Source organism: Pseudoalteromonas sp. CST2, assembly GCF_028599385.1.
Taxonomy (GTDB): domain Bacteria; phylum Pseudomonadota; class Gammaproteobacteria; order Enterobacterales; family Alteromonadaceae; genus Pseudoalteromonas; species Pseudoalteromonas atlantica.
Window position 1 is genome coordinate 1 of sequence record NZ_JAQREO010000007.1, and the last position, 193,625, is coordinate 193,625.

The window sequence follows — 193,625 nt, forward strand, 5'->3', positions numbered from 1 at the left end:
GTACCTTTAGTGTGGATGTACCCAATGAGCTAAGTGAAGGTGAATTTACCGTTGAGGTATCGGTAACCGATAACGCAGGTAATGAAACTACAGCAACGACCACAGGTGAAGTAGATACCGCAGCGCCCACAGTAATAATAGATCCGGTGGGTGATACAAACGACACCACACCCACTATTTCAGGGTCTGCAACGGGTGAGCCTGAGGGCACAGTTGTTACGATCACCGTGACGGATGAAGCGGGTAACCTGCAAACCATTACTACCGAAGTGCAAGCCGATGGTACCTTTAGTGTGGATGTACCCAATGAGCTAAGTGAAGGTGAATTTACCGTTGAGGTATCGGTAACCGATAACGCAGGTAATGAAACTACAGCAACGACCACAGGTGAAGTAGATACCGCAGCGCCTACAGTAATAATAGATCCGGTGGGTGATACAAACGACACCACACCCACTATTTCAGGGTCAGCCACGGGTGAGCCTGAGGGCACAGTTGTTACGATCACCGTGACGGATGAAGCGGGTAACCCACAAACCATTACTACCGAAGTGCAAGCCGATGGCACCTTTAGTGTAGATGTACCGAATGAGCTAAGTGAAGGTGAATTTACCGTTGAGGTATCGGTAACCGATAACGCAGGTAATGAAACCACGGCCACTACCACAGGCGAAGTTGATACCGCAGCGCCCACAGTGTTAATTGATCCGGTGGGTGATACAAACGACACCACACCCACTATTTCAGGCTCTGCACCGGGTGAGCCAGAGGGCACAGTTGTTACGATTACCGTGACGGATGAAGCGGGTAACCCACAAACAATTACTACCGAAGTACAAGCCGATGGCACCTTTAGTGTAGATGTACCAAATGAGCTGAGTGAAGGTGAATTTACCGTTGAGGTATCGGTAACCGATAACGCAGGTAATGAAACTACAGCCACTACCACAGGTGAGGTTGATACCGCAGCGCCCACAGTAGTAATTGATCCCGTGGGTGATACAAACGACACCACACCGACTATTTCAGGGTCTGCAACGGGTGAGCCAGAGGGCACAGTTGTTACGATCACCGTGACTGATGAAGCGGGTAACCCACAAATCATTACTACCGAAGTGCAAGCCGACGGCACCTTTAGTGTGGATGTACCGAATGAGCTAAGTGAAGGTGAATTTACCGTTGAGGTATCGGTAACCGATAACGCAGGTAATGAAACCACGGCCACTACCACAGGTGAGGTTGATACAACAGCGCCGGTTGTGACCATAAATGCGCTAGGTGATACAAGTGATACTACACCAACTCTATCAGGTACGGTAAGCGGGGAACCTACAGGCTCAACTGTTACTCTAACTGTAACGGACGCAAATGGTGCAGTGCAAACAATCACCGCACAAGTCATTGCAGATGGAAGTTGGACAGTTGAAGTACCCGTAGCTTTAGCTGAAGGTAGCTATACTGTTGATGCTATTGTTAGCGATAACGCTGGCAATGAAGGTACTGCAAGCGCCTCTGGTACTATTGATACAAGTGCGTTAACTATCACTATAGATGTCATTGGTGAAACCAACGACCAAACCCCACAAATAAGCGGTGATACATTTAATGCAGAAGTAGGTTCGTCTGTTGAAGTTCAGATCACAGACTCTACAGGTGCGACTATTACCTTAACTACGGTTGTTGATGCAAACGGACAGTGGAGTGTTACTCCGCCTGCCGATTTACCTGAGGGAAGTGTATCAATCAGTGCAACAGTAACTGATTTAGGCGGTGGTTCAGCCATAGCAGAACTTGATGCTGTAATTGATATTACGCCGCCAACCATACAAATTAACGATCTAGAAACTAGTAATGATACAACACCAATTATTGCTGGTAATACTACAGGCGTTGTATCTGGCACTGTAATAAGCTTGACTGTTACAGATTCACAAGGAGTTGTTCGCTCGTTTAATACGACAACGGATGCACAAGGGAATTGGAGTATAGAGCTTTCTCAAGAGTTGGCTTCAGGGGATTATACTGTACAGGCAGAGGTTTCTGATGCTGCAGGCAATAGTGCTTTAGATACAGCAACCGGTAATATTGATACTGCGGGGCCAAGTTTAACTGTTGATTTTGATGCTGTAACCAATGATACAACACCGACTATTTCAGGCACGAGTGATGCCGATGTAGGTACAACGATTACTGTAGTGATCACTGATGAAAACGGTGTTGAACAAACACTAACAACCACAGTAGATGCCAATGGAAGTTGGCAAGTAACCCCTCAAACAGACTTGAATGAAGGTGATAACACCATCGAAGTGAGCGTGTCTGATGAAGCAGGAAACACAACAACAGTAACCGATACAATTACTTTAGATACGCAAGCACCCACATTAACCATGCAAACCGTGGGTGATGTAAATGACTTAACACCGACATTACAAGGCACGAGTAACGAAATTGGCGGCACGGTCACACTCACCGTGACCGACAGCGACGGCGCTGTGCAAACCATTACCACCACCGTTGGTACGGATGGGCATTGGGATATTGAAGTGTCAAGTGCGCTGGCACAAGGTGACTTTACTGTAACGGCCAGTATTACTGATGCCGCAGGCAATGAGAGCACCGCCAACAGCAGTGGCAATGTAGATACCATTACCCCGGTTGTAACCGTGGATGCACTGGGACTTGGCAACGACAGTACTCCACTTATTAGTGGTACTTCAACTGAGCCAGAAGGCACAGTTGTAAACATTGTAATCACCGACAGTAATGGGGATGAAACACCACTCACCGCCACGGTGGATGTCAACGGCAACTGGCAAGCAATCAGCCCAGAATTACCTGATGGTAGCTACAGTGTACAAGCCAGCATTACGGATGCGGCGGGCAATACAGGCGGCGCTACGCAATCGGGCACCCTTGATAGCCTTGCCCCGACTCTGACACTCGATACTGTAGGCGCTACCAACGACAGTACGCCAACCATTAGTGGGACCACGAATGCACCAGCGGGCACGGTGATTAGCATTAGCGTTAGCGATGGCATTACCACCGAAACCTTTACAGCCACAGTCCAAGCGGGTGGCAGCTGGTCAGCCGATGTACCAAATGCACTGGTTGATGGTGAGCTCACCATTGAAGCCAGCGTAAGCGACAACGCCGGTAACACCACCACGGTTAGTGAAACAGCCACGCTGAACACCACCGCGCCAAGCATTAGCATTAATACCTTGGTTGATACGAACGACACCACGCCAACAATTAATGGGACAAGTGATGCAGCCGATGGCACCACCATTAGCTTAACGTTTGAAGATAGCGCGGGTAATATTACGACTGTTGATACCACCGTAACCGGTGGCGTATGGAGCGTTGCTGCACCGAGTGAATTAGCTGAAGGTGAATACACAGTGACCGCAGAAGTAGACGATGGTCTGGGTAATATCGGCAGCGCGACTGAAACCGGTGAGATTGATTTAACCCCACCGAGCCTTGTTATTACAGATAACGGCGTTAGCAACGACACAACACCAACGATCTCCGGCACAAGTGATGCGCCACAAGGCAGTGAAGTCACAATTATTGTGACAGACAATGCCGGCGCACAGCAAACCATTACCGCCACAGTAGGCGCAACTGGTACATGGTCAGTGCCGGTTACAACAGCCCTTGCTGAGGGCAACTTTACCGTAAGTGCAAGCGTAACCGATACAGGGGGTAACTCAGCGACCGCCACAGGTGCAGGGGAGGTTGATACCATTGCGCCAACGCTTGATTTAACTAGCCCAGGTTCAAGTAACGATGTTACACCGACCCTAAGCGGCACCAGTGATGCGGTTGAAGGCACCGTGATCACCTTTACGGTTATCGATGATTTAGGGGCAGAGCAAACCTTTACCACCACCGTGGATGCGAGCGGCAATTTCTCAGTGGAAGTACCGACGGCACTTGCAGAAGGGCCGTACAGCATTGAGGCCAGCATTAGCGATGATGCAGGTAACAGCACTGATATCACCGGCAGCGGTAACATCGATACTACCGCGCCAAGTGTGAGTGTGGATGCACCAGCGCTCACCAACGACAGCACCCCAACGGTTACGGGCACCAGTGATGCACCAAACAGCACCGTTACGATAACCTTTACCGATGCAGCCAATGCCGTACAAACTATTGATGTACAAACCGATGCGAATGGTAATTGGAGTGCCACCCCAGCGACTGATTTAGCTGAAGGTAACTACAGCGTGAGTGCGAGTATCACGGATGCAGCGGGTAACACGGGCACAGGGATAGACAGCGGCGAAGTGGATGTAACGCCACCAATCCTTGCCTTTACGCCGACCTTCGAGCTTGGTTTGTTGGTTACTCTCAGTGGTACGTCTGACCTGCCAGCAGGCAGTGAAATCACCATCACCGAGCAACTTATTGGCGGGGGTGTGGGTGTAACTTACACCACCACAACCGATGCCAACGGTAATTGGTCTTTGGTGGGGCTTGATGTATCACTACTGGATGTAGGCTCTGTGATTGCCACAGCCACAGATGCAGCAGGGAACACACGCACAATCAGCTCAGATGACTTTGATAACACACCGCCTACGCTTACTGTTGAGGTGGATGCACAAAGCAATAGCAACACGCCTATAATCAGCGGCACAAGTGACGCAGGCGAAGGCGCACAAGTGACGATTGTGGTGACCGACAGTGACGGTAACCCACAAACCATTACCGCCCTTGTTGATGCCAACGGCGAGTGGAGCGCCACACCAGCGACACCACTCAGTGAAGGTGAAAGCACGATTGAAGTGAGCGTACGCGACAGCGTAGGCAACGAAACCACCGTGAGTGAAACCACGACTATCGACACGCAAGCGCCAACGCTTACGATACAAAATGTAGGCGACATAAACGACTTAACACCGACATTACAAGGCACCAGTAACGAAATTGGCGGCACGGTAACACTCAGCGTGACCGACAGTGACGGCGCTGTGCAAACCATTACCACCACCGTTGGTACGGATGGGCATTGGGATATTGAAGTGCCCAGTGCCCTGGCACAAGGTGACTTTACTGTAACGGCCAGTATTACTGATGCCGCCGGCAATGAGAGCACCGCCAACAGCAGTGGCAATGTAGATACCATAACCCCAGTTGTAACTGTGGATGCACTGGGACTTGGTAACGACAGTACTCCACTTATTAGTGGTACTTCAACTGAGCCAGAGGGCACAGTTGTAAACATTGTAATCACCGACAGTAATGGCGATGAAACACCGCTCACCGCCACCGTGGATGTCAACGGCAATTGGCAAGCAATCAGCCCAGAATTACCTGATGGCAGCTACAGTGTACAAGCCAGCATTACGGATGCGGCGGGCAATACAGGAGGCGCTACGCAATCGGGCAGCATAGATAGCCTTGCACCGACTCTGACACTCGATACTGTGGGTGCCACCAACGACAGCACGCCAACCATTAGTGGTACCACGAATGCACCAGCCGGCACGGTAATTAGCATTAGCGTTAGCGATGGCATTACCACCGAAACTTTCACCGCCACAGTGCAAGCGAATGGCAGCTGGTCAGCGGATGTACCAAATGCACTGGTTGATGGTGAGCTAACCATTGAAGCCAGTGTGAGCGACAACGCCGGTAACACCACCACGGTTAGTGAAACAGCCACGCTGAACACCACCGCGCCAAGTATTAGCATTAATACCTTGGTTGATACCAACGACACCACACCAACCATTAATGGGACAAGTGATGCAGCCGATGGCACTACCATTAGCTTAACGTTTGAAGATAGCGCGGGTAATATTACGACTGTTGATACCACAGTAACCGGTGGCGTATGGAGCGTTGACGCACCAACTGAATTAGCTGAAGGCGAATACACAGTGACCGCCGAGGTAGACGATGGTCTGGGTAATATCGGCAGCGCCACAGAAACCGGTATTATTGACACCACTATGCCAGCGATTGAAGTGAATGAGCTAGTTGTTACCAATGATACAACCCCAACGATCACCGGCACCGCGAATGCGCCGCAAGGCAGCACCGTAACGGTTGAAATCACCGATAGTAATAATGTGACCCATACGGTTACAACGACCTTAGGAGCTAATGGCACGTGGAGTGTGGCTGCCTCACAAGTAGTTGCTGAAGGTAGCTATACCGTAAGTGCAAGCGTAAGCGATGCAGCGGGTAACACAGCGACCGCCACAGGCGCAGGGGAGGTTGATACCATTGCGCCAACACTTGATTTAACTAGCCCAGGTTCAAGTAATGATGTTACACCGACCCTAAGCGGCACCAGTGATGCCGTTGAAGGCACCGTGATCACCTTTACGGTTATCGATGATTTAGGGGCCCAGCAAACCTTTACCACCACAGTGGATGCGAGCGGCAATTTCTCAGTAGAAGTACCGACGGCACTTGCAGAAGGGCCTTACAGCATTGAGGCCAGCATTAGCGATGATGCAGGTAACAGCACTGATATCACCGGCAGCGGTAACATCGATACCACCGCGCCAAGTGTGAGTGTGGATGCACCAGCGCTCACCAACGACAGCTCGCCAATAGTTACGGGCACCAGTGATGCACCAAACAGCACCGTTACGGTGACCTTTACCGATGCAGCCAATGCCGTACAAACTATTGATGTACAAACCGATGCAAATGGTAATTGGAGTGCCACCCCAGCGACTGATTTAGCCGAAGGTAACTACAGCGTGAGTGCGAGTATCACGGATGCAGCGGGTAACACGGGCACAGGGACAGACAGCGGCGAAGTGGATGTAACGCCACCAATCCTTGCCTTTACGCCGACCTTCGAGCTTGGTTTATTGGTTACCCTCAGTGGTACGTCTGACCTGCCAGCAGGCAGTGAAATCACCATCACCGAGCAACTTATTGGTGGAGGAGTGGGTGTAACTTACACCACCACAACCGATGCCAACGGTAATTGGTCTTTGGTGGGGCTTGATGTATCACTACTGGATGTAGGCTCTGTGATTGCCACAGCCACAGATGCAGCAGGGAACACACGCACAATCAGCTCAGATGACTTTGATAACACACCACCTACACTCACGGTTGAGGTGGATGCACAAAGCAATAGCAACACGCCTATAATCAGCGGTACAAGTGACGCAGGCGAAGGCGCACAAGTGACGATTGTGGTGACCGACAGTGACGGTAGCCCACAAACTATTACCGCCCTTGTTGATGCTAACGGCGAGTGGAGCGCCACACCAGCGACTCCGCTCAGTGAAGGTGAAAGCACAATTGAAGTGAGCGTACGCGACAGCGTAGGCAACGAAACCACCGTGAGTGAAACCACCACCATCGATACGCAAGCACCTACATTAACCATGCAAACCGTGGGTGATGTAAATGATTTAACACCGACATTACAAGGCACCAGTAATGAAATTGGCGGCACGGTAACACTCACCGTGACCGACAGTGATGGTGCTGTGCAAACCATTACCACCACCGTTGGTACGGATGGGCATTGGGATATTGAAGTGCCAAGTGCCCTGGCACAAGGTGACTTTACTGTAACGGCCAGTATTACTGATACCGCAGGCAATGAAAGTACCGCCAACAGCAGTGGCAATGTAGATACCATAACCCCGGTTGTAACCGTGGATGCACTGGGGCTTGGTAACGACAGTACTCCACTTATTAGTGGTACTTCAACTGAGCCAGAAGGCACTGTTGTAAATATTGTCATTACCGACAGTAATGGCGATGAAACACCGCTCACCGCCACCGTGGATGTCAACGGCAACTGGCAAGCAATCAGCCCAGAATTACCTGATGGCAGCTACAGTGTACAAGCCAGCATTACGGATGCGGCGGGCAATACAGGCGGCGCTACGCAATCGGGCACCCTTGATAGTCTTGCCCCGACACTGACACTCGACACTGTGGGTGCCACCAACGACAGCACGCCAACCATTAGTGGGACCACGAATGCACCAGCGGGCACGGTGATTAGCATTAGCGTTAGCGATGGCATTACCACCGAAACCTTTACAGCCACAGTGCAAGCGAATGGCAGCTGGTCAGCGGATGTACCAAATGCACTGGTTGATGGTGAGCTAACCATTGAAGCCAGTGTGAGCGACAACGCCGGTAACACCACCACGGTTAGTGAAACAGCCACGCTGAACACCACCGCGCCAAGTATTAGCATTAATACCTTGGTTGATACCAACGACACCACACCAACCATTAATGGGACAAGTGATGCAGCCGATGGCACTACCATTAGCTTAACGTTTGAAGATAGCGCGGGTAATATTACGACTGTTGATACCACCGTAACCGGTGGCGTGTGGAGCGTTGCTGCACCGAGTGAACTAGCTGAAGGTGAATACACAGTGACCGCAGAAGTAGACGATGGTCTGGGTAATATCGGCAGCGCGACTGAAACCGGTGAGATTGATTTAACCCCACCGAGCCTTGTTATTACAGATAACGGCGTTAGCAACGACACAACACCGACGATCTCCGGCACAAGTGATGCGCCACAAGGCAGTGAAGTCACAATTATTGTGACAGACAATGCCGGTACACAGCAAACCATTACCGCCACAGTGGGCGCAACTGGTATATGGTCAGTTCCGGTTACAACAGCCCTTGCTGAGGGCAACTTTACCGTAAGTGCAAGCGTAAGCGATACAGCGGGTAACACAGCGACCGCCACAGGCGCAGGGGAGGTTGATACCATTGCGCCAACACTTGATTTAACTAGCCCAGGTTCAAGTAATGATGTTACACCGACCCTAAGCGGCACCAGTGATGCGGTTGAAGGCACCGTCATCACCTTTACGGTTATCGATGACTTAGGAGCCCAGCAAACCTTTACCACTACCGTGGATGCGAGCGGCAATTTCTCAGTGGAAGTACCGACGGCACTTGCAGAAGGGCCTTACAGCATTGAGGCCAGCATTAGCGATGATGCAGGTAACAGCACTGATATCACCGGCAGCGGTAACATCGATACCACCGCGCCAAGTGTGAGTGTGGATGCACCAGCGCTCACCAACGACAGCACACCAACGGTTACGGGCACCAGTGATGCACCAAACAGCACCGTTACGGTGACCTTTACCGATGCAGCCAATGCCGTACAAACTATTGATGTACAAACCGATGTGAATGGTAATTGGAGTGCCACCCCAGCGACTGATTTAGCTGAAGGTAACTACAGCGTCAGCGCGAGCATCACGGATGCAGCGGGTAACACGGGCACAGGTAAAGACAGCGGCGAAGTGGATGTGACTCCACCGACTTTAGAGATCATTCCTTCGTTCTTACTTGGCAACTTAGTTTCTCTTTCAGGGGATTCTGATTTACCAGAAGGGTCAGTGATCACCATTACTGAGTATCTTGTTGGCGGTGCTGTAGGCGCTACCTACACTGCTACCACGAATGCTGATGGCACATGGGGACTTGCCAACATAACAGTACCTTTGCTTAGTCTTGCATATGTTACTGCAACTGCAAGTGATGCTGCCGGCAATGTTGCGAGCGTCAACTCACTTAATTTTGATAATGAAGCACCTGCGCTTACCGTTACTGTAGATGCATTATCGAATGATGCAACGCCTGTGATCTCTGGTGTTACTGATATGGTTCAAGGAACCGAGATAGAACTAACCGTTGTAGATAGTGCAGGTCAAAGCCAGCAGTTTACGGCCATAGTTCAAGCTAATGGAAGTTGGTCTGTTGAAGTGCCAACCGAGTTAGCACAAGGACAGTACACTGTTACCGCAGAGGTAAGAGACGATGTTGGTAATTTAACCACTGAGCAAGCACAAGGTGAAATAGACAGCATAGCACCTACTCTTAGCGTTAATCCTATCGATACTACAGCAGATACAACGCCAACCCTATCAGGCACCAGTGATGCCATAGGTGCTGATGTAATAATTAGCATTGATGGCCAAACCTTTTTTGCGGTAGTCGATGCTGATGGAAATTGGCAGGTAGAGGTACCAACTGCACTTACCGATGGTAACTATACGGCGCAAATTAATGTTGCTGACGACGCCAATAATATCACTAACACAACAATCGACTTAACAATTGATACTCAGGTACCAATAGTCGCATTGGACGACATAACCGTATTTAACACAGATACGCCAGTTATTAGTGGTACATCTGGTGAACCTACTGGCACAAATGTAGATATTGTTATTACAGATAGTAATGGTGATATACATACGTTAGCTGCTACGGTTGATGCAAATGGTAATTGGCAAACAACAGCGCCTAATTTACCTGAAGGAAATTATAGTGTTGTTGTTAGTATTACCGACGATGCTAATAATACAGGTTCAGCGACTGGAACAGGGCTTGTTGATACTCAAGCACCAACCATTACCATTGACGCATTAGGTACAATTAATAGCAGCACGCCTACTATTTCAGGTACATCTAATGAGGTTGAAGGTACTACAATTAATGTCACAATTACTGATGGTGATAGCACTGATACCTACACAACGACTGTGGGGGCAGGCGGAGTGTGGAGTGTTGATGTAACCACGCCATTAACTGATGGACAAGTGACAGTTTCAGCAATTATTACTGATACTGCAGGTAACAGTAGTGAAGCAAATGCTACTGCCACGCTTAATACTAATGCACCTACCATTAATATAAACACCGTTGTTGATACAAACGATCAAACACCTACGCTTTCTGGATCGAGTAGTGCTGCAAATGGTACGCTAGTTACGGTTACTATTACCGATGTTAATAATGTTTCGCACACGGTTACAACCACTGTAACTGATAATACATGGAGTGTAGATGCGACAAATATCCTTCCTGAGGGCACGTTTACTGTTTCAGCCAGTGTGACTGAAGGCGGCTTAACCAGCAGTGCAACAGATACAGGGCTGATAGATTTAACAGCCCCAGTATTGAATATCACGCCGCTACTAACGAGCAATGATACAACGCCTACAATTTCAGGTACAAGTACAGCCCCACAAGGCGCCATAGTCGCTATTTTGATCACAGATAGCCTAGGCGCAGAGCAAACAGTTAATGCCACAGTTGGTGCAAATGGCACATGGTCAGTTGCAGCTCCTTTATCGCTTAGCGAAGGCACGTATACTGTTACTGCATCAACAAGTGATACCGCGGGCAACCTTGTAAATACTAGCACTACCGGTGTAGTTGATATAACCGCGCCAGTGGTTAGCATTAACGATATTGTAGGCAGTACTGATTTAACACCTAGCGTGTCTGGCAGCGTAACAGGTGCAGCCTTAGGAGATGTGGTTGCTGTAGTATTTACCGACTTCCAAGGTAATGCGCATACTGTCAATACAACGGTGCAAGCCGGTGGGACTTGGTCAGTAGAGGCAAGTAATACTCTTTCACAGGGAGCATATTCAGTTGAGGTATTTATTACTGATAATGCCGGAAATACAGGTAGCAATACCACTAACGCTAATATAGATACAATTGCGCCAGAAATTAGTATTGATCAAAGTTCATTAATACTTACCCAAGACAGCACGCCATTAATTAGTGGCACATCAAACGAGCCAAATACAAACGTTATCGTTACGTTTACGGATTCAGTTGGTGCATCGCACCAAATTACCGTACAAACGGATGCAAATGGAGACTGGCAAGCCGCTGCCGATAATATTTTAGCTGACGGTGTCTACAGTGTTACGGCTACGATTACTGATAGTGCAGGAAATACTTCGGTAGATAGTAAAACGGGTGGCGAAGTAGATACAGTAGGGCCAGAGCTTACTATTGTGCCTTCGTTCTTGCTAGGGCAGCTCGTTTCTTTATCTGGTACATCTGATTTAGGTGAAGGCAAAACCGTTACGGTAACTCTAGAGCTTGCAGGTGATTTACTTGACTTAACGTACGATGTAACCACCGATGCCAATGGTGATTGGGAATTACTAGGCCTAGCGGTTAATGTTATTGGCTTATCAGTTGTAGAAGCCTCTGCAACTGATGATGCAGGTAACACAACTACTATAACTACGGCTGATGTTGATGCGTCAACGCCATTACTTAATGCAGTGGTTGACTTTGTCACAGGGCAAGGGGATTTACCAATCATTAGCGGTACGACCGACCAAGCCCCAGGCACCGAAGTACTTGTTGAAGTCATTGATAGTGATAACGTAGTACAAGAACTCGTTGCGATCGTACAGGAAGATAACTCATGGGCTGTACAAGTTCCTCAATCACTTGCTGAGGGCGTGTTTACTGTAACTGTAAATGTATTAAGTGAAGTTGGGATCACAGCGACACAGCTAATTAGTAGTGTAGTAGATACCATCTCGCCAACACTTGATTTACAAGTAATTGGTACAACGTCAGATTCTACTCCAATCATTCAAGGAACCAGTGATTTAATTAATGGTGTGGTAGAAATTCAGTTAGACGGCGGCTCAGTACTAACCACAACAGTGAATGCAGCAGGTCTATTTTCACTAGAAGTGGATGCGCTGACTGAAGGGCAGCATGTTGCCAACGTGAGTATCACTGATGATGCTGGCAATGTAGTAACGCAAACGCTTGAGTTTGTTGTTGATACGTTAGTACCTGTAGTAGATATTTTACCGTTGAGCATCAGCAATACTGACATACTAACTATTTCGGGTACTTCAGAGGAAGCTCCGGGTACGGACATTGATGTAACTGTGGTAGATAGTAACGGCAACGCAACAGTATTTGATGCCCTTGTTGGGAGTGATGGCACGTGGTCGTTATTAACCACGAGCCTACCTGATGGTATATATAGTGTATTTGCAAGTATTACTGATGCTGCGGGTAATGTAGGCCAATCTACTACTGAGCAAGTGACGATTGATACCATACCGCCATCGTTAGAAATAGACGCCTTTGGTGTACTTAACACGCTAACGCCAACTATTACTGGCACCAGTGACGAAGAGGCTGGTAGCTTAATTACGGTTAATATTACCGACTCTACAAACACACTTTATGAAGTTACTACAACAGTATTAGGCGATGGCACGTGGCTTGTTGTTGCGCCTGCACTTGCTGAGGGCGACTTAACCGTAGAGGCTATTAGTATTGATGATGCAGGAAATATAGCAACAGTGGCACAAACGGGCACCGTTAGTACCACTTTACCGGGCCTATTAATTAACCCAATAATAGATACAAGCGATACAACTCCTACGATTAGTGGTACTACCGATGTAATAAACGGTAATGTAGAAGTTGTTATTACAGATAGCAGTGGTAATGCAACAACCTACAATACTCAAGCTATTTCTGGTGTATGGACATTAATACCCACCACACCATTAGCTGAAGGCGCGTTTACGGTTGATGCGACAGTCGAAAACTTAGGGCTTACTAGTTCTACAAGCCTAGGTGGTATTGTTGATTTAACACCGCCAACAATTGAGGTTGACCAGTTATCCGTTACTAATAATCCGCTACCAACCATTACAGGTATAAGTGATGCACCAGCAGGTACAACACTGAGCGTGGTTATTACTGATGCTAATAACGGTTCACAAACACTTACTGCCCAAGTTGCAGGCAATGGCACATGGTCAGTAACAGCGACTACTCCATTAAGTGAAGGTAGCTTTAGTGCAACAGCATCAATAAGTGATACTGCGGGTAACTCCTCTAGCGATACTATGGTGTCAAGCACAGACTACACTGCGCCAACTATCGTCATAGATCCAATATCGGTAGGGCAAGATACTACGCCTACTGTTACAGGCTCAGTAACGGGAAGCTTTGCTGGCGCGTTAGTAGTCGTTATGTTTACTGATTCAGCGGGTGCTACTCACAATGTTGAAACAACTGTTGGACCTGATGGAACTTGGAGCGTGACCTCTGAAGAAGTACTTCCAGAGGGTAACTACAGCGTAGATGTAAGCATTGCTGATAGCGCAGGTAATACAGGTACACAGTCAACCAATAGCGCAGTCGATTCAGGTATTACAATTGACTCAGGACTCGCTCTAACAGCGGATCAAAGTCCACTTGTTACAGGAACTGCTGGTGCTGGAGAAACTATATTAGTCACCTTTAGCGGCCCCACTGAGGTCACTAAACAAGTAACCGCTGATGCATCCGGGGCATGGAGCGCTTCGCCAGATACAGATTTAGTTGATGGTGCATACTCTGTAACAGCGGTAGCAACGGATACATCAGGCAATACAACATCAAGCGGTAGCGTATCTGGGTTGGTTATAGATACAACACCAATAGGTTTCGAGGTTACTAATTTTAGTTCAGGGGTTTTAGGTGTTGTACTTCCATCAGTTCAAGGAACAACAGAGCCAGATACCGAAGTATATATTATTGGCTCTTCATTATTAGGTGTTGACTTGCTCGGTCTAGATTTAGATGTATTAGAACTATCAAGTAGCTTTACTTCAGATAATAATGGGGATTGGGGAGGGTTCTTAAACTTAGCTAATCTAAACATTGGTGGAGGAGAGCAGTTTTATTTTGTTACTGTTGATGAGGTAGGAAACTACTTAATCAAAAATACTGCTAATGAGATAGAACAGTCTGGCAATATATACACGCCACAATCTGGCTCAGGTGCTGGCGATACTATGCCTTCGTCATTTAGCGAAGAGTCGGCATTGGGTGATACGCAAAATGAAGGTCTATTGAGCACCGAAACCATCAACTTAGCAAACGCAGGGGCTATGGCAAGTTCATCTGAGCAAGTTGTACAAGTGAGCGAAACAGAGCCACTTAATATAAACGATGTAATTATTGACTCTGAAACAGAGCAATTGCTTGCATTAAATAACTTACTTGATGAAGAAGGCTCTGCAATTGCTTATAGCCCAGCACAAAGTGGCGGAAGTGTTGATGGGGCTGCGCCAGCAGTTGATGTTCAAAATCAATCAGAGGAAATGATTAAACATTTAATTGAAAATGGTAATAATCAAACAGATATTTAAATCAGTAACCCACTTCAGTTAAATAACTGAAGTGGGTTACTAAAACTCACTTAATCAAAAGTGTGGTTATTATTTTGTGCTAAGTAGTAAACCTAAAAAAGCCCTTATTGAGACTTCAATAAGGGCTTTTTTGATAAATTAGGATAGGTAAAAGCAGTTAAGCTTTTAGGTTACGAACCAGCTTGCTGTCGGTATTAACTACACTACCGCCTTGGTCGTAAGTCATACTGGTTGGGGCGCCAATTAAAATATCTTTTAATTGTTTTACACTTAAGTGTGCTTGGCGGGCAGCATGTGAGTTTACTTTATTTTGTTTTTGGCACTGCGCTAACTGCGCTTTAACTTGCGCTACTCGTTCAGTCACTTCAGGGGCATTTTCATCATTTGCAGCAAAAAGTTTATTCAACTCTTTATCGAGCTGCGTAAGCTTAGTTAAAAAAGACATTTTTTGTTGGGCAAGTTCTTTTAAACCTTCACCTCTGCGAGAGGCAATAATACTAAGCTCTTCGTTTAATAACGCATATAATGAATCCAAGCATTTAACTTGTTCATTTAATTTAACGCTAATTAAACTATTGTGATCAGCCATATACGTTAAACTCAAAATCAGCTAAGTTTTTAGTCAGCTTTTCAGCATCAATTTGGTATTTACCTTCGGTAATCGCTTTTTTAAGCTCAGCAACCTTTTCACTATCAAAGCCAGATGATTGCTGTGCTTTATCTTGCAGTGTTTTTAACTGCTGTGCTTGTGGCGTCAGGCTCACTGAATCGCTCGCCGCTTTAGGCGAAGGAGTCTGTGTTGTTTGTGTACTTGCAGCGTTATCTTTTTTAATATCAACTTGTTGCTGTTTAGCGTTTGTAAGCGCATTAGCTTGTTGATTACTGCCATTAACTTGATTAACCATAATAATAAACCTGTATATTACCCAACTTATGCCAAGTTATCGGCATATACATAGGATACTTTAGTATAAATCGAAATTAAATATTTACTTGCACAGACTCTACACCATCTACACGTGCATTCAAAATTTTACCGGATTTTTTATTCTTGATCTGTACTTGCTCACCAAGGGTGCCATCTTCAAGTGCTATCCCCGTAGTTTTTATTCTAAGTCCTTTAATACTCGCATAAATATTAACAGCGTCGCCTTTGCAAACCATACAAATTTGGTTGAGCAAAACCGGCATACCGCTTCTTATATTTCGCTTACTGCGGCTGCCAATAAGCATTAAAGGGTCATCTAAATATTGTACCCTTACAAACTGCGAAGGCTTCATTTGTACGCTTAAATGAGACTTAGTAATAACTTCACCGCGGGCTAGATTTGCCGTGGCAACCACAACGGGCGCCATTTTAACTATTCTTACATGGACATATTGAGTCCAGCTTTGCGCATCGTTACATTTTATTTGTACAGTCACCTGGCGTGTAAATGGCGGCTCATTTGGCACGACTAATTCTGGCTCGTTTTCGCATACTCTATCAGGAATGCGGCTATCGAGGGCAAGCGCGGTAATCTCCACATTTTTTTCAAGTGGCACGGTAACTTGCTTTGCAATATGAGAAATTGCTATTTCTTGTAATAAACCTTTACTAAACACTTTTGCATGTAAAGGTGTTGCTAAGCAGAGGCTAGCAAGAAAATAAAAAACACTGTATCTTCTGACTTTTTTTAACAAACTCATAATGTTTCGACTATGCTTATGGTTTCAAACAGGGTATAAATATTTTGCGTCAAAAAATAGACGCTCCCGCGATGTTATGTAGCTTTATAAACAGAAAGCAATTATCGTTCCGCATTATTTGTTTTCTTTAGGAGATTTGAATGGCAGGCATTTTAGACTCAGTAAACCAACGCACCCAGTTGGTTGGGCAGAACCGCCTAGAATTACTATTATTTAAGCTCAGAGGGCGTCAGCGTTTTGGGATCAATGTATTTAAAGTAAGAGAAGTACTGCAATGTCCTCCTTTAACGAGTATGCCTAAATCAAATGCATACATTCGGGGTGTTGCGCACATTCGTGGTCAAACTATTTCAGTTATCGACTTATCAATGGCCGTAGGCGGCCGCCCTATTGAAAATGTAAAAGACAGCTTCATTATAATTGCAGAATACAATCGTTCTGTGCAGGGCTTTTTAGTCGGCGGCGTTGAGCGAATTGTTAATATGAACTGGGAAAAAATAATGCCACCTCCGTCGGGAGCTGGGCGTTACTCTTATTTAACTGCCGTTACCGAGATTGAAAACGAATTGGTCGAAATTCTCGATGTAGAAAAAATCTTAAACGAAATTTGTCCAGTAAATACCGAAGTTAGTGCCGACCTTGCTGCCGATAGTGCAATACAAAAAGATTTAGGCGAGCGCATTGTATTTATTGCCGACGATTCAGCTGTTGCACGTAACCAAGTAAAAAGAGCACTTGAGCCACTTGGCGTGCAAACTGAGCTTGCAAAAAATGGTAAAGAGGCTTTAGTTAGGCTTAAAGAAATAGCCGAGCTTGATTGTAAAAATGATATTACTGAGCGTGTAGGTTTACTTATCTCTGATGTTGAAATGCCTGAAATGGACGGCTATACATTAACAGCAGAAATTAAAGCAGATCCAAAATTAGCGCCTCTACATGTTATTTTACACACTTCTTTGAGTGGGGTGTTTAATCAGGCGATGATCGAAAAAGTAGGCGCGGATGATTTTATTGCAAAATTTAACCCTGATGAATTGGCAACAGCAGTTAAAAAATGGGTTCATTGCGACTAAACAACAATAGGTGTTATTAATTTGAATAATAAAGATTTGCAGCAAAGTGACTACGATCAGTTTCGCTCATTTTTAGAGCAGCAATGTGGTATTGTGCTAGGCGAAAACAAGCAGTATTTAGTAAAAAGTAGGCTTGCGCCGCTTATGGCTCGTTTTAATGTTGAATCTTTATCACAATTAGTGAGTAAAACGCTTGGCCCTCATGAGCGGCAACTTAGAGCCGCTGTAGTTGATGCCATGACCACTAACGAAACCTTGTGGTTTAGGGATCAATACCCATTTGAGCTTTTAAAAAATAAATTGTTTCCAGAGTTTAAAGACGCCCGCCGACCATTAAAAATTTGGTCAGCGGCCAGCTCTTCAGGCCAAGAACCATACTCTATTGCCATGTCTGTTGCTGAGTTTCAGGCCAAGCAACCGGGCGTGTTGCGTATGGGGGCTCAAATTATTGGTACTGATATTTCTAACACAATGCTCGATATGTGTAAAAACGCTGAATATGATGCGTTAGCATTAGCGCGAGGCCTATCAGCAGAGCGCCGTAAAAAGTACTTTATGGATAGCGGCAACGGTATGGCAAAAGTTGTCGACTCAGTTAGAAAACAGGTGAGCTTTAGACATTTAAACTTGCTTGATTCTTACGCCTTAATGGGGAAGTTTGATATTATTTTTTGCCGCAATGTCCTTATATATTTTTCACCAGAGGTTAAAGCAAAAATAATTGGTCAGTTTGCCCAAGCACTAAACCCAAAAGGGTATTTATTTTTAGGTGCGTCGGAGTCGATGACGGGCTTAAGTAATGAGTTTGATATGGTTCGTTGTAACCCTGGAATCATCTACCAAAAAAAATAATCCTATCACTTTGTTATTAAAAAACGACGTTCTTAGCGTCGTTTTTTTATTTAATAACAACCCTCTATAAAAAAATAACGTAACTAAAAACTACTGGCTTATAAATTGCTTTAACTTAAGCAAGTCAATTTTTTGGAGAACGTTATGGCTATCAGTTTTGATAAAGCATTAGGTGTGCACCCGCATGCAATGTTGATCCGCTCACAGCGGGCAGAAGTACTTGCCACAAATATAGCGAATGCTGATACGCCTGGCTATAAAGCAAAAGATATCGACTTTGCCTCAGCATTAAAAGCGGCAAGGTCAACTCAGCAAAGCGGCAATAGCATGGTTACTACCAATGAAAAACACATTGCTGGCGGTACTCGAAGTGTAGGTGGTTCTGAGTTATTTCGCAATCCAAATCAAGGAGATACAGGCGATGGTAACTCAGTTGATATACAGGTGGAACGAAACTTGTATACACAGAATGCGATGGAGTATCAGGCAAGCCTGCAATTTTTAAGTAGTAAATTTAAGGGCCTGAATAAAGCGCTCGGTAGTCAAGGATAATAATTATGAGTTTATATAACGTTTTTGATATTTCAGGCAGTGGTATGAGTGCGCAAAATGTTCGCTTAAATACCACCGCGAGTAATATTTCGAATGCTAATACTATTAGTTCATCCCAAGACAAAACTTACCGAGCACGCCAACCTGTATTTGCTGCCGAGCTGACGAAAGCGTCTGCCTCAGCCAGCAACCCTCAGGGCTCCGCTGTTGGTGTTAAAGTGCTGGGAATTGTTGAGAGTAACAAACCACTACAAATTGAATATAACCCTAATCACCCAAGTGCGGATGAAAATGGCTATATCTATAAACCCAACGTTAATGTTGTTGAGGAGATGGCAAATATGATCTCTGCTTCTCGCTCTTATCAAACAAACGTGCAAGTTGCCGATGCAGCTAAGCAAATGTTAAGCAAAACGCTGTTACTTGGGCAGCGATAACCGAGGGTAGGTTATGAGTAACGATATTAGTACTAGTTCATCTTTTTTGGACTCTATAACTTGGCAAGAGACCCAAGTAGCGACAACCACTGAAGAGAGCGATGCATTAACGCAGGAAGATTTTTTCTCGTTGCTAACTCAGCAGCTATCGTATCAAGATCCGAGTAATCCGGCTGATAACGATCAGATGATTGCGCAAATGACTAATTTTACCATGGCGCAAGGCATCACAGATTTAAACACAAATTTTGAGTCACTTGCCTCGTCAATGACCTCAAACTCTGCCTTACAAGCATCAACGCTGGTTGGTAAGCAAGCGCTTTTAGAATCTAATACGCTTGAGCTTGGCGAAAGCGGAGAGGCAAAAGGGTCTGCGGTTGCTGAAGAAGCTGTTGATAATTTAACAATTAAAGTTACAGATGCCTCTGGGCAACTGGTTAGAACTATCGATATGGGTTCGCAAGCAGCGGGTGCAGTGCGCTTTAGCTGGGATGGTAATAATGAATCCGGTGAGCGCCTACCAGAGGGTGAATACACTATTACTGCAGAGGGCAGTACCAACGGCGAGTTTTCAAGCTTACCGGTGGCAACATTCAAAAACATTGAAAGCGTTAATATCAATGGCTCTAGTGGCATTATTATTAACACTAAAGAGGGTGCGGTTAGGTTGACTGATGTCGCAGAGATCGCATAACCAATTAAAAAGTATTTCGCCTGCTAGCAGGCTATTAGATTCAAAGTTAGAGGTGAATTATGAGCTTTAATATCGCACTTACAGGCCTAGCTGCCGCTCAAAAAGACTTAGACGTAACAGCAAACAATATTGCTAATGTAAACACCACCGGTTTTAAAGAATCGCGTGCTGAATTTGCCGATGTATACGCTGCATCTGTTTTTAGTGCAGGTAAAACTAAAAACGGTGATGGTGTGCAAACAACCATGGTTGCACAGCAATTCCACCAAGGGTCACTGCAATTTACTAACAACTCGTTAGACTTAGCGATTACCGGCGAAGGGTATTTTGCAATGACCGACGACATTTCGTCGCAAGATTTAACTTACACTCGTGCAGGTGCATTTAAGCTAAACCAAGATAACTTTATGGTTGATGCCAAAGGTAATTATTTGCAAGCTTTTCCAGTAGACGAGTCATCAGGTGATACCACATCGGTTAGTTTAAGTACTACAAACCCGATTCAAATTCCTGACTCATCAGGTTCACCTCGCGCAACCGAAAACGTATTTTTATCGTTCAACTTAGATGCAACAGCTGATGCAACAGGCCTCGATTTTGATCCGACATCGAACGGTACCTATAATTCGTCGACGTCTACTACTGTTTACGACTCATTAGGTGAACCACATATTCTGCAATACTTTTTTGTAAAAGAAGAAGATGCAGCTTCTGGGGGGGCTGATAACAGCTGGGATGTTTATGCCACACTTGATGGCAAGGTAGTAGATGGTACATCTGGTGCAGAGCAAACAACTACACCATATACACCTATTACCACACTTGGTTTTGATTCTAGCGGTTTACCCGCCACAACAGATGGTGTAGCAAATACTAACGCCACAACATTTGATGAAATTAATTTACCGGCAGGTGCAGGTACTGGTTTATCGTCAATGCTTGATAACGGCGCAACATTCCCAAGTACAGGTATTGAGCTAAACTGGCGTGATGAAAACAACACAGCTGGCCGTATTCCAACTCAGTACTCAAGTGGCTTTGAAGTAAAAGCACTTGACCAAGATGGTTCTACAGTGGGTCGTTTAGCGGGTATTGATATTGGCACAGACGGTAAAATTGTTGCCTCATACAGCAATGGCGATTCAACCTACTTAGGCCAAGTTGCTATGGTTCGCTTTCCAAACTCTCAAGGTCTTTCACAAGTAGGCGATACCAGCTGGAAGCAAAGCATTGACTCTGGTGAGCCAGTGGCCGGTGAAGCAGGCTCGGGTACTTTTGGTAGTATTAATTCATCCGCGCTTGAGCAATCTAATACCAACTTAACAAACGAATTAGTTGATTTGATTACCGCTCAACGTAACTACCAAGCGAACTCAAGAGCGCTTGAAGTTAACTCAACAATTCAGCAAAGTATTTTGCAGATTCGATAAGTTAACCTTATTTTTGGTTAAGACTCTAAGGCTGCATTTTTGCAGCCTTTTTTGTAGCTATGTAGCTAAAATTAGCCTAGCTGAACCGTTCAATACCTTCCTTATACTGCGTCAAATTTAACCTGGCATCTATTTTGCATTTATCAGCTCAGAGATTTTTTATGTGAGTCGATGTTATGGACAAAATGGTCTACATTGCAGCCTCTGGCGCTAAGCAAAGCCTACAAGGGCTTGCACTTAAAGCCAATAATTTGGCAAACGCAAACACCACAGGTTTTAAAGCTGACTTTGCGCAAGCGCGTTCTATGCAAGCATTTGGCGAGGGCTTACCAACGCGCGTGTTTTCAATGCAAGAGCGACCAGGTTCTAACATGACCTCTGGCGGCATAATCGAAACAGGGCGAGATTTAGATATTGCCATGAGCGATAACGCCTGGCTTGCCGTTCAGGATGACTCAGGTAACGAAGCATATACAAAAGTAGGCACGCTAAACATTACTGCGCAAGGTATGTTGGTAACAAGTCATGGTCGTCAAGTTATTGGCGAAGGTGGCCCCGTAATTTTACCGGTTCCTATTGAAAAAATAAGTTTTAGTGAAGATGGCGCCATACAGGTTCGCCCCCAAGGCGCGCCTGCCAATTTTTTAGAAGAAGTAGACACGCTGCGCGTTGTTGAAGGAAACAGCAGAGAGCTTGAAAAAGGCAACGATGGTTTATTTAGACCTGTACCAGGGCAAACTGTCGATACCTCTGCAAATGTAAAAGTGTTAAGTGGTGCACTGGAAATGTCTAACGTTAATCCAGTTCACGAAATGGTCGATATGATCAACCACCAACGTCAATTTGAGTTACAAGTAAAACTAATGAAAACAGCTGAAGAGATTGACGAACGTCAAGATCAGTTGATGCGCATAGTTTAACTTTAAAATGAGGGCATACTTATGAATCCTGCATTGTGGATAAGTAAAACAGGGCTAGACGCTCAACAAACTGATATTTCAGTTATTTCAAATAACTTGGCGAATGCCAGTACCGTAGGTTACAAAAAAAGCCGCGCTATTTTTGAAGATTTACTGTATCAAAACATCAACCAGCCTGGCGGGCGCTCATCACAAGATACCGAGCTGCCATCTGGCCTAATGCTAGGTGCGGGTGCAAAAGTGGTTGCTAACCAAAAAGAGTTTACGCAAGGTAATATGCTCACCACCGAAAACTCACTCGATTGGATGATCTCAGGCGAAGGCTTTTTTGAAGTGCTGCAACCCGATGGCAATATTGCGTATTCGCGAAATGGGCAATTTACTACCGATGAAGACGGCCGCATTGTTACCTCAGGTGCAGGTTTTGTTGTTCAGCCCGAAATGAATGTACCCGATGATGCGCAATCAATTACAGTCTCTCAAGATGGTGAAGTATCTGTACGCGTTGCAGGGCAAGCCGATAACGTGGTAATTGGCCAGCTAACAATTAGTGACTTTATTAATCCATCGGGTCTTGAGCCAATTGGTCAAAACCTTTACACCGAAACCGCTGTTAGTGGGGCGCCTGTTCAAGGTAATCCAGGCGTAGAAGGCTTAGGAACTATTATTCAAGGCTCGCTTGAAACATCAAACGTTAATGTAACGGAAGAATTGGTTAACCTTATCGAAACTCAACGTGTTTACGAAATGAACTCAAAAGTAATCTCGGCCGTTGACGAAATGATGAGCTACATCAATCAACAGTTATAACCGTGCACAAGGGGATAGTTATGCGTAATGTTATTTTATTTGCAGCAGGCACCTTATTTTTAAGTGGCTGTGTTTCTACGCAAAATAGTGAAGTGGTTCAAGATGACCCCTACTACGCACCCATGTACCCAGAGCCTGTAGCAGAGCCTGTTGTTGCAACGGGTTCGTTGTTTAACACCAATACATTTAATGATTTGTATTCAGACAAAAAAGCACTTAGAACCGGCGATATAATTACCGTTAAGCTTGAAGAGTCAACACAAGCTACAAAAGCCGCTAAAACCGAAACCGATAAAGAAACCGAAGCCAGCCTAGACCCCGTTATTGGGTTAGGTGGTTTACCTGTAAATATAGGTGGCGACAGTATTCAGTTTGGCATTGGTAGTGATTCATCATTTACCGGTGACTCTAAATCAAATCAGTCAAACAGCTTAGTGGGCGACATCTCGGTGAATGTTATGCGTGTTTTACCCAATGGTAATTTAGTTATTCGTGGTGAAAAATGGCTAACACTTAACACCGGCGAAGAGTTTATTAGGCTCGAAGGCCTTGTACGTCCGCAAGATGTAAGCGCCGATAACACGGTTGAGTCGAATAGAATAGCTAATGCCCGAATTCAATATTCAGGTAAAGGACAAACACAAGAAGCGCAAAGCCCAGGGTGGTTAACACGTTTCTTTAGTAGCTCGTTATTTCCGTTTTAGAGGATAGTAGTATGAATAGCATTAAAGCGTTTATTTTGATCATACTGCTAGGCTGGCAATTTTCTGCCAGCGCCGAGCGTATAAAAGATGTCTCTATGGTTGAAGGCGTACGTGCTAACCAATTGGTTGGCTATGGTTTAGTGGTGGGGCTACCTGGCACAGGGGAGCAAAACTCTTACACGCAACAAAGTTTTAGAGGCATGCTAAACAGTTTTGGTATTACGCTGCCTTCAACACAAAGCCCTAAAATTAAAAACGTAGCAGCAGTGGCAGTCCACGCTGAGCTTCCGCCGTTTAGAAAGCCGGGTCAAACAATTGATATTACGGTATCTTCTATTGGCAGTGCAGGCAGTTTACGTGGCGGCACCTTGTTACAAACTTTCTTAAAAGGGGTGGATGGAAACGTATATGCCATAGCACAAGGTAGCCTAATTGTGGGTGGTTTAGGAGCACAAGGGCTAGATGGCAGTAAAGTGGTCATTAACACCCCGACGGTTGGCCGCGTACCTAATGGAGCCACTGTTGAACGCGAAGTTAAAAGCCCTTTTATGCAAGGCGACTACATTACTTTTAACTTAAACCGCCCAGACTTTACAACGGCAAAACGTTTAGAAGCAACAATTAACAATTTGGTAGGCCCTAATAGTGCACAAGCTATTGACGCTGCCTCAGTACGCGTTATTGCGCCACGTGATGCATCACAACGAGTGTCTTATTTATCAACGCTTGAAAACCTAGAGTTTAAGCCTGCTGACACTTCAGCCAAAATTATTGTTAATTCACGTACGGGAACGATTGTCATTGGCAAAAATGTGAAGCTACAGCCTGCGGCAATAACCCATGGCGGCCTAACAGTCACAATTGCTGAACAGCAAAATGTAACGCAGCCTAATCCGTTAGCAGAAGGCGAAACCGTTGTTACACAGCAAAGTATTATTGACGTTAATCAAGATGATTCTCGTGCGTTTGTTTTTAACCCCGGCGTTAGCTTAGATGACTTAGTGCGTGCTATAAATGAAGTAGGCGCAGCACCTGGAGACCTAATGGCTATTTTAGAAGCGCTTAAAGAAGCGGGTGCAATTAACGGGCAGCTTGTTGTTATTTAATTATTTTTTAGAATATTTACCCTTCCACATAAAGCTTAAGTACTCAAAAGGTACTTAAGCTTTTTACTGTTTACCTTTCTTTGGCTCAATTTTTGCATTTCTTAAAGCATTATTCATTTTTGTGTCAAAAAGCTGATGGAAACAAATCACCTCGATAAGCAAAACTTTTTTGATTTAAGTAATCTTAATACTTTACGTCAAGACGCTTTAAACAGCGGTGATGCATCTACTGATGCCTCTAAAGCGGCGCTAAAAAAAGCAGCGGCACAATTTGAAGCTATTTTTACACAAATGCTTCTAAAAGGGATGCGTAAAGCCAACGAAGCATTTGAAGATGAAGACAGTCCGTTTAACTCAAGCGGCGTAAAGTTTTTTGAAGAAATGCACGATCAGCAGCTCTCTTCTGAGCTTTCATCAAATGGGTCTTTGGGTCTGGCTGATTTAATTGTTCAGCAGCTTTCTCCAGAGGCTGAGAACTTTATGCCTGGCTCAGTATTAAGAACTACTAACGACTTTATCAGTGATAAACGCGCAGGCTCTGAACTGCCGCACGAAAAGGTGCACAGTGTAAAGCAAGCAAATAAAGATGACTTAGTAGTCAGCAGTGCGGCAACACAAACTAAAACCACAACACAGCCTACACAGCAGTCGTCATTTGATAATGCTGAAGAGTTTGTTAGTGCAGTGTGGGAGCATGCTAAAACAGCGGCCGAAAAAATTGGTTTAAACCCTGCAGTAATGGTGGCCCAAGCGGCACTTGAGACGGGTTGGGGTAAGCATATTATTAATAAAAGCGACGGGAATAGCTCAAATAACCTGTTCAATATTAAATCAGATAAAAGCTGGGAAGGCGATAAAGCAAGTAAAGTAACGCTTGAATTTGAGCAAGGTACCCCTGTTAAAAAGCAAGCAAGTTTTAGAGCTTACGATTCTATAAAAGAAAGCGTGAACGACTTTGTCGATTTTTTAACGCAAAACCCACGCTACGAAGAAGCATTACAAAAAACAGCACAGCCAAACGAATTTTTAGATTCGCTACAAAAAGCAGGCTATGCAACCGATCCTAATTACGCGAGTAAAATAAAAAAAGTGCTAAATAGCAGTGAGCTTAAAAATATTGCAACAAGCGCGTTTACCCAAGGAGTGAAGTAATATGTCGTTTAGTTTATTAAATATTGCCAGTGCTGGGGTGCGTTCAAGCTCTGAGCTGTTGCAAACGACCAGTAAAAACATCACCAATGTAAATACAGAAGGCTACGTTCGTGAGCGCACTGAATTTACCACTATGGTTGATAACCAAGTAGGTCGCGGCGAAACATACAGATTATTGAACGAGTTTGCCCAGTCGCAGTTAAACCGCGACACGTCAAATAAATCGTTTTTTGATCAATTTGTAACAGAAGCCAACCGTGTTGATACTATTTTTTCAGAAGAGTCTAATAACTTATCAACGGGTATAAATTCATTATTTAATAACGTGCAAGAGGCGCTAAACCAGCCGTCTTCAACAGTTGCTCGCTCATTAGTAATGACCGATGCGCAAAGTTTAGTTGATCAAATGGATAGGCTTTCGGGTATCGTGCTTGAGCAACAAGGTATAGTAAATGAGCAGCTTGAGATTTTTTCTGAAGAAGCCAACTCACTTATCCAAAATATAAATACGTTAAACCAAGAAATTGCAGTCGTAAATGGCACAAATAACGCATCTGACGCAAGCTCTATTTATAACCAGCGCGACTTAGCGATTCGTGAATTATCAGAGCTTGTTGATATAGAAACACTTGATGGCCCTAATGGCGAAAAACTCGTTTTTATGGGCAGCGGTGAATCTTTAGTTATGGAAAACGGTACATTTAACTTGTTTTCACTGTCGGGTGACCCCGATCCTAATTTTAAAGAATTGACGCTTGACGTTAATGGCGGCAAAGCTGTGCCGCTAGAAATAGATGCAACTAAATTAAAAGGCAAAATTGGCGGCTTGTTGGCTTTTAGAGACGACATACTCGTGCCTGCACAAAACCAAATTGGCCAAATGGGATTGGCAATTGCTGATGCGTTCAACGAGCAAAATAAATTGGGTATGGATGCTAACGGCGAGCTAGGCGGTGATATATTTAATATACCTACCGTGGGTGCTTATGCATACCAAGCTAATACCGGCGGCGCCAGTTTAACTGCCACGCTTGAGGCTGGTAAAGGCAGTGAACTGCCTGCCAGCGACTTTATTGTTACTTATACCGCTAATGCAAATGAAGTGAGCATTCAGCCTATAGATAATAAAGGGGAGCCGATAGGCAGCGCCTCTTTAGCGACTATACCGCCATCAGGTGTTATCGACTCAGATGACATTACGAGTGGGGAGTCGTTTGGTTTACAAATTGATGTAGCAGGTACTGGTAATACAGGTGATCAGTTTCAAATTAAACTTAACTCAGAGGCGGCAACCAGTATTTCCCTTGCGACAAGCCGCGGTGAAGACTTAGCACTGGCATCGCCTATTCGTACAGCTAACAGCATAGATAATGTAGGTACAGCGACTATTTCAGCCGGAGAAGTAACAAGTGTTACCTCGGGTGGCTTTAACACTACCCCTGGTTTAGCCAATGGCGATATCACGTTAGTTAAAACAGGCACTGTAAACGAATATCAAATTACAGATGCAAATGGCACCACAACCTTTACTATAACGCCACCGGCAGAGGGTATACTGGCTCAGGCTGGTGCACCTTATAGCAACTATGGCTTTGACTTTGACATTGAAGGCACGCCAGCCACTGGAGACACTTTCACCCTTGAATTTAACGAAGGCGGCTTTGATGATAACCGTAATGGTTTAAAACTCGCTGATTTACAGAATGGCGAATTAGTGCGTAAAAATGTAGTGACAACAGCCACTGCCGACAATCACGAAACGTTTAATCAAGCTTATTCAGGGTTAGTGAGTGATATTGGCGTAGTAACCGGCCAAGCCATTACCAGTGCCAGCGCATTTGATGCGTTAGCCCAGCAATCAGAAGCGTGGTATGAGTCGCTCTCAGGTGTAAACCTAGATGAAGAGGCTGCCAATTTACTGCGTTTTCAGCAGTCATATTCAGCATCAGCTCAAGTACTAGCTGCGGCCCAAGAAGTTTTTGACACCTTATTAAGTGCGGCGAGGTAATTATGCGTTTATCAAATAACTTAATGTATCAAAACAACATTAATAAAATACTCGATAACCAACAAAGTGTTGCTAATGCACAAGAGCAAGTAACAACAGGTAAAAAATACTTAACTACCTCAGAAGCACCTGCTGCTATTTCGCAAGGGATGCTTTACTCAAATAAAATACAAACAAATGAGCAGCATGCTAAAAATATTGACCAGTTAACTGGCCGTCTTGAAACTGAAGAAACCATCTTACAAAGTATAAATACCAATATCCAACAAGCACAAGAGCTAGCGATTCAAGCAGGTAATGGTGTTTATACTCAAGATGATTTAGAGTCAATCGCGGCTGAGCTGAGTGAAATACAAAAAACACTCGTCAATTTAATGAATACCCGCTCAGAAGACGGTAAGTTTATTTTTTCAGGCTACCAAGACAGCACCCAACCATACCAGTTTGACTCTACTACGGGTGAATATACTTATAATGGAGATCAAGGCCAGCATGTAATAACCATAGCTGAAGGGGTAAGTATTAAATCAAGCGATAACGGTTTTGATACGTTTGAGAAAAGCGACGCACGACTTGATGTTACTGATAATCAAGCTGCGATCCCGGTAACTACGCCTGCAAATAATATTACAGCAGGCACGGTTTATGTAGATGGCCAAACAGAGTTCGACCGTTTCCACCAAGATAACTACAATGCTGATCCAACCGCAGCGGCAACAGCGAACACGTATAATGTGGTAATAACACCAGGCGCTACCGCCAACGACCCTGATACTTATGAAATTTTGCGCGACGGTGTGTCGCTGAGCCCTGCACAAGTAGGTGAGGTAACGGATGAGCCAATCGATTTTGCAGGCATGAAAATCGAATTTGAAGGCGCAGCACCAGGCCAGCTTGATTTTACCCTCGAAAAGCCGCACAAAGAAAACGTGCTTAATACATTACAATCACTCATTACGGGGTTAAATGATGGCACACTTGAAAACGATGATTTTCAGCAAGTATTAGCCGATGGTGTAGTACAGCTTCAAAATGCCAGCGAGCAAGTTGTGTATACGCAAGCGAGCTTAGGCGGGCGGATGAATGCGGTTGAAAGCGTGAGTGACTCAAATCTTGCGCAAGACATTCAAAACAAAAGTAACCTTTCTGATTTAGTAGAGGTAGACATGGCAGAAGCCATTAGTGAACTCACTAAACAAGAAACCGCACTGCAAGCGTCACAAGCCACGTTTGGCCGTTTAACAAACCTTTCTTTATTTGATTACTTATAAACAGATTATAAGCAGAAATACCTTGCCGCTTTAGTTAATACAAAGCGGCAAAAACCTCCCTCAAAATAGCGGCAATAAATTGTCGTCACTCCAGATAACCAGATAACTTATTGTTAACGTTTAATGTTTCTATAGAAAACACTTTAAAAACATGCGGTTATATTTATTTAAAAGTTGGCACAGTAAATGCTTTTCTAATAATTAGAAATTATCGAATAGTGGTTCCTGTTAAAACGTGCTGAACCACACTCTGTTTAAACCTAGGAGATGGTAAAATGGCATTAACAGTAAATACTAATGTGTCGTCATTAAACGCACAACGTAACTTAACTAAATCTGGCGAAGGCCTAGCAACATCAATGGAGCGTTTGTCATCAGGTATGCGTATTAATAGCGCAAAAGATGATGCGGCGGGCTTACAAATTTCAAACCGTTTAACCTCACAAATAAATGGTTTATCAGTTGCTCAACGTAACGCCAACGATGGCATTTCAATGGCGCAAACCGCTGAAGGCGCAATGAGTGAGTCGACCAACATACTTCAGCGTATGCGTGAACTTGCTCTGCAAGCAGCTAATGGTTCAAACTCAGCAGAAGATAGAGAAGCACTGCAAAAAGAAGTGTCAGCACTTCAGGTTGAGTTAACACGTATTGCAGAAACTACCTCATTTGGTGGTCAACAACTACTAGATGGTAGCTACGGTAGTAAAACTTTCCAAGTAGGCGCTAACGCTAACGAAACCATTAATGTATCACTTTCAAGCGTTGCAGCTGAAAAAATTGGCTCAAACCAATTAAATTTACAAGGTATTGCAAATACAGGTTTTGGTACTGCTGCTGCAGCTGGCGCTACAGCACCTGCAAACTCAGTCGCTACAGGCACATACACGATTTCAGGTCGTGATGATTCAATAATTAATATTGAAGCAGGTACCACAGCAAAAGATGCCGCAGCTAAAATTAACCAAATGACGGGAACGACAGGCGTTTCAGCTCAAGCTCGTACTGAGGCTGTTCTTGATATTGGTGGTGTAGCTACCGTTGCTGATGAAATCGTAAGCTTTGAGCTAAATGGCGAAAAAGTATCGTTTGTGGCCACTGCTAACGCAGATAGTGATGAGCAAGCAATGGCTGAAGCGATAAATGCGCGTACAGATGAGCACGGCGTTACAGCTGTAATAGAAAATGGCGTGCTAACTATCTCTAACAACCAAGGTGAAGACGTAGTAATCGAAGATTTTGAAACGACTGATGCTACAGGTACAGCGGTTGCTGCTACTTTAGATGTTACCGCAGCATCATATGATGGTAACCCAGATACCGCAGTAACACTTACCAGTGGTAGTGGCACAGATTCAACACGAGTAATGGGAAGTATTCAGCTTAATTCTGCTGAGGTATTTACTGCTACTGCAAATGATACATCATTAGCTGCGACTATCAATGAGACCACCAGTAAGCTTGAAAATGCAGCTGATATTGATGTGACTACTCAAAAAGGCTCTCAAGATGCGCTTTCAATCATTGATAATGCAATAGCCAATATTGATGAGCAACGTGCGGGATTAGGTGCGGTACAAAACCGCTTTAGTTTTACAATTAACAACCTTGCAAACATTGAAGAGAATGTAACTGCATCGCGTAGCCGTATTCAAGACACCGATTTTGCTACGGAAACAGCAGAGATGACTAAAAACCAAATACTACAGCAGGCAGGTACATCAATCCTTTCACAGGCAAACCAAGTACCACAGGCTGCGATTAGCTTATTAGGTGGTTAGTAATAAACGCTATTAATAAAACTTATAAAAAAGCACATCTTGATAGGTGTGCTTTTTTGTTTTTTGTCCATAAATAGCATGCTGTACGTGAATTAAAAACTTTTTTAGGGGGAAGTGAATTTATTATCTCCTTTAAAATTAGTTGTTTATATTTATTTTATAAATAACTTTAAAAATAAATCAAAATAACGCTAAAGATAAATTTTCTCCTGCCGTTAACTTAACCAGTACAGAGCTTGAACATACAATTGTGACAGCTCTTGGTTAAATCTAAACAGTCACATTACGAAAGTAATCAGGAGTTTTATTATGATTTCAGTAAATACAAATGTATCTTCATTAAACGCTCAGCGTAACCTTTCTACTTCAGGCTCTGACCTTGCAACGTCAATGGAGCGTTTATCATCAGGTATGCGTATCAACAGCGCAAAAGATGATGCGGCAGGCCTACAAATTTCAAACCGTTTAACATCACAAGTAAATGGTTTAGCAGTAGCACAACGTAACGCTAACGACGGTATCTCAATGGCACAAACCGCTGAAGGTGCAATGAGCGAGTCTACAAGCATTTTACAACGTATGCGTGAGCTAGCGCTACAATCTGCTAACGGCTCAAACTCAACAGAAGACCGTGAATCACTTCAAAAAGAAGTGTCAGCATTGCAAGTTGAATTAACACGTATCGCAGATACAACATCATTTGGTGGTCAACAGCTTCTAGATGGTAGTTTTGGTTCTAAATCTTTCCAAATTGGTGCTAACTCAAATGAAACTATTAATGTTTCGTTATCAAGTGTAGCTGCAGAAGACATAGGTTCTAATCAAGTGAATTTGCAGGGTGCTGCTAATACTGGCTTCGGTAGTGCTAGTGCTGCAAATTCTGTAGCTGGGGGAGCTCTTACTATTGATGGCCGTGATTCAGCTGCTGTCACTATTGCAGCTAACTCTACAGCTAAAGAAGCTGCTGATGCAATCAATCAATACTCTTCTACTACAGGCGTAACTGCACAAGCTCGAACTGAAGCAGAAGTGACACTAGGTGCTGTGGGTGCGGCTGATGGTACGGTTAGTTTTTCATTAAACGATGAAAAAGTATCATACGTTACTACTGGTGATGTTGTTACAGACCAACAAGCAATGGCTGAGGCTATTAACTCTGGTACAGATGAGCACGGTGTAACTGCTTCAATTGAAAATGGTGTGTTGAGCGTATCAAACAACCAAGGTGAAGATGTTGTGCTAACAGATTTTGATGCTGTTGATTCAGCAGGTGCTGCAGTAGCATCAACTGCTTCAATTGTTGCTCAAGGTTATGATGGCGCAGATGATACTGCTTTTGTACTAACGAGCGGCGGTGCTACAGATGCAACTATTACTGGTGCGATTCAGTTGAACTCTTCTGAAACTTTCACTACTAACACAGCAGATACTACAACTTCAGCAACTGCGGATATTACTAGTAAGCTAAGTGATGTAGCCGATGTTGACATTACTGACCAAAAGGGCTCACAAGATGCACTAGCAATTATCGATAACGCAATTGCTAATATCGATGCTCAGCGAGCTGGTTTAGGTGCGGTTCAAAACCGTTTTGACCACACTATCAGTAACCTTGCTAACATTGAAGAAAACGTATCGGCATCACGTAGCCGTATTCAAGATACAGACTTTGCAACTGAAACGGCAGAGATGACTAAAAACCAAATCTTGCAACAAGCGGGTACATCAATCTTATCGCAAGCGAATCAGTTACCACAAACAGCTCTTAGCTTATTAGGTTAATAAGTAAAACGTTATAGCTTAATGGGTAGCTAGCTAGTACAAAAAGTCAGTATTAGTTTTAAAAAACAAGGAGGTGGCTTTAGCTACCTCCTTTTGTGGTTTAAGGGTATAAATTAAACTATTGTTAGTCTAATAACTATACAAGTTCGGCAATTTTAGGAGGCGTTATGAACACCATTACTTCAAACGCAGAAGTTACTATAGCATCAACATCTTTAACTGGTGAAGATAAACAAATAGGGCAGGCTGGCTCAGTATTGACTCAGCGAGCTGTTGATGACGTAAATAAAACGGATGAACAAGGCCCACAAAATCAGTTAAGCAACCAATACGCACAACAAGGAACTGAGACTAATAGTTTGCAAAACCAACAGCTTGAGCGTGAACAGCTTGAAAAAGTGGCGCAACAATTGCAGGAATTTATGGGGGAGATGAACCGTAGTCTGCAATTTCAAGTTGATGAAGACTCAGGCCGTGACGTTATTAAAATACTTGATAAAACCAGTGGTGATGTAATTAAGCAATACCCTTCGGAAGAGGTATTAAGTTTAGTGTCAAAGCTTTCTGAATCTGCGGGTATTTTAATCGACCAAACCGTTTAGTCGACGTATCGTTGATATATTATTAGTTAAATTTTTTGAGTATAAAGAGGTGAAGTATGTCTATTTCGTTTAATGGCTTAGGCTCTGGCTTAGCTGTATCAGACATAGTTGATGCATTAGTTAACGCTGAGCAGGCTCCTGCCGAGGCTCGCCTAAATACTCAAGAAAGTACGCTAACTACTGATATTTCTGCTGTAGGGGCTTTAAAGTCTGCGCTACAACAAGTGCAAACAGCAATGGAAGCGCTAGGTGATGCAGATAATTACCAAAAACGTAGCACGTCAGGCAATGATGATTTTATATCGATTAGTGCTGATGAAGACGCCCAGCCAGGTGGTTATTCTGTAAAGGTTAATAACCTTGCTACAGAGCATAAAATACTTTCAGAAGCTTTTGATGCTGACGCCGCTGTGGGTGAAGGTACTATGACATTCAGCTCCGGCGAGAATAGCTTTGATATTGAAGTATCAGATACCGCTACCTTAAGTGAAATAAGAGATGCGATTAACGACAGCAGCGATAACGATAGCATAAACGCAACAATCATAACGGATGATACAGGCCAACACTTAGTTCTTTCAGCTAAAGAGAGTGGCTTAGAAAACGAGATTAAAGTAGAAGTAACGGATACTGACGGTAATAACACAGATACCAACGGGCTATCTCGTTTAGCTTTTGACTCTGCAGGTGTACAAAATGCATCTGAAATTATTGCTGCAACCGATGCATCCATTACCATTGATGGCTCACTCACAGTTAGTAGTTCTTCAAATACGTTTACTGATGTTATAGACGGTATAACAATCACCGCTAAAAAAGCTCAGGGTACTGATGATGATTTAAGTGATATATCGGTAACCGAAAATAATAACAATATCCAATCGGGCTTAAACAATTTTATTTCTAGTTACAATGAATTACTTGAACTTAGTAATAACTTAGGGGCATCAAGCGAAGATGGTGCTGGTGTAATGGCCGGTGATTCGTTACTACGCGGTGTAATGTCTAAATTGCGAGAGCAGATTACCGACTCTGTAGATTTAGGCAATGGCAACTCATTATCACTTTCGCAATTAGGTGTTGAAGCCGATCGTTATGGAGTATTGACGCTTAATACCGAGACTTTAAATGAAAAAATTGATGAAGATGTCGACTTAGTGCAGCAGTTTTTTGTAGGCACTGATGAAGACGAAGGCGGCTTTGCCCAATCGTTTGACGAGTTAATGAGTTTTTATACTGACTCTGACGGCATTATCCAAAACCGTATCGACAGTAAAACAAATCAATTAGAAGATATTGATGAACAGCGCGAAAGCCTGACAAGTAAAATGGAATCGTTATCTGACAGGTTATACGCTCAATACAACGCCATGGATTTATTGGTAGCGAGCTTAAACTCGACAAGTAGTTACGTGCAAGCGCAGCTTGAAAATATGCCTGGTGTGGTGAGTAATAATTCTTAATTTTCCATATTAATTATGAACATAAAAAAACCGTTTAAAAACGGTTTTTTTATGTCTAAATATTGCCTTTAAGAAGCTTAGTAAGTTTAAAGCTGCTAGAGGTAGCTAAACCGATTTATAAGCCGAGATTGCTTTACCTGTTTTTTTTTGCTTAATTATGGCTTTAGATGATTCGTTTTTAACTGCATTTGCTTGTTTGCTAATGTTGTTGATGTTGGCTTGCACAACCATAAGTTGCTCGGCGGTAGGCGGGTTATCGCTTTCGCACCAGCGCTTAAGCTCACTATTTAAAGTATCCATAATTGGCGTGGCGTCATCAGCTTTGTTGCTTTGCACTAATACTTCAATTTGGCTGAGTAATTGATTAATATGCTCAGCTTTGCTTGTTTCCTCTAAAGCCATTAGCTTATACCGCAGGAGTACGCTGATCGACAGGAATGCTATCCCACCCTTCTTTAATTTCTTTAATAATGCCAGCTACCTCAGAAATAATCTCAATGTCATTGTCAACATTTGCTTGCACAAGGCGCCTTTGGCAGTAGTCATAAAGTGCTAATAAATTATTTGAAATACTCGGATCTTGTTCCACTTCTAAATTAAGCGCGTCTTGTAATGCACCTAAGAGTAAAATACAGGCAGAGATGTTTTCGCCTTTTTTTTCTATTTCTTTGCGCTCAATAAAACCTTTAGTAGCGGCCAAACGGCCAATTATGTTACTAAAAATAAGGTTAATTTGCTCATAGGGCGCCATTTCAGCAATGTTGCTGGCGCGCACTTGAGAATATTTTTTTAATGAAACATGAGCCATGGGGAAATCCTAAATAAATATGTGAAATCGTCTATACGAAACAAAAGCAATATTAATGCCAAGCATCTTGCGTTTATTTAGTTATCGGCATCGTTGCTTTCAACTTAAGTTAATTATAGTTTATATTTTTGACCTACGTAGATTTATGCACTAAGTAAAAAACAAGACATGGCATTAGCTTTAAGTATTAAACAACAAAACAATACTTAAGTTTTAATTATTAAGTATTATTGTTTTATAGCGATGTCTATTTTTTGGCGTTTATGTCAAAAAACCGCCGCTATTACTTGCATCCATACAGATCTCGCTTACAATTTAGCTAATAAAATAAATTAGTGAAATTATGGCTCGCTAACTATGATCTTGATTTTAGATAATAATAATAACCGTGCAATAGGATTACATGCATCACTTACCTTTATTGGGGAAGCTGTGCAGTTGCTTGATGAAAATGACTTTGAAGAAGTATGTAGTAAGTATCAACAGCAAGAATGCATTGTTATTTTAGGCGCATTACAAAGCTTAGATCATGAAGGCTTAATTAAAAGCTACCCAACCCTGCCTTTTTTACTCATTGGTGAAACACTCAAGCCATTATTAAGCATTGCTAATGTAGTGGGACTAATTTGTGAGCCGTTTAATCACGAAGTAACCACACAGTTATTACACGACTGCCAACAGTACCAACGTATGCTTCCTGGAAGTCACAAGCATCATAAGCAACATAAAACATTTGATGGTTTAGTTGGCGAAACTGATGCGGTTAAAAACGTACGCTTTTTGATAGAGCAAGTGGCTAAAACCGATGCAAACGTGCTTATTTTAGGCGAGTCGGGTACGGGTAAAGAGGTGGTTGCGCGTAATGTCCATTTATTATCTAAACGCAATACGGGGCCATTTGTACCAGTAAACTGTGGTGCCATACCTGGAGAGTTGCTAGAAAGCGAACTATTCGGTCACGAAAAAGGGGCATTTACCGGCGCTATTTCTGCACGTAAAGGGCGGTTTGAATTAGCGCAAGGCGGTACGCTATTTTTAGATGAAATTGGCGATATGCCGCTGCAAATGCAAGTAAAGTTATTGCGTGTATTACAAGAGCGCAGCTACGAGCGTGTAGGTGGCACAAAAGCTATTCAAGCAGATGTACGGGTGATTGCCGCTACTCATCGCAACCTTGAGGAAATGATTGAAAAGGGCAGCTTTAGGGAAGATTTATATTACCGTTTAAACGTGTTTCCTATTGAAAACCCGTCTCTTAATGAGCGTGCAGACGACATACCTTTATTACTTAAAGAGTTAATGCGTCGTGTGAATGAGCAAAGTGGTACGTCGGCTAAATTTACAGAGCGCGCGGTAGAGAGCCTAAAAGAGCATGCTTGGCCTGGTAATATTCGAGAGCTTGCTAATTTAGTGGAGCGCATGGTGATTATGTTCCCTGAAAAAGTAGTGGATGTACCCGATTTACCCAATAAATATCGCTACATCGAGGTAGACGCATACGAGCCAGAGTACCCTGAAGAGCTACTTGAAAAAGATGCCTTTAACGATATTTTTAGCTCAGGTTTTAGCGATTATGATAATGAACCAGAGCCTGAATTTAGCCAACCGGGATCTGGCGTATTACCCGAAGAAGGTATAGAGCTTAAAGATTATTTAGCAGAGCTTGAAATAAGCTTAATTACCCAAGCGTTAGAGCGTTTTGATTACGTTGTTGCGCGCGCCGCAGAGATATTAGGTGTAAGGCGTACAACGCTTGTTGAAAAAATGAAAAAGTACAATCTATCGCGAGATTAGCCAAACTTAGCAAGTGCCGAACCACTACAAATTACCGAGTTTGGCTCTTTTAATTTCTTGCTTACAGCTTACAGCTTACAGCTTACAGCTTACAGCTTACAGCTTACAGCTTACAGCTAATAATTTTTAATAATCTCGGCTCTTCTAAAACAATCATTACTATGATCGTTAACCATGCCACAGGCCTGCATATGTGCGTATACCGTTGTAGGGCCCAAAAATTTAAAACCTCGTTTTTTTAAATCTTTTGCAAACGCTTTTGACTCCTCGGTAATTGCAGGGGTGTCTTCAACACTATTTAAATCACTAATAATTGGTTTATTGCCCACAAATTGCCATTGGTAATTACTAAAGCTGCCAAATTCTTTTTGAATCTCAATAAACCGTTGAGCATTATTAACGGTGGCTGCAATTTTTAAGCGGTTACGCACTATGCTCTCATCTTGCATTAGCCGTTCTATATCATCGGCTGTAAACTTAGCCACTTTTTGCACATTAAAATTAGCAAATGCTTTTTTATAGCCTGCGCGCTTTTTTAAAATGGTGTACCAACTTAAGCCCGCTTGCGCCGACTCGAGGGTAATAAATTCAAATAATTTCGTGTCGTCATAAAGGGGGACTCCCCATTCTTCATCATGGTATTTCACATAATCAGGCTTTGTGGCGTCGAGCCATGCACAACGGCATTTATTTTGCTCACTCATTATTATTCCTTTTAGTGTGCGTCATTTTTTTGTTACGCGATATTGTAAGGTAACTAAATGAAAAATATATAAAATAATATTGGTATAAATTGTGCATTTAGCCCTATATCTACATCATTAAGAGATTTGATTATGGCCCTTGCGAGTGTACTTAAACCACAGTTTATTACTGCAAAACAGTATAACCCATGTTTACTTCAAGAAGAGTACATTGGTGAATTAAGTGATTTAAGACAGCAAGCAAGTTGGCTGTCGCACTTAGTTGATACTATGCCTGCGGGTGTTGTTGTGCTTGATGGCAAAGGGCTTATTGCAAAAGCCAATCAAATCGCGATTGATATGTTAGGCGAGCCGCTCGAAGGAGAGAAGTGGTTTAACATTATTCAACGCTCTTTTCGTCCCCACCAAGATGATGGGCACGAAGTGTCGCTCAAAGACGGCCGGCTTATAAAGCTTGATATTACCGCGCTAGCGCCAGAGCCTGGGCAATTAATATTAATGACAGATTTAACAGAAACGCGCCGTTTGCAAAAGCGCGTAGCCCATATGCAACGTTTGAGTGCGCTTGGTAAAATGGTGGCATCGCTTGCGCACCAAGTGCGTACACCGCTCTCGGCGGCTATGTTATACGCGGCCAATTTGGGCTCTAAAAAGCTACCAGAGTCATCACGCGATAACTTTCAAACTAAATTAATGTCGCGATTAAAAGACTTAGAAACCCAAGTTAACGATATGCTGCTTTTTGCTAAAAGCGGCGAGCAACAAGTGGTTGAACAGGTTTCTATGCAGCAGCTTTTAAACGAGGTAAAACTAGGTGCCGATGCAATGGTAGCCTTAAATAACAGCTCACTTGTTGTTGAGCTACCAGAGCCAGACATAGAAATTACCGGTAATAAAACCGCGCTGGCCAGTGCTATTCAAAACCTTATTCACAATAGTATTCAAATTATTGGCAGCCAAGCCCAGGTGACATTAAAAGCGCAGCGCGATAGCAGCGAACCCGATACCGTGCGTATTAGCGTATGCGATAACGGCCCTGGTGTAGAGTTGAGCCAAATAGAGAAAATTTTTGAACCGTTTTATACCACAAAAAGCCAAGGTACAGGGCTTGGGCTTGCTGTTGTAAGCTCTGTGGCTAATGCGCATCAAGGACGTGTTGAAGTGGTTAATAATGCCAATGGTGGTGCATGTTTTAGTTTATTGCTGCCCATATGCACGGCCTCAACGCAGGAGAAAACAGCATGAGTAATACAATACTAGTGGTTGAAGATGATGCAGGTTTAAGAGAAGCACTCATAGACACGTTAGAGATGTCGGGTATTGCCTGTGTTGCAGCCGATAGTGCTGAGCAAGCCATGATCCAATTAAAAAAATCTGAGTTTTCATTAGTGGTCAGCGACGTGCAAATGGGCGCGATGAGCGGCCTAGATTTACTTAGAAGCATTAAGCTTAACTACCCAGATCTCCCCGTATTAATGATGACTGCCTATGCAACGATTGATGATGCAGTCGAGGCAATGCGCTTAGGCGCAATTGATTATATGGCTAAACCATTTGCCCCTGAGGTGCTTTTAAATATGGTTAGTCGGTATTTACCCGAAAAGCCAAAAGACACTGACGGCCCAATTGTTGCCGACCCAAGCAGTATTGCGCTTTTAGAACTGGCGAGCAAAGTGGCGCGCTCAGATGCAAGCGTTATGGTGCTAGGCCCTAGTGGCTCAGGTAAAGAAGTGTTAGCGCGATACATTCACGATAAATCAAACCGATGCGATGCGCCTTTTGTGGCAATAAACTGTGCGGCTATTCCCGAAAACATGCTTGAAGCCACTTTATTTGGCTACGAAAAAGGCGCGTTTACCGGTGCAATACAAGCATGCCCAGGTAAATTTGAACAAGCCCAAGGCGGCACCATATTACTTGATGAAATAACCGAAATGGACTTGGGGCTGCAAGCTAAGCTATTACGGGTATTGCAAGAGCGTGAAGTTGAGCGTTTAGGTGCCCGAAAAACAATTTCACTCGATGTAAGAGTACTCGCCACCAGTAACCGCGACCTAAAAGAAGCCGTTGCAGATAACCAATTTAGAGAAGACTTATATTATCGCTTAAATGTATTCCCCCTAATGTGGCGACCGCTCTGTGAGCGCCCAGGCGATATAATTGTATTGGCTAAGCATTTAATAGAGCGCCATTTAGTTAAAAGTAAAGAGCCGCTAGCAACGCTTGATAGTGCCGCTGAGCAAAAATTATTAAGCCATGCATGGCCAGGTAATGTACGCGAGCTTGATAACGTAATTCAACGTGCGCTTATTTTGCGAACGGGCAATGTAATTGGCGAACAGGCTATTTTTATTGAAAACTTAATGCAAGCGCCAATTAACAGTATGCCTAAACAGGAGATAGCGCCTGAACAAGCGAACACTCCCAGTGGCGCGTATTATGATGACAAAATAACGCCTGCAGAGGTGAGTGGCTCACTGCCTAGTGTTGATACTGGCAGCTATAAAGATGAGCTAAAAGATAAAGAGCATAAAATAATATTAGAGACCCTAGCGCGCTGCCAAGGCAAACGTAAAGATGTTGCACAAACACTTGGGATCAGTCCGCGTACTTTACGTTATAAACTAGCGCAAATGCGTGATTTAGGTATTTCGCTGCCCGCATAACTTTACCCCTTTCTTCTATATAACCCTAAACTAACCACGCTTAGTTTAGGGTTGTCAAATCTCTGACTCTCAAAAATAATGGTTAACCTTATGTAATTAAAGGTTTATTTTTATGGCACACTTTGTGCTTTATTTCCTTTATGAACGTTAACTGCATTTGCCAGAGAAAATTATGAAAATTCAAAACAGCGCGCTATTTCAAGAAATGCAATCAATGGCTTTAGAAGCAGGCCATACAAATCAAATCAATAAGCTACCTACCCAAGCTCAGCCAACATCGTCTGCTCAATTTGGTGACTTGCTAAGTGATGCATTAAACACGGTTAATGGCTTACAACAAGATGCCAAACAAAAAGTAGTGGCTGTTGAAATGGGTGATAGAAGTGTATCGCTTGCTGAGGCAATGATTGCCTCACAAAAATCGTCAGTGGCATTTGAGGCTACAGTACAAGTAAGAAATAAACTTGTTGAGTCATACCAAGAAATTATGAACATGCCTGTTTAAGTAGGTAGTGGAGAATTATTGTGGCGCAATCTAATCAATCAACAGATCTTGCTCTTGCTGGCGGCGGTATTGACCAAAGCGAAGATAACGAGCAACAAGAACAAAAGTCGGGCTACTTAAGCGCCTTAAATGGTGTTGACGTGCTTCGCCAAGTCACCCTTATTATTGCGCTGGCTATTTGTTTAGCTATTGCCATTTTCGTGATTATTTGGGCACGTCAGCCAGACATGCGTCCGCTTGGTAAAATGCCAACAGAAGAGCTGATCCAAACCCTTGATTTTTTAGATGCACAAAAAATTGACTACGAGCTAGACGGCAACGTGATTTCGGTTGATGAAAGCGAGTATCAAAACATTAAATTGCTGATGGCCCGTGAAGGCCTAGAACAAGGTCCTACCTCAGGCACCGACATCATAATGCAAGATATGGGCTTTGGTGTTAGCCAACGATTAGAGCGAGAACGTTTAAAACATGGCCGCGAGCAACAACTTGCCCGCACCATAGAAGAATTAAACAACGTAACACGCGCTAAAGTTCTATTAGCCATTCCAAAAGAAAACGTATTTGCACGCAGAGAGAAAAAGCCATCAGCCACAGTGGTATTGACTCTTAAGCGCGGCAGAATGCTTGATGGCGAAGAGATTGACTCAGTGGTTGATATGATTGCCTCTGCAGTACAAGGGCTTGAGCCTTCACGTGTTACGGTAACAGATCAAAACGGTCGCTTACTTAATTCAGGTTCACAAGATTCATTAGCAGCACGCTCTCGTAAAGAGTACGACATTGAAAGAAAGCGTGAGCAAGAGTATTTAGAGAAAATAGACAGTATTCTTATTCCTGTAGTCGGCTTGGGTAACTACACGGCGCAAGTTGATTTAAATATGGACTTTAGCTCAGTAGAAGAAACACAAAAGCGCTACAACCCAGACTTACCAGCAGTAAGAAGCGAAACCACATTTGAAGAGAACAACATTGGTGGCTTAGCGGTAGGTATTCCTGGGGCACTCACTAATCAACCACCTATGAATTCAACTATTCCAGAAGTGGCAGGTCAAGGCAATGCTGGTACAGCAACGAACCCAAGCCGAGTGCATAAAGAGGCTACACGTAACTTTGAGCTAGACACCACCATTTCGCATAAGCGCCAACAAACAGGGGTTATTCGCAGAATTAGCGTCTCGGTTGCCGTTGATTATGTGCCAAAAGTAGGTGAAAACGGCGAAACAACCATGGCGCCGCGCTCGGTAGAGGCTTTGTCAAATATACGTCGCCTATTACAAGGTGGGGTAGGTTTTGATATGCAACGCGGCGATGCATTAGAGGTGGTAACCGTGCCATTTGTACGCGAAGCAGTTGATTTAGATTTAGAAGTACCGCTGTGGGAGCAGGACTGGTTTATGAAAATCGTCCGCTTAGTACTGGGTGCGCTGGTTATTATTGTGCTTATTATGGCAGTTGTTAAGCCTATGCTTAAACGCTTAATATACCCAGATGATACGCTCGAAGAGTACGATGAAGATGCATTAAGCTCAGGGGTGGATATTGGCGATAGCACGCTAGATATGCTAAATAAAGACTTTGATTCTGCTTCTGTAGGCTTCTCAAGCGATGGTACACTACAGCTGCCAGATTTACATGGCGACGAAGATTTGCTTAAAGCGGTAAGAGCACTTGTAGCGAACGAACCTGAACTATCATCACAAGTAGTGAAAGCGTGGTTAACAGAAGATGACTGATCAAGAACAAAAACAACTCCCGCCAGCGTTTGATGTTGACAAGTTAGATGGCGTAGATAAAGCTGCAATTCTTTTATTGAGCTTATCTGAAGAAGATGCAGCGCAAATACTTAAACACTTAGAGCCTAAGCAAGTGCAAAAAGTGGGTATGGCAATGGCCGCGCTAGATGACTTGTCACAATCTAAAATAAGCGCAGTCCACAATTTATTTATAGAACAAATACAAAGCTTTAGTACAATTGGCTTCCAGTCAGAAGACTTTATTAAAAAGGCGCTTACCGCCGCATTAGGTGAAGATAAAGCAGCTAGTTTAATAGACCAAATTGTAATGGGATCGGGCGCTAAAGGCTTAGATTCACTTAAATGGATGGACTCAAAGCAAGTTGCCAATATTATTCGTAATGAGCACCCGCAAATTCAAACTATTGTCTTATCGTATTTAGAGCCTGAGCAATCGGCAGAAATCCTAGCGCAATTTCCTGAAAAAGTGCGCCTAGATTTAACTATGCGTATTGCGAACCTTGAAGAAGTGCAACCTGCAGCATTACAAGAACTTAACGAAATTATGGAAAAACAATTTGCCGGCCAAGCAGGCGCACAAGCCGCTAAAATGGGTGGCTTAAAAGCCGCGGCAGATATAATGAACTACCTAGATACAAATGTAGAAGGGCAGTTGATGGACTCTATTCGTGAACACGATGAAGAAATGTCTCAGCAAATTCAAGATCTTATGTTTGTGTTTGAAAACCTTATGGATGTGGATGACCGCGGTATTCAAGCCATATTGCGTGAAGTACAGCAAGACGTACTAATGAAAGCAATTAAAGGGACTGACGAAGCGCTTAAAGATAAAATTTTGGGTAATATGTCTAAACGTGCTGCCGAAATGCTTGCCGATGACTTAGAAGCAATGGCGCCGGTTAGAATAAGTGAAGTAGAAGCTGCCCAAAAAGAAGTGCTTTCAACAGCAAGGCGTCTATCTGACTCGGGTGAGATTCAGTTAGGCGGCGGCGGTGGCGAGGAGTTCCTGTAAGCTATGTCTAAATTAAAAGGTCGCCCTTTACATGCAGATGAAGCTGATGAGCTTTTAAAAAACTGGCCAATACCTGATGTTGCTCCTGATGAGCGCAGTTTTGGCAATCGTTCAACGGCTTTTGGCACACCACTTTCTGATTTGTATAAAAAAGAAGTTGAAGAAGAAGCTGTAGAAGACACTCAGCCGCAAGAGCCTGAACTGCCTTCGTTAACTATGGCTGAGCTTGAGCGCATTAGGCAAGATGCTTATGAGGAAGGCCTAAAGCAAGGGCACGAACAAGGCTACATAGATGGCTTTGAAAAAGGGGTTGGTGAGGGCAAAGAAGCAGGCTATAAAGAAGGCGTAGAGCTTGGTAAAACACAAGGCCAAGAAGACGTAAAGCCGTTAATAGAAGAGCAGTTAACCAGCTTGCGTAGCATAATCGACAACCTCAGCGCTCCGCTTGATAAAGTGGACGAACTGGCAGAAAAGCACTTAGTGCAATTAGCGGTTATGTTGGCAGAAGCTATAACCTATCAAGAAATTAAAATATCGCCCGATGTTATTTTACATACGCTTAAAAAAAGCATAGATGCATTAAATACTGAGCAAGAAAAAGTTCGTGTGCATTTAAACCCAGATGACCTAGAACTGGTAAAGCAAAGCTATGGTGAGCAAACTATTGCAGATAATAATTGGCAGCTAATTGCAGAACCCACACTCGAGCGCGGCGGTTGCGAAGTTAAAACGCCACAATCGTCTTTAGATATGACCCTAAAAACCCGTGTCAAAGAAACGTTGGATAGCTTTTTGCATAATAGCGGTATCTAATCTTTTTTGTGGCGTGTTATGGCAGCTCAACGTGCACCTCTAAGCGAACGCTTAAATCAATACCAACAACATATTGCAGTGTTTAAACCTGCTGTAGCAGGTATTTTAACCCGAGTAGTCGGTTTAACCCTTGAGGCGAAAGGGCTACGTGCGCCTGTAGGCAGCCAATGCAAAATAGAAACTATGTCAGGGTTTGTAGATGCTGAGGTAGTGGGCTTTAGTGAGCAAACCCTTTACTTAATGCCTAATGACCACATTTCCGGTGTGTTACCCGGTGCGCGTGTTATTCCACAAGTAAATGATACCGGCTTGCCTGTTGGTATGAGCCTACTAGGCCGCGTTGTAGATGGCTTAGGCCGCCCGCTTGACGGCTTGGGAAAAATTAACGCCGAACACTATTTAAAGTTTGCACAAAACCCCATAAACCCCCTCGCTAGAAGACCAATCAGCCAACCTATGGATGTAGGTGTACGGGCTATAAATTCAGTTATTACTGTAGGGCAAGGCCAGCGTATGGGTTTATTTGCAGGCTCTGGTGTAGGTAAATCGGTCCTCTTAGGTATGATGACCCGCGGCAGTGAAGCCGATGTTATTGTGGTTGGCCTAGTGGGTGAGCGTGGCCGTGAGGTAAAAGAGTTTATTGAAGAGATACTCGGTGTAGAAGGGCGCAAACGCTCTGTTGTGGTAGCTGCTCCTGCTGATGCATCGCCCCTTATGCGCTTAAAAGGCTGTGAAAGTGCGGTGACCATTGCTGAGTACTTTCGTGATCAAGGTTTAAACGTATTGTTATTGCTTGATTCAGTAACCCGTTACGCCATGGCGCAACGCGAAATAGCGCTAGCGGTTGGCGAACCTCCTGCTACAAAAGGGTATCCGCCTTCTGTATTTGCTAAATTACCGGCGCTGGTGGAGCGAGCGGGTAATGGCGGTGAAGGGCAAGGGTCTATCACTGCGTTTTTTACAGTGCTTAGTGAGGGCGATGATATGCAAGACCCAATAGCCGATGCTGCACGTGCTATTTTAGATGGGCATATTGTACTTTCGCGTGACTTAGCCGATAGCGGTCATTACCCCGCGATAGATATCGAAAAATCAATTTCTCGTGTTATGCCGCAAGTGGTGTCTGAGCCTCATATGCAGCAGGCCCGCGTATTAAAACAAGTGTATTCAATGTATCAGCAAAATAAAGATATGATCACCTTAGGTGCGTATCAAAAAGGGGCTGACCAAATGCTTGATCAAGCTATAAATATGATGCCGCGCGTAAATGCGTTTTTACAGCAAGGTATGCGTGATGTAATAAGTTACGACGATGGTTTACACGGCCTAGCTCAATTACTAGGACAAGCATAATGGCAAAAAATAAGCTCGATTTACTGCTTAAGCTCGAAAACGACAAAGAAGAAAATCTGCGCATGAGCTACTTACAAGCCAATCAAAATTTACAAGCTAACCAACAAAAGCTGCAAGGGTTAAATAACTTTAGATTAGAATACTCTCAGCAATTACATGTGAAAGGAAAGTCCGGTTTATCAAGCGCGGGCTTTGGTCAGTACCATGCCTTTATAGCAAAAATTGAAGAAGCGATTCGCCAGCAAGCCAGTACGGTCAATACCGCAAAGCAAGTTGTAACACAGCGTAAAGCTTTGTGGTTAAAGCAGCAGGTAAAAGCAAAAGCCGTAGCAAAATTAATTGAAAAACAAAACCTAAAAGCGGCGGCGCTAATGGCAAAGAGTGAGCAAAAAATGCTGGACGAGTTTTCTGCTAATCAATTTTTTCAGCGCCGTAAAAGTTTATAACTCTGGCGCGTTTATTGCTATATTGGTAGGTGGTAATTAATTTTGGCAAAGTGCGGTGGCAACTTGCCGCAGTGCTGTGTAGGTGAATTATGGCAATAAACGATATTTCAATGTTGGCAACAGCTGAAAAAGACTCTTTTTTAGCATTTAAAGACAATAACTTACCTGCAGGTAACGAATCTGGTGATGCTTTTTTAAGCCAGCTACAAGATGCAGACAAACCCTTTGTATTGCCTGCTAATTCTGAGGCTCCTAGCCAAGCAGGCTCTTTATTGCCAACAGATGATAAGCAGCTAGCCAATAGCAAAAAACCGACAGCTTCATCAAGTGATGACACGCAAGATACGTTATTATCTGGCGATAGCGTTTTAGCACAAATAAACTCCTCGCAAGTGATTGACGTAAGTGTAAAAAAACACGGCAGTAGCGATAATGATTTTAGCGATTTAAGTGCTAAAAAGAGTGATAAAAGTGTCAACTTTTTAGCTTCGCAATTAGGTGAAACTGATGAAGCAGATGCCATAACGACTAAAGCCGATGATACTCTTTTAGCTGACGATAATAGCAATGGCAAAAAAAGCGCGTTTACAAACGCCGAGCTTGAAACTAAAGCAGCTAAGCAAAGCGCTGGAGAAAATTTAGCCCCTTCTTTAAAAAATGAGAGCCTAGCAAGTAGTGCCGCTAAAAACCCAATAGCAGAAGCGGTGCAAACACAAATTAATAAAGCTAATAGCAGTGCAGCCTCTGTTAATAATGAAGGTAAAGGTGCTGAGAATACAAAAGCGCCAGGCACTGTATTAAATGCTGAAAGTGCGCTGCCTATAAGCGATGCAGACATAGAGCAATTAGCCAAAGACCTGACTCGTTCATCTACGCAATCAGAGCTATCAACTACATCTAAAGTACTCAACTCATTAAGCGAAGCGCAACGTGCACAATTAAACGAGCACGTTAAAAGCTCATTTACTGAAACCACGCCAAGTGAAGGTGATGATCGTGCAAGCTCCGTTAAACAATTACTGACAGAGTTTGTCGTACAAAACGAAAAAGAGACAAGCACGCGCGGTGAGCTAGTTCAATCTCAGTTAAAAAACTTAAATAGCGATGAAAAGCAGGCGCTACTTAGTCAATTAAAAAGCTATGTGAGTAACGAGCAACCAACAGGTGATACACTCAAAAAAGTAAATGAAACAATAAGCAACTTACAAACTATGCTTGATACGCAGCTTAGTGAGAGCAAAGCGCAAAGTGTGTCGAGCTCTGCAAATACGGCTTTAAATGCGCAGCAAGCCAGTAATGCTGCAATGAATGCGAATACACCGCAAAATAAAGCCATGATTAATGCTGAAGCACCCTCTAGTATTGAGCAAGACGGTGTAAATCCAGAAGAGTTAAACGCCCTAGAGGCCGAGCAGGAAAGCTTACTTAAAGAGCCTAAAACAAATACTGGTTTATCGCGTGTAGCTCAGGTGTTTACGTTGATAACCGATGGCATTAATAACACGCAGGCACAAATAAATACTCAGTACGACAACGCTCGTTATGAGCAGTCTATTTTAGAGAGCCAAGCTATACAGTCGCAGCAATTACAAAGCAGCACCGCGCAGGTTAAGCAGGTAAATATAGATGCAAGTATGATGCAGGCTATTAATATTGTTAAAAGTGATGCAGCTAAAATGCTTCAAGAGCGTGTATCTTCAATGCTAAGCATTAGCAATAAAGAAGCTGAAATTCGCTTAGATCCGCCAGAAATGGGCAGTATGCAAATTCGTATCAGAAGTGATGCTGAACAAGCACAAATAAATTTTGTAGTGCAAAACCAGCAAGCTAAAGAAGCACTTGAACAATCAATGCCGCGCTTACGTGAAATGTTAGCCGAGCAGGGAATTGATTTAGGTGAAAGTACGATTTCTTACGGGCAATCTGGTAATGAGCAAAGCGATGAAGGCGAAGGGCAATCACAAGGTCAAACGGCTAATAAAAATACACAGCAGGATAAAAATGATGAGCAAGATGGAGCTAACCCACAAAGTTCTCGACAACAAACTTCATCATCAATAGATTACTATGCCTAAGTACTGCTATTATAATAACTAAAACAAGCAAGTACCTTTGCTAAAAAAGGAATCACAATGGCCGAAGAAACAAGTTTAGAAATAGAAGAAACCGGTAAAAGCAAAAAAAAGCTGATCATAATCATAGTGGCAGTACTGCTTGTTGTTGGCGGTGGTGCAGGCTATTTTTTTATGGCGGGCGATGATGCACCCGTTGAAACATTAGATGAAGAAACAACAACCGCAGCGCAAAGCGACTCGGCTACACCTTCAGGCTCTTCAGCCGAAATGGGCAGTGCCTTGTATGTTGCTATGCCAAGACCCTTTGTGTTTAATGTACCTGGGTCAAGCAGAGATAGAATTGTACAAATAAAAGTGCAATTACTTGTGCGTGGCGATGTAAATGAAGAAACCGCTAAAAAGCACATCCCACTGATTGAAGGCACCTTATTAAGCGTGTTTTCAACCACCACAGCTGATGAACTCAGCACCAGTGCAGGCAAAGAAACATTACGCTTTACTGCGCTTGAAAAAGTGCAAGCTGCGCTGAATGATGTTGAAGGCACAAAAGTAATTGAGCGGGTATTGTTTACCGGCTTTGTGATGCAATAAGGGGCTAGCGTGAGCGATTTATTATCCCAAGACGAAATTGATGCACTCTTACACGGCGTTGATGAAGTCGAAGAGGAAGATATACACGAAGGTGAAGACGGCGAAGGCAGTACATTACAGTACGACTTTTCTTCGCAAGATCGGATCGTGCGTGGTCGCATGCCGACCCTGGAAATTGTTAACGAGCGATTTGCTCGTCATATGCGAATAAGCTTATTTAACATGATGCGCCGCACCGCAGAGGTGTCGATTAATGGCGTACAAATGATTAAATTTGGCGAATATATTCATACCTTATTTGTACCAACAAGTTTAAATATGGTGCGTTTTAGACCGCTAAAAGGCACTGGCCTTATCACCATGGAAGCACGTTTAGTGTTTATTTTGGTAGATAACTTTTTTGGTGGTGACGGGCGTTACCATGCCAAAATTGAAGGCCGCGAATTTACCCCTACCGAACGTCGAATCGTGCAAATGCTACTAAAAATTATCTTTGAAGATTACAAAGAAGCATGGGCACCGGTTATGGACGTGTCGTTTGAATACCTCGATTCAGAAGTAAACCCAGCAATGGCCAACATTGTGAGCCCTACTGAGGTTGTGGTTATTAGCTCTTTTCATATTGAATTAGATGGCGGTGGCGGCGATTTTCACATTGCTCTGCCGTATTCAATGCTTGAACCCATTAGAGAGCTATTAGATGCGGGTGTACAATCGGATACAGAAGACACCGATTTGCGCTGGAGCAAAGCTTTACGCGATGAAATTATGGACGTTGAGGTGGATATGTCGACTCAACTTCTTGAGGTGGATTTGTCTCTTAAACAAATAATGGAACTTAAAGCGGGCGATATTATACCGGTAGAAATGCCAGAGCATATTACGGTATTTGTTGAGGAGTTACCTACATTTAGAGCTAAAATGGGTCGCTCTCGCGATAACGTTGCGCTACAAATTAGTGAAAAAATTAAACGCCCTGATTCAGTTAAATCTGAGCTGCATGTATTTACCAAAGGCGGCAAGAAAATTGATTCAGATGCAGAATTAGCAGAACTAGAAGATGATTTACACCTTTCTGACGGTGTAGACTTAGACTGGTAATTGATTAAAAGGTTAAAAGTATGAGCGATGATCAAGACACAATGGACGAATGGGCAGCAGCCCTAGCTGAAGCCGAAGGCGGTGATGAGAGCGCCGAAGCGCATGTAGCAGAGCTTGATGAACTAAGTGATGCTAAACATGAACTTAGCGGTGACGAAAAACGTAAACTCGATACAATTTTAGATATTCCTGTGACCATTTCTATGGAAGTAGGGCGCTCTAAAATAAATATTCGTAACTTACTGCAGCTAAACCAAGGCTCTGTTGTTGAACTAGACCGCGTAGCCGGTGAACCACTGGATGTATTAGTAAATGGTACGCTCATTGCCCATGGCGAAGTGGTTGTAGTGAATGATAAATTTGGTATTCGTTTAACGGATGTTATTAGCCAGGTAGAGCGGATCAAAAAATTACGATGAGCTCCCTTGCTGCTTTAACAAACTCAGTATTTACAAAGGCAGAAACGTTAACACCTACGGCCGACATTTTGTCTATGGTGTTGTCGTTGGTTGCGGTGCTAGTACTGATTGTAGTGCTGGCATTTTTTGTTAAAAAACTTAACCCAAATTTAGCTAATAGCGAAGAATTTAAAGTGGTACGAAGCTTACCGCTTGGCTCTCGAGAGCGCTTAATGGTGGTTGAAATAGATAATGCACAGCATTTATTAGGGGTCACCCCGCACAGTATTAACTACTTACATAAATTAGACACGCCGTTAAGTGAAAAAGAACTGCCAGAACTTGCTAAGCGATTTAGCAAACTACTAAACCCGCAAACGAATCAAAATAAAAAGAATTAACCCTATGATAAAGTGGCTGCTGATTATTTTAGCTGTGTTATTTGTACCTGCCGCAAGCAGTGCAGAGGGCATAGACGCTCTAACCATTACAACCAATGCCGACGGGACGCAAGATTACTCTGTAACCTTGCAAGTACTGGCAATTATGACGGCGCTGAGCTTTATTCCTGCCGCCATAATTATGATGACTTCGTTTACCCGTATTATTGTTGTACTGGCCATTTTGCGCCAAGCCATTGGTTTACAATCAACACCTTCAAACCAAGTTTTATTAGGGATGTCGCTTTTTTTAAGTATTTTTATTATGGCGCCTATTTATCAGCAAGTTAACGAACGTGCGATAGAACCCTATTTAAATGAACAAGTTACTTCGGTACAAGCATTAGAGCTTGCAAAGGAGCCCATGAAGGCCTTTATGCTCTCGCAGGTACGATTAAAAGACTTAGAAACGTTTGCCAAAATAGCAGGTTATGACCAGCTTGATTCGCCAGAGGCCACGCCACTTATTGTGTTAATACCTGCATTTGTGACCAGTGAACTACAAACCGCGTTTATTATTGGGTTTATGTTTTTTATACCGTTTTTAATTGTGGATTTAGTGGTTGCCTCGGTATTAATGGCCATGGGTATGATGATGCTCTCGCCCATGATAGTGTCCTTGCCTTTTAAAATAATGTTATTTGTACTGGTCGATGGCTGGAGCCTAGTAATGGGCACGTTAGCCAAAAGCTTTGGCTTAGGGACATAAACCATGTTTTACATTCGCACTTTTAAACATTAGGAGTACAACATGGAACCAGAAATTTTTGTTGATATTCTTAGCGATGCACTGTTTTTAGTTATTAAGCTGGTATCAGCTATTGTGGTACCAGGTTTACTTGTTGGTTTAGTGGTGGCGGTGTTCCAAGCGGCAACCTCAATTAATGAACAAACCCTAAGTTTTTTACCGCGCTTATTAATTACCATTGGGGCACTTATTGTAGGTGGGCATTGGCTTACTCAAGAGCTAATGGACTTTTTTACCCGCCTAGTGTTACTCATTCCTGAAATTGCAGGCTAATTGTGGAATTTCCTTTTTCTGTTGTTATTCAATGGTTAAGTGATTTTTTACTGCCTTTAGTTCGCATCAGCTCTATGATCATGATTATGGCGGGCTTAGGCGCACAAAACGTACCTACACGCATTAAAATGGGATTGGCGGTAGTGGTAACGTTTTTAGTGGTGCCAGCGCTGCCTCCTGCTACATTTACTAATTTATTTTCTTTTGAAATGGTGCTGGTGGTTATACAGCAAATGTTGATAGGTGTTGCAATAGGGTTTGCTTCTACGCTAATGCTAAATACCTTTGTGCTTGCTGGGCAAATACTGGCAATGCAAACCGGTTTGGGCTTTGCCTCTGTTATAGACCCTTCAAATGGTGCGAGCGTGCCTGCAGTTGGCCAGTTTTACTTAATTTTAGCGACTTTGTTATTTTTTGTTTTTAATGGCCATTTAATGATGATTCAAATGGTGGTGCATAGTTTTTCGGTGTTGCCTATAAATGGCCAGTGGTGGGCTGTTGATCATTACTGGGACATAGTAACGTGGGGCAGCTGGATGTTTACCACTGCATTGGTATTGGCTTTAGCCCCCCTAACGGCCATGCTCATTATTAATATTTCATTTGGTATTATGACTCGCGCAGCACCGCAATTAAATATTTTCTCAATAGGTTTTCCGTTTACATTAGTTGCCGGTTTAATGATTATTTGGGCCACCTTGGGTAATTTTGTAACCCAATTTGAATTTCAGTGGTTAAAAATGATTGAGCTAATGTGTAGCCTTGTTGGCTGTACGGTGTAGGAGGGGCAATGGCTGAAGATTCAGGACAAGAAAAAACAGAAGAACCCACCTCCAAAAAGCTCGAAGATGCTAAAAAGAAAGGCCAAATAGCACGCTCAAAAGAATTAGGTACTATGTTTGTACTTATTTTTTCTGCAATTTCGTTGCTGTTATATGGGCCCGAAATAGGCAAAGGCTTATACAATATTATGGGCAGGATGCTGTCTTTAAATCGCAGCGAAACCTACGACACCACTAAAATGTTTGCGGTGTGGAGTGAGGTGGCCAGTGCGCTGCTGTTTCCTATGGCGATGTTTGTTTTAATTATTGTTATTGCAGCATTTATAGGAAATACCTTACTCGGCGGCTTTAACTTTAGTTGGGAAGCCGCGGCACCTAAACCCAGTAAAATGTCGCCAATGAAGGGTTTTAAACGCATGTTTGGACCACAAGCAGCGATAGAGCTTGTAAAATCTATATTAAAGTTTGCGCTGGTGGCTATTTTTGCGGTGTTTTTGATTCAAACTTTTTTTGATGAAATTTTGCATTTAAGTATTGAAAGCGCACCTAGTAATATAATTCATGCCCTTGAAATACTCTCGTGGATGTTTTTAGGGTTGTCGTGCACTTTGGTGATTATTGCCGCAATAGATGCGCCTTATCAAAGTTATAACCACAACAAACAACTTAAAATGACTATGCAGGAGATCAAAGACGAGTACAAAAACTCAGAGGGTGATCCGCAAATTAAAGCGCGCATTAGGCAAACACAAAGACAAATGTCGCAGCGAAGAATGATGCAAGATGTCCCCGATGCCGACGTAATTGTAACCAATCCTACTCACTATTCTGTGGCGCTAAAATACGATACTGAGCGAGCAGGTGCACCGATTGTACTTGCCAAAGGGATAGATGAAATGGCTATGCAAATTCGTAAAATAGCCAAAGGTAACGAAGTGCCGATTGTAGAATCTCCTATGCTTACGCGCGCGCTTTATCATACCGCCGAAATAGGCCAACAGATCCCAGATCAGCTATTTACCGCTGTCGCACAAGTTTTAGCTTATGTATTTCAGCTTAAACGGTTTAAAAAAGGCCGCGGAAAGCGCCCCATCCCTCTTAAGTCTAAACTTCCTATTCCGGATGATTTTAAATACGATTAGGGTAAGCTGAGCTAACCACACTTTACAGGGGCGCCTTGCCTAAATACCAATACGGGGCTGCAAATTCAAACCATAAAGCCCATACGCTCTTGTCTCTAACCAGCTTTAAATTTTGCATCAATACTCAATGAATCTATTGCTGACTCTATACTTGGAATAGTTATTGCAATTTCAGGCTAGTGTCAATTTATTGAATTGTAGAGTTATGGATTTTAAAGCGGTATTACAACAACTTAACAAAGATAAAAAAGAGTATGCCAAAGGTGTTGGCACACCGCTATTAGTACTTGCAGCGCTGGGTATGGTTATTTTACCGCTGCCGCCATTTCTTCTTGATATATTATTTTCATTTAATATTGCCCTTGCCTTAGTTGTTTTACTGGTGACTGTTTACACCATGAAACCTCTCGAATTTGGCATGTTTCCGGCGGTACTGTTAATCGCTACAATTATGCGTTTAGCCCTCAATGTTGCCAGTACACGCGTGGTGCTCCTTGAGGGTCACAACGGGGGCGATGCGGCTGGTAAGGTAATTGAAGCGTTTGGCTCAGTGGTAATTGGCGGAAACTACGCGGTAGGTTTAGTGGTTTTTTTAATTTTGATCATCATAAACTTTGTAGTAATAACCAAAGGCGCTGGGCGTATTTCTGAAGTATCGGCTCGTTTCACGTTAGATGCTATGCCGGGTAAGCAAATGGCGATTGATGCCGACTTAAACGCTGGCTTTATTAGTGCAGAGCAAGCACGTGAGCGCCGCAGTGAAGTAACCCGCGAAGCTGACTTTTACGGCTCTATGGATGGGGCGAGTAAGTTTGTAAAAGGCGATGCCATTGCCGGTATCGTGATATTAATTATTAATATTGTTGGCGGCTTATTTGTGGGCATGATCCAACACGACTTGAGCTTTAGCCGCGCAATGGAAGTATATACTTTACTTACCATTGGTGACGGCCTTGTGGCGCAGCTTCCTTCATTATTACTCTCTATTGGTACTGCTATTGTTGTTACTCGCCAAAACGAATCACATAACATGGGTGAGCAATTTAAAGCCCAATTAGGTAACGAAAAATCATTATTTATCGCCTCAGGTATTTTAATCATTATGGGGTTGGTTCCGGGTATGCCTCATATTGCTTTTTTAAGTTTAGGCGCACTACTTGGCTACTTAGCTTACTTTACTCAGCAGCAAAAATTAAAAGCCGCTGCTCTAGCTGCCCAAGAGGCTGAAAGTGGTGCCGTTGCCGGTACTGGCGTTGCAAACAAGCAAGAGCAAAAAGAGCTTGGATGGGACGATGTACAACAAATTGACGTTATTGGCTTAGAAGTTGGCTACAGGCTTATTCCGCTTGTTGACCAATCTCAAGGTGGTGAGCTGCTCAACCGAATTAAAGGGGTGCGTAAAAAGCTATCTCAGGAGCTTGGCTTTTTAGTACCGCCTGTACATATTCGCGATAACTTAGAGTTAGACCCTAATGCGTACCGTATTACCATGATGGGTGTTTCAAGTGGTGAAGGCGAACTCAAACATGGCGATGAACTGGCCATCAACCCTGGGCAAGTATTTGGCCCTATTAAAGGGGTTGAAACCAAAGACCCAGCATTTGGCCTAGATGCGGTGTGGATAAAGCCTGATCAAAAAGACGAAGCACAATCACTAGGTTACACCGTGGTTGACTCAGCCACTGTGGTAGCCACCCACATTAGCCAGTTATTAACTAACAGTGCCGCATTATTACTAGGCCATGAGGAGGTTCAAAACCTGCTTGATATGTTAGCTAAAAGCCATCCACGTTTAGTCGAAGGGTTAGTGCCAGAAGTACTACCACTGACAACCGTTGTAAAAGTACTGCAAAATTTATTAAACGAAGGTGTGGCTATTCGTGATATGCGCTCTATTGTTCAAACCCTTGTAGAGTACGGCCCACGTAGCCAAGATGCCGATGTTTTAACAGCTGCAGTGCGTATTTCGCTGCGCCGTTTAATAGTTCAAGACGCTGTGGGAATGTCATCAGAAATCCCTGTCATAACCTTGGCGCCTGAGTTGGAACAGATGTTGCATCAGTCATTGCAAAATGCAGGCGACGAAGGTGCCGGAATAGAACCAAGCCTTGCTGAGCGACTTCAAACATCATTAAACGAAGCGCATCAGAATCAAGAAATGGCCGGAGAACCTTCAATATTGCTAACGTCAGGAATGTTACGCACTGTGTTATCTCGTTTTGTTAAGTACACCATACCGGGTTTAAGGGTGATGTCTTATCAAGAGGTACCAGATGAAAGACAGATCAAGATTGTCAGCTCAGTAGGCCAACAATAAAGATTTTAACAGGGGTTGAACCATGAAGATTAAACGTTTTTTTGCCAAAGATATGCGCACCGCACTGAAAGAAGTTAAAGATGAGCTAGGTGTTGATGCCGTTATTATGTCGAACAAAAAACTCGCTAATGGTGTAGAAATTGTTGCCGCAGTAGATTACGACAAAGCAGCCCCTAAAGCCGCAGCGCAACCACAGGCAGCGCCTGCTCCGCAAAGAGCCGTGCAACAGCCTACTCATAACTTTGTAAAGCCAGAGCCTAAGCGTGCGCAACCTGAGCCACAAGCAAAAGTAGCTGATAGCTTACAAGCTTTATTAGAGCGCCAGTCGCCACGCCCTCGCTCTCCTGAGCTTGCCTCTATGTTTTCGCAATCAGGTATTGATACGTCTGAGCATTACCAAGAGCCAGCACAGCCACGTACGACAAATATGTTTGCACGCGAAAATGAAGCGCCAAAACGCATGCAAACCCAAGCAGACAGCCTAGGCTTTGATGACTTAGATCAAGACTTTGACGATTTAGATGCGCCTGTGGCTCCGCGTCCTCAAGCTAATAACAACGAAAGCGCCCAAATGATCGCGATGCGTGATGAAATGAACGCAATTCGCCAGTTACTAGAACACCAAGTATCGGGTTTAATGCAGCAAGATATGGCACGTCGCGACCCTACACGTGCATGCATGATTGACCGTTTAGTTGGCATGGGAATAGATAAAGACGTTGCAGAGCAAATGGCGTGTTTTATTCCAGATGACGTATCGCGTCAGCAAGGTTGGAAAGCATTATTGCAAATGGTTGAAGATCAAATGCAAACCACCAACAACGAAATTCTTCGCCAAGGGGGTGTGTACGCCCTTGTAGGGCCTACTGGTGTAGGTAAAACAACCACAGTAGCTAAACTTGCCGCATTAGGCGCACAAAAGTATGGCGCCGACAAAGTTGCCCTAATCACAACTGATACATACAGAATTGGTGCGTATGAGCAGCTTGCAACATATGGTCGTATTATTGGTTGTGGTGTTAAACAAGTAAAAGATGCCAATGAATTAGCTGAAGTTTTATATCATTTACGCAATAAGCGTCTAGTATTAATTGATACAGCGGGTATGAGCCAACGTGATTTACGCCTTACAGAGCAATTAAATACGTTAATGCGCAACCAGCGAGTAGATATACGTAGTTATTTAGTATTAAGTGCCACAGCACAAATAAATGTACTGCAAGAAACCGTAAGACATTTTAAAAAGGTTCAGCTAAGCGGTTGTATTTTCACTAAGTTAGATGAATCATTAAGTTTAGGTGAGATTATTAGTATAGCGATTCAAAATCGCCTTCCAATAGGGTATCTTACTAATGGTCAGCGTGTACCAGAAGATATTCGCGTTGCAAATGCTGAAAAACTAGTAAAAAAAGCTGAGCAATTGTATTTAAAAAGAGCAAAAGCACAACATTCAAGGCACCAAGCAGTGGCGCCAAGCACAGTAGGGATGTATGATTAACACAGTATTAGATCAAGCAAGCGGCCTGCGCAAAATGAGTCAAAACAACAACAACGGCGTAAAAGTTATCGCTGTCACCGGCGGTAAAGGAGGGGTGGGTAAAACCAACGTCTCTTTAAATACTGCTATTGCTTTAGGGCAGCAGGGTAATCGTGTATTAGTATTAGATGCCGATTTAGGCCTAGCTAATTGTGATGTAATGCTAGGACTACGTGTTGAAAAAAACTTATCTCATGTCCTTTCAGGCGAGTGCGAACTTGACGAGATTTTAGTTGAAGGCCCAGGCGGTATTAAAATCGTGCCTGCTACATCAGGCTCGCAAAGTATGGTGGAGCTAACCCCATCTGAGCATGCTGGGTTAATTCGTGCCTTTAGTGAGCTTAATACCGAATTTGATATTTTAATTGTAGATACCGCCGCTGGTATTTCTGACATGGTGCTGAGTTTTTCTCGTGCAGCGCAAGATGTCATGGTGGTGGTGTGTGATGAGCCGACCTCTATTACTGATGCCTACGCGCTTATTAAAGTACTTAGCCGCGAGCATGGCGTTTATAAATTTAAAATTGTTGCAAACATGGTGCGCAGTATGCGCGAGGGCCAAGAGCTTTTTGCAAAGCTCTCTAAAGTAACAGACCGCTTTTTAGATGTGTCTATGGAGCTTGTTGCGACTATTCCATATGATGAAAATATGCGTAAATCTACGCGTAAACAAAAAGTAATTGTCGATCTTTTCCCTAATTCACCAGCAGCAGTCGCGTTTAAAACATTAGCGACAAAAGCAGTAAAATGGCCTATACCTAATCAACCTTCAGGACATTTAGAGTTTTTCATTGAGAAGCTAGTAAACGGCTGATTATGACAACATCGGTGAAAAGAGCTATGGGATATCAATCAACACAAAATTTAAATGTGATTGTTGAAAAGCACGCGTCGCTTGTCAAAAAAGTGGCGTGCCATTTAATAGCTCGTCTTCCTCCTAGTGTTCAGCTTGATGACTTAATTCAATCGGGAATGATTGGCCTTATCGAGGCCTCAAAAAACTTTGACGCCAGTAAAGGGGCAAGCTTTGAAACGTTTGCAGGTATTCGTATCCGCGGCGCTATGCTTGATGAAATGCGCAGAGGGGATTGGGCACCACGTTCGGTGCACCGTAAAAGCCGATTAGTAGCCGAAACTATCACAGAATTAGAAAATAGCTTAAATAGAGAACCAAAAGATACTGAAGTAGCTGAAAAACTTGATATTTCGCTAGAAGAATACCATCATATTTTAAATGATGTTAATTCCAGTAAAGTGCTTGGTATAGAAGACCTAGGAGTAGATGAAGATGTTATTAGCCCTGCAGGTCAAGATTTAGCGCTAGACAAACCATTTAGTAATGTTAAAAATGAACGGTTTAATAATTCATTGTTAGAGGCAATAAAGTCTTTACCAGAGCGAGATGCAATGGTGCTTTCTTTGTATTACAACGATGAAATGAATTTAAAAGAAATTGGGCATATACTCGATGTAAGTGAATCGCGTGTAAGTCAGATACATGGTCAGGCGATGATTAAGCTCAAAGCAAAAATCAATGACTGGATAAACTAGTAGTAAGTAAATTATAGGTTAAGACCTCACCGGAGGATGTTTTGGATAAAAACATGAAAATTCTTGTTGTTGATGATTTCTCTACAATGAGACGTATTATAAAAAATCTGTTGCGTGACCTAGGGTTCACGAATGTTCAAGAAGCTGACGATGGTTCTACAGCATTACCTATGTTGCAAAATCAGGTTTTTGACTTTGTTGTAACCGATTGGAACATGCCAGGCATGCAGGGTATTGACTTGCTAAGAGCCATTAGAGCTGACGAAAAATTAAAACATATTCCGGTTTTAATGGTGACGGCAGAAGCTAAAAAAGAACAAATAATAGCGGCAGCGCAAGCAGGTGTTAATGGCTACATTGTTAAGCCATTTACTGCAGGTACTTTGAAAACTAAATTAGAAAAAGTGTTTGAACGCTTAGGTTAATGAGAGGAGAGGCTTATGTCAGCACCAGCTGCGCCTCAAATTACTTTAGAACAAGCTCGTCAGCTCGTCGTTTTTTTAGAAAACGGTGAGCAAGATAAAGCTGATCAATTAATTTTAGATACTGCCTCTCAAGAGCAATCGCAGCTTTTTGCTGAAGTAGGTAAGTTAACACGCCAATTACACGAAGCCCTTAAAAGCTTTGAACTTGATACGCGTTTAACCGATTTAACCACTGATGCAATTCCGGATGCGAAAAAGCGCTTAAACTATGTCATGGAAATGACAGAAAATGCAGCTAATAAGACAATGGATGCGGTCGAAGCAAGCCTTCCTATTGCGCAGCAGCTAGCAGATGAAATTGCACATATTAAGCCTACTTGGGATAGGCTTATGAACCGCGAAATAGAGCTGGGCGAGTTTAAAACCTTATGCCACAGCATCGACAAGTTTATGAACAGCTCTCATCATAAAACCGATGAGTTGCAAACTTTAATGACTAATGTACTAATGGCGCAGGATTTTCAAGATTTAACCGGCCAGGTTATCCGCCGTGTAATTGAATTAGTCAGAGAAGTAGAAGAAAGTTTAATCCACCTTTTAACAGCATTTGCTGCACAAGATGACAGCATTGCTGAAAGTAAAGAACAACAAGAAACAGAAGAACAGGTTGCCGCACAAACATTAGCAGGTCCTGAAGGCCCTATTATTGATAAAGAGTCGCGAAATGATGTTGTATCTGACCAAGACGAGGTCGATGACCTATTATCAAGTTTGGGCTTCTAAGAGGAGAGTAACTGCATGAGCTTTGAAGTCGATGAAGATATTTTACAAGACTTTCTTGTAGAGGCTGGAGAAATCCTAGAGCTTTTATCTGAACAGTTAGTTGAGCTAGAAAATAACCCAGAAGATACTGAGTTACTAAATGCTATTTTTAGGGGCTTTCATACCGTAAAAGGGGGAGCAGGCTTTTTAGCTATGACTGAGCTTGTTGATGCTTGTCATGGTGCTGAAAACGTATTTGATCTCTTACGCCAAGGGGTTAGAACCGTTAATTCAGAATTAATGGATGTGATTTTACAAGCACTAGATACCATTAATGAAATGTTTGCCACTATTCAAAACCGCGAACAGCCAGACCCAGCAGACCCTCAATTACTAGAAACCCTTCACAAACTTGGTCAACCGCCTACGGATGACGAGCTTACTGAAACAGCCCCCGAAGTTGTTGAACAAGAACCCGCAGCTCCCGTTAGCGCAATAGATGATGAAGACCCATTTGCATTTGATGAACTATTTGATGTGGCAGGTTCAAGCCCTTCAGCAGATAGCACGCAAATTGATGAAATTACAGAAGATGAATTTGAAAGCTTACTCGATGAGCTACACGGCAAAGGGCAAAGCCCGGTGTCGCAACCAAGTGCAAGTGCAGAGCCAGATTCAAGTTCAGATATTACCGATGATGAATTTGACAGTTTATTAGATGAATTACACGGTGTAGGTAGTTTTGGTCCGGTTGCAGGAGATACTTCAAGCAGTGAGCCAGAAGTAAAACACACAGCACCACCAGCGGCTGTTGCAAATGATAGCGGTGATGATGAAATCAGCGATGATGAATTTGAAGCACTGCTTGATGAACTGCATGGTAAAGGCGCCGCACCAGAATCAAAAGAAGCTGACACACCTGCACCGCAGCCACCTAAGGCTGCACCTGTAGCACAAACGCCAGCAAAACCTACGCCAGCACCTGCAGCAAAACAAGCTCCGGCGGCAAAAGCCGCTGCGCCTACACCTAAAGTGGCTGAAAAACCAGCGAGTAGCGCTGCACCCAAAAAAGCTACGCCTCCACCTGCTGAAACCACAGTACGTGTTGATACAAAGCGTTTAGACCAAATAATGAATATGGTTGGCGAGTTGGTATTAGTACGAAATAGGTTGGTCAGTTTAGCGACCAATACAGACAGTGAAGCGATGGGTAAGGCGATATCAAATCTTGATGTGGTCACTGCTGATATTCAAGGTGCAGTAATGCAAACGCGAATGCAGCCTATCAAAAAAGTGTTTGGCCGATTCCCTCGCGTAGTACGTGACTTAGCCCGTAGCTTAAATAAAGAAATTGATTTACAGCTTGTAGGTGAAGAAACCGATTTAGATAAAAACTTAGTTGAGGCACTGGCCGATCCGTTGGTGCATTTAGTGCGAAACTCAGTTGACCATGGTATTGAAATGCCAGCAGCGCGTGAAGCTGCGGGTAAGCCTAGAACCGGTAACGTTACATTATCGGCTTCGCAAGAAGGCGACCATATTTTGTTAACCATTAAAGATGATGGTGCAGGTATGGATGCGGAAAAACTGAAAAAAATAGCGATCAGTAAAGGCGTTATTGACCATGATCAGGCTAGTCGCTTATCAGATACAGAAGCGTATAACTTAATATTTGCACCAGGCTTTTCGACCAAAGAAGAGATATCTGATATTTCTGGCCGTGGCGTAGGCATGGATGTAGTAAAAACTAAAATTACGCAGCTTAATGGCTCTGTGAGTATACAGTCAGAGTTGGGCGTAGGGACTATTTTAGAGATAAAAGTACCATTAACACTGGCTATTTTACCTACGCTGATGGTTATTGTTGGTGAGCAAACGTTTGCGTTACCACTTGCTGGTGTGAGTGAAATATTCCACTTAGATTTAACCAAAACCAATGTTGTAGATGGTCAGCTTACAATTATTGTTCGTAAAAAAGCGATACCGCTATTTTACTTAGAGCATTGGCTAGTTAAAGGTGCTGATTGTTCTCAGCGAAAAGCGCAAGGTCATGTGGTAATTGTACAAATAGGTACTCAGCAAGTTGGCTTTGTGGTTGATTCATTAATTGGCCAAGAAGAAGTTGTTATTAAGCCTCTTGATGCGTTATTACAAGGTACGCCTGGAATGGCTGGTGCAACAATTACATCTGACGGTGGTATTGCGCTGATTCTGGATGTACCTAATATGCTTAAGCATTACGCAGGATAAAATGTAGGCATACCTGTGTATGCCTACACATAAATTTAATAAGAGAGCGCAATGGCCGTAAAAGTTTTAGTTGTTGACGATTCCAGTTTTTTTCGCCGTCGAGTAAGCGAAATTCTTGAACAAGACAGCGGTATTGAAGTAATAGGTTTTGCTGTTAACGGTAGAGAAGCCGTAGAAAAAACAGCGCAGTTACGTCCAGATATGATCACCATGGATGTAGAAATGCCTGTGCTTGATGGTATTAGCGCAGTAAAAGAAATTATGGCGAGTAACCCAACGCCAATACTTATGTTTTCTTCATTAACCCGCGACGGTGCAACCGCAACTTTAGATGCACTTGATGCCGGAGCTATGGACTTTTTACCGAAAAAGTTTGAAGACATTGCACGAAATAACGAAGATGCAATCAAGTTATTGCAAGCCAAAGTGAAGGAAATTGGTCGCAGGCGTGCACCACGCCCTGTTAGGCCATTAACATCAAGTAAGACTACAGCTCCACCTGCAAGCAAACTAGCCACAACAAGCTCTTCGCTTAAACAACCTGATAGAAGCTTTCAACGTGCTGCCCCAGTGCAGACAACAACTACACCCAGTATGCCCACGCGTGCCAGCGGTAAACACTATCAAATAGTGGCTATTGGCACTTCAACTGGCGGGCCAGTTGCTTTACAAACTATATTAACCCAATTACCTGCTAACTTTGCACACCCTATTTTGTTAATTCAGCACATGCCGGCGGCATTTACGCCTGCGTTTGCGGCACGTTTGAATAGCCTTTGCAAAATACGCGTTAAAGAAGCGCAACAAGGTGACAGGCTAGAAGCCGGCACAGCCTACTTAGCACCTGGTGGACAGCAAATGATGGTGGAGGGGCGAAGTGGTAACAAAACGTTGCGTGTATTTGAAGATAATAGTGAACGAATAAGCTACAAACCAAGCGTTGATGTTACTTTTGCAAGTGTTGCTAAAAGCTACCAAGGAGACGTACTTGCTATTGTTTTAACCGGCATGGGCGCTGATGGACGTGATGGCGCGCGAATGCTTAAGCAATCTGGCGCAACAATTTGGGCGCAAGATGAAAAAAGCTGTGTGGTATACGGTATGCCTCAAGCTATTGCTAACGCTGGGCTTGCCTCTGAGCATTTAGCGTTAAACGACGTAGCAGCAAGAATAAAAAGAGAGACTGGTTGTGGATAAGCTCTCTGTTTTAGGGTTAATCATTGCGCTGGGCGCTATAGCGATTGGTTACTCTTTAGAGGGTGGCGTTGTCACGGCGTTATTTAATGGCCCTGCACTTATTATTGTACTTGGCGGCACCTTAGGGGCTGTTATGTTGCAAACGGCGACAAGCACCTTTAAAAAAACGCTAAGCATGAGCCATTGGGTGTTTTTTTCACCCCAGTACAATATTGAGCAAGCCATAGAGCAAATTAAAACGTGGTCGCATAAAGCTCGCCAGGAAGGGTACTTAGCGCTTGAAAAAGAGGCACTTAGTCACCCAGATCCTTATGCAGCAAAAGGGCTTAGCTTACTAGTAGATGGGTGTTCGGAGCAAAAGCTACGCGACACCTTAGAAATAGATTTAATGCTTGAACGAGACCGCTTACTTGAAGCAAGTAGAGTGTACGAAGCCATGGGCGGATATAGCCCAACTATAGGTATTTTAGGGGCTGTACTTGGTCTTATTCAAGCAATGTCATTTATTACCGACCCTCAAAAGCTAGGTGCAGGGGTCGCCACCGCATTTATTGCAACAATATATGGGGTGGGTTTAGCTAACTTATTATTTTTACCTATGGCCAATAAGCTTAAGCAGCGAGTGGAGCAAAAAATGCTTTACCATGAAATGATGGCCGAAGGGGTGATTGCTATAAGCCTTGGCGAAAGTCCTATTAACATAGAATTAAAGCTTGAAGCTTATCGCACAGAGCGCCCTAATGTCGTGGTAGAGTAACTTTTATGTTACGCCGGCGCTTACGTCAATCAGCTGAAAAAAATCAACATACAGAACGTTGGTTAGTCTCTTATGCTGATTATATGACCATTATGTTTGCCTTTTTTGTGGTTATGTATGCCATTGCCATAAATAAAGAAGAAAGTTTTCAAATCCTCTCAGACTCCCTAGAACAGGTTTTTGACAAATCAGCAAGGCAGCAATCGCAACAAGGTGAGGGCGTTACTGGTGAAGGGCTACTTACTGACCGTGTTACCCCAGAGCAAGAGTTATTGTACGGTGAGAGCATTCAAAAACAGGAGTCTGGCCCAGAGCTGCTAGATGGACATAGTGATACCAGCAATATAAAACAAAAACATTTAGGTAAACCACTCGATAGTTTGTTAACTAAATTACATTCAGCACTTATTGATGAAATTCGTGATGGAGAAGCCAGTTTAGAGCTCAACCAAGATTGGCTTATTATTGAGCTAAGTTCAGGAATGCTGTTCTCAAGTGGTAGCTCTGTGGCCCATGCGCGAGCTAAGCAAGTCGTGAAAATTGTAAAAGATATTATTGCCCCAGTAGATAACTACATAAGGGTAAGAGGTTACACAGATAACGAAAGTATTCGCAATGAAATGTTTCGCTCTAACTGGGAGTTGTCAGTTGCACGTGCGACCTCTATTTTAGTTGAATTAGAAACGTTAGGAATTAACCCAGCGCGAATGGCAATCGAGGGGTATGGGCAATACTCACCTTTTGCCGATAACGACACCGCAGCAGGTCGAGCAGAGAATCGTAAAGTTGTTATTGCGCTTTCTAAGTATGGCTTAGTACAACAAACCACCGAAAATGAAGCTGAGCCTGATGAGCAAGTGCAACAAGCTACGCCTGAGCCAGAGGTGGAACTTCCCTCTGATGATAACTCTATTAAAATAATTCGTTTACCTCATGGTGGCATCAGAATCACCACGCGCAATGAACAGTAATTAGGACTTAATGTGAAGATTTGGACAGTAGCAAATCAAAAGGGCGGTGTAGGTAAAACCACAACGGCTGTCAGTCTTGCTGGTATTTTGGCCTTGCAAGGTAAACGCGTATTACTCATTGATACCGACCCTCACGCCTCACTAACGTACTATTTTGGTATTGATTCTGAAGATTTAGAAGTCAGTGTGTACGATATTTTTGCTCGCGGCACCTCAATGCAAAGTGAAGAAATACTTCAAGCATTGTGCCCCTCTACCATGGAAAACCTGGATATATTGCCTGCGACGATGGCTATAGCAACCCTCGATAGAAGCATGGGCAATAAAACGGGAATGGGCTTAATTTTAAAAAAAACACTTGCAAAAATTAGTGAACATTACGATTATGCGCTGCTTGATTGCCCGCCAGTTTTAGGTGTTTTAATGGTGAACGCATTAGCCGCCAGCGAACGTATTTTAGTGCCTGTGCAAACTGAGTTTTTGGCGCTCAAAGGGCTTGATAGAATGATGCGCACTATGGAGTTAATGCAAAGCTCTCAAGCGAAACAGTACCAATATACTATAATCCCTACTATGTATGATAAGCGCACTAAAGCGTCGCTTGAAGCCTACAAAACGTTGCAAAATACATATAAAGATAAAGTATGGCCAGGGGTGATCCCCGTTGATACAAAGTTTAGAGATGCAAGCCTTGCACAAAAGGTGCCCATAGAGTTTTGCCCGCGTTCGCGTGGGGTTTACGCTTATAAAGCGTTATTAGATTATTTAATTGGACAAGGTTAATGAATGAGTAAGCAATTATTTGCTAATGAAAAAGTAATGACTCAATACTTAGGGGCGCTATTATGCGAAGACGAACCTGAGGAAAACCTTGAGCCTGTAGCAAAGCTACTTGAGCAAGTACCTAGTGCCTTACAAAACGACGAAGTACTTTTAAAGCCCAAAGCGCAATTAAAAGTAACCGAGCAGCTTTATTCTGAGCAAGTAAAAGAGAGTAATAGCGAGGCTGACGCCACTATTTCGCCACCGGCACCTATTGAGCCTGAGCCAGTAGAGACAGCTGAGGTGCAAACCCAGTTAAGTACAGAACCTGCCCCTTTATTACATAGCCAAGAAGATTACTTTGAAGGTGAATTTCAGGCTCTGTTTTTTGAAGTGGCTGGTTTAACATTGGCTGTTCCTTTGAAAGCGCTTGGAGGAATTCATCAATTAGGTGAAGTAAATCATTTATTTGGTAAGCCAAAGTGGTTTAAAGGCGTTATGCTTAATAGAGATGAAAAGCTAAACGTAGTTGATACTGCCCGTTGGGTAATGCCTGAAAAGTACGATGAAAAGTTAGAGGCCTCTCTTAATTATCAGTATTTAATAACCTTAGGCGATAGCAACTGGGGTTTATTGGCTGAAAAGTTAATAAATAACATTACATTGAGTAAAGAAGATGTAAAATGGCGAAAACACAGTGGCAAACGCCCTTGGCTTGCCGGTGTTATTAAAGAAAAAATGTGTGCTTTAATAGATGTAGATAATTTAAATGCACTATTAGAAGAAGGCTTAGATAGCCGTCAGTAGTAACGACCATTACGGGGTAACAGCATGAGCGAAGATAGACTATTATCAGCGAATAAAAACGCAGATAACAACGATGAAATTTTACAGTGGGTAACGTTTAAGCTTGAAGAAGAAACGTATGGCGTAAACGTAATGCAGGTGCAAGAAATTTTACGTTATACCGAAATTGCCCCAGTACCTGGTGCACCTTCATACGTTATTGGCATTATAAATTTACGTGGTAACGTAGTCACTGTTATTGATACTCGTGCACGCTTTGGTTTGCCTGCTGCGGATGCAACTGATAACTCTCGCATTTTAATTATTGAAGCAGAAGAGCAAGTAATTGGTATTTTAGCTGATAGTGTTTCTGAAGTTGTGTATTTACGCAGCTCTGAAATAGACAGCGCGCCAAATGTTGGTACCGAAGAAAGCGCTAAGTTTATCCAAGGTGTATGTAACCGCGATAACGAATTACTTATTTTAGTCGATTTAAATAAATTACTTAGCGATGACGAATGGGATGAGTTAAGCGATATTTAAGCTTTACCACTAAAATTATGTTGTTACTTAGTATCGCAATAGCAGCGCTAGGGATAGGTTTAATATCGCTGGCGCTAATTGTTGCATTAAAAAATAAACAGTCGGCGGAGCTTAATGCGGTATCACAGCAATTAAAAGATACCTCAGAGCAAACACATATATTACGCAGTGAAGTGTCTGAGCTCAGAACAGGGCTTTTAAGTATTGGTAAGCGCGTACTTGAAGTTGAGCAACAAAATCAAGAGTTGATGCAACAACAAGCTGCCCAAAAATATGATGACCCAGACGCAAAAATATATTCTCGTGCTGTTAAAATGGTTGAGCTTGGCGCAGATTTAGATGAAGTGATACGCGAGTGCGAGCTTCCTAGGGCTGAAGCTGAACTATTATTTTCGTTACATAAACAAAAAGACGCCTAGCGTCTTTTTTGCTTTTAACTACACAATACCAATGTGCAGTAATACTTAATAAAGGGGGGATATAATTCATCCACCTAGTTATGCCTTTACATTTAGCTTACCTTGAAAGTCTTGCCAGCCAGGTGGGAACTGCCCACGAAGCACGTACGAAAAAGCAATCAATTCAGCAATAACATAATAAAGCTCTTTAGGTATTTCCTCTCCCAATTCTAAGTGTGAGAGTGTTTTAGCAAGTGCTTCATCTTGGTGGATCATAATGCCTTTTTGTTTCGCTGCTGCGATTATTTCATCGGCCAACTCGCCAAATCCTTTTACACTTACCGCGGGGGTACTTCCTGCTTCATACAACAGGCCAATCGCGGATTTATTATTTGCTGCTAAATTAGAGGTGTCAGTCATGTTAAACCTTAATATTTATAATGGCATGCGATTGATAAAACGCTTGATGACTAGCATCTCCGCGTTTTAAGTTTAGCTCGCCTACTTGCAAGCCATGCTGAGCTAATTTAGCCCTGAGGCTATCTAAGTGAGGGTGTGCAATTGCACTTACTTCTTGGCTAGAGGCAAGCAGCTGGCAATCGAGCGCTTTGTCCATAAGCTCAGCCACTATTTGTAATTGCCCTTGCTGTGCATAATCAAAATTTAATCTAACAAACCACACGTTTTTTTCGGTTTTATCTACACTGGCTTTTTTATATTGCCCTAAGGTTATCTCTGTTTGTCCCGCTTCAGGCGGAAGTTTCATCGGAAATAAAAACTGTGCTAGCGGGTTTGTGTCGCTTTGTTGGTTTGGCGTAGTTACTTGTACTTGGCTAAGGGTATTTTTAACTTGTAGCAGCTCTGGGGCAAGCTCTTGTATTTGTGTTTGTTGAAGTTGCTCTAATAGTTTATCCGCGCCATTACCTACTTTAAAAGTAGGTAAAAGCACATTAAGTAGGGCATCCACGCCTGTGTGGTTATTAAACGTTAGCGAAGTACTTGGTTGGCTTATTATTGGCGCCGCTAAAATAGTAACCGCAAGTTGCTCAAGCCCTTTTGTAAAACTACTTTGTAGTGTGTCGTTTGGCGTAGTAAGTGGTTGCAAGGTACTTAAAAGCTCTCGCTGTATGGTGGCTGGGTGCACATTAGTACTGGAGACCATTCTATTAAAAGCTTGATTTACTAAACGCGTTAGATCAGGTGTATTTTGTGTAGCTTTACTTGCTATGTCAGTAATTTGGCTACTCAACAATGTTTTAGGGTTGGAAGCGCTATTTGGGCGCTCACTCTCTGTTGGCAAATTTAAAAGCGAGGTTAAAAGTTTAGCCTCTGTTGGTTGTAACTGCTGACTTACAGCTGTGTTAAAAAGTGAGTGAGACAAACTGGGTTGGTTAGGAGTATTTACCTGTGAAGTTGTGGCATGTAGTGTTTTTAAACTCAGCGGCGCAGAAGCGTTGCCTTGCGTACTTACATTTGTTGGTTGGGCGCTCACTGCATGGGGCTGAGCTGCGTTGTTTGCTGATTGCCATAACGACACACTCGCCTTTAATTGCTGGGTTATTTGCACTAAAGGAGGAAGCTGCGCAAAGTGTTTAGCTAAAGGGCTGCTAGGGGTAAAAGAATGATTAACAACTTCTGCGGTTATATTTAGCTTGCTTAAATTAGGGTTTGTTAGCGTGTTTATTGGTGTAGGCGTTTTATTTACATCAAGCTTAGCTTGTTGAGCCTGCAAAGGCGGCGTTTTACTCGCAAAGGGTTTGTTTTCAAAGTATTTAACGGCATCGTTAATTCGCGTTTTTATATCACTAAAGCTGCTTTGTAACCACGACTTTATAGGGCTTTGTGCACTTAACTGCGGGCTTGTTTTATCAGTGGGGGTACTGGCTGCATTTTGCTGCTGTGATAAAACCAAGTCGGTAAAGGGTTTACTAAATGAGTTATTAAGTGCGACCTGCATTTTAGGTAAGTTAGTTTTAATGAGCAGCTTATCTGCTTGATTGGTAATATTTACTGCCACGGGCTTGCTAGGCAATTCACTAAGCTGTTTATTGGTTATCGGGGTTGTGAACGAGCCGCTATGCTGAGGGTGCGAAATAATAGCTAATTTAGGCGTTGCTTGTAGTTGCGCGCTGGGCAGTAAGTTAGTTAATAGCTGCGAAATTTTATGTTGGCTGAGAGTTTGAGTATGGACGGTGTCAGCAAAGCGGTTAATAACATTTATTTGTGCGCCTTTATTGGTTGTATTAATAAGTACCTGTAATGGCTGCTCGGTATTTAACAGCTGTGCGGTTTCTTTGTTAATTGCAATACTGGCATTAAGGCTAGGTATCATAAGCTGCGGTGACGGCGAAAGCTGTACATTGACTGGCAAGGGTTTACTTTGTATTTCACTACCGGTACTAACATAATTTAAAAAACGCTGCAGTTGTGATGCGTTGCTAAGTGTAATATTGGTATTGTTAGGAGTAATATTTAGCTGCTTTCCATCAGCGCTGAGCTGTATGTTAGCACTTGCTATTTTGTCTGTATTTTGAGGGGCATGCGTTATGCCTAAGCGCAGTGTTTGCCAGTGTTTATCAATCAAAACATCGAGAGTAATTGAGCCTTTTGAAAACTGAATATTTTTAGCCGCAAGTACCTGCTCGGGTAATTGTACTAATTCGTCCGAAGTGCTCGGGGTGCTTTGGTTATTAACCAATGAATTAGATAATGTGACTTGCGTTGGATTATTCATTATTTTAAATCAAGTTTTCGCTAATTTTCGTGAATCGATTTTAAAGCAATATTCGTATTACCCTATCATTATGGTAGACTAACGCCTAATTTTTGGCATAGAGAAACGTCATCTTGTTACACATTAAGTCCGTCACCTGCATCAAGCAAGAACGTTGTTTGTTTGCGGATCTTAACTTTAGCCTAAATAGCGGTCAAATCATGCAATTAGCGGGTCCTAACGGGGCTGGCAAAACATCATTATTGCGTATTGTCGCAGGCTTTAGTGTGCCTGATGAAGGCGCTATTTTTTATAACCAGCAAGCTATTGCCAAGCATTATGAAGAGTACGCCACAGACCTGCTATTTATAGGCCATAAAACCGGTGTCAATGTGCAGCTCAGCGCACTGGAAAACGTACGCCATTGGTTGCACATTAACGGCTATACAAATGAGCCCGACTTATATCCAATTTTAGCTAAGCTTGGCTTAGTGGGCCTTGAAGATGTGCCGGTAAGAATGCTCTCTGCAGGGCAGCAGCGTCGTGTCGCTTTAGTGCGATTATGGTTAAGCGATGCAAAACTATGGGTGCTTGATGAACCCTTTACTGCACTTGATAAAAATGGCGTTGCCTTTTTACAACAACGTTTTTCTGAGCATTTAAAGAGTGGTGGCGCTATTTTACTAACAACCCATCAAGATTTAACAACACAGTTTGAAAACCTACAAACGGTGACCTTGGAGTATCGTTACTGATGACTCGTCAACATTCATATTGGCTGCTGTTTAGTGCGGTATTTAGTAAAGATGTAAAGCTTGCGTTTCGCCAGCGTGCTGAAATTATCAATCCGATCTTGTTTTTTCTCATTGTTATTTCTTTATTTCCGTTAGCAATTGGCCCAGAGCCCGGTCTATTAAACAGAATGGCGCCAGGTATTATTTGGGTAGCAGCTTTGCTCTCTACCATGCTTGGACTCGATAAATTGTTCAGAGACGACTATAACGATGGCTCGTTGGAGCAGCTAATTGCTTCATCGTACCCGCTATCACTCACCGTGTTGGCTAAAGTTGCGGCGCATTGGGTTGTTACCGGTTTACCATTAGTATTAATGACACCGTTATTTGCTTTATTGCTTAATTTAGAGAGCTCTGCGCTGTTAGCGACCGTATTAACATTATTATTAGGCACGCCATTATTAAGCTTTATTGGTGCAATTGGGGCTGGCCTTACTGTGGGATTACAAAAAGGCGGCATTTTAATGAGCCTATTAGTGTTGCCTTTGTATATTCCTGTTTTAATTTTTGCAACGTCAGCCATTGATACCAGTACTATGTCGCTGGATTATAGCGGGCAGCTTGCCATTCTTGGGGCCATGTTAGTAGTTGCTATTATGTGCGCACCCATCGCCATATCGTCAGCATTAAAAGTGAGTGTAAGTTAATATGTGGAAGTGGTTACATCCCTACGCAAAAGCAGAGCGCGCATATCAATTATGTAATACGTTACTGCCTTATTTTGCCGTTGTTACGGTTATAAGTATGCTTGTTGGTTGGATTTGGGGCTTAGGTTTTGCACCAGCTGATTATCAACAAAAAGACAGCTACCGTATTATTTTCATTCATGTTCCATCGGCTATTTTGTCTATGGGCGCATACTCTTCTATGGCTATAGCAGCTATTGTCGCTTTAGTGTGGCAATTACGTAACGCTGAACTTGCTGTAATTGCTATTGCCCCGGTGGGAGCATGTGTTACAGCTATTGCCTTAATTACCGGCGCTGCATGGGGTAAACCTATGTGGGGTGCTTGGTGGGTATGGGATGCACGTTTAACCTCTGAACTTATTTTATTGTTTTTATACTTAGGCGTGCTGTCGCTTTACCATGCCTTTGAAGATAAAAAATCAGCAGGGCGCGCAGCGTCTATTTTAGCCATTGTAGGGGTAATTAATTTACCTGTTATTCACTACTCCGTAGAGTGGTGGAACACCCTGCACCAAGGCGCAACAATCACAAAGCTTGATACAAAAGCCATTGACCCAAGTATGTTTTGGCCGCTTATGGTAAATATTTTAGCATTTGCAGCGTTTGTGGGCACTGTAACGTTAATTCGCCTTAAAAATGAAATATTACAACGTGAAAAGCATCGACCTTGGGTTCGAGCCTTGTTAAGTAAGGGGTAAATTATGCAGTTTGACTCTTTTTCTGATTTTATTGCAATGGGAGGCTACGGGTTTTACGTGTGGCTTTCATTTGGTACATGCGCCTTAATTTTGTTGGGCATTTTATTTAGCTCTTTACGTGATACAAAACGTATTATGGCCTCAGTAGAGCAGCAAGTTGCGCGCGAAGCGCGAATTAAAAAAGCGAAGCAGGAACAAATCTCATGAACCCAAGACGTAAAAAACGCCTATTGGTAATTATTGCAGTACTGTTTGGTATTGGTGCCTCTGTAGGCCTAGTGCTTTATGCGCTACAAGAAAACATAAACTTATTTTATACACCAAGCGAGCTAATAGACGGCAAAGGCCCAGATAAAGAAAAACCGCAAATAGGGCAAAAGTTGCGTATTGGCGGTATGGTTGTGCCGGGTTCTGTCATTCGTAATGAACAAAGTTTACAAGTCAGCTTTAAATTGATTGATACCGGGCCATTGGTAACAATTAAATACCAAGGCATTTTGCCTGACTTATTTCGCGAAGGCCAAGGTATTGTAGCGCAAGGTGTGCTTGTAGAACCAAACGTGATTGAAGCTTTTGAAGTACTGGCTAAGCATGATGAAGAATACATGCCAGCAGAAGTTGCAGAAGCCGTAAAAGGAATTAAACACGAAAAACCAAAATACAACCTAGATAGCGGTAGCTAATATGATCCCAGAACTTGGTTATTTTTCTTTAACGCTTGCCATGGTGCTAAGCGTTTTACTGTGTATTTTTCCGCTGTGGGGCGCGCATACCGGTAATCTTCGTTTAATGCGTGCGGCCCCGTCTTTAGCCGTTGGGCAATTTGCTTTTGTACTTCTCTCGTTTGCTGCGCTTATCTATGCCAGCTTAACAGATGACTTTACGGTATCTTATGTGGCGTATCATTCAAGTAGTACGTTGCCTTGGTATTATAAAATTACCTCTACGTGGGGTGGGCACGAAGGCGCTATTTTACTGTGGCTTGTAATGCAAGCAGGGTGGACCGCCGTAGTTGCTATGCGTTCTAAATCGCTACCTTGGGTGTTGCGTGCACGCGTTTTAGGTGTGCTTGGCTTTTTAGGTGTCGGTTTTATGATGTACACACTACTGCTTTCAAGTCCGTTTGAACGCTTACTGCCGTATTTCCCTGTTGAAGGGCGTGATTTAAATCCGCTTCTACAAGACCCCGGTATGATCATTCATCCGCCATTACTGTATATGGGATATGTAGGGTTATCGGTTGCGTTTTCATTTGCTATTGCAGCACTTTTAACAGGTAAACTTGATAACACTTGGGCTAAATGGTCTCGCCCATGGACGATGACTGCTTGGGGCTTTTTAAGTTTAGGAATAACCATAGGCAGCTGGTGGGCTTACTCTGAGCTTGGCTGGGGTGGCTGGTGGTTTTGGGATCCGGTAGAAAACGCATCGCTTATGCCCTGGCTAATTGCTACGGCTTTATTGCACTCTTTGAGCGTGACAGAAAAGCGTGGTGTATTTAAATCGTGGACTGTGCTGCTTGCCATCGCTGCATTTTCACTGAGCTTATTAGGCACCTTTATTGTTCGCTCAGGCATTATTGTATCGGTGCATGCATTTGCCACTGACCCCGATAGAGGTTTATTCATTCTAGCCTTTTTAGGCATTGTTGTGGGCGGCGGTTTATCGTTGTATGCGCTGCGCGTATCACAAGTTAAAAGCGAAGGCCGTTACAAGTTTGTATCACGCGAAGTGGCGTTATGGCTTAACAATATCTTTTTAGTGGTAGCCACATTAATTGTTCTTTTAGGTACTTTGTTACCTATGGTGCATAAAGAAATGGGCCTAGGCAGTATTTCTATTGGCGAACCGTTCTTTAATAAAATGTTTGCCATTTTATTAGTACCATTTGCCATATTAATGGGAATAGGGCCTTTTCTTCGTTGGAAACAAAACAAGTGGGCTGTACTACAAAATAAAGTATTAATAGGTGTGTTAATAAGTGTTGTTATTACCTGTGCGTGGTTGTTCTCAAGCTACGATGTCGTAAAACCACTTACATTATTAGCAACCACATTAGGTGTATGGGTTGCTGTATCTACTGCCATAGATTTATACGCCAAGGCGGCGGTTCACGGGACGCTAAAAGAAGGCATTAAACGTTTAGGCATTAGCTACTGGGCTATGGTGCTAGGTCACGTTGGTTTAGCATTTGTTATTGCAGGCGTTACGCTTACTTCGGCATACTCAGTAGAGCGTGATGTTTCTATGAAGCAAGGCGATATTGTTACGCTTAACCAATACGAATACCGATTTGACGGCGTTAAAGCAATACGCGGCCCTAACTACAGTGGACATGCTGGTGTAGTGTCGGTATTTAATAACGATAAGCTAGTGACTGAGTTACATGCAGAAAAACGCAAATACGATATTGGTATGCAATTTATGACCGAAGCGGCAATTGATGCCGGCTTTACTCGCGACCTATATTTAGCGCTCGGTGAGCAATTAAGTAAAGGGGCATGGTCACTGCGTATTTATCACAAACCGTTCGTGCGTTGGATGTGGATAGGCGGTGTACTTATATCGCTTGCAGGGTTTATGATTTTATTCGATAAACGCTACCGTACATCAGCAAGTACACGCAAAAAAGCGTTGGAGAATGCGTAATGAACCGTAAAATTTTAGCTTTAGCACCGTTATTAATATTCATATTTTTATGTGTATTTTTGTATCAAGGTTTGTTTGCCAACCCGCGTGAAATTCAAACCGGTCGACTAGGCCAAACGATGCCTGCGTTTAACCTGCCTGATTTAATGCAAGATGATAAGCGCTGGACAGATGAAAGCCTAAAAGGCGAAGTTTATTTACTTAATGTATGGGGGACTTGGTGCCCTACATGTTTAGTTGAACTTGGGTATTTAACTAAGCTGCGCGAGCAAGGCGTAAAAATTATTGGTTTGTACTATGTACAAGGGTACGATGCCGATTTTGATGGCCCATTTGATATGCAGGCTTTGCGCACCGATGTGAGCGATATGCTCAGCCGTGCTGGCGACCCATACCAATTTAATATTTTAGACTTGCACCGTACCTTATCACTTGATTTAGGTGTATCGGGTGCCCCTGAAACATTCTTAGTGGATAAAACGGGTAAAATTTTATTACACCATACAGGGGATCTAAACCCGCGCGTATGGCGTGCTAAATTTGCCCCTGTTATGCAGGAGCTAAATTAATGCGAGTGTTTTTATTAACCCTGAGCTTTTTTATAAGTATGGCAGTGTATGCCGAGCAAGATCGCTACCAGTTTGATAATAACCAACAAGCCGTGCGCTTTGAAGAGTTAACCAAAGAGCTCAGGTGCCCTAAATGTCAAAACCAAAATATTGCAGACTCAGATGCTATTGTTGCAAAAGATTTACGCGACAAGGTACTCGCGTTGGTAAAAGAAGGTAAAACAAAAGACGAAGTAATCGATTACATGATAGACAGATACGGTTATTTTGTTCATTACGATCCGCCTGTAACACCGGCCACATTGGTACTTTGGGTTTTACCTGTACTTATTGTTATTTTGGGTTTTGGTTTTATTGTAATTCGCCAGCGTAAGGCGTCAGTTAAGCAAACCTGGAACAGCGATGATGAAGCAAAACTTGCTAAGTTAATTGCAGAAAATAAACGTCAGGAGCAAAATTAATGATTTTAATGTGGGCGTGTTTTGCTTTACTCACACTAATTGCACTGGCTTTTATTATGTTGCCTTTTTTAAAAAAAGAGCGCGTGCAAACCATTACTCACAATGCTAATGCAGAATTGATCAGCATTTACGAGCAGCGTTTAGTTGAGCTGCAAAACGACTTAGACAATCAACGAATTGATGCGCAAAGCCACAGTGAATCGGTTATTGAGCTAAAACGTCGTTTATTGAACGAGCTTTCACCAGAAAAATCGCTTAATAGCAAAGGTAATAACCGTATTTTTGCTTTAACAGGCGCAGCATTTTTATTAGCCCTCACCGGTGTTTTTTACACCTTTACAGGGAGCCAGCAGCAAATAGCAGCGTGGTATGATGCAATGGATAACCTTGCAGATTATGGCGAGCGTGCGGTAATGCAAAAAGGTGAGCCTCTAACTCAAAACGAGTTGCAAGCGTTTGCTTTAGCGCTGCGCACTAAGCTTAGTGAATCAGGCGATGACGAAGTTGCGTGGATGTTGCTTGGACGTGTGGCTATGTCGTTAAACGAATTTGATATGGCGCAGCAATCGTTTGATAAAGCCCTTCGAATGAACCCAGACAACATGCAAGTACTCATTAGCTACAGCCAAGTTTTACTGCTTGAAGGCAGCGAAGAGAACATGACGCGTGCAGCGGGTATGCTATCTAAAGTGCTAAAGGTTGAACCAACAAACCTTGATGCTATTTCTTTATTAGCGCTTATTGCCTATGAGCGCAAGGACTGGCCGCAAGCCAAAGCGGCGTTTGAAGTATTACTGGCAAGCATGGATAAAAGCGATACGCGTTATTCAATGATAGCGCAGCGTATTTCCGATATAGAGCAACAAATGCAAAATGAGGGCTCTGTAATGCCGGTCTCTGCTAATAGTGCTATTAGTGTTACTGTGAGCTTAGCGGATGAGCTTTTCGATAAGCAGCCTCAGCAGGGGACTTTATTTATTTTTGCCAAGGCTGCTCAAGGCTCTCCTATGCCATTAGCGGTTGTTAAACTAAATGAATACAGCTTTCCGCTAACAGCGCAACTCACTGATGCTAATGCAATGGTTGATGGGTTAAACTTATCAAGTGCTAAAGATATTGTGATCACAGCGCGGATCTCAATCGATGAGTCAGTTATGCCAAGTAGTGGTGAGTTAGAGGGTCACTCTGAGACACTACAACGTGAAAACGTAAGTGACTACCAACTTCAAATTGATACATTAATACCTTAAGGACATTAGATGTTAAAGCATAGTTTTACTTTTTTATGTTTATTGGTGCTAGCCGGATGTGCACAAGTACCAGAAAACAAAGTTGATGAGCGCGACCCGCTACAAAGCATTAACCGCCCATTGTACGACTTTAATATGGATATTCTTGATGCTTATATTTTACGCCCAGTGGCTGTAGGGTATGTAGAAGTGACCCCTGTACCTGTACGCAATGGGATTGTTAACTTTACCGATAATATTAGTGCGCCTGTTGATATGATAAACGCAGGGCTACAAGGTAAAGCGGGTAACGCAGGCGTGAGTTTAGCGCGTTTTTTAGTTAACTCTACGGTAGGTGTATTTGGTATTTTTGATGTTGCAAGTTCACTTGGACTTGAGCTGGTAGATGAAGACTTTGGCCAAACATTGGGCGTGTGGGGCGTTGGCGATGGCGCATATATTATGCTGCCAGCAATGGGGCCGACTACAGCACGTAACTTAACAGGCGATGTAGTTGATAACTTTGTGTTACCAGAAATCGCTCTGACTACGCCTCAAACTATTTTAGTTTTTGCGCTTAAAGCGGTTGAAGCTCGTGCTTCACTTATCCCGCAAGAAGGCCTACTTAATGACTCTCTTGACCCGTATTTGTTTGTTAAAGACATATACTTTCAGCGTCAGCTTTATGAGCTATACGACGGCAATCCTCCAATCAAAGAAGAGCCTGAAGACTTTGATGAAGACTTCTTAGAAAGCTTATAAATAACAGCTATAAAAAAATGCCAGCAATTGCTGGCATTTTTTATGTGTATTTTGAGCTTAAATAAACAGATTCTGATGTTTATTATTATTTAACCATCAGCTGCATTTGCTCATTAACCCAGGTTAAGGCGTCATGGTATGCGTTGGCAACTTCTTCGCCTAAATTTAACTGTTTAGCAATTTCGTTGGCGGCTTCCCAATCTGCGTGCTCATAAAACTTAACCAAGTTTAGATACTGAGCAAGCAGGCCTTCGTCATTCAATAGCGCAGCTTTTATCTCTGCAGACAGCGGGAGCTTTTGCATAACGCTTTCCATGGTTTCATCTAAAATGGCGTCCATAAGCGACATCATGCCAGTTAAAAAGGCCATACCGGTATCTTTAAACTGCCCGTGTGAAATAGCAAGTAGTTCACCAAATCGTGCACGTGTTAGCGAAAGCCTAATTAGCTCGACAGGTTTATCGGCAGAAACTTGCGCTGCAAATAACAAAGATAACAGCTTTTTAATTTCGTTAGCGCCAAGGACGATGAGTGCTTGTTTGATTGTGTTTATTTCGGCTCTGCGCGCAAACGCAGCTGAGTTTGAATAACGCAATAACTTGTATGATAGATTTACGTCACGTTCAAACACATCGGTTATCTTTTTAAGATCCATTTCAACAGATGAGGTTTCGTAAAGCAGCTCTGCTAATGCCATTTCTGATGGCGGCAGTGCTTTACTTTGTACCATTTCAGGCTTTGAAAAAAAGAACCCCTGAAAATATTCAAACCCAAGCTCAAGAGCTAAATTATAAGCTTCATAGGTTTCTACTTTTTCAGCTAAAAGCTTGATGTGTGGATAGGCTTTAATATCGTTAATTATGGTTTTTATTGCACTTTCATCAGTGGTTAAAAAGTCTATTTTTATAATATCTATAAATGGGTAAAAATGGCGCCATACTGGTTGGTGAATGTAATCATCAAGCGCTAGGGTGTAGCCTTTTTCTTTTAAATCTTTAACAATAGCCAGTAAGCGCTTACCTGGTTGCACTGTTTCAAGGATTTCTACAACGACCGTCTCTTTCCCTAACATAGTAGGGTAACCTTTAAGTAAGGTTTCTAGGGTAAAGTTAATATAGGCGGGTTTGTTGCCAGTTAAATCTTCTAAGCCAAAATTAAACTGACTCCCTTCGATTAGCTTAGTTGTTGCTTCGTCACCGTCTATGTCTGGAAATACATTATCAACGCCATCACGAAATAATAACTCGTATCCAACAAGCTCCTTTTCGCGGTCTAAAATAGGTTGGCGTGCAGCATAAAAATACATAAATAGTTCCGTACAAAATAATAATTATTAGTAATGGTTATAATATATGGCAAAACGTTCGAAATAGCATTAGGTAATTATTATTGATTTAATGAATTGTTATTAAATATTAGCTATATATGTAAATAAATTTACCGTATATCGGGTGTTTGAGGGTTAAATAGTCAATCCGGCTGTTTTTTGTTCACTTCAGTGTAACAAGTTGGAGTTATCACCTTTAAGCATGGTATAGTCAAGACGGATGGTTTTTACCCCAATAGTGTCTTTATTATAATATTTTAAGAGTCATTATTAGGATTAAAAGCCTGTTTTATACAACTTTGTGGAGGCGAATTTGGAAACAGGAATGATTATTTCACTGGCATTGTATTTTATAGTCATGCTTGGCATTGGACTTTATGCATACAAACAGTCTACAAGTGATGTTTCGGGTTATATGCTAGGTGGACGTAGCTTATCTCCAAGTGTTGCAGCATTATCTGCTGGCGCATCGGATATGAGCGGTTGGATTTTAATGGGCTTACCTGGCGCTATGTTCGTTACTGGCTTTAGTAGCACATGGATAGCAATAGGCTTGGTTATTGGTGCGTGGTTAAACTACTTTTTAGTTGCGCCTCGTTTGCGTGTTTACACTGAAAAAGCAAACGACTCAATCACAATCCCAGACTACTTCTCTAATCGTTTTAATGATAAATCAAACCTTTTACGTGTAGTTTCTGCGGTAGTAATTATTGTGTTCTTTACGCTTTATACATCATCAGGTGTTGTAGCAGGCGGTAAATTGTTTGAAAGCTCATTTGGCTTAAGTTACGAAATGGGTTTATACATCACCACTGGTGTTGTTGTTTTATATACCTTATTTGGTGGCTTCTTAGCAGTTAGCTTAACTGACTTTGTGCAAGGCTGTATTATGTTTATTGCCTTGATACTGGTACCGACCGTTGCTTACTCTTTATTAGATCAACCGCTAGAGTCAACACTTCATAGCGTAAACCCCGATATGCTTAATTGGATAGGTGCAGGCTCTGCATTAGGGATTATTTCGGCAATGGCATGGGGCTTAGGCTACTTTGGTCAACCTCATATTATTGTACGTTTTATGTCGGTGCGTAGCGTAAAAGATATGCCAACGGCTCGCCGTATTGGTATGACATGGATGATAGTTGCAGCCATTGGTGCTGTGGGTACTGGTTTATTTGGTGCCGCGTACACTTATGAAAACAACATTGTTGTTGAAGACCCAGAAACCATTTTCTTAATTCTTTCTGAGTTATTATTCCACCCATTAATTGCTGGTTTCTTATTGGCGGCTATTTTAGCTGCAATCATGAGTACAATTTCTTCGCAGTTACTTGTTAGCTCAAGTTCGTTAACTGAAGATTTTTACAAAACGTTTTTACGCAAAGAAGCAAGCGACACAGAGCTTGTTACTGTAGGACGTATTAGTGTAGCAGCAGTCGCTTTGTGTGCTATTTACTTAGCGTACGATAGAGACAGCTCAATATTAAGCTTAGTAAGTAATGCATGGGCAGGTTTTGGTGCGGCATTTGGCCCACTGGTTTTATTTAGCCTGTACTGGAAACGCATGAACTTTGAAGGCGCACTAGCAGGTATGGTTGTAGGTGCTGGTACGGTTCTGTTTTGGATTTACTCACCATTTATGATTGATGGACAAAGCTTAAGCAGTTACATGTACGAAATTGTACCAGGCTTTATTTTAGCAAGCATTGCAATTGTCGTTGTAAGCTTAGCGACGAAAGAGCCAGCGCAAAATATTACTGCGCTATTTGATGAGGTTGAAAAAGAGCTTTAATCAACCCGTACTGTAGATACGAAAAAGCCACCTAGTTTAACTAGGTGGCTTTTTTATTTGCTATGTGTTGTCCTCAAATGTGTTTGCTTATTTAGGACATATCAATAACCAATAAGTTATTTAGCAGGTAATACTGTGCTTTCTACGCTACCAAAGCCAATACGGGCATAGCCTGGCTTTTCACACCAGCCGCGCATAATTACATTATCGCCATCTTCTAAAAAGCTGCGTTGCTCACCATTACTCAGGGTTATTTTTTCTTTACCACCACGAGAAAGCTCTAATAAAGAGCCCGCTTCTTCATGTGTAGGGCCTGACTGCGTGCCAGAGCCGAGCATATCACCTGGCATAAAGTTACAGCCATTTACAGTATGATGGGTCACCATTTGCGCCACAGTCCAATATGAATGTTTGAAGCTTGAGGCAGAGACCTGCGTAGGTTGGTGGTTTTCATCACGCATTTTTTGAGTCTGAATTTTAACATCCATTTGAATATCAAATGCACCTTGTTCGCGATTAGCGGCAGATTCTAGGTACGGCATTGGTTGTGGATCGTTTTCATCACGTGTCCAGCTAGTTCTAAAAGGTGCAAGTGCTTCAGTGGTGACAATCCAAGGCGATACGGTTGATGCAAAGTTTTTAGCTAAAAACGGGCCTAATGGTTGGTATTCCCATGCTTGTAAATCTCGTGCTGACCAATCGTTAAATACACAAAAACCAAATACATGGTTTTCAGCGTTTTCAATGGCGATAGCATCACCCAGCGCATTGCCTTTGCCTAAGTAAATACCAAGCTCTAACTCGTAATCTAGGCGTTTACATGGACCAAATGATGGGGTATCTGCATCGGGCGCTTTAGTTTGCCCTTTAGGGCGGTGAAATGTTTGCCCCGATACATCAATAGATGAAGAGCGGCCATGATAGCCAATCGGCACCCATTTATAGTTTGGTAAAAGCGGGTTGTCTGGTCTAAACAAGCTACCAACGGCGGTTGCATGGTAAATTGAGGTATAAAAGTCGGTGTAATCACCAATACGACACGGCAGTGAAAACTCTATATCAGCTTGAGCAATAAGGGTACTTTGCATTTCTTTTTGTTGCTGTGCGCCTTCACGCAATGCTTTTGAAAGCGCTAAGCGCAGTGCTGACCAGTATTGCTCCCCTAAACCCATAAATGTATTTAGTGTTGATTCGCTTGCTGCATCTAGGGCTGTTTTAGCATCACCGGTAAAAATGTTTAAGTGGCTCAATTTTGCTAAATCAATAACCTGATCGCCAATAGCAACCCCGCCTCTAAATTCTTCATTTGTGTTTTTAGTACGAAATTCTGCAAAAGGTAAATTTTGAATCGGGAAGTCACAGCCTTTAATATTGGCCGACTCTACCCAGCTAGTTAAATTAATGTCGTGGGTTTCGTTAATTTGGCTCATTACTTATCCTTTAGGTTTGATGTTGGGTGCATGCATTTATTTAAGCATACTTGTATCTTGCACCCTACTTTTTAAATATTAAAACGACAAAAAGCAGCGAAGATCGCTGCTTTTAATTTACTCAAAAAAGTTATAAAACGCCGCGGCGCTCTTGGTCTCGCTCAATTGACTCAAACAATGCTTGGAAATTACCTTCACCAAAACCACCATCATCTACACGTTGGATCATTTCTATAAAAATAGGTCCAAATAGGTTTTTAGAGAAAATTTGTAATAGGTAGCAGTTTTCACTTTGGCTATCGACTAATATTTGATGCTCGCGAATTTTTTCTTTATCTTCTGCAACCCACGGCACACGGTCAAAAATAGTGTCGTAATACTCAGGAATAATGTCTAAAGTAGCAATGGTCGATTTATCAAGCTTATCAAGCGAGCTAACTAAATCGTCAGTTAAAAACGCGAGATGTTGTACACCAGGGCCATTATATTCGCCTAAATACTCGTCAATTTGGTTGTTGTTATTGCCTTTACCTTCATTAATAGGAATTGAGAAGGTGCCACAGGGTGATTTTAATGCATACGATAGCAACGCTGTTTTTTGACCTTTAATATCGAAATAGCGTACTTCTGTAAAACCAAACACGTCTTTGTAAAAGTTTGCCCATGTTTCCATAGTGCCTTTGTAAACGTTATTAGTTAAGTGATCTATACGTATAAAGCCTTTATCTTCAACTACATTAGGTGATGATAAATCTTCAAAGTCAGACTCATAAATAGACCCTTTATCACCAAATTGCTCAATAAAGTAAATCAGGCTATCGCCAATACCGTAAATGGCGGGGTAAGGTAAGTCTTTATGGGTTGAGTCGGTTGCGGGTTTTGCACCACGTGCTACAGCTGTTTCAAATGCATGCTGTGCATCCTCAACGCGCCAACCCATAGAGCAAATTGCTGGGCCATGACTTTTTGCAAATTCAGCAGAAAAACCATCGCGTTCGTTATTTAGTAAAAAGTGAATGTCGTTTTGGTTGTAATAGACAATATCTTTGCCTTTAAATTTTTTTAATTTTGAAAAACCAAAATCAGTAAACACCTTATCCATGTAGTCTGTATCAGGTGTTGCGTATTCAGTAAACTCAATACCAACTAAACCTAGTGGATTATTTGCTTCACTCATTTTTATTACTCCTGCAATAAATATTGCTACTGCGATTATGTGTTGTTGTCGTGTTGAGCTAGATAATCAACTAGATTTTAAGTTTGGGGAAGAGGAGGAGCAGATTTAGCATTTGAGCAAACTGTAAATTTAATAAGACGTTTACTTAGTCAATAGGTTTATACCTTACGCTTTAGGGTAAACGAGCATGTATTAGCTTGGTGCTTTTCGTTTATTAAAGTTTAAGGTATTGATATAAATAAATAAAAAAGAGGTTTTATAAAAATAAAACCTCTTTTAAAAATGTAGTTACATCATGTTTTTTGTATTTAATTGTTTACACTTTGTGTGCGATTGTTAAAAAACGTGTTGCGCTGCTCGAGCCAAAGATTAGGTGTTACGGTTGGAGCTGCTTGGTAGTGGCGCTCAATAGCTTGGTTTAATACCCGTGTTGTAGGGGTAAATGTCAGCTTTGATTGTGCACTGCCCATGCTTTTAATTTCGTCTCGAGTCAGGGCGCGCCCAGCATATAAAAGGGCGTTTAAATAACCGGGCACTGTTTCAAAGTTGTTATCTGTAAAGAGTAAAACAGATGACGTTAATGCCCAGGTGTTATTTATTTCACCGTCTTCTTTAACACCAGCAAGCTCGCCGTCTATGTACACTTCAAATACCCCATTACTGGGGGCGGTATAAAATACAAATGCAACTCGGTGCCAGTTTTCAGGCTCTGTTTGTCCAAAGTAACCACTATCACTGGTTGATTTACCATAACCGCCGGTTGGGTCGATAAACATATCGGCATCATCAGTGAGGTAATCTTGTGTGTTTGCTTGCATGATAGCGCGATAAATATCTTTGCCTTCTTCTGGCCAATATAAATCCATTACTAAGGTGTAATCAGAAACCATTCCTTCACTTGCATAATCACCATTGGCAGGTGTATTTAAGGTTATTAATAACCCCTCGGTAGGGGCGTGGCGTGAAAACGCCATTACACCTGAGCTGCCATCAGCAAAATCAGCAATACCAAGTGCTTGAGTTGTATTATATTGCGTTTCTTCGGGGCCCCAGTTTGTTTGTTCTGGGTCAAAATAGCTCAATACTGATGGGCCATAATCTGCTGCCAAAGGGCTATTTGCATCGTCAAAATTCCACACTGTGACATTACTTTGCTCATTACATGAAAAGAGTTGATTATCGGTATCTAGGTATAAGCATTGGCTTGTTCTAAAACGCGCATATTGATCGAGTAACCACCATGCTTCGTCAATAGCTTCTACATTTGAAAAGGTAACACCGCTAAAAAATAGTTCAGGATTAAGTGCTGCGCCTTTAAATAACGCAACCTGGTAAGTGCTCGCAGCTTGTATATCATCTGGTTTGAGTAAAAACCAATTTGGCTGACTGGCAAACATGGTGTTTAAATCGCTACCTGTAACCGTTACGCTATATAACGAATTAAAGCCAGGAGTGTTAGAGGGCTGACGCTCAACATAGTAGGCTTTATGAAAGTCTTCTTGTGTTAAGGTCCCTGGTGTCCACCTTGTTTGTACTAATTCTGGGTTAAGCAAGGCCGCCGTTATATCACTTGCATGGGCTGCAGCTAAAGCCGTTATTTCTGCAAGTTCTAAACTACTTGGGTAGTTTTCAGAAATAGCAATTTCTGTGTTTGCATCAGGCGCATAGCGGCCCATAATTTCATCAATTGCCAGTTTAGTTGGTTCATCACGTTCGCTGATGCTGTCAGTTTCAATCGTGCTGTAATCTATTGTTGGCGATGTTTTATCTTGCAAGTTAAACGTAAGAGTAACATCGGTGATGCCTTTGGCGTAAAAATCTGGCTGAATAACCACAGCGCCGTTCTCGAGCGTATTATAACTTTCACCGCCATGAGTATGACCGCCTAACACTAAATCAATACCGCTTACATCGGTTGCCATATCAATGTCTAAGCCTTCACCTAAATGGCTTAGCATTACCATGTAGTCAACATCGCCTTGGTATTGGTTTACTATACTTTGTGCTATTTGTTGCCACTGCCAGCTCATTTTAAATTGTTTGATAAAGTCAGGTATAGGCTCATCATCTATCGGTTCGTCTAGCTCGTTCCAAGGTACTGAGGTCATACCAAATACACCTAAGGTCACACAGCCTACTTGTACTTTAGCAAAGCCTACAGCGGCAAAATCTTGTAATTGTTCGCCTTCATAGCGTGTATTACTGGCAAGTACTATGGCGTTATCATCTTGCGAGTAGCTTAATAATTTTTCTGGCCCCCATGCATAGTCGTGATTTCCTACCACACGTAAATCAAACTGCATGGCTTTAATGGCTTCTTCTGTAGCGCTACCTTGTGATAGTTGCTCAGCAACAGTGCCTTTTTCGTAGTCATCACCCCCGTTGGTAAAAAGGGTATGCGGCGTTTGTGCAAGTACTTGGTTGTAGTAGGCTTTTATGCGGCTAAAGTATTGCTCCTCATAACCGAATCGCGCGTGTAGGTCGGCAACATGAACAAATCTAACCGATTGCTCTGTGGCTGTGGCATCACACGTTGGGCCTATAGCAGCAAAGGCCTCATTGCGCTGCATCATAATAGCGAAGGTTCCTAGTGTTGTTACTTGCGCACTTACAAAACCATCTGCAACAAAAGAGTTATCAATAACTTCCCAGCCATCGCCAGATTGTCTAGCAATAAATAGCTGGCCACCTAATTGGTAATCATCAGGTATTTTTATGGTAATTGTTATTGGGTTACTAAAAGAAAGCGTACTTGGGGTGAGCAGGTGTATATCTGAGATAATATTTAGTAGTGCATTTACATCATCTAATACTGTTTTTTCGTATGTAAGTTCAGTGTTTTGAGAGACAGCATTGGCAGGTACAGTCAGTAAAAAGCTTCCTTCGTCGAGGCTGATATCTAAACCGGTAGTTGTAGATACGGTTAACTCGCTAGGCTCAGGCTCAACGGGATCATTAGGGTTAGTTGTAACTTGATCGTCTGAACCACCACAGGCAGATAATAAAAGAATGCTTAAGGTTAAAAATAGGGTGCGAGATAAAGTTAACAAGCGCATGTACTGCGTCCCTGAGACTAGTTAAAAATTAATCAGCAGATGATACCAGTTTACAGCGAGGTGATATAGAAATTTGAGAAAATTTCCCCCATAGCGGCTATGGGGGAAATTATAATTAGTATTACGCGTAATTAAACGTGCAATATTATGCAGCTTTTTCTTCTAGGCCTTGTTTTTCCCATACTTTCGCTTTAAAGCTCATAAGCACTAAAACAATACCTACGCCAATGCTAAATAAGGCAATTTGTAAGTATAAGTTAGGGATTTCTTCAACGTTATTTGGATCAAAGTTACCAGCCAGTAAGCCAGCAATAATGTTACCAATAGAATAAGTTAATACAAATACACCCATCATTTGGCCTGTGTAACGACGCGGCGAAAGTTTACTTACCGCACTTAATGCTACAGGGCTTAAACAAAGCTCACCCACTGTATGTAAAAAGTAGGTTGTTACCAGCCAGTATGGCGCTACTTTTAAGCCTTCAGCTGCGTAGTGAGCGGCCATAAACATAACTAAAAAGCCAGAAGCCATAATAATTAAGCCCATTGCACATTTTACGCTGTAAGTCGGCGATACCATCTTTTTAGATAAGTTAATCCAAAGCGCGGCAAAAAATGGCGATAAAGCAATAATAAATAGTGAGTTTAAAGATTGGAACCACGTAGTTGGAATTTCAAAAGTGCCTATAAGGCGATCTGTGTAATCACGGGCAAATAGGTTTAGTGATGAACCCGCTTGCTCAAAGCCAGACCAAAAACACGCAGAGGCAACACACACTAAAAATAGTGCCCACATTCTTTGTTTTTCGCCCGCTGTTAATTTACCTGTAAAGTAAATAACCCCGAAATAAATAAAGAATATAATAGTAAACACAACAGCTGTGTAGCCTGCTACAACAGTTGGGTTAATAATAATTGCGCCCGTCATTGCTGCAGCGGTCACACCAGCGGCAATAACAACAAAAGCAGCAATACCAAACCATGCACGAGATGCACCTTTAGCGCTTAATGGGTTAGCCGGTAATGCACTGTGCTCTGGTAGGTTGTTAAGCGTACGCTTATATTGGATTAAGCCAATAGCCATACCCACAGCAGCTGCACCAAATGCCCAGTGCCAACCTACGTTTTCCATAAAGTAGCCACATACGTAGTAACCAATTAAAGAACCTAAGTTAATACCCATGTAGTATATAGCGTAACCGCCATCACGGCGCTCATCAGCATCGCTGTATAACTGGCCTACCATTGCGCTGATATTTGGTTTTAGCAAACCAGTACCTGTAGCAACAAAGATCAAACCAATAAAAAATGAATACTCATGAGGCACGGCCAAAATAATATGGCCACACATGATGATGATACCGCCGTACCATACGGCCTTTTGACCACCGAATAATCTATCCGCTAGCCAACCACCCGGTAAGCCTAAGAAATAAACGGCACCTGTGTATAAACCGTAAATTGCAGCAGCTGATGCAACCGTAAAGGCAAGGCCTTCTTCTTGTAGGCTTGCTGTCATAAACAATACGAGCATCGCTCGCATGCCGTAGTAACTCATTCGTTCCCACATCTCAGTGAAGAACAATGTCGAAAGTCCTTTAGGGTGGCCAAACCAACCACTATCTGGAGCTGAACTCATATTTACTTCCTAACTTTAAGAATTGTTGTAATGGCCTTATAATTTTTTGCTTTAGCTGTTTTGTGCCATGGGGCACTAAAACGCTCGACCATCTGTATATTATTTGTAGCTAAGATAATGATTTGCTAAATGGTAGTAACACCACAAGGTAAGAGACACACCCTTATCCTAGTTACAATTGCGCTCAAGTATACATATACCTTAGTGCGAGGGGAAGCATTCGCGATGTATCACCTTGCACTGCGTTAAAAGTCTGCATAGGGAATAATTGGGGTGCCAGGAAACTCTAACGTCCCGTACACAGGATTGAAGTAATAGCGAATATAGAGCTGGCCAAAGTTTGGTTCGTAAAAGTCAGCGCGATCGATTGCTAGATAACCACCAAAAAACCAATGCGGCGTTATACGGTACTCAAAGCTCCCTTCAAGATTGTATGACACGCCAGAGCTGTCATCACTCTCAAATACAGGGTCCACCCCGGTAATCGATTCCCTATCGTAGGCTTGTAGCTGCAAGTCAGTGTCGTTAGGATAAAAATCAATGGCTTGGGTTTTTGTTTGCGAATACGAAATCCCCGTTTTTAAGCGATATACAAAATCATCGCCCCAGCGCGCATCGTAGCTTAAAGGCACCGACAACCCAACGTAGTTTTGTGGGCTATAGTAACCGCCGTGGCCCCATGTTTCTTCACTTAAATTATACTGGTATGCCCAATGTAATAGACTTGCGCCGACGGTAAATTCGCGTTCTTGATTACTAATAACGCGATAATAAGACCCGCCCATTACTCTATAGCGTTGGTTATCTTTAACATTTTGCCCTTTATAGAGCGTAAAGTCGGCGCTTGACCAAAAGCCCCAATCGCCACCTAAGTCATGAGATAAGTTAGCAGTTAGGCCTGTTGAGCGCACGCCGCCCCAAATTTCACCGGTATTTACATCTTCAAGCCCAGCATAAGAGAGTACGGAGCTTGTTACAGGGCGTTTTTCTAGCTCTAGGCTATAACCAAAATCGCCAATACTGTTGGCGTAATTTACACCCCATACTATGTCTTCAATTAAAAAGCCAAGTGGGGTCGTGCCTACATCAACACGCCAATTTTCATTTTGCCATCCAATACCTATGTCGACCCCATCTTGCTCAGGGCTTACTTCATCAATAGCACAGGTAAATATACAAAGTGCGCCTTGGCCGTAGCGGCTACCAGCAAATTGCTCATCAAAGCGAGTTGTTTGTGCGCTAATAGTGGTTGGGTCTATTTTAATAAACCCTTGGCCTTGCAAAAGTGGAAAGTAGGCCTCAATAGGTACTAAGCCTGCGCCAAGAGTTGCCTCGCTTTCGGTGCTTGTTTGGCCACTAAAGTTTACCCCAATAGCAATGTATGCTTGGTTTTTGCTTTGCTCATTTATAAGCTCGCGCTTAGCGCCATTAATATACCACGCATCATTTTCATCTATGCGAGCAATTTGTTTGTAAAACGATTCATCGTTTAGGCCTTGCTCGCTTGATAGCGTTTTTAAATACCATTGCTTAGCTTGGTCTTGTTCATTAAAATTTCGAGCAACTTCAGCGCCCAAATAACTAAGCTCTTTATCATTGGGTGATTTAGCAATTAATTGATTGGCTAAAACTAAAGCATCACCTGCGTAGTTAAAGTCATTTAACGAGGCCATTATTTGGCGTTGTAAGTAGGCTTGCTGATCATCTGTTTGCGTTATTGCGCGCTCAGTGACTTCTTTTGCCTGAAAGTCGTTTCCTAATTCTCTGTAAGCTTTTGCGATTGCAAGCATAGCTTGAGGTTCAATTGGCTGATTGTTTTTCAGTTTTTGCTGATAAACAATAATTGCTGACTCTTGCTGCCCCAGAGCTAAATTAGCATTTATTAATGCCGTGGTGATGGCGGATGTACTTTGGTACTTTTGATCAAGCTGGTTAAGCTTTGCTAATAATTCGCCACCTTCGTAATACTGATTAATATACGTGGTGTATAAATTGACGTACTGTTCTACTTCGCCAGCACTTGCATTATTAGGCAAGCTGTAATGAGAAAACCATTGTTCTACAGCAGGGCGCTCGTTTTGTTCTAATAGCCACTGCGCGTAAAGCATATGCCAATAAGGTGATAAAGTGGGCTCAGTATTTAATGCAGTATTAATTAACTTTAGAGCGTGTTTTTTCTCATCTATTTGATACCAGCTACGCGATAGCTCGGCTTTCATTACTGGAGTTAAATTTTGCGCTTCTAAATTACTTAAATGAAAAATAGCCGTGGTTCTATTTTTAGTATTTAAGTGTCGCTCGCTTTGTCGAAGAGACTCGTTGAGCCTAAGTTGTTGCTCAAGAGAAATTATGTCGTCATTTCGATCATTAACCGGCACATACTCTAAGGTGTTTAAAGCGCCTTGATAATCATCAATTGAGCGTAAAAATAAAGCATGGCTATAACGTAACTGTGGATTGAGCGGAAACTGCCAAAGCACATTATTAAATAACGTTTTTGCCTTTTTAGTTAACCCGTTTTGTTGATAAATAAACGCTAAATCGTAATAAAGCCAAGGCTGTTCAGGGGCCTGTTCAATTGCCTTTTTTAAGGTTTGCTCAGCAAGCTCTGTATCGCCAGTATCACTATATTGGCGTGCTTTTTCGCGAAGCTGGCTACTTAACGTTGCCGCATACACAGGTTTAAGTTGTGCTTTTTGAGACTGAGATAAAGCATTATAAAACTTGATTAACGATTGCTCATTGTTATCCAATTCAACAATTTCTAATAACCCTGTTAGAGCGCCATTATTAAGCGGATCATTTTTTAACACGGTTTGATAAATAGCGGCCGCTTGTGAATAATTACCTTGAGCAAATTGTAACAATCCGCGGTTATACAAAACGCTAGCAGGGTCTTGCTCAAGTGTGTCGGCTAAATTTAATTTAAGCAACGCCGTTTTAAACTGACTATTATTAATGGCTTCTTTAGCTTGGCGTATGTAAAGCCAAAACTTTGCAGTAGCGGCTAAGTCTTTTAGCGTTTCTCGCTCGGCAAAATCGGCGGTATGCGAATACGCCTTAGTAAAATAATTATAAGACGTTTGATTTTTACCCATACGCAAATAAAGGGTGCCAAGGCTGCGCATAATTGCGCCATCGTTAGGGCGCCCTTTGAGCGCTTTTAGTAAAAGCGGCTCTGCAGCAACGAGCTTGTTTTTTTCAAGTAACGCCTCACCTTTAAGCCATAGTTGGTAGGCCGGGTTAGCTAATAATTTTTGTCGCGCTTTTAAATCTTTTTTGAAATCTTGATACTGTAATTCGCCTTTGCTGCTAAACGGATACACGCTAAAGTAGCGCTGAAATTGTTTCTCTGTAGCGCTATTTAATTGCATGTTAGATAAAGCACCTAACCAGATTGCTTCTACTTCATTACTGTAGCGAGAGGTGGCACCATATTTACTTAAAATAGTTAGTGCGGTGCTATCAGTGGGGTTATTTCTGAGTAAGTGGCGCGCATATGCAATATCTACTGCGCCGATGTTCTCGTAACTGCGTAGTAGCCTTTCGTAGCCTTTTTTTACATTTTGCCATTGGCTTTGCTCTTGTGCATACCAACTTAAATGCTCAAGCTCAAACGCTAAGCTTGGATAGGAGTTTTTAAAAAGCCTGTTGTAAATTAATCGCGCTTGTTCGTAACGTCCCGCACGGGCAAGTAATTTAGCTTGTTGTATATCTGCTTTGTCTTCGTTTTCTAATCTAGCAATTAATCGTAACTGTTCTACACAAGGGTGGGTACGTGTGTTGTTACCGTCAATTTTTCTTAAAATTTGATTTGCTTGTATAGCCTTACCATTGGCAAACTCAAAACGAGCAAGCGCACACTGGCTTTCTATTCGATTAGGGGCAATGGCCAATAGCTTTTGTAAGCTATCGGCAATTAAATCTTTATTTTCTTGCACTTCACCAATATTGATTTGGCTTAAAAGCCACTCAACAGAGTGTGTATCAATGTCATTATTTGTTTTAGCATGCACACTTGCGCTGACTGCTAACGTACAAACAACAGCCCATTTTAACGACATTCAGTGCTCCACCTTGGCTTGAGCGTCCCGTCTGCTGTTATTGAAAAGCGCTTATTAAGCGCGCTACTACCAAACAGATTTAATACACTGTCGTAATAGCGTGTTTGTGTGAATGACTTATCGACCATTAACTTTTGTTGAATGGCCATAACCAAAGAATCATCGCCTTTTTCTTTTAGCATGGGCAGTAGGGCAGCATTAAAGCCTAATGGGCCACGCTTTTGGGTTTTGCCAGAGCGTGCATAGGTATTTAAAGGGACATAGCCATGGCTGTTTATAGCCTCTACAAAAGGGGTAAACTGCTCGCTTAGCTGTTCTTTGTAAGGCGCATCGTTCGCCATCATGCTGGCCCATAAGTAAACCCTAATGGCATTAAAGCTGCCTAAATCGGTTGCTTTTTTATCGTAATAAAAACCTTTTGCTGGGCTATACATCACCCAATCAGGGCTCACTCCGTTTTTAGCGGTATCCAAAATAAGCTTTGCAGACGCTTCATGTAATTGCTGCCAAGGTGAGTGCGGGTATAATTTGCTAAATTGCTGATAAATAAATAACGGTGAATAACTAGGGTTGAGTTTATAGGTGTTATTTTCAAATTCAAACCCAGCAGGGGCGGGTAATAAAGTAAGCCCTAACCCTGAAATATAGGCGGTTTCTTCTCGCATAATACGCTGCGCTAATACAGCAGCTAAAATACTATAGCGGCGGTCGTCCCATAAAATAGCTGCTTGCGATAAACTATATGCTATCCACAAATCAGAATCTGATGCTGGGTTTGAGTCTAAAATCCCATAGGTATCATTGCCTGTTTCACCCCATTGCCAAGCAGGCAAACGTGTACTTAAATCGCCTTCAGAGAGATGGTCTTGCGTCCAATCTAAAATGGTATCAAACGCGGCTTTATCGTTTGCTACTAGCGCAAAAAATAGTGCGTATGATTGCCCCTCTGAGGTGGTAATATTTTGTTTTGAGCCTAGGTCTATTACGCGGCCTTCATCACTAATAAAGTGATTTTTAAATACTTGCCACCCCTGCCAGGGCTCGCACTGCTGCGTTTGCGCTGACACAGAAAAACTTAAAAAAGCGGCTACTAATAATGCTCGGTTAAGTAATGTCATTATTCATCTCCTTCAGCTAAACGCTTATGGGTGAGTGCTTGTAGTAATCGCCATAAAATAAATGAAATTAGTAACAGCGTTAATATAGAAAGCAGGGCTAAAATAAATGGATGGTCAGATAAATGGAACCACACCAGCGTATGTACAGGAATATGACCGACAAAGTATTGCTCTTCGGTTTTTATTGTTTTAACGCCTTGTGAGTTTATAACCGCAGCACTGCCTTTTAATTGGCTTAATGTTTGCGAGTTCATAAGGGTTTTATCAATTAAGCCAAATGCTTTTTCAGTGGTGGCATTAAGTGATACAACAGAGCGCTCAGAATCAAAAGGAGATTGATAAGCTGTAATTACCGCCATATCTCCGTTACTTTTTACACTTACTTGTATTTTATCTGTGGCTTGCTCATCGTATGCACCGTTGTAAATTGCTTGCTTTATTTCACGCTGGTTATTCGTTAAAAGTACGTTTGTATGCGCATCTTCATCTAGTTGCTGAGCTGTGCTGCCAGGCTTTGCAACAACTAAAATATCTTTGTCGTCTAAATCAACATTTTCATTTAAATGGGCCACTGTCATTCTGTGGGTTGGATACCCTGTTATTGCGCCAAAATGACCGGTAAGATTAAACAGCAAAGTTAACGCTTTTGCAGAAGGCTGCGGGTCAATTAGTACAAGTGTTTGCTGTAAATCGGCATATTTGGTGTACGGGAAGCCACTGTTCGCAAATACATTCAAATCTGGCAGGGCAATGTAATGATCAAAGCCACTTACATCAATATTAGAATTACCATCAATAACACCAAACTCACCACCAGGTGGTGCTATTGCACACTCACCTTTTTTCAGCACACCAAATCTAAAATCAAAGTTTAGCTCGTTCCGAGTGGCTAGGTTTATGCCATTCAGTGAAAAGTTTTCTGCGTTTTGTGTAGTATCGGTATTGGCAATAAGTGGCAATAATGTTTTTGTAGTATTGAGTGCAGAGTCGTCATTATCTAACAAATATCCACTAATAAATTTTTGATTAATCAACATATTTAACCGAGAGTCCAAAGACTCGCTCTCGGGTGTGCTGCGATATTGCAATGTAATGGGGATGCCTTTTTCGCGCCAAGTAAATAAATCTGGAGCAAAACGCACGTTTAATTTTACGGGTCCGTTATTTAACCCTTGTGCTTGTAGCTGATTGTCAAAATCAATTAATTCGTCAAAGTGTACAGCTCTATCAGCGCGTAACCAGCGCGGGGCATCGTACGCCTTGCGAAGCGGTAGTTGGTTAATTGCTTCTATGCTAGCTGTTCTGCCGGTCATGACTTTATGGCCAAAGGCCAATCCCGTGACGGCGGTTTTTAAATCGTCTTCATCACGCCCTAAAATAAGCAACATTTTGCTGTATCTATGTAGTGGGTTTGAAATAATCTCAACGGTTGGCTTTTCCACATCGGGATAGTCTTTTAAAAAGTCAGGCTTTGAATCGTTGGTAATAAAAACCACGCTGTGCGTATCTAATGATTTGTTAATCACCACCGGAAAATCAGCACCACGCCAGTCAGCTTGCGCGCCAAACCAGCTTGAAAGAGTCGCAGCCGCTTCAATCGTTTTGGTGTTAGGTGTTTTTGCAAACACAAACGGTAAGCTTAACTTATTGTAATCTTTGGCATCAAAAAAGGGCTCTGGTAAATATTCTAAACGGCTATCTATTGCCAGTTGCTTTTGATTGAGCGTGATATTGCTCGATTTATTAATTTCGGTCCAAATAGAGCGACTAAAGTAATCTTGGCAACGTAAATCATAATAACCAACAAGCTCAAACCGTACTTGGTTGTAGTCTTGTACATACTTAGCATTGAGTTTTAGGCTATGGTTAACGGTATTTTTAACCACACTTAGTTGCTCATTTATGGGCAGTACAGTGACTAAGTTTTCATTAAAATACACTTTTAAATGCGACACGTTAGCAATCAATGATGGCGAGTTTGTGTAAGAAAAATTAAGCTGTAAATCGGTGCTTAATTTATCAATGCGGTTGGTAAAATCCACTCTTGAGTTGTTGTTTATGCCATCAAGCTTGTAGCCATTAAAGCCCAAAGCAGCAAAGTCTAATCTTAAACTAGACACGTTGGCGCTTTCTGGGTAGCCATTTATAAACACAGATTTATCGTGCATTGGCTCAATAGCACATGCTTTGTAAGCACTGCATGTTAAAAACAGTATTAGAAATGTATTAAGCAAATTTTTAATCATAATTATTATGCACTATTGGTTTTTTAGGGGTGAAAGAGTTTATATATACAACAATTTTTGTCATTAGTTTTACAAAGGGTTGTAATGGCTTAGGAGCATGAAACAATAAATTGCTAAATCCTCTTAAACTTGTTTTTTGTACTTCTTTAAAGCTATATGAAGGGCGGTCATGACGAAAATTATTTTGCCAGTCCAGCCACGCATCCGCTCTTGAAAAGGTGCACTGTATAAATGCTTTTTGCTTTTCGAGCGAGAGATCTTTTAACGTTAAGCCTATTTGTTTGTTTCGGGTGTTACATACATATGTTGTAAACGAAAACTGTTTATTACCGCGGCTCATTAATAGCTCTATTTTGTCGTTTACTCGGCATAAATGAGCGTGCTCTGTTTCAATGCCTACCCCATTATCAGAGTAATCGGTTATTTTAACTTTTAACGTATGCCCATTTGCTAAGCGCACGCCGGCCGGAAAGTTTGCCTTAATACGGTGTGACTGCCTTACTTGCCTAGCTTCTGCAGCAACGGCTACCGCAGCGCCTAAAATAATAATATTATAAATTGCCCAGCCCATGCTGATTAACAAAACGCCCACTTGGCTCGGATCGCCAAAGCCTAAGCGTAAAACACCTACAAGCATGCCAACTAAGTTTATGAGCAAAAGTACCAAGTAGGGTTTAGATATACCCCAATCGTAATGCTCTTTATCATTTAAGCCGCCTTTTTCTGTTACGTTAAACTTACCCTTATTAGGGTTTATTAGCGCAACGGTTGTCGGCTTTAGTATGTACCACGCAAGAACAGACTCATATACTTCACCCCAAAAAGAGTAGCGATATTTACCCTGAATTCGTGAGTTGGTCGCTTTTATTTGTATGAGTGTAGGCACTACATAAATAAAAATAGCTAAAAACGGCGCATAAATAATGTAAGCATTAAAGTATATGAGCGCCAGTGGCGCGGTTAAAAATACAATACGCGGAATGCCCGATAAAAAGTGCAGCATGGCGTTTAAGTAGCACAGGCGCTGTGGTATATCGAGCCCTTTACCTAAAATTGGGTTATCGAGCCTAAATATTTGTGCCATACCCCGAGCCCAACGAATACGCTGGCCAATATGTGCAGAGAGGCTGTCGGTGGCAAGGCCTGCAGCTTGTGGGATATTTATATAAGCGGTTTTATAACCGGCACGTTGCATACGCAGAGCAGTGTGGGCATCTTCGGTTACCGTTTCAAATGCAAAGCCACCAATATTGTCGAGTGCTTCGCGTTTTAAAACAGCGCATGAGCCACAAAAGAAGGTGGCATCCCACATGTCATTACCATCTTGGATCAACCCATAAAAAAGCATGTTTTCATTAGGGATTTGGCTGTGGTTATTTAAATTACGCTCAAACGGGTCTGCTGAGAAAAAGTGATGCGGTGTTTGCACTAAACATACTTTGCTGTCTTTTAAAAATTGCCCCATGGTCATTTGTAAAAATGAGCGGGCAGGTACGTGGTCACAGTCAAAAATAGCAATGTAGTCGCCGTTAGTGTAGCGCATGGCACTATTCATATTACCGGCTTTAGCGTGGTTATTATCGGGCCGCGTTAAATAACCCACCCCCACTTTTTGAGCAAATTCTTTAAACTCAGGACGTTTGCCATCATCAAGAATATACACGTTGAGCTTATCAGCAGGCCAATCAATGCTCATAGCCGCAAGCGTGGTAGGTTGTACAACACTTAATGGTTCATTATAAGTAGGAATGTATACATCAACTGTTGGCCATAAGTCAGTGTTTTCTGGCAACGGAACAGGTTTACGCTCAAGGGGGTTTATAGTTTGAAAAAAGCCTAAAATGAGCACTAGCCACGCATAGGTTTCTGCCAGCAGCAAGCCTGCGCCTAATGTAAGCGCAACAGGGTCATCCCAATTGAGGGTTTCTGTGTAGCGCCACCATAAATAACGCGATGAAGTGGTTACCGATAGGGTGATCATTACAATCGTGGCCATTTGCCCTTTAACGCGCTTAAGCCCGTATGCCACTATCAAAATAAAACTAATAAACACGGCTTGCGCTTCTAGGCTAAACGGAATGGTTATAAAAATAGCCAGTAAAAACAATATAAAGACTACAACCACATATTTTATTAGTTTATTTTGCCAAATCTTAGCGTCAGCCATGGTTTTAAAAGCACTTTTTTTAGAACCCTTAACGTTTTTTGATAACAAACGCTTTAGTAATCTACCTAGCTTTAAGTCAAACCAACGCAACTGTTTAAGTGAATAACTTACCCCATTATAAAACTGATTTGATAGCCGCTCCCTTACAGAGTTATTTTTAGGTTTGTATTTAAAAAATAACAAATAAACGCTTTGAATGATAAAGCGCAAAATATTTGAATAAATAAACGTGCGGTAAGGCAAACGAAGATGCGGGTAGTAATCATATAAAATAAGTTCAAAGTTAATTTTGTGGTCTTTTATATTGATAAACAATGAACTAATCAGCGTAATAAAAGGCATTAAAAAGGCTTCTATTACGTTTACTTTGTGCTGGTTAAAATAACTATGAAACTTAAATAAAATATAACGTACAAGTTTTTCAGTAAAAATAATGCTTAACAGTAAATACAAAGTACTGTGTATTGGGCGCTTATAAAATAAAGAAAAGCTCATAACTACAGGGCCGATTTACTTACAAGCCAGCCGGCAAGTGTTTCAAAGTCATCGTTAGCAACACTGTAAGGCGCACAATTAAGCGCTACATTTCTATAGGCTGTAGATTCTTTAATTACTTCATCACTATTTATAAAAAAAGGCGCCATAAGCGGCAAGGTAGATTGCCATAAAGAAAACAGGTCAAACTCAAGTGTTGATGCAGAGTTATAACGATTGACTAAAAAGAAGTGTTTCCACTGGTTGTCAGTGTGTTTTAACGTTTGTAGTTTTTTATAAATTAAGCTGTGGCAAATAGCATCACAATTAACTATTTCAATTACTATGTCGTTTTTATCGAGCGGATAGTGGGTGATATCAATATGTGCAGGGCAATCAAAAAGAAGCCAAGCATTATTGTTATAATCCAGTTTATTGCAATTGTTAATAAAATCGAATAACGCGGCGGTACTAACACTTTTATCGCCAAAAGGTAAAAACACTATGCCATCACTATCTTGATGAAAGTGCTCAAGTGCTTGTTCAAAGTCCTGCTCGTTACTCCAGCCGTGGTTGTACTGCCAAGGCAGGCCAAAGTGCAGGCCCAAATCGCTTTTAGAATCTAAATCTATAGCAATAACGTCAGAGCCCGACTTTTTTAATACGCAGGCTAAATTGGCAACCATAGAAGTAGCGCCAGTGCCGCCTTTAATGCCTTTTAGAAAAATTCTTTGCAAAGGGTTGTTTACCTGTCGTTTTAATTATTACTTACGTATTTACTGCTCGGTGTATTTCGTTCAGTAATGCGTATTTTTTTATTGTTTGTTTATTTTTTTGTTTATTAACAATTTCAACGTAATCTTCACTTTTGCCGCCAAAACGTCGTGCAAGGTTCTCAATGTCATTTGATGTTAAGGTTTCAGAGCTTTTTGTCGTTAAATTACGCATTGTTGCCTTTATGGTGAAGTTTATTATTTTTATTTAAAGTGGACAATATTTGTCTATTATATATAGAATAGCGGGTAAAACTAGTAAAAAAGTATTTTTTATAGGCTAAATTCAGTGCAAAACTTTAACATTTCAGGCTTGCAGCCCTCTGCTGCAGAGCTAAAACCTGCATCGTTATATGCAATTTTAGCCCCTTTAGACAATTTTGCTACTGAACTGGCATTACATGCAATTAATAAACCCTCAGCCTCTGATATTTATATTGTTTCTTCTCAAATAGAAACATTTTTTGAAGGCCCTTTTAGCGATGCATTAAATTATGCATTTGGCCAACACAAAGTGCATCCGTTTAGGTTTTCGGCAGATACGCGGGATTGGCCAAAGCAACAAATAATTAACAACACCCTAAAAGAGCTAAATGCTTATAAACAGCTAAATAACGCATTGGTCATTGTTCACTTCAGTACGACTGATTTAGCTTCATTGGATCAAAAGCAACTGATTCAAAGTGTTCAGGCCTATAAAAAATTTAGTACACAATCAGGAGCGACCGTCTTATTTTTAGTTTCTGGCCCTGAGGTGACTAACTATCGCTTTTTATTAAGGCGGTTAAATTCGGACCTCGACGGGTTGGTATATGTTGAAAATGATTCAACAGTGCGCGTACTAGAGTACGATTATTGGCATCACAGTACAGGTATCATCGCCTCTGTACAGTATCCATTAATGATTGAAAATGGCTGCTTTAAAGTGCAGCAAAATAGTATTACGGAACAACAAACCTCAACATCGGGTGTATTTGCAGATGAAGACGACGTGTGGATTGTACAAGGAGCTATTCCTGAAGGGACCAAGCTTCCTGCAAAATATAAAATAATAAAAGACAACAATGCGCTTTTTTCTCAAGGCCCTAAATTAGAGGCGGCAACATTGGTATTTGCAGTCTCGCGTTATACCGATTTAGCCTTGCTTGCTAAACAATGTTTTGAGCTGAGAAAAAACTGTGGTCGCTGGCTTAAATTAGTGATTCAGAACGTTGATGGGGTGATCCGCCATCAAGATGAATGCTTATTTTTGACCTTAGGTGTTAATCTAATTTTGTATAGTTTTTCAGAGCCTTCTAGGTTGCTCTCACAGGTGCAGTCAATTCAAGGGTTTCAATTTTCAAGACCGTTACCGCCTTCTATTGAACATGTACTTCAATTTACCGAAAATACCTTTTCTAAAGGTTACCTGCCTTTTATAGAATTTACCAAACAGGTAGAAGTTCACAGTGACTCAGCTGTAAATCTAGGGGTAAGCGGGGTGTTGGTTAAATTAGAGCTTTTGCCTCGGATTGACCCAATCCACCCATTGCATTTATTTCATATAAAGCGTGAGGGCGACGTATTCAGTTTGGTAGAAAACACCGTGTATTTGTATTTACATGCGTGTCGCGAAAATGATGTAAACAACGCGATAAAGCACTTGTTTAAATTAGAAACAAACGATTTTTTTGCGCAGCAAAATATTATTTCCGATCATTTTTATATTCAGCAAGAATGTAAACAGCTTAGGCGTTATTATGCGGACCAAGATATAACCGATTACTCTGCCCAATTAACAGAGAATGAAAGCTATAAATTTTCGCAAAAAATAGATCCAAGTGTTGCAGCTGATTTAGAAACACCAGAGTTTACTAAAAACGAGCGCGCAGATGCCGTGCCGTTCAAAATGGCCATAAAGAGTAACGTATGAGTATTAATCAATTATTGATTACAGCAATTTTAGCGATGCTAGTTGGCGTATTTTTATGTATGTCGGGGTCGTTGATACTGAAAAAAATAAAAAAATACTATGCTCAGCTTACGTTTAAACATGAAGTACTCGAACCTTACAAACCAAATAGAATAAAGAAGGGTAAATAGTGAAATTATCAGGCTTAGGGGTGTGGAACCTCTATTTTTTAGTTAAGTTTGCACTTTTTTATTATGGTGCAATCGACTTTGGCTTATTAGCAAATGCAGCGCTGGCTGCTTTTTTTGCTATTTCTTACACGCATCCTTTACTAAATAAAGCCAAACATTGGTTAGGCGCAGTAATGGCCATTGTTTTACTTTATAAAGATTCGTGGTTGCCCCCTATAGACCGTTTAACACGCCAAGCTGGTAACGTGCAAGACTTTAGCTTTGGCTACTTTTTAGAGCTCATGGCGCGGGTTATTAATGTTGATATGTTATTGGCACTGTTTGTTATTACTGTGTGCTTTTGGTATTGCTCACAGTGGATACGCTTTACCACCGTAACAATAGTTGGGCTTATGTTTGTAGCTTGGCAGGGGACAAACAACGAGGATAATTTAATTACACAGCCTGTGGCGGCTAATAATGTTCAAACAGCAGCGCCTCGTGCACAAGCACAAGTGGTAACGCAAGAAGCAAAATCGCCTGATCAGCAATTAAAAGAGTTTTATCAGCAGCAAAGTTTGCTAGCAAGCCAATTCCCTCAGCAATATAATGGCGAGTTATTTGATGTCATAGTACTAAATATTTGCTCGATGGCCGTGGCTGATCTAGAGGCCATTGGCGTAAGCCTTGATGATTTATATAGCGATTTTGATGTGGTGTTTTCTGATTTTAATTCGGCTACTTCTTACTCTGGGCCTGCTGCAATTCGCCTGCTACGAGCAAGTTGTGGTCAAACAAGCCAAACTGCCTTATTTGAAAATGCGCCAGAGCAGTGTCACTTGTTTAAAAATTTAGAAAACTTAGGTTACAAAAGCAATGTGGTTATGAACCACGACGGCCACTTTGATGAGTTTAAAGGTTTGGTGAAAAAGTTTGGTAAAATAGATGAGCAGCCTTACGATATAACTAACTTACCTGTAGCTCAATACGGGTTTGACAACAAACCTATTTACTCAGACGGGGCAGTACTAAACTCATGGTTAAATGATAAAGGTGAAGACTGCGCGCCATGTGCTATGTATTACAACACCACCAGTTTGCATGATGGCAATCAACTAGCGAATCAAGCCCGCATGAGTAGCCTTGAAAGTTACCCAATTAGACATAAAAACTTATTTAACGATATTAACGGGTTTATTAAAAACCTAGAAAAACGTGGCCGTAATGTCATGCTGATGATAGTACCTGAACACGGCGCAGCATTAAAAGGCGATAAAGTGCAATTTGCTGGGCTTCGTGAGATACCAAGCCCAAGTATTGTGTCTGTTCCGGTGGCGATTAAGTTTATTGGTAAAAATGTACAAAGCTATTCACAAACGCTTGTAAGCGAATCAACAAGTTACTTTGGTTTATCGGAGCTAATTAGTGGCGTGCTTAGCACAAACTTTTTTGCAGGTAATGGCAATATTGCCGACTTAGTTGATACGCTGCCTCGCGCACCTAAAGTAGCCGAAAACGCCGATACAATCATGATGTATGTTAATAAGCGCCCTTATATTCAATTAGATGGCGGAGACTGGACCCCATACCCGCAAAATTAATAGCATATATGCACGACCCCTTTTAAAACGCAGCTTACACGCTGCGTTTTTTAGTTTTAAGCTGTACGTTATTACAGTTTGATGTTTATAGGCGTGAGTTACAGCGATAAAGGCGGTGGTTTGTCCAAATTTGTTTACAATTTACTGTATTGAATAACGGAGTTAGCGTATTATTCGGCTAATATAGTTTTTCCTTATTCGAGGATGTATGCGTCTAGATATTCATTGTGCCGACCGTGTAGGTATTGCCCAAGAGATCCTAAATATTTTAGTAAACTACGATGTTGACTTAAAAGGGATTGAGGTTGATTCGGTAAATTGCCGTATGTATGTAAGCTTTCCTGAAATTGAATTTGAGCAATTTCAAAAAATTATGCCTTCTATTCGTTTGATTGATGGCGTACATGATGTTCGCACAACCGCCTTTTTACCCTCTGAGCGAGAGCATAACGAATTAAATACACTGCTGCGTGCACTTCCCGATGGTGTTATTTCGATTGACGCAAAAGGGTGGGTACGTTTGTGTAATGACGCAGCCTGTAAAGACCTACAGTTGAGCGAAAAAGAAGTAGTAGGGGCCAATATTAATAACCTACTAAAAGGGTTTAACTTTACGCGTTGGTTAGAAGGCAAAGAAGTACTTGGACAAACAACCCGGGTAGATGTTGCTGGTGAAGACTTTATTGCCGATATTTTACCGATTGCCGTCCCGCAAGGTGGTGAAGGTGACGTGTTAGCTGGTGCGGTTATAAATATAAAATCGCAAAGCCGCCTTGGTCAGCAGGTCAGTGCCTTTAGACGTTACGGGCAAGAAAGCTTTGCAACTATTCATAACTTTAGTACTGCTATGCGCCGGGTAGTGCGCGAAGCACGCAAAATGTCGCAGCTAGAAGCACCCATTTTAATAACCGGAGAAACTGGCACAGGTAAAGAGCTCCTTGCTCGTGCGTGCCACTATGCCTCTAATCGTTCGGTTAAGCCGTTTATTGCACTTTCGTGTGCATCCTTGCCTGATGATGTGGCTGAATCTGAATTATTTGGTTACGCCGGATATGAAGAAAACACCGCACCTAAACGCGGAGTACTAGAGCAAGCCGATGGCGGTACTGTGTTTTTAGATGAAGTTGGCGAAATGTCTACACAGCTACAAACAAAGCTGCTGCGCTTTTTACAAGACGGCACATTTAGAAAAGTGGGCGACGAAAATGAAGTAAAAGTTAACGTGCGTATTATTGCAGCCACACAAAAAGATTTACCCGCAATGGTGCAAGAGGGCGTATTTAGAGAAGACTTATACTATCGAATTAATGTACTCACATTAGAGATTGCACCACTGAGAGACCGTAAAGCTGATGTGGGCCCATTAGCCGAGCACTTTATTCAAAAGTACGCACAGCAAAACGGCCATGCAATTCCGCTTTTATCACAAGAGTGCTTACGCTTTTTACAAGAGTACCCGTGGCCGGGTAATGTGCGCCAGCTAGAGAATGCAATTTATCGGGCGGTGTCGTTACTTGATGATAGCGAGCTACGTGTAGAGCATTTGCAATTGCCTACCTTTACCCACGATTTAGGCTATTTAGAGTCAGATTTTGAAGGGTCGTTAGATCAAGCTGTAAAACGTTTTGAAGCAACCTTGCTACGCAAATTGTATCCGGCTTACCCAAGCTCAAGACAATTAGCTAAGCGTTTAGGGCTTAGCCACACTGCAGTGGCAAATAAATTACGAGATTACGGTATTAATCGCAAAACTGTTAAAGTTTAATAGCCGGCTTACTGGGCACTAGCTCTTAGTGCCCATGTTTTTTGTAACCCCATCAATGGCGATAGTTTCTATGCCATTTTCATCAAAATTAATCACTATGCTTGCGTTATTACGAGTAAAAAAGTAACTGCGTCCATTCAGCTCAATCACGTAATCGCCTTTTACAGGATCTTTAAACTGCTGCTTTTTTAAACTGACAGTATGTTTACCTATTTGCCAATCAAACGCTTCAATAAAGCCATTATTAAACTCTTGTACCCACACTTGGCTATCGTCTTTAGCTAAAGTGATTGCCACCGAGTATGAGTTAGGTAATTGCGACATATTGTAGCTTTTGCTACCTATCGAAAATTTACCAAGCTGCTGCTGCCATGCAAAGCCAAAATTAAAGGTTTTTTCTATACCTGTTGGGTAAGTCACCGTACCTGGGCCTTTAATTGTAAAATCGGCCAGTGCGCAGGTGCTAATGCATAATAAACTGGTTGTGAAAAGTGTCGCTAATTTATATTTCATACTATGACTTTTTTATATTTATAATTTGAGATTAAAACAGAACATTCGCCTTAACAAGTGGCTATGTTACACTGAGTTAACTTTATACTGGTAAGACCTTCTCGTGAACTTATATATTAGACTTCTTTTATTATTTTTTAAAATTAAGCGCAACCGCGACTACCAACAGTTACTTGATACTGTTGATATTGATTACAAAGCACTGCCAACAGACTGCGATATAAACTTGCATCTAACAAACTCGCGTTATTTGGCTATGATGGACTTGTCGCGCACTTGGATGATTGAGCGAATTGGTTTATTAAAAGAAGTAATGAAGCGCCGTTGGTTTCCTATTGTTAATGCTACAGCCATTACTTATATTCGCGATATTAAACCTATGCAGCGTTATACCATTAGTACCAAGCTGGTGGGGTGGGATCATAAATATTTTTACATTGAACAAAAGTTTCATTCTGCACGTGGCCTGCACGCTATAGCGTATGTGCGCGGTGTGTTTAAAAACAAAAAAGGCATTGTGAGTATTGAAGAAATGCTTGAAGTAGCCGAGTTTGATGGTGTAGCGCCTATTTTGCCAAGTGAAATTATGCACTGGAAAGAAATGCTTGAGCAAAAAAAGGTGAATAACCTTCCTAAATAATTTTCATAAAATAAGGCCTTTCGGCCTTAAACACATAGAACATAGGCGCTGCAAACTTAATTAAAAGCTGTACCTTACACCAAACATGGCAACGACAGGGTCAAGCTCAACGGTTGATGTAAGGGCTTTTGCACCGTTTGCATACACTGTGGCATCGGTATCTATATCAATCATTGATACCATGGCATGTAGCCCCCAATGTTGATCGATTTTATAGTTAGCGCCTACTTGTGCAATAAAGCCAAACGAATCATCGAGTTTTACTTCAACATCGTCAGTGCCTAGGGTTGCTTTTAGCGCTTGAGAAGGCTGCTCGTCAAAAAAGGTGGTGTAATTTAACCCTACACCAATAAACGGGCGTAGCGCGTAACTTGTATCTAAAAAGTGGTATTGCGCAACCAATGATGGCGGAAGCTGTTTGATGTCGGCAATTTTATTGCCAGCTAACCCACCTGCGCCATTTACATCGTGCGAAAACGGCGTAGCGGCAATAAGCTCTAACACCCACTTATCGTTAAATGCATAATCGATTGTAATACCTAGCTGCGTGTCAGAGTCGCCTTTGAGAGCTAGTGTTGGCGCTTCGTTAATTGCCGAGCTGCTGTTATCTGGATTTACATTAATAGTGCCAACATTAACGCTAAGGTTAGCGTGTGCCGCAGGGGTAATAGCAAGTAAAGAGGTAAGTAATGCAATGCTGATTTGGGTTTTCATGTTGTGCTCCAATAACTACTTTTTGATTGACGCTATTATTACAATCTCCGAGCGTTGAAAACCTGTTCTAGATCAAAGTTTCAAAAATGTTTGAAGTATGTGAACCCTTTTCTTGATTTAGATTAAAGTCAGTGCAAAAAGTATTTTAATTAATTGACACAGCTATGTATTTAACGGTCATCGCACTGTATTAACTTTGCCATTATGTGGTCATATTCTCGCGCTTTAATAATCTCTCTTATGGTTATTGAGTGTGTTGTTATGTCTGTTGCAAAAGTATCGCAAAACAGTGTAAGTAAACCTTTAAGCGCGGTGGTAAAAAATACGCAAACGCTTATTAGGTTTGAGTCTGTAACGCCTAATCAAGGCGGAGCCATAGATTGGCTTAGCAATGAGTTAACTGCGCTTGGCTTTAACTGTGAGCAGTTTACTTTTGAAGGCGTTACCAATTTAATTGCCTACGTTAGTTTTGAACAAGAAGGACCTTGTGTTGCGTTTTCTGGGCATATTGATGTTGTGCCCGCAGAGTCGGGCAACTGGCTAAGCCCGCCTTTTGCTGGCAATATTATTAATAATGCCGTGTATGGTCGCGGCGCTGCCGATATGAAAGGCGGTGTGGCGGCTATGCTTGGTGCTACTAAGGCACTATTAAAAGATACTAAAAGTAAAAAAGGGCGTTTTTATTGGCTTATTACCTCCGATGAGGAAGGAGAGGCCGAATTTGGCTCAGAGGTAATAGCCGCGCGTTTAGCAAAAAATAATATACAGCTTGATGGCTGTATTGTTGGTGAGCCTACAAGCTCTACACACGTAGGCGATACAATTAAAAATGGTCGCCGAGGCGCTATTTCTTCTCGTATAAAAGTTCACGGCAAGGCCGGACATGTTGCCTACCCACAGAACACTATAAATGCTGCGCATATTGCGGGTAATATTGTAAATTGTTTAAGTAATTTAACATGGCCTGACGATGAGCCAAGCTCTAAAACCACCTTGCAAGTGACCGGCATTAATATAAATAATGTTGTTGATAATTTAGTGCCTAGTGAATGCGAAATTACCTTTAATGTGCGATATAGCCATGGTTATACAAGCAATGCAATAAAGCACTGTATATCAGCGGCGCTGAGTGAATACGCCCAGCACCTGGAGGTTGAATGGGAGCGAGCGTGTGAGCCCTATTATACGGCACCAACAGACGGGTGGAGTTTATTGCAGCAGTTAGAGCACACCATTTATGCGCAAACAGGGAGTTACCCGATGTTAAGTACCAGTGGCGGTACTTCGGATGGGCGATTTTTTGCAAACCAGCATACCCAAGTTATTGAGTGCGGCGTTAAAAATAGTACCATTCATCAGGTAAACGAGCATGTTCCGGTTGATGATTTACTTAAAATTGAGGCCATTTACACAGACTTATTAACGCGAATTTTTAGCCATAAATAGTAATCGCACAATAAAAATAAACAGCGAGAATCACCTCGCTGTTTGTTTGAGTAGGGCGTGTTGAGCTTTGATGGTTGAATTTGCAGCAGTATGTTTGGTTTTTAGGCAAGGCAGAGCCTATGAAGTGTGGTTATTCCCCATAAATAGGCGATAACGCAGCATAAATGCCAAACATGCGCTGCCCTTCGGGTTCTGCCTAGGGGCGATAAACTCTTTGTTGCTCGGTTTTTACTTATTCTTACAGGGATGTAAGTCATTAGAATAACGCAGGAGCAGTTATCGAGCCCACTAGGTTACAAACCTCGCGCCGCGATTAAATCGCCCCTAGATTGAACAAATTTCAATCCGTAAAGTTCAACACGCCCTAACCTAAATAGCGTTTGGCTTTATTTTCTTTTACGTTTTGTAAATCTACCAGCACCAACCCATCAATACAGTTGTTAAAGTCGGGGTCGATACTAAAGCTTAAAAATTTTACCCCGCCAGGCTTGCACAGCTCTGTATATTGCTTAAATAGCGTAGGAACTTGTGCCCCCATATTGGCCAGTACATGTTTTAATTCTACAAAGTCTTCTTTTACATCGTTGCCACTAAAAACAGTTTTACACTGAGTGAGTTGTTGCTCGCTTAATTTAAACTCGTTATTAGGGGTGGCGAGGTGTTGTTCTGATTTATAATAATGTTGATAGTAATGCACAAGCATGGCTTTTGCTTGTTCAGGTAAGGCGTTAGAAACGCTCACCGCGCCAAATAAGTAACGATATTGCGGGTAGTTTTTAGTAAATGCGCCAATACCGTACCATAAGTAGTCTAAGCTTTTACGCCCCCAATATTTAGGTTGCACAAAGCTGCGGCCAAGTTCTATACCTTGCTCAAAATACGGTTTCATTGCTTGTGTGTAACTAAACAAACTATCGGTGTATAAGCCTTCTCGGCCATGTTTCTCTATTATTTCCTTTGCACAAGCAAGGCGATATGCACCCACTAATTCTAGCTGCGTAGGATCCCATAGCACTAAGTGTTGATAATCCATATCATATTTGTCGATGTCGCGGCGTTTTCCACTGCCTTCACCTACCGCTCTAAAGGCAATTTCTCTCAGTCGTCCAAGCTCTCTAAACACTGGCGAGCTGCCAGTGTACTGATATAAATGAATATGCATGCCATCTTGTGTTTTGCCTAATAACTGACAACTCTCTATGGCTTTTTTAAGCTCTTTGCGGCACTCAGGTATTGCAATAGGGGTTTGGGTTTTAAGGGGAAGGGGCTTTTTAGTGGTAAGGCGATAAAGTTGTTTGCGAATGAGATTAACGATTTCTTTATCTTTTAAGTTTTCGATTAAATATGACTCAGGCGGAATGGAAGCGCCAATTTCAAACTCTAATGACTTTTGTCGCTGCTTAAACATTTCTTTTACTAATAATAAGCTCGCAAGTGGTTTGTAAATCATTGAGGTGCCATAAAAAAGCGGGCTGTTTTTAGCTTTTATATAAATAGGTAAAATAGGGCTGTTTGCTTTTTTAGCCATGCGTAAAAAGCCACTGTTCCACTTGCAATCTTTAATACCGGTAGGGCTTAAACGCGAGACCTCTCCCGCAGGAAAAATAAGTAACGCACCTTCATCTTTTAAGTGTTTTTGTATATTACTTAATTCTTGTTTTTTACTGGTTCCCGATAAATTATCTACTGGCAACAGCAATGAATGCATAGGGGTGACCGACATTAGCATGCGATTGGCAACCACTTTTAAATCTTGCCTAACGCTGGAAAGTACTTTTATCAGCGCAAGTGCGTCGAGCGAGCCAATGGGGTGGTTAGCCACAATAACTAACTTACCTTCGCTGGGTATGTTTTCAATTTGTTTTGGTTTGTAGCGGGTATCAAAGTCAAGCTCATCAAGCACTTGTTCAACAAACTCTAGCCCTTGTAAATGGGGGTAAGCATCGCCAAAGGCGACAAATTCTTGTTCATGTAATAAGTAGCCCAGTCCCTTTTTAACTAAACCTTTTACTTTAGGGGAGTTCTCTAATTGTGGTAAGTTTGCTGCTATTACTTTATCAACGCTTATCATATTAACCTCATTTACAATTTGGCCTATTCGCCATCCTGTTTAGAGTAAAAAAAGGGTGTGACATTTACTTTGCAGTTGTGTGACTTTTTAAAGAGCACATCACGAGCTGCTCAGTTGTTTATTAGTGTAGATAAAATTTATTTAATAAAATTAGGAGCTTCTATGTCGGTATTAGTAGCCATTACCGGGCGAGATAATACAAAGCTAATTGCAAAGCTAAAAGAGCTATTACCCAATGAAGAGATAATGCAATGGCCAGAGTGTAAAAAGCTCAACAATGTAGAGTTTGTATTAGCCTGGAATGCACCAGATGATTTGTGGCAGCAATTACCAAATTTAAAAGCGGTGTCATCGTTTGGGGCGGGTGTAGATAGTATTAATATGTCTTTATTGCCTAAAGAGGTAGACGTGGTTCGCATTGTTGATACTGAGCTTGCTCAAGATATGGCAGAGTACGTGCTAGGCCATGTACTTGCGCACAAGCTGCGTTTAAAAGAGTATTTTGTTAAGCAATCACAATGCAATTATAAACCTAAGCGTGCATATAAATATAATCACGTGGGTATTTTAGGCTTTGGTGAGCTAGGTAAAGCGTGCGCCAAAAAACTAACCCTGAATGGCTTTACGGTAAGCGCTTGGTCAAAAACTGAAAAAAGTGATGAGCAGGTGCATCTATATTCTCAGCAGCAAGGCCTTAATGAAATGCTGCCCACAATTGACTACTTGGTATGCCTACTGCCGCTAACAAAAGATACTAAGGGTATTATTAATGCCGATTTATTAGCTAAGTTACCGGCCCATGCGTGTGTAATTAACGTTGCCAGAGGAGAGCACCTAGTAGAGCAAGATTTAATAAACGCACTTAACAGTGAAATGTTAAGGGCTGCCACGCTCGATGTATTTACCCAAGAGCCGCTACCGCACGACCACCCATTTTGGCATAACGCTAACATAACTATTACACCACACTGCGCCGCGTTATCTGATTTAAATAGCGTAACAGCGCAAATTGCAGAAAATATTAATCGCCTAAAAAGCGGCCTTACATTAAATAATCGGGTTAATAGAACAAAAGGTTATTAATAGATAGCAAAACAGTTTAACAAACAGCTTGTTAACATTTGTAATTTTAATTATTGTGAAGTTTAGTCACTAAAATAAAAATAATAAGAGTAACGTATGAAATCAAGTCAAGGCGGAGTAAAACTAAGTTTAGTAGTGGTTTCTATTATAGTGCTAGGTGTGTCTGCTTGGTTTAACCAAGCGAGTGCCGATCAAGTGCCACAAAGCAAAAGTTCACAAACTTCACAAGGTGAATAAGTGCACTTGTAGACACATTATAAAAAGTGGGCTCTGTTAATTTGTTTTTGGCTTAATAAAGCCAGATCATTAAAGAGTACCCACTTTTCATTAGGCCATTTAATTACTAAAGTGCGCTTCGTTACTGGTATCTAGTAAAATAAGTTATTTAGTACCGTTTAGCATGGATCTCTCGGTTTTCATGCTTTTTCTCATCACTTTTTTTAAGCAACACATATGTTGCGCCACTGCCACCATGGTGCTTTAAAGCGGTATGATACGCTAATACCGCGGGTAGAGCCTGTAGCCACTTATTAACATAGCTCTTTAGTATACCGGGCTTAGCTTTATTTTTTATACCAATGCCATGGCGTACTAATACAACGCGAATGTTTCGCTGGTGGCAATCAGTAATAAAGTTAAATAATGTTGTGCGTGCGTTTTTAAGTAATTGGCCATGCAAATCTAATGTGGCATCAACTTGGTATTTAGCTAAGCGTAAGTTTTTAAATACTGCGCTTTGTACGCCATCTTTTTTAAAACTGAGTAATGCATGCGGGTCTAAAAGCTCTACATGCTCAGATTGTAAGTAATTTTCGTCATTCGCAAGGCTAAGCTCGGCAGCTTTGCGTTTTTCTTGTTGGGCAAGGGTGGCACTGGGATTACTTGCAAGGGGAGTTACAGTATCGTGGTTTATAGGTTTCACATCTTCCATAGAAGATAAAAATAAATCGAAATCAGATAAAGACATAGTAAGACCTAAATGAGGATTAATACGAGATAAATTTTATCTTAGTTCAATCTGTTCCCCAAGCCTTTTAATTTTTTCAAATAAAAAAGCCCAGCAAGGCTGGGCTATAAAATATTCTAAGGGGAAATGTTAACTCTGCGTTACATTAAATTGTCCAAACGTATACACTTTGAACAAGTAAAATGTATTGATCAACACTAAACTCATATTCGAAATAACACTCGACGACATTAAATCCAAGCTAAAAGACAAAAATAACAGACCACATGCACTAATCGCTGCAACACGCAGTATTGTTATGTGGTTAATAAAGAATGCACCTAAACCTAGTGCAAGTAATACAGTGTTTAAAAGCCAATCTAGCTCGTTTAGCATGGTCGTTTCAATAGTTCAGTTGTTGAAAAAAGGAGCGCCATTATGTTGATCTTTTGCACACCTTTCAACCAAGTAATTTTAAATTTTCAGATTAGTTTTTTTAATGCTAAATATAGCTAGCTAGTGCTGCAAAAAAGCCATTATTTTTTATTAGTTGGTACTTTTGACAGCTTTGCGGCGCCTTCATATCTGCGCATAAATAAAGGGCATTGCGCTTCTCGTCTAGCTGCGGGTGTAAGTTTGAATCAAGTAATGTACGGCCATACCCAAAGACCCCAGGCCAATAAATACTTTCGCTCACTAACCCTAATTTTTTATAGGTGAGCAAAGTTGGTTTTGGAAAAATAATGGCTACAGCAAAAATGATAGCCAGCGTAATAAGTAACCCTGTTTTAGACTTTACAGGCTGCTCCGCTGGGGTTGATGTTGGGTTAGCTGAAGATTGCGGTGCTGTTTGCGGCCTATTGCGGGGCTTTTTTACAGGGGTTTTTCTTTTTTGTGGTGTTTTACCAAGCAATGATTGTTTTTTTGTGTTGTTTGACATAAAGCAAATCTGGCCTTTTGAGCGTAGGTCTCTATAATAAAATGATTAAATATCTAGTTATATAATAACTTATACAATGCTTTTAGCCTACGAGGAAGATACATGGATACGCAGCTATCAATTTTAATAGTAGATGATGTTAGCACAGTGCGTAGTTTTTTGAGCCAAACGCTCATGCACTTAGGAATAGAAAACGTTAAAGAGGCTTCAACGGCTAAACAATGCATTAGCGAATGCCAAGCAGCTAATTACAATATGATTTTTTTAGATATAGAACTGCCTGACGGCGATGGTAAAGAGTTAATCGCGCAAATTAATGATATTAACCCTGAAACTAATGTGGTGATGGTATCGGCCCATTCAGCAGTAGAAAATGTTAAAGAAGCCATCGATAAAGGTGCTAAGGGGTTTGTGGTTAAGCCATTTACGCCTAAAAAAATTGCGGCCATGTTGAAAAAGTTTTATCCCGATTTGGAAAATGTTTAACCAGCTTTAATAGTAATGCGTTAAATTAGCTTAAAGTTTAGCGGATTGCTAAATACCAAATTTTAGATATAAAAAAACCGGCCTAGGCCGGTTTTTTAATCATAAAACAAATTATAGCGCTTTAATTTTAGCTGCTAAACGGCTCTTATGACGAGCTGCTTTGTTTTTATGAATTAGACCCTTAGTTGCGTAACGGTCTAGGATAGGTGTAGCAACAGAGAAAGCTTGCTGTGCAGCTTCTTTATCGCCAGCTTCAATAGCAGCGGTTACTTTTTTGAAGTAAGTACGCATCATTGAACGACGGCTTGCGTTGTGCTGACGGTTTTTTTCGCTAGTGATAGCGCGTTTTTTTGCAGACTTGATGTTAGCCAAGGTTTGCTCCTAACAATCTTAAATAAAGCTTAAATTAAAGGCCGTGGAATATGCCTGTTTTTATCATGAATGTCAATTTAAATTTAACAACTCAAGAAAAACTGCTCCTTATAACGAACATCAATTTGCCGCTTTAGCAGTTAATATCGCTATTGTAACAAAGCACAGACGCCCAGCCTAGTGCTTTAAAGCGATTTATAAAAAAGACTGTGGCATAATTGTGCTAACTAAAGGTTTTTAAGTAGGTTTAAGGTGTCAAAAGGATTATTTCGCTCCGGTATGATTGTAAGTTGTATGACAATGATATCGCGTATTTTAGGGTTAGTACGAGACGCTGTCGTTGCAAACTTATTAGGTGCTAGTGCAGCTGCTGATGTTTTTTTGTTTGCTAACCGTATTCCCAATTTTTTACGCCGACTATTTGCTGAGGGGGCCTTTGCTCAGGCATTTGTGCCTGTACTTAGCGAAATTAAAGAACACCATGGCGATGATAAAGTTAAGTTATTTGTAGCACAGGCTGCCGGTACGCTGGGCACTATTTTGCTTTGCGTGACTATTTTTGGCGTTATTGCCTCGCCTGTTATTGCCGCGTTATTTGGTACTGGCTGGTTTATAGATTGGTGGCAAGGTGGCCCCAATGCAGAAAAGTTTGTGCTGGCAAGCTCCTTATTAAAGTTAACCTTTCCATATTTGTTATTTGTTAGTTTGGTAGCACTTAGCGGTGCGGTAATGAATGTGTATAACCGCTTTGCAGTGGCTGCTTTTACGCCCGTATTACTTAATGTTTCAATTATTACCTGCGCCATTTTATTGCACGACAAATTTAGCGTGGGGGCGTATGCGTTAGCCATTGGTGTATTTGTGGGCGGAGTGGTGCAATTGTTGTTTCAGTTACCATTTTTATACCGAGCAAAAATGCTGGCACGTCCTCGCTGGGCGTGGCAAGACGAGAACGTTAAAAAAGTGCGTAAGCTTATGCTGCCGGCATTATTTGGTGTTTCAATAAGCCAAATTAACCTCCTGCTCGACACCATGATTGCCTCGCTATTAATGACGGGCTCTATCGCATGGCTTTATTACTCAGATAGGTTAATTGAGTTTCCACTTGGTTTATTTGGTATTGGTATTGCCACTGTTATTTTACCCGCACTTTCTAAATTGCATAGCAGTAAAAAGCTCAGTGATTTTCAGCATACGTTAGATTGGGGTGTGCGTTTTGTGATTTTTTTAGGCATACCCGCCATGGTTGGTTTAATGATTATAAGCCCGCTTATCATTACTGTGCTATTTGATCACGGTGCATTTAAAGACGCTGATGTTGATCATGTTAAAGCGGTAAGCTTAGGGGTGGTTGCCTACTCGGTAGGGTTAGTTAGCTTTATGCTTATTAAAGTATTAGCGCCGGGTTTTTACTCGCGCCAAGATACCAAAACACCTGTGCGCATTGGTATTATTACGCTGGTGCTTAATATGGTATTTAATATTATGTTAGCCCCGTTTATAGGATATTTAGGGCTTGCTTTAGCAACGTCTATGTCGGCCAGCTGCAATGCTTTTTTACTTTACAGGCAACTTAAAAAAGAAAACGTGTATCAGTTTTCTGCAATGAGCCTGCGCTTTAGCGTAAAGTGCATAGTAGCAAGCTTGGTAATGGGCGCTTTAACGTGGTACGTCAGCAGCCGTTATTATTGGGCTACATGGCATTTTTATGAGCAAGTAATGTTGTTAATTGTATTGCTAGTGATTGCTGCAATAAGTTACTTTGCGGTGCTGTTTTTACTTGGTGTAAGACTAAATACGATAAAAAGTGTAGCAACTACTGAATCAAACTAAAAAAAAGATTATAATCGGCAGCCCTGTGGTTTTGAACGATTTTAAAGTCGTTAATAATACTCGCTGAAAAAGGCATTAGGTGGCATGGAGTTAATTAGAGGTATACACAATATTCGAGCGCAACATTATGGTTGTGTGTTGACTATTGGTAATTTTGACGGTGTGCATTTAGGCCATGGCGAAGTGTTAAAAGGGCTGTTAGCGGATGCCAAAGCACATAACTTACCCAGTACCGTGATGTTATTTGAGCCGCAGCCGCAAGAGTTTTTTGCTAAAAACAATGCGCCAGCTCGACTTACTCGGTTACGCGACAAACTCAGATTACTAAGTAACTTAGGTATTGAGCGGGTTATTTGTATTAGCTTTAACCAACAATTTGCCAATATGCATGCTGAGCAATTTGTTAGCGATATTTTAATTAAAAAGCTAGGCGTTAAAGCACTCACAGTAGGTGATGATTTTAAATTTGGTAAACAGCGCCAAGGGAATTTTAATTTACTGCTCAGTATGGGCAAACAAGCGGGCATGGATGTAAAAAGCACCGCGAGTTTTCGTCAATTAAATGCTAGAGTAAGCAGCACACTAATACGTGAAGCATTAGCCGCAGGCGACTTAGAAAATGCTAAGTTAATGCTAGGGCATAATTATGCTATTTCAGGGCGTGTAATACATGGTTGGAAAAGAGGGCGAGAGCTTGGTTTTCGAACTGCAAATATAGCGCTTAAACGCCAAGTTTGCCCTGTAAATGGGGTGTTTGCCGTAAAAGCAAACATTGCCGGAAAACACGTTTATGGGGTAGCCAATATTGGTAACAAGCCCACTTTTAATGGAACTCGTGCTTTGTTAGAAGTTCATCTTTTTGACTTTGCACAAGATATATATGGACAGTTTATGCACGTGGAGTTAATAAAAAAACTTCGCGATGAGAAAAAATTCGAGACATTAACACAGTTAACGGCACAAATTGCAACCGATGTTGCCGCCGCAAAACAGTGTTTTGGTTTAAATTAGGTAGCCGATAGATACGGAAAGTAGGATTAATGAGCGACTACAAACATACTTTGAATTTACCGGAAACACAGTTTCCAATGCGTGGCAATTTGGCACAACGTGAACCAAAAATGCTTAAAGCATGGTATGAAGACGACCTGTACGGTCAAATTCGCAGCGCTAAAAAAGGTAAAAAGACCTTTATTTTGCATGACGGCCCTCCGTATGCAAACGGCGATATCCATTTAGGCCACTCAGTAAATAAAATTTTAAAAGACATAATTGTTAAGTCTAAAACTTTATCTGACTTTGATGCACCTTATGTGCCTGGTTGGGACTGTCATGGTTTGCCAATTGAGTTAATGGTTGAGAAAAAAGTAGGCAAGCCAGGCGTTAAAGTAACCGCGAGCGAGTTTCGTGAAAAATGCCGTGCTTACGCTAAAAAGCAAGTTGAAGGTCAAAAAGTAGACTTTAAACGTTTAGGTGTGTTTGGCGATTGGGACAAACCTTACTTAACAATGAACTATAACTTTGAAGCAAACGCTATTCGCGTGCTTGGTCGTATTATTAAAAATGGCCACCTTCATAAAGGTGCAAAGCCTGTGCATTGGTGTACAGACTGTGGCTCTGCATTAGCAGAGGCCGAAGTAGAGTACCAAGATAAGCAATCTCCAGCGATTGACGTACGTTTTACATTTGCAGATCAAGACGCGGTTGTTAATGCCTTTGATTTAGCCGATGGCCATAAAGGCCAAGGCAGTGTAGGTACTGTTATTTGGACTACAACGCCGTGGACTTTACCCGCTAACCGTGCGGTAGCAGTGCATGCAGATTTAGAGTACGCCTTAGTACAAGTAGATGATGAAGGCTCACAGCAGCGTTTAATTTTAGGCTCAGAGCTTGTTAAAGATGCAATGGACCGTTATGGCTTTAATCATTTCCACGTACTAGGTTATGTTAAAGGTGCAGCACTTGAAAACTTACACGTTGCTCACCCATTTTACGATTTTGATGTACCGGTAATTGTAGCTGACCATGTTACTACTGACTCAGGTACGGGGGTGGTACATACCGCGCCAGGCCATGGTCAAGAAGATTTCGCGGCAGGCTTAAATTACAATCTTGAAGTAGCAAACCCTGTAGGCGCGAATGGCGTTTACCTACCTGATACAGAATTATTTGCTGGTCAGCATGTATTTAAAGCAAATGCCAGTGTAATTGACGTACTAACAGAGCGCGGTGCTTTAATGCATCATCATGCGCTTACGCATAGCTACCCGCATTGTTGGCGCCACAAAACGCCTATTATTTTCCGTGCTACACCGCAGTGGTTTGTAAGTATGGATCAGGCTAACTTACGTCAAGACTCGTTAAGCGAAATTAAAAACACCCAATGGTTGCCAGAGTGGGGCGAAAGCCGCATTGCGAACATGGTTGAAGGCCGCCCAGATTGGTGTATTTCACGCCAACGTACTTGGGGTGTGCCAATTGCTTTATTTGTTGATAAAGACACTGGTGCTTTACACCCAAATACGCAAGCGCTTATTGAGCAAGCTGCAGAGCTGGTAGAAAAATCAGGCATTCAAGCATGGTATGACCTAGAGCCTGCCACCTTGTTAGGCGAAGAAGATGCCAAGCAATACATGAAAGTACAAGATACGTTAGATGTATGGTTTGATTCGGGCGTAACACATGCGTGTGTTGTTGATGCACGTGAAGAGTTAGTTGGCCCAGCCGATTTATACCTAGAAGGTTCTGATCAGCACCGTGGTTGGTTTATGTCATCAATGATGACCTCAGTTGCTATTAACGGTCACGCACCTTACAAGCAAGTACTAACGCATGGCTTTACCGTAGATGAAAACGGCCGCAAAATGTCAAAATCGTTAGGCAACGTTATTTCACCACAAAACGTGATGAATAAACTTGGCGCTGACATTTTACGTTTATGGGTAGCCTCAACCGATTACACCGCCGAAATGACAGTATCGGATGAAATATTTAAACGCTCTGCAGATCGCTACCGCCGTATTCGTAACACTAGCCGTTACTTATTAGCTAACCTAAGTGGTTTTGATCCAAAAACAGACCAAGTTGCTGTTGATGATATGGTTGAGCTTGATAAGTGGATTGTTGGCCGTGCAGCCCAATTACAAGAAGAAATTTTAGCAGCTTACGATAGCTACCAAATGCTATTAGTAACGCAAAAGCTAATGAACTTCTGTACAGGTGAGCTTGGTTCGTTCTACTTAGATGTAATTAAAGACCGTCAGTACACAGCAAAAAGCGACAGTCATGCACGTCGTTCTTGTCAAACTGCGCTTTATCATATTGCTGAAGCAATGACTCGTTGGATGGCACCAATTATGAGCTTTACAGCTCAAGAAATTTGGGAAGCACTACCGGGCGAGCGTAGCGATTACGTATTTACATCGGTATGGTACGACGGTTTACACGCACCGACAAACAGCCAATTTAGCAACGATGACTGGCAAGCGATTCTAAATGTACGTGACGAAGTAAACCGCGTACTAGAAGCAGCCCGTAAAGAAGAAGTGATTGGCGCAACGTTACAAGCAAGCGTTAACTTATACGCCGAAAAAGCACTGGCTGATAAGTTAGCAGCATTAGGTGATGAACTGCGTTTTGTATTACTAACGTCTGCGGTCACTGTATCTGCAGTAGATAGCCAGCCAAGTGATACACAAACAACCGAAATTGAAGGTTTGTACATTAGCGTAGCAGCCACAGATGCAACTAAATGTGAGCGTTGTTGGCATTACAGCGATGATGTAGGTTCAGAGCCTGCACACCCTGAAATTTGTGGTCGTTGTGTAAGCAATGTTGACGGCGAAGGTGAAAAGCGTCAATTCGCTTAGGAGCTTTACTCAGTGAGCAAACTAGCCCAAAAAAGTGGTTTAGTGTGGCTTTGGTTAAGTCTATTACTGCTTGTAATAGACTTTGCCACTAAAACACTTGTTGTAAATACCATGGCTTATCAAGAGTCGATTAATTTACTGCCTGTTTTTAGTATTACCTACGTACATAACTATGGAGCGGCCTACAGCTTTTTAAGTGAAGCGGGTGGCTGGCAACGTTGGTTTTTAAGTTTTATTGCCATTGCTATTAGTGCGCTATTAGTGTGGTGGTTAAAGCGTTTACCAGCGACAAATAAAATATTATGTAGTGCTTATGCGTTAGTGCTTGCTGGCGCTATTGGTAATTTATATGACCGTGTTGCTTATGGTTATGTAATTGACTTTATACATGTGTTTTATAAAAACTCGCATTTTCCAGTATTTAATATTGCCGACTGTGCAATTTGTATTGGTGCCGCATTATTATTATTTGATGCCTTTACAGGCGAAAGTCCGAAGGAGCATAAAGCATGAGCCAAGCTGTAATTGGTGAAAACTCAGAGGTTATTTTTCACTTTTCTATTAAACTAGAAGATGGCTCTGCCGCAGACTCAACCAAGGTGCATAATAAACCAGCCAAGTTAACGATGGGTGATGGCAGCTTAACGGCTAATTTTGAAAAGTGCTTACTAGGTTTAAGTGCAGGCGAAAGCAAAACGTTTGAGTTAGAACCAGAAGACGCCTTTGGCCAACCTAATCCAGATAATATTTACTATGTAGAACGCAGTAAATTTGGTGCAGAAACGCCAGCTAAAGTCGGCGCAATTATTGCCTTTACTCAGCCAGATGGTACTGAGCTGCCAGGACTGGTACGCGAAGTACAAGGTGAGTCGGTTACTATAGATTTTAATCATCCGTTAGCAGGTCAACGTTTAACGTTTGAAGTAGATATTATTGAGGTGCAAGGCTAATGGATATTTTATTAGCGAACCCGCGAGGCTTTTGTGCAGGGGTAGACCGTGCAATTAGCATAGTAGAGCGCGCTTTAGATATTTTTGAAAAGCCAATTTATGTACGCCACGAGGTCGTTCATAACCGCTACGTAGTAGATGGTTTAAAAAACCGTGGTGCTGTATTTGTTGAAGAGCTAGACCAAGTACCTGATGAAAGCATTGTTATTTTTAGCGCCCACGGTGTATCGCAAGCGGTACGCTCAGAAGCTAAACGCCGCGATTTAAAAGTGTTTGACGCAACATGCCCATTAGTTACTAAAGTGCATATGGAAGTAACGCGAGCGAGCCGTAAAGGTATTGAGTGTATTTTAATTGGTCACCATGGTCACCCAGAAGTTGAGGGTACTATGGGGCAGTATGACAATAACGACGGTGGTATTTACCTTGTAGAAACCGCAGAAGATGTTGCCAAACTTAACGTTAAAAATGCTGATAACCTATTTTATTGTAGCCAAACAACGCTTTCGGTAGATGACACTGCAGATGTAATTGATGCGCTGCGCGAAAAATTCCCAGCAATTGATGGCCCGCGTAAAGATGACATTTGCTATGCGACACAAAACCGTCAAGATGCTGTGCGTGATTTAGCAGACAAGGTAGATGTGCTATTAGTTGTGGGGGCAAAAAACAGCTCTAACTCTAACCGTTTACGTGAACTTGCAGATAAAATGGGCACTACCGCTTATTTAATCGATGATGCAACAAATGTTGAAGCACAGTGGTTTGGTGAAACTAACGCTGTGGGAGTAACTGCGGGGGCTTCTGCGCCAGAAGTGCTGGTACAGCAAGTTATTGCACGCTTAAAAGAGCTAGGCGGCAAGCAGGTAGTTGAAAACCCAGGTGAAGAAGAGAATATCGTATTTGCCGTTCCTGTTGAGCTGCGTTAATCTATATAAATTAATTATTTAGATTACAAGGAGAGCCGTTATGAGCAAGTTGCCGCAAGGTGAAGCATTGCTTTTTTCGGCTCTTTTTAATGAGCGAGGGGTACTTGCCACGCTTATTGTTACCCAAGTTGTTGCTACCATCTTAGCGTTTGCTCCTTTTGTTGAAGGGGATAGCTGGCAGAGCCTTGGCGTAATTAGTTTATTTTCTCATATGACCGTTTTGGTCAGTATTTCTGCTTTATACTCTTTTCGGGGTGTTTTACAAAAAAAGCCGCAAACCACCCAACTTTTTGCTTTTTTTATTTCCTTTTTAGTCAGTACCGCTTTATTTAGTGTGCTGTGTGCCCGCTACTTTTTAGATATTACAAATAATGAAACGAGTATTTATTTTGTATTACGAAACTGCTTAATTGTTTTTTTGATCACGGCTTTATTTGTACAGTTTTTACTGATTTACTTTGAAAAAGAGCAGCAAACAAAAGCGCTCGCGCGCGCGGAGCTTGATGCTTTGCAAGCCAGAATTCGCCCTCATTTTTTGTACAATAGCCTTAATACCGCCGCTGAGCTAACACATCATGATGCCGATGCTGCAGAGCAAGCAATACTTGCGCTTGCGGCGCTGTCGCAAGCGGCTATGCGCTCGGGACAGCGCGTTTCTCTCGAAGATGAGCTGACCTTATCAAAACAATATGTTGCGCTGGAAACCTGGCGCTTTGGCAGTCGTTTAAAGCTTAATTGGCAAGTGCCTGCTGATTTACCAGATATTAGTATTCCGTGCTTAACCCTTCAGCCGTTAATAGAAAATGCGGTGTGTCATGGGGTAGAGCCCAGTGAAACAGGGGCCGTTATTAGTGTAGAGCTACACGTCACAACAGGGTATTTAACATTGATTGTTTCTAACCCGATCACTCATAATGAGGCGTTAAAAAGACCAAGTAACGGCATGGCACTTGAAAATATTCGCCAGCGATTGTTTATATATTACAAAGAAAAAGCCCAACTAACGATCACACAAAAAGAGGATGTATTTAGAGTAAAAGTGGTGATCCCTAAGCAGTTTGAGAACCCCCAATGAATGTTGTAATTATTGATGATGAACCGCTAGCTCGCGCTAGAATAAAGCGGCTACTGCAGCACAACGAGCATATTTTAGTTAAAGGCGAAGGTGATAACGGCGCGCAGGGGCTTGCCATTATCAAGCAGGTTCATCCCGATTTGGTTTTTTTAGACATAGATATGCCGGGTATTAATGGCCTAGAGGTAGCGCAGCAACTCAATACGCTGAGCGTGCCACCGGCAATAGTATTTGTAACGGCTTACCCCGAGCATGCACTTGATGCGCTACAGCTCAGTGCCGCAGGATACTTAGTAAAACCCGTTACTGAACCGGCATTAAATAAAGTGTTAGCGCAAGTAGGGCGTTTAAATAAAGCGCAAATGCAAAAGCAGCAATCTACAAAAATTAGTTATCAGCTTGGTGGCACAATAAAAAGTATTGAACTTGATCAAGTGTATTACTTTAATGCCCAAGAAAAATACACCAATATGGTATTTAAAAAGGGCGAGGCCCTAATTGAACAAAGCTTAAAACAACTTGAACAACGCTTCCCAACGCAATTATTACGTATTCACAGAAATACGCTCATAAACAAACAAAAGCTTGTTGCCTTGCATACCCAAAGCCCTGGTGTACATAGCGTAGAACTAGCCGGATGTAAGGAGCAATTAAGCGTAAGTAGGCGAGAGCTAAAAACAGTAAAAAATGCGCTAAGTTAGAGCCTGTTATGTTTTAGGTTGAATTTTTAGTAGGTTGCTTGGCTTTTTAAGTAAGGCAGAGGCCGCTATTGAGCCCACTAAATTAGCAGCATTGCGCTGGAGTTTAATCACTTCTAGATAGAGTAATTTTAATCCTCAAAGCTCAATTGGCTTGATGCTGTTAACCGTTTATCAACAAATTTAACCGCTTGTCCTAGTATATATTGCATCTACATTTTCAATGCATAAACTTATAATCAGATAAAATTTATTTGGCTTTTATTATGCATTCACCCCACAAAAAACCTCAAAAAGGCTTTACCTTAATTGAAGTGCTGATTGCGTTTATTATTTTAAGCTTTGGCTTATTAGGCGCTGTTGCACTGCAAGCAAAAGCTAAGCAGGCAAGCTTTGACTCTATGCAACGCGCAGCCGCGGTAGCGTTAGGAAATGATATTATTCAGCGCATTAGAGCAAATGATACCGCACAGCTAGTTGCTTTATATACGCAAACTTTCACCAGTAAAACATCAACGTCTACCTCTACGGCTTGTTTTAGTGGGTCATGCACTGCAGCGCAAGTTGCAGCCCTTGATTTACAGCAGTGGAAACGCGCCATTCGTGCACGCGAAAACACCGGCTCTCTCGATGATGCCACTGTATGTATAAACCCTACGGCTGCAGCAGGTACGGGTGGGCGTGGGTTTAATATTGAAGTAATAGTGTCTTGGCAAGGCCGCCAAGAGTTTAATGCCAATGATGAAACCAAAGCGCTTAAATGCGGTACTGACGATAAAAAACGCCGTTTGGTTGCATTAAATAGCTATATATACCTAAGGAGCTAACATGAGAGAAAAAGGTTTTACACTAATAGAAATGATGATTTCATTATTTATTGGTGGGCTTATTTTAGGTGGGGTGATGTTTACCTATATTGGCATGAAAGTAACCACAAAAGACACAATGACAATAGGCGAGTTACAAGAGTCAGGCCGCTTAGCCATTAATATTATGCAGCGTGATATAGAGCAGGTGGGCTTTTGGGGAACTTATTATGATGATTCGTTTACTGCAGCAAACACACAAACGTTAGCTAACCCTGGTGGTGATTGCTTTGAAGGGCTTAATAACGGCAGCTTTCCAGATTTAGCATCTTCTAGCAATTTCAGAACTATTTATGCAAAAGAAGCCAGTTCAACAAGTGAGCTTAACTGTATAAGTAAGCCAATTGCAGGGACTGACATTTTACAAATCAAGTTTTTACAAGGTGAGCAGCTCACGGTAGATGGCGCTACTAATGAAACACAAGCGGATGAAAACTATTTTATAGCTGAGCAAGAAAGCGCAGAATTTACCCGAGGCGTTGTAGCTGCGGGTAGTTTAAACGTTAATGCCACGGTGTGGCCTTATAGCCATCATGTTTATTACCTCGCAGAGCAAACTTATACGGTAAATAATAAAAGCTTTACAGTACCAGCATTAATGCGTAAACGCTTAAATGGCGCCAACATGAAGGCCGAAACCATTATGGAGGGCGTTGAAAACATGCGCTTTGTATTTGGTTTAGATACAGACAGTGATAGCCGTGTTGATTCGTACCGAAGTATTGAGGACATGCAGCACTCTGACTGGGAAAACCGCAAAAGCATTTTAACAGTGCAGGTTTTTTTATTAGTTAGAGCATTGCAGCCAGATCCGGGTCTTAAAATAAAAAATCAAACATATATTTTAGGTGAAGATGAAGACTCCCGAGAGCTCACTTTTACCGATACTTACAGAAGAACAGTATTCACCACCACAATTCGTTTAAATAACGTGGGAGCAAATTTATGGCGTATCTAAGTAAACACGCAAATAAACAACAAGGTGTTGTGCTTATTACAGCCCTTATTATGGTTATTGCTGTAACGGGAATTGCCGTTACATTAATGAGCAGCAGTAGTGTAGATATAAAAATTACCAATGCAGCTCAAGAGCGAGAAGTCGCTGAAAATGAGCTTATTGGAGAAGTACAGCGAATGATTTCTGATGAGGCAAGCAAAGGTGCTGCTAATCAGTTTTTTTTAACGCCAGATGAAGTATCAACTCATGCAGGCGCAGATGATGAAGGGATGGTAATAGCCACGCACGACGATATGCAAAGCAAAATGGTAAACCTAAATCAGGGGGCGCTTGATTTAGAATGCCCACGCCGATTTAATTTTACTGCCGGTATATCGTGTAACATGTTGCAAGTTTCTACCACTATTCAATATGGCTCTAAAGCAAAGCACGAACTTACAATTGTAACAGGTGTAGCTCAAGAAATGGCCAGTATAAGTAAGGGGATTTAGAATGAAATTTAATCTTAATAAGCCATTGGTCTCTTTACTTGGTTTAGCACTCAGCGCCTCAGCAGTTGCTGAAGATATAGAGCTTTATGTAAATCATGATTTAGATTTAGATGAGAAACCAAGGGTTTTACTCATATTTGATACATCAGGCAGTATGGCGTTTTCATCCACTAATGGTAATAGTTGTGGGTATAGCAACCAAACTGGTTACTACTTATGTGCAGATAGTCGCCTTGCGGCAGCACAATTTGCCATGAATAAAGTGGTATCAGATAACGAAGACTCTATTGATTTTGGTTTGATGCGATTTAAAAGTGATTCTGAGGGCGGCTATGTTGTAAATGGTGTTGGTAGTGACTCGTCTATAGTGCGCAGCTCCATCGCAGCTCTTCCAGCCAATGGTGGCACGCCTCTAACCGAAACGTTATGGGAAGCTTATCTGTATATTACTGGTAAAGGGGTGGGGTATGGCCTAGATGCCTCTACCTTTGAGCGAGATACAAGCGTAGAAGATACAACTACCACCCAAGAAGTGAAAGAATACTGCTACACAATCGGGCGAGGGCGAAATCGTCAAGAGTACTGTTATGATTATGTTGATACCCAAACAAGTTATACTTATATATCGCCCTTTGCAGACAGTGAAGCAGAAGCGGCTCGTTGCGATAATTCAATCAACATTATTTATATGACTGATGGGGACCCTTCTAATGATAACGGCAGCGATAGTGATATTAGTGATGAACACGAAAAGTACTTTGGAGAACCATTAAACTGGAATACCGATAGTTATTACAGTAACTACTTACACCAAATGGCTAAAATTATTCATGGTACAAGTGATGTTACCGTTGATTTATACCCTGCCACCGCCGATATCCACGAAACAGGCCGCTTATACACGATAGGTTTTGGTTCAGGTATGAGTGCAAGCGGGCAAGAACTGTTAAGACGTGCTGCCTTATTGGGTGGCGGTGAAAACTTACCAGCAAGCACCCCAGATGAGCTTTCTAACTCGCTAAATAGTGCTATTTCTCGTATTCGTGAAGTAAACGATAGTTTCTCTTCGCCTTCGGTAGCAAGTAACAACGTAGACCAAACACGTAGCCGTGATGCCATTTACTTTGCCATGTTTTACCCAGAAACAAACACCCGATGGGGTGGGAATTTAAAAAAATTAAAAGTATCAGGCAGTGAAATAGTTGACTCTGCAGATAATACAGCGCTTGATTCTGATGGTTTAATCGACACCGATGCTAAAACGTTTTGGCTGCCAGATGGCCAGTCTGCCGATGGTAACTTAGTTGCACAAGGGGGCGTAAACTATCATTTAGCTACGCTCACAGGGACTCCAGCTGAAGAAAGACGCAACCTCTATACAGATAAGCAAGGCGATATAGTTGAGTTTACTACTAATATTGTGAGCGATATTTTAGATTTAGTCACCAATAATCCGATTAGCCTAGCTAGTTCAGATATAAAATGGGCAATGGGGATAGATGTTGACGATGAAGACAACGATGGCTCAAACACCGATCAACGCAGCGATATTTTTGGCGACCCTTTACATTCTAAGCCAGTGGCAATCGACTATGGTAATGACGACATACGTATATTGATTGGTACTAATGCCGGCTTTTTACATATGTTTAAAGACGATGATACCAATAACCAAGTGACCGAAAGCTGGGCGTTCATTCCCTCTGATCTTTACGATATTATTCAGCCTTTACGCAATGAGGACACCGGTAAACTCTACGGGATGGACGGCCCAATCAGTGTTTACTTTAGTGATAAAAGCTTAAATGACGAAGGCATTAACGATGGTATTGTTGATGCAAGCGATGGTGATGACGTGTGGGCATTTGCAGGTATGCGCCGTGGTGGAAAAAACTATTACGCCTTTGATATTACTAATCCCGATCAGCCTAAAAAACTATGGGATAACCCTATAGAAGGCGGTACTGGCGATTTTAAAGAGCTAGCTCAAACGTGGTCAAAACCCCAAATAGCGTACATAAAAGCATTTGGCGATAAGCCATTACTCGTCTTTGGTGCAGGGTACGATACAAATAAAGATGCCGTGGTTAGAAGTGAAGACTCGGTTGGTCGCGGTATTTATATAGTAGAAGCTGAAACAGGTAAAAAAGTGTGGGCTTTAACGCCAAACGAAAATGGATTTAAAGGCAAGCACTCGATTGCAGCAAATGTTTCTACGCTTGATTCAGATTACGATGGTTACATTGACAGAATTTATGCTGCCGATACCGGGGGCGATATTTGGCGTATAGACATGCCAGGCACAAGCACCAGTAATTTTACGCACTTTAAACTTGCAGAGCTAGGTAGCAGTTTAGCAAGCCAAGACCGTCGCTTTTTTTACCAGCCGCTAGTGGCACGTACACTTTATAGCAAAGTAAGTGAAACAACGATTAATGGTGAAACAGTGATTACACGTTTAGATACGCCGTATGACGCTATTGTAATAGGCAGCGGAAATCGCTCAAAACCAACAGGTACAAATGAAGACGATCAGCTGTTTATGATAAGAGATGAAAATACAGTAACTCAGTCATTCACTAGCGCCCCTACAGCGATTAAACCAGCAGATTTAATGCTAATGAACAGCGACCCGTTTGGTAATGCACTTGATGATGTAGATGAGTTTGTTGATTTAGAAGTCGATTTAGCTAAATTTAAAGGCTGGCGCTATGAATTAGGCACCGGTGAAAAATCTTTAGCAGCAGCCACAGTGGTGGGCGGTGTCGCTTACTATACAAGCTTTACTCCATCATCAGAAACCTCTACAGAGAACCAATGTTCGTTAAGTGGCGGTGGCGGCTCGTTGTATGCGTTCCATTTACATTATGGCACCAAGGTATATGACGACTTAAAGTTTACCACTAGCTATGATGTACCTGATACACCACAATTGTACTTTGGTGAAGGCCCCTCTTGTGCCGATGGAAATGGCGACGGCTTTTGTGATGATAACCCAACCATTGAAGTGACCGAAGAAAGCCAGTTTTACCTAATTGGGCCGGGAATAAAAGGCGAAGATGCACAAAACCCAATGAAGCCAGTAGAAATAATGGGCCCAGGCTTAACGGTTGTAGATGGTACCGTACAATTAGTGAATGACGATGATAGTGTAGGGTTTGGCTTTAAAACCCAACAAACCTATATTTATAAACGTGAAGAAAATGATGAAATTGATGATTAAGGAATATTAATGAATAAACAAGCACGCGGATTCACGTTGATAGAGTTAATGATAGCCGTAGCTATTGTAGGTATTTTAGCCTCAATAGCACTGCCTAATTATACTGAGTATGTAAAACGCTCTTCTCGAGCCGAGGCCGCAGCGGCGCTTTTAGATGCTGCAAACAAACAAGAGCAGTACTTTGTAGATAATCGTGAGTACACAGAGACATTCTCAGACTTAGGTATACAAGAGACCACAGAAAACGGCCATTTTGAGCTGTCGATTGATGTGGATGATGACGATAATACGTTTACAATTACTGCAAAACCTATTGCGGGTGCTGTAAAAGGCGACGGTGACTGCACGCAAATTACAATTACTGACACAGGCTATAAAGGCGCAAAAGGCAGTAAAGGTAATTCAGATGTTGAGTATTGCTGGGGACGTTAACTTAATCGGGTTAACTAGTCGCTCTGACATTTGTCGGTTGATTTAATTCGTATACGGCCTGTTTGACTGACAGATAAAGCCAGCCCCTCAAGGTTGGCTTTATCTTTATTTGGGCAATAAATAAATGTTCCATTTTGAAAACCATTTAATGAGCCATCGGGCCTAAAGGTAATTGCACTTCGGGGGTATTGCATAGAATCTGCATCATGGATTTTTTCAAATGTGCTTATTAATAAGTCGTCGGTGTCTAATGACGTAGACTTGTCGTTATCAATAAATAGCGACATTTGCCCATCCCACTCATCTTTAGTGCATTGATTATCTTTTAAAGCACACAAAGTAACATAAGTGCCATTTTCAATGGCGTAAAGGCGGCCATAATTAATGTTTCTGTGCAGCAAATTAACATGATTGTCGGCTCGGTTTTTCGCTAAAAAGTCAGGAAAAACCGATAGAGAAATTTGGCTAACAATACTCACAATAGCAATAGATACCATTAATTCTAAAAGCGTATAGCCAGCCTGAGTTTGGGTAGATAACCTCATCCCTGAAGCCCTGAGTCAAAAAATGTATTAGCTCAGTGTAGTAAATGATAAAAATATGACAACTTAAATTGTATGTTTTTTAACCGCACTTAAGTGCACTGTCACCGGCATAAAAAGCAGTACCTGATTGCGATAAAGTAAGCGCTTTATTATTTTCAGTGCCACCATTGGGGCAAAAAACAAAGTCACCTGGGTTTGTGGTAATTCGTCCACTGGTATTAAAACGCAAACGACGCTCATTTCCTGTAAAGGTTAACTTGTCGTTATCTGATATTTCTTCCATGACTCTAAGCAGTGTATCGGAAGCGCCGTTATAGTGCCCATCGTTATCTACATCGATAAATACAACAATAATTTTATTCTCGTCCCACTTTTTGTTGCAGTTGAAAGTGTCTTTGCTGTTTTTAATTTTACCTTGGCCAGTAGGGCACAAAACAACAATTTCATCTGTACTGGCGGCTTGTGAGCGAGCAAAGCTAATATTGCGCTTTAGTTCAAGCAAGAAATTCTCAGCGCGGTTTTCCTCAAGCATATCGCTACTGTCCCAAAGAGCTATAGAGGCGATAATACCTACTATGGCTACTGCCACCATGAGCTCTAATAAAGTTAAACCGGTTTGGAATTTTTTCATATTATTTATACCTACTACATTTGTTATTATTATAGCTAGTTGAGAAAGACTTATAATTCAGACTTATAAATAATTATACCACGCTTGGTTGTTTTATCATCGAATTCAATTGCTTTGTTTGCTATGAACTCCATGATTGTCTAAAATCGAGGCAACTAAAGCTTTAATAAGTAGTGAGCATGAAAAAAATAGAAGCAATCATCAAACCGTTTAAGTTAGACGACGTACGCGAAGCCCTATCAGATGTAGGTATTACGGGTATGACTGTAAGTGAAGTAAAAGGTTTTGGTCGTCAAAAAGGTCACACAGAACTTTACCGTGGCGCTGAGTACATGGTGGATTTTTTACCTAAGGTAAAACTTGATATTGTGCTAACCGATGAAGATGTTGAACGCGCTATAGAAGTAATAGTAAAAACAGCGCAAACAGGCAAAATTGGTGATGGTAAAATATTTGTCACAGATGTTGAGCGTGTAGTACGTATACGCACCGCAGAAGAAGACGAAGAAGCAATTTAATTATAGTAATAAGCGCATAAATAAAAAGGCTGCAAATAATGTTATTTGCAGCCTTTTTTTGTAAATACTATTTAATACCAATCAGCAATAATAATTAAGTATTTTAAGGGGCTAAGCCCCACGCTAAGTGCGTTAAAACGCTTGTTAAGAACACCTAAATAGCAATTTTTTACTTACTAAACAATGTTTTTACCCCAAAGCAAATTACTTAATTAAATGAATTAGTATCAATAATATTACTGTTTTTCAGCATGTTCTTCACGCGCTTCTTCAATTTCTTCGGCAATTTCTTGCGCTTTTTGCTTTGTTTTTTCGGTTAATTCACCCGCGGCTTCTTTGCTTTTTATCCATGCATCAACGGCAATCTCTTTGCCATCGTCGTACATGTCTAAGCCCATTGCTTTACTTTGTTCAAGCAACTCATTTAATGACTCATCATTTTTAAACTCTGTGGCTTTATCTTTTACATCGTTCCATGTGTCACCAAGCTGCTCTTGCATTTGCGCGCTTTTATCTTTTGCATCTTCTTGTACTTCCTGAGCATCTTCACAGCCCGTTAGTGTAATTAAAGTGCCTAATAAAGCTAAACCTGCTAATTTGTTCATGTGCTATCTCTCCTTAGAGACAAATAATTAATTCCACTTAATAATAGAACAGCGAAGATGAACACACCTGTAACAACACGCTTAAATTTCAAATTAATGAATGAACACGATTGGCCGCTGCTGCATGAACTAGATCAAGACCCCGCGGTAATGAAATACATAAACCGAGGAACGCCTTCGACATTAAAACAAATTAAAGAAATAGGGATCCCCAGAATGCTTGCCTATAAAAATGCAAACAAAGGCTGGGGGCTGTGGAAAATCACCCTTAAAAAAGAGGACTCTTTTATAGGGTGGGTGCTGATTAGGCCTATGCACTTTTTTACTCAAACTCCCGATTTTACAAATATTGAAATAGGGTGGCGCTTTAAGCAATCTAGTTGGGGACAGGGTTATGCAACGGAGGCGGCTAGTGCATTATGTAACGCCTTAAAAATACAGCCAGAGATAAAAACACTATCGGCAATGGCACTGGCCGATAATAAAGCTTCAATTAGCGTCATGCAAAAGCTGGGATTTACCTGGGTTAAAAACTATATACACACTGATGAACAAGGCGATTTGGATGCCGTTTTATACGCAAAGGCGTTATAGCATACAAAAAAATCACTTGTATAAACATTGACCTAACGTTCTGTGGTATGCATAAATGAGCCAAGCGAGATTCAAATAATAAAGTAAGGATGTTTTATGGGGTTATTTTTTCGACCAAGCCGGCTCATTGTTAAGAGTGTGTTGATTGCACAATTTTGTATATTTAGCGTGCAGGCGGAGCAAGTTACTAAAAGCGCTGTCGCAATGCCTGACTCGTTTAGTGCAGATACAGCACAAGCTATTTTAGAGCAAGGTGGAAATGCCGTTGATGCGGCTATTGCTGCGCAATTTGTATTAGCGGTAACGCTTCCCGAAGCCGGAAATATTGGCGGGGGAGGCTTTATGCTTATACAAAAAGAGGGAAAAGGCGACTTTATAGACTATCGCGAAACCGCTCCCCAAGCAGCGCACAGAGATATGTATTTAGATGCCAAGGGCGATGTAATTAAAAACAAGTCAATTTATGGTATTCACGCAAGTGGTGTACCAGGGAGCGTAGCCGGTATGTGGCTGGCTCATCAAAAACACGGCACCTTAAAATGGCAAACATTAGTACAGCCTGCGGTTACCTTAGCAGAGCAAGGCTTTAAAGTGCCGCCCAAATTGGCTCAGGGGGTCGCACAATACATTGCTCATTTAGACAAACAAAATATAAATGTAAATTTTAAACACTATTTTGCAGATATAAAAGCAAATCAGGTTTTTAAACAGCCTGAGCTAGCCGCTACTTTAAAGCGCATAAGAGATAACGGTCAAGACGGGTTTTATAAAGGCGAAACAGCCCGCATTATTGCCAACTTTATGCACCAGCACGGCGGCATTATTAACCAAACTGATTTGGCTAATTACACGGCTGTGTCGCGCACGCCGATTAAAGCTAACTGGAACGGTTATGAAGTATTAACCTCTCCACCACCAAGCTCTGGCGGAATAGCTATTTTGCAGTGGCTAAAAATGTTTGAGCTTAAAAAAAGCGAAATGGGGCTGGTACATAACTCTACTCAATATGTACATTTACTTGCTGAAATAGGTAAACGTGTGTTTGCCGATAGAGCAGAGTACTTGGGCGATCCGGACTTTTTTGATGTACCAGTGACTGAGCTTACTCATATTGATTACCTAAAAGCGCGCAGTAAAGATATTTCTTTAACAGCTATTTCAACCACCGAAAACATAAAACCAGGCCTCAAAGAAAGTGAACAAACCACGCATTTTTCTATTATTGATAAAATGGGTAATGCAGTGGCCAATACCACAACGATTAATTTAAGCTTTGGTAGTGGCGTTGTGGTTGAAGGTGCAGGCTTTATATTAAATGACGAAATGGACGACTTTAGCGCTAAACCTGGGGTAATGAACGCCTTTGGTGCGCTCGGCGGTAAAGCCAATGAAATTCAGCCTCAAAAGCGTATGCTTAGCTCAATGTCGCCAACCATACTGCTCAAAAACAACAGCGTTAAAATGGTCACAGGCTCGCCTGGGGGCACAACAATTATTAGCTCGGTGTATCAATCTATTTTAAATGCGGTTGAATTTAACATGGGCGCCAACGATATTGTTAATAGCACGCGGTTTCATCATCAGTTATGGCCTAAAAACGTAATCAGAACACACGCAGGGCTCAGTGAAAACACTCAAGCTGAACTTATAAAAATGGGCTACACACTGGATGAGCGCCGTTTTGGCGATTTGCAGGTTATTGTAAATAAAGACGGTGAGTTACAAGCAGCTTCTCAGGCTACAGGCCGTGGTGAGTCTCGGGTATTTTAACATTTTTAACTAACCCCTTTAAGCTAAAGGGGTTAGTTTTGTTATTAACCAATAGCGGGTACTAATCCCAACATTTGCATAAATTGGGCGACAATAATTACAACGCCGCACAGCCCTGCCACCGCTAAACCCATATTACCACTTCGCACTTGGTATCCCGTTTGAGGGCCCGATTTACGCTGCTTATACACCATAGAAACCGGTAAAAATATTGCTAATACCACAAGGGCGATGGCTGCATAGCCTAGCGCCATTATAAATCCCTGAGGGTAAAATAACGCAAACCCTAAAGGGGGAATAAAAGTAATTAGTGCGGTTTTTATTCTTTCTGATTTGGTGTCGCCTTTATTAAATGTATCAGCAAAAAAATCAAATAACCCTAAGCTAACACCTAAAAAAGAGGTGGCCAATGCTAAGTCGGCAAACAGTGTAACAGCGCTTGTTACCTGCGGATTATGCGCAATATTTGCCACACTCTCTACAAAGCCTGTTAAGCCATTACTATTGAGTAAATCACTTTGCTGCATAATCCCTTGGCTAAGCAGTTGCCAAAAAATATAAATCACTAAAGGTAAAGCAGCCCCTGCAATCATTACCTTACGCAATACTTTTGTTTCCAGCCCCACATACTTAACAATTGACGGAATAGAGCCATGAAAACCAAATGAGGTAAAAATAACGGGTAAGGCAGATAAAATCAGCCCTTGCTCAACGGGCATTTCAAGTAAGTGCTTACCTTGTACATAGGGTGTAAGCATATAAAACAAGCTGCCTAGTACTAAAATTTTAATCGTAAATAACACGCGGTTAAGTTTATCTACTTTACTGGTGCCTAAAGTAACCACGCTACCTATTACAATGGCTAAAACAATAGAGGCAATTTGTGGCGCTATGTTTATGCTCAAATCACTACTAATACGCGACTGCAACTGCGCGCCCCCCCCGGCTATATAGGCTGCGCACAGGGCGTAAAACAAAAATATCATCGAAAAGTTAGCTACGTACTGGCCGCGCTTTCCTAACCAGCGCTTTGCTAAGGTGTTTAACGTTGCATCTCTAGGGGCGTATTGGTGGAGCTCTAGCATTAATAAAGCGGTGTAGGTCATCAATAACCAACTGGCTATTATCAGTGCAAGCGCGGTATTAAATCCAAGCCCTGCAGAGGCTATTGGCAATGCCAGCATACCTGCGCCTATGGTGGTGCCTGCAACAATTAACATGCTGCCTATTGTTTTATTTTTAAGCACTTAACTATCCTAAAATGTGTGAGAGGCACTCAAGATATAACTAGTTACTTAAAACATAAATAGTTTTGTAATAAATGCCGGTAAATAATAATGTAACTATGAATTTACAGCTGTATTTAGACGTTTATATATGTACTGCGTATTACTTTCGCGCGTATAATTTACTTTAATAGGGTTTCTACCTCCTCAGTGCAAAGGAATGGCGTGTGCCAGTTAAATTATCTTATTTACTACTTGTCATTATTTGGTGTACTACGCCATTAGGTATTGTATGGAGCAGTGAAACTGTAGCACCAACGCTCGCCGTTTTAATGCGCATGATTATAGGCTTATTTGTTGCTGGGTTAATTGTTGCTATAGCCAATATTCGTGTACCTTGGAGCAAAAACGCGTGCACGTTATATGCATACTCCAGTTTGGGTATTTTTGGAGGTATGTCATTAAGTTACATGGCTGCTACCACAGTACCTTCAGGTATTATTTCGTTAGTGTTTGGCCTTGCGCCTATTCTCTCTGGCTTTTTAGCACAAAGGTTACTTAATGAGCCTAAATTTAGCCCTATTAAATTAATAGCGCTGAGCTGTGCATTAATAGGCCTTTATTTTGTAAGTTATAACCAGCTACAAACCTCACAAACTCAGGGCGTAGGGCTGATGTATGTGTTAATGGCGGTTACTTTATTTAGTCTTAGTGGGGTGATGATCAAACGTGTAAAAATTGCTATTCACCCTATGGCAACCACTTTTGGAGCGCTGGTTTTTGTTACTCCTTTATTTGGGCTGTTGTGGTGGCTGGTAGATGGGCAAATAAGTATGGACTATTGGAGTGCTCGCTCGTTATGGAGTATTGCGTATTTAGGTATTTTTGGCTCGATTGTAGGGGCTTTAGCGTATTTTCATGTATTACAAAAGTTAAACGCCAGTACTGTAGCCTTAAGTAGTTTAATTACACCAAGTTTTGCATTAGCGCTAGGCGCATTACTTAATAACGAGCCTTTAAGTCAGGAGCTTATTATAGGAGCCATAATTATATTTTTGAGCCTAACGTTTTTTCAGTTTGGCGATAAGCTCATAAAGCGGCGCAGCGGTAGTTAGCAGTTTAGGGCGGTTACATTTTTGCTATTTGAATAATTAAACGACGGTTTTTATTTCGCCCTAAAATATTTTCGTTAGTATCAACAAAACGTTTTTCACCTAGGCCTGTGGTTTCTACTTTGCCCTCATCAACCCCTAAGCTGACCATATAATCTTTTATAGCTTTAGCACGCTTACGCGATAAATCTAAGTTATTCCAACGGCCACCGTAGCTATCGGTATACGAATCAATACTTATAGACTCAATACTGGTATCATTTTTTAAATACTCAGCAATTTTATCTAAGCGCTTTTGCGACTCTTTAGTGAGCTTGCTGCTATTTGATTGGTAATTCATTACAGTAAATGAAATATCTTCAAAGCTGTATGGTAAAAGTTCATCGCGGCACTGTAAAAACGCCCAATAGGCTTGTTTAAAATTAACGCTTGAAATACCAACGGCAATTTTGTCGGCACTATTTTGCCAGTCCTGGTAGTAAAAGGTAGGATGAAACCCTTTTTCAAGTTCAGTTAGCATTTCCCATGCGGTTTTATTACCAAGCTCACCATCAAACTTTTTAAGTAACTTCATCGTGGTTATATCACGCGCGGGCAGGCCTGAACGCCATGCTGGTGGCACCGCCTTTAAACCGGCTATATCGTAATTGTCGGGGCGCACAACCATATCTAGATTAAAAGTTAGGTTTTTGTTTTTACTAGCCGATGCCTTAAATATGGCCTCACCGTAGTAGGGCACTTCGTGGTTTAATTGGCACTGTAAGCGTGTTGTTTTTATAACTTCCCAATTGGAGTTATCTTGATTTGCGCTGTATTGGCGCATAGCCGCTTGCGATGAATAACTCATCAATGCGGTGCCAAGGCTTACGCTAATAAAAAACAACTTACACTTCATAAAACGCTCCGGTTAATCTACTAAGCCAATATTTTGGCGTACGGCTAAAGTAGGGCTCTATACCAACTTAATTAAAAACATAATCTTCGTATCGTATTAAATAGCCCGCTCACTGCGTTAAACTTACTGATGTAAAACAAAGCTATAAATAATTTTCGCCTTGTTATTGCGCTATTTTTTAAGCGCCATACTGGTATCCGTAATTTAATGCGATGGGGATTAATAACAGCCAATACAATTAGCAGTTATTTAAAAGCAAATAGCATGCCTACAATATATTAATTAAATAATTTATAAAGCCCTAGCCGAGTAGCCCCCAATTTTGACATAATAGTGAGCTTATCCTCATAAACCAAGAAGACTATGGCAAATACTGAGCAAACACTTTTCGCACAACGCTTTCGCGGCTTTTTTCCTGTTGTTATTGATGTAGAAACCGCCGGCTTTAATAAAGAAACCGACGCCTTACTTGAAATTGCCGTATCAATTTTAAAAATGGATGACGAAGGGTTACTCAGCATAGATCATACCGTTCATTTTCATGTAGAGCCTTTTGAAGGCGCTAATATTGAACAAGCCGCAATTGAATTTAACGGCATAGACCCGTTTAGCCCGTTGCGCGGCGCTGTACCAGAAGACGAAGCAATTAAAGAAATTTGTAAAGCAGTACGTAAAGCGCAAAAAGCTGCTGGGTGTCAACGCTCAGTTGTAGTGGCACACAATGCCGCCTTTGATCACGGCTTTTTAAATGCAGCCATTGAGCGTAACAATATTAAGCGTACGCCATTTCATCCATTTGTGAGTTTCGACACAACCTCGCTTGCAGGGTTAGCTTTAGGCCAAACGGTACTAGCTAAAGCATGTAGAGCCGCGGGGATTGAGTTTGATAACAGCCAAGCACACTCGGCACTTTACGATACAGAACGCACAGCAGAACTATATTGTTTAATAGTAAACCGTTGGCAAGAGCTAGGGGGCTGGCCGTTAGCGCCACTACCTGAAAGTGACGCCCAGGAAACTGAAAACACCGAAGAGGATACTAAAACGACTGAGTGATTTTTCCCTCAGAAAGTTTTACTAAGTGGGGTGGGTAAATACGCGAAAACTGTTTTGTGTCTTTTGCTATTTTAAGCTCCACACCTGGGTGCATTATTTCATTAATTTTAAGTCGGCTAGTTGCCAATAGCTGAGAAATTTTTTGCTTCACCAATCTTTTTTGACGTTGTACGTGCATGGCGCGAGTTTTTATATGCTGCTCATTAGCGGCAATTTTATCTAGTAGCTGTTGGCGTTGAGCTGCAACTGGAATTTTTATCGCTTTTTCTTTAGCTTGTTTAAGTGCAGATGTTTTACTTGCTAACACTTTTTCAAAATCAATTATTTGAGACTGCTTTGAGCGCAGTTCATGCCAGTTTTGAGCTAAAAACACACGAGTCTTAGTCCCTGCCGGCGCACCTAGCTCACCTGTTTCAATACGCATAGCATCAAGAATATTGCCCCCAATTATTTTGCCGCGAGGGTTACCTGCTTTACCAACACGTATTAAGCGCCTTGCACTTAAATTACAATGCAATGCTTGGCGTTCTATAAATAAATCTTGCGCACTTTTAATATTACAGTACTGGGCATAGCCAATAGAAATAGTACGCTGGGCTGAAATTTCGCAAGTAAATGCTTCTTCATTTTCACGCTTACGGCCAATAGCGCCGAGCATAATAGTTACCGCGCTTTGGCTTTCAATCGTGCCTGATTCAACAAACCCCAATACAGTAATATCGCCATTGGCTTTAACCCGCATACCATCTTTTACGTCACCAGATATAATTACACTGCCATCAAAATCAACATGACCTGTACTTACATCTACATTATGAAAACACAAAACATCGTCAACCCGCATGCCTCTAGGTAAGGCCACAGGCACACCTTTACAATCGGCAATTAGCATGTTTGGGTTATTAGGATCTATTTTTGTGCCTTCAAAGGGCTGTAATTGATGCTCTTTACCGGGTGTTGCCTTGATCATATCGCCAAAAACCGTATAGCCATCTTCACCTGGAGTAGCTGCTACTCGCTGCATTAAAGGGGTGCCGGGTTTTACCGTAATAATCGCGCCAAGGTCTTTCATATCGACCTTGCCACCTTCTTTTGCTTGGGGGCTAAGTACGCGGTCTTGCGCTGTAGAGCAAAGGCGAACAAACCTCGCATCACTACCTTCTTTAGGGTTTCGGCCATGAGCCACAATAGCGCTGTATGATGTACCTGCAGGGTGAGAAAACTGCTGACCTAAAAACGTATCAAGTGCACGAGGACTAATGCCTTTTTTTACACCGGCTTTAACTAAAGCTGCTTGAGCTGCCTCCATAGAGAGTAATGCGCCGCCTTTGGCCGTGGTAAGCGTTGCCTCTGCAACCATGTTTTTTTCATCAACGTTAATAACAATGCTCGCGTCCGTGGCTTTGGCAATTACTAATGATTCTTGCTGATAATTTTTACTCGGTGAAAATAACTTACCAATATTGCCAGAGAGTACTTCAAACTCGCAATAATCCGACTGTTCAAGCAGCTCAATAAGTTGAGCACTCGTTACCGGAAATCCATTATCAATAGGGTGTGCAGATAACGCCAGCTCACCCGTTTGTTCATTAAATAAAAAAACCGACATTTATAAATTCCCTACGTAATATGCCTGTTATTATGATTATTACTTTTACTACTAAAGCCTTATAGCTAGTGTAAAATTTAACTCCTTATTTGAGCACAACTTGACCGGTATGTTAAGTAAATGTTCAGTATTTGTTTGCTTTTTTACAAACTTGTGCTTGTTTACTGTTCAGTTGATTCAGTTAGCTAAAATAAAAGTGTCACACCCCTTGAGTATCAGTCGTTTACTCAGTTATACTGCCCTCACTGAAAGAAATTCATATTTCAGGGGCTGATTAGGATTCGACGGAATTCAAGAAGCCTGAGGTGCATGTCGAGGTGCGGTTTGCCTCGTAAAAAAGCCGCAATTTAAAGTAATCGCAAACGACGATAACTACTCTCTAGCAGCTTAGGCTGGCTAGCGCTCCTTCCAAGTATTCTTGTGGACTGGATTTTGGAGTGTCACCCTAACACCTGATCGCGACGGAAACCCTGGCCGGGGTTGAAGCGTTAAAACTAAGCGGCCTCGCCTTTATCTACCGTGTTTGTCCGGGATTTAAAGGTTAATTAAATGACAATACTAAACATGTAGTACCGACGGTCGAGGCTTTTCGGACGGGGGTTCAAATCCCCCCAGCTCCACCAATACAGGTATTTAAGTTCGTTACTTAAAAACCATAAAAAACCGCCAATTTGAGCAATCAAGTTGGCGGTTTTTTTATGGCTTTAATTTATTCTGTGCTTGTAGCGGCTAGCTTCATTTTTATCGACCTTACTTTCATTTTAATACTAATAATAATAAGCGTTAAAAACGACATTAAGCTAATTAGTAGAGTTAAATCTAATATCGGTGACTTGGCGAGTTGTGTGTTTGTAGGTGTGACGGGCAAAGCGTCAGGCTTATTTTGTTGTTGCCTAATGTAGCTTTGGCTTATCCAATCAACGGCGTTGATCCACTGAATTTTATCAGGGTTATCATTATCAAGCTTGCTCATTACATAGGCGTCGTTATTAAGCGATTTAGCAAGGTTAATTAACTGCTCCCAAAATACATGTTCAGTGCCTAGCGCATCTATTTCTTGTAGGTGCTGCTTTAACCTTTCTGCGCCCATGCTGTTTATATTTGGTTGCTTTAGAATCTTTGCGTAACTGTTTATGTGCGCTGAAAAGCGAGCAAAATAGCTATCAATTTTTTGCTGCGCCCCTTGGTTAAGCTCATTTGTGCTGTGGGTGTTAGGCAAGGTGACTTCTAGGTGCTTTTTTTGATTTGCTAAGTACTGCTTATAATGAACGTAATTTAATGTTGTTGAGGGCGAAGCTGATGAGCTGTCTATCATACTCATTTTAAGTGTGTTAAAGCTTATTACTGCTGAGCAGATAAGGCAGATGAATAATAGGCTATAGCAAAAAAATAACGCACTTTGCAGTGCAAGTTTGGGCAGGGTGGCAGGGCTATTTACGCCGGCCTTTTTAATGCTTGCTATTGTATTAGCTGTGTTTTTTACTGCAGGCTCATTGTGAGCAACAACCAGTTTGGTACCCGCGGCTCTTTGGGGTGCCCTTACACTTGCGTGCGGTTCTACTTTGGTGATTAAACCAAAACTTTTTAGTTTAGATTCTGTTTTAACTGCATCAATACTTGATAGGTCTTTGACGAGTGCGTAGGCTCGGCCATCAAATAATTTTACAGCGACATTATGAGGAATTTTTAAAAACTGACAGAGTTGCTCTTGTACGGTACTAATGTCAGCATTTTGGTGTAACTGACCATTAAAAATAATTTTAAATGAGGCGCTCACGCTATGTCCTTATTCGTGCAACTTCCATTGAGGAATTTTTATTATTGTTTTAACACGCTGTTAATTTACCAGATAAAATAAGGGGTTTCTAGTATTTAGCCTTATTAAACTAGTAATAAAGCCTGAACAAAATTTACTCTGTTGAGTTTTTAACGCATTGTTTTGTGGTGATTTTAGTGGAAGTGCTTGTTTTTCATGTTGTTTTATTAGGAACGCGGTGTGTAGGCTTTTATAAAGCGATTTAAACGTGTTGTTTACATTTAATAAATATAGTGAAGCAAGGGAGGGCGCGTGCGATTTAGCATTTAAATACGTTGCCCTTTGCAAGGGGATTTACAAAGGGCAACCAGAGTGTTTATTTTACTGCTGCTTTAATGGGCGTTTCGCCGTCAAATAGTTCAAAAACACGGTTGCCATTAAATGCGTTAGTAGCAATATGTAATAGGGCATTGGCAACGTTTTCGCGGCTAATTTTAGCTTTAGAACGATCGTTTGGACGCTCGGTGGTTACTTTCATTGAGGCGCTTTCATCGGTCAGCCCACCAGGGCGCACTATGGTGTAGTTTAAGCCACTGTTGATAAGGTGCTCATCGGCCATATGTTTGGCAACTAAGTAAGGTTTTAAGTCACTTTCTATTGAGTCTGGATCGTCAGCGCCAATAGAGCTAATCATAATAAAATGCTTTACGCCATGCTCTTTAGCATACGTTGCTGCTTTGGTGGCTGCCCATAAATCAATAAGCACGGTTTTGTCTGTGCCTGTACTTCCGCCAGAGCCAGCAGCAAAAATAACTTGATCGCAATCTTTTAACGCACCAGAAAAATCTTCTTCGAGATCTTGCTCCACAATGCTTAAAAATGGACTATCTAAATCATCTAACTTACTTTTATCACGCACTAATGCAGATACATTTTGCTCATTGTTTAAAAGCAACTTGGTTGCCATTTTACCAATTTGCCCGCTAGCGCCAATAATTAGGGTCTTACTCATAATTAATTCCTTCTCAATTTAGTGTAAAGGTATTTAGTACAAATAGACCTTGGGGTAGGCATTCGTTTTTAAAGGGTAAAACGCTGTTTTTCTCTACAAAGTGGTTATTTAAAAGTAAATAAAAATTGAGTCTGAACTGAGCATGAAAATTAGCCGCTTTTTACTGTGTTTATTCAATCATTATGCTGACTTCGGTAACATAATTATGATGGTATAAACTGATGCGAACAGCATGGTTTTGGTAGTTATAGTAAAGGGTGCGGTAGTTATTATCGCCTTTGCTGTTAATGGGATCACCAAGGGCCTGCTGATAAAACTTAGAAATAGCATCAATAGAAGCAGCTAAATACCCTGTTCTAACCAGCGGGTATTCGCCAGTTACATCCATGGTGGTTATGAATTCTTCAGGTAAGGGGATGGCGGTTACGTCTTGGCTAAATGTGTTAAACGATATAGCGGCGAGTAATGTTACAGCACAGGTTAAAGCTTTCATTGTGATCCTTTTATTGATACCCATCCGCATTCATACATATGGTGTGCATTGGTTATATAATACCAGTGCACAATAATACTTGATCATTTTGCGGTGCTAACCGTGTCGCTACCTGTTTTAAAAAATTCTTATTTAGAACAACTAAATAGCGAACTTTTTACCTAGCTATCAACACGTTTTTTCAGCCTCAAAATTGATCACTTAATTAAGCGGATTGGTATAAATTCCTTTTATGGTTATTATTTTACGCAAAAAATGAATGATGTCATTTAAATTTTATTTCGTATTAAATCACGCACTATAAAACGCGCAGGGTGAATGGCCTGGCTTACACGCTCGCTGAGTGGGCGAGGTTCATTATTTAACGTGCTAATAAAGTGCTCGCTTAATAACGGTGCGCTGCATAATGCGCGCGCTCCAAACCCAGTAAAAATATGTAAGCCTTGTTGTGGCTTGCATAGAGGTGAGTATTGATAGCGTTTACCTAGGCGTAAATTAGCAAAGGCGGTGCTGTAATCGCTTTGCTCACACCATTGTCCTGCCATTGGTAAGTGATCTATAAACGTGCAGCGCACAGCTGCTTTAGCACAGGTAATGTCACCTAATGTGGTGGCAAAGTCGCTTTGATGGTAAAAGCTAAGTAGTTGCTCATGGTTTAGCTGGTTGTCTTTTTCTGTAACGGCGCGACTTTTTGTGTTTTTTTCAAATGTAGCGCCCATACAGTGTTTACCTAAATAGGCGGGGGTAAAATAACCTTTATGGCACAACACGGTTTTAAGCTGCTTAGATTGTTCACTCGCTTGAATATGCGATACTTGACCACGTACCCCTACAATAGGTAATGCGTTTGTTTGTTCAAACGCATCGCTATGCTCACCTGCACATATTATTACATCACTAAAAGGGCCATATCGGGTATGCTTGTGGGTTAAATACCAGCCTGCATCGGTTTTAGTAAGCTGCTGTATATGGCAATTAAAATAGCTATTAATAGGGTTAAGGCTTTTGGCCGCTTTTAGCATTGCCTCAACTAGCTGGGGTGGGTTTACCCAACCGCCTTGCTCAAAATAAACGCCGGAGTAGCCGGTTTTTACGCCTGCCAGTTTATCTCCTTGCTCTACAGTTACATTGCGCATTAAGGCTTGAGGCCATAACTGTTTTTGTTCTAAGTTTTGATGTTTATCGGCAAGAGGCTTTTTAACCGCATGTTGCAGTACACCGCACCAGCTATAATCAAAATTAAAGCCGTTTTTTAGTAGTTGCTGGTAACTGCGTTTAGCGTATAAAAAACTGTGCGCAAATAATTCACTATGAGGTGAGTTTTTAGCTTGCAGATGGGGGTAAACCGCGCCTTGTACGTTATGTGAAGCGCCCATAGCTGGTTTTTCATCTTGGCAAAATAGGCTACTTTTAATGCCACGCTTAGCCAAACTGTGCAAAATACAGCTACTCGCAATCCCACCGCCAATTACAGCAACATGCTCTAGCTTGGCAGGGGGTTGTTCAAAGTACGGGGGGGATGACTGTGCACTATTAGCGTGTGCTAATTGGCCTATCAGCATTTCGCGTTTACGGCCAAAGCCTTTCGCTTTTTGCATGCTAAAGCCCGCAGCTATTAAGCCTCGGCGTACAAAGCCTGCAGCGGTAAATGTGGCAAGTGTTGCATGCTTGCGCGATATATCAACCATGGCATTAAACACACTTTGTTGCCACATGTCAGGGTTTTTACTTGGTGCAAAGCCATCTAAAAACCACGCATCGACCACCCCTGATTGCGGGTAGCTCATTGCATTTATTGAATCAAGCACGTCGCCAAAATACAAATCAAGAATAACTTGGCCGTTATTAAATTCTATACGATGACAGCCGCCTAAGTTTATAGGGTAGTGCGTTATTAATTCGTCACTAAGCTTGTTTAATGTTGGCCACGCTTGCAGTGCTTTTTTTAGATCATCAGCATTAAGCGGGTATTTTTCAAACGAGATAAAATGCAACCGCTTAACCCGTTTGTCTACTTGATTTTGAACTTGTTGATTGGCAAGGTGGTCATTAAAGTGTTGCCATGCATTTAAAAAGTTTAAACCAGTACCAAAACCGGTTTCGGCAATAACAAAATGCGTTTGGTCATGATTTTGTAACCGCGCCTGTATATTGTTTTGTTGATAAAACACGTAATGCGATTCAGCAAGGCCGTCGTCATTAGAAAAATAAACATCGTCAAAGTTATCGGCTACTGGTGTGCCTACTTCATTAAAGTGTATTTGGGCGTTTTTTATCATGACTTATTAAATTTTTAGACAGTATTTTTTAATTATTTTACGGGTTTTCTTTGAAATAGTCTGGCGTTATTTATAAGCTATTAAATTCAGAGTACAGGTGTACGCTAGAAAGCTGACCACTTAACACCTAAAAACAGCGTAAAATACACAGTAATTTAGTATCAAGCTAAGGGAATTACCCATGAGAAGAGCCGTAATTACGGGTATCGGTGTTGTATCAAGCATCGGTAATAACAAACAAGAAGTATTAGAGTCACTAAAAGCGGGCAAAAGCGGTATTGCTTTTAACCAAGAATTTGCCGATTACAACTTACGTAGTAATGTATCGGGCAAAATTGATATTGATGTTAAAGAACACGTAGACCGTAAAGCAATGCGCTTTATGGGTGATGCTGCTGCTTACTCTTATATTTCTATGAAGCAAGCAATTGAAGACGCTGGCTTATCTGATGAGCAAGTATCTAATGAGCGCACGGGTTTATTAGTTGGCTCTGGTGGTGGCTCTTCAAAGTGGCAAGTAGAAGCGGCCGATATTTTGCGCGAAAAAGGCGTAAAGCGTGTAGGTCCTTATATGGTTCCGCGTACGATGGCAAGCACGACATCGGCTTGTTTAGCAACGCCATTTAAAATTAAAGGCGTTAACTATTCTATAAGCTCTGCGTGTGCAACATCTGCACATTGTATTGGCCACGCTGTTGAGCAAATTCAATTAGGCAAGCAAGATGTTATTTTTGCCGGTGGTGGTGAAGAGCTCCACTGGACTCTTGCAATGGAATTTGACGCAATGGGCGCGTTATCTACCAAATATAACGAAACACCAGAAAAAGCATCACGTACGTACGATGCAAACCGCGATGGTTTTGTTATTTCTGCTGGTGGCGGTATTGTTGTAGTAGAAGAGCTTGAGCATGCACTTGCTCGTGGCGCACATATTTACGCAGAAATTGTAGGCTATGGTGCTACATCTGATGGCTACGACATGGTAGCACCGTCAGGTGAAGGCGCAGTACGCTGTATGCGCCAAGCAATGCAAGGTGTTGATACACCAATTGATTACTTAAACACGCACGGTACCTCTACGCCAGTAGGCGATGTTAAAGAGCTAGGCGCTATTCAAGAGGTGTTTGGTGGTAACTCGCCGCTTATTAGTGCGACTAAATCATTAACGGGTCACGCACTGGGTGCTGCGGGTGTTCACGAAGCTATTTTCTCAATTTTAATGATGGAAAACGACTTTGTAGCGCCATCTATTAACGTAGATGAGCTAGATGAGCAAGCACAAGGCCTTAACATTGTAACTGAGCGCCGTGATGCACAGCTTAATACTGTTATGTCTAATAGCTTTGGCTTTGGTGGTACAAACGCCACATTAGTTATGAGCAAATATAAAGGTTAATTCGTTTTCTCTTTATAGTGATTAAAAGCCGAGCATTGCTCGGCTTTTTAGTTTGTGTAATGGCTCGGTTGTTCGTTACAATAGCGCCTCATTTTGCCATACGGACTCCCCAATGAAGATTCTTGCCGATCAAAACATGCCTTTAGTTGAGCAGTATTTTGCAGACTTTGGTGAGGTAACGCGCTTTGATGGACGAAACTTAGCACCCGATGCGTTAATTGATGTTGATGTATTACTTACGCGTTCGGTTACTAAAGTAAACAGTGACTTGCTTGCCCACGCTAATAAATTAAGCTTTGTAGGTACCGCCACTATTGGTGTTGATCATATAGATACTCAGTTACTAAACGATAAAGGTATTGCCTTTAGTAGTGCCCCTGGCTGCAATGCAATTGCGGTGGCTGAGTATGTAATAAGTAGCTTGTTTGCCTTAAGCCAAGAAAACGCAGCCCCTTTAAGTGGTCAAACAATAGGTATTGTTGGGGTGGGTAACATTGGCAGCTGTTTAGCACAAAAACTAAAAGCACTTAATGTTGATGTTTTATTATGTGACCCAATTAAACATGAGCAGGGATTATTAGCCGAGCATGTTGAGCTTGACGAACTACTTGAGCGCGTAGATGCGGTTACCTTTCATGTACCGCTGATTAAAACCGGTAAGCACAAAACGCATCATTTAATTGATGAAAAACGCCTTAAAGCGTTAAAGCCTGGGTTAGCAGTTATAAATGCGAGCCGTGGAGAAGTAATTGATAATCAAGCTTTGTTATCGGTTATGGAGCAAGGGGCAGACTTAGATTTGGTTTTGGATGTTTGGGAAAACGAGCCTAACATTTTAATTCCATTGCTTGATCATGTGCGCTATGCCAGCGTGCACATTGCCGGCCATACCCTTGAAGGAAAAGCCCGCGGCACACAAATGCTGTACCAAGCATTGTGTAAATTAAAAGGCGTAACCGCAGAAAAATCTCTTGCTGATTTTTTACCACAACCTGCTGTTACAAGCCTAAGTTTACAAAGCAGCTTTACTGAGGCTGATATTGCGCGTTTAGTGCATTTAATTTACGACGTACGCCGTGATGATGGCATTTTGCTGCGCAACTTAGCAAAAGACGGGTTTGATAGTTTACGTAAAAACTACCCAGTAAGGCGTGAGTTTAGCACTTTAACGGTAAAAGGGAGTGCACAGCATACAGATGCACTCGCTCAGCTTGGCTTTAACACCGCAAACTAATTTAACTAGTAGTGTTGTTTTAACACTGCTTAAAGAGGATAAAATATGTCGCAAAAATATAACGTTGCTGTACTTGGCGCTACAGGCTTAGTAGGTCGTCAAATTATTGAAACCCTGGAAGATCGTAAATTTCCGGTAGACCAACTTTTTTTACTAGCCAGTAGCCGCAGCGCAGGTGAAGACATAAAGTTTCGTGGTGAAACCATTGAAGTACAAGACGTAGAAGGCTTTGACTTTAGCCAAGCACACATAGGTTTGTTTTCAGCTGGTGGCAGTGTATCAGAAAAATACGCGCCAATTGCAGCCGATGCGGGCTGTGTTGTAATTGATAACACCTCACATTTTAGAAATGATTTTGAAGTACCTCTAGTGGTACCAGAAGTTAATGCAGCAAGCCTTGAAGACTTTAGAAACCGCAATATTATTGCAAACCCTAACTGCTCTACTATTCAAATGATGCTAGCGCTTAAACCAATTTACGATGCTTATGGTATTGACCGCATTAATGTATCTACATACCAAGCTGTATCTGGTGCAGGTAAAGAAGCCGTAGATGAATTAGCAAAGCAAACAGCTAATTTAATGAACGCTCGCCCAATGGAAAACGAAATTTTTCCTAAGCAAATTGCATTTAACGTTATCCCTCAAATAGATACCTTTGAAGATAACGGCTACACGCGCGAAGAAATGAAAATGGTAAACGAAACGCATAAAATCTTGGGTGATACCACTATTGCTATTAACCCAACCTGTGTACGTGTACCTGTATTTTTTGGCCACTCTGAGTCAATCAACATTGAAACACGCATGCCGTATGACTTTGAGCACGTTAAACAGCTTTTAAATGATGCCCCAGGAGTCGAGCTTATTGAAGATGAGGGCGATTACCCAACCGCGGTTTCAGACGCTAGTGGTAATGATACAGTTTATGTGGGCCGCTTACGCGCCGATATTTCGCACCCTCATGGTTTAAATATGTGGGTTGTAAGTGATAACACCCGTAAAGGGGCTGCCACTAATAGTGTGCAAATAGCGGAAGAGTTAATCGCTAACTACTTATAAATACCCACTAATATTGTGTGTAAATTAAGCGGCAAACTTTTATAGTTTGCCGCTTTTGTATTTAAGGGAGCCAAATTATTGCCGCTTAGCGTTGCTACTAAACTAAACGCCTTGATCTATCACGATAAAATAGTATTAAGAATAAAGTTTTAAGGTATTTATTTTCAAAGCGTTGCAATGGATATTAGGCCGCAACTGGTTTATAGTTTGTAACTGGAATAGAGCTTGCAATAAAAATAGATTGTAATAACAAATGTAGATCAGCTATTTGGCTGGTTACGGCAAGAATAATTAATGTTGAGCAGCTAAATAAATAGCAAAGCATTTAACATTTACACATTAAAGGATCAGCATGCGCGGTTTAGCTTCACTTATTATATTAGCGTCTGCATTGGTAGTAACTCCAATTTACTCTCAAGACAGCACCCAATTAAAGGGGCCAAAAGGCGCTGACTATGGTGCGCAAGGGCGATCAATAGGGCCTATAAAGCCAACCGATACACTATGGCGTATTGCTGCCAAAGTACGCCCAGATAACTCAGTTAGTATCTACCAAGTTATGCAAGCCTTGTATAACAAGAACCCTAATTCTTTTTTAGAACAAAACCTAAACCACATGCAAAGTGGTGCATATTTAAAAATACCCACCTTAGCGGAAATTAGGCGCGTAAATCCACAGCTTGCTAAACAACGCTCAGAGCAAGATGACGCGCTGTGGGAAAAAAAGAAAAATGGCACACTAACCACCAGTGAAATTAACGCCGCGCAAACTAAAGTAACACAAGCTCGTAAAGCCGATGTTGACGACGCTAAAAAAGAAATCCAAAAAGAATTAAATGAAATAAAAACGCAGCAAGGTAATAAGCTTGTAGAGCTGCAGCAGCAATTTAAAAGCTCGGTTAATAATGTAGAAGAAATATTAGCTGAGAATAATAATCTCAAAAAACAATTGTCGGGTATTTCAAAAGAGCTCGCCAATGTAAAAGAACAGCTAGGTCAAGACAGCGAAATTCAAAAGCAGCTAAAAGAGCTAATAGAAAAACAAAACGAAATAATAGCTCAGCAAAAAGTGCAAGAAGTACCAAAAGAAGAATCTTTTGACCTAGGCGCTTTAATGTCTAACCCACTTGTACTTATTTTATTAATGACCATTCCTGCGTTATTAATTATTTTTGCTGTGGTGATGTTTTTACGAAAGCGAGCCAACAAAGACGAAGAAACTCAAGATGACGATGATTTTCTGCCACAAACGCCCAGCTTTACCGAAGACGAGCCGCAAAGTAATGATGCGTTAGACGATCCAATCATTCCTGACCCGCTTGATGATTTAGATATTCAACTAGATGACAATCATAGCAACGATATTTTGCCAGAGGATGATATTGCATTTGATGATTCTCTCGATGATGCGTTAGACGATGAATTTTCTGATTCAGAAAACTTGCTCGATCAAGACGAATTAGAAAGCCTATTAAGTGATGATATTGTTTTTGATGACGAAGGCAGTGAAGGGGACGAGTTAGACGTTTTCATGCAGCAGGGCTTTGATGAACCTGTAGATGAAAAACAAGATGATGAAATTGACCTTGATCTAGATGATACAAAAGATTCGGACGATATTTTAAGCAGTGACGACCTAGACGATTTATTTGACGAGGACGATAGCCTGCCTGAAATTGACTTGCCTGAGGTTGAGCAACCTACCGCAGATAGCAGCTTAGAAAGCAATGATGAGTTGGCCGCCTTAAGCGAAGAGCTAGCCCAAGAAGAGGATGATGACTTTGATATTGATGAATTATTAGATCAACAAGCTGATAAAGAATCACCAAAAGACGATGACTTTGATTTAGACGACATAGACAGCTTAATTGATGAAGCCGGCGATACACCTGATGAAACCCCTGCTGATGCGCTGGTTGAAGAAAGCGATGACTTTGATTTAGACGACATAGACAGCTTAATTGATGAAGCGGGCGATACACCTGATGAAGCCCCTGCTGATGCGCTAGTTGAAGAAAGCGATGACTTTGATTTAGACGACATAGACAGCCTAATTGATGACGCAGGCGATACAACCGAAGAAACCCCTGCTCATGCGCTGGTTGAAGAAAACGATGACTTTGATTTAGACGACATAGACAGCTTAATTGATGACGCGGGCGACACACCTGATGAAACCCCTGCTGATGCGCTGGTTGAAGAAAACGATGAGTTTGATTTAGACGACATAGACAGCTTAATTGATGAAGCCGGCGATACAACCGAAGAAACCCCTGCTGATGCGCTGGTTGAAGAAAACGATGACTTTGATTTAGACGACATAGACAGCTTAATTGATGAAGCAGGCGATACACCTGATGAAACCCCTGCTGATGTGCTAGTTGAAGAAAGCGATGACTTTGATTTAGACGACATAGACAGCTTAATTGATGAAGCCGGCGATACAACCGAAGAAGCTCCTGCTGATGCGCTAGTTGAAGAAAGCGATGACTTTGATTTAGACGACATAGACAGCCTAATTGATGAAGTTGAAGATTCACCTGCCGCTCAAGTAGCAACAGATAATGATACAGAGCGAGATATTGATAGCGCATTAGCTGATTCAGTCGAAGATCTAGCTGATGCACAGGAAGATTTTGACGAAGATGATATTGAAACATTAGCGTCTTCACTTATTGATGAGCCAGAGCTTCTCGAGGAACCAGAGCTTGCAGATGGGCGTGAACTTGTAGATGAGCCAGAGCTTGCAGGAGAACCAGAGCTTGTAGAAGAACCAGAGCTTGCAGATGAGCCTGAACTTGTAGATGAGCCTGAACTTGTAGAAGAACCTGAACTTGTAGAAGAACCCGAGCTTGCAGATGAGCCAGAGCTTGAAGGTGAGCCTGAGCTTTGGGAAGAACCAGATCTCGAAGAAGAGCCTGAGCTTGAAGAGGAGCCTGAGCTTCTCGAGGAACCAGAGCTTGTAGAAGAACCCGAGCTTGCAGATGAGCCCGAGCTTGCAGACGAGCCTGAACTTCTCGAGGAACCAGAGCTTGATGCTGACTTGCTTGAAAACACTGACTTTACAGATAGTTCAGAAACGTTACTCGACCCAGAAGATGCACAGGAAGAGTACACTGACGATACCCTAAAAAGTGTTGATGAATTACTCAACGAGCTACAGCAGGCTACAGACGAAGACTATGTTGAAAACCCTGATTGGGCGTTAGATGATCTTGATGATGACATTGAAGAGGTAGAGGTTGACTTAGGTGACGATCCGCTTGATTCACCAGAAACACCAGCGAGTCCGCTTTTAAATACTCAACCTGAAAATGATGCTGTAAATGATACGCTTAGTGATGATATAGACTTTTCAGATGATAAGCCCGAGACGTTAGATGTAACAGAGCAACAGCAATATCTACCTGATGAGTTATTGGGAGATGAGCTTGATGGTGATGCAACAGGCATGCAGCCAAGCCAAGCTGAACAAGACTTAGCAAACGCACTTTCAGGCAGTGAATTAGATAGCTTAGAAGACGACTTTGATGATGAAAGCCAGCTAGATTTATCTGAAAATACGGATGAAGACGAAGGGGTTTTCGATGATGATTTATTGCAAAGCGTTGATGAGCTAGACGACGAGCTTAATGCTTTATTAGATGAGCAAGTAACTCCAAGTGAAGAACTTGACGAGTACCCTGAGTTAGAGCTTGATAACGATGACGAAATTGATTTAGATGCTCAGCAATCATATAGTCCGCAAGAGTTACAAGGTGATGAACTTGATGGACAAGCAAGCGGTATGGCGCCAAGCCAAGCTGAGCAAGACTTAGCAAATGCACTTGCTGGTAACACTGGTATTGATGCGTTAGAAGCCGACCTAGATGACGAGCCGCTGATTGACGATGAGCTTGATGCGCCTTTACCGCAAGAGGAACCTCTAGGTGAAGCGCAAGCAAAGGATAGTGCGCAGGAACAACCTGATTTTGACGATGCAATTTTAGAACAAGCACTTTCAGAATACGTTGAAGATGAAATAACAAATTCGCAATTAGAAGCCGAGCTAACACAGGCTGCTGATGATCAAACTAATGAAGACGTTATACCCGACGAGCAGCTAGACGATGAATTTATGGCTGACTTAACGCAAACCGATTTTGATGCGTTGCTTAGTGAGTTAGGTGAACCGGATGAGTTAAATTTAGAAGATAGCAGCGAATTTGATGTCGACTTTGATAGCCTATTAAACGAAGACTTAGACACTGAAGTTGAAGCGAAAGCGGTGCAAGAAGAGCCTTCGCAAAATGATCAGCAGGCTACAACCGATGATTTTGTTGATATTGACGCGCTACTTGAGCAAAGCGATGACTCAGTACTTGAGCACGAACCCTATGACGAGGTTAATATGGACGTAGGGTTAAGTGACTTTGATTCGTTACTGGCAGGCGATAACCCAACAGATGTTGACTTAGAAAGCGGTGGTTATTCTGCCAAGCTTGATTTGGCAAGAGCATACATTGAAATTGACGACTTTGACTCAGCCCTTAAAGTGATTGAAGATGTTATTGAAAGTGGCCCTGAAGATGTACAAGAAGAAGCGCAAAGTTTAAAAGCTAAACTTAACTAGAGCATTCATGATTATAAAAACCGCATTAGCTTTGTTAATGCGGTTTTTTTATAGGTACGAATAACTCTAACCTATAAAAGCACTTAATTAGTTTTAGATGTTTATTAAACCCAAGACGTTAAAAGCTCACTAACTTATCGCTGTGTTTTATTGGGGTAAAATAAATTACTTAATTTTGCGAATAACTATAAATAGACTAGGTTACTTTTATTGCACCGCGAGATAGCATAAAATGCCCCGTTCATTAGCACAGTAGGTAAAGCAGTAATTATGCGAGTAGCACTTGGAGTTGAATACAACGGCGCACGTTACAGTGGGTGGCAACGTCAGTCTCATGTAAATAGCGTACAACAAGAAGTAGAAAAAGCGTTGTCGAGCATTTGTAATCATCCGGTTGAAATAGTGTGTGCGGGCCGCACAGATGCAGGAGTACATGGCACTGGTCAAGTTGTACACTTTGAAACCCATGCTCCCCGTGAGATGGTTGCATTTACTATGGGAATGAACACGTTACTCCCTAAAGATATAGCGATTCGTTTTGCTCAACCTGTTAGTGAAGACTTTCATGCACGCTTTAGCGCAACAGCGCGTCGTTATCGTTATGTTATTTATAATTACGCTTATAGAGGCGCAGTTATGAATGAAGGCGTTACGCATTTTCATCACCCACTTGATGAAACAAAAATGCAAGAGGCGTGTCAGTACTTAATTGGCGAGCACGACTTTACCTCTTTTAGAGCGCTGCATTGCCAAGCTAATACAGCAAACAGAACTATTCATCATTTATCGGTACATCGCCAGGGCGATTACGTTATTATTGATATTAAAGCGAACGCTTTTTTACACCATATGGTGCGAAATATTACCGGCTGTTTGATGGATATAGGCCTTCACAAGCACCAACCTGTATGGTTAAAAGAGCTATTAGATTTAAAAGAACGTGCTAAAGCAAGTGCCACAGCAAAAGCCGCGGGTCTTTATTTAGTAGATGTAGATTACCCAGAACACTTTAATATTCCTAAAACCCCACTAGGGCCATTATTTTTACCTGACTCGGAATGTTAGTGTTGAATTTATAAGCGTTTATCTAACTACTAAGACCAGTTTTTTATACCGTGTTTGTGTAATTCATGTTTTAATTGAAAAAATCTGTCTGCTACTTATTAGCAGACTCGCGACACAGAACAGCATTAAGAGAGTTGCAAATGAGTTGGTTAGAAAAAATCTTACCTAAAACGACTAAGTCGTCAGGTCGTAAAGAAATTCCAGAAGGCGTTTGGGCTAAATGTACAGCTTGCGATTCAATTTTATATAAAGCTGAACTAGAAAAATCATTAAACGTATGTCCTAAATGCGACCATCACATGCGTGTGAGCGGCCGTAAACGTTTAGAGCACTTTTTAGATGAGGGTGACCGCACGGAGCTTGGCACTGAGCACGAGCCTAAAGATGTATTAAAGTTTAAAGACTCTAAAAAATACTCAGACCGTATTAGCGCAGCCCAAAAATCAAGTGGCGAAAAAGACGCGTTAGTAGCAATGAAGGGCCGCTTAAAGGGTATTCCTGTTGCTGCGGTTGCTTTTGAATTCTCATTTATGGGTGGTTCAATGGCTTCGGTTGTAGGCGCACGTTTTGTTGATGCCGTAGACCAATGTTTAGAGCACAACATGCCATTAGTGTGTTTCTCTGCCTCAGGTGGTGCACGTATGCAAGAAGCGCTTATGTCGCTTATGCAAATGGCTAAAACCAGCGCTGCGCTTGCTAAAATGAGCGAAAAAGGCCTGCCGTTTATATCAGTAATGACCGACCCAACCATGGGTGGCGTTTCTGCATCATTAGCGATGTTAGGTGATATTAACGTAGCTGAGCCAAAAGCCTTAATTGGCTTTGCGGGCCCGCGCGTAATTGAGCAAACAGTACGTGAAACCTTGCCAGAAGGTTTTCAACGCAGTGAGTTCTTATTAGAGCACGGTGCAATTGATATGATTATTGACCGTCGTGAAATGCGCGACACATTAGCACGCGTACTTGCTAAATTTATGAACTTGCCTTCTACCGAACAAGAGCATAGAGTAGCGTAAATTTCAGCTTTACTGATTACACGCTATGACAAATACAATTCCTAGCCAATCATCAAGCCTTGATGATTGGCTTTGTTATTTAGAGAGTGTTCACCCTGCAAATATTGAAATGGGACTCGAACGCGTTGCTACTGTTGCAAATAACATTGGCTTATTAAACACTTCCAGCAAAATTATTCTTATTGGCGGCACAAACGGCAAAGGCACAACTGCACGCTGTTTAGAATCGCTATTACTTGCGCAAGGTTACAGCGTAGGTACGTATGCCTCTCCTCATTTAATTAGATACAACGAGCGTGTGCGCATAAATGGGCAAGAGCTCGATGATCAATACCATGTTGATGCCTTTAACACGCTAGAGCAAGGTCGCGCTAGCACGGCGCTTACGTATTTTGAATATGGCACCCTAGGTGCGCTGGCTATTTTTAAACGCTTTGAAGTTGATTATGTGCTGCTTGAGGTTGGTTTGGGCGGGCGCTTTGATGCCACCAATATTGTTACACCTTATGCAAGCGTGATCACCACCATAGATTTAGATCATAAAGAATACCTAGGCGATACACGAGAGTTAGTTGCTTATGACAAAGCAGGTATATTTCGTCAAAACACGCCGGCTATTATTGGTGATTTAAACATACCACATACAATGACCGATTACGGTGCTGAGATTAAAGCAGGCATGGTTATATCCGGTACTGATTTTATATTCAAAGAGCACGAAGCGCATTTTACATGGCAATATAAAAATCATAATTTGCTGTTAGATAAGCCAGCTATCCCTGCACAAAATGCAGCAACGGCCTTAACAACCCTAGCTGTGCTAAATTTATTGCCAAGTGATGAGGTAATTAAGCATTGTTTAGCTAACTTAGTTGTTGAGGGGCGCTTTGAGCAGTTAAGCACTGCACCTTTAGTGTTTACCGATGTAGCTCACAACCCCGAATCTGCTCGTTATTTAGCACTAAAGCTTGCAAGCTATAAAGATAAAGGCTTTAAAATTCATGCATTAGTCGCTATGCTTGCTGATAAAGATAAAGCGGGTGTACTTAAAGAGGTAAGCCATGTAATTGATCACTGGTCTCTTACTAGCTTGCATATACCTCGTGGCGATAACGTTGAAAATATGGCCGCGGCGTTGCAAACTATACCTCATACAGGCACGCATGAACGCTATAATAGTGTGCACGAAGCACTTAATGTAATTATGCCTACACAGCAAAGTGATACGCTTTTAATTGTGTTTGGGTCATTTTTTACTGTTGCAGATGCTATAAACTACTTTAAAAAATAGAGAGAAAGTCGGTGAACTCAGGTTTTATAAATCGTTTAGTCGGAACCAGTATTGTGGTGATCGCAGCAATTGTGTTTATTCCTAATATACTCGATGGCGAAAAGGTCCACTACAAAGAGGGCTTTAAAGCTATCCCTGAACGCTCTGAGTTTAAAACTATTGACCTTCAAGAGTCTATAGATGAAAAAGTAGCGCAGGCTGAGCCTTTAAAACAAGAGCAAATTGAAGACATAGCTGCCGATGACGATGTGCTGACAAGCAAACAAAGCCAATACGCAGCTGAGCCTGAAATAGTCGAAGCAAGCATAGAGCCTCAAACTGCGCCAGAGCCTGTAGCGAAAGCGCCAGAGCCGGTAAAAGCAAAACCTATTGCGCCACGTAAAAGTGAAGAAAACCTCACTGATATGGCCTATGTAATTCAGCTAGGTAGTTTTTCCCATGCCGCCAATGTTAAGGCCTTACAAGCTAAGCTTAAAGCGAAAGGCTTTAAAACGTTTACAAAACCAATTAAAACGCCAAACGGCACATTGACTAAAGTGTTTGTTGGGCCCTCGCTTGATAAGGGGGAGCTGACCAAAAAGTTACCCGAGCTTAAAGCGCTTACCAAGTTAAACGGTAAAGTCACCCAATACAGTGTCTCTAATTGATTTTAAAAGGCCTTACTATAGTAAGGCTTTTTTTGTTTTTAAGGGCTAAAAATAGCCGTTAAAGTGATAAGTTTTTGTACGTGCTAGTTGCTGGTTATCTCCCGCTTTAACTTGCATATTAACGAGGTTTGGGTATAGAATGCGCCCCAAAATAGCGACTAATTGGTTAATATGATCTGGGTTGATTACGCCATTCTTGGCATCATTGCACTGTCTACCATCATCGGTTTAATACGCGGCTTTGTTAAAGAAGCTATGTCATTAGCAGTATGGGCTTGCGCATTTATCATCTCTAGTTTGTTTTACCAATATTTAGCTTCCTTCCTAACAAGTATTTCTGAACCCCTTTTAAGAAATGCGGCGGCCATTGCCATACTCTTCTTTGCGACGCTACTGTTAGGCGGTTTACTAAACTACATTTTAGGTGAGCTTGTACAACGTACTGGTTTATCTGGCACCGATCGTGTCTTCGGCATTGTTTTTGGTGCGTTACGAGGCGTGTTGGTCGTGAGCGCGTTACTCTTCTTTCTTGATGCTTTTACTGGTGCACCAAACACGCACTGGTGGGGCAATTCTATTTTGATTCCAGAATTTGGCTTTGTTGTTGAATGGTTCTTTTCGTACCTAGAAAACAACTCGAGCTTTTTAAATTCAGTAAACCGTTAATCGGCGAGGATAAATTACATGTGTGGTATCGTTGGGATAGTCGGAACATCTCCTGTTAATCAGGCGATTTATGATGGCTTAACTGTTTTGCAGCACCGAGGTCAAGATGCCGCGGGCATCATTACCATTGAAAACAATACGTTTAGCTTGCGCAAAGCAAATGGCCTAGTAAAGGATGTGTTTCACACCCGCCATATGAAACGACTACAAGGCACAATTGGTATTGGCCACGTACGTTACCCTACTGCTGGCTCGTCAAGTTCATCTGAAGCGCAGCCGTTTTACGTTAATTCACCATTTGGTATTGCGCTTGCGCACAATGGTAATTTAACCAATGCTGAAACTCTAAAGCAGCAACTGTTCTCAGAAGCGCGTCGTCACGTTAATACAACGTCTGACTCAGAAATACTACTTAATATCATGGCACATGAGCTAAGTAAGTCTGACAAATTACATTTAGACGCTGAAGACATCTTCACTGCAGTAACCGAAGTAAACAACAAAGTAACCGGTGGCTACGCCGCTATTGCGATGATTATTGGCCACGGTGTTTTAGCATTTCGTGACCCTAATGGTATCCGTCCTTTGGTATTTGGTAAGCGTGAAACCCCTAAAGGCACTGAGTACATGTTTGCCTCAGAAAGCGTAGCATTAAAGCCAGACGGCTTTGAATTTGTGCGTGACGTTGCACCAGGTGAAGCGATTTACGTAACTGAAGATGGCCAATTTCATTCACAAAGTTGTGCTGAAAAAGCCTCTTATGCGCCGTGTATTTTTGAGTTTGTTTATTTTGCTCGCCCAGATTCAACCATCGATCGTATGTCGGTTTACGCAACGCGTGTAAATATGGGTACTAAACTGGGTGAAAAAATTGCGCGTGAGTGGAGCGATAAAGACATTGATGTTGTTATCCCAATTCCTGAAACCTCATGCGATGTGGCGTTAGAAATTGCCCGCATGCTTGATTTACCTTACCGCCAAGGCTTTGTTAAAAACCGTTATATTGGTCGTACATTTATCATGCCTGGCCAAGAAATGCGTAAAAAGTCAGTGCGTCAAAAGCTAAATGCGATTGACCGTGAGTTTAAAGGTAAAAACGTTTTACTGGTTGATGATTCAATTGTACGCGGTACAACCTCGGCACAAATTGTAGAAATGGCCCGTGAAGCCGGAGCAAAAAATGTGTATTTTGCCTCAGCAGCACCAGAAATTCGTTTTCCTAATGTGTATGGTATTGATATGCCATCTGCCGCAGAGCTTATTGCGCATGGCCGCGAAGTTGAAGATATTAACCAAAGCATCAGTGCTGATGGCTTAATTTTTCAATCACTAAACGATTTAATTGCCGCTGTAAGCCAAGAAAACCCAGAAATTACTAAGTTTGAAACCTCTGTATTTGATGGGCAATACATTACCGGTGATATCGATCAAGATTACTTAAACCATATTGATCAATTGCGTAACGACTCGGCTAAAAGTAACCGCGAAAACGCCATGTCATCAGGCCTTGAAATACACAATCAAGATGCCAACGAAGCTGATTAATGTGTGATTAAACATAATTAGACATAAAAAAAGGAGCTAATTAGCTCCTTTTTTGCGAAGGAAAGAAAGGGAACACTTCATATCAAACAACGTGGTTGATTAGGTAAACATTGGACTCACAATGCCGTTAGTCCAAAGTATTGCGGTTACAGCTAAAATTATTACCAATAAAATTAGCCCGCAGGTAACAACAGAGCTGGCATAAATAAAGCCGCGCTCTTGTGGAATATGCATTAGTATTGGCACGCCTGTATAAAGCAAGTACACCGAGTAGGCTAGGGCAATCATACCTACGCAAACAACAAACCACAGCTCAGGTAAAAAAGCGGCTAAGGCCGACATAAACACGGGTGTAGCAGTATAAGCGGCAAGTTCAAGCGTTTGTGTAAAGGTAGGTTTAGCACCAAATGTAACGGCCATCCAATGGGCTAAATAGGCCAGTGCAAACACACCGGCTATTAACGCACCATACATAGCCACGGCAATTAGCAGTGCGCTTTCATGTGTTAAAAATACTGGGTTGCCCGCACCAATACTCCAGCCTAAATACACCGATGAGTAATACCCCATAATCGATGGAAATAATGCAATAAGTAAAATATGCGACAGGCTATAAGTCAGGCTTTCGTGGCGGTTATCTATTGTTTGCCATTCTTCGAGTGGATGAGCATAAATGCCCCACAGGTGGTTCAGTATCATAGCGGTACTCCATAAAAGGAACGTATTACTGTTGGTTATAATTCAGTTTTAGTTAGTTTGTTTTTTATACAGTATCTATATTTATGGTTTAGTTCATATACAAAGTCAAGTTAACTGCTTATTAACATTTTAAAGAGGTTGTTTTAGCTCGTTTTATTCTTCGTTATTTTTCGTGTTAAAATGGCTTTTTTTTATTTGAAGTAACGAGCAGCCCTGTGCCACATAGCGAACTTTTAGCCCCTATTAATAATTTTTTATTGTGCGAAACCCCAAATGAATGGGTTGTTGAGGCAGTAAAAAAAGAAAATTTATCGATTATTTTAATCGATCACTTAATTTGTGAGTTAAAAGCAGCGCAAAGTGCAATGTTTTTAATTCGTAAGTACGCGGTAGATAAAGACAGCAGCGATGCATTACTTGAATGGCTAAAGCCCTTTGAAACACTTATTTATAAACGTGAAGGTAATTGGCGTGATTTAGCGGCTAAAAATAAACTTACAAAATCTATTATCCCAAAGTCTAACTCACCTTACGGGCAAGATTTAATAGATAAAATGGTGATGCTAATAAAGGAAGAATTACATCACTTTTATCAAGTGCTCGAAATAATGGACGAGTATGGAGTAGAGTACCGCAGTATTACACCGTGTCGTTACGCTAAAGGGATGCTACGTAACGTTAAAACGTTTGAGCCTAATGCATTAGTCGATAAACTAATTGTAGGTGCTTATATTGAGGCTCGCTCATGTGAGCGTTTTGCTGCACTTGCTCCACATGTTGATAAACGCTTAGGCGATTTTTATATTTCATTGCTTCGCTCTGAGGCGCGCCATTATCAAGATTACTTAACACTGGCACAAGAAATTGCTGATTTTGATATTACTGAGCGAGTCGACTTTTTTGGTAAAATTGAGGCTGATTTGATCACTAGCCCTGATGAAGACTTTAAATTTCACAGTGGCGCTCCTGCACTAGTTACTAATTAAAGCAGTGTTATTTAGCTCTTCAAGCACACCGGTTAGTTAGGTGTGCTACTTCTTTCTATAAAGTCTATGAGCTCAAGCGCCGTGCTTTGAGAAAAGCCATGTTTTACTAATAGCTCTTTTGCGGTGCCATTGTATAAAATAGTAGAAAAGCCTTGTTCAAGCGCGTCTCTTTTTTGTTTTGCATCAGGGTCAGACTTTGGAAACATAACATGCAGTTGATGATGCTCTAAATCGGGCGAAATATATTCAACTTGTGGCGCGCCGGGTTCATTAAGTTTTTCGGTGTTTTTTAACCAGTATTCACCCACTTCTTTAGTGCCTGCTACTAAGTCTATTCGTCCTTTTTGAAGCATATATAAACTGTTAATTAACCCGCGAGTTGAGGTTACGGCCAGGCCATTACTTTCAGAAAAAACTTCACTTACTGCGTAGCCAACGCCTTTACAAATACTGTATGGCTGTAAAGAGTCCATACTGCCGTCATAGTTTATTTGTCTGTCTTTGAGCTTAAATAGTCCAACGTATACGTTAGCAAGTGGGCGAGAATAATAAAAAAGATCAGTACGCGACTTTGTATAAAAAGCGCCTAAAATTGCATCTTTTTTATTTATTTTGGTAAGCTCCAGCGCCCTGTTCCAGCTGGTAAACTCGATGTCGTTATTAATATTTTGATTAGCTAAGGCCGCTTTAGTTAAGGCAGTAACCCAGCCGTTATCAATTAAGCGCTCACCAATATAGGGTGGGGAGTTTTCGGCGACGAGCTGCCAATTTTCTGAGGCATATCCTTTGGAAAAAATGCAACAAAGCACCAAACAATAAATAGCTTTATACATATATCCTTATCCTATTACCAAAAAGTACTTAAATAATAGTCAGGATTTGAGATTATGCGAAGGGCGTATTAATGAGTTTTTGACCTTGCGGAGTAACCACTAAATATGAGCCTTGAGTATACCAATCACCAAGCACAGTGCGTGTTAGTGTTTGCTTACCTACAGAGTAAGTGTGTACGTTAGGGCGGTGGGTGTGGCCGTGTATCATGTTGCTTACATTATACTTGGCAAACATCGCTAGTACTGCGTCATCTACTACGTCTAAAATTTCTATGGGTTTGTCGGCTTGGCTTAATTTGCTTTTTTCTCTGGCATTGCGAGCAATTTTTTTTCTGTACCATAGTGGCATTGCTAACATTAATTTAGGCCACCACCAACCGCGACTTTTTTTACGAAACTTTTGATACTCAATATCTTGGGTACACATTTCATCACCGTGCAAAATAACAGTGGGAGTGCCATATAAATCTATAACCGTTTGCTCGTTTAGCAATACCATACCTGCGCGTTTAGCGTATTGCTCACGCATAATAAAATCGCGATTACCGTGTATAAAGTACACTGGTGTACCGCCATCTTTAACGGCTTTTAAATGCTTTGCTACCTCACTAGCCAATTCTGTTACGTAGTCATCCCCAACCCATACTTCAAAAAAATCACCTAAAATATACAATGCATCTACGGGCTTACCAATAATGTGCGTATTTATAAAGCGATAAAAGGCCTCGCTAATATCTGGGCGGTTTTCACTTAGGTGTAAGTCTGCAATAAAGTAGGTTTGAGAAGTCATAGAGGCATCTAGTTAGGTTAAATAAAAGCGGGCGCATACATAATGTACCATGCCCGCTTAATTACTCAGTATATGAGTAAACGTTTAGCTTACAGTAACGTTTTCGATGATTACATTTTCAAGCGGTACGTCTTGGTGAAAACCAGCGCTGCCTGTTGCTACACCTTTAATTTTATTTACTACGTCCATGCCTTCAACTACTTCAGCAAATACACAGTAACCCCAGCCTTGCGAAGTTTCGCTGCTGTGGTTTAAAAAGTCGTTGTCGTTAACGTTAATAAAAAATTGGGCTGTTGCTGAATGTGGATCAGGCGTACGCGCCATTGCTAATGTACCTACTTTATTAGATAGGCCATTATTTGCTTCGTTTTGAATTGGGTCGTTAACGTCTTTTTGTTCCATACCAGGTACAAATCCACCGCCTTGCACCATAAAGCCGTCAATTACGCGGTGAAAAATAGTGCCGTTGTAAAAACCTGAGTTTGCGTACTCTAAAAAGTTTTTAACTGTGTTTGGAGCTTCTTGCTCAAACATTTTAATGGTGATGTCACCAAAATTAGTGTGTAGAACAACCATGTGGTTTCCTATATCTGGTTTAATTAGTCGCGCTATTTTATCTTAGTTAACTAAGATAAACAAAGTGCTTGTTCAATATATCCAAAGCTGCCCAAGGTATATACTTGTGCGTTTTACAGGGGGTTAATATCGAGGCGGTATTTGGCCGTTGTGGTATTTTTTTTCAATATATAACCATGCACAGAACAAGAGCCTGTTAAGCAATAAACAGGGTGGTTTAAAACTGATTTTTACAGTGTTATTAATTTTAACAACAGAACCTCTATTACATACAATCAAGGCCTTGCCTAAATTGGTTTTAATTGCTGCTTAAACATGCGTATTGAAGAGGTTTGGGTATAAAAAGCGCTAGAGCGGGGGCTTTTCAAGTGTTAACATAGCCAACTCAGCAAACAGTCAAGGACTAAAAGTAAATGGTACAAATATACAACACACTCACGCGACAAAAAGAGCAGTTTAAACCTATGGTCGAAGGCAAAATCGACATGTATGTGTGTGGTATCACCATTTATGATTTTTGTCATATCGGTCATGCGCGTACATTTGTCGGGTTTGATGTTATTGTCCGCTACCTTCGCCACCTTGGTTACGACTTAAAATACGTACGTAATATTACCGACGTAGATGACAAAATAATTAAGCGCGCAAACGAAAATGGCGAGTCAATTAATGACCTAACTTTGCGTATGACTAAAGCCATGCACGAAGACTTTGATAGCCTAAACATGTTGCGCCCAGATATTGAACCTACGGTTACAAACCATATGGATGAAATTATCGAAATGGTTGAGCGCTTAATTGCAAAAGGCCATGCGTACGTAGCAAACGATGGCGACGTGCTTTTTGATGTTTCTACGTTTGAGCAGTACGGCGCACTATCGCAACAAGATTTAAGTATGCTCCAAGCAGGCTCTCGCGTAGAGGTTGCACAGGATAAAGACGATCCGCTTGATTTTGTATTGTGGAAAAAAGCAAAAGCAGGCGAACCTTCATGGTCATCACCGTGGGGAGAAGGGCGTCCGGGTTGGCATATAGAATGTTCAGCAATGAGCTCAAAGCATTTAGGCGAGCATTTTGATATTCACGGTGGCGGCTCTGATTTACAGTTTCCGCATCACGAAAACGAAATTGCGCAATCATGCTGTGCAAACAATGGCAAGTATGTAAATACGTGGATCCATACAGGCATGGTACAAGTAAATAAAGAAAAAATGTCTAAATCATTAGACAACTTTTTTACTGTGCGTGAGGTATTAAAAACATATGACGCTGAATCAGTTCGTTACTTTTTAATATCAGGGCATTACCGTAGCCAGCTAAATTACTCGCAAGAGAATTTAGATCAAGCACGTTCATCGCTTGAACGTATTTACACAGCACTTCGTGGTGTTGAGCCAATAACGTGCGATATTGAAAACAATGAGTACGTGGCTAAATTTAGAAAAGCCATGAATGATGACTTTAATACGCCAGAGGCGTTACCGGTTTTATTTGAACTGGCTAAAGAGCTAAACCGTGTTAAAGACACCGATACACAGCAAGCAGGGCAATTAGCATTTGTGCTACGCAGCATAGGCGAAGTACTTGGTGTTGCCCAGCAAGCACCTGAATCGTTTTTGCAAGGCGGGCAAGATGATGATGAAGTAGCCACTATCGAAGCGCTGATTGTAAAACGTAATGAAGCGCGCGCAAACAAAGATTGGGCCGCTGCAGATGAAGCACGTGATGCACTTAATGCACTCGGTGTCGTGCTTGAAGACTCAGCAGGTAAAACAACGTGGCGTAAAGCGTAAAGCGTAAATGCGTTAAAGTAGCTTTTAAACTAAAAAGGGTTGCCAGTTGGCAACCCTTTTTTAATGCTAAGGCATTATACCAATCCGCAATAATATTTAATCATTTTCAGGGGCTAAACGTGTCGCTATCTGCGTTAAAAAATTCTCATTTAGAACAACTAAATAGCGAATTTTTTGCCTTGCTATCAACACGTTTATCCAACCTCAAAATAGATCACTTAATTATGCGGATTGGTATTAAATTAACTGTGGTATTTTTCACATGCTTCGAGGGTATTTTCAATTAAACTTGCTACAGTCATTGGGCCAACGCCACCCGGTACAGGAGTAATAAAATCAGCTTTTTGCTCTGCAACACTGTACTGAACATCGCCCACTAACTTGCCTGTATCTAAACGGTTAATACCTACATCAATCACAATCGCACCTTCTTTTACCCACTCACCAGGTATAAATTCAGGTTTACCTACGGCCACTACTAATAAGTCTGCGCGGCGCACATGGGTTTCTAAGTCTTGTGTAAATTTGTGACATACCGTTGTAGTACAACCGGCAAGTAATAACTCAAGCGACATAGGACGGCCAACAATATTAGAGGCACCAACAACTACCGCATGCATCCCTTTGTAACGCACGCCCGTTGAATCTAATAAGGTAATAATCCCTTTGGGTGTACATGGGCGCAGCGCCGGCATACGTTGCGCTAAGCGGCCAATATTGTAAGGGTGAAATCCATCTACATCTTTATGTGGTGTAATACGTTCTAAAATCTTTTCTGCATCTAGGCCTTCAGGTAGCGGTAGTTGCACTAAAATACCATCTACTTCGCCATCGTTATTTAGCTCATCAATTAATGCTAGTAGTTCTTCTTCGCTGGTTTGCGCTGGTAAATCAAATGACTTTGAAATAAATCCTACTTCTTCACACGCTTTACGCTTAGAGCCAACGTAAACTTGGCTTGCAGGGTCAAGCCCTACCAGTACTACTGCTAAACCGGGTGCACGTAAACCGTTTGCAACGCGTTCGCTTACGCGCTCAGCCACTGCACTACGTACTTGTTTTGCGATTGCCTTACCATCAATGATGTTTGCCGTCATGGGGGACCTTTAATTGGGGTTAAATAAACTTCGATACTTATATTTTAAAAGCATCTGCATATAAAGAGGGGTGTATGCAAAAAATTAATTTTATTAATGCTTTTTTAATATGCAGGCTATTTTCGCAGAAAAGGCCCGAAGCGCCAAGTTGCTTTTAGGTTATAAACCGGTGTTTTCAAAAAAAGCGTCTAAATTTCAGCTTAGTTTTGCAATATTTAACCATTATGAACTAAAAATGACCGATTGATTTATTTTATGCAAAAAACGTTTGACCTCTCCCAGGCAAATCACTATTATGCACCCCGTTGTCAACGAGGTCACTCGCAGGCAATCGTAAGCATCGGCGATTAGCGCAGTTTGGTAGCGCACTTGGTTTGGGTCCAAGGGGTCGCAGGTTCAAATCCTGCATCGCCGACCACTTCTTTTATTTTTATAATAGAATAGCTTACAGGCAAACTATGAAGTTTTCGATGCGCCCGTAGCTCAGCTGGATAGAGCAACGCCCTTCTAAGGCGTTGGTCGAAGGTTCGAATCCTTCCGGGTGCGCCATTTGAAAACAAAGTAAATACCGTGGTGATTGTAGCTCAGTTGGTAGAGCCCCGGATTGTGATTCCGGTTGTCGTGGGTTCGAGCCCCATCAGTCACCCCAATTTACTTCGAGTATCGGCGATTAGCGCAGTTTGGTAGCGCACTTGGTTTGGGTCCAAGGGGTCGCAGGTTCAAATCCTGCATCGCCGACCACTTTCTCATAAGTGGTCTTAAATTCAACATTTAAGTATTCAACACGATTATCGGCGATTAGCGCAGTTTGGTAGCGCACTTGGTTTGGGTCCAAGGGGTCGCAGGTTCAAATCCTGCATCGCCGACCACTTTCTTAACCTTAAAGAAAGTAAACGAGTAATCACTCAACAATAACTTCTATTTACTTCCTACTAAAATATCGCTTTAACGAACCAGTTAGTCTGTTTTTTACGCAGTTGGTCTCGATCGTAGCTAAACTAGTCCAAATAATTGCCCCCTACACTCGACTATCATAATTATTAGGTTATAATGCCGCGTCTATTGTTTAACATAGTGCCCGAAGGGCAGAGCAGCAATGGGATCTCATGGTAGTGACGGATGCTTTTTAGTGAAAAATCGCTTTAAAATTTATCAAGACTCATGAAGATTACTTTGTTTGTAAGGAAGGCGAACAGTCGCCAAAATTGAATATTGAGGTAAATCATGCAAGTTTCTGTTGAGACGACTCAAGGCCTTGAGCGCCGTCTGACCATCACCGTTCCTGCAGAGAACGTTGAGACCGAAGTAAAAAAACGCTTACAACAACTGTCAAAAACGCAGCGTATCGATGGCTTCCGTGCTGGTAAAGTACCAGTTTCAGTAATTAACAAGCGTTTTGGACCTGCGGTTCGTCAAGAAGTAGCTGGCGAAGTAATGCAGCGTAACTACATTGAAGCAATTGTTGCTGAAAAAATTAACCCTGCTGGCGCACCATCATTTGCACCTAAATCACTTGAAGCAGGTAAAGATTTAGAGTTTACAGCAACGTTTGAAGTATACCCTGAAGTTGAAGTTCAAGGTTTAGACAAAATTGCAGTAGAAAAACCAGCAGTAACAGTAACTGACGAAGACTTAGCAAACATGCTAGAAACACTTCGTAAGCAACACGCTTCTTGGGCTGATGTTGACGCAGCTGCTGGCGAAAACGACCGTGTAACAGTTGATTTCGTAGGTACTATCGACGGTGAAGAGTTTGAAGGCGGCAAAGCTGAAGACTTCCCACTTGAGCTTGGCCAAGGTCGTATGATCCCAGGTTTTGAAGACAACATCGTTGGTAAAAAAGCAGGCGAAGAAGTAGTTGCTGATGTAACTTTCCCTGAAGATTACCACGCTGAAAACCTGAAAGGTAAAGCGGCTCAATTCACTATCACAGTGAAAAAAGTTGAAGCACAAGAGCTACCTGAATTAAGCGAAGAGTTTGCAACTAAGTTCGGTGTTACCGAAGGCGGCGTAGACGCGCTTAAAGAAGAAGTTAAAAAGAACATGACACGTGAGTTAGACCAAGCGGTTAAAGCTAACGTGAAAGACCAAGCGATTAAAGGTCTTTTAGAAAACAACGAAATCGAAGTGCCTAAAGCACTTATTGATCAAGAAGTTGACGCACTACGTCAGCAAGCAGCTCAACGTTTTGGTGGCGACGCTAAAAACATGCCTGAGCTTCCAGCTGAATTGTTCCACGAGCAAGCCGTAACTCGCGTTAAAACTGGCCTATTACTAGGTGAAGTGATCAAAGCAAACGATATCAAAGTTGATGATGAAAAAGTTGAAGCATTAATTGCTACAGTTGCATCTGCTTACGAAGATCCAACTGAAGTAGTAGAATACTACAAAGCAAATGATCAACTTATGCAGCAAATGCGTAATGTTGCAATGGAAGAGCAAGCTGTTGAAGCTATTTTAGCTAAAGCAAACGTGTCTGACGTTGAAAAAGCATTTGATGACATCATGAATCCTCAGCAAGGTGCTTAATAAGTCATTGACTTAAGCGCTCGCTAACGATTAAATGGCTCGTGTTACTCTGTTTATGCAGTGTGCCCGGGCCATTTTAGTTTGTGCCCCATAATTTGCGAAAAATGATAACTATGCTTCCTTTAGTAAGAAAAAGCATAAGCGCATAAGGAATTAAAAAAGTATGAACACTGGTATGACAGATCCCCTAAATGCATTAGTCCCTATGGTTGTTGAACAAACAGCTAAAGGTGAGCGCTCGTATGACATTTATTCGCGTCTATTAAAAGAGCGAATTATCTTTTTAACGGGCCAAGTTGAAGACAACATGGCAAACCTAATTTTAGCGCAAATGCTATTTTTAGAATCAGAGAACCCTGAAAAAGATATCTTTTTATATATTAATTCACCAGGTGGTTCGGTAACCGCTGGTATGGCAATTTACGATACAATGAACTTCATCAAACCAGATGTAAGTACAATTTGTGTTGGCCAAGCGGCAAGCATGGGCGCATTTTTGCTTACTGCTGGCGCTAAAGGTAAGCGTTTTTGTTTACCAAACTCACGTGTAATGATTCACCAACCGTTAGGTGGTTTCCAAGGTCAAGCATCTGACTTTGAAATACACGCTAAAGAAATTCTGTCTATTAAAGACAAACTTAACCGCTTAATGGCAGAGCATACAGGCCAGCCATTAGATGTTATTTCACGCGATACTGACCGTGATAACTTTATGAGTGCATCACAAGCTGTAGATTACGGCCTGGTTGACTCAGTGTTTACAAATCGCGAAAGCAAGTAAGCGTGTAGGCAAGCAAATAATTGCTTGCCACTTTGAGTTACTATGCGAAAACCAGTAAATTTTGGTATAGTTAAAAGCGAATTTGAAATAGTTGCCAACCTTATTTGGCAGCCAACGTATAAAAGAGGTAGCTGAATGTCTGACACTCCTACAGACGGCGACAAAAGTAATAAATTGTTATACTGCTCTTTTTGTGGCAAAAGCCAACACGAAGTGCGTAAATTAATTGCAGGTCCTTCAGTATACATTTGTGATGAATGTGTAGAGCTGTGTAACGATATTATCAGGGAAGAAATCAAAGACATTGCTCCTAAGCATAATTCGTCTGATAAACTACCTGTGCCAAAAGAAATTCGTAATCACTTAGATGACTACGTAATTGGTCAAGACCATGCTAAAAAAGTATTGTCTGTAGCGGTATACAATCACTACAAGCGCCTACGCAACCAATCTACAAAGCAAGAAGTAGAACTAGGTAAAAGTAACATTTTGCTTATTGGCCCTACAGGTAGTGGTAAAACATTACTGGCAGAAACACTTGCGCGTTTACTTGATGTACCGTTTACTATGGCAGATGCAACTACACTAACCGAAGCCGGTTATGTAGGTGAAGATGTAGAAAACATCATTCAAAAACTGCTACAAAAATGTGACTACGACGTAGAAAAAGCGCAACGTGGTATTGTTTACATTGATGAAATTGACAAAATTTCGCGTAAATCAGATAACCCATCTATTACACGAGACGTGTCGGGTGAGGGCGTACAACAAGCGCTGCTAAAACTAATTGAAGGCACGGTTGCCTCAGTACCACCACAAGGTGGTCGTAAGCACCCGCAGCAAGAGTTTTTACAGGTTGATACCTCTAAGATTTTATTTATCTGTGGTGGTGCCTTTGCAGGCCTAGATAAAGTAATCGAACAGCGTAGCCATAAAAATACCGGAATTGGCTTTGGTGTTAACGTTAAAGAGTCAGCGTCGAGCCGCTCTTTAAGCGAAACATTTAAAGACGTAGAGCCAGAAGATTTAGTTAAGTACGGCTTAATTCCTGAGTTTATTGGTCGTTTACCTGTTGTTGCTACATTAACTGAGCTTGATGAAGCGGCACTTGTACAAATATTAAGTGAACCTAAAAACGCCATTACTAAACAGTTCTCTGTATTGTTTGGTATGGAAGACGTTGAATTAGAGTTCCGTGATGATGCACTAAGCGCTATTGCTCACAAAGCAATGGAGCGTAAAACAGGTGCTCGCGGACTTCGCTCAATTGTTGAAGGCGTACTGCTTGATACTATGTATGAGCTGCCATCAATGGATGATGTAAGCAAAGTGGTTATAGATGAAACCGTGATTAAAGGTGAATCTGACCCAATCTTGATTTATGAAAACAATAATCAAGATAAAGCTGCATCAGAGTAGTTTTTAAGCTATTTGTATAAAAAAGGAGCCTTAGGCTCCTTTTTTTATAATTAATTTGAACGAGTTGGGGAAAATTGTTGAACTTTAATTAGATTATCCCCATATACTTGAGTAATCTTTTAAATAAATGAAGTGCGAAGAGAAACTATAATGACGCTTGAGAGAACCGATCGAGTCGAAATCCCAGTGTTAGCACTGCGCGATGTTGTGGTATATCCGCACATGGTGATCCCGCTTTTTGTTGGCCGTGAAAAATCAATAAAATGCCTCGAAGCGGCAATGGATAAAGACAAACAAATTTTCTTGGTTGCACAAAAAGATGCAACTGTAGACGAACCTGAGCAAGACGATATTTACCGTATCGGTACTATTGCTACTGTACTTCAGTTATTAAAGTTACCAGACGGTACAGTTAAAGTTTTAGTTGAAGGTACGCAGCGCGCACAAATTGAAGAATTTGTAGATAACGATGAGTTTTTTGTAGCGAATGCTCAGTTCATCGAATCTGATTCAGTGGATGAGCAAGAGCAAGATATTTTCATCCGCAGCGCTGTTAGCCAGTTTGAAGGCTATGTAAAACTTAATAAAAAAATTCCACCTGAGGTATTAACCTCTGTTTCTGGCATTGATGAGCCAGCACGCCTTGCCGATACAATGGCAGCGCATATGCCATTAAAAGTGCCTGAAAAACAAAAAGTGTTAGAAATTTCAAGCGTTACAGAGCGCTTAGAATACTTAATGGCACTGATGGAAGGTGAAATAGACTTATTGCAAGTTGAGAAAAAAATTCGTACCCGCGTGAAAAAGCAGATGGAAAAGTCTCAGCGCGAGTACTACCTCAACGAGCAAATGAAAGCCATTCAAAAAGAACTTGGTGAGCTTGATGATGTACCTGACGAATTTGAAGCGCTTAAAAAGCGTATTGAAGAATCAGGTATGCCAGAAGAAGCGAAAGAAAAAGCATCAGCTGAGCTTAATAAGCTTAAAATGATGTCGCCAATGTCTGCAGAGGCCACTGTAGTGCGTTCATACATTGATACGTTAATTAACGTACCATGGAAAAAACGCTCGAAAGTGAAAAAAGACTTAGCAGGCGCGCAAAAAATTCTTGATAGCGATCACCATGGCTTAGATAAAGTTAAAGAACGCATAATTGAATACCTCGCGGTGCAACAACGTACCAATAAGCTCAAAGGGCCTATTTTATGTTTAGTAGGACCACCGGGTGTAGGTAAAACGTCACTAGGGCAGTCTATTGCACGCTCTACGGGTCGTAAATATGTTCGTATGGCATTAGGTGGCGTACGTGACGAAGCTGAAATTCGTGGTCATCGTCGTACTTACATTGGCTCTATGCCAGGTAAGCTGATTCAAAACATGACAAAAGTGGGCGTTAAAAACCCATTATTCTTGTTAGATGAAATCGATAAAATGTCATCAGATATGCGCGGCGACCCGGCATCAGCACTATTAGAGGTGCTCGATCCGGAGCAAAACAGCCACTTTGCTGATCACTACTTAGAAGTTGATTACGATTTATCGGATGTAATGTTTGTAGCAACATCAAACAGCTTTAATATCCCTGGTCCATTATTGGACAGAATGGAAGTTATTCGCTTATCGGGTTACACCGAAGATGAAAAGCTAAACATTGCAAAAGAGCACTTAATTACTAAGCAAGTTAAACGCAATGGTTTAAAACCTTCTGAGCTAGTAATAGAAGACAGTGCAATTATTGGCATTATTCGTTACTACACGCGTGAAGCGGGCGTACGTAATTTAGAGCGCGAAGTATCTAAACTATGTCGTAAAGCCGTTAAAAATATCTTACTTGATAAAGAGACTAAAACAGTCACTATCAATCAAGATAACCTAGAAGAGTTTTTAGGTGTACAGCGCTACGACTACGGTAAAGCTGAAGACGGTGACCGCATTGGCCAGGTAACAGGCTTAGCGTGGACCGAAGTAGGCGGCGATTTACTGACCATTGAATGTGCGGCTGTGCCAGGTAAAGGCAAACTAAGCTACACAGGCTCACTAGGCGATGTAATGCAAGAGTCGATACAAGCGGCCATGACGGTGGTTCGTAATCGTGCTGATACGTTCCGTATTAATAACGATTTTTACGAAAAACGCGACATTCATGTGCATGTACCAGAGGGTGCGACCCCTAAAGATGGCCCAAGTGCCGGTGCAGCAATGGTAACGGGTTTAGTATCGAGTTTAACAGGTAACCCCGTTAAAGCCGATGTAGCAATGACAGGTGAAATCACACTGCGCGGTGAAGTACTGCCTATTGGTGGTTTAAAAGAGAAACTACTTGCTGCACACCGTGGTGGAATTAAAACAGTCATCATTCCTAAAATTAACGAACGTGACTTAAAAGAGATACCAGATAACGTACTGGCAGGCTTAGATGTTCACCCAGTTACATGGATTGATGAAGTATTAAAGTTAGCTTTAGTGCATCCTGTTGAGAGTTTTTCAGTCGAAACACCGAAAAACCAATAAAAAACCCAAAAAAAGTGCTTTAAAGGGCTTTTCAAATCTAATCGGTATGATAAGTTAAGCACTGGTTTTCGAGCCTAGCCCTTATGGGGCCTAGGCTTAAGAAAAATATAATCATGTGAGCATTAAAAGTTTGCTCTAAAATTTTCAAAAAAGTGATGTTAGTTTAAAAAACAATCGCTCTTGATAATAACAATGAAAGAGGATGATATTGTGAATAAATCTCAATTAATCGATCAAATCGCAGCTGACGCTGACATTTCTAAAGCGGCTGCAGGTCGTGCACTAGATTCATTCATCGAGTCTGTATCTGGAGCGCTTAAAGATGGCGATTCAGTTGCACTTGTAGGTTTTGGTACTTTCTCAGTACGCGAGCGTGCTGCTCGTTCAGGCCGTAACCCACAAACTGGTGAAACTATTCAAATCGCTGCGGCAAATATTCCTTCTTTCAAAGCCGGTAAAGCGCTGAAAGACGCAGTAAACTAATCACTGTTTAAATACAGATTAGTTATGGCGAGTGTATATAAACTTAATTATCCTAATCGATGAATTAAGTAACTTCACCGCCAGTTACTTCAAGTGAAAAAGCGTATCTGGTAAGATACGCTTTTTTTACATATGACAAGGTAAAATACCTTGATCAATAAGAGATAAACAAATGCTTGAGAAAATCAGAGAGGGCTCACAGGGTCCTGTAGCCAAAATAATTTTAGGCGCGGTGATTTTATCTTTTGCCTTAGCAGGGATCGGTAGTTACTTAGGTCAAACCCCAGAACAACCCGTTGCTGAAGTAAATGGAATTAAAATTAGCCAAACCGAATTTAATCGTGCTTATCAAAACGAACGTAGCCGTTTAGAGCAACAATTTGGCGAATACTTTGCACAAATCAGTGCAGATCCAAATTACATGGCGCAAATTCGTCAAGGTGTAATTGACCGCTTAGTACAACAAGAATTGCAATCACAATTAGCGGCAGATTTAGGCCTTCGCGTAAGCGACGACAGCGTACGTAAAACAATTTTAGAACTACCTTACTTTCAAATTGGTGAAAAATTTAATAACGACCGTTACCTACAAGTAATTCGTCAAATGAACTTTCAACCAGATGCTTTTCGTGAGTACTTACGTAAAGACATGACACGCAGCCAATTAGTGTCAGCGGTTGCTGGCACTGAGTTTGCACTTGAAAACGAGCTTAAACGCGCTGCAGCCCTGCAGCAGCAAACGCGTAGCATAGACTACCTTGTGTTAAGCAAAGAAGCGTTACAAGCAAACGTAGACGTATCTGAGCAAGAAATTGCTGATTACTACGAGCTAAACGCATCACAATTTTTATCGCCAGAGCGTGTATCGGTTGATTACATTGAGCTTAAAGCACAAGATATCACCGTAGAGTCGGTAACAGAAGACGACGTAAAAGCGTATTATGAGCAAAATAAAGCACAATACATCGAGCCTGAAAAACGCCGTGTATCACACATTTTAATTGATAACAGCGAAGATGATGATGCCGCGCTTGAAAAAGCCAACGCATTACATGAGCAGTTAGAGCAAGGTGCTGACTTTGCACAGCTTGCAGAGTCATCATCTGATGATGTTGTGAGTGGCGAAATGGGCGGCGACCTAGAGTGGATTGAACGCGATGTAATGGACCCAGCTTTTGAAGATGCTGCATTTGCGCTTCAAAACAAAGGTGATATTTCAGAGGTTGTAGCATCAGAGTTTGGTTATCACATTATTAAACTTACTGACTTACAGCCAGAGCAAGTAAAAGCGTATGACGACGTAAAAGCCGACTTACGTGCAGAGCTTGAGCAAACTGAAAAAGTAGATGCGTTTTACGAAAAGCAAACAGAAATGGGTGCCTTAGCATTTGAGATTTCTGACCGTTTAGACGATGCAGCAGAAGTGGCAGACGTTGAAGTTAAAACCACGCCACTTGTTGCACGTAATGCATTGCCAGAGCCTCTTAATACACCTGCGGTAATTTCACAGTTGTTCTCAGTAGAATTACTTGAAGATAAAGTAAACTCAGAAGTGATTGAGCTAGGTGATGAGCACGTTATTGTAGTACGTGTAAATAAATACGAGCCATCTGCAACTAAACCGCTTGCGCAAGTGAGTGAGCAAATCAAAACACGTTTAGTTAATGAAAAAGCATCAACACTTGCTAAAGAAAAAGCACGTGAGTTATTTGCACAAGTTCAAGCAGGTAAAACGCTAAGCGATGTGGCCAGTGAGCAAAACCTAACGGTACGTGAAGAAGCGAGCTTAACGCGTCAAAGCTACACGGTTTCGCCTGCTATTGTAACGCAAGCGTTTAAAATGCCTCGTCCTAATGATGCACCAAGCACAGACGTGGTTGATTTAAACAACGGCGATGCGGCAATTGTTGCACTTAAGTCGGTAAGCGATGCGCAAGTAACCGCAAATATCGACCCGCAAGTACAGCAAAACATTACTATGGCGCAAGCTAACAAAAACTATTTAGCGTTTATTGAGTCTTTAAAGGCTAAAGCTGAGCTAAATCTACCTGTGGTAGAGCAAGCAGCAGAATAATCGCGACACATTAAAAAAAGGCGCGTTACTTTATAAGTAACGCGCCTTTTTTATAACTTCAATGTGCTTAGGAAAATGATTAGGCAGTATTGTTTTATAAATATAAGCTTTGAATTAACAGCAAATTAGGCGCTGTGTTACTTTTGATTGCGGATTTTGAAACACCTCTTCGGTACGCCCATATTCTACTACCTCACCTTTTTCAAGCACCACTAGCTGATCGCTGATATGGCGCACTAAACTTAAATGGTGCGTAATGAGTACATAAGTTAGACCGGTTTCTTTTTGCAGCTTAAGTAATAAGTTAACTGTTTGCGCACGAACGGAGGGATCTAAAGCCGACAGCGCTTCATCAAGCACCACCACTTTAGGGTCTAAAATGAGCGCCCGCGCCAACGCTACACGCTGCAATTGGCCTACACTAAACATGTGAGGGTAATAATGTTGATGATCGATTAGCAGCCCCACTTTAGAAAGCGTGGCATCTATTTTTTCTTGGCGAGCCAGTTGGTCTGAATCGGTATTATACTGCAAGCAATCATCTAGCATATCACCTATGGTGAGACCCGGATTGAGCGAGGCAGCGGAGTCTTGGAATATCATGCGGATATGTCGACATTGATCATCGCGTACGCCATCATCTTCAATAATGTTACTTTCTAATAAAATTTGTCCACTGTCGGCGCTATCTGCCCCTGCGAGTAATTTAGCGAGTGTACTTTTACCCGCACCGGTTTCACCGATTACTGCGATTGTTTCGCCTTTGCCCACACAAAAAGAGATATTTTTTAGTACCTCAAATTTTTTGCGGCTAAATAAACCGGCACGTATGTTAAAGGTTTTACAAAGCGCTTGTACTTTTAATACCGGTTGCATTACTTCATCTCCTTAATAAGCGGAAAATGACACGCATAGCTGTGCCCATGGTGCTTAGTAAGTGCAGGGGTAATTACACATTCTTTTTGTGCTTGAGGGCAGCGTGGGCCTAATCGGCAACCTATAGGTAAATGTTGCAAAGTAGGGATAGTGCCTTTAAGTGCATAAAAGGGTTCTTTGTGTGCTAAGCCTTGCTCATAATTGGGTAAGCTTTTTAATAACGCTTGCGTGTAAGGATGGCGAGGCTGGCGAAAAATACGTTGCGTAGGGCCGGCTTCAACCATTTGCCCACAATATAAAACATGAATACCGTGCGACCAGTCGGCTATTTCTTCAAGCTCATGAGAAATCATCAAAATAGACATGTTTTTTAATTGATTTAAGCTTTTTAGCAACCTAAATACCTGTGCACGGGTGGTGCTTTCAAGCGCTGTAGTCGGCTCATCAGCAATTAGTAGCTTAGGAGTGCGCGCTATGGCCATGGCAATCATGACCTTTTGGCACACGCCTTCTGAGAGCTCGTGCGGGTAACTATCAAGCACAGCATCGTGGTTTTTAATACCCACTTTATGAATAAGTGCTTTCACGCGGTCTTTACGTTCTCTATTGCGCTTTAAAAAAAAGCCTTTAGTGGATGTTTCAGGCAGTGTTTCGGCTATTTGGTCAAATATTTTAGCGGTTGGGTCAAGGCAGCGGCTAGGGTCTTGGTAAATCATCGCAATGTCTTGGCTGACTGTTTTTCTGCGTTGCTCTGGGGTTAAGCGCATTAAATCAACACCGCGCCAATGCATTCTATCGGCTGTTATATGCCAGCGTTCGTTAAGTACCCCAACAATGGCTTTGGCTATTAAGCTTTTACCTGAGCCCGACTCACCCACCAAGCCATGTACTTCGCCTTCTTTTAGACTAAAGCTGACTCTGTCTACAGCGCGAATCACCGTTTCAGAGGTACGCAGCTCTATGGTTAAATTTCTAACGTCGAGTAATTGCATTTAATCAGCCTTACGTGCTTTAAGCACTTTTCGTAGGCCATCACCTACTAAATTGGTAGACAAAACCGCTAAAAATAATAATACACCCGGTAGCGCAACGGTCCAAGGTGCTAAATATATAAGGCCTAAATTCTCAGCCAGTATGGCGCCCCATTCGGTAGTTGGGGGCTGTGCACCTAGTTTTAAAAAGCCTAAGGCGGCAATATCTAAAATAGCAGTAGAAAGCGCGGTGGTAAAAATAACCACAATGTGCTCATAAATATTAGGAAAAATACCCCGCGACAAAATATGCCAGTTAGAGGCACCATCAAGCCTAAAAGCGGTAATGTAGTCTTTGCTTAGCTCATCAACAATTAAATTACGAATAGAGTGAATAAATTGCGGTAATAACGCCAATATAATAGCCCACACTGTATTCATTAAGCCCGGCCCAAGCACTGCGATAATAATAATCGCCAATAGCAAAGACGGAATAGAGAGCGTGATATCAAGCAAGTGATTTAAAAAGCTTGAGCGCAGGCCGCGGCTAATGCCGGCAAAAGTGCCAACAAGCACACCAATAATGGTGGTAATAAAGGCAGCCACCACCGATAGGCCAAACGTGTAAGTCGCGCCATTCATCAAGCGCGAGAGTACATCGCGTCCTAAATCATCGGTGCCTAAAATAAAGCGCACATCGCCCATTTCTCGCCATGATGGCGGTATAAGTAAAGCATCGCTATGTTGCTGGTTAACTCCATACGGCGCTAAAAAGGGCGCACTGGCGGCCAATAACGCAAACGCCATAAAAATCCATAACCCCACCAAGGCGGGGTGATTGTTTTTAAATTTTCGCCAAAAACGCGCCAGCGGCGATTTATTCGACTCTTCAGAAAATAATTTAAACTTTACCATGTGCCTGATTCCGCGAAATTGGGTCGAACAGAGTATATGTAAGCTCGGCAACAATAGTGGCAATAATAACAAACATAGACACCGCCATTAAACCGCCTTGAATAGCAGGGTAGTCTCGTTGGTAAATACTATCGATTAGCCAACGGCCAATACCAGGCCAAGAAAAAATAACTTCGGTTATCATGGCAAGCGTAATAAGCGTACTAAATTGCAGTCCTATTTGTTTTATTACCGGCAATAGCGCATTGCGCAGCGCATGATGCATGATTAATTGGCGGCGATTAAGGCCTTTTGCCCTGGCTGTTTTTATAAAGCTTTGATCCATTACTTTAAGCATAGAGTCGCGGGTAAAGCGCACTAAAACAGTGGTAGGAAACATGGCCAGTACTATGGTTGGCAGTGTTAAGTGATGCAGTGCATCTATAAATGCTTCACCTTTGTAGGGGAAGCCTGCGAGCATAATATCGATTAATATAAACCCGGTATTAGGCGCTATTTCAAATAGTAACCCCATTCTACCCGACATAGGAAACCAGCCCAGTTTGAGCGAAAAAATCATAATAAGTAACAGCGCTAACCAAAAAACCGGAATAGAGTAACCAATCATGGTGGTAGAGCTAATTAATTTATCTGGCCAACGGCGTGTGTATGCTGAGGCCAAAATGCCTGCTGGTACACCTACCACAACCGATACAATAAGCGCATAAACACACAGCTCTAAAGTTGCTGGGATTAAATCTAAAATGTGCTGAAAAACGTTATCCCCCGAGGCAAACGACACACCCCAGTCACCTTGAAATATACGCCCTAAAAACGCTAAATACTGCATAACGTAGTTGCTGTCATACATGTATTTATCTTCAAGCTCACTGTGCTGAGAAAAATTACCACTAGGAATACCACTTAGGTTGCTAAGCGGATCTCCTGGGAACAAGTAGCTAAGCGAAAAGGTAAATATGCTTAGCATTAAAATCATGAACAAAAACAAGCCAAGGCGGCGTAATATATAATCTAGTATCATTATTTTTTCCTCGCATTTGCGAGTGAAATCGCCCCAAATGGGCCAAGGGTTATCCCTTCTACATCGGCACTATTTGCTTGAAAACGCATACCATGAGCAATAGGCACTAACGGAAGCTGATCAATAATGAGCGCTTGAACCTGATCGTAATACTGTTTGCGCAAACTTAAATCGGTGGTGTCGAGCGCTTGGGTAAGCAATAAGTCAAACTGCGGGTTACACCAATTGGCTGGGTTTTTACCGCTAAAAGTGGCGGTGCAGCTTAGCAATGGGCTAAAAAAGTTATCTGGATCGGGGGTATCGGCAGCCCAGCCGAGTAATACGCTATCGTGGCGGTGCTCGCCTATACGCTGAATAAAAGTATTCCACTCGTACTCAACAATACTTACATTAACACCTATTTTGCGTAAATCGCTTTGCATCAGCTCAGCCATTTTGCGGGCATTAGGATTGTATATTCGACTCACCGGCATTGCCCAAATGGTCATATCAAAGCCATTTGGTAACCCCGCTTCTATAAGTAGTTTTTTAGCCAGTTCAGGGTCAAACATAGGCATGTTTTCTTGTGGTTCAAAGCCCCACGAGGTCGGCGGTAAAATAGATTGCGCGCGTATACCATTACCGTAATAAACGGCTTGCATTATTTTGTCAATATCAATTGCATGCGCAAGGGCTCTGCGCACTCTAATGTCATCAAAAGGGGCGCGCTCAGTATTAAAGGCCCAATAACCAATATTTAAATTGGTTTCTTTTTCAACGTTTATATCGTCTCGTTGCGCTAAAATACTCAGTTGTGCGCTACTTGGGTGGGCGGTTACATCGCACTCTTTAGTGAGCATTTTTGCTATGCGCGTAGTGCCGTTTGTCGTAATGTCGTAAACCAGCTGTTCAAGGGCAACATCGTGCTTCCAATAAAGGGGGTTGCGGTAAAAGCGCACTAAGTGATCGCGTCGGTACTCTTTGTATATGTAGGGGCCTGTGCCAATAGGGTACTGATCAAATAAATTAGTTTGATCTCGCGCTTTTAATTGCATTGCGTATTCTTGCGACAGCACCACGGCAAAGTCGGTGGCCATGTTCGTTAAAAAACTACTTTCTGGGTGAAATAGCTCAAAGCGCACTTGATAGTCAGACACGCGCACAATTTTACGAATAAGCTGATCGAGCCCCACACTTTGAAAATACGGGTAGTTTGCATCGCCTACAAAATGGTACGGGTTGTACACGTCAAATAATCGGCTAAAGGTAAAAATAACATCATCAGCGTTAAAATCGCGAGTAGGGGTAAAGTACGAGGTAGAATGAAATTTCACGCCTTTACGCAGCGTAAAGGTAACCGACTTTCCATCGTTGCTAATTTTCCAATCGGTTGCCAGCTCACTTTTAAAATCTGCAGTAACAGGGTCAATACTAATTAAACGGTCAAATAACTGATTAGCAATAATATCAATAGTTGAGCCAGTGGTTGTTACTTGCGGGTTAAACGACACAGGGTTCGCTTCGGCGCAATAAACGAGGCCTTGGTTTTTCTCTTCTATAATTTCTTCTTTACTATCAAAGCAGCCTGTTAAGGTGCTGGCTAGTAAAACAAGTAGTATTTTATGCACTCGCATAACCTCTAACTATTTATCTTCTAATAAATTGTATTTTTTAAGATAACCACGTAATTGATGATACGTTAAACCGAGTACTTCTGCAGTTTTCTTTTGATTAAATTGGCTATGCTCAAGGGCTTTATTAATCATATTTATTTCAAATTCGTTAGAGCGCTCTTTTAAGCTACACGGAAATTCAATTGGGGCGCTAAGCTCGTTACTAAGCTCGCTAACAGGTGTGGCTAGTGTTGTAGGCTCAGCTGGGGCAAGCGGTGTTGCAATAGGAGCTTTAATGCGTGCTTTGGGTCTAAAACGGCTTTCAAATGGGTCTAAAATAATCTGGTGAACGGGAATATGTTCATTACCATGACGATACAAACTTCGCTCAACTACATTTTTAAGCTCGCGTATATTACCCGGCCAATCGTAATTTAGCAGGGTTTCGGTGGCGCTGCGGGTAAAGCCACTAAATAACTCCCACTCTAAATCGCGTGCCATATTCATGGCAAATTGCTCAGCGAGTAGCATAATATCGTCTTGACGTTCGCGCAGTGGTGGCAGGGTAATTACATCAAAGGCTAAGCGGTCAAGTAAGTCACTTCTAAATTCGCCCTGCTCAGCAAGGTGGGGTAAATCTTCGTTGGTGGCACACACTAAACGAGTATCTACCTTTACGGTGTGTTTACCACCAACCCGCTCAAATTCACCGTATTCTATAACGCGCAAAAGCTTTTCTTGTACCATGGCCGATGTATTAGCCAGCTCATCTAAAAATAAGGTACCGCTGTTAGCGCGCTCAAAGCGACCTTCGTGGCGTTTACTTGCCCCGGTAAAAGCACCGCTTTCATGACCAAATAATTCGCTTTCGAGGAGGTTTTCGTTAAGGGCTGCACAGTTAAGCTTTACGTAGTTTTGATCCCAACGCTTTGATAAAAAGTGTAAACGGGCGGCTATAAGCTCTTTACCGGTTCCTCGCTCGCCAATAATAAGCACTGGCTTATCTAAATTAGCTAACTGCGATACCTGATCAAGTACAGCTAAAAAGCTATCAGATTGGCCGAGTAAATTATCCTGTTGGCGATATTGGCTCATTTTTCCTAACTCTTGGTCATTTTTGCTAACAGTTAGTGTATTTCATAATCAGGGATAACTAAAGGAATTTGTATATTTAGTTTAACTTAATGAAAATAAAGTGTATTTTAGATTTTAAAAAGTTGGCAAGCATATTGATACTAGTTACGCAGACCAACTAAGTTTATATTACAGAGGTAAATGTTATGGGAATTTTTTCGCGTTTTGCAGACATTGTTAATTCTAATATCAATGCCATTTTAGATAAAGCAGAAGACCCAGAAAAAATGGTTCGTCTTATTATCCAAGAGATGGAAGACACATTGGTAGAGGTGCGCTCTACGTCAGCTAAAACACTAGCTGAGAAAAAAGAATTAGTACGTCGTGTAGACACACTAAAAGCACAAGTAAGCGATTGGCAAGACAAAGCTGAGCTTGCATTAAGTAAAGACCGCGACGATTTAGCGCGTTCAGCGTTACTTGAAAAGCAAAAGTCGGCAGAAGCAGTTGCAGCAGTAGAGTCTGAGCTTGAGCATGTAGAGTCTCATATTGAGAAACTTCAGCAAGAAGTCACCACTCTACAAGAAAAGCTAGCCGATGCTAAAGCACGTCAAAAGGCAATTATTTTACGTCAACGTTCGGCTGAGTCGCGCCTTGAAGTGAAAAAAGCCCTTGATAGCTCTAAAGTAGAAGATGCACTTAATCGCTTTGAGCGCTACGAAACTAAAATTGATGGACTAGAATCTCAAATAGAGTCTTACGATTTAGGTAAAAAGTCGCTTGCAGATGAAATTGCCGACCTACAAAAAAATGAAAAGATAGATGATGAGCTTGCCGAACTTAAAAAGAAGCTAGCTGATAAATAACTTATAAAGGGGTACTTAAAGTGCCCCACTGCTTAAAACATCGATTACGGATTGTCAGGAGAGGATTATGTTTGATCCAGAGATACTAATTGCACCATTTATCTTGTTCATGATTTTTGTTGCGCCACTGTGGTTAATTTTGCACTACCGTAGCAAAAAGCAAGTGAGCCAGGGATTAAGTGAGCATGAACATCGCCAGTTATTGGAACTTGCCCACAAGGCCGAAAAAATGGCTGATAGAGTAGAAACCCTTGAAGCATTACTCGATCAAGAGTCACCACAATGGAGACGCAAAGTATGAGTGCCAAACGCGAATTATTAAGAGACCCACAGCGCGGTAAAATTGCCGGTGTATGTGCGGGATTAAGTGACTACTTTAATATGGAGTTATGGTTAGTTCGCATTATTTTTGTTAGTGCGGTACTGCTAACGGGTGGCCCATTATTTGTGGTAGCGTATATTGCAGCGTGGTTTATTTTAGATAAAAAAGACCCCACAACTATACATACTAGTAGCTCAACTAAAACTGACGATCCGCTAGAAGTTAAATTTAAAGTATGGCAAAAAGGCGAGCCACCGCGCCGCGCATTGCAAGACTTAAAAGAGCGTTTAACGCGAATAGACACGCGTCTTCAAGATATGGAGCGCCATGTTACTTCAAGCGAGTTTACGGTTAGCCGTGAAATCAACAAACTTTAAAGGATTTAATAGCACTTTGTTCGGTGATTAACAGCATCAATGAAGTGCTAGCCCATTATGAGTAGCACTTCATTTGCCAAAAAAACCTTTAAAAGTATTAAAGGTTCAGCCCAAAAAGCCCTTCATCGCAGTTTAGATCAACACGTAAAATTGGCTGTAACCGGCCTAAGTGGCAGTGGTAAAACCGCGTTTATTACCGCACTTGTTAAGCACCTTACAACACAAAGCGATGATAAAAACTTACCGTTTTTTGATGTAATGCGAGAGCACCGCCATATAGCCACCAAAGTGGTGCCGCAAGAGGCGTTAAAAGTGCCTACGTTTGACTATCCGCGTGCACTTAATGCCTTGCTCCCAAGCGATGGGGAGCCTACATGGCCTGCATCAACCGAGCGTATTAATACCCTGCGTTTAGCGATTAAATACCAAAGTGCCTCAGGCTTACGTGGGCATTTTTCGCCGCAATCTACGCTGTATTTAGATATTATTGACTACCCAGGTGAATGGCTACTTGATTTACCTATGCTTGAGCAAAGCTATAGTCAGTGGTGCGAGCAACAATACCCGCTGTTACTACAGCACCCGCGTGTGAATACCTCTGCTGAACTTTTAAACGCGCTTGAACAGCTTGATTTAAATGCGCCTGTAGATGAAGGCTTGCTTGCACACATTGCAGCGCTTTATCAAAGTATGCTGGTGGGCCTTAAAAAAGATACTAAGCTTGCCATGTTACAACCTGGGCGCATGCTAATGCCTGGCGACTTGCAAGGTGCGCCGCTATTGTTGTTTTTTCCGGTAAATGCGCAGCATATTAAAAGTGACGAGGTAGTGCCTGGCTCTAACTTAGCGCACTTAATTAAGCGCTTTAACGCCTATGTAAAAGAGGTGGTTAAGCCATTTTATAATGAGCACTTTAAACACTTTGACCGCCAAATTGTGTTGGTAGACGTACTCAGCGCTTTAAACGAAGGCCACGAAACACTCCAAGAGCAAAGTAGTGTAATAAACCAATTACTCGCACACTTTAATTACGGCGAGTCGGGATTTTTTAAGCGTTTATTTAAACCCAACATAGATAAAATACTGTTTGCTGCAAATAAGTCAGATCATATAAGTGCAAAGCACCATAAAGACTTAGCACTACTACTTGACTCGCTAGTGCATGAGCAAAGTAATCACTTAAAGTTTGATGGCGTACAAATAGAAACCATGGCAATGTCGTCAATTGCAGCAACGCAGCCGCGCCAAGTGGCCGATAAAGGCCAAACGCTTGATTGCATTTATGGCAAACCACTTAACGAGCAAGATTGGCTTACTTATTTACCCCCACAGCCACCAAAGCGCATGCTGAATAAAAATGAGTGGCCAGCGCAGGGTTTTGAGTTTTTATCGTTTGCGCCTATGCCAAACCCCGATAAGCAACTTAAGCATATTCGCCTTGATCATGTGATGCAGTACTTGTTAGGAGATAAATTATCATGAACGACACACAGCAAACTTTTCAAGCAGGTAGGCGAATTGATAGCCAAGCTGATGAGCAGGTTGAGGCGACGCTTGCTCCTGCAAAAATAATTACCCAGGGTCAAAGTGAATACATTGAAGAGCCTGAAGATGAAATTCTTGATGATGAAATAGACCTAGAGCCGGTATATAAAAAGTCTAAATGGCAAACGCTTAAAGGGGTGTTTGCTGTAAGCTTTTTAGTGTTAGTGCTTTTAGAATTTGCGTATTCGTTAGTGTTTGCGTTTCAGCAGTCGGCCATTTTAGGCGGTGTTTATTTAACGGCGGTGGTAAGCGGTGTGCTATTAATTGGGCGCATGCTATGGCGCGAATACAGAATGCTGCGCAGTTTAAAGCGTAATCAGTTACACCGCCAAGAAGCCGACAGACTCTTAAATAGTGAGCAAGTAGGCGGCGCATTACCCTGGCTTGAAAAACTAAATAAGCACCAACAACTAGACAACTTCGAAGCGTTTAAAAATCAAGTGGCTACCCATCATAGCGATAAGGAAATAATGACCCTTTACGCAAATAGCTTGCTTATAACGCAAGACACGCAAGCTAAAAAGCTTATAAACCGCTTTGCGACAGAGTCAGCGTTGCTTGTTGCCTTAAGCCCCCTTGCGCTGGTGGACATGATGGCGGTGCTTTGGCGCGGTACTAAATTAATAGAGCAAATTGGTAAAATTTATGGCATTGGTTTTGGTTACGCAAGCCGCATTAAGCTCTACCGTATGCTAATAAAACAAGTGATGTTTGTAGGCAGTGCTGAACTTGTATCTGATTTAGCAGCCACAGCACTCAGTGCTGAGCTTTTAGGTAAGCTTTCGGGGCGTGCAGCGCAAGGTGTAAGCGCCGGTATATTTACAGCACGTATTGGTTACAAAGCAATGGAGCTTAGCCGCCCATTACCACGGCTTGAAAACAAACGCAGCTTGTTAAAAGGCACAGTGCAAAGTATTGCCAGCAAAATTATGAGCCGTAAAAAGGCCGAGCCAACGTCTTAAAGTAGCAGTGGCAATATTTGTGTACAAAACAGCGCTGAGCGGTTTTTGCACAAATAGCCATCTGAGCATCCGGCATGCTTGTGATTTAAACTGCGGTGCGTTTTATTTATGTAATTGACACACATAATAAAAACGAGAGCACACAATGAGCAAGCAGCATATTAATACCCAATGTATTCATGGCCCGCAAAAAGCAAACGATCCGCATGGCGCACTCACGTCGCCTTTGTATCAAACCTCTACCTTTCATTTTGAAAATGCAGCACAAGGTGCCGCGCGTTTTGCAGGCGATGAGCCCGGTTATATTTACACCCGCCTGGGTAACCCAACCACCACCGAACTTGAGCAAAAAGTAGCACAGTTAGAGGGCTGCGAAGCTGCTGCTGCTACCGCCACAGGTATGGGCGCTGTATCGGCGTCGGTATTAAGCTTTTTATCGCAGGGCGATCATTTAATTGCATCAAGTGCATTATATGGATGTACTTTTGCGTTTTTTGCTCACATGTTACCGCGCTGGGGAATAGAAGTTACTTTTGTTGATATGACCAACGAGGGCGAGCTTCGCGCTGCTATAAAACCTAATTCAAAAATGATATTTGTAGAAACGCCAATCAACCCCACAATGGCAGTCATTGATTTAGCCTTAATTGGCGCGCTCGCTAAGCAACATAATTTAATTAGTGTGGTCGACAACACCTTTTTAACGCCACTGCTGCAATCACCTAAGCAGTACGGCATAGATATTATTGTGCACAGTGCCACTAAGTACTTAAACGGCCATGGCGATGTAGTAGCGGGGCTTGTGTGTGGAACGCATGAGCACATTACCTTAATAAAAATGACGGTACTTAAAGATATTGGTGCCACCATAAGCCCGCACGACGCATGGCTTATTAATCGCGGATTAAAAACTCTAGCCATACGCATGGAGCGCCATTGCCAAAGCGCGCAAACGGTTGCCGAATATTTAGAGGCGCACCCACAGGTTAATATTGTTTATTACCCTGGGCTTAAATCGCACCCTGGCAACAAATATATAGGCAAGCAAATGAAAGCCGCAGGCGGCGTTATTGCATTTGAAATTAAAGGCACCCTTGCTCAAGGAGCGCAGTTTATAGATAGCATGAAGCTTTGCACACTTGCTGTAAGTTTAGGTGATGCCGAAACGCTTATTCAGCACCCCGCATCAATGACGCATTCCCCTTACACACCCGAGGAGCGAGCAGCCGCAGGCATAAGTGATGGCTTAATAAGACTCTCTGTAGGGCTTGAAGATGTTAACGATATTATTGACGACTTAAACCAAGCTTTTACATTAATTTGTTAGGTGTATTTATTTGTGTACAGTTTAATTTGCCCTTAACGCCTTTAATTTATTGGTTGTATAATATTAATGCCGGTGGTGTAATTTTAACTATACACTTTAGGGGATCGTGCTAAATGTAGATATCCGTCTAACTATTAAACTTTTCTTCACTTTTGCATAGTATGGCTGCATTAGATATTCAGTAATCTTGAGTATCACACTGACACACATTTAGGGCTTAACCCCAAGAAGGTTATTATGGCTAAAGCAAGTAAATACACCTCTAAAACACCCGATGAAAACGGTGTTATTCATTGGAGCGAAGAAGAAAATAAAATTTGGTCTGAGCTTGTTACGCGCCAACTTGCGTGCATAGAAGGCAAAGCTTGTGATGAGTACATGGATGGGCTTAAAAAAATAAACCTACCACACGATCGTATCCCGCAATTAAGCGAACTTAACGAAGTGCTTCTTGCCACCACCGGTTGGCAAGTAGCGCCTGTACCTGCGCTTATCGATTTTGATGAATTTTTTAGGTTATTGGCAAACAAACAATTTCCGGTAGCGACGTTTATTCGTAGCCGAGATGAGTTTGACTACCTGCAAGAGCCTGATATTTTCCATGAAATATTTGGCCACTGCGCTATGCTAACAAACCCTGACTTTGCCGAATTCACACACAAATACGGCCAGTTAGGGTATGCAGCGCAGAAAAAAGATCGTGTATACCTTGCACGTATGTATTGGTTTACGGTTGAGTTTGGTTTAATGCAAACCGAAAACGGCCTGCGTATATACGGCGGTGGTATATTATCAAGCCCGGGTGAAACCCAGTACGTGTATTCAGATACACCAGAGATAACGCCTATGAGCGTAATTGATGTGCTTCGTACGCCGTACCGCATAGATATTATGCAACCACAGTACTACACCATTAATTCGATTCATGATCTGTTTGATATATCGCAAATGGATATTATGACTTTGGTTGAGCAAGCTAAAGCGCTTGGTTTGCACGACCCAAAATTTCCACCTAAAGAAAAATTAGCCGGTTAACTTTAATTTAAAAAGAAACGCTAAAGTAAGGATTTAAAATGTCTTCATTAAGTGAACAAAAATGCGAAGCCTGTCACGTAGATGCGCCAAAGGTATCTGAGGAAGAGCTTGCCCAACTTATTACAAAAATTCCAGACTGGGTACCAGAGGTACGCGACGGCATTATGCAACTTGAGCGTGTTTATAAGTTTAAAAACTTTAAGCAAGCTATGGCGTTTACCAATAAAGTAGGCGATATGGCAGAAGATGAAGGCCATCACCCTGGTTTATTAACCGAGTGGGGCAAAGTAACCGTAACGTGGTGGAGCCATTCAATTAAAGGCCTACACAAAAACGATTTTATTTGCGCAGCAAAAACAGACGACGTATTTAACGCGCTGTAATTAAAAAATTAATTGAGCAAACTAAAAAGGCACTTTTAAGTGCCTTTTTTATTGCATCAAAATTGCGCTGTTAATTAATACCTTTATTTAAGGTTTGTCGCTATTTAACATGTCATCGTGTTCGGCCATATCCCACGGAAGTTCCCCTGGGCTGTTACCTAAAAAGTGCAAGTAATTCTCAAATTGATCAAGAATGTCCTTCACAATATCATCTTCACTGTAGCCATATACATCGTAAGATAACCCACCGCGGCGCAAGAAAACATCTGCCTTGTAATACATCTCGGAGTTATCAACATCCGGTTTTAGCTCAGTGTAGGCAAAGCTTGGCATTGGGTGCTCAGTAAGACGAATGTCATACACAAAATCAACATGTTCATGGCGTAGTACGGTTAAATGGGCGCGGCCTAAGTCAGTATCAAAATCTACCTCGGCATGCCACTGGCGCGCTTTTAATTCTGCTTGAACAGCTTGCATTGCTTTTACCACCACACTACTAATGAAGGTATGCACTTTTTCCTTATTCGGATAATTAACCATAGCGGCTAACCGGCGCTTCCAATGAGATAGGTTAACATTACGGCTATTGAGCGCATGTGCTTGTAAGCTCGTATCGCGATGGCCTTCAATGGTAAGTGCGCGCCAAAGTCCCGCGGTTGCAATAAGCATAATAATAGCAAAGGGTAGGGCACTGGCTATTGTCATGGTTTGCAGTGCACTTAGCCCACCTGCTACTAGTAAAACAGCAGCCACAGCGCCCTCAAGCACAGCCCAAAACACCCGTTGCCATGCCGGCGTATCAATACTCCCGCCAGAGGCGAGGGAGTCAATAACTAACGAGCCCGAGTCAGATGAGGTTACAAAAAAGGTAATGATTAAAATAACTGTCAGTAGCGAAATAATAAACGATAACGGTAGCACTTCAAATAATTGAAATAGCGCAACGGCATGGTTTGCTTGAACATCGGTTATTAAAGTATTAAACCCTTCATTCATTATTAAATTTAGCGCGGTATCACCAAATACAGAAAACCATAAAAAGGTAAAAATAGTCGGAACTAGCATCACGCCAACAACAAATTGCCTAATGGTTCTGCCGCGGCTAATTTTAGCGATAAACATACCAACAAAGGGTGCCCACGCTATAGTCCAGCCAAATATAAATAGAGTCCAGTTACCAATCCAATCACTACGGCTATAGGCTTGTAAATTAAAAGTACGCTCAACAATACCGCTGAGGTAGCTGCCGGTATTTTGTAAAAACGATTCAAGAATATGAATAGTCGGGCCAATAAAAAACACAAAGGCCATTAATGATACGGCGAGTGTCATGTTTATTATAGATAAACGCTTCACACCTTTATCCATACCTGCCACCACAGAAAACGTTGCCGCTGCGGTAATAATAACAATAGCGGTAATTTGTACCGTGGTATTAATAGGGATGCTTGGCCATAAGTAGTGCAGCCCGGCATTAATTTGAGTAACCGAAAGCCCTAACGTTGTGGCAATACCAAATAGCGTGCCTAATATGGCAAACACATCAACAGTGTGCCCAATAGGGCCATATATTTTATCACCAATAAGTGGATACAAGGCTGAGCGAATAGACAGCGGAAGACCGTGGCGAAATGCAAAGTAAGCAAGCACTAAACCAACAATCCCATAAATTGCCCATATATGAAAACCCCAATGAAAAAATGCAATTTGCATAGCCTGCTTAGCGGCATTAACGGTTTCTGCGGCGCCTGCCGGCGGAGATGCATAATGGAGCACGGGTTCTGCTACACCAAAATAAAGTAATGCGACTCCGTAACCGGCCGAAAATAGCATGGCAAACCATTCACCAAAGCTGTATTGGGGTTGCGCATGATCAGGACCCAGTTTGATATTTCCCCAGCTGGAGGCGGCAACACAAACGATGAAAACTAAGAAGATGGCAACTGATAACATATAAAACCAGCCAAAGGTTTCTGTTATCCACTTGAGGGCGACACTGAATGCTTGCCCTGCCAGTTCAGGGTTGCTACTTGTACCAATGACCAAAAGCAGAATAATAAATACCGCGGGCAAAAATACCGGTAGCAAAATAGTTGAGCGTAAAGCAGTTTTTGTCATATTAATCCTTAATATTAATTGCTAACTTTCAAGTATGCTTTACTACCTTATTATATCTTGGGTGTGTTGGCTAATTCAGTCGTTTGTTTTGTATACGTATATTGCTTTGAATTAAGGTTGAGTTGAGCCCAGAGAAACCCAACGGTTTAGCTATTTAACCTCAGATCTGCATAAGAATTAAAGTCGAGTCACTTTTATACTCGGCTTTTTAGTCTGAAAAGTATAGGCAATTAATCCAGCCATTAAATTAACCATAAATGAGATGCAGCTGCGGTGCCTTGT

The 193,625-nt window shown here is 41.9% G+C and carries 161 protein-coding genes, 5 tRNA genes, 1 other RNA gene and 1 pseudogene; 119 read left to right on the forward strand and 49 right to left on the reverse strand.

The features are described from left to right. Nucleotides 1–11: 11 nt before the first annotated feature. Nucleotides 12–14,975: an Ig-like domain-containing protein gene (locus PSH41_RS10805; RefSeq protein WP_273589023.1), complete on the forward strand. Its 14,964-nt coding sequence runs from the start codon at nt 12–14 to the stop codon at nt 14,973–14,975. Between the two features lie 157 nt (nt 14,976–15,132). Here the strand turns inward: PSH41_RS10805 and flgN are convergent, their stop codons facing one another. The 3 genes from flgN to flgA form a co-directional block, all read right to left on the reverse strand. Beyond that, nucleotides 15,133–15,564: a flagellar protein FlgN gene (gene flgN / locus PSH41_RS10810; RefSeq protein ID WP_054982970.1), complete on the reverse strand. Its 432-nt coding sequence runs from the start codon at nt 15,562–15,564 to the stop codon at nt 15,133–15,135. Next, the gene (gene flgM, locus PSH41_RS10815; RefSeq protein ID WP_004588011.1) at nt 15,557–15,880 is read right to left on the reverse strand and encodes a flagellar biosynthesis anti-sigma factor FlgM; all 324 of its coding nucleotides are present in this window, start codon (nt 15,878–15,880) and stop codon (nt 15,557–15,559) included. Before flgM ends, flgN begins: the two co-directional genes overlap by 8 nt. Before the next feature lie 76 nt (nt 15,881–15,956). Then, nucleotides 15,957–16,664, reverse strand: coding sequence for a flagellar basal body P-ring formation chaperone FlgA (flgA, locus tag PSH41_RS10820; RefSeq protein WP_273589024.1), 708 nt, complete (start codon nt 16,662–16,664; stop codon nt 15,957–15,959). Nucleotides 16,665–16,804: 140 nt separating this feature from the next. Here flgA and PSH41_RS10825 point away from each other — a divergent pair, with 140 nt between their 5' ends. The 17 genes from PSH41_RS10825 (at nt 16,805) to fliD (ending at nt 35,301) form a co-directional block, all read left to right on the forward strand. Continuing rightward, the gene (locus PSH41_RS10825; RefSeq protein ID WP_004588013.1) at nt 16,805–17,737 is read left to right on the forward strand and encodes a chemotaxis protein CheV; all 933 of its coding nucleotides are present in this window, start codon (nt 16,805–16,807) and stop codon (nt 17,735–17,737) included. 21 nt (nt 17,738–17,758) lie between these two features. Continuing rightward, complete coding sequence (locus PSH41_RS10830; RefSeq protein ID WP_004588014.1) at nt 17,759–18,589, forward strand: CheR family methyltransferase; 831 nt, start codon at nt 17,759–17,761, stop codon at nt 18,587–18,589. A gap of 144 nt (nt 18,590–18,733) precedes the next feature. Beyond that, nucleotides 18,734–19,141, forward strand: coding sequence for a flagellar basal body rod protein FlgB (gene flgB, locus PSH41_RS10835; protein WP_004588015.1), 408 nt, complete (start codon nt 18,734–18,736; stop codon nt 19,139–19,141). A gap of 5 nt (nt 19,142–19,146) precedes the next feature. Beyond that, nucleotides 19,147–19,578 (forward strand): flagellar basal body rod protein FlgC, encoded by a 432-nt coding sequence (gene flgC, locus PSH41_RS10840; protein WP_004588016.1) that lies wholly within the window; start codon nt 19,147–19,149, stop codon nt 19,576–19,578. Between the two features lie 13 nt (nt 19,579–19,591). Next, a complete protein-coding gene (locus PSH41_RS10845; protein ID WP_004588017.1) occupies nt 19,592–20,272 on the forward strand; it encodes a flagellar hook assembly protein FlgD in 681 nt (226 codons plus the stop codon). Between the two features lie 59 nt (nt 20,273–20,331). After that, a complete protein-coding gene (gene flgE / locus PSH41_RS10850) occupies nt 20,332–21,702 on the forward strand; it encodes a flagellar hook protein FlgE (protein WP_248531568.1) in 1,371 nt (456 codons plus the stop codon). Between the two features lie 176 nt (nt 21,703–21,878). After that, nucleotides 21,879–22,622, forward strand: coding sequence for a flagellar basal body rod protein FlgF (locus tag PSH41_RS10855; RefSeq protein WP_004588019.1), 744 nt, complete (start codon nt 21,879–21,881; stop codon nt 22,620–22,622). 21 nt (nt 22,623–22,643) lie between these two features. After that, nucleotides 22,644–23,432: a flagellar basal-body rod protein FlgG gene (gene flgG / locus PSH41_RS10860; protein ID WP_004588020.1), complete on the forward strand. Its 789-nt coding sequence runs from the start codon at nt 22,644–22,646 to the stop codon at nt 23,430–23,432. 20 nt (nt 23,433–23,452) lie between these two features. Then, nucleotides 23,453–24,136: a flagellar basal body L-ring protein FlgH gene (gene flgH, locus PSH41_RS10865; RefSeq protein ID WP_004588021.1), complete on the forward strand. Its 684-nt coding sequence runs from the start codon at nt 23,453–23,455 to the stop codon at nt 24,134–24,136. 11 nt (nt 24,137–24,147) lie between these two features. Continuing rightward, nucleotides 24,148–25,242, forward strand: coding sequence for a flagellar basal body P-ring protein FlgI (locus PSH41_RS10870; protein WP_004588022.1), 1,095 nt, complete (start codon nt 24,148–24,150; stop codon nt 25,240–25,242). A gap of 135 nt (nt 25,243–25,377) precedes the next feature. Next, nucleotides 25,378–26,394 (forward strand): flagellar assembly peptidoglycan hydrolase FlgJ, encoded by a 1,017-nt coding sequence (gene flgJ / locus PSH41_RS10875; protein WP_273589025.1) that lies wholly within the window; start codon nt 25,378–25,380, stop codon nt 26,392–26,394. Nucleotide 26,395: 1 nt separating this feature from the next. Then, nucleotides 26,396–28,402, forward strand: coding sequence for a flagellar hook-associated protein FlgK (flgK, locus tag PSH41_RS10880; protein WP_273589026.1), 2,007 nt, complete (start codon nt 26,396–26,398; stop codon nt 28,400–28,402). A gap of 2 nt (nt 28,403–28,404) precedes the next feature. Next, complete coding sequence (gene flgL, locus PSH41_RS10885) at nt 28,405–29,673, forward strand: flagellar hook-associated protein FlgL (RefSeq protein ID WP_273589027.1); 1,269 nt, start codon at nt 28,405–28,407, stop codon at nt 29,671–29,673. Nucleotides 29,674–29,948: 275 nt separating this feature from the next. Next, nucleotides 29,949–31,454 carry a flagellin gene (locus tag PSH41_RS10890; protein ID WP_064386724.1) on the forward strand — a complete coding sequence of 502 codons (1,506 nt, stop codon included), beginning with the start codon at nt 29,949–29,951 and terminating at the stop codon, nt 31,452–31,454. Nucleotides 31,455–31,763: 309 nt separating this feature from the next. Then, nucleotides 31,764–33,236: a flagellin gene (locus tag PSH41_RS10895; protein ID WP_337939743.1), complete on the forward strand. Its 1,473-nt coding sequence runs from the start codon at nt 31,764–31,766 to the stop codon at nt 33,234–33,236. A gap of 167 nt (nt 33,237–33,403) precedes the next feature. Beyond that, on the forward strand, nt 33,404–33,838 hold the full coding sequence (locus tag PSH41_RS10900; RefSeq protein WP_064386722.1) for a flagellar protein FlaG: 435 nt from the start codon (nt 33,404–33,406) through the stop codon (nt 33,836–33,838). 56 nt (nt 33,839–33,894) lie between these two features. Further along, nucleotides 33,895–35,301, forward strand: a complete 1,407-nt coding sequence (gene fliD, locus PSH41_RS10905; protein WP_064386721.1) for a flagellar filament capping protein FliD — start codon at nt 33,895–33,897, stop codon at nt 35,299–35,301. A 105-nt stretch (nt 35,302–35,406) separates the two neighbouring features. Here the strand turns inward: fliD and PSH41_RS10910 are convergent, their stop codons facing one another. After that, the gene (locus PSH41_RS10910; protein ID WP_273589028.1) at nt 35,407–35,703 is read right to left on the reverse strand and encodes a hypothetical protein; all 297 of its coding nucleotides are present in this window, start codon (nt 35,701–35,703) and stop codon (nt 35,407–35,409) included. Nucleotides 35,704–35,707: 4 nt separating this feature from the next. Further along, complete coding sequence (gene fliS, locus PSH41_RS10915) at nt 35,708–36,109, reverse strand: flagellar export chaperone FliS (RefSeq protein ID WP_024032327.1); 402 nt, start codon at nt 36,107–36,109, stop codon at nt 35,708–35,710. A 357-nt stretch (nt 36,110–36,466) separates the two neighbouring features. On the opposite strand from fliS, the gene PSH41_RS10920 reads away from it, so the two are divergent. Continuing rightward, nucleotides 36,467–37,903, forward strand: coding sequence for a sigma-54 dependent transcriptional regulator (locus PSH41_RS10920; protein ID WP_273589029.1), 1,437 nt, complete (start codon nt 36,467–36,469; stop codon nt 37,901–37,903). A 116-nt stretch (nt 37,904–38,019) separates the two neighbouring features. On the opposite strand, the gene PSH41_RS10925 is transcribed toward PSH41_RS10920, so the two are convergent. Further along, entirely contained in the window at nt 38,020–38,607 is a 588-nt protein-coding gene (locus tag PSH41_RS10925) for a DNA-3-methyladenine glycosylase I (RefSeq protein WP_273589030.1), read from the reverse strand. Nucleotides 38,608–38,739: 132 nt separating this feature from the next. Here PSH41_RS10925 and PSH41_RS10930 point away from each other — a divergent pair, with 132 nt between their 5' ends. The 31 genes from PSH41_RS10930 (at nt 38,740) to PSH41_RS11080 (ending at nt 68,986) form a co-directional block, all read left to right on the forward strand. After that, nucleotides 38,740–39,852 carry a sensor histidine kinase gene (locus tag PSH41_RS10930; RefSeq protein ID WP_024032324.1) on the forward strand — a complete coding sequence of 371 codons (1,113 nt, stop codon included), beginning with the start codon at nt 38,740–38,742 and terminating at the stop codon, nt 39,850–39,852. After that, nucleotides 39,849–41,273: a sigma-54-dependent transcriptional regulator gene (locus tag PSH41_RS10935; RefSeq protein ID WP_273589031.1), complete on the forward strand. Its 1,425-nt coding sequence runs from the start codon at nt 39,849–39,851 to the stop codon at nt 41,271–41,273. Before PSH41_RS10930 ends, PSH41_RS10935 begins: the two co-directional genes overlap by 4 nt. A 172-nt stretch (nt 41,274–41,445) precedes the next feature. Next, complete coding sequence (fliE, locus tag PSH41_RS10940; protein WP_004588289.1) at nt 41,446–41,778, forward strand: flagellar hook-basal body complex protein FliE; 333 nt, start codon at nt 41,446–41,448, stop codon at nt 41,776–41,778. Nucleotides 41,779–41,798: 20 nt separating this feature from the next. Further along, the gene (fliF, locus tag PSH41_RS10945) at nt 41,799–43,514 is read left to right on the forward strand and encodes a flagellar basal-body MS-ring/collar protein FliF (RefSeq protein ID WP_004588290.1); all 1,716 of its coding nucleotides are present in this window, start codon (nt 41,799–41,801) and stop codon (nt 43,512–43,514) included. Then, nucleotides 43,507–44,547 (forward strand): flagellar motor switch protein FliG, encoded by a 1,041-nt coding sequence (gene fliG / locus PSH41_RS10950; RefSeq protein WP_004588291.1) that lies wholly within the window; start codon nt 43,507–43,509, stop codon nt 44,545–44,547. The genes fliF and fliG overlap by 8 nt, the downstream gene beginning before the upstream one ends. Before the next feature lie 3 nt (nt 44,548–44,550). Beyond that, entirely contained in the window at nt 44,551–45,360 is an 810-nt protein-coding gene (gene fliH / locus PSH41_RS10955) for a flagellar assembly protein FliH (protein ID WP_273589032.1), read from the forward strand. Nucleotides 45,361–45,378: 18 nt separating this feature from the next. Then, the gene (gene fliI, locus PSH41_RS10960) at nt 45,379–46,713 is read left to right on the forward strand and encodes a flagellar protein export ATPase FliI (RefSeq protein ID WP_064386714.1); all 1,335 of its coding nucleotides are present in this window, start codon (nt 45,379–45,381) and stop codon (nt 46,711–46,713) included. Beyond that, nucleotides 46,713–47,159 carry a flagellar export protein FliJ gene (fliJ, locus tag PSH41_RS10965; RefSeq protein ID WP_004588294.1) on the forward strand — a complete coding sequence of 149 codons (447 nt, stop codon included), beginning with the start codon at nt 46,713–46,715 and terminating at the stop codon, nt 47,157–47,159. Before fliI ends, fliJ begins: the two co-directional genes overlap by 1 nt. Before the next feature lie 89 nt (nt 47,160–47,248). Next, the gene (locus tag PSH41_RS10970) at nt 47,249–49,234 is read left to right on the forward strand and encodes a flagellar hook-length control protein FliK (protein WP_273589033.1); all 1,986 of its coding nucleotides are present in this window, start codon (nt 47,249–47,251) and stop codon (nt 49,232–49,234) included. 57 nt (nt 49,235–49,291) lie between these two features. Next, nucleotides 49,292–49,825, forward strand: a complete 534-nt coding sequence (fliL, locus tag PSH41_RS10975) for a flagellar basal body-associated protein FliL (protein ID WP_004588296.1) — start codon at nt 49,292–49,294, stop codon at nt 49,823–49,825. Nucleotides 49,826–49,834: 9 nt separating this feature from the next. After that, nucleotides 49,835–50,926 carry a flagellar motor switch protein FliM gene (gene fliM, locus PSH41_RS10980; RefSeq protein ID WP_004588297.1) on the forward strand — a complete coding sequence of 364 codons (1,092 nt, stop codon included), beginning with the start codon at nt 49,835–49,837 and terminating at the stop codon, nt 50,924–50,926. Between the two features lie 20 nt (nt 50,927–50,946). Next, complete coding sequence (gene fliN / locus PSH41_RS10985) at nt 50,947–51,345, forward strand: flagellar motor switch protein FliN (protein WP_004588298.1); 399 nt, start codon at nt 50,947–50,949, stop codon at nt 51,343–51,345. Next, nucleotides 51,342–51,725 (forward strand): flagellar biosynthetic protein FliO, encoded by a 384-nt coding sequence (gene fliO / locus PSH41_RS10990; protein WP_004588299.1) that lies wholly within the window; start codon nt 51,342–51,344, stop codon nt 51,723–51,725. The genes fliN and fliO overlap by 4 nt, the downstream gene beginning before the upstream one ends. Nucleotides 51,726–51,729: 4 nt before the next feature. After that, nucleotides 51,730–52,473 (forward strand): flagellar type III secretion system pore protein FliP, encoded by a 744-nt coding sequence (fliP, locus tag PSH41_RS10995; protein WP_024032315.1) that lies wholly within the window; start codon nt 51,730–51,732, stop codon nt 52,471–52,473. 42 nt (nt 52,474–52,515) lie between these two features. Beyond that, complete coding sequence (fliQ, locus tag PSH41_RS11000) at nt 52,516–52,785, forward strand: flagellar biosynthesis protein FliQ (RefSeq protein ID WP_004588301.1); 270 nt, start codon at nt 52,516–52,518, stop codon at nt 52,783–52,785. Nucleotides 52,786–52,787: 2 nt separating this feature from the next. Continuing rightward, complete coding sequence (fliR, locus tag PSH41_RS11005) at nt 52,788–53,567, forward strand: flagellar biosynthetic protein FliR (RefSeq protein WP_004588302.1); 780 nt, start codon at nt 52,788–52,790, stop codon at nt 53,565–53,567. A gap of 8 nt (nt 53,568–53,575) precedes the next feature. Further along, on the forward strand, nt 53,576–54,709 hold the full coding sequence (flhB, locus tag PSH41_RS11010; protein ID WP_054983002.1) for a flagellar biosynthesis protein FlhB: 1,134 nt from the start codon (nt 53,576–53,578) through the stop codon (nt 54,707–54,709). 205 nt (nt 54,710–54,914) lie between these two features. Next, nucleotides 54,915–57,026 carry a flagellar biosynthesis protein FlhA gene (gene flhA, locus PSH41_RS11015; RefSeq protein WP_024032312.1) on the forward strand — a complete coding sequence of 704 codons (2,112 nt, stop codon included), beginning with the start codon at nt 54,915–54,917 and terminating at the stop codon, nt 57,024–57,026. 22 nt (nt 57,027–57,048) lie between these two features. Next, nucleotides 57,049–58,524, forward strand: coding sequence for a flagellar biosynthesis protein FlhF (flhF, locus tag PSH41_RS11020; protein WP_273589034.1), 1,476 nt, complete (start codon nt 57,049–57,051; stop codon nt 58,522–58,524). Beyond that, nucleotides 58,517–59,377, forward strand: coding sequence for a MinD/ParA family ATP-binding protein (locus PSH41_RS11025; RefSeq protein ID WP_054983003.1), 861 nt, complete (start codon nt 58,517–58,519; stop codon nt 59,375–59,377). The genes flhF and PSH41_RS11025 overlap by 8 nt, the downstream gene beginning before the upstream one ends. Before the next feature lie 26 nt (nt 59,378–59,403). Beyond that, nucleotides 59,404–60,114 (forward strand): RNA polymerase sigma factor FliA, encoded by a 711-nt coding sequence (locus tag PSH41_RS11030; RefSeq protein ID WP_273589081.1) that lies wholly within the window; start codon nt 59,404–59,406, stop codon nt 60,112–60,114. 41 nt (nt 60,115–60,155) lie between these two features. Next, nucleotides 60,156–60,539 carry a chemotaxis response regulator CheY gene (gene cheY, locus PSH41_RS11035; protein WP_004588308.1) on the forward strand — a complete coding sequence of 128 codons (384 nt, stop codon included), beginning with the start codon at nt 60,156–60,158 and terminating at the stop codon, nt 60,537–60,539. Nucleotides 60,540–60,554: 15 nt separating this feature from the next. Beyond that, the gene (locus tag PSH41_RS11040) at nt 60,555–61,322 is read left to right on the forward strand and encodes a protein phosphatase CheZ (RefSeq protein ID WP_054983004.1); all 768 of its coding nucleotides are present in this window, start codon (nt 60,555–60,557) and stop codon (nt 61,320–61,322) included. A gap of 15 nt (nt 61,323–61,337) precedes the next feature. Further along, nucleotides 61,338–63,551 carry a chemotaxis protein CheA gene (locus PSH41_RS11045; protein ID WP_273589035.1) on the forward strand — a complete coding sequence of 738 codons (2,214 nt, stop codon included), beginning with the start codon at nt 61,338–61,340 and terminating at the stop codon, nt 63,549–63,551. Nucleotides 63,552–63,602: 51 nt separating this feature from the next. Then, a complete protein-coding gene (locus PSH41_RS11050; protein WP_029773813.1) occupies nt 63,603–64,748 on the forward strand; it encodes a protein-glutamate methylesterase/protein-glutamine glutaminase in 1,146 nt (381 codons plus the stop codon). Continuing rightward, nucleotides 64,741–65,505, forward strand: a complete 765-nt coding sequence (locus tag PSH41_RS11055) for a flagellar motor protein (RefSeq protein ID WP_004588312.1) — start codon at nt 64,741–64,743, stop codon at nt 65,503–65,505. Before PSH41_RS11050 ends, PSH41_RS11055 begins: the two co-directional genes overlap by 8 nt. A 5-nt stretch (nt 65,506–65,510) precedes the next feature. Beyond that, nucleotides 65,511–66,476 carry a flagellar motor protein MotB gene (locus PSH41_RS11060; protein ID WP_273589036.1) on the forward strand — a complete coding sequence of 322 codons (966 nt, stop codon included), beginning with the start codon at nt 65,511–65,513 and terminating at the stop codon, nt 66,474–66,476. A gap of 12 nt (nt 66,477–66,488) precedes the next feature. Continuing rightward, a complete protein-coding gene (locus tag PSH41_RS11065) occupies nt 66,489–67,259 on the forward strand; it encodes a ParA family protein (protein WP_004588314.1) in 771 nt (256 codons plus the stop codon). 3 nt (nt 67,260–67,262) lie between these two features. Beyond that, nucleotides 67,263–68,045, forward strand: a complete 783-nt coding sequence (locus PSH41_RS11070; protein ID WP_273589037.1) for a chemotaxis protein CheW — start codon at nt 67,263–67,265, stop codon at nt 68,043–68,045. 24 nt (nt 68,046–68,069) lie between these two features. Then, on the forward strand, nt 68,070–68,567 hold the full coding sequence (locus PSH41_RS11075) for a chemotaxis protein CheW (RefSeq protein WP_004588316.1): 498 nt from the start codon (nt 68,070–68,072) through the stop codon (nt 68,565–68,567). Between the two features lie 17 nt (nt 68,568–68,584). Then, nucleotides 68,585–68,986, forward strand: coding sequence for a DUF2802 domain-containing protein (locus tag PSH41_RS11080; protein ID WP_004588317.1), 402 nt, complete (start codon nt 68,585–68,587; stop codon nt 68,984–68,986). A 78-nt stretch (nt 68,987–69,064) separates the two neighbouring features. On the opposite strand, the gene PSH41_RS11085 is transcribed toward PSH41_RS11080, so the two are convergent. Both PSH41_RS11085 and fliK read right to left on the reverse strand, forming a co-directional pair. After that, the gene (locus PSH41_RS11085) at nt 69,065–69,385 is read right to left on the reverse strand and encodes an EscU/YscU/HrcU family type III secretion system export apparatus switch protein (RefSeq protein ID WP_004588318.1); all 321 of its coding nucleotides are present in this window, start codon (nt 69,383–69,385) and stop codon (nt 69,065–69,067) included. Between the two features lies 1 nt (nt 69,386). After that, nucleotides 69,387–71,699, reverse strand: a complete 2,313-nt coding sequence (fliK, locus tag PSH41_RS11090) for a flagellar hook-length control protein FliK (RefSeq protein WP_273589038.1) — start codon at nt 71,697–71,699, stop codon at nt 69,387–69,389. Between the two features lie 113 nt (nt 71,700–71,812). On the opposite strand from fliK, the gene ccmA reads away from it, so the two are divergent. The 10 genes from ccmA to PSH41_RS11140 are packed head-to-tail and all read left to right on the forward strand — an operon-like array spanning nt 71,813 to nt 79,528. After that, nucleotides 71,813–72,433, forward strand: a complete 621-nt coding sequence (ccmA, locus tag PSH41_RS11095) for a cytochrome c biogenesis heme-transporting ATPase CcmA (RefSeq protein WP_095206646.1) — start codon at nt 71,813–71,815, stop codon at nt 72,431–72,433. Next, the gene (gene ccmB, locus PSH41_RS11100; protein ID WP_004588321.1) at nt 72,433–73,119 is read left to right on the forward strand and encodes a heme exporter protein CcmB; all 687 of its coding nucleotides are present in this window, start codon (nt 72,433–72,435) and stop codon (nt 73,117–73,119) included. The genes ccmA and ccmB overlap by 1 nt, the downstream gene beginning before the upstream one ends. 1 nt (nt 73,120) lies before the next feature. Continuing rightward, nucleotides 73,121–73,858 (forward strand): heme ABC transporter permease, encoded by a 738-nt coding sequence (locus PSH41_RS11105; protein ID WP_004588322.1) that lies wholly within the window; start codon nt 73,121–73,123, stop codon nt 73,856–73,858. A gap of 3 nt (nt 73,859–73,861) precedes the next feature. Further along, nucleotides 73,862–74,065: a heme exporter protein CcmD gene (gene ccmD / locus PSH41_RS11110; protein WP_004588323.1), complete on the forward strand. Its 204-nt coding sequence runs from the start codon at nt 73,862–73,864 to the stop codon at nt 74,063–74,065. Beyond that, on the forward strand, nt 74,062–74,541 hold the full coding sequence (ccmE, locus tag PSH41_RS11115; RefSeq protein WP_004588324.1) for a cytochrome c maturation protein CcmE: 480 nt from the start codon (nt 74,062–74,064) through the stop codon (nt 74,539–74,541). The genes ccmD and ccmE overlap by 4 nt, the downstream gene beginning before the upstream one ends. A gap of 1 nt (nt 74,542) precedes the next feature. Next, the gene (locus PSH41_RS11120; protein ID WP_273589039.1) at nt 74,543–76,507 is read left to right on the forward strand and encodes a heme lyase CcmF/NrfE family subunit; all 1,965 of its coding nucleotides are present in this window, start codon (nt 74,543–74,545) and stop codon (nt 76,505–76,507) included. Further along, on the forward strand, nt 76,507–77,076 hold the full coding sequence (locus tag PSH41_RS11125; RefSeq protein ID WP_029773820.1) for a redoxin family protein: 570 nt from the start codon (nt 76,507–76,509) through the stop codon (nt 77,074–77,076). Before PSH41_RS11120 ends, PSH41_RS11125 begins: the two co-directional genes overlap by 1 nt. Further along, complete coding sequence (locus PSH41_RS11130; RefSeq protein ID WP_004588327.1) at nt 77,076–77,537, forward strand: cytochrome c-type biogenesis protein; 462 nt, start codon at nt 77,076–77,078, stop codon at nt 77,535–77,537. The genes PSH41_RS11125 and PSH41_RS11130 overlap by 1 nt, the downstream gene beginning before the upstream one ends. After that, entirely contained in the window at nt 77,537–78,787 is a 1,251-nt protein-coding gene (gene ccmI, locus PSH41_RS11135; RefSeq protein WP_273589040.1) for a c-type cytochrome biogenesis protein CcmI, read from the forward strand. Before PSH41_RS11130 ends, ccmI begins: the two co-directional genes overlap by 1 nt. 9 nt (nt 78,788–78,796) lie before the next feature. Continuing rightward, the gene (locus PSH41_RS11140; RefSeq protein ID WP_004588329.1) at nt 78,797–79,528 is read left to right on the forward strand and encodes an MlaA family lipoprotein; all 732 of its coding nucleotides are present in this window, start codon (nt 78,797–78,799) and stop codon (nt 79,526–79,528) included. An 85-nt stretch (nt 79,529–79,613) separates the two neighbouring features. Here the strand turns inward: PSH41_RS11140 and PSH41_RS11145 are convergent, their stop codons facing one another. After that, nucleotides 79,614–80,834 (reverse strand): EAL and HDOD domain-containing protein, encoded by a 1,221-nt coding sequence (locus PSH41_RS11145; protein WP_273589041.1) that lies wholly within the window; start codon nt 80,832–80,834, stop codon nt 79,614–79,616. 334 nt (nt 80,835–81,168) lie between these two features. Between PSH41_RS11145 and putP the strand changes: the two genes are divergently transcribed. Further along, the gene (putP, locus tag PSH41_RS11150; RefSeq protein ID WP_273589042.1) at nt 81,169–82,647 is read left to right on the forward strand and encodes a sodium/proline symporter PutP; all 1,479 of its coding nucleotides are present in this window, start codon (nt 81,169–81,171) and stop codon (nt 82,645–82,647) included. Nucleotides 82,648–82,763: 116 nt separating this feature from the next. Here putP and fahA read toward each other — a convergent pair whose 3' ends face one another. The 10 genes from fahA to bcsR form a co-directional block, all read right to left on the reverse strand. Further along, nucleotides 82,764–84,077 carry a fumarylacetoacetase gene (gene fahA, locus PSH41_RS11155; RefSeq protein ID WP_054983015.1) on the reverse strand — a complete coding sequence of 438 codons (1,314 nt, stop codon included), beginning with the start codon at nt 84,075–84,077 and terminating at the stop codon, nt 82,764–82,766. 130 nt (nt 84,078–84,207) lie between these two features. Beyond that, nucleotides 84,208–85,254: a 4-hydroxyphenylpyruvate dioxygenase gene (gene hppD / locus PSH41_RS11160; protein WP_138685809.1), complete on the reverse strand. Its 1,047-nt coding sequence runs from the start codon at nt 85,252–85,254 to the stop codon at nt 84,208–84,210. 308 nt (nt 85,255–85,562) lie between these two features. Continuing rightward, the gene (locus tag PSH41_RS11165) at nt 85,563–88,310 is read right to left on the reverse strand and encodes a metallophosphoesterase (protein WP_273589043.1); all 2,748 of its coding nucleotides are present in this window, start codon (nt 88,308–88,310) and stop codon (nt 85,563–85,565) included. 145 nt (nt 88,311–88,455) lie between these two features. After that, complete coding sequence (locus PSH41_RS11170; protein ID WP_024032295.1) at nt 88,456–89,949, reverse strand: peptide MFS transporter; 1,494 nt, start codon at nt 89,947–89,949, stop codon at nt 88,456–88,458. Nucleotides 89,950–90,194: 245 nt separating this feature from the next. Then, on the reverse strand, nt 90,195–94,013 hold the full coding sequence (locus PSH41_RS11175; RefSeq protein ID WP_273589044.1) for a cellulose synthase subunit BcsC-related outer membrane protein: 3,819 nt from the start codon (nt 94,011–94,013) through the stop codon (nt 90,195–90,197). Next, entirely contained in the window at nt 94,004–95,131 is a 1,128-nt protein-coding gene (gene bcsZ / locus PSH41_RS11180) for a cellulose synthase complex periplasmic endoglucanase BcsZ (protein WP_273589045.1), read from the reverse strand. The genes PSH41_RS11175 and bcsZ overlap by 10 nt, the downstream gene beginning before the upstream one ends. After that, a complete protein-coding gene (gene bcsB, locus PSH41_RS11185) occupies nt 95,131–97,377 on the reverse strand; it encodes a cellulose biosynthesis cyclic di-GMP-binding regulatory protein BcsB (RefSeq protein ID WP_273589046.1) in 2,247 nt (748 codons plus the stop codon). Before bcsB ends, bcsZ begins: the two co-directional genes overlap by 1 nt. Beyond that, nucleotides 97,370–100,039 (reverse strand): UDP-forming cellulose synthase catalytic subunit, encoded by a 2,670-nt coding sequence (gene bcsA / locus PSH41_RS11190; RefSeq protein WP_273589047.1) that lies wholly within the window; start codon nt 100,037–100,039, stop codon nt 97,370–97,372. The genes bcsB and bcsA overlap by 8 nt, the downstream gene beginning before the upstream one ends. A 2-nt stretch (nt 100,040–100,041) precedes the next feature. Continuing rightward, the gene (gene bcsQ, locus PSH41_RS11195; RefSeq protein ID WP_004588340.1) at nt 100,042–100,755 is read right to left on the reverse strand and encodes a cellulose biosynthesis protein BcsQ; all 714 of its coding nucleotides are present in this window, start codon (nt 100,753–100,755) and stop codon (nt 100,042–100,044) included. A 31-nt stretch (nt 100,756–100,786) separates the two neighbouring features. Next, entirely contained in the window at nt 100,787–100,966 is a 180-nt protein-coding gene (gene bcsR, locus PSH41_RS11200) for a BcsR/BcsP family cellulose biosynthesis protein (RefSeq protein WP_126007812.1), read from the reverse strand. A gap of 114 nt (nt 100,967–101,080) precedes the next feature. Between bcsR and bcsE the strand changes: the two genes are divergently transcribed. The 3 genes from bcsE to tyrR all read left to right on the forward strand — a co-directional run bounded on the left by bcsE (nt 101,081) and on the right by tyrR (nt 106,218). Next, complete coding sequence (gene bcsE / locus PSH41_RS11205) at nt 101,081–102,703, forward strand: cellulose biosynthesis protein BcsE (protein ID WP_273589048.1); 1,623 nt, start codon at nt 101,081–101,083, stop codon at nt 102,701–102,703. Nucleotides 102,704–102,872: 169 nt separating this feature from the next. Beyond that, on the forward strand, nt 102,873–104,453 hold the full coding sequence (bcsG, locus tag PSH41_RS11210; RefSeq protein ID WP_024032287.1) for a cellulose biosynthesis protein BcsG: 1,581 nt from the start codon (nt 102,873–102,875) through the stop codon (nt 104,451–104,453). A gap of 208 nt (nt 104,454–104,661) precedes the next feature. Beyond that, the gene (gene tyrR, locus PSH41_RS11215) at nt 104,662–106,218 is read left to right on the forward strand and encodes a transcriptional regulator TyrR (protein WP_004588344.1); all 1,557 of its coding nucleotides are present in this window, start codon (nt 104,662–104,664) and stop codon (nt 106,216–106,218) included. Between the two features lie 18 nt (nt 106,219–106,236). Here tyrR and PSH41_RS11220 read toward each other — a convergent pair whose 3' ends face one another. Continuing rightward, the gene (locus PSH41_RS11220) at nt 106,237–106,731 is read right to left on the reverse strand and encodes a hypothetical protein (protein ID WP_273589049.1); all 495 of its coding nucleotides are present in this window, start codon (nt 106,729–106,731) and stop codon (nt 106,237–106,239) included. Between the two features lie 103 nt (nt 106,732–106,834). Between PSH41_RS11220 and PSH41_RS11225 the strand changes: the two genes are divergently transcribed. Next, a complete protein-coding gene (locus tag PSH41_RS11225) occupies nt 106,835–107,371 on the forward strand; it encodes a thioesterase family protein (RefSeq protein ID WP_273589050.1) in 537 nt (178 codons plus the stop codon). 60 nt (nt 107,372–107,431) lie between these two features. On the opposite strand, the gene PSH41_RS11230 is transcribed toward PSH41_RS11225, so the two are convergent. Further along, nucleotides 107,432–108,085, reverse strand: coding sequence for an OmpW/AlkL family protein (locus PSH41_RS11230; RefSeq protein WP_273589051.1), 654 nt, complete (start codon nt 108,083–108,085; stop codon nt 107,432–107,434). Nucleotides 108,086–108,346: 261 nt separating this feature from the next. On the opposite strand from PSH41_RS11230, the gene dapE reads away from it, so the two are divergent. Continuing rightward, nucleotides 108,347–109,531: a succinyl-diaminopimelate desuccinylase gene (gene dapE / locus PSH41_RS11235; RefSeq protein WP_273589052.1), complete on the forward strand. Its 1,185-nt coding sequence runs from the start codon at nt 108,347–108,349 to the stop codon at nt 109,529–109,531. 364 nt (nt 109,532–109,895) lie between these two features. On the opposite strand, the gene PSH41_RS11240 is transcribed toward dapE, so the two are convergent. After that, a complete protein-coding gene (locus PSH41_RS11240) occupies nt 109,896–111,602 on the reverse strand; it encodes a lysophospholipid acyltransferase family protein (protein WP_273589053.1) in 1,707 nt (568 codons plus the stop codon). A 162-nt stretch (nt 111,603–111,764) separates the two neighbouring features. Between PSH41_RS11240 and PSH41_RS11245 the strand changes: the two genes are divergently transcribed. Both PSH41_RS11245 and PSH41_RS11250 read left to right on the forward strand, forming a co-directional pair. Then, a complete protein-coding gene (locus PSH41_RS11245; protein WP_273589054.1) occupies nt 111,765–112,685 on the forward strand; it encodes a 2-hydroxyacid dehydrogenase in 921 nt (306 codons plus the stop codon). Nucleotides 112,686–112,781: 96 nt separating this feature from the next. Next, on the forward strand, nt 112,782–112,922 hold the full coding sequence (locus PSH41_RS11250; RefSeq protein WP_273589055.1) for a hypothetical protein: 141 nt from the start codon (nt 112,782–112,784) through the stop codon (nt 112,920–112,922). Between the two features lie 148 nt (nt 112,923–113,070). On the opposite strand, the gene smrA is transcribed toward PSH41_RS11250, so the two are convergent. The 3 genes from smrA to PSH41_RS11265 all read right to left on the reverse strand — a co-directional run bounded on the left by smrA (nt 113,071) and on the right by PSH41_RS11265 (nt 114,571). Continuing rightward, nucleotides 113,071–113,652 (reverse strand): DNA endonuclease SmrA, encoded by a 582-nt coding sequence (smrA, locus tag PSH41_RS11255; RefSeq protein WP_024032280.1) that lies wholly within the window; start codon nt 113,650–113,652, stop codon nt 113,071–113,073. Nucleotides 113,653–113,781: 129 nt separating this feature from the next. Then, nucleotides 113,782–114,027 carry a hypothetical protein gene (locus PSH41_RS11260; RefSeq protein ID WP_083901815.1) on the reverse strand — a complete coding sequence of 82 codons (246 nt, stop codon included), beginning with the start codon at nt 114,025–114,027 and terminating at the stop codon, nt 113,782–113,784. Nucleotides 114,028–114,133: 106 nt separating this feature from the next. Beyond that, the gene (locus PSH41_RS11265) at nt 114,134–114,571 is read right to left on the reverse strand and encodes a hypothetical protein (RefSeq protein ID WP_248450585.1); all 438 of its coding nucleotides are present in this window, start codon (nt 114,569–114,571) and stop codon (nt 114,134–114,136) included. A gap of 102 nt (nt 114,572–114,673) precedes the next feature. Between PSH41_RS11265 and PSH41_RS11270 the strand changes: the two genes are divergently transcribed. Further along, nucleotides 114,674–115,057, forward strand: a complete 384-nt coding sequence (locus tag PSH41_RS11270; RefSeq protein ID WP_004588354.1) for a response regulator — start codon at nt 114,674–114,676, stop codon at nt 115,055–115,057. Between the two features lie 111 nt (nt 115,058–115,168). Here the strand turns inward: PSH41_RS11270 and rpsT are convergent, their stop codons facing one another. Further along, nucleotides 115,169–115,429 carry a 30S ribosomal protein S20 gene (rpsT, locus tag PSH41_RS11275; protein WP_004588355.1) on the reverse strand — a complete coding sequence of 87 codons (261 nt, stop codon included), beginning with the start codon at nt 115,427–115,429 and terminating at the stop codon, nt 115,169–115,171. Between the two features lie 294 nt (nt 115,430–115,723). On the opposite strand from rpsT, the gene murJ reads away from it, so the two are divergent. The 13 genes from murJ (at nt 115,724) to PSH41_RS11340 (ending at nt 130,753) form a co-directional block, all read left to right on the forward strand. Beyond that, the gene (murJ, locus tag PSH41_RS11280; protein WP_443197749.1) at nt 115,724–117,262 is read left to right on the forward strand and encodes a murein biosynthesis integral membrane protein MurJ; all 1,539 of its coding nucleotides are present in this window, start codon (nt 115,724–115,726) and stop codon (nt 117,260–117,262) included. Between the two features lie 84 nt (nt 117,263–117,346). After that, nucleotides 117,347–118,273 (forward strand): bifunctional riboflavin kinase/FAD synthetase, encoded by a 927-nt coding sequence (gene ribF, locus PSH41_RS11285; RefSeq protein ID WP_004588357.1) that lies wholly within the window; start codon nt 117,347–117,349, stop codon nt 118,271–118,273. A 29-nt stretch (nt 118,274–118,302) separates the two neighbouring features. Continuing rightward, nucleotides 118,303–121,131: an isoleucine--tRNA ligase gene (gene ileS / locus PSH41_RS11290; RefSeq protein ID WP_273589057.1), complete on the forward strand. Its 2,829-nt coding sequence runs from the start codon at nt 118,303–118,305 to the stop codon at nt 121,129–121,131. Nucleotides 121,132–121,143: 12 nt separating this feature from the next. Continuing rightward, nucleotides 121,144–121,644 (forward strand): signal peptidase II, encoded by a 501-nt coding sequence (gene lspA, locus PSH41_RS11295; RefSeq protein ID WP_004588359.1) that lies wholly within the window; start codon nt 121,144–121,146, stop codon nt 121,642–121,644. Next, on the forward strand, nt 121,641–122,081 hold the full coding sequence (gene fkpB / locus PSH41_RS11300) for an FKBP-type peptidyl-prolyl cis-trans isomerase (RefSeq protein ID WP_004588360.1): 441 nt from the start codon (nt 121,641–121,643) through the stop codon (nt 122,079–122,081). The genes lspA and fkpB overlap by 4 nt, the downstream gene beginning before the upstream one ends. Beyond that, nucleotides 122,081–123,010: a 4-hydroxy-3-methylbut-2-enyl diphosphate reductase gene (gene ispH / locus PSH41_RS11305; protein WP_273589058.1), complete on the forward strand. Its 930-nt coding sequence runs from the start codon at nt 122,081–122,083 to the stop codon at nt 123,008–123,010. Before fkpB ends, ispH begins: the two co-directional genes overlap by 1 nt. Before the next feature lie 40 nt (nt 123,011–123,050). Further along, on the forward strand, nt 123,051–124,085 hold the full coding sequence (locus PSH41_RS11310; protein WP_273589059.1) for a sensor histidine kinase: 1,035 nt from the start codon (nt 123,051–123,053) through the stop codon (nt 124,083–124,085). Next, entirely contained in the window at nt 124,082–124,786 is a 705-nt protein-coding gene (locus PSH41_RS11315) for a LytR/AlgR family response regulator transcription factor (RefSeq protein WP_273589060.1), read from the forward strand. The genes PSH41_RS11310 and PSH41_RS11315 overlap by 4 nt, the downstream gene beginning before the upstream one ends. Before the next feature lie 263 nt (nt 124,787–125,049). Continuing rightward, nucleotides 125,050–125,610 carry a type IV pilus modification protein PilV gene (pilV, locus tag PSH41_RS11320; protein ID WP_024032271.1) on the forward strand — a complete coding sequence of 187 codons (561 nt, stop codon included), beginning with the start codon at nt 125,050–125,052 and terminating at the stop codon, nt 125,608–125,610. Nucleotide 125,611: 1 nt separating this feature from the next. Beyond that, entirely contained in the window at nt 125,612–126,607 is a 996-nt protein-coding gene (locus PSH41_RS11325; RefSeq protein WP_273589061.1) for a PilW family protein, read from the forward strand. After that, nucleotides 126,595–127,098, forward strand: coding sequence for a hypothetical protein (locus PSH41_RS11330; RefSeq protein WP_029774108.1), 504 nt, complete (start codon nt 126,595–126,597; stop codon nt 127,096–127,098). The genes PSH41_RS11325 and PSH41_RS11330 overlap by 13 nt, the downstream gene beginning before the upstream one ends. Nucleotide 127,099: 1 nt before the next feature. Beyond that, entirely contained in the window at nt 127,100–130,321 is a 3,222-nt protein-coding gene (locus tag PSH41_RS11335; RefSeq protein WP_273589062.1) for a PilC/PilY family type IV pilus protein, read from the forward strand. Nucleotides 130,322–130,330: 9 nt separating this feature from the next. Then, complete coding sequence (locus PSH41_RS11340; RefSeq protein WP_024032268.1) at nt 130,331–130,753, forward strand: type IV pilin protein; 423 nt, start codon at nt 130,331–130,333, stop codon at nt 130,751–130,753. Between the two features lie 14 nt (nt 130,754–130,767). On the opposite strand, the gene PSH41_RS11345 is transcribed toward PSH41_RS11340, so the two are convergent. Continuing rightward, a complete protein-coding gene (locus PSH41_RS11345) occupies nt 130,768–131,298 on the reverse strand; it encodes a GspH/FimT family pseudopilin (protein ID WP_273589063.1) in 531 nt (176 codons plus the stop codon). Between the two features lie 79 nt (nt 131,299–131,377). After that, complete coding sequence (locus tag PSH41_RS11350; protein ID WP_064386022.1) at nt 131,378–131,929, reverse strand: GspH/FimT family pseudopilin; 552 nt, start codon at nt 131,927–131,929, stop codon at nt 131,378–131,380. A gap of 179 nt (nt 131,930–132,108) precedes the next feature. On the opposite strand from PSH41_RS11350, the gene PSH41_RS11355 reads away from it, so the two are divergent. Beyond that, nucleotides 132,109–132,447 (forward strand): P-II family nitrogen regulator, encoded by a 339-nt coding sequence (locus tag PSH41_RS11355; protein ID WP_004588371.1) that lies wholly within the window; start codon nt 132,109–132,111, stop codon nt 132,445–132,447. A gap of 236 nt (nt 132,448–132,683) precedes the next feature. On the opposite strand, the gene PSH41_RS11360 is transcribed toward PSH41_RS11355, so the two are convergent. Further along, the gene (locus tag PSH41_RS11360; protein ID WP_273589064.1) at nt 132,684–133,052 is read right to left on the reverse strand and encodes a hypothetical protein; all 369 of its coding nucleotides are present in this window, start codon (nt 133,050–133,052) and stop codon (nt 132,684–132,686) included. A gap of 57 nt (nt 133,053–133,109) precedes the next feature. On the opposite strand from PSH41_RS11360, the gene PSH41_RS11365 reads away from it, so the two are divergent. Together PSH41_RS11365 and ggt are read left to right on the forward strand one after the other, a co-directional pair. Continuing rightward, complete coding sequence (locus PSH41_RS11365; protein WP_273589065.1) at nt 133,110–133,646, forward strand: GNAT family N-acetyltransferase; 537 nt, start codon at nt 133,110–133,112, stop codon at nt 133,644–133,646. A gap of 96 nt (nt 133,647–133,742) precedes the next feature. Further along, a complete protein-coding gene (gene ggt / locus PSH41_RS11370) occupies nt 133,743–135,416 on the forward strand; it encodes a gamma-glutamyltransferase (RefSeq protein ID WP_273589066.1) in 1,674 nt (557 codons plus the stop codon). A 44-nt stretch (nt 135,417–135,460) separates the two neighbouring features. On the opposite strand, the gene PSH41_RS11375 is transcribed toward ggt, so the two are convergent. After that, nucleotides 135,461–136,663, reverse strand: a complete 1,203-nt coding sequence (locus tag PSH41_RS11375; protein WP_273589067.1) for an aromatic amino acid transport family protein — start codon at nt 136,661–136,663, stop codon at nt 135,461–135,463. A gap of 206 nt (nt 136,664–136,869) precedes the next feature. Between PSH41_RS11375 and PSH41_RS11380 the strand changes: the two genes are divergently transcribed. Beyond that, nucleotides 136,870–137,757 (forward strand): DMT family transporter, encoded by an 888-nt coding sequence (locus PSH41_RS11380; protein ID WP_273589068.1) that lies wholly within the window; start codon nt 136,870–136,872, stop codon nt 137,755–137,757. Between the two features lie 13 nt (nt 137,758–137,770). Here PSH41_RS11380 and PSH41_RS11385 read toward each other — a convergent pair whose 3' ends face one another. After that, complete coding sequence (locus tag PSH41_RS11385; protein ID WP_054983043.1) at nt 137,771–138,649, reverse strand: flagellar protein MotY; 879 nt, start codon at nt 138,647–138,649, stop codon at nt 137,771–137,773. 363 nt (nt 138,650–139,012) lie between these two features. Here PSH41_RS11385 and rnt point away from each other — a divergent pair, with 363 nt between their 5' ends. Beyond that, on the forward strand, nt 139,013–139,705 hold the full coding sequence (gene rnt, locus PSH41_RS11390; RefSeq protein ID WP_029774102.1) for a ribonuclease T: 693 nt from the start codon (nt 139,013–139,015) through the stop codon (nt 139,703–139,705). Here the strand turns inward: rnt and PSH41_RS11395 are convergent. After that, complete coding sequence (locus PSH41_RS11395; RefSeq protein ID WP_054983045.1) at nt 139,689–141,314, reverse strand: DUF342 domain-containing protein; 1,626 nt, start codon at nt 141,312–141,314, stop codon at nt 139,689–139,691. The genes rnt and PSH41_RS11395 overlap by 17 nt on opposite strands. Before the next feature lie 266 nt (nt 141,315–141,580). Between PSH41_RS11395 and ssrA the strand changes: the two genes are divergently transcribed. Next, nucleotides 141,581–141,937: a transfer-messenger RNA gene (ssrA, locus tag PSH41_RS11400) on the forward strand. A gap of 86 nt (nt 141,938–142,023) precedes the next feature. Here the strand turns inward: ssrA and PSH41_RS11405 are convergent. From PSH41_RS11405 to mnmC, 4 genes are all read right to left on the reverse strand, one after another. Beyond that, complete coding sequence (locus PSH41_RS11405) at nt 142,024–143,091, reverse strand: hypothetical protein (RefSeq protein ID WP_273589069.1); 1,068 nt, start codon at nt 143,089–143,091, stop codon at nt 142,024–142,026. Nucleotides 143,092–143,446: 355 nt separating this feature from the next. Continuing rightward, the gene (locus PSH41_RS11410; RefSeq protein ID WP_273589070.1) at nt 143,447–144,082 is read right to left on the reverse strand and encodes an NAD(P)-binding oxidoreductase; all 636 of its coding nucleotides are present in this window, start codon (nt 144,080–144,082) and stop codon (nt 143,447–143,449) included. Nucleotides 144,083–144,251: 169 nt separating this feature from the next. Continuing rightward, nucleotides 144,252–144,575, reverse strand: coding sequence for a hypothetical protein (locus tag PSH41_RS11415; protein WP_029772569.1), 324 nt, complete (start codon nt 144,573–144,575; stop codon nt 144,252–144,254). Nucleotides 144,576–144,844: 269 nt separating this feature from the next. Continuing rightward, nucleotides 144,845–146,854, reverse strand: a complete 2,010-nt coding sequence (mnmC, locus tag PSH41_RS11420; protein WP_273589071.1) for a bifunctional tRNA (5-methylaminomethyl-2-thiouridine)(34)-methyltransferase MnmD/FAD-dependent 5-carboxymethylaminomethyl-2-thiouridine(34) oxidoreductase MnmC — start codon at nt 146,852–146,854, stop codon at nt 144,845–144,847. 181 nt (nt 146,855–147,035) lie between these two features. Here mnmC and fabB point away from each other — a divergent pair, with 181 nt between their 5' ends. From fabB to purF, 10 genes are all read left to right on the forward strand, one after another. Beyond that, nucleotides 147,036–148,250: a beta-ketoacyl-ACP synthase I gene (gene fabB / locus PSH41_RS11425; protein WP_004588393.1), complete on the forward strand. Its 1,215-nt coding sequence runs from the start codon at nt 147,036–147,038 to the stop codon at nt 148,248–148,250. 112 nt (nt 148,251–148,362) lie between these two features. Then, nucleotides 148,363–149,484, forward strand: a complete 1,122-nt coding sequence (locus PSH41_RS11430) for a 4-phosphoerythronate dehydrogenase (RefSeq protein ID WP_273589072.1) — start codon at nt 148,363–148,365, stop codon at nt 149,482–149,484. A 45-nt stretch (nt 149,485–149,529) separates the two neighbouring features. Next, entirely contained in the window at nt 149,530–150,546 is a 1,017-nt protein-coding gene (locus PSH41_RS11435; protein WP_248450616.1) for an aspartate-semialdehyde dehydrogenase, read from the forward strand. 352 nt (nt 150,547–150,898) lie between these two features. Next, nucleotides 150,899–155,158, forward strand: a complete 4,260-nt coding sequence (locus PSH41_RS11440; RefSeq protein WP_273589073.1) for a FimV/HubP family polar landmark protein — start codon at nt 150,899–150,901, stop codon at nt 155,156–155,158. 270 nt (nt 155,159–155,428) lie between these two features. Then, complete coding sequence (gene truA, locus PSH41_RS11445; protein WP_055253125.1) at nt 155,429–156,223, forward strand: tRNA pseudouridine(38-40) synthase TruA; 795 nt, start codon at nt 155,429–155,431, stop codon at nt 156,221–156,223. Between the two features lie 140 nt (nt 156,224–156,363). After that, nucleotides 156,364–157,239, forward strand: a complete 876-nt coding sequence (gene accD / locus PSH41_RS11450; protein ID WP_024032247.1) for an acetyl-CoA carboxylase, carboxyltransferase subunit beta — start codon at nt 156,364–156,366, stop codon at nt 157,237–157,239. Nucleotides 157,240–157,264: 25 nt separating this feature from the next. Next, nucleotides 157,265–158,530 carry a bifunctional tetrahydrofolate synthase/dihydrofolate synthase gene (folC, locus tag PSH41_RS11455; protein WP_273589074.1) on the forward strand — a complete coding sequence of 422 codons (1,266 nt, stop codon included), beginning with the start codon at nt 157,265–157,267 and terminating at the stop codon, nt 158,528–158,530. Between the two features lie 11 nt (nt 158,531–158,541). Beyond that, entirely contained in the window at nt 158,542–159,177 is a 636-nt protein-coding gene (locus tag PSH41_RS11460; protein WP_029772564.1) for an SPOR domain-containing protein, read from the forward strand. Between the two features lie 171 nt (nt 159,178–159,348). Continuing rightward, nucleotides 159,349–159,843, forward strand: coding sequence for a CvpA family protein (locus tag PSH41_RS11465; RefSeq protein ID WP_004586885.1), 495 nt, complete (start codon nt 159,349–159,351; stop codon nt 159,841–159,843). A gap of 18 nt (nt 159,844–159,861) precedes the next feature. After that, entirely contained in the window at nt 159,862–161,388 is a 1,527-nt protein-coding gene (gene purF / locus PSH41_RS11470; protein WP_004586886.1) for an amidophosphoribosyltransferase, read from the forward strand. Between the two features lie 99 nt (nt 161,389–161,487). Here the strand turns inward: purF and PSH41_RS11475 are convergent, their stop codons facing one another. Further along, nucleotides 161,488–162,087 carry a Yip1 family protein gene (locus PSH41_RS11475; protein ID WP_004586887.1) on the reverse strand — a complete coding sequence of 200 codons (600 nt, stop codon included), beginning with the start codon at nt 162,085–162,087 and terminating at the stop codon, nt 161,488–161,490. Between the two features lie 215 nt (nt 162,088–162,302). Between PSH41_RS11475 and miaE the strand changes: the two genes are divergently transcribed. After that, nucleotides 162,303–163,073, forward strand: coding sequence for a tRNA isopentenyl-2-thiomethyl-A-37 hydroxylase MiaE (miaE, locus tag PSH41_RS11480; protein ID WP_054983055.1), 771 nt, complete (start codon nt 162,303–162,305; stop codon nt 163,071–163,073). Nucleotides 163,074–163,105: 32 nt separating this feature from the next. Here the strand turns inward: miaE and PSH41_RS11485 are convergent, their stop codons facing one another. The 3 genes from PSH41_RS11485 to PSH41_RS11495 form a co-directional block, all read right to left on the reverse strand. Then, complete coding sequence (locus PSH41_RS11485) at nt 163,106–163,906, reverse strand: substrate-binding periplasmic protein (RefSeq protein ID WP_004586889.1); 801 nt, start codon at nt 163,904–163,906, stop codon at nt 163,106–163,108. Nucleotides 163,907–163,958: 52 nt separating this feature from the next. Beyond that, nucleotides 163,959–164,696 (reverse strand): UDP-2,3-diacylglucosamine diphosphatase, encoded by a 738-nt coding sequence (locus tag PSH41_RS11490; RefSeq protein ID WP_004586890.1) that lies wholly within the window; start codon nt 164,694–164,696, stop codon nt 163,959–163,961. 84 nt (nt 164,697–164,780) lie between these two features. Next, nucleotides 164,781–165,272 (reverse strand): peptidylprolyl isomerase, encoded by a 492-nt coding sequence (locus tag PSH41_RS11495; protein WP_024032242.1) that lies wholly within the window; start codon nt 165,270–165,272, stop codon nt 164,781–164,783. 413 nt (nt 165,273–165,685) lie between these two features. Between PSH41_RS11495 and cysS the strand changes: the two genes are divergently transcribed. After that, nucleotides 165,686–167,065, forward strand: a complete 1,380-nt coding sequence (cysS, locus tag PSH41_RS11500; protein ID WP_273589075.1) for a cysteine--tRNA ligase — start codon at nt 165,686–165,688, stop codon at nt 167,063–167,065. A gap of 242 nt (nt 167,066–167,307) precedes the next feature. On the opposite strand, the gene folD is transcribed toward cysS, so the two are convergent. Next, nucleotides 167,308–168,162: a bifunctional methylenetetrahydrofolate dehydrogenase/methenyltetrahydrofolate cyclohydrolase FolD gene (gene folD, locus PSH41_RS11505; RefSeq protein ID WP_029772557.1), complete on the reverse strand. Its 855-nt coding sequence runs from the start codon at nt 168,160–168,162 to the stop codon at nt 167,308–167,310. A gap of 341 nt (nt 168,163–168,503) precedes the next feature. Between folD and PSH41_RS11510 the strand changes: the two genes are divergently transcribed. The 11 genes from PSH41_RS11510 to PSH41_RS11560 all read left to right on the forward strand — a co-directional run bounded on the left by PSH41_RS11510 (nt 168,504) and on the right by PSH41_RS11560 (nt 177,959). Then, nucleotides 168,504–168,580 (forward strand) — tRNA-Pro (locus PSH41_RS11510). A gap of 54 nt (nt 168,581–168,634) precedes the next feature. After that, nucleotides 168,635–168,711, forward strand: a tRNA-Arg gene (locus PSH41_RS11515). A gap of 24 nt (nt 168,712–168,735) precedes the next feature. Then, nucleotides 168,736–168,811, forward strand: a tRNA-His gene (locus PSH41_RS11520). Between the two features lie 15 nt (nt 168,812–168,826). Continuing rightward, nucleotides 168,827–168,903, forward strand: a tRNA-Pro gene (locus PSH41_RS11525). A 51-nt stretch (nt 168,904–168,954) separates the two neighbouring features. Next, a tRNA-Pro gene (locus tag PSH41_RS11530) sits at nt 168,955–169,031 on the forward strand. 355 nt (nt 169,032–169,386) lie between these two features. Continuing rightward, the gene (tig, locus tag PSH41_RS11535) at nt 169,387–170,691 is read left to right on the forward strand and encodes a trigger factor (protein ID WP_004586894.1); all 1,305 of its coding nucleotides are present in this window, start codon (nt 169,387–169,389) and stop codon (nt 170,689–170,691) included. A 163-nt stretch (nt 170,692–170,854) separates the two neighbouring features. Beyond that, complete coding sequence (gene clpP, locus PSH41_RS11540; protein ID WP_024033798.1) at nt 170,855–171,472, forward strand: ATP-dependent Clp endopeptidase proteolytic subunit ClpP; 618 nt, start codon at nt 170,855–170,857, stop codon at nt 171,470–171,472. Nucleotides 171,473–171,607: 135 nt separating this feature from the next. Next, entirely contained in the window at nt 171,608–172,891 is a 1,284-nt protein-coding gene (gene clpX / locus PSH41_RS11545; RefSeq protein WP_004586896.1) for an ATP-dependent protease ATP-binding subunit ClpX, read from the forward strand. A 150-nt stretch (nt 172,892–173,041) separates the two neighbouring features. Beyond that, the gene (gene lon, locus PSH41_RS11550) at nt 173,042–175,402 is read left to right on the forward strand and encodes an endopeptidase La (protein ID WP_004586897.1); all 2,361 of its coding nucleotides are present in this window, start codon (nt 173,042–173,044) and stop codon (nt 175,400–175,402) included. A gap of 183 nt (nt 175,403–175,585) precedes the next feature. Next, nucleotides 175,586–175,885, forward strand: coding sequence for an HU family DNA-binding protein (locus PSH41_RS11555; protein ID WP_286247754.1), 300 nt, complete (start codon nt 175,586–175,588; stop codon nt 175,883–175,885). Between the two features lie 172 nt (nt 175,886–176,057). Then, complete coding sequence (locus PSH41_RS11560) at nt 176,058–177,959, forward strand: SurA N-terminal domain-containing protein (RefSeq protein WP_121637756.1); 1,902 nt, start codon at nt 176,058–176,060, stop codon at nt 177,957–177,959. 114 nt (nt 177,960–178,073) lie between these two features. Here the strand turns inward: PSH41_RS11560 and PSH41_RS11565 are convergent, their stop codons facing one another. Genes PSH41_RS11565 through pspF form a run of 6 tightly spaced genes read right to left on the reverse strand, consistent with a single transcriptional unit; the run spans nt 178,074 to nt 184,429 of the window. Next, nucleotides 178,074–178,835, reverse strand: a complete 762-nt coding sequence (locus PSH41_RS11565; protein WP_004586900.1) for an ATP-binding cassette domain-containing protein — start codon at nt 178,833–178,835, stop codon at nt 178,074–178,076. Further along, entirely contained in the window at nt 178,835–179,827 is a 993-nt protein-coding gene (locus PSH41_RS11570; protein WP_004586901.1) for a peptide ABC transporter ATP-binding protein, read from the reverse strand. The genes PSH41_RS11565 and PSH41_RS11570 overlap by 1 nt, the downstream gene beginning before the upstream one ends. Then, nucleotides 179,828–180,721, reverse strand: coding sequence for an ABC transporter permease subunit (locus PSH41_RS11575; protein ID WP_024033801.1), 894 nt, complete (start codon nt 180,719–180,721; stop codon nt 179,828–179,830). Further along, nucleotides 180,708–181,742, reverse strand: a complete 1,035-nt coding sequence (locus PSH41_RS11580) for an ABC transporter permease (RefSeq protein ID WP_273589076.1) — start codon at nt 181,740–181,742, stop codon at nt 180,708–180,710. The genes PSH41_RS11575 and PSH41_RS11580 overlap by 14 nt, the downstream gene beginning before the upstream one ends. Then, nucleotides 181,742–183,349 carry an ABC transporter substrate-binding protein gene (locus PSH41_RS11585; RefSeq protein WP_096739311.1) on the reverse strand — a complete coding sequence of 536 codons (1,608 nt, stop codon included), beginning with the start codon at nt 183,347–183,349 and terminating at the stop codon, nt 181,742–181,744. The genes PSH41_RS11580 and PSH41_RS11585 overlap by 1 nt, the downstream gene beginning before the upstream one ends. A gap of 15 nt (nt 183,350–183,364) precedes the next feature. Continuing rightward, nucleotides 183,365–184,429, reverse strand: a complete 1,065-nt coding sequence (gene pspF, locus PSH41_RS11590) for a phage shock protein operon transcriptional activator (RefSeq protein ID WP_029774294.1) — start codon at nt 184,427–184,429, stop codon at nt 183,365–183,367. Nucleotides 184,430–184,614: 185 nt separating this feature from the next. On the opposite strand from pspF, the gene pspA reads away from it, so the two are divergent. The 8 genes from pspA to PSH41_RS11630 all read left to right on the forward strand — a co-directional run bounded on the left by pspA (nt 184,615) and on the right by PSH41_RS11630 (nt 191,225). Then, nucleotides 184,615–185,274 carry a phage shock protein PspA gene (gene pspA, locus PSH41_RS11595; RefSeq protein ID WP_004586906.1) on the forward strand — a complete coding sequence of 220 codons (660 nt, stop codon included), beginning with the start codon at nt 184,615–184,617 and terminating at the stop codon, nt 185,272–185,274. 67 nt (nt 185,275–185,341) lie between these two features. Continuing rightward, on the forward strand, nt 185,342–185,575 hold the full coding sequence (gene pspB, locus PSH41_RS11600; protein WP_004586907.1) for an envelope stress response membrane protein PspB: 234 nt from the start codon (nt 185,342–185,344) through the stop codon (nt 185,573–185,575). Next, nucleotides 185,572–185,973, forward strand: coding sequence for an envelope stress response membrane protein PspC (pspC, locus tag PSH41_RS11605; RefSeq protein ID WP_004586908.1), 402 nt, complete (start codon nt 185,572–185,574; stop codon nt 185,971–185,973). Before pspB ends, pspC begins: the two co-directional genes overlap by 4 nt. Before the next feature lie 57 nt (nt 185,974–186,030). Further along, on the forward strand, nt 186,031–187,455 hold the full coding sequence (locus PSH41_RS11610) for a YcjX family protein (protein ID WP_273589077.1): 1,425 nt from the start codon (nt 186,031–186,033) through the stop codon (nt 187,453–187,455). Next, a complete protein-coding gene (locus PSH41_RS11615; RefSeq protein WP_273589078.1) occupies nt 187,452–188,480 on the forward strand; it encodes a TIGR01620 family protein in 1,029 nt (342 codons plus the stop codon). Before PSH41_RS11610 ends, PSH41_RS11615 begins: the two co-directional genes overlap by 4 nt. A 145-nt stretch (nt 188,481–188,625) precedes the next feature. Continuing rightward, the gene (gene megL / locus PSH41_RS11620; RefSeq protein WP_273589079.1) at nt 188,626–189,807 is read left to right on the forward strand and encodes a methionine gamma-lyase; all 1,182 of its coding nucleotides are present in this window, start codon (nt 188,626–188,628) and stop codon (nt 189,805–189,807) included. A gap of 237 nt (nt 189,808–190,044) precedes the next feature. Then, on the forward strand, nt 190,045–190,842 hold the full coding sequence (gene phhA, locus PSH41_RS11625; protein ID WP_273589080.1) for a phenylalanine 4-monooxygenase: 798 nt from the start codon (nt 190,045–190,047) through the stop codon (nt 190,840–190,842). Between the two features lie 38 nt (nt 190,843–190,880). Further along, on the forward strand, nt 190,881–191,225 hold the full coding sequence (locus tag PSH41_RS11630; RefSeq protein WP_004586913.1) for a 4a-hydroxytetrahydrobiopterin dehydratase: 345 nt from the start codon (nt 190,881–190,883) through the stop codon (nt 191,223–191,225). Between the two features lie 87 nt (nt 191,226–191,312). Here PSH41_RS11630 and PSH41_RS11635 read toward each other — a convergent pair whose 3' ends face one another. Further along, nucleotides 191,313–193,343 carry a BCCT family transporter gene (locus PSH41_RS11635; RefSeq protein ID WP_064386071.1) on the reverse strand — a complete coding sequence of 677 codons (2,031 nt, stop codon included), beginning with the start codon at nt 193,341–193,343 and terminating at the stop codon, nt 191,313–191,315. A 177-nt stretch (nt 193,344–193,520) separates the two neighbouring features. After that, nucleotides 193,521–193,625: pseudogene (locus tag PSH41_RS20130) on the reverse strand (IS982 family transposase); the annotation flags it as partial.

Coding starts and splice junctions, on each gene's coding strand:
- megL (WP_273589079.1), top strand. CDS start 188,626: ATGAGCAAGCAGCATATTAATACCCAATGTATTCATGGCCCGCAAAAA.
- PSH41_RS11060 (WP_273589036.1), top strand. CDS start 65,511: ATGTTACGCCGGCGCTTACGTCAATCAGCTGAAAAAAATCAACATACA.
- tyrR (WP_004588344.1), top strand. CDS start 104,662: ATGCGTCTAGATATTCATTGTGCCGACCGTGTAGGTATTGCCCAAGAG.
- PSH41_RS11560 (WP_121637756.1), top strand. CDS start 176,058: ATGCTTGAGAAAATCAGAGAGGGCTCACAGGGTCCTGTAGCCAAAATA.
- PSH41_RS11575 (WP_024033801.1), bottom strand. CDS start 180,721: ATGGTAAAGTTTAAATTATTTTCTGAAGAGTCGAATAAATCGCCGCTG.
- PSH41_RS11145 (WP_273589041.1), bottom strand. CDS start 80,834: ATGTATTTTTATGCTGCACGCCAACCTATTTTAGACCGCGAAAAGGAG.
- rnt (WP_029774102.1), top strand. CDS start 139,013: ATGGCAAATACTGAGCAAACACTTTTCGCACAACGCTTTCGCGGCTTT.
- fahA (WP_054983015.1), bottom strand. CDS start 84,077: ATGAGCCAAATTAACGAAACCCACGACATTAATTTAACTAGCTGGGTA.
- PSH41_RS10970 (WP_273589033.1), top strand. CDS start 47,249: ATGGCAATAAACGATATTTCAATGTTGGCAACAGCTGAAAAAGACTCT.
- PSH41_RS11310 (WP_273589059.1), top strand. CDS start 123,051: ATGAGCAAGTTGCCGCAAGGTGAAGCATTGCTTTTTTCGGCTCTTTTT.
- murJ (WP_443197749.1), top strand. CDS start 115,724: ATGACAATGATATCGCGTATTTTAGGGTTAGTACGAGACGCTGTCGTT.
- PSH41_RS11030 (WP_273589081.1), top strand. CDS start 59,404: ATGGGATATCAATCAACACAAAATTTAAATGTGATTGTTGAAAAGCAC.
- flgB (WP_004588015.1), top strand. CDS start 18,734: ATGGCTATCAGTTTTGATAAAGCATTAGGTGTGCACCCGCATGCAATG.
- flgE (WP_248531568.1), top strand. CDS start 20,332: ATGAGCTTTAATATCGCACTTACAGGCCTAGCTGCCGCTCAAAAAGAC.
- bcsB (WP_273589046.1), bottom strand. CDS start 97,377: ATGATTAAAAATTTGCTTAATACATTTCTAATACTGTTTTTAACATGC.
- PSH41_RS11635 (WP_064386071.1), bottom strand. CDS start 193,343: ATGACAAAAACTGCTTTACGCTCAACTATTTTGCTACCGGTATTTTTG.
- tig (WP_004586894.1), top strand. CDS start 169,387: ATGCAAGTTTCTGTTGAGACGACTCAAGGCCTTGAGCGCCGTCTGACC.
- flhA (WP_024032312.1), top strand. CDS start 54,915: ATGGATTTTAAAGCGGTATTACAACAACTTAACAAAGATAAAAAAGAG.
- flhB (WP_054983002.1), top strand. CDS start 53,576: ATGGCTGAAGATTCAGGACAAGAAAAAACAGAAGAACCCACCTCCAAA.
- PSH41_RS11125 (WP_029773820.1), top strand. CDS start 76,507: ATGAACCGTAAAATTTTAGCTTTAGCACCGTTATTAATATTCATATTT.
- PSH41_RS11580 (WP_273589076.1), bottom strand. CDS start 181,742: ATGATACTAGATTATATATTACGCCGCCTTGGCTTGTTTTTGTTCATG.
- PSH41_RS11120 (WP_273589039.1), top strand. CDS start 74,543: ATGATCCCAGAACTTGGTTATTTTTCTTTAACGCTTGCCATGGTGCTA.
- ccmB (WP_004588321.1), top strand. CDS start 72,433: ATGACTCGTCAACATTCATATTGGCTGCTGTTTAGTGCGGTATTTAGT.
- PSH41_RS11485 (WP_004586889.1), bottom strand. CDS start 163,906: ATGTATAAAGCTATTTATTGTTTGGTGCTTTGTTGCATTTTTTCCAAA.
- PSH41_RS11570 (WP_004586901.1), bottom strand. CDS start 179,827: ATGCAATTACTCGACGTTAGAAATTTAACCATAGAGCTGCGTACCTCT.
- PSH41_RS10910 (WP_273589028.1), bottom strand. CDS start 35,703: ATGGCTTTAGAGGAAACAAGCAAAGCTGAGCATATTAATCAATTACTC.
- flgK (WP_273589026.1), top strand. CDS start 26,396: ATGTCGTTTAGTTTATTAAATATTGCCAGTGCTGGGGTGCGTTCAAGC.
- PSH41_RS11085 (WP_004588318.1), bottom strand. CDS start 69,385: ATGACTGACACCTCTAATTTAGCAGCAAATAATAAATCCGCGATTGGC.
- PSH41_RS11260 (WP_083901815.1), bottom strand. CDS start 114,027: ATGCTAAACGAGCTAGATTGGCTTTTAAACACTGTATTACTTGCACTA.
- flgN (WP_054982970.1), bottom strand. CDS start 15,564: ATGGCTGATCACAATAGTTTAATTAGCGTTAAATTAAATGAACAAGTT.
- flgM (WP_004588011.1), bottom strand. CDS start 15,880: ATGGTTAATCAAGTTAATGGCAGTAATCAACAAGCTAATGCGCTTACA.
- ggt (WP_273589066.1), top strand. CDS start 133,743: ATGGGGTTATTTTTTCGACCAAGCCGGCTCATTGTTAAGAGTGTGTTG.
- PSH41_RS11175 (WP_273589044.1), bottom strand. CDS start 94,013: ATGTCGTTAAAATGGGCTGTTGTTTGTACGTTAGCAGTCAGCGCAAGT.
- PSH41_RS11240 (WP_273589053.1), bottom strand. CDS start 111,602: ATGATAAGCGTTGATAAAGTAATAGCAGCAAACTTACCACAATTAGAG.
- PSH41_RS11245 (WP_273589054.1), top strand. CDS start 111,765: ATGTCGGTATTAGTAGCCATTACCGGGCGAGATAATACAAAGCTAATT.
- fliN (WP_004588298.1), top strand. CDS start 50,947: ATGAGCGATGATCAAGACACAATGGACGAATGGGCAGCAGCCCTAGCT.
- PSH41_RS11350 (WP_064386022.1), bottom strand. CDS start 131,929: ATGAAAAAATTCCAAACCGGTTTAACTTTATTAGAGCTCATGGTGGCA.
- pspC (WP_004586908.1), top strand. CDS start 185,572: ATGAGTGCCAAACGCGAATTATTAAGAGACCCACAGCGCGGTAAAATT.
- PSH41_RS11040 (WP_054983004.1), top strand. CDS start 60,555: ATGTCAGCACCAGCTGCGCCTCAAATTACTTTAGAACAAGCTCGTCAG.
- flhF (WP_273589034.1), top strand. CDS start 57,049: ATGAAGATTAAACGTTTTTTTGCCAAAGATATGCGCACCGCACTGAAA.
- PSH41_RS11105 (WP_004588322.1), top strand. CDS start 73,121: ATGTGGAAGTGGTTACATCCCTACGCAAAAGCAGAGCGCGCATATCAA.
- ileS (WP_273589057.1), top strand. CDS start 118,303: ATGAGCGACTACAAACATACTTTGAATTTACCGGAAACACAGTTTCCA.
- PSH41_RS11140 (WP_004588329.1), top strand. CDS start 78,797: ATGTTAAAGCATAGTTTTACTTTTTTATGTTTATTGGTGCTAGCCGGA.
- PSH41_RS10895 (WP_337939743.1), top strand. CDS start 31,764: ATGATTTCAGTAAATACAAATGTATCTTCATTAAACGCTCAGCGTAAC.
- lon (WP_004586897.1), top strand. CDS start 173,042: ATGACGCTTGAGAGAACCGATCGAGTCGAAATCCCAGTGTTAGCACTG.
- flgG (WP_004588020.1), top strand. CDS start 22,644: ATGAATCCTGCATTGTGGATAAGTAAAACAGGGCTAGACGCTCAACAA.
- fliK (WP_273589038.1), bottom strand. CDS start 71,699: ATGAATAATCCAACGCAAGTCACATTATCTAATTCATTGGTTAATAAC.
- PSH41_RS11475 (WP_004586887.1), bottom strand. CDS start 162,087: ATGATACTGAACCACCTGTGGGGCATTTATGCTCATCCACTCGAAGAA.
- PSH41_RS10925 (WP_273589030.1), bottom strand. CDS start 38,607: ATGAGTGAGCAAAATAAATGCCGTTGTGCATGGCTCGACGCCACAAAG.
- fliL (WP_004588296.1), top strand. CDS start 49,292: ATGGCCGAAGAAACAAGTTTAGAAATAGAAGAAACCGGTAAAAGCAAA.
- PSH41_RS11465 (WP_004586885.1), top strand. CDS start 159,349: ATGATCTGGGTTGATTACGCCATTCTTGGCATCATTGCACTGTCTACC.
- ccmI (WP_273589040.1), top strand. CDS start 77,537: ATGATTTTAATGTGGGCGTGTTTTGCTTTACTCACACTAATTGCACTG.
- PSH41_RS10870 (WP_004588022.1), top strand. CDS start 24,148: ATGAATAGCATTAAAGCGTTTATTTTGATCATACTGCTAGGCTGGCAA.
- PSH41_RS11440 (WP_273589073.1), top strand. CDS start 150,899: ATGCGCGGTTTAGCTTCACTTATTATATTAGCGTCTGCATTGGTAGTA.
- PSH41_RS11080 (WP_004588317.1), top strand. CDS start 68,585: ATGTTGTTACTTAGTATCGCAATAGCAGCGCTAGGGATAGGTTTAATA.
- PSH41_RS11325 (WP_273589061.1), top strand. CDS start 125,612: ATGAGAGAAAAAGGTTTTACACTAATAGAAATGATGATTTCATTATTT.
- fliQ (WP_004588301.1), top strand. CDS start 52,516: ATGGAACCAGAAATTTTTGTTGATATTCTTAGCGATGCACTGTTTTTA.
- PSH41_RS10855 (WP_004588019.1), top strand. CDS start 21,879: ATGGACAAAATGGTCTACATTGCAGCCTCTGGCGCTAAGCAAAGCCTA.
- fliI (WP_064386714.1), top strand. CDS start 45,379: ATGGCAGCTCAACGTGCACCTCTAAGCGAACGCTTAAATCAATACCAA.
- PSH41_RS10935 (WP_273589031.1), top strand. CDS start 39,849: ATGAGTAATACAATACTAGTGGTTGAAGATGATGCAGGTTTAAGAGAA.
- accD (WP_024032247.1), top strand. CDS start 156,364: ATGAGTTGGTTAGAAAAAATCTTACCTAAAACGACTAAGTCGTCAGGT.
- PSH41_RS11075 (WP_004588316.1), top strand. CDS start 68,070: ATGAGCGAAGATAGACTATTATCAGCGAATAAAAACGCAGATAACAAC.
- PSH41_RS11330 (WP_029774108.1), top strand. CDS start 126,595: ATGGCGTATCTAAGTAAACACGCAAATAAACAACAAGGTGTTGTGCTT.
- PSH41_RS11490 (WP_004586890.1), bottom strand. CDS start 164,696: ATGACTTCTCAAACCTACTTTATTGCAGACTTACACCTAAGTGAAAAC.
- ccmD (WP_004588323.1), top strand. CDS start 73,862: ATGCAGTTTGACTCTTTTTCTGATTTTATTGCAATGGGAGGCTACGGG.
- PSH41_RS10920 (WP_273589029.1), top strand. CDS start 36,467: ATGATCTTGATTTTAGATAATAATAATAACCGTGCAATAGGATTACAT.
- PSH41_RS10930 (WP_024032324.1), top strand. CDS start 38,740: ATGGCCCTTGCGAGTGTACTTAAACCACAGTTTATTACTGCAAAACAG.
- PSH41_RS11335 (WP_273589062.1), top strand. CDS start 127,100: ATGAAATTTAATCTTAATAAGCCATTGGTCTCTTTACTTGGTTTAGCA.
- flgH (WP_004588021.1), top strand. CDS start 23,453: ATGCGTAATGTTATTTTATTTGCAGCAGGCACCTTATTTTTAAGTGGC.
- PSH41_RS11630 (WP_004586913.1), top strand. CDS start 190,881: ATGTCTTCATTAAGTGAACAAAAATGCGAAGCCTGTCACGTAGATGCG.
- PSH41_RS11385 (WP_054983043.1), bottom strand. CDS start 138,649: ATGAAGTGTAAGTTGTTTTTTATTAGCGTAAGCCTTGGCACCGCATTG.
- bcsA (WP_273589047.1), bottom strand. CDS start 100,039: ATGAGCTTTTCTTTATTTTATAAGCGCCCAATACACAGTACTTTGTAT.
- PSH41_RS11070 (WP_273589037.1), top strand. CDS start 67,263: ATGAGTAAGCAATTATTTGCTAATGAAAAAGTAATGACTCAATACTTA.
- folC (WP_273589074.1), top strand. CDS start 157,265: ATGACAAATACAATTCCTAGCCAATCATCAAGCCTTGATGATTGGCTT.
- bcsZ (WP_273589045.1), bottom strand. CDS start 95,131: ATGACATTACTTAACCGAGCATTATTAGTAGCCGCTTTTTTAAGTTTT.
- PSH41_RS10900 (WP_064386722.1), top strand. CDS start 33,404: ATGAACACCATTACTTCAAACGCAGAAGTTACTATAGCATCAACATCT.
- PSH41_RS11270 (WP_004588354.1), top strand. CDS start 114,674: ATGGATACGCAGCTATCAATTTTAATAGTAGATGATGTTAGCACAGTG.
- phhA (WP_273589080.1), top strand. CDS start 190,045: ATGGCTAAAGCAAGTAAATACACCTCTAAAACACCCGATGAAAACGGT.
- PSH41_RS11365 (WP_273589065.1), top strand. CDS start 133,110: ATGAACACACCTGTAACAACACGCTTAAATTTCAAATTAATGAATGAA.
- PSH41_RS11170 (WP_024032295.1), bottom strand. CDS start 89,949: ATGAGTTCAGCTCCAGATAGTGGTTGGTTTGGCCACCCTAAAGGACTT.
- PSH41_RS11495 (WP_024032242.1), bottom strand. CDS start 165,272: ATGGTTGTTCTACACACTAATTTTGGTGACATCACCATTAAAATGTTT.
- PSH41_RS11355 (WP_004588371.1), top strand. CDS start 132,109: ATGAAAAAAATAGAAGCAATCATCAAACCGTTTAAGTTAGACGACGTA.
- PSH41_RS11430 (WP_273589072.1), top strand. CDS start 148,363: ATGAAGATTCTTGCCGATCAAAACATGCCTTTAGTTGAGCAGTATTTT.
- pspA (WP_004586906.1), top strand. CDS start 184,615: ATGGGAATTTTTTCGCGTTTTGCAGACATTGTTAATTCTAATATCAAT.
- PSH41_RS11025 (WP_054983003.1), top strand. CDS start 58,517: ATGATTAACACAGTATTAGATCAAGCAAGCGGCCTGCGCAAAATGAGT.
- pspB (WP_004586907.1), top strand. CDS start 185,342: ATGTTTGATCCAGAGATACTAATTGCACCATTTATCTTGTTCATGATT.
- pspF (WP_029774294.1), bottom strand. CDS start 184,429: ATGAGCCAATATCGCCAACAGGATAATTTACTCGGCCAATCTGATAGC.
- PSH41_RS11220 (WP_273589049.1), bottom strand. CDS start 106,731: ATGAAATATAAATTAGCGACACTTTTCACAACCAGTTTATTATGCATT.
- fliE (WP_004588289.1), top strand. CDS start 41,446: ATGAAAATTCAAAACAGCGCGCTATTTCAAGAAATGCAATCAATGGCT.
- fliH (WP_273589032.1), top strand. CDS start 44,551: ATGTCTAAATTAAAAGGTCGCCCTTTACATGCAGATGAAGCTGATGAG.
- PSH41_RS10890 (WP_064386724.1), top strand. CDS start 29,949: ATGGCATTAACAGTAAATACTAATGTGTCGTCATTAAACGCACAACGT.
- PSH41_RS11435 (WP_248450616.1), top strand. CDS start 149,530: ATGTCGCAAAAATATAACGTTGCTGTACTTGGCGCTACAGGCTTAGTA.
- PSH41_RS11340 (WP_024032268.1), top strand. CDS start 130,331: ATGAATAAACAAGCACGCGGATTCACGTTGATAGAGTTAATGATAGCC.
- PSH41_RS11265 (WP_248450585.1), bottom strand. CDS start 114,571: ATGTCAAACAACACAAAAAAACAATCATTGCTTGGTAAAACACCACAA.
- PSH41_RS11610 (WP_273589077.1), top strand. CDS start 186,031: ATGAGTAGCACTTCATTTGCCAAAAAAACCTTTAAAAGTATTAAAGGT.
- ispH (WP_273589058.1), top strand. CDS start 122,081: ATGGATATTTTATTAGCGAACCCGCGAGGCTTTTGTGCAGGGGTAGAC.
- fliD (WP_064386721.1), top strand. CDS start 33,895: ATGTCTATTTCGTTTAATGGCTTAGGCTCTGGCTTAGCTGTATCAGAC.
- ribF (WP_004588357.1), top strand. CDS start 117,347: ATGGAGTTAATTAGAGGTATACACAATATTCGAGCGCAACATTATGGT.
- PSH41_RS11360 (WP_273589064.1), bottom strand. CDS start 133,052: ATGAACAAATTAGCAGGTTTAGCTTTATTAGGCACTTTAATTACACTA.
- fliJ (WP_004588294.1), top strand. CDS start 46,713: ATGGCAAAAAATAAGCTCGATTTACTGCTTAAGCTCGAAAACGACAAA.
- bcsR (WP_126007812.1), bottom strand. CDS start 100,966: ATGCGTAATTTAACGACAAAAAGCTCTGAAACCTTAACATCAAATGAC.
- flgA (WP_273589024.1), bottom strand. CDS start 16,664: ATGAGTTTGTTAAAAAAAGTCAGAAGATACAGTGTTTTTTATTTTCTT.
- PSH41_RS11130 (WP_004588327.1), top strand. CDS start 77,076: ATGCGAGTGTTTTTATTAACCCTGAGCTTTTTTATAAGTATGGCAGTG.
- fliS (WP_024032327.1), bottom strand. CDS start 36,109: ATGGCTCATGTTTCATTAAAAAAATATTCTCAAGTGCGCGCCAGCAAC.
- fliG (WP_004588291.1), top strand. CDS start 43,507: ATGACTGATCAAGAACAAAAACAACTCCCGCCAGCGTTTGATGTTGAC.
- PSH41_RS11165 (WP_273589043.1), bottom strand. CDS start 88,310: ATGCGCTTGTTAACTTTATCTCGCACCCTATTTTTAACCTTAAGCATT.
- PSH41_RS11615 (WP_273589078.1), top strand. CDS start 187,452: ATGAACGACACACAGCAAACTTTTCAAGCAGGTAGGCGAATTGATAGC.
- PSH41_RS10845 (WP_004588017.1), top strand. CDS start 19,592: ATGAGTAACGATATTAGTACTAGTTCATCTTTTTTGGACTCTATAACT.
- PSH41_RS11345 (WP_273589063.1), bottom strand. CDS start 131,298: ATGAGGTTATCTACCCAAACTCAGGCTGGCTATACGCTTTTAGAATTA.
- dapE (WP_273589052.1), top strand. CDS start 108,347: ATGTCTGTTGCAAAAGTATCGCAAAACAGTGTAAGTAAACCTTTAAGC.
- PSH41_RS11565 (WP_004586900.1), bottom strand. CDS start 178,835: ATGCAACCGGTATTAAAAGTACAAGCGCTTTGTAAAACCTTTAACATA.
- clpP (WP_024033798.1), top strand. CDS start 170,855: ATGAACACTGGTATGACAGATCCCCTAAATGCATTAGTCCCTATGGTT.
- truA (WP_055253125.1), top strand. CDS start 155,429: ATGCGAGTAGCACTTGGAGTTGAATACAACGGCGCACGTTACAGTGGG.
- flgL (WP_273589027.1), top strand. CDS start 28,405: ATGCGTTTATCAAATAACTTAATGTATCAAAACAACATTAATAAAATA.
- smrA (WP_024032280.1), bottom strand. CDS start 113,652: ATGTCTTTATCTGATTTCGATTTATTTTTATCTTCTATGGAAGATGTG.
- PSH41_RS11415 (WP_029772569.1), bottom strand. CDS start 144,575: ATGAAAGCTTTAACCTGTGCTGTAACATTACTCGCCGCTATATCGTTT.
- hppD (WP_138685809.1), bottom strand. CDS start 85,254: ATGAGTGAAGCAAATAATCCACTAGGTTTAGTTGGTATTGAGTTTACT.
- folD (WP_029772557.1), bottom strand. CDS start 168,162: ATGACGGCAAACATCATTGATGGTAAGGCAATCGCAAAACAAGTACGT.
- fliO (WP_004588299.1), top strand. CDS start 51,342: ATGAGCTCCCTTGCTGCTTTAACAAACTCAGTATTTACAAAGGCAGAA.
- fabB (WP_004588393.1), top strand. CDS start 147,036: ATGAGAAGAGCCGTAATTACGGGTATCGGTGTTGTATCAAGCATCGGT.
- pilV (WP_024032271.1), top strand. CDS start 125,050: ATGCATTCACCCCACAAAAAACCTCAAAAAGGCTTTACCTTAATTGAA.
- flgC (WP_004588016.1), top strand. CDS start 19,147: ATGAGTTTATATAACGTTTTTGATATTTCAGGCAGTGGTATGAGTGCG.
- PSH41_RS11410 (WP_273589070.1), bottom strand. CDS start 144,082: ATGAGTAAGACCCTAATTATTGGCGCTAGCGGGCAAATTGGTAAAATG.
- PSH41_RS11395 (WP_054983045.1), bottom strand. CDS start 141,314: ATGTCGGTTTTTTTATTTAATGAACAAACGGGTGAGCTGGCGTTATCT.
- ccmE (WP_004588324.1), top strand. CDS start 74,062: ATGAACCCAAGACGTAAAAAACGCCTATTGGTAATTATTGCAGTACTG.
- PSH41_RS10825 (WP_004588013.1), top strand. CDS start 16,805: ATGGCAGGCATTTTAGACTCAGTAAACCAACGCACCCAGTTGGTTGGG.
- PSH41_RS11250 (WP_273589055.1), top strand. CDS start 112,782: ATGAAATCAAGTCAAGGCGGAGTAAAACTAAGTTTAGTAGTGGTTTCT.
- fkpB (WP_004588360.1), top strand. CDS start 121,641: ATGAGCCAAGCTGTAATTGGTGAAAACTCAGAGGTTATTTTTCACTTT.
- PSH41_RS11230 (WP_273589051.1), bottom strand. CDS start 108,085: ATGAAAACCCAAATCAGCATTGCATTACTTACCTCTTTACTTGCTATT.
- flgJ (WP_273589025.1), top strand. CDS start 25,378: ATGGAAACAAATCACCTCGATAAGCAAAACTTTTTTGATTTAAGTAAT.
- purF (WP_004586886.1), top strand. CDS start 159,862: ATGTGTGGTATCGTTGGGATAGTCGGAACATCTCCTGTTAATCAGGCG.
- cysS (WP_273589075.1), top strand. CDS start 165,686: ATGGTACAAATATACAACACACTCACGCGACAAAAAGAGCAGTTTAAA.
- PSH41_RS11315 (WP_273589060.1), top strand. CDS start 124,082: ATGAATGTTGTAATTATTGATGATGAACCGCTAGCTCGCGCTAGAATA.
- mnmC (WP_273589071.1), bottom strand. CDS start 146,854: ATGATAAAAAACGCCCAAATACACTTTAATGAAGTAGGCACACCAGTA.
- fliP (WP_024032315.1), top strand. CDS start 51,730: ATGATAAAGTGGCTGCTGATTATTTTAGCTGTGTTATTTGTACCTGCC.
- PSH41_RS11050 (WP_029773813.1), top strand. CDS start 63,603: ATGGCCGTAAAAGTTTTAGTTGTTGACGATTCCAGTTTTTTTCGCCGT.
- clpX (WP_004586896.1), top strand. CDS start 171,608: ATGTCTGACACTCCTACAGACGGCGACAAAAGTAATAAATTGTTATAC.
- PSH41_RS11045 (WP_273589035.1), top strand. CDS start 61,338: ATGAGCTTTGAAGTCGATGAAGATATTTTACAAGACTTTCTTGTAGAG.